At 72.5% G+C, this 166512-nt stretch carries 159 protein-coding genes and 1 riboswitch (1 of these 160 only partly in view); of the genes, 67 read left to right on the top strand and 92 right to left on the bottom strand.

Translation table 11 applies throughout. The features are described 5' to 3' along the window. Positions 1 to 348: 348 nt before the first annotated feature. Positions 349 to 1011, bottom strand: coding sequence for a DNA-3-methyladenine glycosylase (locus ACIP84_RS19050; protein ID WP_401798799.1), 663 nt, complete (start codon positions 1009 to 1011; stop codon positions 349 to 351). An 88-nt stretch (positions 1012 to 1099) separates the two neighbouring features. Between ACIP84_RS19050 and ACIP84_RS19045 the strand changes: the two genes are divergently transcribed. The 3 genes from ACIP84_RS19045 (at position 1100) to ACIP84_RS19035 (ending at position 3143) form a co-directional block, all read left to right on the top strand. Then, a complete protein-coding gene (locus tag ACIP84_RS19045) occupies positions 1100 to 1882 on the top strand; it encodes a sporulation protein (RefSeq protein WP_355964973.1) in 783 nt (260 codons plus the stop codon). A 51-nt stretch (positions 1883 to 1933) separates the two neighbouring features. Then, positions 1934 to 2470 (top strand): YbhB/YbcL family Raf kinase inhibitor-like protein, encoded by a 537-nt coding sequence (locus ACIP84_RS19040; protein ID WP_401798797.1) that lies wholly within the window; start codon positions 1934 to 1936, stop codon positions 2468 to 2470. A 166-nt stretch (positions 2471 to 2636) separates the two neighbouring features. After that, positions 2637 to 3143: an HNH endonuclease gene (locus ACIP84_RS19035; protein ID WP_355964972.1), complete on the top strand. Its 507-nt coding sequence runs from the start codon at positions 2637 to 2639 to the stop codon at positions 3141 to 3143. Between the two features lie 74 nt (positions 3144 to 3217). Here the strand turns inward: ACIP84_RS19035 and ACIP84_RS19030 are convergent, their stop codons facing one another. The 4 genes from ACIP84_RS19030 to ACIP84_RS19015 form a co-directional block, all read right to left on the bottom strand. Further along, positions 3218 to 3991 carry a sulfite exporter TauE/SafE family protein gene (locus ACIP84_RS19030; protein ID WP_355964971.1) on the bottom strand — a complete coding sequence of 258 codons (774 nt, stop codon included), beginning with the start codon at positions 3989 to 3991 and terminating at the stop codon, positions 3218 to 3220. 92 nt (positions 3992 to 4083) lie between these two features. Further along, on the bottom strand, positions 4084 to 5025 hold the full coding sequence (locus ACIP84_RS19025; RefSeq protein ID WP_355964970.1) for an SPFH domain-containing protein: 942 nt from the start codon (positions 5023 to 5025) through the stop codon (positions 4084 to 4086). A 93-nt stretch (positions 5026 to 5118) separates the two neighbouring features. Next, entirely contained in the window at positions 5119 to 5550 is a 432-nt protein-coding gene (locus ACIP84_RS19020; RefSeq protein WP_355964969.1) for an NfeD family protein, read from the bottom strand. Positions 5551 to 5624: 74 nt separating this feature from the next. Further along, positions 5625 to 6422 (bottom strand): ABC transporter ATP-binding protein, encoded by a 798-nt coding sequence (locus tag ACIP84_RS19015; RefSeq protein WP_319308136.1) that lies wholly within the window; start codon positions 6420 to 6422, stop codon positions 5625 to 5627. Positions 6423 to 6579: 157 nt separating this feature from the next. Between ACIP84_RS19015 and ACIP84_RS19010 the strand changes: the two genes are divergently transcribed. Then, the gene (locus ACIP84_RS19010) at positions 6580 to 7371 is read left to right on the top strand and encodes a hypothetical protein (protein ID WP_401798794.1); all 792 of its coding nucleotides are present in this window, start codon (positions 6580 to 6582) and stop codon (positions 7369 to 7371) included. A 170-nt stretch (positions 7372 to 7541) separates the two neighbouring features. Here the strand turns inward: ACIP84_RS19010 and ACIP84_RS19005 are convergent, their stop codons facing one another. The 3 genes from ACIP84_RS19005 to ACIP84_RS18995 form a co-directional block, all read right to left on the bottom strand. Next, on the bottom strand, positions 7542 to 7784 hold the full coding sequence (locus tag ACIP84_RS19005) for a chaplin (RefSeq protein WP_187624121.1): 243 nt from the start codon (positions 7782 to 7784) through the stop codon (positions 7542 to 7544). A gap of 165 nt (positions 7785 to 7949) precedes the next feature. Beyond that, positions 7950 to 8594, bottom strand: coding sequence for a response regulator transcription factor (locus ACIP84_RS19000; RefSeq protein ID WP_355964967.1), 645 nt, complete (start codon positions 8592 to 8594; stop codon positions 7950 to 7952). Continuing rightward, positions 8587 to 9732, bottom strand: a complete 1146-nt coding sequence (locus tag ACIP84_RS18995; RefSeq protein ID WP_355964966.1) for a GAF domain-containing sensor histidine kinase — start codon at positions 9730 to 9732, stop codon at positions 8587 to 8589. Before ACIP84_RS18995 ends, ACIP84_RS19000 begins: the two co-directional genes overlap by 8 nt. Positions 9733 to 10164: 432 nt before the next feature. On the opposite strand from ACIP84_RS18995, the gene ACIP84_RS18990 reads away from it, so the two are divergent. After that, positions 10165 to 10947 (top strand): transglycosylase SLT domain-containing protein, encoded by a 783-nt coding sequence (locus ACIP84_RS18990; protein ID WP_401798792.1) that lies wholly within the window; start codon positions 10165 to 10167, stop codon positions 10945 to 10947. A gap of 92 nt (positions 10948 to 11039) precedes the next feature. Here the strand turns inward: ACIP84_RS18990 and ACIP84_RS18985 are convergent, their stop codons facing one another. Next, entirely contained in the window at positions 11040 to 13670 is a 2631-nt protein-coding gene (locus tag ACIP84_RS18985; RefSeq protein WP_401798790.1) for an FHA domain-containing protein, read from the bottom strand. Between the two features lie 221 nt (positions 13671 to 13891). Here ACIP84_RS18985 and serB point away from each other — a divergent pair, with 221 nt between their 5' ends. Further along, positions 13892 to 15109 (top strand): phosphoserine phosphatase SerB, encoded by a 1218-nt coding sequence (gene serB / locus ACIP84_RS18980; RefSeq protein ID WP_355964963.1) that lies wholly within the window; start codon positions 13892 to 13894, stop codon positions 15107 to 15109. A gap of 195 nt (positions 15110 to 15304) precedes the next feature. Here the strand turns inward: serB and ACIP84_RS18975 are convergent, their stop codons facing one another. The 4 genes from ACIP84_RS18975 to ACIP84_RS18960 form a co-directional block, all read right to left on the bottom strand. Continuing rightward, entirely contained in the window at positions 15305 to 15823 is a 519-nt protein-coding gene (locus tag ACIP84_RS18975; RefSeq protein ID WP_355964962.1) for a histidine phosphatase family protein, read from the bottom strand. A 35-nt stretch (positions 15824 to 15858) separates the two neighbouring features. Then, a complete protein-coding gene (locus ACIP84_RS18970) occupies positions 15859 to 16062 on the bottom strand; it encodes a hypothetical protein (RefSeq protein ID WP_355964961.1) in 204 nt (67 codons plus the stop codon). A gap of 156 nt (positions 16063 to 16218) precedes the next feature. After that, positions 16219 to 16335 (bottom strand): SGM_5486 family transporter-associated protein, encoded by a 117-nt coding sequence (locus tag ACIP84_RS18965; RefSeq protein ID WP_319308163.1) that lies wholly within the window; start codon positions 16333 to 16335, stop codon positions 16219 to 16221. Positions 16336 to 16352: 17 nt separating this feature from the next. Further along, positions 16353 to 17663, bottom strand: coding sequence for a CynX/NimT family MFS transporter (locus ACIP84_RS18960; protein ID WP_401798787.1), 1311 nt, complete (start codon positions 17661 to 17663; stop codon positions 16353 to 16355). An 81-nt stretch (positions 17664 to 17744) separates the two neighbouring features. On the opposite strand from ACIP84_RS18960, the gene ACIP84_RS18955 reads away from it, so the two are divergent. Continuing rightward, positions 17745 to 18458, top strand: a complete 714-nt coding sequence (locus ACIP84_RS18955) for a FadR/GntR family transcriptional regulator (RefSeq protein ID WP_401798785.1) — start codon at positions 17745 to 17747, stop codon at positions 18456 to 18458. Here ACIP84_RS18955 and ACIP84_RS18950 read toward each other — a convergent pair. The 3 genes from ACIP84_RS18950 to fabG form a co-directional block, all read right to left on the bottom strand. Next, entirely contained in the window at positions 18403 to 18813 is a 411-nt protein-coding gene (locus ACIP84_RS18950; protein ID WP_401798783.1) for a hypothetical protein, read from the bottom strand. The two genes, ACIP84_RS18955 and ACIP84_RS18950, sit on opposite strands and share 56 nt — an antisense overlap. Before the next feature lie 164 nt (positions 18814 to 18977). Then, complete coding sequence (gene fabI, locus ACIP84_RS18945) at positions 18978 to 19754, bottom strand: enoyl-ACP reductase FabI (RefSeq protein WP_401798781.1); 777 nt, start codon at positions 19752 to 19754, stop codon at positions 18978 to 18980. 2 nt (positions 19755 to 19756) lie between these two features. Then, positions 19757 to 20476 (bottom strand): 3-oxoacyl-[acyl-carrier-protein] reductase, encoded by a 720-nt coding sequence (gene fabG / locus ACIP84_RS18940; protein ID WP_266964585.1) that lies wholly within the window; start codon positions 20474 to 20476, stop codon positions 19757 to 19759. Between the two features lie 242 nt (positions 20477 to 20718). On the opposite strand from fabG, the gene ACIP84_RS18935 reads away from it, so the two are divergent. Genes ACIP84_RS18935 through tyrS form a run of 3 tightly spaced genes read left to right on the top strand, consistent with a single transcriptional unit; the run spans position 20719 to position 24952 of the window. After that, positions 20719 to 22242 (top strand): TldD/PmbA family protein, encoded by a 1524-nt coding sequence (locus tag ACIP84_RS18935; protein ID WP_401798779.1) that lies wholly within the window; start codon positions 20719 to 20721, stop codon positions 22240 to 22242. Continuing rightward, positions 22239 to 23630, top strand: a complete 1392-nt coding sequence (locus ACIP84_RS18930) for a metallopeptidase TldD-related protein (RefSeq protein WP_401798777.1) — start codon at positions 22239 to 22241, stop codon at positions 23628 to 23630. Before ACIP84_RS18935 ends, ACIP84_RS18930 begins: the two co-directional genes overlap by 4 nt. A gap of 53 nt (positions 23631 to 23683) precedes the next feature. Further along, positions 23684 to 24952, top strand: coding sequence for a tyrosine--tRNA ligase (gene tyrS / locus ACIP84_RS18925; protein WP_355964954.1), 1269 nt, complete (start codon positions 23684 to 23686; stop codon positions 24950 to 24952). An 84-nt stretch (positions 24953 to 25036) separates the two neighbouring features. Here the strand turns inward: tyrS and ACIP84_RS18920 are convergent, their stop codons facing one another. Further along, positions 25037 to 25312, bottom strand: a complete 276-nt coding sequence (locus ACIP84_RS18920) for a GlsB/YeaQ/YmgE family stress response membrane protein (RefSeq protein WP_073917319.1) — start codon at positions 25310 to 25312, stop codon at positions 25037 to 25039. Positions 25313 to 25482: 170 nt separating this feature from the next. Here ACIP84_RS18920 and ACIP84_RS18915 point away from each other — a divergent pair, with 170 nt between their 5' ends. Both ACIP84_RS18915 and ACIP84_RS18910 read left to right on the top strand, forming a co-directional pair. Continuing rightward, on the top strand, positions 25483 to 25827 hold the full coding sequence (locus ACIP84_RS18915) for a DUF3099 domain-containing protein (protein WP_401798775.1): 345 nt from the start codon (positions 25483 to 25485) through the stop codon (positions 25825 to 25827). Positions 25828 to 26009: 182 nt separating this feature from the next. Next, the gene (locus tag ACIP84_RS18910) at positions 26010 to 26225 is read left to right on the top strand and encodes a hypothetical protein (RefSeq protein WP_401798773.1); all 216 of its coding nucleotides are present in this window, start codon (positions 26010 to 26012) and stop codon (positions 26223 to 26225) included. Between the two features lie 156 nt (positions 26226 to 26381). Here the strand turns inward: ACIP84_RS18910 and moaA are convergent, their stop codons facing one another. From moaA to ACIP84_RS18895, 3 genes are all read right to left on the bottom strand, one after another. Continuing rightward, a complete protein-coding gene (gene moaA / locus ACIP84_RS18905; protein ID WP_401798772.1) occupies positions 26382 to 27371 on the bottom strand; it encodes a GTP 3',8-cyclase MoaA in 990 nt (329 codons plus the stop codon). A 167-nt stretch (positions 27372 to 27538) separates the two neighbouring features. Then, positions 27539 to 29179: a cation acetate symporter gene (locus tag ACIP84_RS18900; protein WP_319308190.1), complete on the bottom strand. Its 1641-nt coding sequence runs from the start codon at positions 29177 to 29179 to the stop codon at positions 27539 to 27541. Further along, entirely contained in the window at positions 29176 to 29550 is a 375-nt protein-coding gene (locus tag ACIP84_RS18895) for a DUF485 domain-containing protein (RefSeq protein WP_355964951.1), read from the bottom strand. The genes ACIP84_RS18900 and ACIP84_RS18895 overlap by 4 nt, the downstream gene beginning before the upstream one ends. Before the next feature lie 273 nt (positions 29551 to 29823). Between ACIP84_RS18895 and ACIP84_RS18890 the strand changes: the two genes are divergently transcribed. Both ACIP84_RS18890 and ACIP84_RS18885 read left to right on the top strand, forming a co-directional pair. Continuing rightward, positions 29824 to 31365, top strand: a complete 1542-nt coding sequence (locus tag ACIP84_RS18890) for a S8 family serine peptidase (RefSeq protein ID WP_355964950.1) — start codon at positions 29824 to 29826, stop codon at positions 31363 to 31365. 98 nt (positions 31366 to 31463) lie between these two features. Next, positions 31464 to 32765, top strand: coding sequence for a CoA transferase (locus ACIP84_RS18885; protein WP_401798769.1), 1302 nt, complete (start codon positions 31464 to 31466; stop codon positions 32763 to 32765). Here ACIP84_RS18885 and ACIP84_RS18880 read toward each other — a convergent pair. From ACIP84_RS18880 to ACIP84_RS18845, 8 genes are all read right to left on the bottom strand, one after another. Further along, entirely contained in the window at positions 32755 to 33798 is a 1044-nt protein-coding gene (locus ACIP84_RS18880) for a zinc-dependent alcohol dehydrogenase family protein (protein ID WP_401798767.1), read from the bottom strand. The genes ACIP84_RS18885 and ACIP84_RS18880 overlap by 11 nt on opposite strands. Before the next feature lie 18 nt (positions 33799 to 33816). Beyond that, positions 33817 to 34461 (bottom strand): lysoplasmalogenase, encoded by a 645-nt coding sequence (locus ACIP84_RS18875; RefSeq protein ID WP_401798765.1) that lies wholly within the window; start codon positions 34459 to 34461, stop codon positions 33817 to 33819. Next, the gene (locus ACIP84_RS18870) at positions 34458 to 35378 is read right to left on the bottom strand and encodes a sterol desaturase family protein (protein ID WP_401798763.1); all 921 of its coding nucleotides are present in this window, start codon (positions 35376 to 35378) and stop codon (positions 34458 to 34460) included. Before ACIP84_RS18870 ends, ACIP84_RS18875 begins: the two co-directional genes overlap by 4 nt. A 113-nt stretch (positions 35379 to 35491) precedes the next feature. Next, entirely contained in the window at positions 35492 to 36220 is a 729-nt protein-coding gene (locus ACIP84_RS18865; RefSeq protein ID WP_401798761.1) for a VIT family protein, read from the bottom strand. Positions 36221 to 36244: 24 nt separating this feature from the next. After that, a complete protein-coding gene (locus ACIP84_RS18860; protein WP_401798759.1) occupies positions 36245 to 37468 on the bottom strand; it encodes an amidohydrolase family protein in 1224 nt (407 codons plus the stop codon). Further along, positions 37468 to 38760 (bottom strand): amidohydrolase family protein, encoded by a 1293-nt coding sequence (locus ACIP84_RS18855; RefSeq protein WP_401798757.1) that lies wholly within the window; start codon positions 38758 to 38760, stop codon positions 37468 to 37470. Before ACIP84_RS18855 ends, ACIP84_RS18860 begins: the two co-directional genes overlap by 1 nt. Before the next feature lie 10 nt (positions 38761 to 38770). Further along, positions 38771 to 39655, bottom strand: coding sequence for an SDR family NAD(P)-dependent oxidoreductase (locus ACIP84_RS18850; RefSeq protein ID WP_401798755.1), 885 nt, complete (start codon positions 39653 to 39655; stop codon positions 38771 to 38773). After that, positions 39655 to 40452 (bottom strand): acetoacetate decarboxylase family protein, encoded by a 798-nt coding sequence (locus tag ACIP84_RS18845; RefSeq protein ID WP_383589321.1) that lies wholly within the window; start codon positions 40450 to 40452, stop codon positions 39655 to 39657. The genes ACIP84_RS18850 and ACIP84_RS18845 overlap by 1 nt, the downstream gene beginning before the upstream one ends. Before the next feature lie 96 nt (positions 40453 to 40548). On the opposite strand from ACIP84_RS18845, the gene ACIP84_RS18840 reads away from it, so the two are divergent. The 6 genes from ACIP84_RS18840 (at position 40549) to ACIP84_RS18815 (ending at position 46109) form a co-directional block, all read left to right on the top strand. After that, on the top strand, positions 40549 to 41217 hold the full coding sequence (locus ACIP84_RS18840) for a TetR/AcrR family transcriptional regulator (protein WP_401798839.1): 669 nt from the start codon (positions 40549 to 40551) through the stop codon (positions 41215 to 41217). Beyond that, positions 41214 to 42200 (top strand): DEDDh family exonuclease, encoded by a 987-nt coding sequence (locus tag ACIP84_RS18835; protein WP_355964940.1) that lies wholly within the window; start codon positions 41214 to 41216, stop codon positions 42198 to 42200. The genes ACIP84_RS18840 and ACIP84_RS18835 overlap by 4 nt, the downstream gene beginning before the upstream one ends. A 63-nt stretch (positions 42201 to 42263) precedes the next feature. Beyond that, positions 42264 to 42497, top strand: a complete 234-nt coding sequence (locus ACIP84_RS18830; protein ID WP_015032679.1) for a hypothetical protein — start codon at positions 42264 to 42266, stop codon at positions 42495 to 42497. Positions 42498 to 42693: 196 nt separating this feature from the next. Then, on the top strand, positions 42694 to 43524 hold the full coding sequence (locus ACIP84_RS18825; protein ID WP_401798754.1) for an SURF1 family protein: 831 nt from the start codon (positions 42694 to 42696) through the stop codon (positions 43522 to 43524). Positions 43525 to 43558: 34 nt separating this feature from the next. After that, positions 43559 to 45349 (top strand): glycoside hydrolase family 15 protein, encoded by a 1791-nt coding sequence (locus tag ACIP84_RS18820; protein ID WP_401798752.1) that lies wholly within the window; start codon positions 43559 to 43561, stop codon positions 45347 to 45349. Between the two features lie 4 nt (positions 45350 to 45353). Then, positions 45354 to 46109, top strand: a complete 756-nt coding sequence (locus tag ACIP84_RS18815) for an SDR family oxidoreductase (protein WP_355964937.1) — start codon at positions 45354 to 45356, stop codon at positions 46107 to 46109. Between the two features lie 12 nt (positions 46110 to 46121). Here ACIP84_RS18815 and amaP read toward each other — a convergent pair whose 3' ends face one another. From amaP to ACIP84_RS18790, 5 genes are read right to left on the bottom strand one after another with little or no spacing between them, the layout of a single operon-like run. Further along, entirely contained in the window at positions 46122 to 46709 is a 588-nt protein-coding gene (gene amaP / locus ACIP84_RS18810; RefSeq protein ID WP_401798750.1) for an alkaline shock response membrane anchor protein AmaP, read from the bottom strand. A 26-nt stretch (positions 46710 to 46735) separates the two neighbouring features. Then, positions 46736 to 47476, bottom strand: a complete 741-nt coding sequence (locus tag ACIP84_RS18805) for a DUF6286 domain-containing protein (protein WP_401798748.1) — start codon at positions 47474 to 47476, stop codon at positions 46736 to 46738. After that, positions 47473 to 47832, bottom strand: coding sequence for an Asp23/Gls24 family envelope stress response protein (locus ACIP84_RS18800; RefSeq protein WP_401798746.1), 360 nt, complete (start codon positions 47830 to 47832; stop codon positions 47473 to 47475). The genes ACIP84_RS18805 and ACIP84_RS18800 overlap by 4 nt, the downstream gene beginning before the upstream one ends. 6 nt (positions 47833 to 47838) lie before the next feature. Further along, positions 47839 to 48030 carry a hypothetical protein gene (locus tag ACIP84_RS18795; protein ID WP_401798745.1) on the bottom strand — a complete coding sequence of 64 codons (192 nt, stop codon included), beginning with the start codon at positions 48028 to 48030 and terminating at the stop codon, positions 47839 to 47841. A 52-nt stretch (positions 48031 to 48082) separates the two neighbouring features. Next, positions 48083 to 48559 (bottom strand): Asp23/Gls24 family envelope stress response protein, encoded by a 477-nt coding sequence (locus ACIP84_RS18790; RefSeq protein WP_355964933.1) that lies wholly within the window; start codon positions 48557 to 48559, stop codon positions 48083 to 48085. Positions 48560 to 48652: 93 nt separating this feature from the next. Here ACIP84_RS18790 and ACIP84_RS18785 point away from each other — a divergent pair, with 93 nt between their 5' ends. Next, complete coding sequence (locus ACIP84_RS18785; protein WP_401798743.1) at positions 48653 to 49300, top strand: hypothetical protein; 648 nt, start codon at positions 48653 to 48655, stop codon at positions 49298 to 49300. Positions 49301 to 49336: 36 nt separating this feature from the next. Here ACIP84_RS18785 and ACIP84_RS18780 read toward each other — a convergent pair whose 3' ends face one another. From ACIP84_RS18780 to ACIP84_RS18770, 3 genes are all read right to left on the bottom strand, one after another. Next, positions 49337 to 50137: an enoyl-CoA hydratase/isomerase family protein gene (locus tag ACIP84_RS18780; RefSeq protein ID WP_401798741.1), complete on the bottom strand. Its 801-nt coding sequence runs from the start codon at positions 50135 to 50137 to the stop codon at positions 49337 to 49339. Positions 50138 to 50268: 131 nt separating this feature from the next. Then, positions 50269 to 50490 (bottom strand): helix-turn-helix domain-containing protein, encoded by a 222-nt coding sequence (locus ACIP84_RS18775; RefSeq protein WP_006123601.1) that lies wholly within the window; start codon positions 50488 to 50490, stop codon positions 50269 to 50271. Positions 50491 to 50832: 342 nt separating this feature from the next. Continuing rightward, complete coding sequence (locus ACIP84_RS18770; protein ID WP_355964930.1) at positions 50833 to 52431, bottom strand: ABC-F family ATP-binding cassette domain-containing protein; 1599 nt, start codon at positions 52429 to 52431, stop codon at positions 50833 to 50835. A 267-nt stretch (positions 52432 to 52698) separates the two neighbouring features. Between ACIP84_RS18770 and ACIP84_RS18765 the strand changes: the two genes are divergently transcribed. Together ACIP84_RS18765 and ACIP84_RS18760 are read left to right on the top strand one after the other, a co-directional pair. Beyond that, complete coding sequence (locus tag ACIP84_RS18765; RefSeq protein WP_401798740.1) at positions 52699 to 53589, top strand: neutral zinc metallopeptidase; 891 nt, start codon at positions 52699 to 52701, stop codon at positions 53587 to 53589. Between the two features lie 67 nt (positions 53590 to 53656). Then, complete coding sequence (locus ACIP84_RS18760) at positions 53657 to 54058, top strand: VOC family protein (protein ID WP_355964928.1); 402 nt, start codon at positions 53657 to 53659, stop codon at positions 54056 to 54058. A gap of 55 nt (positions 54059 to 54113) precedes the next feature. Here ACIP84_RS18760 and ACIP84_RS18755 read toward each other — a convergent pair whose 3' ends face one another. Beyond that, positions 54114 to 55592, bottom strand: a complete 1479-nt coding sequence (locus tag ACIP84_RS18755; protein ID WP_401798738.1) for a hypothetical protein — start codon at positions 55590 to 55592, stop codon at positions 54114 to 54116. Between the two features lie 77 nt (positions 55593 to 55669). Continuing rightward, entirely contained in the window at positions 55670 to 56797 is a 1128-nt protein-coding gene (locus ACIP84_RS18750; protein ID WP_355964926.1) for a hypothetical protein, read from the bottom strand. A gap of 418 nt (positions 56798 to 57215) precedes the next feature. Here ACIP84_RS18750 and ACIP84_RS18745 point away from each other — a divergent pair, with 418 nt between their 5' ends. The 7 genes from ACIP84_RS18745 to ACIP84_RS18715 all read left to right on the top strand — a co-directional run bounded on the left by ACIP84_RS18745 (position 57216) and on the right by ACIP84_RS18715 (position 65744). Beyond that, positions 57216 to 58484, top strand: coding sequence for an anion permease (locus tag ACIP84_RS18745; protein ID WP_401798736.1), 1269 nt, complete (start codon positions 57216 to 57218; stop codon positions 58482 to 58484). Positions 58485 to 58496: 12 nt separating this feature from the next. Next, entirely contained in the window at positions 58497 to 58718 is a 222-nt protein-coding gene (locus tag ACIP84_RS18740; protein WP_355964924.1) for a hypothetical protein, read from the top strand. 121 nt (positions 58719 to 58839) lie between these two features. Continuing rightward, positions 58840 to 58972: riboswitch (cobalamin riboswitch) on the top strand. Between the two features lie 33 nt (positions 58973 to 59005). Then, on the top strand, positions 59006 to 59995 hold the full coding sequence (locus tag ACIP84_RS18735) for a cobalamin biosynthesis protein (protein WP_355964923.1): 990 nt from the start codon (positions 59006 to 59008) through the stop codon (positions 59993 to 59995). Then, on the top strand, positions 59992 to 61500 hold the full coding sequence (locus ACIP84_RS18730; RefSeq protein WP_355964922.1) for a cobyric acid synthase: 1509 nt from the start codon (positions 59992 to 59994) through the stop codon (positions 61498 to 61500). Before ACIP84_RS18735 ends, ACIP84_RS18730 begins: the two co-directional genes overlap by 4 nt. A gap of 163 nt (positions 61501 to 61663) precedes the next feature. Next, positions 61664 to 63727 (top strand): putative cobaltochelatase, encoded by a 2064-nt coding sequence (locus ACIP84_RS18725; RefSeq protein ID WP_355964921.1) that lies wholly within the window; start codon positions 61664 to 61666, stop codon positions 63725 to 63727. Further along, positions 63727 to 64335 (top strand): cob(I)yrinic acid a,c-diamide adenosyltransferase, encoded by a 609-nt coding sequence (gene cobO / locus ACIP84_RS18720; RefSeq protein ID WP_030322647.1) that lies wholly within the window; start codon positions 63727 to 63729, stop codon positions 64333 to 64335. Before ACIP84_RS18725 ends, cobO begins: the two co-directional genes overlap by 1 nt. After that, the gene (locus ACIP84_RS18715; protein ID WP_401798733.1) at positions 64329 to 65744 is read left to right on the top strand and encodes a cobyrinate a,c-diamide synthase; all 1416 of its coding nucleotides are present in this window, start codon (positions 64329 to 64331) and stop codon (positions 65742 to 65744) included. The genes cobO and ACIP84_RS18715 overlap by 7 nt, the downstream gene beginning before the upstream one ends. Positions 65745 to 65746: 2 nt before the next feature. On the opposite strand, the gene ACIP84_RS18710 is transcribed toward ACIP84_RS18715, so the two are convergent. Beyond that, positions 65747 to 66475: a ZIP family metal transporter gene (locus ACIP84_RS18710; RefSeq protein WP_355964918.1), complete on the bottom strand. Its 729-nt coding sequence runs from the start codon at positions 66473 to 66475 to the stop codon at positions 65747 to 65749. A 21-nt stretch (positions 66476 to 66496) separates the two neighbouring features. Here ACIP84_RS18710 and cobC point away from each other — a divergent pair, with 21 nt between their 5' ends. Further along, positions 66497 to 68053 (top strand): Rv2231c family pyridoxal phosphate-dependent protein CobC, encoded by a 1557-nt coding sequence (gene cobC / locus ACIP84_RS18705; protein ID WP_401798731.1) that lies wholly within the window; start codon positions 66497 to 66499, stop codon positions 68051 to 68053. A gap of 164 nt (positions 68054 to 68217) precedes the next feature. On the opposite strand, the gene ACIP84_RS18700 is transcribed toward cobC, so the two are convergent. Next, entirely contained in the window at positions 68218 to 69216 is a 999-nt protein-coding gene (locus ACIP84_RS18700; protein ID WP_401798729.1) for an SCO1860 family LAETG-anchored protein, read from the bottom strand. A 311-nt stretch (positions 69217 to 69527) separates the two neighbouring features. Further along, complete coding sequence (locus ACIP84_RS18695; RefSeq protein WP_401798727.1) at positions 69528 to 70247, bottom strand: siderophore-interacting protein; 720 nt, start codon at positions 70245 to 70247, stop codon at positions 69528 to 69530. Positions 70248 to 70339: 92 nt separating this feature from the next. On the opposite strand from ACIP84_RS18695, the gene ACIP84_RS18690 reads away from it, so the two are divergent. Beyond that, complete coding sequence (locus ACIP84_RS18690) at positions 70340 to 72625, top strand: penicillin acylase family protein (RefSeq protein WP_401798837.1); 2286 nt, start codon at positions 70340 to 70342, stop codon at positions 72623 to 72625. Further along, positions 72622 to 73191 carry a GNAT family N-acetyltransferase gene (locus ACIP84_RS18685; protein WP_401798725.1) on the top strand — a complete coding sequence of 190 codons (570 nt, stop codon included), beginning with the start codon at positions 72622 to 72624 and terminating at the stop codon, positions 73189 to 73191. The genes ACIP84_RS18690 and ACIP84_RS18685 overlap by 4 nt, the downstream gene beginning before the upstream one ends. Positions 73192 to 73218: 27 nt before the next feature. On the opposite strand, the gene ACIP84_RS18680 is transcribed toward ACIP84_RS18685, so the two are convergent. Then, positions 73219 to 74304 carry an amidohydrolase family protein gene (locus ACIP84_RS18680; RefSeq protein ID WP_401798724.1) on the bottom strand — a complete coding sequence of 362 codons (1086 nt, stop codon included), beginning with the start codon at positions 74302 to 74304 and terminating at the stop codon, positions 73219 to 73221. Between the two features lie 106 nt (positions 74305 to 74410). Here ACIP84_RS18680 and ACIP84_RS18675 point away from each other — a divergent pair, with 106 nt between their 5' ends. Next, positions 74411 to 75514, top strand: a complete 1104-nt coding sequence (locus ACIP84_RS18675; RefSeq protein ID WP_401798835.1) for a pyridoxal-phosphate-dependent aminotransferase family protein — start codon at positions 74411 to 74413, stop codon at positions 75512 to 75514. Between the two features lie 163 nt (positions 75515 to 75677). On the opposite strand, the gene ACIP84_RS18670 is transcribed toward ACIP84_RS18675, so the two are convergent. After that, on the bottom strand, positions 75678 to 76745 hold the full coding sequence (locus ACIP84_RS18670) for an alkene reductase (RefSeq protein ID WP_355964912.1): 1068 nt from the start codon (positions 76743 to 76745) through the stop codon (positions 75678 to 75680). A gap of 118 nt (positions 76746 to 76863) precedes the next feature. Here ACIP84_RS18670 and ACIP84_RS18665 point away from each other — a divergent pair, with 118 nt between their 5' ends. Beyond that, positions 76864 to 77373, top strand: a complete 510-nt coding sequence (locus tag ACIP84_RS18665) for a MarR family winged helix-turn-helix transcriptional regulator (RefSeq protein WP_401798722.1) — start codon at positions 76864 to 76866, stop codon at positions 77371 to 77373. A gap of 102 nt (positions 77374 to 77475) precedes the next feature. Here the strand turns inward: ACIP84_RS18665 and ACIP84_RS18660 are convergent, their stop codons facing one another. The 4 genes from ACIP84_RS18660 to ACIP84_RS18645 all read right to left on the bottom strand — a co-directional run bounded on the left by ACIP84_RS18660 (position 77476) and on the right by ACIP84_RS18645 (position 81068). Continuing rightward, positions 77476 to 78534, bottom strand: coding sequence for an aminotransferase class V-fold PLP-dependent enzyme (locus ACIP84_RS18660; RefSeq protein ID WP_401798721.1), 1059 nt, complete (start codon positions 78532 to 78534; stop codon positions 77476 to 77478). Between the two features lie 127 nt (positions 78535 to 78661). After that, on the bottom strand, positions 78662 to 79369 hold the full coding sequence (locus ACIP84_RS18655; protein ID WP_401798719.1) for a DsbA family oxidoreductase: 708 nt from the start codon (positions 79367 to 79369) through the stop codon (positions 78662 to 78664). A 73-nt stretch (positions 79370 to 79442) separates the two neighbouring features. Further along, the gene (locus ACIP84_RS18650) at positions 79443 to 79919 is read right to left on the bottom strand and encodes a GNAT family N-acetyltransferase (protein ID WP_355964908.1); all 477 of its coding nucleotides are present in this window, start codon (positions 79917 to 79919) and stop codon (positions 79443 to 79445) included. 6 nt (positions 79920 to 79925) lie between these two features. Next, complete coding sequence (locus ACIP84_RS18645) at positions 79926 to 81068, bottom strand: GlxA family transcriptional regulator (protein ID WP_401798718.1); 1143 nt, start codon at positions 81066 to 81068, stop codon at positions 79926 to 79928. A 72-nt stretch (positions 81069 to 81140) separates the two neighbouring features. Between ACIP84_RS18645 and ACIP84_RS18640 the strand changes: the two genes are divergently transcribed. Further along, positions 81141 to 82508 carry an MFS transporter gene (locus tag ACIP84_RS18640; RefSeq protein WP_401798716.1) on the top strand — a complete coding sequence of 456 codons (1368 nt, stop codon included), beginning with the start codon at positions 81141 to 81143 and terminating at the stop codon, positions 82506 to 82508. Between the two features lie 6 nt (positions 82509 to 82514). Here ACIP84_RS18640 and ACIP84_RS18635 read toward each other — a convergent pair whose 3' ends face one another. Continuing rightward, positions 82515 to 83429, bottom strand: a complete 915-nt coding sequence (locus tag ACIP84_RS18635) for an AraC family transcriptional regulator (protein WP_401798833.1) — start codon at positions 83427 to 83429, stop codon at positions 82515 to 82517. Between the two features lie 100 nt (positions 83430 to 83529). Here ACIP84_RS18635 and ACIP84_RS18630 point away from each other — a divergent pair, with 100 nt between their 5' ends. Beyond that, positions 83530 to 84540 carry a zinc-dependent alcohol dehydrogenase family protein gene (locus ACIP84_RS18630; RefSeq protein WP_401798714.1) on the top strand — a complete coding sequence of 337 codons (1011 nt, stop codon included), beginning with the start codon at positions 83530 to 83532 and terminating at the stop codon, positions 84538 to 84540. 16 nt (positions 84541 to 84556) lie between these two features. Here ACIP84_RS18630 and ACIP84_RS18625 read toward each other — a convergent pair whose 3' ends face one another. After that, complete coding sequence (locus ACIP84_RS18625; RefSeq protein WP_401798831.1) at positions 84557 to 85993, bottom strand: aldehyde dehydrogenase (NADP(+)); 1437 nt, start codon at positions 85991 to 85993, stop codon at positions 84557 to 84559. A 213-nt stretch (positions 85994 to 86206) separates the two neighbouring features. Between ACIP84_RS18625 and ACIP84_RS18620 the strand changes: the two genes are divergently transcribed. After that, positions 86207 to 86977 carry an IclR family transcriptional regulator gene (locus ACIP84_RS18620; RefSeq protein WP_187624054.1) on the top strand — a complete coding sequence of 257 codons (771 nt, stop codon included), beginning with the start codon at positions 86207 to 86209 and terminating at the stop codon, positions 86975 to 86977. 45 nt (positions 86978 to 87022) lie between these two features. On the opposite strand, the gene ACIP84_RS18615 is transcribed toward ACIP84_RS18620, so the two are convergent. Further along, the gene (locus ACIP84_RS18615; RefSeq protein WP_401798712.1) at positions 87023 to 87520 is read right to left on the bottom strand and encodes a cupin domain-containing protein; all 498 of its coding nucleotides are present in this window, start codon (positions 87518 to 87520) and stop codon (positions 87023 to 87025) included. Positions 87521 to 87578: 58 nt separating this feature from the next. Between ACIP84_RS18615 and ACIP84_RS18610 the strand changes: the two genes are divergently transcribed. The 8 genes from ACIP84_RS18610 to ACIP84_RS18575 all read left to right on the top strand — a co-directional run bounded on the left by ACIP84_RS18610 (position 87579) and on the right by ACIP84_RS18575 (position 98368). Next, positions 87579 to 87947: a hypothetical protein gene (locus ACIP84_RS18610; protein ID WP_401798710.1), complete on the top strand. Its 369-nt coding sequence runs from the start codon at positions 87579 to 87581 to the stop codon at positions 87945 to 87947. Further along, positions 87944 to 89203: a sensor histidine kinase gene (locus tag ACIP84_RS18605; RefSeq protein ID WP_401798708.1), complete on the top strand. Its 1260-nt coding sequence runs from the start codon at positions 87944 to 87946 to the stop codon at positions 89201 to 89203. Before ACIP84_RS18610 ends, ACIP84_RS18605 begins: the two co-directional genes overlap by 4 nt. After that, positions 89200 to 89859 carry a response regulator gene (locus tag ACIP84_RS18600; protein ID WP_401798706.1) on the top strand — a complete coding sequence of 220 codons (660 nt, stop codon included), beginning with the start codon at positions 89200 to 89202 and terminating at the stop codon, positions 89857 to 89859. The genes ACIP84_RS18605 and ACIP84_RS18600 overlap by 4 nt, the downstream gene beginning before the upstream one ends. Positions 89860 to 90000: 141 nt before the next feature. Beyond that, on the top strand, positions 90001 to 91449 hold the full coding sequence (locus ACIP84_RS18595; protein ID WP_401798704.1) for a peptidoglycan D,D-transpeptidase FtsI family protein: 1449 nt from the start codon (positions 90001 to 90003) through the stop codon (positions 91447 to 91449). Positions 91450 to 91699: 250 nt separating this feature from the next. After that, a complete protein-coding gene (locus ACIP84_RS18590; protein ID WP_401798830.1) occupies positions 91700 to 92101 on the top strand; it encodes a hypothetical protein in 402 nt (133 codons plus the stop codon). Positions 92102 to 92186: 85 nt separating this feature from the next. Beyond that, on the top strand, positions 92187 to 93383 hold the full coding sequence (locus ACIP84_RS18585) for an MFS transporter (RefSeq protein ID WP_401798702.1): 1197 nt from the start codon (positions 92187 to 92189) through the stop codon (positions 93381 to 93383). 135 nt (positions 93384 to 93518) lie between these two features. Beyond that, a complete protein-coding gene (locus tag ACIP84_RS18580; protein WP_355969815.1) occupies positions 93519 to 95585 on the top strand; it encodes a SpoIIE family protein phosphatase in 2067 nt (688 codons plus the stop codon). After that, the gene (locus ACIP84_RS18575) at positions 95582 to 98368 is read left to right on the top strand and encodes a SpoIIE family protein phosphatase (protein WP_355969812.1); all 2787 of its coding nucleotides are present in this window, start codon (positions 95582 to 95584) and stop codon (positions 98366 to 98368) included. The genes ACIP84_RS18580 and ACIP84_RS18575 overlap by 4 nt, the downstream gene beginning before the upstream one ends. Before the next feature lie 242 nt (positions 98369 to 98610). On the opposite strand, the gene ACIP84_RS18570 is transcribed toward ACIP84_RS18575, so the two are convergent. Beyond that, positions 98611 to 99744 carry a hypothetical protein gene (locus tag ACIP84_RS18570; RefSeq protein ID WP_401798828.1) on the bottom strand — a complete coding sequence of 378 codons (1134 nt, stop codon included), beginning with the start codon at positions 99742 to 99744 and terminating at the stop codon, positions 98611 to 98613. Between the two features lie 62 nt (positions 99745 to 99806). After that, a complete protein-coding gene (locus ACIP84_RS18565) occupies positions 99807 to 100739 on the bottom strand; it encodes a 5-dehydro-4-deoxyglucarate dehydratase (RefSeq protein ID WP_401798701.1) in 933 nt (310 codons plus the stop codon). Positions 100740 to 100998: 259 nt separating this feature from the next. On the opposite strand from ACIP84_RS18565, the gene ACIP84_RS18560 reads away from it, so the two are divergent. Together ACIP84_RS18560 and ACIP84_RS18555 are read left to right on the top strand one after the other, a co-directional pair. Further along, positions 100999 to 101808, top strand: a complete 810-nt coding sequence (locus ACIP84_RS18560; RefSeq protein WP_355969807.1) for an NAD(P)-dependent oxidoreductase — start codon at positions 100999 to 101001, stop codon at positions 101806 to 101808. Between the two features lie 20 nt (positions 101809 to 101828). Then, positions 101829 to 102587: an SDR family oxidoreductase gene (locus ACIP84_RS18555; protein WP_401798699.1), complete on the top strand. Its 759-nt coding sequence runs from the start codon at positions 101829 to 101831 to the stop codon at positions 102585 to 102587. Positions 102588 to 102927: 340 nt separating this feature from the next. Here ACIP84_RS18555 and ACIP84_RS18550 read toward each other — a convergent pair whose 3' ends face one another. Then, positions 102928 to 103863: an AraC family transcriptional regulator gene (locus ACIP84_RS18550; RefSeq protein WP_355969802.1), complete on the bottom strand. Its 936-nt coding sequence runs from the start codon at positions 103861 to 103863 to the stop codon at positions 102928 to 102930. A 148-nt stretch (positions 103864 to 104011) separates the two neighbouring features. Here ACIP84_RS18550 and ACIP84_RS18545 point away from each other — a divergent pair, with 148 nt between their 5' ends. Together ACIP84_RS18545 and ACIP84_RS18540 are read left to right on the top strand one after the other, a co-directional pair. Further along, positions 104012 to 104251: a hypothetical protein gene (locus tag ACIP84_RS18545; RefSeq protein ID WP_355969799.1), complete on the top strand. Its 240-nt coding sequence runs from the start codon at positions 104012 to 104014 to the stop codon at positions 104249 to 104251. A gap of 36 nt (positions 104252 to 104287) precedes the next feature. Further along, positions 104288 to 105532: a TerD family protein gene (locus ACIP84_RS18540; protein ID WP_401798697.1), complete on the top strand. Its 1245-nt coding sequence runs from the start codon at positions 104288 to 104290 to the stop codon at positions 105530 to 105532. A 17-nt stretch (positions 105533 to 105549) separates the two neighbouring features. On the opposite strand, the gene ACIP84_RS18535 is transcribed toward ACIP84_RS18540, so the two are convergent. The 4 genes from ACIP84_RS18535 to ACIP84_RS18520 all read right to left on the bottom strand — a co-directional run bounded on the left by ACIP84_RS18535 (position 105550) and on the right by ACIP84_RS18520 (position 110709). Beyond that, complete coding sequence (locus tag ACIP84_RS18535) at positions 105550 to 106569, bottom strand: 1-aminocyclopropane-1-carboxylate deaminase (protein WP_401798695.1); 1020 nt, start codon at positions 106567 to 106569, stop codon at positions 105550 to 105552. A gap of 172 nt (positions 106570 to 106741) precedes the next feature. After that, positions 106742 to 107467, bottom strand: a complete 726-nt coding sequence (locus ACIP84_RS18530; RefSeq protein ID WP_401798693.1) for a GntR family transcriptional regulator — start codon at positions 107465 to 107467, stop codon at positions 106742 to 106744. 66 nt (positions 107468 to 107533) lie between these two features. Beyond that, positions 107534 to 108994 carry an alkaline phosphatase PhoX gene (locus ACIP84_RS18525; RefSeq protein WP_401798691.1) on the bottom strand — a complete coding sequence of 487 codons (1461 nt, stop codon included), beginning with the start codon at positions 108992 to 108994 and terminating at the stop codon, positions 107534 to 107536. Between the two features lie 248 nt (positions 108995 to 109242). Then, entirely contained in the window at positions 109243 to 110709 is a 1467-nt protein-coding gene (locus ACIP84_RS18520; RefSeq protein ID WP_401798689.1) for a hypothetical protein, read from the bottom strand. A gap of 234 nt (positions 110710 to 110943) precedes the next feature. Between ACIP84_RS18520 and ACIP84_RS18515 the strand changes: the two genes are divergently transcribed. Next, on the top strand, positions 110944 to 112803 hold the full coding sequence (locus tag ACIP84_RS18515; RefSeq protein ID WP_401798688.1) for an endonuclease/exonuclease/phosphatase family protein: 1860 nt from the start codon (positions 110944 to 110946) through the stop codon (positions 112801 to 112803). Between the two features lie 53 nt (positions 112804 to 112856). Here ACIP84_RS18515 and ACIP84_RS18510 read toward each other — a convergent pair whose 3' ends face one another. Next, positions 112857 to 113570: an antibiotic biosynthesis monooxygenase gene (locus ACIP84_RS18510; RefSeq protein ID WP_401798686.1), complete on the bottom strand. Its 714-nt coding sequence runs from the start codon at positions 113568 to 113570 to the stop codon at positions 112857 to 112859. Positions 113571 to 113667: 97 nt separating this feature from the next. Here ACIP84_RS18510 and ACIP84_RS18505 point away from each other — a divergent pair, with 97 nt between their 5' ends. Further along, the gene (locus ACIP84_RS18505; protein ID WP_401798685.1) at positions 113668 to 114126 is read left to right on the top strand and encodes a GNAT family N-acetyltransferase; all 459 of its coding nucleotides are present in this window, start codon (positions 113668 to 113670) and stop codon (positions 114124 to 114126) included. 84 nt (positions 114127 to 114210) lie between these two features. Here the strand turns inward: ACIP84_RS18505 and ACIP84_RS18500 are convergent, their stop codons facing one another. After that, complete coding sequence (locus ACIP84_RS18500; protein ID WP_401798683.1) at positions 114211 to 114963, bottom strand: SDR family NAD(P)-dependent oxidoreductase; 753 nt, start codon at positions 114961 to 114963, stop codon at positions 114211 to 114213. Positions 114964 to 115095: 132 nt separating this feature from the next. Here ACIP84_RS18500 and dapA point away from each other — a divergent pair, with 132 nt between their 5' ends. Continuing rightward, positions 115096 to 115995: a 4-hydroxy-tetrahydrodipicolinate synthase gene (dapA, locus tag ACIP84_RS18495; protein WP_401798681.1), complete on the top strand. Its 900-nt coding sequence runs from the start codon at positions 115096 to 115098 to the stop codon at positions 115993 to 115995. Here dapA and ACIP84_RS18490 read toward each other — a convergent pair. From ACIP84_RS18490 to ACIP84_RS18475, 4 genes are all read right to left on the bottom strand, one after another. Continuing rightward, on the bottom strand, positions 115974 to 116192 hold the full coding sequence (locus tag ACIP84_RS18490; RefSeq protein WP_401798679.1) for a hypothetical protein: 219 nt from the start codon (positions 116190 to 116192) through the stop codon (positions 115974 to 115976). The genes dapA and ACIP84_RS18490 overlap by 22 nt on opposite strands. 62 nt (positions 116193 to 116254) lie before the next feature. After that, complete coding sequence (dapD, locus tag ACIP84_RS18485; protein WP_073917191.1) at positions 116255 to 117238, bottom strand: 2,3,4,5-tetrahydropyridine-2,6-dicarboxylate N-succinyltransferase; 984 nt, start codon at positions 117236 to 117238, stop codon at positions 116255 to 116257. A 164-nt stretch (positions 117239 to 117402) separates the two neighbouring features. After that, on the bottom strand, positions 117403 to 117951 hold the full coding sequence (locus tag ACIP84_RS18480) for a TetR family transcriptional regulator (RefSeq protein ID WP_355956326.1): 549 nt from the start codon (positions 117949 to 117951) through the stop codon (positions 117403 to 117405). Further along, positions 117951 to 118271 carry a DMT family transporter gene (locus tag ACIP84_RS18475; RefSeq protein WP_401798677.1) on the bottom strand — a complete coding sequence of 107 codons (321 nt, stop codon included), beginning with the start codon at positions 118269 to 118271 and terminating at the stop codon, positions 117951 to 117953. The genes ACIP84_RS18480 and ACIP84_RS18475 overlap by 1 nt, the downstream gene beginning before the upstream one ends. Positions 118272 to 118334: 63 nt before the next feature. On the opposite strand from ACIP84_RS18475, the gene ACIP84_RS18470 reads away from it, so the two are divergent. Then, a complete protein-coding gene (locus ACIP84_RS18470) occupies positions 118335 to 119435 on the top strand; it encodes an oxidoreductase (RefSeq protein ID WP_401798675.1) in 1101 nt (366 codons plus the stop codon). 121 nt (positions 119436 to 119556) lie between these two features. On the opposite strand, the gene ACIP84_RS18465 is transcribed toward ACIP84_RS18470, so the two are convergent. The 8 genes from ACIP84_RS18465 to ACIP84_RS18430 all read right to left on the bottom strand — a co-directional run bounded on the left by ACIP84_RS18465 (position 119557) and on the right by ACIP84_RS18430 (position 126144). Beyond that, entirely contained in the window at positions 119557 to 119895 is a 339-nt protein-coding gene (locus ACIP84_RS18465; protein ID WP_055602247.1) for a metal-sulfur cluster assembly factor, read from the bottom strand. Then, entirely contained in the window at positions 119892 to 120356 is a 465-nt protein-coding gene (gene sufU, locus ACIP84_RS18460) for a Fe-S cluster assembly sulfur transfer protein SufU (protein ID WP_187624022.1), read from the bottom strand. Before sufU ends, ACIP84_RS18465 begins: the two co-directional genes overlap by 4 nt. A gap of 10 nt (positions 120357 to 120366) precedes the next feature. After that, on the bottom strand, positions 120367 to 121635 hold the full coding sequence (locus tag ACIP84_RS18455; RefSeq protein WP_030322528.1) for a cysteine desulfurase: 1269 nt from the start codon (positions 121633 to 121635) through the stop codon (positions 120367 to 120369). Further along, entirely contained in the window at positions 121632 to 122399 is a 768-nt protein-coding gene (gene sufC, locus ACIP84_RS18450; RefSeq protein ID WP_030322526.1) for a Fe-S cluster assembly ATPase SufC, read from the bottom strand. Before sufC ends, ACIP84_RS18455 begins: the two co-directional genes overlap by 4 nt. 7 nt (positions 122400 to 122406) lie before the next feature. Beyond that, positions 122407 to 122724, bottom strand: coding sequence for a bifunctional 3-phenylpropionate/cinnamic acid dioxygenase ferredoxin subunit (locus ACIP84_RS18445; protein WP_030322524.1), 318 nt, complete (start codon positions 122722 to 122724; stop codon positions 122407 to 122409). Continuing rightward, positions 122724 to 123941, bottom strand: coding sequence for a Fe-S cluster assembly protein SufD (sufD, locus tag ACIP84_RS18440; protein WP_355956334.1), 1218 nt, complete (start codon positions 123939 to 123941; stop codon positions 122724 to 122726). Before sufD ends, ACIP84_RS18445 begins: the two co-directional genes overlap by 1 nt. A 65-nt stretch (positions 123942 to 124006) precedes the next feature. Beyond that, positions 124007 to 125422 carry a Fe-S cluster assembly protein SufB gene (gene sufB / locus ACIP84_RS18435; protein ID WP_030322521.1) on the bottom strand — a complete coding sequence of 472 codons (1416 nt, stop codon included), beginning with the start codon at positions 125420 to 125422 and terminating at the stop codon, positions 124007 to 124009. Then, positions 125419 to 126144: a metalloregulator ArsR/SmtB family transcription factor gene (locus ACIP84_RS18430; RefSeq protein ID WP_329277519.1), complete on the bottom strand. Its 726-nt coding sequence runs from the start codon at positions 126142 to 126144 to the stop codon at positions 125419 to 125421. Before ACIP84_RS18430 ends, sufB begins: the two co-directional genes overlap by 4 nt. Before the next feature lie 322 nt (positions 126145 to 126466). Here ACIP84_RS18430 and ACIP84_RS18425 point away from each other — a divergent pair, with 322 nt between their 5' ends. The 3 genes from ACIP84_RS18425 (at position 126467) to ACIP84_RS18415 (ending at position 129226) form a co-directional block, all read left to right on the top strand. After that, a complete protein-coding gene (locus ACIP84_RS18425) occupies positions 126467 to 127402 on the top strand; it encodes an ABC transporter ATP-binding protein (RefSeq protein WP_355956339.1) in 936 nt (311 codons plus the stop codon). Between the two features lie 14 nt (positions 127403 to 127416). Then, positions 127417 to 128184 carry an ABC transporter permease gene (locus ACIP84_RS18420; protein ID WP_401798826.1) on the top strand — a complete coding sequence of 256 codons (768 nt, stop codon included), beginning with the start codon at positions 127417 to 127419 and terminating at the stop codon, positions 128182 to 128184. Between the two features lie 73 nt (positions 128185 to 128257). Then, a complete protein-coding gene (locus ACIP84_RS18415; RefSeq protein WP_355956779.1) occupies positions 128258 to 129226 on the top strand; it encodes a COX15/CtaA family protein in 969 nt (322 codons plus the stop codon). Positions 129227 to 129343: 117 nt separating this feature from the next. Here ACIP84_RS18415 and ACIP84_RS18410 read toward each other — a convergent pair whose 3' ends face one another. The 3 genes from ACIP84_RS18410 to ACIP84_RS18400 all read right to left on the bottom strand — a co-directional run bounded on the left by ACIP84_RS18410 (position 129344) and on the right by ACIP84_RS18400 (position 131947). Beyond that, positions 129344 to 130459, bottom strand: a complete 1116-nt coding sequence (locus ACIP84_RS18410) for an amidohydrolase family protein (RefSeq protein ID WP_401798671.1) — start codon at positions 130457 to 130459, stop codon at positions 129344 to 129346. Positions 130460 to 130534: 75 nt separating this feature from the next. Then, a complete protein-coding gene (locus tag ACIP84_RS18405; protein WP_355956343.1) occupies positions 130535 to 130855 on the bottom strand; it encodes a hypothetical protein in 321 nt (106 codons plus the stop codon). A gap of 144 nt (positions 130856 to 130999) precedes the next feature. Beyond that, positions 131000 to 131947: a heme o synthase gene (locus ACIP84_RS18400; protein ID WP_401798669.1), complete on the bottom strand. Its 948-nt coding sequence runs from the start codon at positions 131945 to 131947 to the stop codon at positions 131000 to 131002. Positions 131948 to 132261: 314 nt separating this feature from the next. On the opposite strand from ACIP84_RS18400, the gene tkt reads away from it, so the two are divergent. Genes tkt through pgl form a run of 5 tightly spaced genes read left to right on the top strand, consistent with a single transcriptional unit; the run spans position 132262 to position 138891 of the window. Further along, positions 132262 to 134349: a transketolase gene (gene tkt / locus ACIP84_RS18395; protein WP_355956346.1), complete on the top strand. Its 2088-nt coding sequence runs from the start codon at positions 132262 to 132264 to the stop codon at positions 134347 to 134349. A 36-nt stretch (positions 134350 to 134385) separates the two neighbouring features. Further along, the gene (gene tal, locus ACIP84_RS18390; RefSeq protein WP_355956348.1) at positions 134386 to 135504 is read left to right on the top strand and encodes a transaldolase; all 1119 of its coding nucleotides are present in this window, start codon (positions 134386 to 134388) and stop codon (positions 135502 to 135504) included. A gap of 5 nt (positions 135505 to 135509) precedes the next feature. Next, positions 135510 to 137042, top strand: a complete 1533-nt coding sequence (gene zwf, locus ACIP84_RS18385) for a glucose-6-phosphate dehydrogenase (protein WP_319308414.1) — start codon at positions 135510 to 135512, stop codon at positions 137040 to 137042. Further along, entirely contained in the window at positions 137039 to 138112 is a 1074-nt protein-coding gene (opcA, locus tag ACIP84_RS18380) for a glucose-6-phosphate dehydrogenase assembly protein OpcA (protein ID WP_355956350.1), read from the top strand. Before zwf ends, opcA begins: the two co-directional genes overlap by 4 nt. Then, a complete protein-coding gene (gene pgl, locus ACIP84_RS18375; RefSeq protein ID WP_361407235.1) occupies positions 138109 to 138891 on the top strand; it encodes a 6-phosphogluconolactonase in 783 nt (260 codons plus the stop codon). Before opcA ends, pgl begins: the two co-directional genes overlap by 4 nt. A 22-nt stretch (positions 138892 to 138913) precedes the next feature. On the opposite strand, the gene ACIP84_RS18370 is transcribed toward pgl, so the two are convergent. From ACIP84_RS18370 to uvrC, 14 genes are all read right to left on the bottom strand, one after another. Further along, complete coding sequence (locus ACIP84_RS18370; protein WP_401798823.1) at positions 138914 to 140464, bottom strand: PH domain-containing protein; 1551 nt, start codon at positions 140462 to 140464, stop codon at positions 138914 to 138916. Between the two features lie 41 nt (positions 140465 to 140505). Then, complete coding sequence (locus ACIP84_RS18365; protein ID WP_401798666.1) at positions 140506 to 141006, bottom strand: PH domain-containing protein; 501 nt, start codon at positions 141004 to 141006, stop codon at positions 140506 to 140508. Positions 141007 to 141010: 4 nt separating this feature from the next. Beyond that, positions 141011 to 142672: a glucose-6-phosphate isomerase gene (pgi, locus tag ACIP84_RS18360; protein ID WP_401798822.1), complete on the bottom strand. Its 1662-nt coding sequence runs from the start codon at positions 142670 to 142672 to the stop codon at positions 141011 to 141013. A 56-nt stretch (positions 142673 to 142728) separates the two neighbouring features. Next, positions 142729 to 143943 (bottom strand): MFS transporter, encoded by a 1215-nt coding sequence (locus ACIP84_RS18355; RefSeq protein WP_355956357.1) that lies wholly within the window; start codon positions 143941 to 143943, stop codon positions 142729 to 142731. Between the two features lie 134 nt (positions 143944 to 144077). Then, a complete protein-coding gene (locus tag ACIP84_RS18350) occupies positions 144078 to 144413 on the bottom strand; it encodes an RNA polymerase-binding protein RbpA (RefSeq protein ID WP_071891222.1) in 336 nt (111 codons plus the stop codon). Positions 144414 to 144490: 77 nt separating this feature from the next. Next, positions 144491 to 144721 (bottom strand): preprotein translocase subunit SecG, encoded by a 231-nt coding sequence (gene secG, locus ACIP84_RS18345; RefSeq protein WP_017238647.1) that lies wholly within the window; start codon positions 144719 to 144721, stop codon positions 144491 to 144493. 97 nt (positions 144722 to 144818) lie between these two features. Then, positions 144819 to 145598, bottom strand: coding sequence for a triose-phosphate isomerase (gene tpiA / locus ACIP84_RS18340; protein WP_401798664.1), 780 nt, complete (start codon positions 145596 to 145598; stop codon positions 144819 to 144821). 7 nt (positions 145599 to 145605) lie between these two features. Next, positions 145606 to 146817, bottom strand: coding sequence for a phosphoglycerate kinase (locus ACIP84_RS18335; protein ID WP_355956362.1), 1212 nt, complete (start codon positions 146815 to 146817; stop codon positions 145606 to 145608). A gap of 104 nt (positions 146818 to 146921) precedes the next feature. After that, positions 146922 to 147932, bottom strand: a complete 1011-nt coding sequence (gap, locus tag ACIP84_RS18330; RefSeq protein WP_355956364.1) for a type I glyceraldehyde-3-phosphate dehydrogenase — start codon at positions 147930 to 147932, stop codon at positions 146922 to 146924. Positions 147933 to 148150: 218 nt separating this feature from the next. Next, positions 148151 to 151102 carry a M14 family zinc carboxypeptidase gene (locus tag ACIP84_RS18325; RefSeq protein ID WP_401798662.1) on the bottom strand — a complete coding sequence of 984 codons (2952 nt, stop codon included), beginning with the start codon at positions 151100 to 151102 and terminating at the stop codon, positions 148151 to 148153. A 163-nt stretch (positions 151103 to 151265) separates the two neighbouring features. Next, on the bottom strand, positions 151266 to 152255 hold the full coding sequence (gene whiA / locus ACIP84_RS18320) for a DNA-binding protein WhiA (RefSeq protein ID WP_030205188.1): 990 nt from the start codon (positions 152253 to 152255) through the stop codon (positions 151266 to 151268). Beyond that, the gene (gene yvcK / locus ACIP84_RS18315) at positions 152246 to 153271 is read right to left on the bottom strand and encodes a uridine diphosphate-N-acetylglucosamine-binding protein YvcK (RefSeq protein WP_355956369.1); all 1026 of its coding nucleotides are present in this window, start codon (positions 153269 to 153271) and stop codon (positions 152246 to 152248) included. Before yvcK ends, whiA begins: the two co-directional genes overlap by 10 nt. Further along, complete coding sequence (rapZ, locus tag ACIP84_RS18310) at positions 153268 to 154245, bottom strand: RNase adapter RapZ (protein WP_355956371.1); 978 nt, start codon at positions 154243 to 154245, stop codon at positions 153268 to 153270. The genes yvcK and rapZ overlap by 4 nt, the downstream gene beginning before the upstream one ends. Further along, on the bottom strand, positions 154242 to 156245 hold the full coding sequence (uvrC, locus tag ACIP84_RS18305; RefSeq protein ID WP_401798660.1) for an excinuclease ABC subunit UvrC: 2004 nt from the start codon (positions 156243 to 156245) through the stop codon (positions 154242 to 154244). The genes rapZ and uvrC overlap by 4 nt, the downstream gene beginning before the upstream one ends. 58 nt (positions 156246 to 156303) lie before the next feature. On the opposite strand from uvrC, the gene ACIP84_RS18300 reads away from it, so the two are divergent. Continuing rightward, entirely contained in the window at positions 156304 to 157056 is a 753-nt protein-coding gene (locus ACIP84_RS18300; protein ID WP_401798658.1) for an SDR family NAD(P)-dependent oxidoreductase, read from the top strand. A 268-nt stretch (positions 157057 to 157324) separates the two neighbouring features. On the opposite strand, the gene ACIP84_RS18295 is transcribed toward ACIP84_RS18300, so the two are convergent. Both ACIP84_RS18295 and ACIP84_RS18290 read right to left on the bottom strand, forming a co-directional pair. Next, entirely contained in the window at positions 157325 to 158161 is an 837-nt protein-coding gene (locus ACIP84_RS18295; protein ID WP_401798656.1) for a hypothetical protein, read from the bottom strand. A 5-nt stretch (positions 158162 to 158166) separates the two neighbouring features. Then, a complete protein-coding gene (locus tag ACIP84_RS18290; RefSeq protein WP_401798655.1) occupies positions 158167 to 158754 on the bottom strand; it encodes a papain-like cysteine protease family protein in 588 nt (195 codons plus the stop codon). 245 nt (positions 158755 to 158999) lie between these two features. Here ACIP84_RS18290 and ACIP84_RS18285 point away from each other — a divergent pair, with 245 nt between their 5' ends. Then, on the top strand, positions 159000 to 159929 hold the full coding sequence (locus ACIP84_RS18285) for a hypothetical protein (RefSeq protein ID WP_401798653.1): 930 nt from the start codon (positions 159000 to 159002) through the stop codon (positions 159927 to 159929). Between the two features lie 117 nt (positions 159930 to 160046). On the opposite strand, the gene ACIP84_RS18280 is transcribed toward ACIP84_RS18285, so the two are convergent. After that, the gene (locus ACIP84_RS18280; RefSeq protein ID WP_401798651.1) at positions 160047 to 160484 is read right to left on the bottom strand and encodes a Rieske (2Fe-2S) protein; all 438 of its coding nucleotides are present in this window, start codon (positions 160482 to 160484) and stop codon (positions 160047 to 160049) included. A gap of 135 nt (positions 160485 to 160619) precedes the next feature. After that, positions 160620 to 163721: an excinuclease ABC subunit UvrA gene (uvrA, locus tag ACIP84_RS18275; protein WP_401798649.1), complete on the bottom strand. Its 3102-nt coding sequence runs from the start codon at positions 163719 to 163721 to the stop codon at positions 160620 to 160622. Between the two features lie 211 nt (positions 163722 to 163932). On the opposite strand from uvrA, the gene ACIP84_RS18270 reads away from it, so the two are divergent. The 3 genes from ACIP84_RS18270 to ACIP84_RS18260 all read left to right on the top strand — a co-directional run. Then, positions 163933 to 164616, top strand: a complete 684-nt coding sequence (locus tag ACIP84_RS18270) for a maleylpyruvate isomerase family mycothiol-dependent enzyme (protein ID WP_401798647.1) — start codon at positions 163933 to 163935, stop codon at positions 164614 to 164616. Positions 164617 to 164660: 44 nt separating this feature from the next. Then, entirely contained in the window at positions 164661 to 165317 is a 657-nt protein-coding gene (locus ACIP84_RS18265; RefSeq protein WP_401798646.1) for an MBL fold metallo-hydrolase, read from the top strand. A 170-nt stretch (positions 165318 to 165487) separates the two neighbouring features. Next, positions 165488 to 166512, top strand: partial view of an MFS transporter gene (locus tag ACIP84_RS18260; RefSeq protein ID WP_401798820.1) — the 5' portion only. Its footprint extends 271 nt past the window's final position; the window shows 1025 of its 1296 coding nt (coding positions 1-1025); the start codon lies at positions 165488 to 165490; its stop codon lies beyond the right edge, outside the window.

The following is a 166512-nucleotide window of genomic DNA, read 5'->3' as shown; positions in this document are numbered from 1 at the left end:
ATCTGGCGTTGATTTTTGGCACGCTGTTGAGTTCTCAAGGAACGGACGCTTCCTTTGTACTCACCCTCTCGGGCTTTCCTCCGGGCTTCCCTTCGTGTTTCCAACCTTACCAGATCCTTTTCCGTTCCGTTTCCGGTTCGGAGTGTGTATCCGGTGGCCTGTTGGCTGCCTTTCGCCTTTCGGCGTGTTCACTACGTTAGCTGATTTCTTCGGCGACTCATAATCGAGCAATCGAATTCGAATTTCGGCATGCCGAAATAAGCCCCTGCTGGGGAGTCATCTTGAGTAGTGGGTGGCAGCTGCGGGGTGCTTGAACAAGCAGGTCCGTAACCAGCTGCTCGGGCTACGTTAGGCGGTCGGACGTCCTGCGTCAAGTGTGCGCCTCCGGGGCGTATGGGGACGATACGGACTCACGGTCGGGTCCTCGTCGATCCAGAAGCGCCAGGGGTGCGGGGCGCCGTCGCCGCCGACTCCCGTGCGGGGGCCGGTGCGGATGTGCTCGGGGGCCGGCGGGGTGCCGGTGAGGAGCCCGAGGGGGGCGTCCGGGCCGGCGCAGGTGTCGGTGCCGTTCAGGGAGAGGCCCACGTCCAGGGCCGTGGCCAGGCGGGCCGGGCCCTTGGCCAGTTCGTGGTCGTGGCGGGCCGAGCGGCGCCGGGGGCGGGCCCGGTCCGCGCCCTTCAGGATCTCCCCCGCGCGCAGCAGCACCCCGCTCGCCTCCCCCTCGGGCCCGCAGACCAGGTTGAGGCAGTGCCACATGCCGTAGGTGAAGTAGACGTACGCGTGTCCGGGCGGGCCGAACATGACGGCATTGCGTGCCGTGCGGCCCCGGAAGGCGTGCGAGCCGGGGTCGATCGCGCCGGCGTACGCCTCCACCTCCGTCAGGCGCAGTTCCATCAGGCCTTCGGATGAGCGGCGGACGAGTGTGCGGCCGAGGAGGTCGGGGGCGACCTCCAGGACCGGGCGGTCGAAGAAGGTCCGTGGGAGCGGCGTACGGTCGGGGCTCTCTCTCATGGCGCACGAGCGTAGTGGGGGTCCGGCGGGGAACCGACTACGGTCGTCGCGCGTATGTAGGGGTCAGGACTGAGAAGGAGTGAAGGTCATGGGATTCAAGAAGCTGCTCGCGAGCCTGGGCGCCGGTGGGGCCACCGTGGAGACGGTGCTCACCGAGGAGAACGTGGTTCCGGGCGGTGTCGTCCAGGGTGAGGTCCGGATCCAGGGCGGCAGTGTCGACCAGCAGATCGAGGGTCTCTCCGTCGGCCTGCAGGCGCGGGTCGAGGTCGAGGGCGGCGACCAGGAGCACAAGCAGGACATCGAGTTCGTCAAGGTCCGGCTGGGCGGTGCCTTCGAGGTGAAGGCCGGCGCGGTGCACGTGGTGCCGTTCGGTCTGGAGATCCCGTGGGAGACCCCGGTGACCTCGGTCTCGGGGCAGCAGCTGCGCGGGATGAACATCGGTGTGACCACGGAGCTGGAGATCGCCCGCGCGGTGGACTCCGGTGACCTGGACCCGGTCAACGTGCACCCGCTGCCGGCGCAGCAGGCGATCCTCGACGCGTTCCTCCAGCTGGGCTTCCGCTTCAAGAGCGCGGACATGGAGCGCGGGCAGATCCGGGGGACGCGGCAGAAGCTGCCCTTCTACCAGGAGATCGAGTTCTTCGCGCCGCAGCAGTACCGGGGTCTGAACCAGGTCGAGGTCAGCTTCGTCGCGGACGACCGCGAGATGGACGTCGTCCTGGAGATGGACAAGAAGCCGGGTCTGTTCGGTGAGGGCAGCGACTCGTTCCGTGCGTTCAAGGTGGGTCTGAACGACTTCCACGCCACCGACTGGGCGGCTTACCTGAACCAGTGGCTCGCCGAGGTCGGCGGCCGACGCAACTGGCTCTAGGCTCGGGCCGTAAAGGCTGCTGAGGCAGTACGGCGATACGGAGGTTTCGACGTGTCCGAGGGCAAGAGGGCGCCGCTCCCGCATGACTTCCATCCGCCGGTGGCGGCGTTCACGGTGGTGAGCGACGACATCGCGCCGGGCGGGGTCCTGAAGGACGCGCAGGTGTACGCGGCGGGGAACACCTCGCCGCAGCTGCGCTGGGAGGGGTTCCCGGCGGAGACGAAGAGCTTCGCCGTCACCTGCTTCGACCCGGACGCCCCGACGGGCAGCGGGTTCTGGCACTGGGTGCTGTTCGACATCCCGGTGTCGGTGACCGAGCTGCCCGCCGGTGCGGGGTCGGGGTCGTTCGAGGGGCTGCCGGCCGGGGCGGTGCACGTCCGGAACGACTACGGCTCGAAGGACTTCGGCGGGGCGGCTCCCCCGGCGGGGGAAGAGCACCGCTATGTGTTCACGGTGTACGCGGTGGACAGCGAGAAGCTCGGTCCGGACGGTGATGTGTCGCCGGCGGTGGTCGGGTTCAACCTGCGGTTCCACACGCTGGGACGTGCCCAGTTGATCGGTGCGTACACGGCTCCCGCGGCGGTCTGAGCGTTCGTTTGTTGTTTGCCCGCTTCTGGTCTTGGAGAGATCAGAAGCGGGCATCTTTTGTTGCGCGGGAAAATTGCGTTGTCCGACCCCGGCCGGCCCGGCCATCGTTGATCCAGGCCCCACCGCCCCGCTCCGGGGCCGGGCCTGCACACGGGAGGTGGGCACAATGCGGGACACGCTGGTACTCAACGCGAGCTTCGAGCCGCTGTCGACGGTCTCTCTCAACCGTGCGGTGGTGCTTGTCCTGACGGACAAGGCCGTCGTCGAGCACGCCCATCCCGATCTGCGGGTCCGAGGTGCGGCCGTCGATCTTCCGGTGCCGCGGGTGATCAGGCTCTGCCGCTACGTCCGGGTGCCGTTCCGAAGACAGGCGCCGTGGTCGAGGAGGGGGGTGCTGGTGCGGGACCAGCACCGGTGCGCGTACTGCGGGCGGCGGGCGACGACCGTCGACCACGTGGTGCCGCGTGCCCAGGGCGGTGGGGACAGCTGGCTGAACACGGTCGCCTCCTGTGCCGAGGACAACCACCGCAAGGCGGCCAGGACGCCGGAGGAGGCGGGGATGCCGCTGCTGTTCCAGCCGTTCGAGCCGACGCCGGCGGACGCGATGCTGCTGGCGATGCGGGCGAGCGAGCGGTCGGAGCTGCCGGAGTGGCTGGCGAAGGCCGCCGCGTAACCCTGTCTCGTACGGAAGGGCCCGCCTCCCCCGGTGTGGGGAGGCGGGCCCTTCCGCCGTTCCGGGCGACGGGCCTAACGGAGCGTCAGCTGCAGGATGGCGATGACGCCGACGGCGATGATCACCCCGCGCAGCACCGTGGGCGGCAGCCTGCGGCCGACCTTGGCTCCGATCTGCCCTCCGATGGTGGAGCCGACGGCGATGAGCAGGACGGCCGTCCAGTCGAACTCGGCGACGAAGAGGAAGAAGACGGCGGCGACGCCGTTGACGAGGGCGCCGAGGATGTTCTTGACGGCGTTGATCCGCTGCAGGGTGTCGTGGAGCAGCAGGCCCATCAGGGAGAGGTAGAGCACGCCCTGGGCGGCGCCGAAGTATCCGCCGTACATGCTGGCGACGAGGAGGCCGACGAGGAGGGCGGGGCCGCCGTCGGGGTGGGCCTCGGTGCCGGTCTGTTCGCGGCGGCGCTTGACGGCGGCGGCGATACGGGGCTGGAGGACGACCAGGACGAGGGCGAGGCCGATGAGGACCGGGACGATCGCGTCGAAGGCGTCGGACGGCAGCGCGAGGAGCAGGATCGCGCCGATCAGGCCGCCGACGAGGGCGGCGGCGCCGAGGCGGATGATGCGGCGCTTCTGGCCCTTGAGTTCGGCCCGGTAGCCGATGGCTCCGCTGATGGAGCCGGGGACGAGGCCGAGGGCGTTGGAGACGTTCGCGGTGATCGGGGGGAGTCCGGTCGCGAGAAGGACCGGGAACGTGATGAGCGTTCCCGATCCGACGATGGTGTTGATGGTGCCGGCGCCGATGCCGGCGGCGAAGACTGCCAGGGCTTCCCAGATGGACAACGCCATCTCCTTACATGGTCAGTGAGTCGCCTCCCCGCCCTGACGTCGCCGGGGTCGAGGGGCTCGCACCGATCATGCACGAGGATTACGTGTACGTGTCAGTCAACCGACGGTTCGTCTCGCCTTTCGGGCGGCGCGGGGATCTTGGTGTTGAAGCCGGGGACGCTGCCTTCCTTGTTGCCGAAGGCGCCCGAGAGGCCCTTGAGGGCGTCGCCGATCTCGCTGGGCACGATCCAGAGCTTGTTGGCGTCGCCCTCGGCGATCTTCGGGAGCATCTGGAGGTACTGGTAGGAGAGCAGCTTCTGGTCCGGGTCGCCGGCGTGGATGGCCTCGAAGACCGTGCGGACGGCCTGGGCCTCGCCCTCGGCGCGCAGGGCCGCGGCCTTGGACTCGCCCTCGGCGCGCAGGATCGCGGACTGCTTCTCGCCCTCCGCGGTGAGGATGGCGGACTGGCGGGTGCCCTCGGCGGTGAGGATCGCGGCGCGCTTGTCGCGCTCGGCGCGCATCTGCTTCTCCATCGAGTCCTGGATGGAGGTCGGCGGCTCGATCGCCTTGAGCTCGACGCGGTTGACGCGGATGCCCCACTTGCCGGTGGCCTCGTCGAGGACGCCGCGGAGGGCGGCGTTGATCTCCTCGCGGGAGGTCAGGGTCCGCTCCAGGTCCATGCCGCCGATGATGTTGCGCAGGGTGGTGACGGTGAGCTGCTCGATCGCCTGGATGTAGCTGGCGACCTCGTAGGTCGCGGCCCTCGCGTCGGTCACCTGGTAGTAGATGACCGTGTCGATGTTGACGACGAGGTTGTCCTGGGTGATCACCGGCTGCGGCGGGAAGGGGACGACCTGTTCGCGGAGGTCGATCCGGTTGCGGATCGAGTCGATGAACGGGACGACGATGTTCAGCCCGGCGTTGAGGGTGCGGGTGTAGCGGCCGAAGCGCTCCACGATCGCCGCACTCGCCTGCGGAATGACCTGGATCGTCTTGATCAGGGCGATGAAGACGAGCACCACCAGAATGATCAGGACGATGATGACTGCTGACATCGTGTTCCCCGTGCCCTTCGCTGCCGGTTGACTGCCGGGTGGCTTTCGATGATCGAGTTTCGCAGATGACGGAATGTCATGGGCGAGGTTCGGTCACATCACGACGGCGGTGGCCCCGTCGATGTCCACGACGTCGACCTGTACGCCCGGTTCGAAGCTCTGGTCGGAGTCGAGCGCCCGGGCGGACCAGATCTCGCCCGCGAGTTTGATGCGCCCTCCCCCGCTCGCGTCGACCCGCTCCAGGACCACCGCCTGACGCCCCTTCAGGGCGTCGATGCCGGAGGCGTGCGGGGGCCTGTCGTCACGGTGGCGGGCGGCGATGGGGCGTACCACCGCGATCAGCGCGACCGAGACGACGACGAAGACGAGTACCTGGGCGACGACGCCGAAGTCGAGGGCCGCGGTCACCGCCCCCGCGACCGCTCCGACGGAGAACATGCCGAATTCGGGCATCGCGGTCAGGACCAGCGGAATGCCGAGCCCCACCGCGCCGATCAGCCACCAGACCCATGCGTCGATGTCCACATGGTCATGGTAGGGCGGTGGGGTCCTCCGGGACAGGGCGCGGGCGGCTGTGCGGGACGCCGGCGCTTCGTCCGCTACTTGAGGGGCAGGCCGTGGGCGGTCCAGCGGTCGCCGACGCGCTCGACGACGAGCGGCAGGCCGAAGCAGTGGGAGAGGTTGCGGGAGGTCAGTTCCATCTCCACGGGTCCGGCCGCGAGCACCTTGCCCTGACGGATCATCAGGACGTGGGTGAAGCCGGGCGCGATCTCCTCGACATGGTGGGTGACCATGATCATGGAGGGGGCGTACGGGTCGCGGGCGAGGCGGCCGAGGCGGCGGACGAGGTCCTCGCGGCCGCCGAGGTCGAGGCCGGCGGCGGGCTCGTCGAGGAGGAGGAGCTCGGGGTCGGTCATCATCGCGCGGGCGATCAGGGTGCGCTTGCGCTCGCCCTCGGAGAGGGTGCCGAACTTCCGGTCCAGGTAGTCGTTCATGCCGAGGCGGTCGAGGAAGGCCTTGGCGCGCTGCTCGTCGACCGGGTCGTAGTCCTCGTGCCAGGTGGCGGTCATGCCGTACGCGGCGGTGAGGACGGTCTCCAGGACGGTCTGGCGCTTGGGGAGCTTCTCCGCCATGGCGATGCCGGCCATGCCGATGCGGGGACGGAGCTCGAACACGTCGGTGCCGACGCCGCCGAGCCGCTCGCCCAGGATGTCGGCGGTGCCCTTGGTGGGGAAGAGGTAGCTGGAGGCGATGTTCAGAAGGGTGGTCTTGCCGGCGCCGTTGGGTCCGAGGATCACCCAGCGCTCGCCCTCCTTGACCGACCAGGAGACCTCGTCCACCAGAGCCCGTCCGTCGCGGACCACGGATACGTCCACCAGCTCCAGTACATCGCTCATGAGCGCGTTGTCTCCCCTTGCGGTCGAGTCGTGTCGTCGCCTTGCGCCGGTGGGCGCGGCGTCCAGGGGAAAACCTACGTTATCGACGGAGCGGGCCGGTCCCTAGGGCTTCCTTTGAGTCCCCCGGTGCGCCCGGGGCTCCCCCTAGTCTTGGGGAATGCTTTCGGAACCACGCTCAGGACGCCTGGCCGCTTGGGGCAATGCCCTGCTGGCCGGGGCGGTGTCGCCGGACGAGGCGGCGCTGGCCATTGTCGGGGAGGACGCGGTGCACCGCGTGGAGGGGCTGCCGGGTGAGGCGCGGCCGGTGGGGCTGACCCTGGCGCTCGGCCGGCTGCGGCGGCTCGGGGTGACCGGGTGGCGGGTGGCGCTGCCGGCGCCGGGGCATCCGCTGGGGCTGAGCGGGCCGCCGGACTTCAACGCGCGCGCGTTGGAGGCGGAGGAGGCGGCGGTGGGCCACGGCGCGCCGTACGGCCTCGTGCCGGAGGTGTCGGAGGCGGGGCCGGTGGGTGACGTCCATGTGGAGGTGGTCTGGCGCTGCCTCGCGGTGCGGGAGGCCCCGCCGGCGGACGTGCCGTCGCTCGGCGAGGCCGAGCGGGAGCTGGCGGAGGCCCTGCGGGACGCGACGTCGGTCCTGACCCGGCTGGACGTGGCGGCCTCGGGCCCGGCGGCGGACGCGGCGCGCGAGGCGTACCGGGCGCGGGCGGAGGTGGGCCGGGAGGTCCTCGCCCCCGGCTACCCGCCACGGGCGGTGCGGGTCCTGGAGCTGGCGCAGCGGGTGGGCCTGCTGGTGGACCTGGCGTACGACCACGGGCACGGGGGCGCGGTGAGCGCTTCGGAGATGGCGGCGCGGGGAGAGGCGCTGCGGCCGGTGGAGCGGGTGGCAAGGCGGGCCCAGGTCGCCGCGTACAACGCGTACGTGGAGGAGAGGGAACGGGAACGGGGCCTCTGACCCCCAGCAATCCGCCAGCCACCCCGACCGGCGGACGGAGTCCGCCACAGCGGACCGAAGCCCGGAAGGCGCCCCGGCGCCGAGCGGCGCGAGGACCGCGGTGGAAGAGGGGAACGCAGAAACCGGCCCCCGGGGGATCGTCCCGGGGGCCGGTCGGTTTCGTGCGGCGGTCAGCCGTTGAGGGCGTGGTTGCCGAAGGCCGGGTTGAGCAGGCCGATCACGTTGACCGTGTTGCCGGAGACGTTCACGGGGACGTGGACCGGGACCTGCACCAGGTTGCCGGACGCGACGCCCGGGGACTCGACGGCCTTGCCCGTGGCCTCGGCGCCGTGGGCGGAGGCGACACCCGCACCGGCGGCGACGATGCCACCGGCGACCATGGTGAGGGCAGCGGCCTTCTTGAGGTTCTTCACTTGGTACATCCTCCTGGTCATCGCTGCGGCCGGTCAGCCGCAGCACGCCATGGAGAACGCGGCGCCCCCCGTCAGGTTGCGCCGAACGGGGGACATACACACGACGGTATGAAGGACAGAACGGTCGTGCGCCCGGCGCGCAGGGGCGCGCGGGGGGCGGGCGCGTCAGTTCGTGAGGCCGTGCCGGACGGCCCAGAGGGCCGCCTGGGTGCGGTCCGCCAGGTCGAGCTTCATCAGGATGTTCGAGACGTGCGTCTTGACCGTCTTCTCGGAGAGGACGAGCGCGCGGGCGATCTCGCGGTTGGACCGGCCGTCCGCGATCAAGCCGAGGACCTCGCGCTCCCGCTCCGTGAGGGTCGAGCCGCGTCCCGTACCCCCGTGGGAGTCGTCCTGGCTGAGGAGCGCGCCCGCGACCTCGGGCTGGAGCAGGACGTGCCCGGCGTGGACGGAGCGGATCGCGCCGGCCAGCGCGTCGGGGTCGATGTCCTTGTAGACGTATCCGGAGGCGCCGGCGCGGAGCGCGGGGACCACCGTCCGCTGCTCGGTGAAGCTGGTGACGACGAGGACCTTCGCCGGGTTGTCGAGCCCGCTGAGCCGCTTCAGCGCCTCGATGCCGTCCGTCCCCGGCATCTTCACGTCCATGAGGATCACGTCGGGGCGGAGCTCCTCGGCCCGCGCGACGCCCTCGGCGCCGTCGGAGGCCTCCCCCACCACCTCTATGTCGTCCTGCACCTCCAGAAAGGTGCGCAGGCCTCTGCGGACGACCTGGTGGTCGTCGACCAGCAGGACACGGATCTGCTTGTCAGCCACCGGGTACCTCCATCTCGATCGTGGTGCCCTCGCCGGGGGCCGAGGTCACGGTGAGCGATCCGCCGACGCCGCCCGCCCGGTCCCGCATGGAGACCAGACCGAGGTGGCGTCCCGCACTGCGGACCGTACGCGGGTCGAAGCCCTTGCCGTCGTCGGTGACGGTGAGGCGCGCGCCCGGGCCCGCGCGGGTGAGGGAGACGGCGACGAGGCCCGCGTCCGCGTGCCTCAGGGCGTTGTGCAGGGCCTCCTGGGCGACCCGCAGCACCGCTTCCTCCTGCGCGGCGGGCAGCGCGCGCGTGCCGGGGCTCTCGAAGGTGACCTGCGCGGTGTGGGCGCGGTCCAGGACCTGGATGTGGGTGCGGAGGGTGTGGACGAGGCCGTCCTCGTCCAGGGCGGCGGGGCGGAGCTCGACGACGGCGGCGCGCAGTTCGTCCGCGGCCTCGGCGGCGAGCAGGGCGACCTGCTGGAGCTCTCCCTTGGCGCGGGCGGGGTCGCGGTCGACGAGCGCGGCAGCGGCCTGGGCGGTCAGCCGGAGCGAGAAGAGCTTCTGGCTCACGGCGTCGTGCAGCTCGTGGGCGAGGCGGGAGCGCTCCTCGGCGATGGTGAGCTCGCGGCTGCGCTCGTACAGGCGGGCGTTGGTGAGGGCGATGGCCGCGTGCTGGGCCAGGATCGAGAGGAGTTCCTCGTCCTGTGCGGTGAAGCCGCAGCCGCCGCCCTCCTTCGGGCAGCGCTTGTTGGCGAGGAAGAGGGCGCCGAGGATCTCGTCGCCGTCCCTGACGGGGAGGCCGAGGAAGTCGGACATCTCGGGGTGGGCGGCGGGCCAGCCCTCGAAGCGGGGGTCCTCGCGGACGTCGGCGAGCCGCTCGGGCTCGGCCTTGTGGAGCATCGCGGCGAGGATGCCGTGCTGCCGGGGCAGCGGGCCGATCGCCTTCCACTGCTCTTCGCTGACGCCGTCGACCACGAACTGGGCGAAGCCGCCGTGGTCGTCGGGGACGCCCAGGGCCGCGTACTCGGCGTCGAGCAGCTCGCGGGCGGAGGCGACGATCGTCTTGAGGACGTCGCGGACCTCCAGATGGCGGCTCATCGCCAGGAGGGCGGTGCTCACGGCGGCCAGGCCGGAGCTCGGTCGATGGCTCATGTGTTCACCGTACCGGCGGGCCGTGACGGTCCGTATCCGTCCGGAGACCTCGGAGGAGGGGGACCGGGGACCTAGGTCGTAGTGCCCGCAGGCCGCTGTCCTCCTTCCGGAGGAGGGGACTTACTGTGCGCATTGCTCACGCAACGGCTGGTGAGTTCGTTACCTGGCCGATGTGAGCCCGCGCATAGGACCCAGGTCACTTACGAAGCCCCCTAGTGGACCCCGGAAGGGCGGGGCAGGGTGGTGTGAGACGGACATAAGGGCCCTTCTGTGGGGTGTGCACGGGCCCCTGATCCACTACCCGGGATCGTACGTCACACCTTTGCCACAGCATTTTGCGGCCGCTAAGAATTGCCCTCGTCGCCGCCGATGAAGGCGCAGCGCCGCCCCGGCCGTGCGACGACCCCCAGCGATTCGAAGAGGTAGTCCGTTATGTCTGCGAACACCCCTGGCCACATTCGTGGTCTGAAGAAGACCCACAAGGCCACGATCGCCGGCGTCGCCGCTATGGGCGCCGCGGCGCTCACCCTCTCCCTCGTCCCCGGCAACGGCTCGACCGAGACCGAGCCCCAGGCTCTCTCCGGTACGCAGCAGGTCGCCTGGTCGTACAACGCGAACAGCCCGCAGGCGAAGGCCCTGGCCGCCAGCGTCACCGAGCAGCAGTCCACCATCGGCCTCAAGGCCCAGCAGGAGGCCGCGGCGAAGGCGAAGGCCGACGCCAAGGCGAAGGCCGCCGCCGCTGCCAAGGCGAAGGCGGACGCGCAGGCCAAGGCCGCCGCCAAGGCCAAGGCCGACGCCAAGGCGAAGGCCGCGGCGAAGGCGAAGGCCGACGCGAAGAAGCGCGCCGCGGCGAAGACCGCCGCGAGCCGTTCCGTCGCCCGCACCCCGGTCTTCGCGAACAACCTCGACGGCTGGATCCGCGAGGCGCTGTTCATCATGGACAAGCACAACATCCCGGGCACGTACAACGGCCTGCACAAGAACATCATGCGTGAGTCCAGCGGCAACCCGCGGGCCATCAACAACTGGGACATCAACGCCATCAACGGCGTCCCGTCGAAGGGCCTGCTGCAGGTCATCTACCCGACCTTCAAGGCGTACCACATCCCGGGCACCAAGTTCGATCAGTACGACCCGGTCGCCAACCTCGTCGCCGCCGCCAACTACGCGGCCGACCGCTACGGCTCCATCGACAACGTCAACAGCGCGTACTGATCAGGCAGGCTCTGGTCCGCCGTCGCCGTACGCCGAAGGGCGGCACCCCCGCACTGGGGTGCCGCCCTTCGGCGTGCCTGCGGGTCAGCCGGTCACTTGCGCATGACCTCGGGCTCGTGGCGGCGCAGCAGCCGCGCCACGGCGACGCAGCAGACGGCGGCCATGAACAGCTGGATGCCGAGGTTGAGGCTCCACTGGCCGACCGTGTGCTCCCACAGCGGGTCGGTGTTCGTGGGGTCCTTGTGGTCCCACGGCGGCATCAGGTGCGCCAGGTCCAGGGTGGCGCCGGCGCCGGCGATGCCCCAGCGGGAGGGCATGAGCCAGGCGAACTGCTCCAGGCCGGGCGAGTCGTACACCTGGAAGAGGATGCCGGTGAACACGACCTGGATGATCGCGAACATGACCAGCAGCGGCATGGTCTTCTCGGCGGTCTTCACCAGCGCGGAGATGACCAGGCCGACCATCATCGAGGTCAGGCCGAGCCCGATGACCTGGATGCACAGCTCGACGGCCGGCGGCATGAGCAGGCCCTCTTCGGGCAGCGCGCGCGTGGAGAAGCCGATGGCGCAGATGATCACGCCCTGGAAGGCCGTGATCAGGCCGAGGACGATGACCTTGGACATCAGGTACGCGGAGCGGGACAGGCCGACGGCACGCTCCCGCTCGTAGATGACCCGTTCCTTGATCAGCTCTCGGACCGAGTTGGCCGCGCCGCTGAAGCACATGCCGACCGCGAGGATCAGCATGATCGTGCCGGCGTCGCCGTTGAAGCGGGACGGGGGCGTGGGCCTGCCGAGGCCGAAGTCGGCGGGGATGACGACGGACACCGCGCCGAGGACGGCCGGCAGGATCACCATCAGGGCCATGAAGCCCACGTCGGAGGCGATCACGGAGACGTAGCGCCGGATCAGGGTCCACAGCTGGGAGCCCCAGCCCTGCGGCTTCGGCGGCCTGGACATCGCCTGCTGGGGCATCTGCACGGGCTGCGCGGCGACGGCGTCGATGTCGGCGGCGTACAGCTGGTAGTGCTGCGAGCCCTTCCAGCGGCCCGCCCAGTCGTAGTCGCGGTAGTTCTCGAAGGCGGAGAAGACGTCGGCCCAGGTGGAGTAGCCGAAGAAGTTCAGCGCCTCGTTCGGCGGGCCGAAGTAGGCCACCGAGCCGCCGGGGGCCATCACGAGCAGCTTGTCGCAGAGGCCCAGCTCGGCCACCGAGTGGGTGACGACGAGGACCGTGCGGCCGTCGTCGGCGAGGCCGCGGAGCAGCTGCATGACGTCGCGGTCCATGCCCGGGTCGAGGCCGGAGGTCGGCTCGTCCAGGAAGATCAGCGACGGCTTGGTGAGGAGCTCCAGGGCGACCGAGACGCGCTTGCGCTGACCACCGGAGAGGGAGGTGACCTTCTTCTCCTTGTGGATGTCCAGCTTGAGCTCGCGGAGCACCTCGCCGATCCGGGCCTCGCGCTCGGCCGTGGCGGTGTCGCCGGGGAAGCGGAGCTTGGCCGCGTAGCGCAGCGCCTTCTGGACGGTCAGCTCCTTGTGCAGGATGTCGTCCTGCGGGACCAGTCCGATGCGCTGGCGCAGCTCGGCGAACTGCTTGTAGAGGCTCCGGTTGTCGTAGAGGACGTCGCCCTCGTTGGCCGGGCGGTAGCCGGTCAGCGCCTTGAGCAGCGTGGACTTTCCGGAGCCGGACGGGCCGATGACACCGATCAGCGACTTCTCCGGGACGCCGAAGGAGACGTCCTTGAGGATCTGCTTGCCGCCGTCGACCGTGACCGTGAGGTGGCGGGCCGAGAAGGAGACGGAGCCGGTGTCGACGAACTCCTCGAGCTGGCCGCCGACGAGCCGGAAGGTCGAGTGGCCGACGCCGACGATGTCCTGGGGGCCGAGGAGGGCGGAGCCGCCCTTGGTGATCGGCTGACCGTTGACGTACGTGCCGTTGTGCGAACCGAGGTCGCGGATCTCGAAGCGTCCGTCGGGCGTCGCGTGGAACTCGGCGTGGTGCCGCGAGACCTGGAGGTCGGAGACGACCAGTTCGTTCTCGAGGGCACGGCCGATGCGCATGACGTGGCCGAGGGCCAGCTGGTGGAACGTGGTGGGGCTGCGGTCGGCGTAGGCCGCCGACGCCCCGGCGGCTCCGCCTCCCGGGCCGGGCACCTTCTGCGCCAACTGTTCGACGGGGCCGCCGTGGCCCTGCTGGTGCGGGACCTGCTCCCGGGCGGCCTGCGGGTGCACGGGCGGCGGGCCCTGCTGCTGCCAGTTCTGCTGCGGGACCTGCTGACCCTGCTGTGGCGGCGCCTGGTGCGTGAGCCACTCCGCCTGGGCGGCCTGCTCGGCGGCCTGGTGGGCGGGGACCTGGTGGGCCGGCGCCTGGGCCGCCGCCGGCTGCTGGTAAGCCGCCGCCGGCTGCTGGTGGGCCGGTGCGCCGGCCGCGGCGAGATTCAGCCGCGGGCCGTCGGTGGCGTTGCCGAGGTGGACGGCCGAGCCGGGTCCGATCTCCACCTGGTGGATCCGCTGCCCCTGCAGGAACGTGCCGTTGGTCGAGCCGTGGTCCTCGATGACCCAACTCCGGCCGCCCCAGCTGATGGTGGCGTGGCGCCACGAGACCCTGGCGTCGTCGATGACCAGGTCGCCCTGCGGGTCGCGGCCCAGGGTGTACGACCTGGACGGATCGAGCGTCCAGGTCCTTCCGTTCAATTCCAGTACGAGTTCTGGCACTCCATGCCCCACTACTTGTCCCCCGATGTACCCCCGTCGCGGGGAGTCCAGGGATGCGAATCATCCTGGGGAACTATTTCAGGCCCGGTCCCCTCTCCGAAAGTCGGGCCGCGTGAAGACCCGGCGCAGGCTCTCCGACGACGCTCCCGGTACCAAGGGCGCGCCCACCCGGGTGTCCGCTGGGCGGGACGGGGGGTCGGGCGGCACCCGGTGCCCGTTACGGTGGAAGCACCATGAGCGCATCGCAGACCTCAGACGTTCCCACCCTTCTCGTCAAGATCTTCGGGAAGGACCGTCCCGGGATCACCGCGGGACTCTTCGACACCCTCGCCGCCTACTCCGTCGACGTCGTGGACATCGAGCAGGTCGTCTCCCGCGGCCGCCTCGTCCTGTGCGCGCTCGTCACCGAGCCGACCGTCGCCTCGCAGGGCGAGCTCCGCGCGACCGTGCACAGCTGGGCCGAGTCGCTGAAACTCCAGGCCGAGATCATCTCGGGTACGGGCGACAACCGCCCCCGGGGTGAGGGGCGCTCGCACGTCACCGTGCTGGGCAACCCGCTGACGGCGGAGCAGACGGCGGCCATAGCGGCCAGGATCGCGGAGGCCGGCGGCAACATCGACCGGGTCTTCCGGCTGGCGAAGTACCCGGTCACGGCCGTCGAGTTCGCCGTGTCCGGCTGTGAGACCGGGCCGCTGCGGACCACCCTCGCCACGCAGGCCCACAGCATCGGGGTCGACGTGGCCGTGGTCTCCGCCGGGCTGCACCGGCGGGCCCAGCGGCTCGTCGTCATGGACGTCGACTCGACGCTGATCCAGGACGAGGTGATCGAGCTCTTCGCGGCGCACGCCGGGTGCGAGGACAAGGTCGCCGAGGTGACGGCCGCGGCGATGCGCGGGGAGCTGGACTTCGAGCAGTCGCTCCACGCGCGCGTGGAGCTGCTCGCCGGGCTCGACGCCTCGGTGGTCGACAAGGTCCGTGCCGAGGTGCGGATGACGCCCGGGGCCCGGACCCTGATCCGTACGCTCAAGCGGCTCGGCTACCAGGTGGGTGTGGTCTCGGGCGGGTTCACGCAGGTCACGGACGATCTGAAGGAGCGGCTCGGGCTGGACTTCGCCTCGGCCAACACCCTGGAGATCGTGGACGGCAAGCTGACCGGGCGGGTGACCGGGGAGATCGTGGACCGGGCGGGCAAGGCGCGGCTGCTGCGCCGGTTCGCGGCGGAGGCGGGTGTGCCGCTGGCGCAGACCGTGGCGATCGGCGACGGGGCGAACGACCTGGACATGCTGAACGCGGCCGGTCTCGGCGTGGCGTTCAACGCGAAGCCGGTGGTGCGCGAGGCCGCGCACACGGCGGTGAACGTGCCGTTCCTGGACACCGTGCTGTATCTGCTGGGGATCACCCGCGAAGAGGTCGAGGCCGCGGACGGCGGCGAGGAGGACCTGCTGCACTGAGCCGCAGGTGAACCCGAACGTGGGAGGGCCCGGCCGTCGGATGACGGCCGGGCCCTTCTCCGTACGGCGACGGCATCGGCTACGGATTCGGCCACGGCGCGGGCATGGGGCCGGGGCGTACGGGATGCGGCCGGGGCCACGGAGTCCGCCGGGGCGTACGGATCCCGCCGGGGCGTACGGGGCTTACCGGGCCGGTCAGGCGTGCGGGGTCCAGAAGTCGACGAGGCGTCCGGCGCCGTGCTCCAGGGACTTCCACGAGCCGTTGAAGGTGAGGACGGCGAAGGCGGAGGTCGGGAATCCGCTGCGGTTCATCCGGGGCAGCACGTCGCCCTCGGACTCGCCCGCGAGGGCGTCGGCGAGGGCGTGCATCCCGGGGTTGTGGCCGATGACCAGGAGGTCGGACACGTCCTCCGAGGTCTCGTTGAGCAGGGCGATGAGCTCGCCGAGCGAGGCCTCGTACAGCCGGTCCTCGTAGACGGTCTTCGGGCGCTCGGGGAGGGCCTGCACGGCCAGCTTCCAGGTCTCGCGGGTCCTGGTGGCGGTGGAGCAGAGGGCCAGGTCGAAGGCGATGCCGGTCTCGGCGAGCCGGCGGCCGGCGACGGGGGCGTCCGCGCGGCCTCGCTCGGCGAGGGGGCGCTCGTGGTCGGACTCCTGGTTCCAGTCCGCCTTCGCGTGTCGGAGCAGCACGATCCTGCGGGGTGTGTCGACGCTCATGGTCCTCAGCTTCGCACGAATCGGCTCGCGCCGACTCAGAGAGAGAGCGTTTGCTGGATCCGCTCCAGGAACCCTCCGACCCCCGGGTCTCCGACCGCCGCGTGCGCTTCTCCGGGCCCGGTCATCAGCATCAGGAGGGCGACGAACGCGATCGCCGGGAGGGCGAGTGCCCACCAGGGCAGCCGGGTGTCGACACCGGTCGCCTCGGGCCGGACGCGGGTGGACGTGTGGGCCGACATGACCGCCTCCGTGGGTGAGAACTCCGCTTTCCCTGTCGTCTCCAACCTAGGGATCGCGGGCCCCTCGGCCCATCCGGTGATCCACCCACTTCACCCTGAGTCCCGCCCCCTAGGGGATGCGGGGGTTATCCCCAGCACGGGCGGGCCGAGCGGGCGTCACGGGGAGGCGAACGAGGCGATGAGGCCGATGACGACCGTGATGCCGATCATCGCGCCGAAGACGATGAGCAGCTTCTTCTGGCCGTTCGGGGGATGGGGTTCGAGAACTGGCATGACGACAGTCTCGCATCTCAGGATTCGTCCTCGACGGTGCGGTCCCTGCCCGCCAGGGTTCCCACGATCATCTGCGGCACCATGAGCCCGCCCATCAGGACGATCGGCAGTCCCCAGCCGCCGCTGTGCTGGTAGAGCACGCCGACGAGGAGCGGGCCGGGGATGGAGATGAGGTAGCCGACGCTCTGCGCGAAGGCGGAGAGCCGGACGACTCCGGCGCCGGTGCGCGAGCGCATGCCGATCATCGTGAGGGCGAGCGGGAAGGAGCAGTTGGAGACGCCGAGGAGCACCGCCCAGACCCAGGCGCCGGCGGCGGGGGCGAGGAAGAGGCCGGTGTAGCCGGCGAGGCCGCAGAGGCCGAGGGCGACGACGATCGGGCCCTGGTTCTTCATGCGGGTGGCGAGCCGGGGGATCACGAAGGCGAGGGGGACGCCCATGACCATCGTGACGGCGAGGAGCACGCCCGCGGTGGAGGCGGGGACTCCGGCGTCGCGGAAGATCTGCGGCATCCATCCCATGGTGATGTAGGCGCCGGTGGCCTGGAGGCCGAAGTAGCAGCCGAGGGCCCAGGCGGTGCGGCTGCGGGTGATGCGCGGGGCGGCGGTCCCGGCCGCGGTGGCGGTCCTGGTCTCCGCGGTGGCGCGGTCGCGGTCGCGGACGAGCGGGATCCAGGGCAGGACGGCCAGTGCGGCGATGGCCGCCCAGACGCCGAGGCCGATGCGCCAGTCGCCGCCCAGGGCGGCGGTCATGGGGACGGTCGCGGCCGCCGCCACGGAGGTGCCGAGGGCGAGGGCCATGGAGTAGAGGCCGGTCATGCTGCCGATGCGGTCCGGGAAGTACCGCTTGACGATGACCGGCATCAGGACGTTGCTGACGGCGATGCCCATGAGGGCGAGGGCGCTGGCGGCGAGGAAGCCGACGGTGCCGCCGGCGAAGGGGCGCAGGATCAGGCCGGTGAAGATCGCGGCCATGCCCGCGCAGACGACGGCGGCGGGACCGAACCGGCGGGCGAGGCGCGGGGCCGTGATGCCGAAGACCGCGAAGCAGAGCGGGGGGACGGAGGTGAGGACCCCGGCGACGGTGCCGCTCATGTGGAGGCCCGCGCTGACCTCTTCGAGGAGGGCGCCGAGGCTGGTGATGGCGGGGCGCAGGTTCAGCGCGGCCAGGACGAGTCCGACGGTGACGAGGCCGAGGGTCCAGCGCTGTGCCCGCGCCCGTGCGGGAGAATCGCCGGCGGCGGCTCCGGGCGGGGCCGTGGTGGTGGCCGCAGGAACGGTGGTCGTGGCCGGTCGTGCGGTGGGGTCGAGGGTCTTCGGCTCGTCAGGCATGAGGCCATCATAGAATCATGGGATGATTGGTTGTCCAATCCCGAACGACTTGGGCGACCCGAACGAATGGGAAGGTGCTCCATGGCCCTCGGCCACCCCCGGCGCGCAGGCCTCTCCGATCAGGTGATCGCCGAGCTGCGGAACCAGATCACCTCCGGCGAATGGCCGGTGGGTTCACGCATCCCGACCGAACCCGAGCTGGTCGAGCAGCTGGGCGTGGCCCGCAACACGGTGCGCGAGGCGGTGCGGGCGCTCGCGCACAACGGGCTCCTCGACATCCGGCAGGGCTCCGGGACGTACGTCATCGCCACCAGCGAGCTGGCCGGCGTCATGCACCGCCGGTTCGCCGGCTCCGACCCCCGGCACGTCGCCGAGCTGCGCTCGACCCTGGAGTCCGCCGCCGCACGGCTCGCGGCCGCGCGGCGCACCGAGCGGGACCTGAAGCAGCTCGACACCCTGCTCGTACGGCGGGAGGAGGCGTGGGAGTCCGGTGACGCCGAGCGGTTCGTGTCCGCCGACGCGACCTTCCACCACGCGGTCGTCGCCGCCTCGGGCAACGAGGTGCTCACCGAGCTCTACGCGGACCTGGGCGATCTGCTGCGGGAGTGGCTGCGCGACGACGTCGGGCAGGAGCTGCGGCCCGAGAACTGGATGGACCACGCGCGCCTGGTGGACGCGATCCGGGAGGGCGAGGCCGAGCGGGCCGGCGCGGAGGCGGCCGGCTACCCCTACATGTGCCTCAGGAGCCCCGTACCGGAGTCGGGTCGGGAGCCTGGTCCGCCGGCTGGTGGGTGATCCAGGCGGACCGGACCTCCTTCCAGCAGCGGCCGGTGAGTTCGCCGTAGTCGGCGGGACCGACCTCCACCGGGGCGCTGTCGGAGTCGATGTCCCACCAGCGCTCGCACTCGACGTGGAGCCGGACCCGGTCGGCGCGGGGATACGGGTTGTGGCAGTGGGCGGTGACCGTCGAGCCCCGGACGACGGTGCTGCAGGAGGCGCCGAAGTCCTCCGGCTCCTCGGCCACCGGGGCGGCGGCGGAAGGGTCCTCGGCCGGGGCGGGCGCGGCCCGCACCTCGGCGGCGACGGCGACCCCGGTGAGCAGTACGGCGACGGAGACGAAGGCGCCGAACCCGTGACGTATCGCGCGCATGCCCGTACCTCCTCCCCGTTCAGCAGCAGAAGCATCACGCTCTGCCCCAGTCTGGGGTGGTTCGCTCGACTTTTCGAGTCGTGCAGGGGTTGCGGAACGGCGAGGGCCGTGTGTCCGCCCCCTCCGGGGCGGGCACACGGCCCTGTGGCTGCGACGAGCAGCGGTTACGCGCCGATGGCGTGCAGGCCGCCGTCCACGTGGATGATCTCGCCCGTGGTCTTCGGGAACCAGTCCGAGAGCAGCGCGACGACGCCGCGGCCGGCCGGCTCCGGGTCCGAGAGCTCCCACTCCAGCGGGGAACGGCTGTCCCACACGGCCGCCAGCTCGCCGAAGCCGGGGATCGACTTCGCGGCCATCGAACCGATCGGGCCCGCCGAGATCAGGTTGCAGCGGATGTTCTGCTTGCCCAGGTCACGCGCCATGTAGCGGCTGGTGGCCTCCAGGGCGGCCTTGGCCGGGCCCATCCAGTCGTACTGCGGCCAGGCGAACTTCGCGTCGAAGGTGAGGCCGACGACCGAACCGCCCTCGCTCATCAGCGGCAGCAGCGCCATCGTCAGCGACTTCAGGGAGAAGGCCGAGACGTGCATGGCGGTGGCCACGGACTCGAACGGCGTGTTGAGGAAGTTGCCGCCGAGCGCGTCCTGCGGCGCGAAGCCGATGGAGTGCACGACGCCGTCGAGGCGGTCGCCCAGGTGCTCACGGACCTGGCCCTCCAGGCGGGCGAGGTGCTCGTCGTTCGAGACGTCGAGCTCCAGGACCTTCACCTTGTCGGGGTGGGGCAGCTTCTTGGCGATGCGCTCGGTCAGCGTCGGCCGCGGCCAGGCGGTGAGGATGATCTCCGCGCCCTGCTCCTGGGCCAGCTTCGCGGTGTGGAAGGCGATGGAGGACTCCATCAGCACACCGGTGATGAGGATGCGCTTGCCCTCGAGAATTCCGCTCATGGTCAGTGACCCATGCCCAATCCGCCGTCAACCGGGATGACGGCTCCAGTGATGTACGAGGCGTCGTCGGAGGCGAGGAACTTCACCGCGGCGGCGATCTCCTCCGGCTGGGCGTAGCGGCCCAGCGGCACCTGGGACACGATGCCCGCGCGCTGCTCGTCGGTGAGCACCGCGGTCATGTCGGTGTCGACGAAACCAGGGGCGACGACGTTGAAGGTGATGTTGCGGGAGCCCAGCTCACGCGCGAGGGAACGGGCGAAGCCCACCAGGCCGGCCTTGGACGCGGCGTAGTTGGCCTGGCCCGCGGAGCCGAGCAGGCCGACGACCGAGGAGATCAGGACGACGCGGCCCTTCTTGGCGCGCAGCATTCCGCGGTTGGCACGCTTGACGACCCGGAAGGTGCCGGTGAGGTTGGTGTCGACGACGGAGGTGAAGTCCTCCTCGGACATGCGCATGAGGAGCTGGTCCTTCGTCACGCCGGCGTTGGCCACGAGGACCTCCACCGGACCGTGCTTCTCCTCGATCTCCTTGTACGCCTGCTCCACCTGCTCGGCGTCGGTGATGTCGCACCTGACGGCCAGGCAACCGAGTTCGGTGAGAGCCGCCGGCGGCTCGCCGGAGCGGTACGTGATCGCGACCTTGTCGCCGGACTCGGCGAACGCGCGGGCGATGGCGAGGCCGATGCCCCGGTTTCCTCCGGTGACGAGAACCGAGCGGCTCAACGGATCACCCTTTCGATAGCGGTCTGGTAGCCGAAAACCTATCGGTATCGCCCCCGACATGAGGAATCGACCTCCGACAGTGGCGCCCGGGTGTCACTGTCGGGTCCCTACAGCTCAGGTCGCCGGGCGTCGGTAATGCGCCGACTCCGCGGGCCGTCCCGTGATTGACTTCCGTGGCAGATCAAGGACAGCTCCACCCCTGCTCGACCCCAGCCTTCCGATCACCGAGAGCGAGGCCGCTCGTGGTCCACCAGATCGACCCTTCGTTCGTCGCGCTGCCCCTGCGGGCGCTCGCCGACGCGGCGCTCGCCCGAGCGCGCGCGCTCGGTGCCGAGCACGCGGACTTCCGCCTGGAGCGGGTGCGCAGCGCCTCCTGGCGGCTGCGCGACGCCAAACCGTCCGGTTCCTCGGACACCACGGACCTCGGCTACGCGGTGCGGGTGGTGCACGGCGGGGCCTGGGGCTTCGCCTCCGGGGTCGACCTGACCATGGACGGGGCGGCGAAGGTCGCCTCGCAGGCGGTCGCCATGGCCAAGCTGTCCGCCAAGGTGATCGCGGCGGCCGGCTCCGACGAACGCGTCGAGCTCGCGGCGGAGCCGGTGCACGAGGAGCGCACCTGGGTCTCCTCGTACGAGATCGACCCCTTCGCCATCCCCGGCGAGGAGAAGAGCGCACTGCTCGCCGACTGGAGTTCCCGGCTGCTGCGGGCGGAGGGCGTGGCGCATGTGGACGCCTCGCTGCTCACCGTCCACGAGAACAAGTTCTATGCGGACACGGCCGGCACCGTGACCACCCAGCAGCGGGTGCGCCTGCACCCGCAGCTCACGGCGGTCGCCGTCGACGAGACGACCGGCGAGTTCGACTCGATGCGGACGATCGCGCCGCCGGTCGGGCGTGGCTGGGAGTACCTGACGGGCACCGGCTGGGACTGGGACAAGGAGCTGGACGAGATTCCGGCGCTGCTCGCCGAGAAGATGCGGGCGCCGAGCGTCGAGGCGGGCCGGTACGACCTGGTCGTCGACCCGTCGAACCTCTGGCTGACCATCCACGAGTCGATCGGGCACGCCACCGAGCTGGACCGGGCCCTCGGCTACGAGGCGGCCTACGCGGGCACCTCGTTCGCGACCTTCGACCAGCTGGGCAAGCTGGCGTACGGCTCCTCGATCATGAACGTGACGGGTGACAGGACCGCCGAGCACGGTCTCGCGACCGTCGGGTTCGACGACGAGGGCGTCGAGGCGCAGAGCTGGGACCTGGTGAAGGACGGCACGCTCGTCGGCTACCAGCTGGACCGGCGGATCGCGAAGCTCACCGGTCTCGGCCGGTCGAACGGCTGCGCCTTCGCCGACTCCCCCGCGCACGTGCCGGTGCAGCGGATGGCGAACGTCTCCCTCCAGCCGGACCCGGGCGGCCTGTCGACCGAGGACCTGATCGGGGGTGTGGAGCGCGGCATCTACGTGGTCGGCGACCGGTCCTGGTCGATCGACATGCAGCGCTACAACTTCCAGTTCACCGGGCAGCGCTTCTTCCGCATCGAGAACGGCCGGCTCGCCGGTCAGCTGCGGGACGTGGCCTACCAGGCGACGACCACCGACTTCTGGGGCTCGATGGAGCAGGTCGGAGGCCCGCAGACGTACGTCCTCGGCGGCGCCTTCAACTGCGGCAAGGCCCAGCCGGGCCAGGTCGCCGCGGTCTCCCACGGCTGCCCCTCCGCCCTCTTCCGGGGCGTCAACATTCTGAACACGACGCAGGAGGCCGGGCGATGAGCCGCGTCAGCAAGCCGTACGAGATCGTCGAGCGGGCCCTTGAGCTGTCCCGTGCCGACGGGTGTGTCGTCATCGCCGACGAGGAGTCCTCGGCCAATCTGCGCTGGGCGGGCAACGCGCTCACCACCAACGGTGTCACCCGCGGCCGTACGCTCACCGTCATCGCGACGGTCGACGGCGCGCAGGGCACCGCGTCCGGTGTCGTGTCCCGGTCCGCCGTGACCGTCGACGACCTGGAGCCCCTGGTGCGGGCGGCCGAGGCCGCCGCGCGGGCCGCCGGGCCCGCCGAGGACGCCCAGCCGCTGGTGACGGACGTGCCCGCGTTGCCCGACTTCACGGACGCGCCCGCGGAGACCTCCTCCGCCGTGTTCGCCGACTTCGCGCCGGCGCTCGGCGAGGCCTTCGCCCGCGCCCGGGCCGGCGGCCGTGAGCTCTACGGCTTCGCCAACCACGAGCTGACCTCCACCTACCTGGGGACGTCCACGGGCCTGCGGCTCCGCCACGACCAGCCCAACGGCACCCTGGAGCTGAACGCCAAGTCCCCCGACCGCTCGCGCTCCGCCTGGGCCGGCCGCTCGACGCGGGACTTCAAGGACGTCGACCCGGCCGCGCTCGACGCCGAGCTGGCGACCCGGCTCGGCTGGGCGGAGCGCCGGATCGAACTGCCCGCCGGGCGGTACGAGACGCTGCTGCCGCCGACGGCCGTGGCCGACCTGCTCATCTACCAGCTGTGGTCCTCCACGGCCCGGGACGCGGTCGAGGGCCGTACGGTCTTCTCCAAGCCCGGTGGCGGCACCCGGCTCGGCGAGACCCTGTCCCCGCTGCCGCTGACCCTGCGCAGCGACCCGAACGAACCGGGTCTGGAGTCCGCGCCGTTCGTCATCGCGCACTCCTCGGGCGACGACTCCTCCGTCTTCGACAACGGTCTGCCGATCGCGCCGACGGACTGGGTGCGCGACGGGAAGCTGGAGCGTCTGATCACCACCCGGCACACGGCGGAACTCACTCGCCTGCCGGTGGCTCCCGGAGCGGGGAACCTGATCCTGGACGGCGGGGGCGAGCGCTCCCTCGAGGAGATGGTCGCCTCCACGGAGCGCGGTCTGCTCCTCACCTGCCTCTGGTACATCCGCGAGGTCGACCCGGCGACGCTGCTGCTCACCGGACTGACCCGGGACGGCGTCTACCTCGTCGAGAACGGCGAGGTGGTCGGCGAGGTGAACAACTTCCGGTTCAACGAGTCGCCGGTGGACCTGCTGTCGCGGGCCTCCGAGGCGGGCCGGACGGAGAAGACGCTGCCGCGCGAGTGGAGCGACTGGTTCACCCGGGCCGCGATGCCCGCCCTGCGGATCCCCGACTTCAACATGAGCTCGGTCAGCAAGGGGGTCTGACCCACCTAGACTGAGACGACCATTCCCACCTGCATCACAAGGAGACGGACGACGTGACCGACATCGTCGATGAGCTGAAGTGGCGTGGGCTCTTCGCCCAGTCCACCGATGAGGACGCACTGCGCAAGGCTCTCGCGGACGGTCCCGTCACCTTCTATTGCGGTTTCGACCCGACCGCGGCCAGTCTCCACGTCGGCCACCTGGTCCAGGTCCTCACCGTCCGCCGGCTCCAGCAGGCCGGGCACCGGCCGCTGGCGCTGGTCGGTGGCGCCACCGGGCAGATCGGCGACCCCAGGCCGACCGCCGAGCGCACCCTGAACGACCCCGAGACGGTCGCGAACTGGGTGAACCGGCTGCGGACGCAGATCGAGCCGTTCCTCTCCTTCGAGGGGGAGAACGCCGCGGTCATGGTGAACAACCTGGACTGGACCGCCGGCCTGTCGGCGATCGAGTTCCTGCGGGACATCGGCAAGCACTTCCGGGTCAACAAGATGCTGACCAAGGACTCCGTCGCCCGGCGCCTGGAGTCCGAGCAGGGCATCAGCTACACCGAGTTCAGCTACCAGCTGCTGCAGGCCATGGACTTCCTGGAGCTGTACCGCCGCTACGGCTGCGTGCTCCAGCAGGGCGGTTCGGACCAGTGGGGCAACCTGGTGGCCGGCCTCGACCTGATCCACCGCCTGGAGCCGGGGGTCGAGGCGCACGCGCTCGCGACCCCGCTGATGGTCAAGGCGGATGGCACCAAGTTCGGCAAGACCGAGAGCGGCGCCGTCTGGCTCGACCCGGAGATGACCACGCCGTACGCGTTCTACCAGTTCTGGCTGAACGTGGACGACCGGGACATCTCGACGTACATGCGGATCCTGTCCTTCAGGTCCCGCGAGGAACTCGAGGAGCTGGAGCGGCAGACCGCCGAGCGTCCGCAGGCCCGTGCCGCGCAGCGCGCGCTGGCCGAGGAGCTGACCGCTCTGGTGCACGGCGCGGACCAGAGCGCGGCCGTCATCAACGCCTCCAAGGCGCTGTTCGGCCAGGGCGACCTGGCGGAGCTGGACGAGGCGACGCTGGCCGCCGCGCTGTCCGAGCTGCCGCACGCGCGGGTGACGGAGCTGGGTCAGGTCGTCGACCTGTTCACCGAGGTCGGTCTCGCCCCGAGCAAGTCGGGTGCGCGCCGCACGGTGAAGGAGGGCGGGGCCTACGTGAACAACGTGAAGGTCACCGCCGAGGACGCCGAGGTCTCCGCGGACGAGCTGCTGCACGGCCGCTGGCTGGTGCTGCGGCGCGGCAAGAAGAACCTGGCGGCGATCGAGTTCGCCGGCGCGTGATCCCGTAGCGGCATCGCGCGGACACGCCGGGAGGCCCGGTACGGCACGTGAGGTGCCGTACCGGGCCTCCCGTTTCCGGTGACCCTAGGCGCGTTGTCTGTTGCCCTTGATCGAGGCCCAGAGCATGTCGCCCACCCCCACCACGGCGACGGCGCCGATCAGCTGGAGCAGGTGGCGGGTCCAGTCGATGCCCTTGGTGTCGTTGACACCGATCCAGGTCGCGACGGCGTTGCCGAGCACGCTGCCGAGAATGCCGAACACGGTCGTCAGCCAGAGCGGGATCTGCTGCTTCCCGGGCAGGATCGCCTTCGCGATCAGGCCCAGGACGAATCCCACGATGATCGCCCACAACCAACTCATCGTCGCCTCCTTGTACGCATGTGCGCCCAGTCTCGGCCCATCGACCATGAGGCGCATGTCGGACAGCGCCATCCGTGCCCCGGCCTCGCCCGCGGGGGAGGCCGGGCGTACGGTGGAAGCGAGGTCCGGACCGGGGAGAGTCCGGCGCGACCGGTGGATGGTGGACGGCGATGTCGAAGCGTGGCGGGAGCGAGGTCTTCCGGATCACGGGGGCCCGGCAGGGGCTCGCGGACGACGTCCGGGGGCGGCAGCGGCGCTACGTCATCTCGATGACGGTCAGGACCCTGTCGGTGATCGCGGCCGCGGTGCTGTGGAACGTCGAGCGGCACGTGGCGATCGTGGCGCTCGCCCTGGGCATCCTGCTCCCCTACATCGCGGTGGTCATCGCGAACGCGGGACGCGAGTCGGCTCCGTCTCTTCCCTCCACCTTCGTACCGCCTCCGGTGCGGCCCGCGCTCGGTGCCACGGAGGCCTCCACGGACGGGGACACGGAGCGACCGTACGGCCGGAAATGATCACGGACAGTGGCCGGAAAGCTCAAGAAAAGCTCAGATCAATCGTGAAGTTCCTGTGCACGGCACCCCATGTGCCGTGACATACTGCCTACGCGCTCCGCATCCCCCGTCGGAGCGACGGACCGATGCCGGGCAGCTCCCCCCGTGGCTGCCCGGCATCGCCCTTGCTGGACAATGATCAGGTGAGCGAAGAGAAGCCGACCTGTTCCGCCAAGGGCTGCCGCGCCGACGCCGTCTGGGTGCTCGCGTGGAACAACCCCAAGCTGCACACGCCCGAGCGTCGCAAGACCTGGCTCGCGTGCGAGGAGCACCGGGAGCACCTGTCCCAGTTCCTGGGTGTACGGGGTTTCCTCAAGGACGTCGTGCCGCTGGCCGACTGGGAGTCGTCCGAGGCCTGATCCAAGGACGGGCCCGGGAGCCGAGGACACGTCCTGGGCCCGCGCGTCGGATCCAGGGCCCCGCGCGTCGGATCCAGGGCCCCGCGCGTCGGGTCCAGGGCCCGGCGCGTCAGACCCTGGGCCCACGCGTCACCCTGGGCCCGAGGCCTTCGCCGCTCAGCCGCCGATCGCCGACATCGGGCGGTCGGGCTGGAGGAACTCCGGGTCGTCGAGCCCGGACCCGGCCTTCTTGCCCCACATCGCCTTCCGCCAGAGCTCCGCGACCTCCGCGTCGGAGGCGTCCGAGCGGAGCGTGGCCCGCAGGTCGGTCTCCTCGGTGGCGAACAGACAGGTGCGCACCTGGCCGTCGGCGGTGAGCCGGGTCCGGTCGCAGGCCCGGCAGAACGGGCGGGTGACGGAGGCGATGACACCGACCGTGTGCGGTCCGCCGTCCACGACCCAGCGCTCGGCGGGGGCCGAGCCCCGCTCGTCGGCGCCTTCCGGAGTCAGGGTGAAGCGGGTGCGCAGGGACTCCAGGATGTCACCGGCGGTGATCATGCCGTCGCGCTTCCAGCCGTGCTGGGCGTCCAGCGGCATCTGCTCGATGAACCGGAGCTGGTAACCCTCCGCGACCGCCCAGGCGAGCAGGTCGGGGGCCTCGTCGGCGTTGAGCCCGGGCATCAGGACGGCGTTGACCTTGACCGGGGTGAGGCCGGCGTCGCGGGCGGCGGCCATGCCGTCGAGGACGTCCTGGTGACGGTCGCGCCGGGTGAGGGTCTTGAAGACCTCGGGGCGCAGGGTGTCGAGGGAGACGTTGACCCGGTCGAGACCGGCGGCCTTGAGGGCGGCGGCCGTGCGCTTCAGTCCGATGCCGTTGGTGGTGAGGGACATCCGGGGGCGCGGCTCCAGGGCCGCGCAGCGCTCGACGATGCCGACGAGACCGGGACGGAGCAGGGGCTCGCCGCCGGTGAAGCGGACCTCGGTGACGCCGAGGTCGGTGACGGCGATGCGGATCAGCCGGACGATCTCGTCGTCGGTGAGCAGATCCGGCTTCGCGAGCCACTGGAGGCCCTCTTCCGGCATGCAGTACGTGCAGCGGAGATTGCAGCGGTCGGTGAGCGAGACGCGCAGGTCGGTGGCCACCCGGCCATAGGTGTCGATGAGCACTGTGGGCCCCCTCCCCCGTCGTTGTGGTTGCGTGTGGTTCGAGCCTACGTGAGCGCACGGCCCACGAGCAGGGCAGATTGTCACGAGGACCGACGCGGCCGCGTCGTAGAACTCTACGACGCGGCCGTCCGGGAGTCGCGGACCGTATACGGTCGACTGCGCTCCGGTCAGTGCTTGACCGCGGCGGCCACCCCGACACCGGTGAGGGACTTGACCTCCAGCTCCGCGTACTTGCCGGCGTCCGGCTCCTCCTTGGAGAGGAGGGAGCCGAGCCAGCCGAGGAGGAAGCCCAGCGGGATCGAGACGAGCCCGGGGTTCTCCAGCGGGAACCAGTGGAAGTCCACGCCCTTGAACATCGAGGCCGGGCCGCCGGAGACGACCGGGGAGAAGAGGACGAGGACGACGGAGGAGATCAGTCCGCCGTAGATCGACCAGAGCGCGCCCTGGGTGGTGAACCTCTTCCAGAACAGCGAGTAGAGGATCGTCGGCAGGTTGGCCGAGGCGGCGACCGCGAAGGCGAGGGCGACGAGGCCGGCGACGTTGAGGTCGCGGGCGAGGGCGCCGAGCGCGATCGAGACGATGCCGATGAGGACGGTGGACCAGCGGGCGGCCCTCATCTCCTCCTTCTCGGTGGCCTTCCCGCGCTTGATCACGTTCGCGTAGATGTCGTGCGCGAAGGACGAGGACGAGGCCAGGGTCAGACCGGCGACCACGGCGAGGATGGTGGCGAAGGCGACGGCGGAGATGACGGCGAGGAGGATCGCGCCGCCGGTGGAGCCGGCGCCGCCGCCGACCTCGAGGGCGGTGAGCGGGGCCGCCGTGTTGCCGGCCTTGTTGGAGGCCTTGATGGTGTCGCCGCTGAGCAGGGCGGCGGCGCCGAAGCCGAGGACGATCGTCATCAGGTAGAACCCGCCGATGATGCCGATGGCCCAGTTGACCGACTTCCGGGCGGCCTTGGCGGTCGGCACCGTGTAGAAGCGGATCAGGATGTGCGGCAGGCCGGCGGTGCCGAGGACGAGGGCGATGCCGAGGGAGAGGAAGTCCAGCTTCGAGAGGGCGCTGACGCCGTACTTGAGGCCGGGCTCCAGGAAGGCGTCGCCCTTGCCGCTGTTGGTGGCGGCGGCGCCGAGCAGCTGCGAGAGGTTGAAGTCGAACTTCAGCAGGATGAGGAAGGTGATGAGGAGCGTGCCCGCGATGAGCAGGACGGCCTTCACCATCTGCACCCAGGTGGTGCCCTTCATGCCGCCGATGGTCACGTAGACGATCATCAGGACGCCGACGAGGGCGACGATCGCGATCTTGCCGCCGTCGCTGGTGATGCCGAGCAGCAGCGAGACGAGCACGCCCGCGCCCGCCATCTGCGCGAGCAGGTAGAAGATCGAGACGACGATGGTGGAGGTGCCGGCGGCGGTACGGACGGGCCGCTGGCGCATCCGGTAGGCGAGGACGTCGCCCATCGTGAACCGGCCGGAGTTGCGCAGCGGTTCGGCGACCAGGAGCAGGGCGACGAGCCAGGCGACCAGGAAGCCGATCGAGTACAGGAAGCCGTCGTAGCCGTAGAGGGCGATGGCGCCGCTGATGCCGAGGAAGGACGCGGCGGACATGTAGTCGCCGGAGATCGCGAGGCCGTTCTGGAAGCCGGTGAACTGGCCGCCGCCGGCGTAGAAGTCGGCGGCGCTGCGGGTCTGGCGGCCGGCCCAGACGGTGATGACCAGGGTCGCGATGACGAAGGCGCCGAAGAGGGCGATGATCAGCGGTCGGTGCTCGCTGGTGGCGTTGCCCGCCGCGAGCAGGACGGGGGTGCTCATGCGTCGCCCTCCATGCGCTTTCTGATGGCGTCGGACCGGGGGTCGAGCCGGTTCGCCGCGTGCCGGGAGTAGAGCCAGGCGATGAGGAAGGTGGTGGCGAACTGGCCGAGGCCGAGGACGAGGGCCATGTTGATGTTGCCGAAGACCTTGGTCCCCATGAAGCCGCCCGCGTAGTTGGAGAGCAGCACGTACAGCAGGTACCAGGCGATGAAGGCCAGGGTGAGCGGGAAGGCGAAGGAGCGGTACGTACGGCGGAGTTCGCCGAACTCGGCGCCCTGCTGCACCTCGACGAACTGTTCCGTCGTGGGCGTTACGGTATCGGATGCGGCCTCCGTCCCGTTTCTGGGCGGCGGCGGTGCTTCGGTAGCCACGGAATCTCCTCGTGACGCGGGGACGGACGGCATGGTCAAGGGGGCCTCACCGGGGGTGCGGGATCAGGGGCTCCGGGTGGAGCCCCTCCCCTGTCCAACGGCACGGAGCGGACCGGGAAGTGGTTCACACGAGAGATTTCTTCGGTCAGATCTTCATGAAGTCTTCTCAACTCATTGAAGGGCATGGAAGATCAGCGATAGCTTCACTCGTCATGCACCTGCCTGCGCGTAAACCCGCGCGCGGGCAGTACATACGGATGATGTGGAGAACCCATGGCTCATCTGGGATCGAGGCGCGGCCGAGCTCTCGCTCTGCCTGTTGGTCTCGCGCTCACGGCCTCGCTCGGCTTCCTTCCCTCCGGCGCTGCCTCCGCCGCGGAACTGAGCGACGCACCGGCGACTGCCACCGTGGCGACGAACGGGCCGAAGCTGTCGTACGTCGTCAACGTGGCGGGAGGTCACTGGACCGCCGCCAAGGTGAAGAAGGCGATCGTCGCCGCGGGCGGCGAGGTGGTCATCTCGTACGACCAGATAGGCGTCATAGTCGTCCACTCGCAGAACCCCGAGTTCGCGAAGACGATCCGCAAGGCCCGCGGTGTGGTGTCGGCCGGTTCGACCCGTACCGCCCCGCTCTCCGTGCAGACCGACAACTCCGTCGGCGGCGGCACGCAGGAGCTGTCCGAGGCCGAGGCCAAGGCCGCCGCCGCCCGTGCGACGGACGAGCAGGACGCCCTCGAGCCCCTGCAGTGGGACCTCCCGGCGATCAAGGCCGACAAGGCCCACCGCAAGACGCTCGGCAGCAAGCGCGTGACCGTCGGCGTCATCGACACCGGTGTCGACGACACCCACCCGGACCTGGCGCCGAACTTCGACGCCAAGGCCTCCGCGAACTGCGTCTCCGGCAAGCCGGACACCACCGCCGGTTCGTGGCGTCCGAACCCGGGCGAGAGCGACCACGGCACCCACGTCGCCGGTACGATCGCCGCCGCCAAGAACGGCATCGGCATCACCGGTGTCGCCCCGGGCGTCAAGGTCTCCGGCATCAAGGTGTCCACCCCGGACGGCTTCTTCTACACGGAGGCCGTGGTCTGCGGCTTCGTGTGGGCGGCCGAGCACGGCGTCGACATCACGAACAACAGCTACTACACCGACCCGTGGATGTTCGCCTGCAAGAACGACGAGGACCAGAAGGCCCTCATCGAGGCGGTCACCCGCGCGAGCCGCTACGCGGAGCGCAAGGGCACGGTCAACGTCGCGGCGGCCGGCAACTCCAAGTTCGACCTGGCGGCAGACTCGATCGTCGACAACAGCAGCCCGAACGACACCACCCCCGGCGACCGGGTCATCGACCCGAAGGAGTGCCTCGACTACCCGGCCATGCTGCCGGGTGTCGTCACGGTCTCCGCGACCGGCGCCAAGAACCTGAAGGCCTCGTACTCCAACTACGGTCTCGGTGTCATCGACATCGCCGCCCCCGGCGGCGACCGTACGGCGTACCAGACGCCGGAGGCCCCCGCGGTCAACGGCCTCATCCTGTCGACCACGGTCAACGGGGGCTACAACTACAAGGGCGGCACGTCGATGGCCTCGCCGCACGCGGCGGGTGTCCTGGCGCTCATCAAGTCGACGCACCCCCACGCGAGCCCGGCGGCCCTCAAGGCCCTGCTGTACGCGCAGGCGGACAAGCTCGCCTGCACCAACCCGTACGACATCGACAGCGACGGCAAGATCGACGCCGTCTGCGAGGGTCCCAAGAACAAGAACGGCTTCTACGGAGCCGGTCTGATCGACGCGCTGGACGCCGTCCGCCGCTAGTCGGTGAGTGACTGAGCGAGTGAGCGAGGGCCCTGGTGCGGTGTGCCGCACCAGGGCCCTCCGCATGCCCTGCGGCACTGAGTGCCATAGTGCGGTCCATGGACGACACAGTGCGCACCGGTACGGAGTTGTTGTGGTCGGCCCTCGGCGGTGACCCCGCCCTGGTGGACCGGGTGGAGTACGGCGGGCCGGCGGGGCTGCTGGCCGCGCGGCTGCCCGTGATGGAGCTGGCGCGGGCGGCGGTCGCCGTCGCCGGGCTCGCCGCCGTCGAACGGGCCGGGCTCCGGGGTCCGGTCCGCGTGGACGACGGGGCCGTCGCCACCGCGTTCGTGAGCGAGCGTCATCTGCGGGTCGACGGGCGGGCCCCGGTGAGTTTCGCGCCGCTCTCCCGGTTCTGGCGGTCGGCCGACGGCTGGGTCCGTACGCACGCCAACTATCCGCACCACCGGGCGGCCTTGCTGACCGCGCTCGGGGTACGGGACGAGTCCGTGGAGGACGTCGCCGCCGCCGTCGGCGCACGGAAGGCCCTCGATGTCGAGTCGGCGGTGTACGCGGCCGGGGGGCTGGCCGTCGCCCTGCGGACGCCCGCGGAGTGGGCGGCGCACGAGCAGGGCCGGGCGGTGGCGGCGCGTCCGCTGCTGACCCGGGAGCGGCTCGACGAGGCCCCGCCCCGGCGCCGCGGCGGCCCGCTGCGGGTCCTGGACCTGACCCGGGTGATCGCCGGGCCGGTCGCGACCCGGACGCTCGCGCTGCTCGGCGCGGACGTGCTGCGGATCGACCCGCCGGCCAACCCCGAACTGCCGGACCAGCACGCGGACACGGACGTCGGCAAGCGGACCGCCGCGCTCGATCTGGACCGCCCGTCGGACCGGCGTACCTTCGAGGAGCTCCTGGACACGGCCGATGTGCTGGTCACCGGCTACCGGCCGGGCGCGCTCGACCGCTTCGACCTGCACCGGCCGGGTCTGGTCACCGCGCGGCTCTCCGCCTGGGGCGACGACGGTCCCTGGGCCGGGCGGCGCGGCTTCGACAGCCTGGTCCAGGTGGCGACCGGGATCGCGGTCACCGAGGGTTCGGCGGAGCAGCCCGGCGCGCTCCCGGCGCAGGCCCTGGACCACGGGAGCGGCTATCTGCTGGCGGCGGCGGTCCTGCGGTCGCTGACCGAGCAGGACCGGGACGGCGGCACGCGGCTCGTGCGGCTCGCCCTCGCCCAGACGGGGCACTGGCTGACGCACGCGCTGCCGAGGTACGAGCCCGAGCGGTACCTCACCGAGTCGGAGGGCCCGCTCGGGCGGCTGCGGCACGCGCTGTCGCCCGTCGCGTACGAGGGCGGCCCGACGGGCTGGTCACGCCCGCCGGGCCTCCAGAGTGGGGACGAGCCCGTCTGGACTACGGCGTGACGAGGACCTTGAGCGCGGTGCGCTCGTCCATCGCCTTGTAACCGCCGGGGACGCCGTCGAGGCCGACGGTCAGGTCGAAGACCGGCGACGGGTCGATGGTGCCGTCGAGGACGTCCGGGAGCAGCTCGGGGATGTACGCGCGGACGGGGGCGACGCCGCCGCGCAGCGCGATGTTCCGGTCGAACATGACGGACAGGTCGAGGCCGGTGCCGCTGCCGTGCGGGACGCCGACGTAGCCGATCGAGCCGCCGTCGCGGGCGATGGCGACGGCGGTCCGCATGGACTGCTCGGTGCCGACGGCCTCGATGACGGCGTGGGCGCCCTGGCCGCCGGTGAGTTCGCGGACGGCGGCCTCGGCGGCCTCGCCGCGCTCGGCGACGACGTCGGTGGCACCGAAGAGGCGGGCGATGTCGGTACGGACGGTGTGCCGGCCGAGCGCGATGATCCGCTCGGCGCCGAGGCGCTTGGCGGCGAGGACGCCGCAGAGGCCGACGGCGCCGTCGCCGACGACGGCGACGGTGGAGCCCTTGCGGACCCCGGCGCCCAGGGCGGCGTGGTGGCCGGTGCCCAGGACGTCGGAGAGCGCGAGGAGCGCGGTCAGCAGGTGGTCGTCGGAGGCGGCGTCGGCGGGGAGCTTGACGAGGGTGCCGTCGGCGAAGGGGACGCGGACGGCCTCGCCCTGGCCGCCGTCGGAGCCGGCCGAGCCCCAGAATCCGCCGCTCGGGCAGGAGGTCTGGAGGCCCTCGGCGCAGTAGTCGCAGGTGCCGTCGGACCAGACGAAGGGGGCGACGACGAGGTCTCCCGCGGTGAAGCCGGTGACGTCGGAGCCCGCCGCCTCGACGATGCCGAGGAACTCGTGGCCGATGCGCTGGCCGGGCTGCCGGGCGGACTCGCCCCGGTAGGCCCACAGGTCGCTGCCGCAGATGCAGGCGCGCAGGACGCGGACGACGACGTCGGTGGGGTCCTGCACCACCGGGTCGGGCACGTCCTCCACGCGCATGTCGAACGGGGCGTGGATGGTGGTGGCGCGCATGAGGGGCGGTCCTTGCTGTCAGACGGTTGTACGACGTTCACCGTACATCGCGTGGAGCGCTCCCGCCGTCAGCAGGTACTGCGCCGCGATGTAGGTCAGCATGACCCAGAAGTCGGGCGCGGGCAGTGGGGGCCACTCGGCGACGCCGGTGGCGATCAGGGTGTCGGACAGCAGGAAGAGCGCGCCGCCGAGCCCGGCCAGGGGCCCGAGGGCGCTGGAGCGGTAGGCCATCGCGGTGAGCAGCAGGGAGTATCCGGCGACGGGGATCCGCAGCTCGGCGGGGAGGTCGGGCCAGAGGAGCAGGACGGTGCCGGCGAGGGCGGCCGCGTACAGGGCGCCGAGCGCCGGGGACGTACGCCGTCGTCCGAAGAGGACCAGGTAGCAGACGTGGCCGGCGGCGAAGAAGCCCATGCCGACCAGGAAGGCCCAGTCGGCGTCGGTGAGCAGGAACACGTCGCCGCCCCAGCCGAGGAGCAGCGCGGCGGTCAGCGGCTTGGGAGCGCCCCGGGTGACGGCGTACGCGGCGAGCAGGGGCATCAGGAGCGGCTTGGCGATCTGGTGGCCGAGCTCGGCACCGGCGAGCAGGGAGACCAGGTCGACGGCGGTCGCGAGCCCGAAGGCGGCGAGCAGCGCGTGCGGGAGCCGGTGGGGGGAGGCCTTCACGCGGCGGCCTTTGGGGCGGCCGGGCCGGGGCCCGGGGTGTCCGCGGGCGCGGGCGGGGGCGCGGACGGGGACGCGGACATGGGCGCGGGCGCGGGCTGCCAGCCCGGGCCGCGGAGGAGCCGGCCGGCCCGCTCGCGCCAGTCGTGCGCGGCCTTGAGGTCGCGGGCGATGGCGGCGTACTCGTGGGTGGCGACGCGCAGCGGGTTGTAGGTCTCGATGTTCTTCGTGAGGCCGTAGACGGGCCGCTCGGTCTCGCCGGTCCAGGAGCCGAACAACCGGTCCCAGACGATGAGGATCCCGCCGAAGTTCCGGTCCAGGTAGCCGCCTTGGGAGGCGTGGTGGACGCGGTGGTGCGAGGGGGTGTTGAGGACGTACTCGAAGGGCCGGGGCAGCTTGTCGATCCGCTCGGTGTGGATCCAGAACTGGTAGACGAGGCTGACCGAGGAGCAGAAGGCGACGGCGGCCGGGTGGACGCCGAGCGCGATCATCGGCAGGTAGAACGGCCACGCGGTGAAGCCGGTCCACGGCTGGCGCAGCGCGGTGGACAGGTTGAACCTGCGGCTGCTGTGGTGCACGACGTGGGACGCCCACAGGATCCGGACGACATGGTGGCCGCGGTGCTGCCAGTAGTAGAAGAAGTCCTGGGCGAGCAGCATCAGCGGGATCGTCCACCACAGGACGGGGACGCGGAGCGGGGTGAGTTCGTACACCGCCGTGTAGACCGCGACGATCGGGATCTTCCACCCGAGGTCGACGAAGAGGCTCCCGAGCCCCATGCCCATGCTCGTGGCCGTGTCCCTGGCCTCGTAGCCGACGGCGTCCTCGTCGGGATGGAGGCGGTAGCCGACCATCTCCAGGACGGCGAGCAGGACGAACGCCGGTATGGACCAGAGCACGACATCGGGCAGGTTCGGCATGCCGATGACGGTAGAGGCGGGGGTCGGGGCGCGGATAGACGTCGTTACCGACAAGTATGCGAGACGATTTGTCAGCAAGCTTTGGCGCCTTCTGACAAGGAGCGTCCGGGAGGCTAGATTCCCGTCGCTCCCAGCAACGAACCCGCGCCGTAGGTGACCGCCATCGCCAGGGCGCCGCCCGCCACGTTGCGGAGGATCGCGCGGCCCGCGGGTGCCTCGCCGAGGCGGGCGCTCCACCAGCCGGTGAGGGTCAGGGCCGCGAGGACGGAGACGACCGTGACCCAGAGGCGGGCCGGGGCCGGGGGGAGGACGATCGCGAGGAGCGGGAGCAGGGCGCCGACGGTGAAGGCGAGGAAGCTCGCGGCGGCGGCGTGCCAGGGGATCGTGAGCCGGTCGGGGTCGATGCCCAGCTCCACGCGCGCGTGGGCGCGCAGGGCGTCGCGGGCGGTGAGCTGCTCGGCGGCCTCGCGGGCCACGTCGGCGGAGAGGCCGCGGGCCGCCAGGAGCCCGGTGAGTTCGGCGAGCTCCGCCTCCGGGTCCTCGCGGAGTTCGCGCTTCTCCTGGGCGAGGGCGGCCTCCTCGGAGTCGCGCTGGGTGGAGACCGAGACGTACTCCCCCGCAGCCATCGACATCGATCCGGCGAGGAGCCCCGCGAGGCCGGCGGTGAGCAGGGCCGCCTGGGACTCGGTGGCGCCGGCGACGCCGACGACGAGGCCCGCGGTGGAGACGACTCCGTCGTTGGCTCCGAGCACGGCCGCCCGGAGCCAGTTGAGACGGGAGCCGAGGCCTCCGCCGTGGGCCTCGTGCGCGGGGGCGTCGGTGTCCTGGGGTGCGTCGGTCACGTCAGGAGCGTCGCACCCGGCGGGTCACCAGACGCGGACCGACCCGCCCGGGGCGAAGGCCGGGCTGGTGGCACCCGCGGGAACCTCCTTCAGGGGTTCGGCGATCTCCTCGACGCGCGGGCCGTGGACGGCGGCGAGCGGGTCGAGCAGGCGGAGGTCGAAGCCGTAGACGCGGGCCGCGTTGCCGCCGACCATCGCCGCGACCTCGTCCCTCGGCAGTCCCGCGTAGGCGATCCGGAGGCCTTCACGGGAGAACGGGGTGGTGCCCTCGTCGTGCGGGTAGTCGCTGCCCCACATGATCTTGTCGAGGCCGATGCGGTCGCGCAGCGGCACCTCGTGCGGGCGCATGAAGCTCGCGCCGACGAAGCAGTTGTCGCGCCAGACCGTGCTGGGTCCCTTGCCCATGGCCTCGGCGAGGCCCGCGCCGAACTTCGACTCCGCCGTGGAGGCCTTCGTCGCGGCCGACACCAGGCGGCCGTGGTAGTAGTCCAGCATGTCGAGCACGCCCGGGATCCATCCCGAGCCCTGCTCGGTCAGGACCAGCTTGAGCCCGGGGTGGCGCCGGAAGGCGCCGCCGAAGACCAGGTGCCACAGCGCCCGGTGGGAGAACCAGGTGGTCTCCACCATGAAGACGGCGCGGGCGGCCGGTTCGTCGCCCAGCGGCGGCGACGCCGAGCCGCCGTGGTGGTTGACGGGGACGTCGAGCTCGGCGCAGACCGCCCAGATCGGGTCGTACGCCTCCGAGTACAGCTCGGGCACCGGTGAGCCGGGCGGCACCCCCGGCAGCAGGATGCCCCCGGTGAGGCCCGCCTCGCGGGCGCGGCGGATCTCGGCGACCGCCGCGTCGACGTCGTTGAGGAGGATCTGCGCCACGCCGGCCCTGCGCCCCGGCGCGGCCGCGCAGAAGTCGGCCAGCCAGCGGTTGTGCGCCTGGAGTCCGGCCCAGCGCTGCTCGTACTCGGCCGCACCGGGCGGCTGGGCCATCAGGGAGGCCTTGGGGAAGAACGGCGGGACGGTGTTGGGGAAGACGACCTCGGCGACGATGCCGTCCGCCTCCAGCTCGCGCAGCCGGCGCTCGGAGTTCCAGTTGCGGTCGGCGGTGTCGGCGAGCAGGTCCTCGTACGGGTTGACGTAGCCGGCCGCCCAGGCGTCGAAGGCCTCGTGGTGCTTCCTCTCCAGGTACGGGCGGTAGTCGAGGAGGTCGGCGCCGGCGTGGCAGTCGGCCGAGATGACGGTGTAGCGGTCCATCAGCCCACCCCCAGGGCGGGGAAGTCGTGGTCCGTCAGCCAGTGCCGGCCGACCTCGCGCGAGCGGGCCCAGGAGGCCTCCACGGCGGCCTGGTCGGCGGGCTGGCCCAGGTCGGCGGGGGTGGGGCCGATGCGGCGGGCGATCGGATCCAGCTTCCGGACGTCGAATCCGAAGACCTCGGCCGCCGAGAGGCCCAGCATCCGGCGGGTCTCCGCCACCGGGATGTCGTGGAAGGTCTTCCGGAGCCACGCGCGCGTGTCCGGCCAGGTTCCCTCCGGGTGCGGGAAGTCCGAGCCCCACAGGATGTTGTCGACGCCGATCTCGTACCGCTGGGCGAGTTCGCGCCGCTTGGTGTTGGTGGCGCAGATGAAGACCTGCCGGTCCAGGTACTCGCTCGGCGGCCGCCTCAGCTCCGCGAACGGGGACAGCTTCTTGCCGCCGTGGGCGCCGAGGTAGAGCCGGTCCATGAACCAGAGGAGGTTCGGCAGCCACCAGCAGCCCGACTCGGCGACCCCGAACCGGAGCGCGGGGTGCCGCTCGAAGACGCCCGACCAGAGCAGGAACCACAGCGGCCTGGCCGGCCACCAGGTGACCTCGGAGACGTAGATGCCGAGGTGGTCGCCGTACTCCTCGCGGGGCGCCGCTCCCGAGTGGGTGACCAGGGGCATCCCGGTCTCGGCGGCGGCCGCCCAGACGGGGTCGTAGCGCCGGTCGTGGTACGGCTCCTTGTCCACCCACATGGAGGGGATCATCAGCGCCCCGAGCCCGGACTCCTTGGCCCGGTGGATCTCGGCGACGACCTTCGCGGGCTCGGCCGTGATCGGCAGCAGCGCGACCCCGCAGTGCCGTACCGCGCTTTGGGTGTTCCCGCCCACGAACTCGGCGAGCCAGCGGTTGTGCGCCTGCGCGCCCGCCATGCCGAGCTCGGGGTCCTGGTCGCCGGAGAGGCCGAGGCCGACGCCGAAGGGCGCGGCGGTCTGGCTGTCGACGGCGTCCGCGTCGGGGAAGACGACCTCGGCGGCCACCCCGTCGCCGTCGAGCTCCTTGAGCCGCTGCCCGGCGTCCCAGCCGCCGCGCAGCCCTTCCGCGTTGTCGCTGAACCACTTGTTCGCGAAGGCCTCGTTGCGGACCCCGAGCCGGGTCATGGCCTCGCGGCGCGCCTCGCGTCCGGCGAGGAACTCGTCGAACGCGCCGTGGAAGCGGGAGTCGAGGTAGGGCCGGTACTCCTCGGTGGGCAGTCCGGCGTGGCAGTCGGAGGAGATGATCAGATACGGGTCGTTCGGATCGGCCATCGGGGCCCCCTCAGTCGAGGATGAAGTTCTCCAGGTACGACGGGTTCGAGCGGTCGAGCATCGACCGCGAGCGCGCCGTGATCTGCCGGTCGCTGTGCTCGCTCGCCGGCAGCATCCAGAAGCGGTCGGCGCGGATGCCGTCGACGACGTGCTCGGCGACCTCCTCCACCGGGGTGAAGGCGACCTCGTGTCCGGCCTCCTTCATGGCGGCCTCCCACTGGTCGAGGCTGCGGTACGGGGTCCGGCGCGGGCGCTCCTTGGCGTACCGCTCGGGCCGGTTGCGGTGCGACTCCCAGAGGCCGGTGCGGAGCATGTGCGGTCCGGGGAAGAGCACGGAGGCGCTCACGCGCGCGTGCTCGGCCCTGAGGTGGGCGTAGAGCGACTCGGTCATGGTGACGACGGCCGCCTTGGTGACCGCGTACACGGAGGCGGTGGGCAGCGGGGCGATGCCGCCGTCGCCGGAGGAGGTGTTGACGACATGGCCGGGTTCGCCGCCCGCGAGCATGCGGGGGACGAAGGCCTGGATGCCGTGGAAGACTCCCCAGACGTTGACGGAGAAGGCCCACTTCCAGTCGTTGGGCTCGTGCTCCCACATGCGGCCCTCGGCGCCGGAGCCGACGCCGGCGTTGTTGCAGAGGACGTGGACGGCGCCGAAGGTGTCGTACGCGGACTCCGCGAACGCCCGCACCTCGTCGGGGTCCGATACGTCGACCGTCCGGGCGAGGACCTGCGCCCCGCCCTCCATCAGCTCGTCGGCGGCCTCGGCGAGCGCGCCCTCCTCGACGTCGCCGAGGACGACGGCGAGGCCCTCGGCGGCGAAGCGGCGGGCCATCGCGAGCCCGATGCCGCTCGCCGCGCCGGTGACGACGGCGACCTGTCCTTCGCGCAGCTCCATCAGACGCTCCCCTCGGGCGGGCCGTCGAGGATCTGCTGCGGGTCGTCGTACCGCTGGTGGATGTAGGGCAGGAGGGCCCGCGCGGAGACGCGCTCGGCGACCGTGCCCTTCTGGTCGGTGGTCTTCTCGCCGATGGTGATCTCGACGAGCCGGCGGACGGGGAGGTCGGCGACGGGGTCGTACATGGACTCGCGCAGCACCACGTCGCCGGTGACGCGCTCCAGCTTCCGCACCTTCTCGTTGCGGACGCAGTGGACGAGGACGGGGTCGGCGTCGAAGCCGGAGCCCTCCACGCCCGGGAGGAACTTGAAGTAGAAGTCGGTCTTCTCGACCGGTTCCGGCAGGGGCAGGGGTCCGGAGACCGCGCCGCGCACCTCGACGAAGTCGATGCCGTGCCGTCCGAGCGAGGCGCGGACGACGAGCCCGTCGCGCTCGACGACGACCTCGCCGAGCTTCTTCGGTTCGCCGAAGACCTCGCGGCCGCCGACGAGGGCGCGCTCGTGGGTCATCGGCATCACCAGCGGGTACCAGCCCTCGCGGTCGCCGTGGGCGGCGGCGACCGCCACCGATCCGGCGCCGAGGGGGTAGCCGGGCAGGTCGACCTGGGAGATGTTGGCCCGCACGAGGGGCCGCTCGGTGGGTTTCAGCGGGGGCGGCAGGACGGCCGCCACCACTTCCGGATCGGTCTCCCAGACGGCGACCACTCCGGTGGACCAGATGTCGGGGAGCTTCGCGCTCCGGGTGCGGGCCGCCGTGATCTCGGCGTCCGTGCGCGCCCCGTACCGTACTCGTGCCATGACGTACCACCCTTCAGGGGGTCGGGCCTGTAACAGAGTTACACCGGCGGCGATGAAGGGTAAAGACCCGTGCACGCGACAGAGTTGGGGGACCGGATGGCGCGCGCCGCGCTCACCCGCGAGGAAGTCCTGGAGACCGCGGCCGCCCTGGTGCGCCAGCACGGCCCCGACGCCCTCACCATGCGCAAGCTCGCGGCCGAGCTCGGCACCGCGGTCACCTCGATCTACTGGCACGTCGGCAACCGCGAGTCCCTGCTCGACGCACTGGTCGAGCGGACGGTCGCCGATCTCGACACGATCCGCCCGCGCGGCGCGACCCCCGCCGAGCGCCTGGTCTCGGTCGCCCGCGCGCTGCGCCGGGCCCTGCGCGAGCGCCCCCACCTGGTCGCGATGGTCCACGAACGGGGCCTGACGGAACGCATGTTCCTGCCCGCCCAGCGCGCCCTGGTCCACGAGGCGCACGCCGCGGGACTGCGCGGGGCGCACGCGGCGCGGGCCGTCCGCGCCGTGCAGTTCCAGGTCGTCGGCTATGTCCTGGTGGAGCGCAACCGGGAGCGCGCACCGGCGCAGTCGCCCGCAGAGGAGGAGCTGTGGAGCGGCGAGGACGCCGAGTCCGACGACCCCCTCGCCCGCGCGCTCGCCGCGCCGATCGACACCGAGCGCCTGTTCGTCGACTCGGTGCGGGCCCTGGTGGACGGACTCCTCGCCGGGGCCCCCGGGGACACCGGGGACGGAGTCGCCGGCCGCGGGCCGTATTCTCAGTGACCGTGCTTGACGACCGTACGACAGCAGCGACGTGGCCGGCCGCCTACCCGCAGGGGTACGCGGTCGTCGACGTGGAGACCACCGGACTCGCCCGCGACGACCGGATAGTGTCGGCTGCCGTCTACCGGCTGGACGCCCAGGGGAACGTCGAGGACCACTGGTACACGCTCGTCAACCCCGAGCGTGATCCGGGACCCGTCTGGATCCACGGGCTCACCACCGACGTCCTGGAGGGCGCTCCGCTCTTCCCGGAGATCGCGGCGGAGTTCGCGGCCCGGCTGGACGGGCGGGTGCTCGTCGCGCACAACGCGATGTTCGACTGGCAGATGATCGCGCGGGAGTACGCGCGCGCGGAGTCGGCCGCGCCGGTGCGGCAGCGGCTGTGCACGATCGCGCTCGCCAAGGAGCTGTCGCTGCCGCTGCCGAACCACAAGCTGGAGTCGCTCGCCGCGCACTTCGGTGTGGTGCAGCAGCGCGCGCACCACGCGCTGGACGACGCGCGGGTGCTCGCCGAGGCGTTCCGGCCGAGTCTGCACGCGGCGGCCGAGCGCAACGTACGGCTGCCGCTGCTCGAGTGCCGGCCGCTGACCGAGTGGGCCGCGTCGCCCGCGCAGCCGCGGATCGGCCATCAGGCCGGGTACGCCTCCTCGTACCGGGCGGGCAGCTGGCGTCCCTCGCGGAAGCGGCCGCCGTGCCCGTACCCCAACCCGGGCCGGTACGAGGCGGACAAACCACTCAAGCAGGGCATGCGGGTGGCGTTCTCCGGGGACACCTCCGTCGACCGCGAGCTCCTCGAGGACCGTACGGTCGAGGCCGGGCTCCATGTGGCGGGGAGCGTCTCCCGGCTCACCAGCCTCCTCGTCACCAACGACCCGGACTCCGCCACCTCCAAGACCGTCAAGGCCAAGTCCTTCGGCACGCCGATCGTCGACGAGGCGGCCTACACCCAGTTGCTGCGGGACGTGGCCCCGGCAGACGGGTGACACCCCCGGCCCGGCGGGCGTGCCGAGCTGCGCCCGCCCGCCCGGAGCCCCACCCTGTGGCGCATGGCACGTTGTGAGGTCTGCGGAAACGATTACGGCATGTCCTTCGAGGTACATGCGCAAGGCGCGATCCATGTCTTCGACTGCTTCGCCTGCGCCATCCACCGTATGGCGCCCATCTGCGAGCACTGCCGGGTCCAGATCATCGGGCAGGGCGTCGAGGTCGACGGCAGCTGGTACTGCGGCGGCCACTGCGCCCGCGCGGAGGGAAAGGTGGGCATCGTCGACAGGGTCTGAGACGGGCGGGGCCGGAACGACCGCGTGAGGCGGGCGGGCCGAGGACCACGGGGTCCGAGGCGGGCGGGGCCGCGGACCGCGGGGTCTGAGGCGGGCGGGGCCGCGGACCGCGGGGTCTGAGGAAACGATCCTGGGCTCGTCCCCGCGAGCCGCCCCCCGTGCGTACACCCCATCGACCGAGTTGTACGGTCATGGGGTGTACCGCTTCTTGTTGTCCCGGCAGTGGGTGATCCTCACCCTCATCGCCCTCGTCCTCGTCCCGACGATGATCGAGCTGGGCTTCTGGCAGTTCCACCGGCACGAGCGCCGGGTCGCCCAGAACGCCCTCATCGCGGACAGCATCGCGGCGAAGCCGGTCCCGGTCGAGGACCTCACCTCCCCCGGCCACACGGTCCCGCGCTCCGACTACTGGCGGCCCGTCACCGCCACCGGCACCTTCGACACCGCCCACGAGGTGGTCGTCCGCCGCCGCACCTCCTCCGACGAGCGGGTCGGCGTGCACATCCTGAGCCCGCTGGTCCTCCGGGACGGCCGGATCGTCCTGGTCAACCGCGGCTGGATCCCGGCCGCAGCCGACCAGCACTCCTACCCGCCGGTGCCGCCCGCCCCCAAGGGCGAGGTCACCATCAGCGGCCGGCTCAAGGCCGACGAGACGACCGGCGCCAGCGGCATCAAGGACCTGAAGGGCCTGCCGGACCGCCAGGTCATGCTCATCAACAGCGGGCAGCAGGCGGAGCTCATCGGCCGCGAGGTGCTCGGCGGCTACCTGGAGCAGACCGGGCCCGAGCCCGCCGGGGACACCCCCGAGCTGATCCCCGAGCCCGACCACTCGTCGATCGGCGCCCACATGGCGTACGCCGTCCAGTGGTGGCTCTTCGCGGCCGGCGTACCCGTCGGCTGGGTGATCCTGGTCCGCCGCGAGAAGCACGACCGGCAGACCGCCGCCTCCTCCGGGACCACGGGAAACGACGCCCCGGGAACCCCGGAACGGGACCCTGAGGCGATCCAGGCCACCCCGTCCCTCTGATTGACCGTCGCCGCTTCCGGGAACAGCCCAAAGCGTGACGCAACGTATCGACGACTACGCCCTCATCGGCGATCTCCAGACCGCCGCGCTCGTCGGCCGCGACGGATCGGTCGACTGGCTGTGTCTGCCCCGCTTCGACTCGGCCGCCTGCTTCGCCGCGATCCTCGGCGACGAGGACAACGGCCACTGGCGGATCGCGCCCAAGGGTGCCACGACCTGCTCCACACGCCGGTACGCCGAGGACTCCCTCGTCCTGGAGACCTACTGGGAGACCCGTACGGGCACCGTCAAGGTCGTCGACTTCATGCCGCAGCGGGACGAGGCCCCGGAACTGATGCGGATCGTGGAGGGCGTCAGCGGCACCGTCGAGATGAGCGGCGTCCTGCGGCTCCGCTTCGACTACGGCTCGATCGTGCCCTGGATGCGCCGCGCCGACGGCCACCGGGTCGCGGTCGCCGGGCCGGACGCGGTCTGGCTGCGCAGCGAGCCGCCCGTGAAGACCTGGGGCCAGCAGTTCTCCACCTGCTCCTCGTTCACCGTCTCCGCCGGCGAGAAGGTCGCGTTCGTGCTGACCTGGCATCCCTCGCACGAGCCGCGCCCCGACCTCGTCGACCCCCACGAGGCACTGGAGCAGTCCCTCGCGGACTGGCGGGAGTGGTCGGACCGCTGCACCTACCGGGGCCCGTACCGGGAGACGGTGCTGCGCTCCCTGATCACCCTCAAGGCCCTCACCTACGCCCCGACCGGCGGCATCATGGCCGCGCCCACCACCTCCCTGCCGGAGGAGGTCGGCGGCGTACGGAACTGGGACTACCGCGCCTGCTGGCTGCGCGACTCCTCCCTCACCCTCGGCGCGCTGCTCGCCGCCGGGTACGTCGACGAGGCGAGCGCCTGGCGGGACTGGCTGCTCCGCTCGGTCGCCGGCGACCCGGCCGACCTGCAGATCATGTACGGGCCCGCCGGGGAGCGCCGGCTCCCCGAGACCACCCTGCCGTGGCTGCGTGGCTACGCCGACTCGGCGCCGGTACGGACCGGGAACGCGGCCGTGGACCAGTTCCAGCTCGATGTGTACGGCGAGGTCATGGACTCGTTCCACCGCGCGCGTGAGGCCGGGATCCCGGCGGAGCCGCACGCCTGGAACCTCCAGCTGAGCCTGCTCGGCTTCCTGGAGTCGACCTGGCGCGAGCCCGACGAGGGGCTGTGGGAGGTGCGCGGGCCGCGACGGCACTTCACCCACTCGAAGGTGATGGCCTGGGTGGCCGCCGACCGGGCGGTGCGCGCCCTGGAGGCGGACCCGTCGCTGCCGGGGGACGCGGCACGGTGGCGGACGATGCGGGACGAGATCCACGCCCAGGTGTGCGCCCGGTCCTACGACCCGGCCCGGAACACCTTCACCCAGTCGTACGGCTCCCAGGAACTGGACGCCGCGACCCTGCTCATCCCGCAGGTCGGCTTCCTGCCGCCGGACGACCCCCGGGTGCTGGGCACGGTGGAGGCGGTGCAGGCGGAGCTGATGCACGGCGGCTACCTGCGCCGCTACAGCACCGCGTCGGGGGCGGTGGACGGCCTCCCGGGGCAGGAGGGCACCTTCCTGGTCTGCTCCTTCTGGCTCGCGGACGCGCTCCGGCTGTGCGGCCGGCGCGAGGAGGCCCGCGCGCTCTTCGAACGCCTCGTGGCCCTCTGCAACGACGTGGGCCTCCTGGCGGAGGAGTACGACCCGGTGACCGACCGCCAGCTGGGCAACTTCCCGCAGGCCTTCAGCCACATCGGCCTGGTGGGCACGGCGCTCGCACTGGCAGCGGAGGATCAGGACCCGGCAGGATAGGTCCATGGATCTTGGGATGAAGGACCGTGTGTACGTGGTGACCGGGGCGACGCGGGGGCTCGGGCGGGCCTCCGCCGAGGCACTGCTCGCCGAGGGGGCCAAGGTGCTCGTCACCGGCCGCGAGGAGAAGACCGTCGCGGAGGCCGTGGCCGAACTGGGGCCGGGCGCGGCGGGCATCGCCGCGGACAACACCGACCCGGAGACGCCGGCGCGGCTCATCGCCGAGGCGCGTGCGCGGTTCGGAGGCTTCGACGGCATCCTCATCAGCGTCGGCGGGCCGGCGCCCGGCTTCGCGGCCGACAACACCGACGAGGAGTGGGCCGCCGCCTTCGACACCGTGTTCCTCGGGGCCGTACGGCTGGCCCGCGCGGCCGCCGAGACGCTCGGCGAGGGCGGTGTCATCGGCTTCGTGCTGTCCGGCTCGGTCCACGAGCCGATCCCCGGTCTGACCATCTCCAACGGTCTGCGTCCGGGTCTCGCGGGCTTCGCGAAGTCCCTCGCCAACGACCTGGGCCCGCGCGGGGTGCGCGTGATCGGCCTGCTGCCCAGCCGGATCGACACCGACCGGGTGCGGTTCCTGGACTCCCTCTCCGGCGACGCGGACGCGTCCCGCGCGGCCAACGAGTCCACCATCCCGCTGCGCCGCTACGGCACCCCGGAGGAGTTCGGGCGGACGGCGGCGTTCCTGCTGTCGCCGGCCGCCTCGTACCTCACGGGTCTGATGCTCCCGGTGGACGGCGGGGCGCGCGCCGAGTTCTGACCCCGGGGAACCTCAGGTGACCCTGCGGGCCCGGTGCTTGACGGCCCGCAGGCGTGCCTCGGTGGGCAGGGCGGGCAGGCCCGTGGACGTCCGCGCGTGGGCCAGGGCCTGGGTGCTGAGCGTGGTCAGCGCGGCCGCCGGGGAGGCGTACGGCTCCAGGAGGAGCCGTACGCGGGTGCGGGGGGTGGCCCGGCGGCCCGTGAGGGCGACCCGGGCCTTGGCCACGCCTTCCTGGGCGGTGGCGTCCGCCTCGAGGACGCCCTCCAGGGCCCGGCCGCGCAGGACGACCACCTCGCCGTCGCCGCTGTCGACGACGACCTCGGCGAGCCTGGCCCGGCGGAACTGGACGAGCAGCCACCACAGGGCGAGCAGCACGACGAGCCCGAGGACCGCGATGACCACCGGCCACCACCAGCCCTCGTCGCGCCAGCGCTGCCGGTCGGCGGCGGACAGCAGCACGTCCGAGGGGCCCGACCAGGGCCACCAGGACGGTACGGACAGATCGAGGGAGGCGGCGAGGACTCCCCCGCCGCCGAGGACGAGCAGCAGCCCGGCGAGACCGAGCAGGACGCGGTTGACGCGCCGGAGGACGACCGTCACCGGGGCACCTCTTCGTGGCTCATGGCTCACGCCTTCCTGGGCGGCCGGGCCACCCGTACCGTCAGCGCGGGCGGGTGGGCGAGGGCCAGTTCGTCGACGCCCGCGGCGAGGGCCGTCTCCACGTCGGCGCGGACCTCGTCGAGCGCCCGGAAGTGCGAGACGGCCTTGACCGCCACCTTGGCGCGGCCCACCCGGACCCGGACGGACTGCACGCCGGAGACCTCCATGGCACGGTCCCGCAGGGCCAGGGCCGCGGCCTCCCGGTCGAGTCCGGCCCGTACGTCGGCGTGTTCGCGGCGCATGGGGAGGACGGCGCGCAGACCGGGGGTCGCGGCGAGGGTCAGGAGCCAGAGGCCGAGGACCACCGCGACCGCCGCGCCGACGACGACCCAGGTGTCGTCGAGCGGCCGGGTCGCGAGGCCGTCGGCGAGTTCCCGCCGCCAGGCCATGGCGGTGCGGTCGGCCCGTACGGCGGCCACGTCGTAGAGCAGGAGCCCGGCCCCGCCGAGGACGAGCGCCGCGAGCACGGCGGCGGGGATGCGGCGGACCGACCAGAAGCGGCGGACGCGGGACGCGGGGTCGGGCCGGGGGCCGGAGCCGGGGTCGGCATCGGTGAGGACGGGGACGCCGCCGGAGCGGGACCCGGAAGGCGAGCGGGGGTGGGAGCCGCGAGGCGCGTCGGAGGCGCCGCCGCGGGCCCGGGTCGGCTCGTCGCCGGGGGCCGGGGCGGGCTCGTGGTCGGGGAACGGTTCGGGAGGCGTCGTCATGACAGGCGGCCCCTCGGGCCGGACTGCCGGGTGAGCGCGGAGTGGAGGTGCTCCACCTGCACGGTGACCTCGTGGACCTCCATGCCCACGAGCTCCTCCACGCGGGCGCGCACCCGGCTCCGGACGGCCCCGCACCGGGCCCCGACGTCGGTGGGGTAGTCGAGGTCGAGGCTCACCGCGACCCGGGCGACGTCCCGGTGGACGACGACCGAGGCGTGCGGCTTCGATCCGCCCCTGGGTGCGGGGCCCGCGGCCTCCCTGGCCGCCTGGGCGGCGATCTTCGCCACCACCCGGTCGGCGATCGAGGTGGCACCCCGGTCGCGTACCGGGTCCGGAGAGACCAGATCGGTTGCCACCCCCGGTCACCGCCGCCGGTCGCCGCGGTCGCGGCCCCGGAACAGATCGCCGGGTTCGATGTCGCCGTCGAGGAAGCGGCCGGCCACGAAGCCGATCGCCCCCAAGGCCGCGACCAGTACAAACGCTCCGAAACCGCCGAAGTATCCGGCGAAGCCGAGAGCCATGCCGGCCACCAGGCCGACCACCGCCATGCTCATTCCTGACCCCTTTCCGAGTCCTCCTGAGCCACCTGTGCGCCGTCGTCAGCGACTACTGGAGCCGTGACTCCGGCTCTTCGTCCTCTTCGTCCGGCAGCTTCACGTCACTGACCGCGATGTTGACCTCGACGACTTCGAGCCCGGTCATCCGCTCCACGGCCGCGATGACGTTCTCCCGGACGTCGCCGGCGACGTCCGCGATGGAGACGCCGTAGTCGACGACGATCTCCAGGTCGAGCGCGGTCTGCACCTCGCCGACCTCGGCCTTCACCCCGCGCGTGGCGTTCGACTTGGCGCCGCCCCCGCCGGGTACCCGGTCGCGTACGGCACCGAAGGTGCGGGAGAGACCGCTGCCCATCGCGTGCACGCCCACGACGTCGCGCGCGGCGAGACCGGCGATCTTCTCGACGACGCCGTCGGCGATCGTGGTCCGGCCCCGGGAGGCCGGGTCTCCGCCGCCCCGCTTGGTGACCGAGGTGCGGCGCGGCCCGTCGGCCGCAGGGTCGCTGGAATGAGTGGTGTCCGTCATCAGATTTCGCCCCTTCTGGGTTATTTCGGGGTTCTTTGCCCACACTAAGGGCGGTTCCCCGGTCCCGCCCCGGGGATACGGCAGGCTGGGGCGATGACGACTGCTGAGAATTGGACGGCGGCGGTGCGGGACCACCTCTCACCGGGCAGGCTTCTGCCGCTCGGAACGGCGGCGGAACGGGCCTGGATCACCGAGCGGGCGGTGCGCGAGGAACTCGGCCGGGCTGCCTCGGCCGTACGGGGGGTGGTGCCCGGCAGCCTGCGGATCGGACCGGCGGACGCACCCGAGGATCCGGAATCGGGCGCCCTGCTGGTCACGGCCTCGTTCGGCGCGGTCGCCGGGCGCCCCCTGCCGGAGCTCGTCGAGGAGCTGCGGGTGGCGCTGCTCGCCGCGGCCGAGAGCGGGCTCGGTCTGGTGGTCGACGCGGTGGACCTGCGGGTGGCGGAGCTGCTCGACACGGCGCCGCCGGAGCCGGACGCCGGCGCCGCTCCCCCGCCCGGCCCGACCTCGCCGGCGACGGACGACCCCGTGGCGCTCGCCGCGCTCGCGGTGGCGGGGGTCGCGGCGGTGACGGACACGGTGGGTCCGCCCGTGCGCCGGGGGCCCGACGGGGTGCGGGTGGAACTGGCCGTGACGGCCGGGGCCCGCCCCCGGGACGTGGCCCGCGCGGTGCGCACGGCGGTGACCGCGGTCGTCCCGGAGGACGCCGCGGTCACGGTCGTGGTGTCGGACCTGCGCTAGGACAGGCGCGCGCGGGCAGGCACGTGAGGGAAGGCGTCAGTCGCCGAGGCCCGCGAGGTCGCGCAGACGGCGGGCCTGGGCGGCGCGCTCGGCGACGCGCTGCTCCTCGTACGAGCGGCCGGAGACGCCCTGGAGGAGCGCCTTGGTCTCGGTGACCGCGTCGCGCGGCGCCGCGAGCAGGGCGGCGCCGAGGTCCCGTACCGCCGCGTCGAGCTCGTCGGCGGGCACGGACAGGTTGGCGAGTCCGATGCGCTCGGCCTCCTCCGCGTGGACGAAGCGGCCGGTGGCGCAGATCTCCAGCGCCCGGGCGGAGCCGACGAGCGAGACGAGCGGGTGCGTCCCGGTCAGGTCCGGGACGAGGCCCAGGCTGGTCTCGCGCATGGCGAACTGCACGTCCTCGGCGACGACCCGCAGGTCGCAGGCGAGAGCGAGCTGGAAGCCCGCGCCGATGGCGTGCCCCTGGACGGCCGCGATCGACACGAGGTCGCTGCGGCGCCACCAGGTGAACGCCTCCTGGTACTCGGCGATGACCGCGTCGAGGTCCGCGTCGGAACCGCGCGCGAGATCGAGGAAGGACGGCTCTCCGTCGAAGCCCTCGGGCGTGAACGCCTGCCGGTCGAGTCCGGCGGAGAAGGACTGTCCCTCGCCGCGCAGGACGACGACCCGCACGCTGCCGGGCAACGACCGGCCGGCTTCTGTCAACGCCCGCCACAGAGCGGGAGACTGAGCGTTGCGCTTCGCCGGATTGGTCAGGGTCACCGTGGCAACGGCGTCCTCGACGGTGAGCCGTACACCGTCCTTGTCGAATACGAGCTCAGAGTCGTCGAGCGTAGTCATGGGGCGCCTCCGGTTACGGTGCAGCACACTGCATGCGAAATGCTAAGTGACTGCACAGTAACCACCTGGCCGGCACGGTGGCCGACCGGGTGGCCACCGGGGATCCGGTGGCCCGGTCGAGGCGTCCTATGTCAGGCCGAGGCGGCTTTCTTGCCCCGGGTCGCTCCGCCGCGTCCACGCAGCGTGACTCCGGACTCGCTGAGCATCCGGTGGACGAATCCGTAGGAGCGGCCCGTTTCCTCGGCCAGCGCCCGGATACTCGCACCGGAGTCGTACTTCTTCTTCAGGTCTGCCGCGAGCTTGTCGCGCGCGGCGCCGGTCACCCGGCTGCCCTTCTTCAGAGTCTCGGCCACCCGTGCCTCCTCATGGGAAGTGCGCTCTGGACTTCTCATGATCACCCCTCCCGTGCGTCCTGGCCACCCATTCGACAAGGTCCATGCCGCCGGGTTTGTGGACGGGCGCGCGTTCGACACGAACGGAAGCCCATATTCCGCTGGGCCGGAAACCGGGCTCCGGGGCACCCTGCGCGGGAATCAGCAGGTCAGCGATACAGGGGGAACACACGTGCGGCGCGGGTCTGCCGGAAGGATTCGGCAGAGCACCGCGCCGGGGTGTACGAGACGCCCTCACTCAGATGAAGGATCACCCGTGGGCCGAATGATCCAGCCGGGCATGATCACCCGGTCCTCTCCGGGTCAGGCGAGCGCGACCAGGTCCGCGTAGTCCGGGCCCCACAGGTCCTCGACGCCGTCCGGGAGCAGGATGATCCGCTCCGGCTCCAGCGCGTCGACCGCGCCCTCGTCGTGGGTGACGAGGACGACGGCGCCCTTGTAGGTCCGCAGGGCCCCGAGGATCTCCTCGCGGCTGGCCGGGTCCAGGTTGTTGGTGGGCTCGTCGAGGAGCAGCACGTTCGCCGAGGAGACGACCAGGGTGGCCAGGGCCAGACGGGTCTTCTCACCGCCGGAGAGCACCCCGGCCGGCTTGTCGACGTCGTCACCGGAGAACAGGAAGGAGCCGAGCGTCTTGCGGACCTGGACGAGGTCGAGGTCCGGCGCGGCCGAGCGCATGTTCTCCAGGACGCTGCGCTCGGGGTCGAGCGTCTCGTGCTCCTGGGCGTAGTAGCCGAGCTTGAGACCGTGGCCCGGGGTCACCTCTCCGGTGTCGGGCTTCTCGGCGCCGGCGAGCAGCCGGAGCAGCGTGGTCTTGCCCGCGCCGTTGAGGCCGAGGATGACGACGCGTGAGCCCTTGTCGATCGCGAGATCCACATCGGTGAAGATTTCGAGCGAACCGTAGGACTTGGAGAGCCCCTCGGCCGTCAGCGGGGTCTTGCCGCAGGGCGCGGGGTCGGGGAAGCGGAGCTTGGCGACCTTGTCGGAGGCGCGCACCGCCTCCAGGCCGGAGAGCAGTCGCTCGGCGCGCTTGGCCATGTTCTGCGCGGCCACGGTCTTGGTGGCCTTGGCGCGCATCTTGTCGGCCTGCGAGTTGAGGGCGGCGGCCTTCTTCTCGGCGTTCTGGCGCTCGCGCTTGCGGCGCTTCTCGTCGGCCTCGCGCTGCTGCTGGTACAGCTTCCAGCCCATGTTGTAGACGTCGATCGTGGAGCGGTTGGCGTCCAGGTAGAAGACCTTGTTGACCACGGTCTCGACGAGGTCGACGTCGTGGGAGATCACGATGAAGCCGCCGCGATAGCTCTTCAGGTAGTCCCGGAGCCAGACGATGGAGTCGGCGTCGAGGTGGTTGGTCGGCTCGTCGAGGAGGAGCGTGTCGGCGTCCGAGAAGAGGATCCGGGCGAGCTCGACGCGGCGGCGCTGACCACCGGAGAGGGTGTGCAGCGGCTGGCCGAGGACCCGGTCGGGCAGGCCCAGGGCGGCGGCGATGGTGGAGGCCTCGGCCTCGGCCGCGTATCCGCCCTTGGTCAGGAACTCGGTCTCCTGGCGCTCGTACTGCCGCATGGCCTTGTCGCGGGTGGCGCCGGCGCCGGTGGCGATGCGCTCCTCGTTCATCCGCATCTTCTTGAGGAGGACGTCGAGGCCGCGGGCGGAGAGGATGCGGTCGCGGGCCAGGACGTCGAGGTCGCCGGTGCGGGGGTCCTGCGGGAGGTAGCCGACCTCGCCGGAGCGGGCGATCTGGCCGGCGGCCGGGACGCCCTCGCCCGCGAGGCACTTGGTGAGCGTGGTCTTGCCCGCTCCGTTGCGACCGACGAGGCCGATGCGGTCGCCCTTGGCGACACGGAAGGAAGCGGACTCGATGAGGACTCGGGCGCCGGCGCGCAGCTCGATGCCGGAAGCGGTGATCACGGACAGACTCCAGGGCGATGGGAAACGGCGGAAGGACGGCTGGTGAAGGGCTTCGACGCCGCTAATGCACGGGGAGAATGGCCATACGGCCAGTCTAACGGGCCCCTGCAACTGCTTTTCGGCCATGAGGGTGCCCCGGGGCGCGATCGGAGCTTTCTCACATAACCGCCATTGCTTGAACAAAAGGGGCGAGGGGTGATGGATCGACCGATACTCGGCGCAGGGCGGCGGCCACTGCCGCGGCAGTGACGCGGAGGGCGGTGGACCGTGCAGTTCGACGACGACGCCGATCTGGACACCTCGGAGGTCAAGGACGTCCGGGGCAGTCGGATCCCGGGCGGCAAGGCGACCGTCGGCGGCGGCATCATCGGCTTCATCGCCCTGATCCTGGGCCTGTTCCTCGGGGTCGGGCCGGACCAGCTCGGACTCTCCTCGGGCGGCGACGAGCCGGTGGCCAGCTCGTCGGGGGCCGCCCAGGTGGCACAGACCTGCAAGAAGGGTTCGGACGCCAACACCCGCGAGGACTGCCGGATCGTCGCCGTCGTCAACAGCGTCCAGGACTTCTGGCGGAGCGAGTACACGCGCCGCGGCGGCACGTACGGGAACGCCGCCACCGTGATGTTCAGCCAGCGGGTCCCGACCGCCTGCGGCTCGGCGACCTCCGCGGTGGGGCCCTTCTACTGCCCCGGCGACCGGCAGGTCTATCTGGACCTGGGCTTCTTCGACGAGCTGCGCACCACGTTCGGATCGAGCGGCGGGCCCTTCGCCCAGGCGTACGTGGTGGCGCACGAGTACGGCCACCACATCCAGAACCTGATGGGCACCCTGAGCCGGGCCCAGGACGGGCGGACCGGCGCGAACTCCAACGCCGTGCGGGTCGAGCTCCAGGCCGACTGCTACGCGGGCGTGTGGGCCCGGCACGCCACGACCACGCCCGACGACCGCACGGGCCGGCCGCTGCTCACCCAGCTGACGGACGAGGACATCAGGGACGGCCTGGACGCGGCGGCCGCCGTGGGCGACGACCGGATCCAGGAGAGGTTCCAGGGCCGGGTGACCCCGGAGAACTGGACCCACGGCTCCGCGGCCCAGCGCCAGCAGTGGTTCTACGAGGGCTACCGGACGGGTGACATGGCCCGGTGCAACACCTTCCGCTGATTGCCGACGGGGACTGCCAGACTGAGACCTGGGTCACATTCGACTGAATCGAGAGGAAGTGATCGGGATGGCTGAGGCTCCCCACATCTGTCCGACGCTGACGTACGAGGACGCGAAGGCGGCGATCAGCCTGCTCACGGAGGGCTTCGGCTTCCGGGCGGACGCCGTGTACGAGACCGAGGACGGGCGCGTGGCGCACGCCGAGCTGTCGTACGGGAACGGCGTGGTGATGCTGGGCAGCAAGGGCACCGGCAGCGAGTTCGACAAGCTGATGGCCGACGCCGGCCCGGTCGGTGTGTTCGTGCACGTGGACGACGTCGACGAGCACCACGCACGGGCGATGGCCCACGGCGTCGAGATCGTGATGCCGCCCAAGGACCAGGAGTACGGCTCGCGGGACTACATGGCGCGGGACGCCGAGGGCAACATCTGGAGCTTCGGGACGTACACCCCCGGCGCCGCGGAGTAGCCGGGCGCCGGGGGACGGAGGTTCTGCCCTTCGGGGTCCCCGGGCGGGGATCCCGTCACGCTCCCCCGGTGTGGACCTGGAAGGCCGCCCGGCGGACGGCCTTGGCCAGCGCCGGGTCCGGGTGGGCGGCGGCGAGGGCGACCAGGACCTGGACGGTACGGGGGTGGCCGACGGCCCTGATCTCGTCGAGGAGCGCCGGGACGGTGCCCTGCACGGCGGAGTCGAGGTGCCGGACGAGCAGCTCGCTCTCCCCGTGGTCGGCGACGGCGGCGGCCGTGTCCACCCAGAGCCAGGTGGACTCCTCGCGGGTGAGGACCTCCTGGGCGTCGTCGGGGTCGGCGCCCTCGTACTCGGCGAGCCAGAGCAGTGCGTACGGCCGCAGGGAGGGTTCCGCGACGGTGGCCCGGACCTCGGCCTCGGCGGGGGCGCCGACGACCCGGAGCGCCTCGAAGGCGAGCCCGCGCAGCAGCGCGTCCTCGCCGCGGGCGACGGTGAGGAGTTCGGTCACCGCGCTGGAGAGGGTGCGGGCCGCGAGCCAGGCGCGGTACTCGGCGCGGGCGGGGCCGGGGGTGAGCCGGGCGCAGCCGCGGAGCATGTCCTCCGCGGACTGCTCGATGTTCCCGGCGGGGCTCTGCGCGGCGACGCAGATCTGCTCCAGCTTGACCCAGACCGCCCAGTTGCCGAGCGGGGTCAGGGTGGCGTGACGCCCCTCCGCGCCGGGGTCCAGGGTGAGCGCGCCGACGGCCGCCAGGCCTTCGAGCGCCCAGTCGAGCAGGGCCGGGAGCCCGTCGGTGCCGTCGGCGTCGCCGTCGGTGCCGTCGGTGCCGTCGGTGCCGTTCGCGGCGGCGGGTGCGTCGGCGGCTTCGGGGGCCTGCCCGGCAGCGGGGGCCTGCTCGGCCCCCGGGACCTCGCAGCGCTCCTCGCGCAGTTCCTCGACGCGCTGGCCGAGGAGGTCGAGCAGGGCGGGGACGAGGACCGGGCCCTGGGAGAGCTGAAGCAGCGACAGGACCTGCGGAAGGGCCTCGACGACCTCGGCGACGGCGCTCGGCTCGACCCCCTCGGGGGCCGGGTGCACCAGGGACCAGGCGTCGAAGAGGGCGACCCAGCCGCGCAGTACGGCGGAGTCGTCACGGTCCCAGGCGTGCAGCCGCCAGCCGGGGCGGGCGGTGTCGCCGTGGAGCTCGACGAGGCCGGCGAGTCGGGCGCGGTCCCAGCCGGCCCTGATCTGGCCGGGCGTCAGGTCGAGTGCGGCGGCGGCCCGTTCCTGGGCGGGAACGGCTCCGGGGCCGCTGCCGGGTGTCGCTGTGGCGCCGCGCTCGACGGCCGCCCAGCGGGCGATCCGTACGGCGTCGGCGAGGACGTGCCGGGCCTGACGGGCCAGCTCCGCACGGGGCGGAGTGCCCTCGGGCGGCCGCGGCGCCGGCCTGGTGCGCCGGGTCGTCACGGCCCGTCGGGCAGTGGCCAGCGCCCGCGGGCGGACGAGTCGGAGTCTGGAGTTGCGCGCCAATGGTTCATCGGGCTTTCGAGACGTCACGGGGGCAGTCTTCCCGCTGACGGCCCGAAAGCCCAATCGGAATCGGCCGCGCCGTCCCCCGCGCCGTCCGCCGGGCCCTAGAGGAGCGGGGTGAGGAAGCGGCGCAGGGCCTCCTCGTAGCGGACCGGGTCGGCGTTCCACATCGCCGCGTGCGGGGCGTGCCGGACGGCCTGGAGGGTGACCAGATCGGGGCGGCGGGCCGCGAGTTCGACGGATCGCCCCCAGGGGGCGATGGTGTCGTCGGGGCCGTGGAAGAGGAGCACGGGAACGCGCAGCGCTCCCGGCGCGGAGGCCTCCTCGAGGAGGTCGCCGTGCTGTCCGGTCCTGCCCTGGGCGGCGCGGACGGCGAGCGGGAGCAGGGGCGCGGGGACGTGGTGGGCCGCCGCGAGGTTGCGGAGGGTGGCCTCCCAGTCCAGCACGGGCGAGTCGAGGACGACTCCGCTGATCCGGTCGCGCACCCCCGACTCGGCGGCGGCGCGCAGGGCCATCGAGGCCCCTGTCCCCCAGCCGTGCAGCACGACCTTCGAGGCGCCCCGGTGGACGGCGCAGCGGATGGCGGCGTCGACGTCGCGCCACTCGGAGTCGCCGAGGTGGGCGAGGCCGTCCGGAGAGGCGGGTGCTCCCTCGTCGCCCCGGTAGGCGGGGACGAGGACGGGGATCTTGCGGCGGTTGAAGAAGGGGACGACGTTCAGCGGGTGCTCGCGGGTGGTGCCGAGGCCGTGCAGGGCGATCACCCAGGTGGTGCGGGGCGCGGCCACCAGCCAGGCCGGCAGGGGCCCGAGCTCGCCGGGGATCTCGACGTCCTCGTGGGCGAGCCCGAGGGCGCTGATCGGCGTGCCGATGTGCAGCTGGGGGGTGAGGCGGACGCGGGAGCCGGGGCCGAGCACCCCGCGCTCGACGCGTTCCAGGCGCCGGACGACGGTGTCCGCGGTGTGCGGGACCCGGTCGAGGACCGGGCCGACGACGGCGTGCTGTCCGTGCCCCTCCACGCCGTAGGTACCGGGGCGCAGCGAGGCGAGGCTGCGGGTGAGCGTGATCCGTCCGGGGCCCGTGGCGTGCACGGTGAGTTTGGGATCCCCCGGCAGGGGGCGTCCGGACGGCGCCCTGAGGGCGACGTCGCTGGCGTACCGGCCGGCCGCGAACGCGGCCGCGCCGACACCGAGCAGAGTGGTGACGGCCGCTGCCGTCGCTGTAGCCGGGCGCACGCTCCCAGTCTCGGCAGGGTGGGGGCGGACTGCCACCGGTGGGACCCGGACGGCTCCGGGAAGGGGGCGGGAGGAGGGGTGCGGGACGGGGGCTCCGCGCACGGGCCCGTCGACCTCCGGGACCCTCCGGGGAGTGACATGGGTCTCGTCCGCGGGGTCCCCCGGTCGGATGGTTCCGTCCAGGGACCGGAACGGTGTGGTGGAGGAGGAACCGGGGCAGGTCGCATGTGCCCGGTGATGGGCCGGATTACCCGGGGTTGCGGGGTGACCGCATCGTGGACAGTTCGGGGGCCGGAACCGTAACCGGAATCCCTCGACGCCGATTTGGGACACCACAGCGCCCTACCTAGTTCACCTTCCGTTCACCCTGGTTGCTTACGTTCGTCCAGCCACTGACGTCAAACGATTGCCTGGGTAAATGGAACACATCACGCTGCTGCTCGCCATTGTGGTCGTGACAGCTCTCGTGTTCGATTTCACGAACGGTTTCCACGACACCGCGAACGCGATGGCCACGACCATCTCGACCGGTGCTCTCAAGCCGAAGACGGCGGTGGCCATGTCCGCCGTGCTGAACCTCGTCGGCGCGTTCCTGTCCGTGGAGGTCGCCAAGACGATCTCCGGCGGGATCATCAACGAAGAAGGCATTCGTACAGAGGTGATCTTCGCGGCGCTCGTCGGCGCCATCCTCTGGAATCTCCTGACCTGGCTGCTCGGACTTCCGTCCAGCTCCTCCCACGCCCTCTTCGGCGGCCTCATCGGCGCCGCGGTCATGTCGGCCGGCTGGTCGGCCGTGAACGGCCCGACCATCGTCACCAAGGTCCTCATCCCGGCCGTCGCCGCGCCGCTCGTCGCCGGCCTCGCCGCGATGGCCGCCACCAAGCTGACGTACAGGATCAAGGCCAACCCCGAGGCGAAGGCCACGGCCAAGGGCTACCGGGCCGGCCAGATCGCCTCCGCCGGTCTCGTCTCCCTCGCCCACGGCACCAACGACGCGCAGAAGACGATGGGCATCATCACCCTCGCCCTGGTCACCCAGGGTGTCGTCGCCCCCGGCTCGAACCCTCCGCTGTGGGTCATCGTCTCCGCCGGTGTCGCCATCGCGCTCGGCACGTACCTCGGCGGCTGGCGCATCATCCGCACCATGGGCAAGGGCCTCACCGACCTCCAGCCGCAGCAGGGCTTCGCCGCCCAGACCAGCGCCGCGACGGTCATCCTCGCCTCCTCGCACCTGGGCTTCTCGCTCTCCACCACCCAGTCCTGCTCGGGTGCCGTGATGGGCGCCGGTCTCGGCCGCAAGGGCGGCGTCGTCCGCTGGTCGACCGCCACCCGGATGTTCGTCGCCTGGGGTCTGACCCTGCCCGCCGCGGCCGTGGTCGGCGCCGGTGCCGAGTTCCTCACCAAGCAGGGCCCCTGGGGCATCGCCGCCGTCGCGGTCCTGCTGGTCGCCGGCTCGGGCGTCATCTGGTCCCTCTCCCGCCGCAAGCCGGTCGACCACAACAACGTCACCGCCGACGACCTGGACGCCGAGCCCGCGGGCATCGTGACCACCGCCATGGCGGCCGTCACCCCGCCGCCGGCCGCCGGTTCCGTCGCCGCCGTCGCGGACGAGGACCTCAAGACGACCATCCCCGCGCCGGCCCCCACCGACCCGACCGCTCCCCCGGCCCCCGCCGCCGCGGTCTAAGGAACTCACGACATGAAGATCGACTGGGCAGCTCTCGGCTCCGTCTTCGGAGTCAGCCTCGTGGCGACCGTCGCCCTCGTAGGCCTCTTCACCCTCGGCATCGTCGGGCTCACCAAGCAGGAGGAGGCCGCCGCCCGCGGAGGCTCCGCCGCTCCGGCCCGCGCCGCCGCGTACGCCTGCTTCGCCCTGTGCGCGGCAGCCGTCGCGTACGGCATCTACCTGATCGTCGTCTGACGGTCCGAGCGTGACCGGCGGGGCGGTCCGCACCTTCGGGTGCGGACCGCCCCGCCGTCGTGTCTGTGGCGCTTCGCACAGTGACTCGCTGCAGGTCAAGGGTGAGTTGACGGCTGTTCTCGGGCCGTGGTGGACTGCCGAGGCCATTACGGCGGCAGCAGAGGAAGTCCGGTGCGAATCCGGCGCGGTCCCGCCACTGTGACCGGATCCGAGGGGTCCGGGAGTCAGGAACTCTCGCCGCCGGTCACGTCGATCCAGGGCGCGGACCCTGAGTGAGGACATGCGCCATGCCCGGCCGCAGCAGAACCAGCCGCCTCGCCCCGGACGGATTCGCGTACGGAGCGGCCGCGGGTCTCGCCGTCGACCTGCTCATCGGCGATCCCCGCCGCGGACATCCCGTCGCCGCGTTCGGCCGGGCGGCCGCCGCGGTCGAGAACCGCCTCCACCACGACCACCGCGGCTGGGGCGCCCTGCACACCGTCGTCTGCGCCGGCTCCACCGTCGCCCTCGGAGCGCTCGCCGCCCGGGCCGTACGGAACCGTCCGGCCGCCGCCGTCGCCCTGACCGCCGCCTCCGTGTGGGCCGTCGTCGGCGGTACGACCCTGGGGCGGGAGGCCCGCGCGATCGGCGGCGCGCTCGCCGCCGGGGACCTGGACGTCGCCCGGGAGCGGCTGCCGCATCTGTGCGGGCGCGACCCGCAGTCCCTGGACGGACCCGCGATGGCCCGCGCGGTCGTCGAATCGGTCGCCGAGAACACCTCCGACGCCGTGGTCGGCGCCCTGTTCTGGGGCGCGGTCGCGGGCGTACCGGGCCTCGTCGGCTTCCGGGCCGTCAACACCCTGGACGCGATGGTCGGCCACAAGTCGCCGCGCCACCGCCGCTTCGGCTGGGCCTCGGCCCGGCTCGACGACGTGGCAGGCTGGCCCGGGGCGCGGCTGACGGCCGTCCTCGCGACCGTCGCCGGCGGCAACCCGCGCGGTGCGCTGAACGCCTGGCGGGCCGACGCGGCGAAGCACCCCAGCCCCAACGCGGGCCCCGTCGAGGCCTCCTTCGCGGGCGCCCTCGGCATACGTCTCGGGGGCACCCTGTCGTACGGCGGCCGGGTCGAGCACCGGCCGGTGCTCAACGGGGAGGGCCGGGCCGTCGAGGTGACCGACATCGACCGGGCCGTACGCCTGTCGCGCCGGGTCACCGGACTCACTCTGGCCGCCTGTGTGGGCGGCCGGCTGATCATCGGCGCCCTGGCCGCGTCGACCCGGAAGCGGAGGAACGCATGAGGGGTGGGGGACTGCTCGTCGCCGGAACCACGTCCGACGCCGGCAAGAGCGTCGTGACGGCCGGCATCTGCCGCTGGCTGGTCCGCAAGGGGCTGAAGGTGGCGCCGTTCAAGGGGCAGAACATGTCCCTCAACTCCTTCGTCACGAGGGAGGGGGCCGAGATCGGGCGCGCCCAGGCCATGCAGGCGCAGGCGGCGCGGGTGGAACCCACCGCGCTGATGAACCCCGTCCTGCTCAAGCCCGGCAGCGACCGGTCAAGCCAGGTCGTCCTGATGGGCAGGCCGGTCGGTGAACTGAGTGCTCGTGGCTACCACGGGGGGCGGCAGAAGGAGCTCTTCGAGCCGGTCCTCGCGTGCCTGGAGGAGCTGCGGAGCACGTACGACGCCGTGATCTGCGAGGGGGCCGGCAGCCCGGCCGAGATCAACCTGCGGCGGACCGACATCGTGAACATGGGCATCGCGCGGGCCGCGCGGCTGCCCGTGGTCGTGGTCGGCGACATCGACCGGGGCGGGGTCTTCGCCCAGTTCTTCGGCACGACGGCGCTGCTCGCGCCCGAGGACCAGGAGCTGATCGCGGGCTACCTCGTGAACAAGTTCCGCGGTGACGTGACCCTGCTCGAACCGGGCCTCGACATGCTGCACGGGCTCACCGGGCGGCGGACCTTCGGCGTCCTGCCGTACGCCCACGGGCTCGGCATCGACGAGGAGGACGGCCTCCGGGTCTCGCTGCGGGGCGCGGTGCGCGAGTCCGTCGTCGCGCCGCCGGTCGGTGAGGACGTGCTGCGGGTCGCCGTCTGCGCCGTGCCGCTGATGTCCAACTTCACGGACGTGGACGCGCTGGCCGCCGAGCCGGGCGTCGTCGTGCGGTTCGTGGACCGGGCGGAGGAGCTCGTCGACGCGGACCTGGTCGTGGTGCCGGGGACGCGCGGGACGGTCAGGGCGCTCGCCTGGCTGCGGGAGCGCGGGCTGGCCGACGCGCTCGCGCGACGGGCCGCCGAGGGCCGTCCGGTGCTCGGCGTCTGCGGCGGCTTCCAGGTCCTCGGCGAGCACATCGAGGACGAGGTGGAGTCCCGTGCGGGGGCCGTCGACGGGCTCGGGCTGCTGCCCGTCCGGGTGCGGTTCGCGCGCGAGAAGACGCTCGCCCGGCCGGTGGGCTCGGCGCTCGGGGAACGCGTCGAGGGGTACGAGATCCACCACGGCGTCGCGGACGTACGGGGCGGGGAACCGTTCCTCGACGGGTGTCGGGTGGGGTCCGTGTGGGGTACGCACTGGCACGGCTCCCTGGAGAGCGACGGGTTCCGGCGGGCGTTCCTGCGGGAGGTCGCGGCGGCGGCCGGGCGGCGGTTCGTACCGGCGCCCGACACGTCGTTCGGGGCGCTGCGGGAGGAACAGCTGGACCGGCTGGGGGATCTGATCGAGGAGCACGCGGACACGGACGCGCTGCTGCGGTTGATCGAACAGGGCCCGCCGGAGGGGCTGCCGTTCGTACCGCCGGGGGCGCCGTGAGCACCGGATCCCCGCGTCGGCGGGGAGCACACGAGAACTCCGCCCGCAGCCGGGCTGACGGCGGGGCCATCCCCACGCGCGTGGGGAACGCCGACAGTCTCGGCCAAGGGTCACGCGCCGACGGCCGAGCCGAACAGAAGTCACCCGAAGGAGCGAGCATTCGATGAACACCCGCTACCCGTTCACTGCCGTCGTCGGCATGGACGATCTCCGGCTCGCGCTGCTGCTGACGGCCGTCAGCCCGACGGTGGGCGGTGTGCTCGTGCGGGGCGAGAAGGGGACCGCCAAGTCCACCGCCGTGCGCGCGCTCGCCGAGCTGCTGCCCGCCGTGCCCGTCGTCGCCGGCTGCCGGTTCAGCTGCGACCCGGCCTCGCCCGACCTCGGCTGCCCCGACGGCCCGCACGGCACGGCGCCGGGCATCGAGCGCCCCGCGCGGATGGTCGAGCTGCCCGTCGGCGCCTCCGAGGACCGGCTCGTCGGCTCCCTCGACATCGAGAAGGCGCTCAGCGAGGGCGTGAAGGCCTTCGAGCCCGGCCTCCTCGCCTCCGCGCATCGCGGGATCCTCTACGTCGACGAGGTCAACCTCCTCAGCGACCACCTCATCGACCACCTCCTCGACGCCGCCGCCATGGGGTCCTCCTACGTCGAGCGCGAGGGCGTCTCCGTACGGCACGCCGCCCGCTTCCTGCTCGTCGGGACCATGAACCCCGAGGAGGGCGAGCTCAGGCCCCAGCTCCTCGACAGGTTCGGGCTGACCGTCGAGGTCGCCGCGTCGCGCGACCCGCGGCAGCGCGTGGAGGTCGTCCGGCGGCGGCTCGCCTTCGAGGACGACCCCGCCGCCTTCGCCGACCGCTGGGCCGCGGACGAGACGGCGCTGCGCGAACGGATCGTCACCGCACGGGCGTTGCTGCCCCAGGTGACGCTCGGCGACGACGTACTGCTCCAGATCGCCGCCACCTGCGCGGCGTTCGAGGTCGACGGCATGCGCGCCGACATCGTCATGGCCCGCACCGCGACCGCGCTCGCCGCCTGGGCCGGCCGCACCGAGGTCACCTCCGAGGACGTGCGGCAGGCCGCTCTGCTCGCCCTCCCGCACCGGCGGCGCCGCTCCCCCTTCGACGCTCCCGGCCTCGACGAGGACAAGCTCGACGAGACCCTGGAGGAGTTCAAGGGCCAGGACCAGGAGCCGGACGAGGACCCCGAGCCCGACGGGCCCGGCGACGGAGGGCCCGGGGACGGGGGTCCCGGTGGGGGTGTCCCGCCGCAGAGCGACGGGCCCGCCGCCGAGCACTCCCCCGCTCCCGAGGAGACCTCCCCGCCCGCGCCGCCCGCGCCCTCCCCCGAACCCGCCCCGCGGGGCGCCGCTTCCGGTGAGCGCGCCGCCGTCGCCGCCTCCGAACCCTTCCGTACGAAGGTGCTCAGCGTCCCCGGACTCGGCGAGGGCGCGGCCGGGCGCCGCTCCCGGGCCCGTACCGAGCACGGCCGCACCACCGGATCCGTACGCCCCCGGGGCGCGCTGACCAAGCTGCACCTGGCCGCCACCGTGCAGGCCGCCGCCCCGCACCAGAAGGCCCGTGGGCGGACCGGCGCCGGGCTCGTGGTCCGCCGGGACGACCTGCGGCAGGCGACCCGGGAGGGGCGCGAGGGGAACCTGGTGCTCTTCGCCGTCGACGCCTCCGGTTCGATGGCGGCTCGGCAGCGGATGAGCGCCGTCAAGGGCGCCGTCCTCTCCCTGCTGCTCGACGCCTACCAGCGGCGCGACAAGGTCGGCCTCATCACCTTCCGGGGCCGCGACGCGGAGGTCGCGCTGCCGCCGACCTCGTCCGTCGACGCGGCCGCCGCCCGTCTGGAGAAGCTCCCGACCGGGGGCCGTACCCCGCTGTCGGCCGGGCTCCTCAAGGCCCATGACGTGCTGCGCGTCGAGCGGCTGCGGGACCCCTCGCGCCGCCCGCTGCTCGTCGTCGTGACCGACGGGCGGGCGACCGGCGGCGGCGCCGACCCGGTGGCGCTCGCCGCCCGCGCGGCGCGGCTGCACGCCGCCGACGGCACGGCCTCCGTCGTCGTCGACTGCGAGACCGGACCGGTGCGGCTCGGGCTGGCCCGGGAGCTCGCCCGTGAACTCGGCGGCACCGCCGTCACCTTGGACGAGCTGCGCGCCGACTCGATCGCCGGCCTCGTCCGGGACGTACAGGGAAACCGGAAGACCACCGCCAGGAGGGCCGCTTAATGCCGCAGGGACAGCCGACCGTCGTTCCCGACGACGGTCTCACCACCCGTCAGCGCCGCAACCGGGCGCTGGTGATGGTGCACACCGGCGTCGGCAAGGGGAAGTCGACCGCCGCGTTCGGCATGGCGCTGCGCGCCTGGAACCAGGGCTGGCCGATCGGGGTGTTCCAGTTCGTGAAGTCGGCCAAGTGGAGGGTCGGCGAGGAGAACGCCCTCAAGGCGCTCGGCGAGACCGGCAAGGGCGGCACCGTCACCTGGAACAAGATGGGTGAGGGCTGGTCCTGGATCCAGCGCGAGGTCGCCGAGGGCGAGCAGTCGCACGAGGAGAAGGCCCGCGAGGGCTGGGAGCAGGTCAAGCGGGACCTCGCCGAGGAGAAGTACACCTTCTACGTCCTCGACGAGTTCGCCTACCTGCTGCACTGGGGCTGGATCGACACGGCCGAGGTCGTCCAGGTGCTGCGCGACCGTCCCGGGCACCAGCACGTCGTCATCACCGGCCGCAACGCGCCGCAGGAGCTCGTCGACTTCGCGGACCTCGTCACCGACATGTCCAAGGTCAAGCACCCGATGGACGCCGGTCAGAAGGGCCAGCGGGGCATCGAGTGGTAGCACGTCTCGTCATCGCCGCGCCCTCGTCGGGCGCGGGCAAGACCACGGTCGCGACCGGTCTGATGGCCGCGTTCGCCGGCCGTGGTCTGGCGGTCTCGCCGCACAAGGTCGGACCGGACTACATCGACCCGGGCTACCACGCGCTCGCCACGGGGCGGCCGGGCCGCAACCTCGACGCGTACATGTGCGGTACGGGGCTGATCGCGCCGCTCTTCGAGCACGGGGCGCGCGGGTGCGACCTGGCGGTCGTCGAGGGGGTCATGGGCCTGTACGACGGGGCCGCGGACCAGGGCGAACTCGCCTCCACCGCACAGGTGTCGAAGCTCCTCAAGGCACCGGTGGTACTGGTCGTCGACGCGTCCTCGCAGTCGCGGTCGGTGGCGGCGCTCGTGCACGGCTTCGCGTCCTGGGATCCGGAGGTGCGGATCGGGGGCGTGATCCTGAACAAGGTCGCGACGGATCGGCACGAGCATCTGCTGCGGGAGGCGCTCGGCGAGTCCGGGGTACCGGTGCTGGGTGTCCTTCGGCGGGCGCCGGCCGTGGCGACTCCGTCGCGGCATCTGGGGCTCGTACCGGTGGCCGAGCGGCAGGCCGCTGCGCTCGCCGCCGTCGCGGCACAGGCGGAGCAGGTGCGCCGGGGTTGCGACCTGGACGCGCTGATGGCGCTCGCACGGTCGGCACCGCCGCTGCACGCCGAGCCGTGGGTGGCCGAGGTCGGGGAGCGGCGATCCGCCGGTGGGGGGTCCGTGCCCGCCCTCCCCCGGACTCCCGCCGGGGGGACCCCCACCGCCCCGCGGAACGGCGGCCCGCGGACCCCCGTGGTCGCCGTCGCCGGAGGAGCCGCGTTCACGTTCTCGTACGCCGAGCACGCCGAACTGCTCACCGCCGCCGGGGCCGAGGTCGTCACGTTCGATCCGCTGCGGGACGAAGCCCTCCCCGAGGGGACGTCCGGGCTCGTCATAGGCGGCGGGTTCCCCGAGATGTACGGCGAGCAGCTGTCCGCCAACAAGCCGTTGCGGAAGGCCGTCGCCGCGCTCGCCGCGTCCGGCGCGCCCATCGCCGCCGAGTGCGCCGGGCTGCTGTATCTCGCGCGGTCGCTCGACGGCACCCCCATGTGCGGGGTGCTCGACGCGGACGCGCGGATGTCCGAGCGGCTCACCCTCGGGTACCGGGACGCCGTCGCGGTGAGCGACAGCGTGCTCGCGCCCGCCGGGGCGCGGATGCGGGGGCACGAGTTCCACCGGACCGTCATCGAGCCGGGCGCCGGGGCGGCGGCCGCGTGGGGGCTGCGGCAGCCCGAGAGGAGAGTCGAGGGCTTCGTGCAGGGCGGGGTGCACGCCAGCTACGTCCACACCCACTGGGCGGGATCCCCGGAGGCCGCCGCGCGTTTCGTGGAGCACTGCGGGTGAGGTCAGCCGCCGGAGACTCCCACCACGAGCCAGATGAAGCCGACGCCCCCCACCGTGCAGAGCAGCGTGGAGCGGGCGGGGTGGTCGTGGTGGGCCTCCGGCAGGATCTCGGCGGCGGCCAGGTAGAGCAGGGCGCCGCCGAAGAACCCCAGATAGCTGCCGAGGAGTTCCACCGGAAGGGTGAACAGCAGGGTGGAGGCGGCGCCGACCAGCGGGGCGAGGGCGTCGGCGACGAGCATGCCGACGGCCTTGCGGCGGGCGTTCCCGTAGAGGCTGGTGATCGTGTACGTGTTGAAGCCGTCGGCGAAGTCATGGGTGATGACGGCGAGCGCGACGGTGGCGCCCATGCCGCCGCCGACCTGGAAGGCGGCGCCGAGCGCGATGCCGTCCATGAGGCTGTGACCGACCATCGCGGCCGCCGCCGTCATGCCGACCTGCGGGACCCTCTCGTCGGCCGCGACGCCGTGTGCGGCCTGGCGTACGGCGAGGAGCCGCTCCACGACATGGGCGAGGAGGAAGCCGCCGACGAAGAGCAGCAGGGCCTCCGGGACTCCGAACACCTCGTCGCCCGCGGCCTCCAGGGCCTCGGGCAGCAGGTCGAGTCCGACGACGCCGAGCATGAGTCCGCCGGCGAGGCCGAGGACGAGGTGGCGCCGGTCGGTGACGCGTCCCGCGACCCAGCCTCCGAAGAGCGTCATGAGGAACGCGCCGAGCGCGACGACTACAGCCATGGGCCTTTGGTATCGGATGGGGTGGCGTCCGCGCACCTCGGTGTCGGCGCCCGGGCCGGGGTCCCGGTGGACGAGGTCCTCGCCCTGGTCGAGGCGGTGCTGGAGGAGGCGGGCCTGACGCGGGCGGAGGTCCGCTCGCTCGCCACGCTCGACGCGCGGGCGGCGGAGCCGGGGATCACGGGGGCGGCCGAGGAGCTCGGCGTCCCGGTGCGGGGGTTCACGGCCGAGGAGCTCGCGGTCGTGCCCGTACCGCATCCGTCGGCGCGACCGCTGGCCGCGACGGGCACGGCGTCGGTGGCGGAGGCGGCCGCGCTGCTCGCCGCGGGCGGCGGCCCGTCCGCCGGGCTGCTCGTACCGAAGCGGAAATCCCGGCGCGTAACGTGCGCTCTCGCCGCTTCTGTCCGGGTTCGCCCGAACGAAGACGCGCCAGGCGTACGGTTGTTGCCCCGAACTCACGGGTACATCGCTGGCGAGCCTGGCTCACCCCCCACCATCCCCACCCCCCACACGACGGCGGCCATGGACATGCATCTGCATACCGACGCCCACGACCTGCGCCACCACGGTGACGCCGAGGTACGGGACGAGAAACTCATCGATCTGGCGGTCAACGTCCGGACGAACACCCCACCGGACTGGCTGCGGGAGCGGATCGCCGACTCCCTGACCGGACTCGCCGCCTACCCCGACGGCCGGGCCGCACGCGCGGCCGTGGCCGAGCGGCACGACCTGCCCTCGAACCGGGTCCTGCTCACGGCCGGCGCGGCCGAGGCCTTCGTGCTGATCGCGCGGGCGCTGCCGGTGCGTCGGCCCGTCGTGGTGCATCCGCAGTTCACCGAGCCGGAGGCGGCGCTGCGCGACGTCGGTCACGAGGTGGGCCGGGTGCTGCTGCGCGAGGAGGACGGTTTCCGGCTGGACCCGGCGGCGGTCCCCGAGGACGCGGACCTGGTGGTGATCGGGAACCCCACGAACCCCACGTCCGTGCTGCACCCCGCCGCCTCGATCGCCGCGCTCGCGAGACCCTGGCGGACCCTGGTGGTCGACGAGGCGTTCCTGGACGCGGTGCCGGGCGAGCGCGAGGCGCTGGCGGGGCGGACCGACGTGCCGGGGCTCGTGGTGCTGCGCAGTCTCACCAAGACGTGGGGGCTCGCCGGCCTGCGGATCGGATACGTGCTGGCCGAGCCGGCGACGATCGCCGCCCTGGAGCGGACCCAGCCGCTCTGGCCGGTGTCGACGCCGGCCCTGGTCGCGGCGGAGGCGTGCATGTCGCGGGCGGCGCTCGCGGAGGCCGAGCACGCGGCGCACCGGATCGGGGTCGAGCGGGCCCATCTGCTCGCCGGGCTCGCGGAGTTCGACGAGGTGCGGACGGTGCCGGGGTCGGAGGGCCCCTTCGTGCTGCTGCGGATCGACGGGGCGGACGCGGTACGGGAGCGGCTGCGGTCGCTGGGCTTCGCGGCCCGCCGGGGCGACACCTTCCCGGGGCTCGACCGGAACTGGCTGCGGATCGCGGTCCGGGACCGGGCCACGACGAACCGCTTCCTGCAGGCCCTCGACCAGGCCCTGCTGATGGGCGGCTGAGCGGCCGCAGACGGGCGACCGGCGGGCGGCGCGGACAAGGGTCCGGGGAGGGCGGCGTCGTCACCGTCGCCCTCCCCGGACCCGTGCTGCTCCCGGAGGCTCCCCCCGGAGCCTCCGGCCACCACGCCGCCCGGCGCATGCCCCTGCGCGTCCCCCTCGGACCGTCAGCCGCGGGAGCGGGCGCGCGAGCGGGTCAGCGCGAGCGCGCCGCCGCCGGCCACGAGGAGGGCGAGCGCCCCGCCCGCGAGGTACGGGGTGGTGGAGCTGCCGCCGGTCTCGGCGAGGTTCTGGGTGGGCGTGGTGCCACCGTTGTCGGTCTTGATGCCGCCGGCGTCGCTCGGCTTGACCGAGGGCTGCTGGGTGGGCTGCTCCGAGGGCTGCTGGGTGGGCTGCTCGGTCGGCTTCCCGGTGGGCTTCTCGGTGGGCTTCTCCGTCGGGGCTGTGCCCTTGGGCGTCTCGCAGGTGGCCTCGGCGAGCGTCACGGTGCCGTTGACCTCGGCGACGCCGAGCTTCAGCGGGTCGACCTCCACCTTGAGTTCGAGGGCGGTCGCCGCCGCCGTGCGCGAGGTGGTGGACGTACGGGACAGGTCGAGGGTGACCTGTCCGACACCGGGCACGCTGACCTGGGTCCGGCCGCCGGTGGAGAGGGTGGTCTTCTTGCCGAAGACGGTGACGTGGCCGAGGACGTTGGACTCGGCGACCGGCTTCTTCCCCACCTCGCACAGTGCCTTGGAGGTCACCTTCTGGACCTCGATGAGCGAGAGCAGCGGGATTCCGGGGACGTGGACCTTGGCCTTGACGAGGTTCACGTACCCCTCGGCCTTCTTCTCGTCCACGGTGGCCGTCGAGGTGGCGACGTCGGCGGCGAGGATGTCGATCGGCTTGCCCTCCTCCGCCCCCTGCACCTTCACGGAGAGCGCGGTCTCGTTCTCGCTCTCCGGCGCCTTGACCTCGTTGAGGGAGACCCGCAGCGGCACGTCGACCGTCTTGTCGAGGAGGGAGACGTCGAGACTGGTCCGCAGGACGACGGCGGTGGCGCGCCCTTCGCCGCCCGTGGCCTGGGCCGCCGGGGCCGCGAGGAGCACGGGGCCGACGGCCAGGGCGGCGACGGTCGCGGCTGCGGCGGTACGGCGTGCGGGCGTGCGGAAGGTGTTGCTGTTCAAGATGGTGGAACCCCCACAAGAGACATGGCGTCGCCGGCCGCTCACCACGGGGACGGTGGGTCGGCGCGGCCTCGGCGACTTGAGACACCGGAATCTTTACGCACGGAGAGTGAACCGACAGTCGCCTGACGTGAGTTCACTCCAAAGGGGGGTTTCCGTGTTCATATTCGATTTTTTTCGACACAACCGTTCCCGGGTGTCCCGCGTCTTTCGCACGCGGGGACACACAGCGGGTCCCCTGGGAAGGGTGTGAACGAGCCACCGCGCGCCGGGGTAACGGATCGTCAACCCGGCGCATCAGGACAGGATGGTCAGCCCGCGCGCCAGTACCCCAGCGCGTGGACGCGCTCCTTGGGGAGCGCGAGCTCCTTGCGCGCGTATGTGGCGAGAGTCCGGGTGGTCGCGGTGTCGCAGGCGATCCAGACGTACGGGTCGGCCTCCGCGAGGGCGGGGAGCTCGGCCTTCACGCGGGCGACGAGGTCGGCCCCGCCGTTCCGGCGCGGCACCCGGCGCAGTTCGTGGTGCTCGGGGTCGAGCCGGACCGGCAGCTCCTCGTCGGAGGCGTGCTGGGTCTCGAACCAGACGGTGGCGGGGACGCCCGGGAGCGCGTCGAGCAGGGAGTTGACGGCGGGCAGCGACGCCGGGTCGCCGACCACGAGGAGCCGTCCGGGGCGCGGCTCCGGGGCGTCGAAGCCGGTCCCCTGGAGGGTCGCCTCGACGGTGTCGCCCGGGGCGCAGGCACGGGCCCACCGGCTGGCGACGCCGTCGTGGAGGGCGAACTCCAGACTGAAGGTGCCGGCCTTCTGGTCGGGGTCGACCAGGGTGTACGCGCGCTGGTGCGGCTTGCCCGCGTTCTCGAACCAGATCCGGACCCACATCGTGGGGTGGATTCCGGCGGCGGCGAGCAGACCGCCATCCGTGAAGTGCACCCTGCGGTAGTCCTCGGTGACCTGCTCGGCCCCCGTCACGGTGAACGTGAAGTCCTTGCCCCGCATCAACTTGAGAACGGCACCCTGCCAGCCGTGACCCACCGCAATCCCCTCCCCTGAACTCCTGTAGATTAATTTAGGTCAGCCTAACCTAAGAAATTGCAGAGGACATGGCCCGCAGCCATGTCGGGTACATGGACGGGATCGGGGTCTCCGTGAGCATCGAGGTCTACCGGGACGCGTGGGGCGTCCCCCATCTGCGCGCCGCTGACCAGGACGAACTCGCCTTCGCGCAGGGCCGGGTCACCGCCCGCGACCGGGCCTGGCAGCTGGAGGTCGAACGGCACCGGGCCCAGGGCACCACGGCCGCCTTCCTCGGCGCCGCCGAGCTCGGCTGGGACACCTTCGCCCGGCGCTCCCGGCTCGCCGACACCGCCCGCCGCTGCTTCGAGCGGCTCGAACGCGAGGACGCGCGGACCGCGGCATGGGTCCGCGCGTACGTGGACGGGGTCAACGACGGCCTGGCGGAAGGGGCGGGACGGGCGCCCGAGTTCGCCGAGACCGGCCTCGTGCCCGGCCGGTGGGAGCCGTGGACCCCGCTCGCCGTCTGGCTGACGACCCACATCCTGTTCGCCGGCTTCCCCACCAAGCTGTGGCGCGAGGAGGTCGCCCGGCGGCTCGGCGAGGAGTGGACGGAGCTCTTCGCGACCGACGGGCCGGGGACCTCGGGCTCCAACGGCTGGCTGGTCGCGGGCGGACGGACCGCGAGCGGGGCGGCCCTGGTGGCCGGCGACCCGCACCGCTTCATCGAGGCGCCCGGCGTCTACCAGCAGATCCGGCTCGCCTGCCCCGCGTACGACGTGGTGGGCATCGCCGTGCCCGGCGTCCCCGGACTCGCCCACTTCGGCCACACCGGACCGGTGGCCTGGGCCATCACCAACGCGATGTCGGACTACCAGGACCTCTACCGGGAGCGGCTGCGGAGGCTCCCGGACGGCGGGGTGGAGGCGTACGGCCCCGAGGGCTGGCGCCCGGCGACGACGCACACCGAGACGATCGAGGTCGCGGGCGGTGAGCCGGTCGCGGTCGAGGTCATCGAGACCGACCGGGGCCCGGTGATCATCGGGGTGGACGACGGGGCCGGGAGCACGGCGCCGGAAGGCGTGGCGCCGGAGGGTGCTGCGTCGCAGGGCGCTGCATCGGAGGGCACTGCATCGGGAGGCGCGGCATCGGGAGGCGCGGCGGAGGACCGGGACTCGTGGGGCGGGGCCTCGGCCTGGGAGGGCGTCGCGCTGCGGTACCCGCCGCGGGTCACCGGACAGCTCGGGTTCGAGGTGCTGCCCGCGCTGCTGCGCGCCCGGACCGTCGCCGACGTGGACACGGCCCTCGACGGCTGGGTCGAGCCGGTCAACGTCGTCCTGGCCGCCGACACCGAGGGCGGCCTGCTGCACCGGGTCGCCGGCCGGGTGCCCGTACGGCACCGGACCAACTCGCTGCGGATCGTGCCCGCCTGGGACCCGGCGCACGCGTGGCAGGACGCTCCGGCGCCGCTGCCCCGCGCCGATGTGGACGGGCACGCCGTGATGGCCAACGCCCGGGGCATCGCGGCGCCGCTGGGCATCGAGTTCGCCCCGCCGCACCGGGCCGACCGGATCGACGCGCTGCTCGGCGCCTCGGCGGACTGGACCCCGGAGAGCATCACCGCTCTCCACCGGGACACCGACAACCGCTCGGCGGCCCGCCTCCTGGCGGCCGTGGCCCGGGTGGGCGGCGGGAGCGGGCAGGCCGGCTCCGGCCCCTCACCGGCCGGCCCCTCACCGGCCGGCCCCTCACCCGCCGGCCCCTCACCCGCCGCCTCCGCCGTGCGCGACCGGCTGCTCGCCTGGGACCGGCGGATGGACGCGGAGAGCGCCGACGCCGGCCTCTACGCCGCCGTGCGCGGGGCCGTCGTCCGCCGGTTCGCCGCCCACGAGGCCTTCGCCGCGCTGCGCGAACCCGCCCCGTACCCCGAGGTGTTCCGGCCCTGGCTGGCCCTGGGTCCGCGCGTCGCCTACGCCCTGGAGACCCTGCTCGTGGCCGGGCCCGTGCCCGCCGCGGACGTCGACCGGATCGTGCGCGAGGCGCTCGACGAGGTCGCCTCCGGCGAGCCCCCGGCCGCCTGGGGCGTGACCCACCGGCTCGCGCCCTGGCAGGCGCTGCCCGACCCCGACGACGCGCAGTGGCCGGGACTCGGCGGGGACCACGACTGCGTGCTCTCCACGTCCAGCGTGCCCGGGTGGACCGACCGCAGCGCCCGGGCCTCCGCCGCCCGCTACGTCTGGGACCTCGCCGACCGCGAACGGAGCGGCTGGATCGTGCCGTTCGGCGCGTCCGGCGTGCCCGGCGACCCGCACCACCGCGACCAGCTTCCGCTGTGGCTGAGGGGCGAACTCGCCCCCGTCACCACCGACTGGCAGAACCTCACCAAGGAGCAGGGATGACCACCGCCACCGCCCCCTATGTCCGGAGCATCGACGGCTTCGGCACCGTCACGGTCCGGCCCGTCGAGCCGGAGCGCGACGCCGTGCTCCTGCACGCCTGGGTCAACGAGGAGCGGTCCCGCTTCTGGGGGATGGTCGGCACCACCGTCGAGCAGGTCCGGGACGTCTACGCGCACCTCGACTCGCTCACCACCCACCACGGCTTCCTGGTGATCCTGGACGACGAGCCCGTCGCCCTGCTCCAGACGTACGACCCCGAGGCCGACCGCGTCAGCGAGTGCTACGAGGTGCGGCCCGGGGACGTCGGCGCGCACTTCCTCATCGCGCCGAACCCGGCGCCGCAGCCGGGCTTCACCGGCCGGCTCCTGTCCGTGCTCATCGGCTTCACGCTGCGCGACCACACCCGTGTGGTCGTGGAGCCGGACGCCTCCAACGAGAAGGCGATCGCCCGCATGGTGCGCGCCGGGTTCGAGCTGGGCCCGGAGGTCGTACTGCCCGAGGTGGACCTGCCGGAGGTCTTCATCCCGGAGAAGAAGGCACGGCTGGCCTTCCTGACCCGCGGCTGAGCAGCCGACCGCGGGCGGGCGGGGGGCCTAGCCGACCACCCGTCCGTTGACGACGACCCGGCGCGGGGCCGCGAGGACGCGGACGTCCGCGCGCGGGTCCTCGCCGTAGACCACGAGGTCGGCCGGGGCGCCCTCCTCCAGGGACGGGCGCCCCAGCCACGCCCTGGCCCCCCAGGCGGTCGCCGCGAGCGCGTCGATCGGCGGGATGCCGGCCTTGGTCAGCTCCTCGACCTCCTCGGCGACCAGGCCGTGGGCGAGGGAGCCGCCCGCGTCGGTGCCGACGAAGACCGGGACGCCCGCGTCGAATGCGGCGCGCACGGTGTCGTACCGGCGCTCGTGCAGCCTGCGCATATGGGCCGACCAGCGGGGGAACTTCTCCTCGCCGCCCGCGGCGAGGTGCGGGAAGGTCGCGATGTTGACCAGGGTCGGGACGATCGCCACGCCCCGCTCGGCGAAGAGCGGGATGGTGTCCTCGGTGAGGCCGGTGGCGTGCTCGACGCAGTCGATGCCGGCCTCGACGAGGTCGCGGAGCGAGTCCTCGGCGAAGCAGTGCGCGGTGACGCGGGCGCCGAGCCGGTGGGCCTCGGCGATGGCCGCCTCGACCTCGGCGCGCGGCCAGCAGGCGGTGAGGTCGCCGGCCTCGCGGTCGATCCAGTCGCCGACCAGCTTGACCCAGCCGTCGCCGCGCCGGGCCTCTCGGCCGACGTAGGCCACGAGGTCGGCGGGCTCGATCTCGTGGGCGTAGTTGCGGATGTAGCGGCGGGTGCGGGCAATGTGCCGCCCCGCGCGGATGATCTTCGGCAGGTCCTCCCGCTCGTCGATCCAGCGGGTGTCGGAGGGCGAGCCCGCGTCCCGGATCAGCAGGGTGCCCGCGTCCCGGTCGGTGAGGGCCTGCTTCTCGCTGGTCGCCTCGTCGACGGGGCCATGCCGGTCGAGTCCGACGTGGCAGTGGGCGTCGACGAGTCCGGGCAGCACCCAGCCCTTGACGGTGACCGCCTCGGCGGCGGGCCTGTCGAAGGTGACCCGCCCGTCGACGCACCACAGTTCGTCGCGTACGTCCTCGGGGCCGACGAGCACCCGTCCCTTCACGTGCAGCACCGCGCGATCACTCATGTCTGCACTGTACGAGGACGGGACCCCGGCGGGGGAGGGCCCCTCGGTACCCTGATCCGGAGTTCCGCCCGCACGAATCCGAGTCGAAGAAGGCACCGTCGTGACCGTGACACATCCGCTCCTGGACCTGGCCCCGCTGACCGCCGCGCATTTCGCGTCGATCGAGCGGCGGGTGGCCGCGCTGCTCTCCACGGAGCAGGACGTGGTGATCACCCAGGGCGAGGCGCTGCTCCCGCTGGAGGGGTGCATCCGCAGCGGTGCGCGGGCCGGATCGACCGCGCTGAACGTGGTCACCGGGCCGTACGGGCAGACCTTCGGCAACTGGCTGCGGGACTGCGGCGCGACCGTGGTCGACCTGGAGGTGCCCTTCCACACGGCGGTGACGGCCGCGCAGGTGGAGCAGGCGCTCGCCGCGCACCCGGAGATCGACTTCGTGTCCCTGGTGCACGCGGAGGCGGCGACGGGCAACACGAACCCGGTGGCGGAGATCGGTGAGGTCGTGCGGGCGCACGGAGCGCTGTTCTACCTGGACGCGGTGGCGTCGATCGGCGCCGAGCCGGTGCTGCCGGACGCCTGGGGCGTGGACATGTGCATCATCGGCGCGCAGAAGGCGATGGGCGGGCCTGCGGGTGTGTCGGCGGTCTCGGTGAGCGCGCGGGCGTGGGAGCGGTTCGCCGCCAACCCGGCCGCGCCGCGCCGCTCGTACCTCTCCCTCCTCGACTGGAAGGAGCGCTGGATCGACGGCGGCCGCAAGACGCTGCTGCATGCTCCGGCGCAGCTGGAGATGCTGGCCCTGGAGGCCTGCGTGGAGCGGATCGAAGCGGAGGGTCTGGACGCCCTGATGGCGCGGCACGCCGCCGCGGCGGCGGCGACCCGGGCGGGCGCGCTGGCCCTGGGCGGCGGCCTGGAGCCGTATGTGTACGAGGCGAAGGACGCGGCGCCGGTCGCGACGACCCTGCGTGTGCCGGCCGGTACGGACGCCTCGGAGCTGGTGGCGAAGGCGCTGGCCGCCGATCCGTCGCTGCCGCTGATCGCGGGCGGCGGGGCACTGGCCCAGGAGATGATCCGGGTCAACCACTACGGGGTGGACGCGACTCCGGGCGCCGTGCAGTCCTCGCTGGCCGCCCTGGGCGCGGCGCTCGGCGAGGCGGGCCGCGCGGTGGACCTGGAGGGCGCGCGCCGGGCGGTCACGGAGGCCTGGGCGGTCTGACCGGTCCGCGTACGGGACGGGGAACGGGGAAGGGGCGGGGTCCGGTGTCGGACCCCGCCCCTTCCGCGTACCTCTGCTTCCGCGTACTGCCGCGTACTGCCGCGTACTTCCGTGTGCCCCGGTGCCCCGGTGCCCCGGTGCCGCGGTGCCGCGGTCGCCGCGGTTACAGCGCCGGGTAGTCGGTGTAGCCGCGGTGGTCGCCGCCGAAGAAGGTCGCCGGGTCCGGGGTGTTGTACGGGCCGCCGGACCGCAGCCGGGCGGGCAGGTCGGGGTTGGCGAGGAACAGCGCCCCGTACGCGACGAGGTCGGCGGTGCCGTCCTCGATCAGGGTCAGCGCGTCGGCGCCGGTCGGCCCCTCGGTGGAGGGGTTGAGGACGAACGTGCCGGAGAAGGCCTTGCGCAGGGCGAGGGTCAGCTCGCGGATCTCGGGCACGGGCTCCGTGACGTGCAGGTACGCGATGCCGACGGGGTCGATCGCGGCGACGAGGGCGGGGTAGAGCTCCTCCGTGTCGGTCTCGGCGATGTCGTTGTAGGTGTTGGCCGGGGAGATCCGCAGGCCGGTGCGCTCGGGGCCGATCTCGGCGGCGACGGCCTTGACGACCTCGACGGCGAGGCGGATGCGGTTCTCGACCGGGCCGCCCCACTCGTCGGTGCGGTGGTTGGAGCCGGAGGCGAGGAACTGCTGGATCAGGTAGCCGTTGGCGCCGTGGATCTCGACGCCGTCGAAGCCGGCCTCGACGGCGTTGCGGGCGGCATCGGCGAAGCCGGCGATCGTCTCCCGGATCTCTTCGGCGGTGAGCTCGCGCGGGGCGACGAAGTCGATGAGGCCGGTGCCGGCGAAGAGCTGGCCCTTGGGGGCGACGGCGGACGGGCCGACGGGGTGGAGGCCGTCGCCGAGGACGACGGGGTGGCTGATCCGGCCGGCGTGCATCAGCTGGACGAAGATCTTGCCGCCGCGCTCGTGGACGGCGTCGGTGACCTCGCGCCAGGCGGCGACCTGCTCGGCGCTGTGCAGGCCGGGGGTGTTGGGGTAGCCCTGGCCCACGGCGCTGGGCTGGGTGCCCTCGGTGATGATCAGGCCGGCCGAGGCGCGCTGGGCGTAGTACTCGGCGACGAGCGCGGTGGGGGTGCGGCTGTCCCCCTCCGCGCGGCTGCGGGTCATCGGGGCCATCGCGATGCGGTTGGCGAGCCGGGTCCCGGCGAGGTCTACGGGGTCGAAGGCGGTGGTCATGGCTGTCCCCTTCACAAACATTATGTGGTCGGCCAAGTATCTGGCCCGGATGCCACTGTAACCCATTGCTTGGCCAGCCAAGGTAATCTGTGGGGAGAGTCTTCACGAGGAGCCCGCGATGTCAGGAACCGACCCCGTCTGTACCGAGACGGCACCCTCGGCCGCCCACGGCGGTCCCGTCAGCGTCGCCCTGGCCGGGGTGGCCCGGATGCACCGGATCGCCGCCGGGCGGCGGCTGCGGGAGCTCGGCCTCTACCCGGGCCAGGAGATGATGATGATGCGGCTCTGGGACTGCGGACCGGTCCGGCAGTCCGAGCTGATCCAGTCCCTGGGGCTCGACGCCTCGACGGTGACCAAGATGCTCCAGCGCATGGAGCACTGCGGCCTCGTCCTGCGCCGCCCCGACCCAGCCGACCGGCGTGCGGTCCTGGTCGAGGCGACGGACGAGGGCCGGTCGCTGCGCACCGGCGTCGAGGGCGTCTGGTCCGACCTGGAGCAGGCCTCCCTGAGCGGGCTCGGCCCGGACGACCGGGCCGAGCTGGCACGGCTCCTCGGCCTCGTGGCGGACAACCTGCGCGAGGAGGCGGGCGATGCGGGCGACTGCCCGGCCCCGCCGCGCGGCTGCTGAGCGGGACACCCCGGGCCTGCGTCTCCCCGCGTGGACGCGCCATCCCGCGGGCGTACGGCGCACTCGCGCGGACGTGAGCCCCGCGAGGCCGGGGTCCGGGTGTCAGCCCGCGAGGACCTCCAGGGCGCGGTCCACGTCCGCCGCCGTGTTGTACAGGTGGAAGGACGCGCGCAGGTTGCCCGCGCGGTCGGAGAGCAGGACGCCGGCCTCGCGCAGCGCGTCCGCGCGGTCCCCGAGGCCGGGGACGGCGACGACCGCCGACTCGTCCATGACCGGCGCGTGGCCCAGGGCGACGAGCCCGGCGCGGAAGCGGGCCGCGAGCCCCTTGACGTGGGCCTCGATCCGCTCGACGCCGATCTCCTCCAGGAGCGCGAGCGAGCGGGCCGCGCCGTGGTACGAGAGGAAGGCCGCGGGCTCGTCGAAGCGCCGTGCGCTGGCGGCCAGTTCGCGGACCGGGCCGTAGCTGTTCACCCACAGCTCCTCGCCGGTGACCCAGTTGGCGTGGATCGCGAGGAGCGAGTCCTGCGCCTCCTCGGTGACGGTGAGGAAGGACGCCCCGCGCGGGCAGAGCAGGTACTTGTAGCCGCCGGCGACCGTGTAGTCCCACTCCCCCGCGCGCAGCGGCAGCCAGCCGGCCGACTGGGTGGCGTCCAGGAGGGTGCGGGCGCCGTGCGCGGCCGCCGCGGCCCGGATCGCCGCGAAGTCCGCGGTGCGGCCGTCCGCCGACTGCACGGCCGAGAAGGCGACGAGCGTGGTGTCGGGACCGACGGACTCGGCGAGCCGGTCGAGGGGCACGAACCGCGTCCTGAGGTCGCCGCGGATCGTGAAGGGGGTGATGACGGAGGAGAAGTCGCCCTCGGGGAAGAGGATCTCGGCCCCTGCGGGCATCGACTGGGCGATCATGCCGCAGTGCACGGCGACCGAGCTGCCCACCGCGACGCGCTCGGGCGCCACGCCCACGAGCCGGGCGTAGGTGGCGCGGGCCTCGTTCACGATCTCGAAGTCCCCGGCGCCGCCCGGGCGTCCGGCGGCGGTCTCCTCCGCGAGGAGCATGACGGCCTCGATCGCGCGTCGCGGCAGCAGCCCGCAGGCGGAGGTGTTGAGGTAGGTGTTCTTCGGCGCGAACTCGGCGCCCCCGAGGGGCTTTTCCAGGGAATCCATGCCCTCACCCTGGATTCCCCACGATCACCCGTCAATCGGGTTCGATCGTGGGGAATCCCCAAGCAGCGCTTATCGCCGCAGGTGGGAGGGGGTGCGGGCGATCATGCGCCGGGTCGGATGCGGGCGGTCACGCGCCCGGGACCTCGCAGCTGCCGTCGGTGTCGCAGACCGCCGCGTCGCCGCCGACGGGCTGGAGGGCCCGACCCTGCCAGGCCTGCTCCAGGGCCTGGGTGAAGACCTCGGCGGGCTGGCCCCCGGAGATGCCGTAGCGGCGGTCGAGCACGAAGAACGGCACGCCGTTCGCGCCGAGTTCGGCGGCCTCGCGCTCGTCCTCGCGGACGGCGTCGGCGTAGACCGAGTCGTCGGCGAGGACGGCCCGCACCTCGGCCTCGTCGAGACCGGCCTCGACGCCCAGCGTCACCAGGGTCTCGGCGTCGAAGACGGAGCGCTCCTCGGCGAAGTTGGCGCGGTAGGCCAGGTCCAGGAGCTCGTTCTGCAGCCCGCGGTCCTTGGCGAGGTGGAGCAGCCGGTGGATGTCGAAGGTGTTGCCGTGGTCGCGGCCCTCGGTGCGGTAGCCGAGGCCCTCGGAGTGCGCGTTGGACGCGACGTGCGCCTCCATGGCGCGGGCCTCGTCGAGGGTGCGGCCGTACTTCTTGGCGAGCATCTCCAGGACGGGGCCGGTGTCGCCCTTGGCGCGGTTCGGGTCGAGCTCGAAGGAGCGGTGCACGACCTCGACGTCCTCGCGGTGGGCGAAGGCCTCGAGTCCCTTCTCGAAGCGGGCCTTGCCGATGTAGCACCAGGGGCAGGCGATGTCGCTCCAGATCTCGACGCGCATGTGAGTTCTCTCCGGGGTTGGGCGGCGGGGTGTTCGGGGTGTTCCGTCGCGACAACGACCCCGCCGGCGGATTTCATTCCGTTTCCGGTCCCAGTGTGAGCCGGAGCACGAGATGGTCGCCGTCGCGCGGGGTCTCCGGGTCCGGGGTCCAGCCGTGGGCGGCGTAGAAGGCCTGAGCGCGTTCGTTCTTCTCGAAGACCTCCAGGCGTGCCTCGGTCACACCGGCGGCCCGCCAGCCGTCGACGCAGGCCGCGTGGAGCTCGGTGCCGACGCCACCACGCCAGCGGGCGGGGAGGACGTGGAGCTGGGTGAGGTGCATGTGGCCGTCGCGCTCCCCGTACGCGGCGATGCCCGCGAGTTCCCCGTCCCGTACGGCGCAGAGGACGGCCCCGCGCCCGACGGCGGCGGCCCAGCCGGACCGGGAGCGGGCGATCTCCTCCGGGCCGAGGAAGTCGGCGTCGGGGATGTGACCGCGGTAGTAGGTGGCGCGGGCCTCGGTGTGGAGGGCGACGACGGCGTCGAGATCGGCGGGGGTGGCGAGTCGGATCATGGTTCTTCAGGACGCACGGGACGGCGGGGCGGTTGCGGCGGCGGTGCGCGCGGTGGCCGACGGGGCGGTCGCGGCGGGGGTGCGCGCGGTGGCCTGCGGGGCGGTCGCGGCGCGCGGGAGTGCGGGGGTTCCGGCTGCCGACGGGTCGGCGCCGGCCGCGGCGGGCCCGCCCGCCGCCGTCAGGCGGCTGAAGGAGGACCGGTAGGCGCTCGGGGTGAGGCCCGTGCGGCCCAGGACATGCCGGCGCAGGGAGTCCCCGGTGCCGAGCCCGCTCGCGCGGGCCACCCCGTCCATGGCGAGCGAGGTGGTCTCCAGGAGCTCCTTCGCCCGCTCCACGCGCTGGTGCAGCAGCCACTGGAGCGGGCTGACGCCGGTCTCGGCGTGGAAGCGCCGGGAGAGGGTGCGGACGGAGACGCCGGCGTGCCGGGCGAGGTCGGTGAGGCCGAGCGGTTCGTCGAGGTGTTCCATCGCCCACGCGCGCGTGGCGGCGAAGGAGACCCCGCGCTCGGGCGGCAGCGGGGTCTGGGTGAACTGGGTCTGGCCACCGGGCCGTACGGGGGCGACGAGGGCGAGCCGGGCCACCGTGTTGGCGACGGCGGCGCCGTAGTCGGTGCGGATGACGTGCAGGCAGAGGTCGATGCCCGCCGCGTATCCGGAGGAGGTGAGCACGGGCCCGTCCTGGACGAACAGCACGTCGTCCTGGAGGTCGACGGACGGGTGGCGGGCGGCGAGCAGCGAGCTGTACGCCCAGTACGTCGTCGCGGCCCGGCCGTCGAGCAGCCCGGCCTCGGCGAGCGCGAAGGCGCCGGTGCAGATGGAGGCGATCCGGCTGCCGGCCGTGGCGGCGCCGCGCAGCGCGGTGAGGATGCGGGGGTCGGGGTCGGTGTACGAGCCGCTGCCCGCGAGGACCACCGTGTCGGCCCCGGCGACGGCGTCGAGGCCGTGGGGGACGACGAGGTCGAGGCCGCCGGTGGTGGTGACGGGCCCGGGGTCGGGGGCGCAGATGACCGTCTCGTACCCGGGTGCGCCGTCGATCTCGACCTTGCCGAACAGCATCTCGGGGATGGCCAGGTTGAACATCGAGACGGGCGGGGCGGCGATCACGGCGACGCGGCGGGCGCGGGGCGGGGGTGCGGACTCGGCTGTCATGTGGCCAGAACCTCCGGGCATATGGCATTCGGGCCACTACTGTACGGCCCGGCCGATCATGAAGCTGGGTCCATGCCATCGACAGACCTCGCCGAAGCCCCCGTCGCCGCCCCCTCCCCCGCCCGGACGCCCCCCGGCCCCGCCCTCGCCGCCGCGATGCTCGGGTTCGCGCTCATCACCCTGGACACCTCCGTCGTGAACGTCGCCCTGCCCGCGATCGGCGCCGATCTGCGGGCCGGGATGTCGGGGCTCCAGTGGGTGGTCGACGCGTACACCCTGGCCTTCGCGGCGCTGCTGCTCTCCAGCGGGGCGCTCGCCGACCGGGTCGGGGCGAGCCGGGCGTACGGGATCGGGGTCGTCGTCTTCGCCCTCGCCTCGGCGGCCTGCGGTCTGGCCCCGGGCCTTCCGGCGCTCCTGGCGGCGCGGGCGGTGCAGGGGGTGGCGGCGGCCGTGATGCTGCCGGCCTCGCTCGCGCTCGTCCGGGAGGCGTACGGCGATCCGGGGCGGCGGGCCCGGGCGGTGTCGCTGTGGGCGGCGGGCGGCACGGTCGCGGTGGCGCTCGGCCCGGTCGCGGGCGGGGCGCTGACCACGGCGTGGAGCTGGCGGGGCATCTTCTTCGTGAACCTGCCGCTGGGACTGCTCGCGCTGGCGCTGCTGAGCCGGGTGGCGCGTTCGGAGCGCCGGCCCGCCCCGCTGGACCTGCCGGGTCAGCTGACGGCGATGGCGGCGCTCGGGGCGCTGACCTTCGCCGCCATCGAGGGAGGTAGGGAGGCGTGGTGGGCGCTGGGGCTCGCGGGGGTCTCGTTCGCCGCCTTCCTGCTGATCGAGTCGCGGCGGCGGCACCCGGTGGTGCCGCTGGGCCTGTTCCGGAACACGGCGGTGGCGGTCGCGGTGGCGGCGGGTTCGGCGAACAGCGTTGCCTTCTACGGGATGCTGTTCGTCTTCAGCCTCTTCTTCCAGCAGGTGCTGGGTCTCTCGGCGCTGGCCGCCGGGCTGATGTTCCTGCCGATGTCGGGGCTGCTCGCCGGGGTGAACATCCTGTCGGCGAGGGTGGCGGCGCGGTACGGGGCGCGGCTGCCGATCGTCCTCGGCCAGGCGGTCGCGGTGGCGGGTCTGCTCGGCCTGCTCACGGTCGACGCGCACACCTCACGGGTGGCCCAGGCGCTCCTCCTGGTCCCCCTCGCCCTGGGCGCGGGCTTCTCGCTGCCGCCGCTGATCGCCTCGATGATGGAGGCGGTCCCGGCGGACCGCGCGGGCACGGCGGCGGGCCTCCTGAACGCGGTCCGGCAGACGGCCGGCGCCCTCGCGATCGCGGTCTTCGGCTCCCTGGCGGCCGCGTCCATGGAGTCGGCCCTCCGCACGAGCCTTCTGATCAGCGCGTCCTTCCTCGCCCTGACGACGCTGCTCTCCCTCCGCCTGCCGGGCCGCCGGGGCCGCTGAGCGGGCTCAGGCCCCCTTGCGGTACTGCCCCGGGGCCAGCCCGTACTCCCGTTTGAAGGCCTTGGCGAAGGCGAACTCCGAGGAGTAGCCGGAGCGTTCGGCCACCGCGCGGAGCGGGAGGTCGTCCGTGCGCAGGAGGCGGCCCGCCGTCGTCATGCGCCACCAGGTGAGGTAGGCGAGGGGGGACCGGCCGACGAGGGCGGTGAAGCGGCGGGCGAAGGCGGCGCGGGAGAGGCCGCCGAGGGCACCGAGTTCCTCGACGGTCCAGGCTCTGGCCGGGTCGTCGTGGAGGGCCCGGAGGGCTCCGGCGACCACCGGGTCGCTCAGGGCGGCCGACCAGCCCGTGGAGCGGTCGGCGCACACGCTGAGCCACCAGGTGCGCAGCAGGTACAGCAGGAGGGTGTCGAGCAGGGCGGGCACGATCGCGTCCGATCCCGGCTGGGGTTCGGCGAGTTCGGCGCCGAGCAGGTCGACGGCGGCCCGCAGCCGGGGGTGGGCGCCGACCCGGGCGGGGAGGTGGACGTACGGGGGCAGCTCGGTGAGGAGGGGGTGGGCGCGGTCCCGGCTGAGCTGGTAGGCGCCGCACAGGAGCAGGGTCTCCTCGGCGCCGACGGGCCCCCGGTCGGGCCCGGTCGGCCAGGAGCCGTCGGCGGCCGGCAGGGCGTCGACGAGCGGGGTGTCGGGGCGGTCCGCGAGGCCGTGGCCGGTGCCGTGGGCGAGCAGGACGACGTCGCCGGGGCCGAGCCGGACGGGGGCGGTGCCGTCCGGGGGCAGCAGCCAGGCGGTGCCCTGGAGGACGACATGGAATCCGGCGCCCTTGCTCGCCGGGAAGCGCGATCCCCAGGGTGCGAAGCGGACCGTGCGGGAGGAGTGGGGCCGGCCGGTGCGCATGGCGGCGATGGCATCGCTCAGTACGTCCATCCCGGCACCGTACTCCTCGTCGATGACGGCGAGACGATCGGACATGGGCGGGAGCCATGGGGATATGGATCGTCTTGTCACGCGCTTCTACGGTCGGGACATGACGACGACAACAGGCAGGACGACCAAGGCGGTTCTCTTCCACGAACCCGGCGGCCCCGAGGTGCTGACGGTGGAGGAGGTGGCGCTGCCCGCCCCCGGGCCGGGGGAGGTGCTCGTACGGGTCGAGGCGATCGGACTCAACCGCGCCGAGGCGCTGTTCCGCGAGGGCACGTACTACTACCCGGCGAAGCTGCCGGGTTCGCGGCTCGGCTACGAGGCGGCCGGTGTGGTGGAGGCGGTCGGCGCGGGCGTCACCGCGTACGCCCCGGGCGACCTGGTGATGGCGGCGGCCAACTTCGACTTCGGGACGCACGGGGTGTACGCGGAGCGGGTGGTGCTGTCGGAGGAGTACCTGGTGGCCCGGCCCGAGGGGGTGGACGCGGTGACGGCGGCGGCGGTGTGGCTGACGTACTCCACCGCGTACGGCGGCATGGTGCTGACCGGCGGTCTCGGCGCCGGCGACCACGTGGTGATCACGGGGGCGTCCAGCGGCGTGGGGACGGCCGCGATCCAGACGGCGCTGCGGGTCGGAGCCGTACCGGTGGCGACCACGCGCGGCGAGGACAAGCGGGAGCGGCTCCTGGAGCTCGGGGCGGCGCGGGTGATCACGACGGACACCGAGGACGTGGTCGGGGAGGTGCGGCGGATCACCGGCGGGGCGGGCGCGGACCTCGCCTTCGACGCGATCGGCGGGCCCGGGTTCGCCCGGCTCGGGGACGCGCTGCGGCCCGGCGGCACGGCGGTGCTGTACGGCTGGCTGGACCCTCGGCCGGTGGCGCTGTCGATGAACTGGCCGCAGACGGTCCACACGTACGCCAACGGGGCGCTCGTGCGGACCGGGGAAGGCCGCCGGCGGGTGGCCGGGTTCATCGGCGAGGGGCTGCGCGACGGCTCCCTCGCGCCGGTGATCGCCGAGACCTTCGACGGTCTGGAGCGGATCGCCGACGCCCATCGGCTGCTGGAGTCCAACGCGCACCTCGGGAAGATCGTGGTGCGCGTCGGGGGGTGACCGCCGGTGGCCGGGCTCAGTGGCGGGGCAGGCCCAGCGGGTTGCCGTCGCGGAGCTCCGGCGGAAGCAGGTGGTCGGGGGTCGACTGGTAGGTGACCGGGCGCAGCCAGCGCTCGATCGCGGTCGCGCCGACCGAGGTGGCGGTGGAGGTGGTGGCGGGGTAGGGGCCGCCGTGGTGCTGGGCGGCGGCGACGGCGACGCCGGTGGGCCAGCCGTTGACGAGGACGCGGCCCGCGAGCGGGGTGAGTTCGGCGAGGAGCGCGGCGGCGTCCTCGTCCTGGTCCTGCTCGGCGATGTGCAGGGTGGCGGTGAGGTTGCCGGGCACCCTCGCGAGGGCCTCGGTGATCTCCGTACGGGAGTCGTAGCGGGCGACGACCGTGACGGGGCCGAAGCACTCCTCCGTGAGGTCCCGGTGGTCGCCGTCGACGAGGGTCCGGACCGTGACCGTGATGAGGCCGGCCTTGACCGTGTGCGGGCCGGCGGGCGCGGGGTGGACCGGTGCGGTGACGCCGTCGCTCATCGTCATCTCGTAGGTGCGGGTGAGGAAGCTGCCCCGCATCCGGTGGTCGAGCATCACGGCCGGCTCGGTGTCGCGCAGGGCCTCCGCCAGCGCCTCCACGAACCGGTCGCCCGCCTCGCCCGAGGGGGCGAGGACGAAGCCGGGCTTGGTGCAGAACTGGCCCGCGCCCAGGGTCATGGAGCCGGCCAGCCCGGCGCCGATCGCCTCGGCCCGCTCCTCGACGGCGGCGGGGGTGAGCACGACCGGGTTGAGGGAGCCGAGTTCGCCGTGGAAGGGGATGGGGACGGGCCGGGCGGCGGCCGCGTCGAAGAGGGCCCGTCCGCCGCGCACCGAGCCGGTGAAGCCGGCGGCCGCGACGAGCGGGTGGCGGACGAGTGCGACGCCCGCGTCGAAGCCGTGGACGAGGACGACGACGTCCTCGGGGAGGCCGGCCTTGGCTGCGGCCCTGCGCAGCAGCGCGGCGCAGAGTTCGGAGGTGGCCGGGTGGTCGGGGTGGGCCTTGACCACCACCGGGCAGCCGGCCGCGAGGGCGCTCGCGGTGTCGCCGCCGGGGACGGAGAAGGCGAGCGGGAAGTTGCTGGCGGCGTAGACGGCGACGACGCCGAGCGGGATCTTCCAGCGGCGCAGGTCGGGCCGGGGCGGGATGGCTCCGGGGTCGGGCAGGTCGATCCGGATGTCGAGGAAGGAGCCCTCCTCGACGACCTCGGCGAAGGCCCTCAACTGGGCTGCGGTACGGGCGAGCTCGCCGTTGAGCCGGGCCGGTCCGAGGGCGGTCTCGGCGTCCGCGGTCTCCACGATCTGCTCCCCGGCCTCCTGGAGGAGGTCGGCGGCGGTCCGCAGGAAGGCGGCCCGTACGGGCCGGTCGGCGAGGGCCTCACGGACCGCGTACGCGGCCCGGACGGACCGGTCGACGTCCTCCGCCGTGGCCTCCACCGCGACCTGCTCGCGCGGCTTCCCCGTCCGGGGGTCCACACTCCACACTGGTTCTGCCGCCACTGCCACGCCCCTGTTCGCTATTCTGAACACAGTTCCCGTAGATGAACACATCCGTACGGGACTCTAGGGACGGCCCGGCCGTCTTCACAAGGGGCCCTGTCCGGTCGGCCGGCCAGGGGGCGACCGGACGACGGAAAAGGGGCGAGGGTCATGGCGACTGCCGACATGGGCGGAGCGCAGGTGAAGTCCGCTGTGCGGACCGTGGAGCTGCTCGAGTACTTCGCCGGACGCCCGGGGATGCACTCGCTCGCCGCCGTCCAGGAGGCCGTCGGCTACCCCAAGTCCAGCCTGTACATGCTGCTGCGCACCCTGGTCGAGCTCGGCTGGGTGGAGACGGACGCGACCGGCACGCGGTACGGCATCGGGGTGAGGGCGCTGCTCGTCGGCACCTCGTACATCGACGGCGACGAGGTGGTGGCCGCCTCCCGGCCCACCCTGGACCGGCTCTCCGACGACACCACCGAGACCATCCACCTGGCGCGGCTCGACGGCACCAACGTGGTGTACCTGGCGACCCGTCAGTCCCAGCACTACCTGCGGCCGTTCACCCGGGTCGGGCGCCGGCTGCCCGCCCACTCGACCTCCCTCGGCAAGGCGCTGCTCGCCACCCACACCGACGACCAGGTGCGCAAGCTGCTCCCGGAGACCCTCCCGGCGCTGACCGAGCACACCATCACCGACCGCGAGCAGCTCATCGAGGAGCTGCGGGTCATCCGCGAGCAGGGCATCTCGGTGGACCGCGAGGAGAACACGCTGGGGCTGCGCTGCTTCGGCGTCGCCATCCCGTACCGGACCCCGGCACGGGACGCGATCAGCTGCTCGGTGCCGGTGGCGCGGCTCACCCCGGCGCACGAGCAGATGATCAAGGACGCGCTCTTCGACGCGCGGGACCGGCTGACGCTGGCGACCCGCCGCCTCTGAGGCCGCCCACGAGGGGCGGCCGTCCGGGCGCCCCCCGCCGGCGGATCATCCGCGCTCGGCGAGCGCCTTCTGCCAGACCGGACTGTCCACGTAGTGGTTGTCGTACTGCTCCGAGGAGGCCTTGATCTCCTCGAAGCCCGCCTCGCCCCGCATGACGCGGCCGAGGAGGCGCAGGTAGTCGAAGCGGGCCATGCCGGGCGTGAAGACGAAGAGGACGTCGGCCTCGGCGCCGGGCGCGGCCGCGAAGGCGTGCGCGGTGTGCGGCGGGACGAGCAGGAAGTCGCCCTTCTCCAGGACGGACAGCTCCTCGCCGACGAGGACCTGGAGCGAGCCGTCGATCACGTAGAACATCTCCGACGCCTTGGTGTGGAAGTGCGCAGGGGCGCCGACCGCTCCCTTCGCGAAGGTGGAGCGGTAGCTGGTGAGCCGACCGCCGGTGGTGCCGGAGTCGGCGAGCAGGGTCATGACGCTGCTGGGGTCCGCGGTGGTCTCGGCGGTGGCGGCGCGGGTCAGGAGCGGGGCGAAGGGCGCGTTCTCGTTCATGATCACTACCCTAGGGGTTCATTGACCCCCGAGTCGGGTGCAATCGATCTAGAAGAACGTGGGTCAATTCCGATGCCCCGCGCCCGCACCCCAGCCCTCCGCACCCACGCCCCGCGCCCGCACCCCAGCCCTCCGCGCCCACGCCCCGCGCCCCGCGGACGTGTTCGTCGTCGCCGCCGCGGCCCTCGTCCTGCGCCGGCCCGCCCGGCTGCAGGTGCGTACCGTCCTCGCGCTCGCGTGGACCGGTTCGGGCGCGGTGGGCTGCTGGGGCGCCTACATGTCCCTGGTCGCGCTGATGCCGGAGACGGATCCCGGCAAGCAGGTCACGGCCCTGGCCCAGCTGACCTACGCTGGCGAAATGATCACCGGGTTCCTCCTCGCCGCCTGCCTCGCCGCGGTCCTGCGGCGGCGGAGCGCCGAGGCGTGAGACGGTGCGCGGTCGCCCTCCTCGGCCGGCGGGCCAGGCGGCGCTGGCTCCATCTGATCGTGGGCGGCGCGCTGTTCATGCCGTTCTGGATGGTCGGCTCCGTGGTCGTGGGGGCGTTGCTCGGCGCGGGCGGCCTGTTCACCGGAAGCCTCTCGGTGCAGTTCGGGGCGTACGCGGTGGGGCTTCCGCTGGTCGCGGTCACCGCGCTGTTCCCGCTGGCCCGGCCGATGTCCGTGGCGGCGGCGCGGGCGCTGTGCGGGGTGCCGGCGGACCGGTACGCGGACGGCCCCGCCCAGGGCCGGGAGGCGAAGGCCAGGACGGCCGGCTGGTTCACGCTGCACCTGGGCGCCGGAGCGCTGGTCAGCGGGGCGACGCTCGCCCTGCCGCCCTTCGCGGTGTCGGTGATGGCGCTGCCGTTCTCCCCTGCGCTGCGGGAGTCGGAACTGGGCCGGCTCTGGGGCCTCGACCGGCCGTGGTGGAGCTGGGCGGCACTCCCGGCGGGTCTCCTGATGCTGCTCGCGCTCGCCGCCGTGGCCGCCGCGACCGGGGCCCTGCTCGCCCGGCAGGCGCCCCGGCTGCTCGGGCCGAGCCCGGCGGACCGGCTCGTGGCGGCCGAGCGGCGCGCGGCGGAGGCGGAGTCCCGCAACCGGCTGGCCCGGGAGCTGCACGACTCGGTCGGTCACGCGCTGAGCGCGGTCACCCTCCAGGCGGGCGCCGCCCGCCGGGTCCTGGACGGCGGTGACGGGGCGGACCTGGCGTTCGTCCGGGAGGCGCTGACCGCGATCGAGGAGACCACCCGGCGCACGGTCGGCGAGCTGGACTGGGTCCTCGGACTGCTGCGGCACGACGAGGACGCCGGGGAGCGCGGGGAGGGCGGACCCGGGCCGGGGCCGGGACTCGACGCCCTGGAGGCCCTCGTGCGGGGCGCGGGACCGAAGGTGTCGCTGACCGTGTCCGGCGACCTCGCCCCCGTACCGGAGGCGCTGTCCCGTGAGGCGTACCGGATCGTTCAGGAAGGGCTGACGAACGCTGCCCGGCACGCGGGCGGGGAGCCCGTCACCGTACGGCTCGACGCCCGTACCGAGGAGCTGGAGATCACCATGGAGAACCCCCTGCCCGCGCGACCGCCGGTCGCCCGCCCGAACGGCGGTCGCGGTCTGCGCGGGATCGGCGAACGGGCCCGGCTGCTCGGCGGCACCGCCGAGGCCGGCCCGTCGGACGGCGTCTGGCGCCTCGTGGTCGGGATCCCCCGATGAGCGCCCCCGTCAGGATCGTGCTCGCCGACGACGAGCGGATGGTGCGGACGGCCCTGCGGGTCATCCTCGACGCGGAGCCCGACCTGGAGGTCGTCGGCGAGGCGGCGACCGGCGCCGAGGCGGTGTCGGTGGTGCGCGCCGAGCAGCCGGACGTCGTCCTCATGGACGTGCGGATGCCTGAGATCGACGGCATCCGGGCCACCGAGCAGATCCTCGCGGGGATGGCGGAGCCGCCCCGGATCGTGGTGGTGACCACCTTCGAGAACGACGCGTACGTGTACGACGCGCTGCGCGTCGGCGCGGCCGGCTTCCTCCTCAAACGGGCGGCGGCGGAGGAGCTGGTGAGCGCGGTCCGGCTGGTCGCCCGGAGCGACTCGCTGCTCTACCCGGCCGCGGTCCGCGGCCTGGCCGCCGAGCACGCCCGCAACCGCCCGCCGGTGGCACCGCCGTGGGTGGCACGGCTCACCGAGCGGGAGGCGGAGGTGCTGCGCCTGGTGGCGACGGGCCTCACGAACGCGGAGATCGCGGCCCGGATGGGCGTCGGCGCGGCCACGGTCAAGACGCACGTGGCGTCGGTCCTGGCGAAGTCGGGCGCCCGCGACCGCACCCAGGCGGTGATCCTGGCGTACGAGTCGGGCTTCGTCAGGACGGGGTGACGGCGACCGCCGCCGGGGCCGAAGCGTCTCGTGCGGCGGGGTGACGGCGGCCACACCATTGTCGGTCCCGTATGAAGGTTCGCTGAGAAACCGGCCACATCCGGAACGTCCCCCACCGAGCCGTTCGTCCCCACAGGTGCGATGAACAAGACGATCAGGCGCACCTCGGTCTTCGTGCTGCTCCTGGTGCTCGCCCTGCTGGGCCGGGCCACCTGGGTGCAGGCGTACGAGGGGAAGGCGCTCGCGGACGACCAGAAGAACCGGCGGAAGACGATCGCGCAGTACGCGCAGCCGCTCGGGAACATCGTCGTGGCCGGTTCGCCGGTCACCGGCTCGAAGAAGACGGAGGGAACGGACCTCGAGTACCGGCGGACGTACACGGACGGCGAGCTGTACGCGGCGGTGACCGGTTACAGCTCGCAGGCGTACGGCTCCACCCAGCTGGAGGGCATCTACTCCGACGTCCTCGACGGCACCGACGACCGGCTGAAGAACCCCCTCGACGCCCTCACCCGCAAGCAGCAGCGGCCGGGCACGGTCGTCACCACGATCGACCCGGACGTGCAGAAGGCCGCCTACCGGGCGCTCGGGGACACGAAGGGCGCGGCCGTCGCCGTCGACCCGGCCACCGGCCGCATCCTCGCGATGGTCTCCACCCCGTCGTACGACCCGTCGAAAATCTCCGGGACCACGGACGGCGACGCCTGGAAGGCGCTGACCACCGACGAGGACAAGCCGCTGGTCAACCGGGCGCTGCGCCAGCCGCTGCCGCCCGGCTCCACGTTCAAGCTGGTGGTCGCCGCGGCGGCCCTGGAGGACGGCCTGTACGGCTCGGTGGACACGGCGACGCAGAGCCCGGACCCGTACACCCTGCCGAACACCCGGACCGTGCTGAAGAACGAGAACGCGTCCGCGCCCTGCGAGAACGCCACGATCCGCACCGCGCTCCGCTACTCCTGCAACAACGTCTTCGCCAAGATGGCGGCCGACCTGGGGCAGGACAAGGTGAAGGCGATGGCGGAGAAGTTCGGCTTCAACGACGCCGAGCTCGACGTCCCGGTCCGCGCCTACGCGAGCGTCTACCCGTCCGGCATGGACGAGGCACAGACGGCACTGACCGGCATCGGCCAGTTCGACGTGACCGCCACCCCGCTGCAGATGGCGATGGTGTCGGCGGCGATCGCCAACGACGGCCTGCTGGCCGCGCCGCACATGGTGTCCGAGGTCGTCGACTCCGACGGGGACCCGCTCACGACCTACAAGGACGGCGACAGCGAGCGGATCGTCTCCTCGTCGACGGCCGAGCAGCTGCGCAGCGCGATGCGGACCGTGGTCGAGGAGGGCACCGGCACCAACGCGGCCATCGGCGGGGCCGAGGTGGGCGGCAAGACGGGTACCGCGCAGCACGGTGAGAACAACAGCAAGACGCCGTACGCCTGGTTCACCTCGTACGCGAAGGACCCCTCGACCGGGAAGCAGGTCGCCGTCGCGGTGCTGATCGAGGACTCGGGCGCGGCCCGCTCCGAGGTCAGCGGCAACGGTCTGGCGGCGCCGGTGGCGCGGAAGATGATGGCGGCGGCGCTGAAGTGAGGCGGCCGGGAGCCGCGAGGTGACCGGAGCCAGGCCCGCGCGGCGACCTGAGCCGGGCCCGCGAGGCCGACCTGAGGACGCCGTGAAGTGACGTGAGCCGGGCCCCGATTGGCCGTCGGGGCCCGGCACACGATATGCAGGGTCACGCTTGCATCCGAGCACGCATTCGAACCGTGGATGCGAACCACCGATCCTGTTCCCCTCGCGGAGGACCGCCGTGCGCCTGCCCCGTTCCCTGTCCGGCTGGACCATGGCGGTGTTCGGCGTGCTCGCCGCCGCACTGGGCGTGGTGGGCCTGGTCGTACCGGACGCGCTGCTCACGGTGATGGGCTTCGAGCCGGTGCCCGACGGCGGGCGCGCGGACGGGGACCACACGCTCGTCTTCCTCACCGCCTCCTCGATGGCAGCGCTCAACATGGGCGTCTACTACGTGCTGGCCGCGCTCGCCGACTGGAAGCCGTTCTTCCGCTGGACGGTCCCTTTCCGGCTCCTGACCTGTGCGGTCTTCACCCTCGCGGTCGTCAGCGGCCGCGCCCCGGCCGGCTTCCTGGGCGTGGGCCTGTGGGAGGGCCTGGGCGCGGTGGTGACGGGGCTCGCCCTGCGGTACGAGAAGGCGCGCGCGAAGCAGAACGCGACCTCCCCGGCGTCCTAGGCCTCCTCGCCCTCTCGCCCTCCTCGTCGCCCTCTAGGGAAGATGCCCGATCCCCCGGGGCCGCCTCAGAGACCAGCCTGTGGCCATGCGCTGGTATCTGACAGGGATCGTCGTGTCCGGATTCGGTACGACGGCGATGTGGCTGGTCTCCGGGATCTGGGTCAAATCGCTGACGGGCTCCGACAGTCTCGCGGCCCTGGCCGCGTTCGCCCTCTGGGCGCCCGTCCTCCTCGGACCGCTGCTCGGCACGCTCGCGGACCGGGTGCGGCGGCGGCCTCTCCTGGTCGTCCTCGACCTGGCGACGGCCGCGCTCCTCCCGGTCCTCCTGTGGGTGGACTCGGCGGACCGGGTGTGGCTGCTCTTCGCCGTCCTGGTCGTGTACGGGGCGCAGGGCGCCGTCCACGAGGCGGCGGAGCAGGCCCTGGTCGCGGCCGTCACGGACGGGAAGCGGCTCGGCACCTTCAACGGGCTGCGGATGACCGCGAACGAGTCGACGAAGCTGATCGCCCCCCTCGCCGCGGCGGGCCTCTTCGCCGCCTACGGCGGCGGGGCCGTCGCGCTGCTCGACGCGGCGAGCTTCGCGCTCGCGGCCGGCCTCTTCGCGCTGATCCCCGTACGGGAGGAACGCCCGGCGCGGCCGGAGTCCCGGCACTGGTGGCGGGAGACCACCGAGGGCGCCCGGCTGCTCCTCGCCTCGCCGGTCCTGCGGCCGCTGGTCGCGACGGGCGCGTTCACGATGCTGCTCGCCGGGGTGAACGGGGCCGCGATCTACGCCGTCGTCGACCGGGGTCTCGGGCACGCTCCCGCCTACGCCGGTGTGCTCTACGCGGTGCAGGGCGTGGGCTCGGTCCTCGCGGGCCTGGTCACCGGCCCGCTGCTGCGCCGGATCCCCGAGGGGGCGCTCGCCGCCGCCGGTCTCGCCGTGTTCGCCGTGGCGGTCGGCGTACGGGCCCTGCCCTACGACGCGACGGCCCTGGCGGCGAGCGCGGCGATCGGCCTGGGGATGCCGTGGGTCCTGGTGGCGGTGGTGACGGCCGTGCAACGGGAGGCGGCCGCGGAGGCGCTGGGCCGGGTGGCGGCGACCGCGCACACCCTGGTCATGGCGCCGAACGCGCTGGCCCTCGCGCTCGGCGCGGGCCTGGTCGCCCTGGTCGACGTCCGCGTCCTGCTGCCGGTGCTCGCGCTCGCGGGGGCGGGATGGGCGGCGGTGTCCGCGGTACGGACACGGCGCGGGCGCGACCGGGGGCCGAGTGCCGGGAGCGCGTCCGTCCCGGCCGGCTGACGGCCCCGTCTCCGCCCCGCGTCCCCCGGGGGCGGCCCGCCGGTCGGGCCGGGCACCCCCGCGGCGCTCGCGGTGCGGGGCGACCGGTGGGCGGCGAGCATGGAAGAAAGCGCGGCGCGGCGGGAGGAGGGCAGTGTGACGGCCGGTTCCTTCCCGGGAACGACGGGGCGGGTCGGTGTGCCCCTGGACGGCAAGGGCCTCCTCGACGTCCTGGGGGTCGCCGCCGTCGTCATCGACGCCCACGGCCGGATCGTGCTCTGGAGCCCGCAGGCCGAGGACCTCTTCGGCTTCCGCGCCGACGAGGCCCTGGGCCAGTACATGGCGCGGCTGGTCGTCGGCACGGACCACCGGGACGAGGCGATGCGCCTCTTCGGCGAGGTGTTGCGCGAGGGGTCGACCTGGGCGGGCGTCTTCCCCGTGCGGCACAAGGACGGCAGCGTACGGAACGTTGAGTTCCGCAACATGCGGCTCACCGACGACCTGGGGGGTCTGTACGCGCTCGGGATCGCCGCCGACCGCTCCGCCGTCGAACGGGTCGAGGCCGAGCTCGCGCTCTCCGACCGGCTGGTGTCCCAGTCCCCGATCGGCCTCGCCGTCCTGGACACCGACCTGCGCTACGTCCTGGTGAACCCGGCCCTCGAACGCATCAACGGGATCCCGGCCGCGCTGCACATCGGACGGCGGATCGGCGACATGGTGCCCGACATGGACGCCCCGGCCCTCGAGGCCGCGCTGCGCGCCGTCCTCACGACCGGCACTCCGCTGCTCGACCACCCCATCGTCGGGCGGACCGCGGCCGACCCGGACCACGACCACGCCTGGTCGCTGTCCTTCTACCGCCTGGAGGGGCCGGAGGACCGGATCCTGGGGGTCGCCGCCTCCGTGATCGACGTGACCGAGCGGATGCGGGCGGACGCGGACGCCGACCGCTCCCGGCGGCGGCTCGCCCTCATCGCGGACGCCTCGGCCCGGGTGGGCACCACCCTGGAGGTGGAGAAGACGGCCGACGAGCTCGCCTCGGTGGTGGTGCCGGAACTCGCCGACATCGCCGCCGTCGACGTCCTCGACTCCGTCCTCGCCCTGCGCAGACCCGGCGCCCCGGAGGAGGGACCCGAACTGTTCCGGGCCCTCGCGGTGAAGGCCGCGGGCCGGACGGAGGCGCTGCCGGCGGCGGACCCGCCCGGGGCGATCACCATGTACGGGGCGGACCGGCTCGTCACCCGGTGTGTGCACACCGGGCTGCCCGTCCTGGTGGAACACGTCGGCCCCGGTGACCTGTCCCGGATCGCCCGGAGCCCCGAGGCGGCGGAGCTGCTCGCACGGGCCGGCGTGCACTCGTATCTGGCCGTGCCCCTGATCGCGCGCGGCGAGGTGCTCGGCGCGCTCGACCTCAAGCGGGACCGCAACCGGCTGCCCTTCGACGGGGACGACGTGCTGCTCGCGACGGAGCTCGCGGCCCGCGCGGCGGTGAGCATCGACAACGCGCGCTGGTACCAGAGCGTCCGGAACTCGGCGGTGACGCTCCAGCGCAGTCTGCTGCCGGGCGTGCCGCCGGACCGGGCGGGCCTGGAGGTCGCGGCCCGCTACCAGCCCGCGCAGGCGTCCAGCGAGGTCGGCGGCGACTGGTACGACGTGATCCCGCTGCCCGACGACAAGACGGCGCTGGTGGTCGGCGACGTGATGGGCAGCGGGATCGACGCGGCGGCGACGATGGGCCGGCTGCGGACCGCCACCTGCGCCTTCGCCGACCTCGATCTCCCGCCCGCCCAGGTCCTGCGGCATCTGGACCGGATCACGGCGGGCCTGGAGCACTACATCGCGACCTGTCTCTTCGCCGTGTACGACCCGGCCCTCGGCCGGTGCCGGATCTCGAACGCGGGACATCTGCCGCCGGTACGGGTCCCGGTGGACGGCCCGGCCGAGCTGGTGACCGTACCGCCGGGGGTGCCCCTCGGGGTGGGCGGAGGCACGTTCCGGACGACCCGGGTGCCCTTCCGGCCGGGGGACCGGCTCGTGCTCTACACGGACGGGCTGATCGAGACCCGCCACGAGGCGATCGACGAGCGGCTCGCCCTGCTCGTGGGCCTCCTCGACGACATGCGAGGGCCCCTGGAGGAGACCTGCGACGCACTCCTGCGGGCACTGCGCCGGCCCGGCGCGCCGGACGACGTGGCGCTGCTCATCGCCCGGAGCACGGGATGACGGGCCGGGACGGGGCAGGCGGGAGGGGTGCCGGGGCGCGGGGCAGGCGACCCGGTGGGCGCGGGACCGGGCTGCGGAGCGTGGCCGGGCAGGTGTTCGCCCTGGAGGCGCTGATCGCGCTCCTGGTGATCGCGGCGGCCGTGTTCGTGACGTTCTACCAGGCGCGCAGCGACACCCAGCGGGACGCCGAGGTCCGCTCGCTCGCGGTCGCGGAGGCCTTCGCGAAGGCGCCAGGCGTCGACGCGGCGCTCGCCTCGCCCGACCCGACGGCCGTGCTCCAGAAACGGGCGGAGGAGACGCGGCGGGCGACAGGGGTGGACTTCATCGCCGTCCTGAGCCGGGACGGCGTGCGCTACACCGACTCGGACCCGGAGCTGATCGGCCGCCCGGCGACCGGCGACCTCGACCGGGCGGTGGTGGACGGCGAGTCCTACACGGAGCTGTTCCGGGGCGCGCCCAACGACGCCGTACGGGCGGTGGTCCCCGTCGTGAACGACCAGGGCCGGATCGTCGGCATGGTCACCAGCGGCGTCGAGGTGGAGAACATCACCGACGCCGTGCGGGACCGGCTGCCGCTGCTCATCGGCGCCGCGGCCGGCGCGCTGGTGCTCGCCGTGGGCGGGGCCGCCCTGGTGAGCAGGCGGCTGCGGCGGCAGACCCACGGTCTCGGCCCGACCGAGATGACCCGGATGAAGGAGCACCACGAGGCGGTCCTGCACGCGGTGCGCGAGGGCGTCCTGATCGTGGGCCCGGACCGCCGGCTGCTGCTCGCCAACGACGAGGCGCGCCGCCTGCTCGGCCTCACGCCGGACATGGAGCGGCGGCACGTCTCGGAGCTCGGACTCGACGCCCGTACGGTCGAACTCCTGGAGTCGGGCCGGTCGGCGACGGACGAGGTGCACCGGGCGGGCGACCGGCTGCTCGCGGTGAGCGTGCGGCCCACGCTCCCGGCCGGACGGGAGTCCGGCTGCGTGATGACGATGCGGGACACCACCGAACTGGCCGCCCTCACCGGCCGGGCGGCGGTGGCCCGCGGCCGGCTCCAGCTGCTCTACGAGGCGGGGGTGCGGATCGGGACGACCCTGGAGGTCGTGCGGACGGCGGAGGAGCTGGCGGAGGTCGCGGTGCCGCGGTTCGCGGACTTCGCGACGGTGGAGCTGCTCGAACCGGTGCTGCGCGGCGAGGAGCCGCCGCCGTCCTCGCCGGCGACCACGGAGATGCGGCGGACGGCGCTGAGCGGACTGCGGCCCGACCAGCCGCTCCAGCCGGTCGGGGACACCATTCGGTTCGACGTCCCCAGCACCCCGATGGCGACGGCCCTGAGCGCCGGGCACGCGATGGCGCAGGCGGAGCTGGCCTCGGCGGAGGGCTGGCGCGAGCAGGACCCGGAGGGGGCGGCGCAGGCCCTCGCCTACGGCATGCACTCGCTGCTCACGGTGCCGTTGCTGGCCCGTGGGGTGGTCCTGGGAATGGCGAACTTCTGGCGCGCGGACACGCCCGAGCCGTTCGGCGACGAGGACCTGTCGTTCGCGGAGGAGCTGGCGGCGCGGGCGGCGGTCGCCATCGACAACGCGCGCCGGTTCACCCGGGAGCACGCGATGGCGGTGACGCTCCAGCGGAGTCTGCTGCCCCGGGTGCTGCCGGACCAGAGCGCGGTGGACGTGTCGTACCGCTATCTCCCGGCGAAGGCGGGGGTGGGCGGCGACTGGTTCGACGTGATCCCGCTGCCGGGCGCGCGGGTGGCGCTCGTCGTCGGGGACGTCGTCGGGCACGGGCTGCACGCGGCGGCCACCATGGGGCGGCTGCGGACGGCGGTGCACAACTTCTCGACCCTCGACGTGCCGCCGGACGAGCTGCTCGGGCACCTCGACGAGCTCACGGCGAGGATCGACGACCGGGAGTCGGAGGGGCCGGACGGCGAGGCGCGGCGGCGGGAGGAGGGCATCACGGGCGCGACCTGCCTGTACGCGATCTACGACCCGGCGTCGGGGGCGTGCACGGTGGCGAGCGCGGGTCATCCCGGCCCGGCCCTGGTGGCTCCCGACGGGCGGGTGGAGTTCCCCGAGCTGGCGCCGGGGCTGCCGCTGGGTCTCGGTCTCGGCGACGTGCCGTTCGAGGCGACGGAACTGCTGCTGCCGGAGGGCAGCAAGCTGGTGCTCTTCACCGACGGGCTCCTGGAGGACCGGGGGCGGGACCTCGACGCGGGTCTGGGGCTGCTGAGGTCCGCCCTCGCCCGCCCGGACCGGAGTCCGGAGCAGACCTGCGCGGATGTCCTCGCGACGCTCCTCTCGCCCACGCCGCGCGACGACATCGCGCTGCTCGTGGCCCGCACCCGGCTGCTCGACCGCGAGCGGATCGCCGAGTGGGAGGTGGCGCGCGATCCGTCGGCGGTCTCGCCGGTACGGAACGCGGCGGCGGCGAAGCTGTCGGAGTGGGGGCTCGACGGGCTCGCGTTCACGGCGGAACTCGTCCTCAGCGAACTGATCACGAACGCGGTGCGGTACGGGGCCGACCCGGTCCGGGTGCGGCTGCTCCACGACCGGACGCTGATCTGCGAGGTGTCGGACGGCAGCAGCACCTCGCCGCATCTGCGGCACGCGGCGGCGACGGACGAGGGCGGGCGCGGGCTGTATCTGGTGGCGCAGTACGCGGACCGCTGGGGCACCCGCTACGGCCGGCGCGGCAAGACGATCTGGGCGGAGCTGCGGGTGGGCGCGAACGACGCGGAACCGACCGTGGCGGCGGTCCCGGATCTGGACGCGCTGGAGGATCTGGCCTGGTGAGGGCCGGGGGCGCGGGTGGAGAGGGGGGCGGGGCACGGGTGGCGCGGGGGCGGGGGCCCGGGTGGCGAGGGGCGGGGCCGTCGGGTGCGGGGCCACGCGCGGCTCTACGAGGCCGTCCGCGACCGCGACGAGGACGGCGCGGGGGCGCGGCCCGTGCCCGTGTGGCGGACGCCCGCGCCTCCGCCGCCTGCCTGCCGGCCGCGTCGCCGCGGGAGCCGGAGAGGGCGCCCTGGAGAGGCTCGCTAGACCGGCTTCCGCAAGGCCGTCCTGACGGCGGCCAGGTCCTCGTCCGAGGCCAGCCCGGCGTGGTAGAGCCGCAGTTCGGTGGCGCCCGCCCCACGGGCCCGGCCGGCCTCGTCGGACAGCCGGCCGGGCGCGCCGCCCATGCCGGTGACGACGGACAGGTTCGCCGCCAGGACGGTGTCCGGGCGCGCGTGGGCCGCGAACTGCGCGACCCGGTGCGGCCGGGCGACGACCCCGTCCGCGAGGCCCAGGACGTGCGCCGGGTCGGTGCCGGTGTCGGCTCCGCAGCGGTACGGGTCGGGGTCGGCGTGCAGCAGGACCCGGAAGCCGGGCGGGGCGGCGGCCCGCACGGCGGCCACGGCGGCCTCCTGGAAGGTGCGGGCTGTCCCGGCGCGCCAGGCCCCGGCCGGGGCCTCCAGGCCGCCGAGACCGCCCGCCGGACCCGATCCGGCCCATACCGGCTCCAGCGCGCCCCGCACGGCGGCGGCCAGCTCGTCGGGATCGGCGCCCTCGGCCCCGTAGCCCTCCCGGCAGGAGGGGCAGAAGCAGAGCGACATCAGGTACTGCTCGCGCTCGCCGAGGGCGACGCCGCCGGTCTTGTCGTGGGCGTGGAGGTGCGCGAGGCCGTACCAGCCGCAGGACTCCAGTTCGGTGCCGGCGGCGCCCGGCCGCACGGCGGCCTCGGCGGCCAGGTCCACGAGCAGGGCGCGGACCTCGGGGCCGGCGACGCAGGGCGCCCAGGGGTAGCGGTCGCCGTAGGCGTTGACGACGGAGGTCTCCGGATGTTCGGCGCCGAGCCGGGAGTTGTGGGCGAGCACGACCCAGCTGTGCACCTCCAGGCCGGTGGGCGCGAGGGCCTCCGCGGCCCGCCCGAAGGCGTCGCCGGGTGCCCACTCCCCCGCCGGGTACGGGCGGAGCGGCCGGCCGGACCAGCGGTCCGGGTCCGGCGGGTAGAGCACGGCGGCGTGCTCGGCGGTGACGATCCGGTGGGCGGGGTGGCGGGGGGTCAGGGCCCGCGTGGAGTGGTAGGAGGCGGCGAGGGTGACCTGCGCGAGGCCGAGCTCGGCGAGCATCCCGGGCGCGGCGGGATCGCCGTCGACGTCCCAGGGGTAGACGAAGGCGCCGGCGCGCATGCCGTCGCCCGCGCCACCGGTCCCGGCGGTCCCACCGGTCCCGGCGACCGGCGCGTCCCCGCTCACGCGCCGAGCTCCTTCAGGGCGGCCCGTCCCTGCTCGACGAGCAGCATGAGGGCGTCGACGTGCTCGGGCGCGGGCTCGCTCAGCGGTGGCCGTACGTGTCCCACGTCCAGGCCTTCCCGCCGTACCGCGGCCTTGACGAGCGAGACGGCGTACCCCCTGCCCTGGGCGCGGAGTTCGACGAGCGGCCGGTAGAAGTCGTCGACGAGCCGGTTCACGGTGGTGTCGTCGCCGGTGGTGAGCGCGCGGTGGAAGGCGAGGGCGATGTCGGGGGCGAAGCAGAACACGGCGGAGGAGTAGAGGGTGACGCCGATGCCCCGGTAGGCGGGGCCGGTGAGTTCGGCGGTCGGCAGGCCGTTGAAGTAGAGCAGGTCGAGGCCCTCGGCGCGGACGGCGCTGACGATCCGCTGCATCAGGTCGAGGTCGCCGAGGCCGTCCTTGAGGCCGATGATCCCGTCCGTACGGGCGAGGGCGACGGCGGTGGCGGGGGTGAGGACCGCGTTGTCGCGCTGGTACACGATGACGTCGAGCGAGGTCGCGGCGGCGAGTTCGGTGTAGTGGCGGAGCAGTCCGGCCTGGTCGGCGACGACGAGGTACGGGGGCATGGCGAGGAGCCCGTCGGCGCCGGCCTCCTCGGCGAGCCGGGCGTACCGGACGGCGAGGGCGGTGCCGTAGCCGGCGCCCGCGACGACGGGGACGCGGCCGGCGGTCTCCTCGACGGCGGCGGCGACGCAGTCCCGGAACTCCTCGGGGGTGAGGGCGTGGAATTCGCCGGTGCCGCAGCAGGCGAACACGGCGGCGGCGCCCGCGTCGACGCCCGCGCGCACATGGGCGCGGAAGGTGTCGAGGTCGACGGAGCCGTCCGGCGCGAAGGCGGTGACGGGAAAGAACAGCAGGCCGTCGAGCCGGCCGGCGAGCGGGGCAGTGGTCACGGTCGCTCCCAGGGAAGTCCGTCGTGCAGGGCCATCGTGCACAGTTATGACTGTCATCCATATTCTTGAACGCTGACGCCTCGCACGCTAGAACAGCACGGAAGGGCCGGTCAAGGTGAGAACGCGCCCTGCCGCACCCTCTTGACGCTCCGTCGAACCGCTCCCTAGCGTGTCCACGGTTGTGAATGCCGCTCAGGTGAATGCCACGGGCACACGGAGGGACCCCACCGCGTGCCGCTCGACGGAGGAGATCCGCTCCATGGCCGTACCCCGCACCGTCCTGCTCACCGGCGCCGCCGGAGGCGTCGGCACGCTGATGCGGGAGCTGCTGCCCCCGTACGGCCACGAACTCCGCCTGCTGGACGTCGCCCCCGTGCCGGGTGCGCCGGACGCGATCGTCGCCGACCTCGCCGACCGCGCGGCGCTGCGCGAGGCGGTCCGGGGCGTCGACGCGATCGTGCACCTGGCGGGCATCTCCCTGGAGTCGACCTTCGACAAGATCATGGCCGCCAACATCGCCGGGACGTACAACCTCTACGAGGCCGCCCGCGAGGAGGGCGTCCCGCGCGTGGTGTTCGCCTCCAGCAACCACGCCGTCGGCTTCACCCGGCAGCCGCACGAGGGCGACCCGCTCGTGCCGGTCGACACCCCGCACCGACCCGACACCTTCTACGGCCTGTCCAAGTGCTTCGGCGAGGACCTGGCCCAGCTCTACTGGGACCTGCACGGGGTCGAGACCGTCTCGGTCCGCATCGGCTCCTGCTTCCCCGAGCCCACCTCCGTCCGCATGCTGTCGATGTGGCTCAGCCCGGCCGACGGCGCCCGCCTCCTGCACGCCGCGCTCACCGCCGAGGACGTGGCCCACACGGTCGTCTACGGCTCGTCCGCCAACACGCGCGCGTGGTGGGACCTCTCCTCCGCCCGGGCGCTCGGCTTCGCCCCGCAGGACGACTCGGAGGTCTACGCGGAGAAGCTCATCGCCGACAAGGGCTTCCCCCCGGAGGACAGCGCCGACGCCCTCTACCTGGGCGGCCACTTCTGCGTGAACCCGCCCCGGTGGCCGCACTGAACGACGTCAGGAGCATTCCCATGGAGCACCGTCCGCTCGCCCTGGTGACCGGCGTCGGCCGTACGGTCGGCATCGGCGCGGGCATCGCCGACCGCCTCGCGGAGTCCGGCTGGGACATCGCTTTCACGTACTGGACCCCGTACGACCGGCGCATGGAGTGGGGCGAGGAGCCGGGCGCGGCCGCGGCCGTCGCCGGGCGGCTCACCGCGCGGGGCGCCGCCTGCACGGCAGTCGAGGCCGACCTGGCCGACCCCGAGGCGCCCGGGCGCGTCTTCGACACGGCCGAGGAGCGGCTCGGGCGCCCGGTCACGGCCCTCGTCATGTGCCACTGCGAGTCGGTCGACTCCGGGCTCCTCGACACCACCGTCGAGAGCTTCGACCGGCATTTCGCGGTCAACGCGCGCGCGTCCTGGCTGCTGATCCGGGAGTACGGCCGCCGGTTCACCGGCACCCCGGGGACCGGCCGCGTCGTCGCCCTGACGAGCGACCACACCGTGGGGAACCTTCCGTACGGGGCGAGCAAGGGCGCTCTCGACCGCATCACCCTGGCCGCCGCGCGCGAGCTCGCCCACCTCGGGGTCACCGCCAACGTCGTCAATCCGGGTCCGGTGGACACCGGATGGATGACGGAGCCGCTCCGGGAGGAGATGGTGCGGCAGACGCCGCTCGGCCGCCTCGGCACCCCCCGGGACACCGCGCACCTGGTCGACTTCCTGTGCTCGCCCGAGGGGCAGTGGATCAACGGGCAGCTGCTGAGGAGCAACGGAGGACTCGCGTGAGACTCCCGGGGTGAGCGGCGGGAGCAGCTCAGCGGCGGGCGCGCCGGAGCAGCCGGAGCGGCGGAGGCGGCAGGGGATACGCAGGACCCGGCCGGACTGATACGGGGGAGCCGGCCGGGGCCCGGGTCACGGCGCGCGCACTGGCGGCCGGACCTGCTCACCGTAGGCCCGGACGAAGATCATCGCGAGCCGCGGAACGCGACCCCTGTCCGGAATGCGCGGCGGGTTGGTGCATGGAACCCAGCCGGTCAGCGAATTACGCGCCCCCTTACGCGCCCCGGCGCACGCCAGCCCTTCCGCGACCGTCGCTCGGCACACCCGGCGCAGGCGGACGGCCCGCTCAGCGGCAGCCGCGCAAGGTCTCCGACGGCGACTCGCCGAACTTCTCCCGGTAGCGCGCCGCGAAGCGGCCCTGGTGGGCGAAGCCCCAGCGCCAGGCCACCTCGCTCACGCCCACCTCGTCCGGCGCGGCCACCCGCAGCTCCTCGCGGACCCGGTCGAGGCGGACCTCCCGTACGTACGCCATCGGCGACATCCCCACGTACTCGCGGAACGACTCCTGGAGGCGGCGCACGCTCACCCGGGCGAGGGCGGCCAGCTCGGTGGTCGTGAACGGGTGCTCGGGCCGCTCCCGCACCGCGTCCATCACCCGCTTGACCGGGGCCGGCCGCCGCGGCTCCCCCGGGTGCGCGAGGGCCTCGCGCCAGGGGTGTTCGGCGGCCAGGAGCAGCCCGTTGAGCAGCGCCTCCTGCAAGGGGCGCGCCACCAGCTCGTGCCGGGCGAGGCCCTCGCCGGCGAGCGCCTCGGCGGCGACCTGGCGGGCGAAGCGCACCCAGCTCAGACCGGGACCGCCGGTGATGTCCAGGCCGGGCGCGAAGACCAGCGGGCCCCGGGGCGGGCGGCCGATCAGCGCCTCCAGGCGGTCGCGCAGCTCGGCCGCCCCGACCTTCACCGACAGGGTCCGGCAGTCCCCGGTCCAGCGGTCGAGGAAGGTGTCGCCCGCCGGGTCGAGGAGCAGCGCCTGGGCCTCCGTCGCGACGATCGAGGCCCCGCCCTGGCGCATCTCCATCCGCCCGCTGAGCGGTGCGTTCAGGTGGTACGCGCCCAGCTCTCCGAAGCTCATCCGCACATCGGCGCCGCAGCTCAGGTCGCCGATGACCAGCGGGCCGAGCACGACCGTGTCGAAACGCGCCGCGAAGGGGCGCCGCTCGCGGTCGACGAGGTCCATCCGGTTCGCGTAGTAGCGGGCGTCGAGCTCGACGCGCGCCTCGTCCACGTCCTGTGTCCGAAAACAGTTCCCGCCGACCCCGCTCACAGCGCCCCCCACCCCCGCCGGTACCACCGGCCCCTCCGCCCCCACTGCACCCATGGGTCGAAAGAATATTCATATGACGGATCTGACCGGGAACGGCAGGATGCCCGGCATGCCACGACCCCATGGATTCACGTACGAACAGCGCGGGGACGGCTCGGTGGTCCTCACCCACCTGGGCCGCGCCGCGGGCGTGCTGCGCGGCGCCCGCGCGGAGAAGTTCCTCGCCGAGGTCGAGTCGGGCGACGCCCAGCTCGTCATGGCCCGGTGGACGGGCGCGTACCGCTTCGGCAACGAGCGGCAGGCCAGGAACCACCCCCGTAATCAAGGTGGCCGAACCGGCCGAGGGTAAGGGAACGGCAAAGGCGCCCGGATCGTTAGCCCTGGCATGACCGCTATGACCCCCGGCTCGAACATCCCCCTCACCGTCGCTCGCGTGGCGGTGGACGTCGCCGCCCCGGTGCGGCTCGACGTCTCGGGCCTGCTGCTCGGCGCCAACGGCAAGGTGCGCTCGGACGACGACTTCATCTTCTACAACCAGCCGTCCGGCCCCGGCGTCACCTACCGCTCCGGCGGCGGTGCCGCCCCCGACGCGATCCTGGTGGACACCGGCGCCGTGCCGGCCGGCATCGAGAGGATCGTCGTCACCGCGAGCCCCGACGCCGCGGGCCAGACCTTCCAGGGCATCGAGCCCACCGCCACCCTTCGCAACGCGGACGACGGCACCGTCCTCGCCACCTTCACCCCGCCCCAGCTGGCCACCGAGACGGCGCTCGTCGTCGTCGAGATCTATCTGCGCAACGGCGCGTGGAAGGCCCGCGCCGTCGGCCAGGGCTATGCGAACGGTCTCGCGGGCATCGCCACCGACTTCGGCGTCTCGGTGGACGACGAGCCCGCCGCCGCCCCCGCCGCGGCAGCCCCGGCCCCCGTCGCCCCGCCCGCGCCCGTCGCCCCGCCGGTGGCACCCCCGGCTCCGCCGGCGCCACCCGTCGCCGCGGTGGACCCCCGGATCGCGGCCGCCACGCCGCCCGCTCCCGCGGCCCCCGCCGCCTCGGGCAAGATCAACCTCGACAAGGGCCGGGTCAGCCTCCAGAAGAACCAGACGGTGTCCCTGGTCAAGGGCGGCCGCCCGCTGCTCTCCCAGGTCAAGATGGGCCTCGGCTGGGAGCCCGCGTACCGGGGCAAGGACATCGACCTGGACGCCTCCGTCATCGCGTACGGCCCGCAGCGCAACCACCTGGACAGCTGCTACTTCGGCAAGCTGTCCATCCTCAACGGCTCGGTGAAGCACTCCGGCGACAACCTCACCGGTGAGGGCGCGGGCGACGACGAGGTGATCGTCGTCGACCTCGGCCGGCTGCCCGCCGACACGACCGGTCTGGTCTTCACGGTGAACTCGTTCTCCGGCCAGAAGTTCACCGAGGTCGCCAAGGCCTACTGCCGGCTGATCGACGCGGCGACGGGCGAGGAGCTGGTCCGCTTCGACCTGACCACCGCCGAGCCGCAGACCGGCGTGATGATGGCCAAGCTGATCAAGCAGTTCACCGGCGAGTGGGAGATGACGGCGATGGGCGAGTTCGTGAAGTCGCGAACCGTCCGGGGCATGGTGAAGCCGGCCGCCCAGGCACTCTGAGCGGCCGGGTCCCCGGTTCAGAACAGGGCGCTGTACGCGTTGAGGGCGGGCTGGCCGCCGAGGTGGGCGTAGAGCACGGTCGAGTCCCGGCCGACCTCTCCCCGGTCCACCAGATCGATCAGTCCCGCCATCGACTTCCCCTCGTACACGGGGTCGGTGATCATGCCCTCGGTGCGGGCCGCGAGCCTCATCGCGTCGAGGGTCGCCTCGTCCGGGATGCCGTACACCCCGGCGTGGTAGCGCTCGTCCAGCTCGACGTCGGCCTCCGTCACCGGGCGCTCGACGCCGATGAGGGCGGCGGTGTCCCGGGCGATCCGGGTGATCTGCTCGTGCGTCGGGACGGGCTTCGCGGAGGCGTCGACCCCGATGATCCGGCGGGCCGGTCCGCCTTCCTCCTCGGCGAGCGCGGCGAAGCCCGCGACCATGCCGGCCTGGGTGGAGCCGGTCACCGAGCAGACGACCACCGTGTCGAAGAAGACGCCGAGTTCGCGCTCCTGCTCCGCCACCTCGTACGCCCAGTTCGCGAAGCCGAGCCCGCCGAGCCGGTGGTCCGAGGCGCCCGCGGGGATCGCGTAGGGCGTGCCGCCGCTCTCCTCGACCTCCCGCAGGGCCAGCTCCCAGCTCTCCTTGAAGCCGATCCCGAAGCCCGCCTTCACCAGGCGTACGTCGGCGCCCGCGAGGCGGCTGATCAGGATGTTGCCGACCTTGTCGTAGACGGAGTCCGGCCAGTCGACCCAGCTCTCCTGCACGAGGACGCAGCGCAGCCCGGCGCGGGCGGCGACGGCGGCGACCTGGCGGGTGTGGTTGGACTGGACGCCGCCGATGGAGACGAGGGTGTCGCAGCCCTGGGCGAGGGCGTCGGCGACCAGGTACTCCAGCTTGCGGGTCTTGTTCCCGCCGTACGCCACGCCGGAGTTGCAGTCCTCGCGCTTGGCCCAGAGGGTGGCGCCGCCGAGGTGGTGGGTGAGGCGTTCGAGGGGGTGGACCGGCGAGGGCCCGAAGAGGAGCGGGTAGCGGTCGAAGTCGGTGATCGGCAATGCGGCTCCCGGTGAGTGACGGCTGCTGGTCGACGTTCCTGGACGCGGGGACGGGCGCGCGGCCGGTCGCGAGGACGGGCCCGCGGGGACGGGCGCGGCCGGTCGCGAGGACGGGCTCGCGGGGACGGGCGCGCGGACCGGACGTGAGGACGGGCTCGCGGGGACGGGCGGGCTACGGAGCCGCGGACCCGGGGGTCGTGGGGGACGTGGGGGCCTCGGGCGCCGGAATGCCCGTCACCTCCGCCACCTCGATGGCGTCGTCCGCGAGCTGCTCCAGGGCCGCCCAGATCTCCGTGGTGACCCGTACCGCCTCCGCCGCGTCCCCCGCCGCGCACGCCTCGATGAGCCGCGCGTGCAGCTCGGCCGAGCCGCAGCTCCCGGCGTCGCCGAAGAGGCGCCGCTCGACACGGCGGATCAGGGGGGTGTACCGCGCGATCGTGGCGGCGGCGGCGTGGTTGCCGCTGGCGACGACGAGGACCTGGTGCAGCTCGTCGTCGGCCTGGAGGGCGGCCTCGACGTCGGAGGCGCGGACGGCCGCGGCGAAGCGCTCGTTGGCCTCGCGCATGGCCCGGATGCCTTCGGGCCCGAGCAGCGGTACGCCGGTCCTGGCGGCGAGTTCGTGCATCACCCGGACCACCGAGGCGGCGTCCCGGACGACCCGGCTGACCGGCCGGGTGACCCGGGTGTAGCTCTGCGGCTTGGACTCGACGAGCCCCTCGGCGCCGAGCCGGGCCAGCGCCTCGCGCACGGGTGCGCGCGAGAGCCCGAGGCGGTCGGCGAGGTCGGCGTCCTTGAGCGGGGCGCCGGGGGCGAGGTCGCCGCGCACGATGGCCTCGCGCAGCGCCTCGTAGGCCCGGTCACGCAGCAGGGTCCGGCCCACGGGCCGTAATGCGTCCATGGACTGACATGTTAGATGTCAGTCCATGGAGCTGACCAGAGGTCAGAAGTGAGGGCCGGGCGCGGGTCAGCGGCGCGGCTGGCGGCGCCACGGTCCGGTGATCGCCACCATGATGCCCGGGTCCTGGATGTTGGCGAACAGCGTGTCACCGTCGGGCGAGAAGGTCACGCCGGTGAACTCGCTGCCGTTGAGGTCGTTGCGGGCGATCGGGTAGGTGCGGCCCGCGTCGGTGGCGCCGAAGAGGTGCTGGACGCCCTCGCCGTCCTCGGCGATGACGAGCCCGCCGTACGGGGAGACGGTGATGTTGTCGGGGCCGTCGTAGGCGCCGTCCACGTCCGGGGCGGCGTTCACGCCGAGCAGCACCTTGAGGGTGAGGGTGCGGCGCTTGGGGTCGTAGAACCAGACCTGGCCGTCGTGCGCGGCGCCGGGGCTCTCCTCGCGCGCGTACGAGGAGACGACGTACGTGCCGCCGTCGGCCCACCACATGCCCTCCAGCTTGCGGGCGCGGGTGATCCGGCCGTCCGCGAACTGCTTGCGGACGGAGACGGTGCGGCCGTCGCGGTCCGGGACGTCGACCCAGTCCACGCCGTAGACGGTGCCGATCCGGCTCGCCCGGGAGAGGTCGTCCACGAGGCGGCCCGCGGAGTCGACGCACTTGGCGGCCTGGAGCACACCGGCGTCGTCGGCGAGGGTACGGAGCCTGCCCCGGCCGTGCTCGAAGCCCTTCGGCGGCACCCAGCGGAAGAGCAGCCCGTTGGGGTTGGAGGCGTCCTCGGTGAGGTAGGCGTGGCCGCGCTTGGGGTCGATGACGACGGCCTCGTGGTCGTACCGGCCGAAGGCCTTGATCGGCTTCGGGGCGCGGTTGGCGCGGCGGTCGCGGGGGTCGACCTCGAAGATGTACCCGTGGTCCTTGGTCATGCCGTTCACGCCGGCGCGGTCCGAGTTCTCCTCGCCCGTCAGCCAGGTGCCCCAGGCGGTGCTGCCGCCCGCGCAGTTGGTGGAGGTGCCGGCGAGGCCGACCCACTCGGCGACGGTGCCGTCACGGTGCACCTCGACGACCGTGCAGCCGCCGGCCGCCGCCGGGTCGTACACGAGCCCCTCGGTGAGCGGGACCGGGTGGTCCCACTTGTCGCGGGTGCCCTTGAGCTCGTGGTTGTTGACCAGGTACGTGGTGCCGCGCGGTCCGGCGAAGGCGGCGGTGCCGTCGTGGTTGGAGGGAGTGAACTCGCCGGACTCCAGCCGGGTCACACCGCTGTGGGTGATGACGCGGTACGAGAACCCGGCGGGCAGGGCGAGCATCCCCTCGGGGTCGGCGACGAGCTCTCCGTACCCGAGCCGGTGGCCGCGGCCGTGGCCGTTCCCATGACCGTGGCCGTGGTCGTGGTCGTGGCCGGCTCCGTACGCCTCCGGGTCGTCGGAGGCGAGGGCCTCGGGCGCGGTGGCGAGAGCCCCGACGACACCGGTGAGCGCGAGGCCCGCACCGGCGACGGCGGACTGCTTCGTGAACTCTCTGCGGTTGAGGGGCATGTGTGGCGTTCTCCCTGTGCTGGCCCGGTTGTCGCGGGCCACCCTCCCGCGCCGCCACGAACACCGTCTGAACGCCACGGGAACACCGCCGGGCGCGCCCGTCGCGGCGACCTCGGCCACGCCCACCCGGCAAGCTCGGCGGCGCCCAGCGGGCCTGGCGACCCGGCCCGACCGGCCACGCCCGGTCCGGGGGTCGCCCGGCCCCCAGGCCGGGTCCCCTCAGCCGCCTCCCCGACCTTTCCCCGCCGCTACGACTCCGACCCCGACCCAGCCCGCGACCGGGCCTTGAAGGCCGCCTTGCGGGCCTCCTTCGCGGCGCTCTTGTCGCGGTGCAGACGTCCCATCGTCTCCAGGACCTCCGCGGTCGCCGGGTGCTCCACCCGCCAGGCCGCCTCGAAGAAGCCGCTGTGCCGCCCCGTGAGCCCCTCGATCAGCTCCTGGAGCTCCTCCAGGTCGCCGTCCGCGTCGAGTTGGGCCGCGATCGTGTCGACCGCCAGCCAGAAGATCATCGACTCCGGCGGCGCGGGCACGTCCGCCGCGCCCCGCTCGGCGAGCCAGACCCGCGCGAGACCGCCGAGTTCCGCGTCGTCCAGGACCTCCCGCACCGCGGGCTCCGCCTCGGCGCCCACCAGGGAGAGCGTCTGCTGGCAGTGGAGGCGGCGCAGCGGCGAGCCGGCGTCCGAGCCGCGTGCGGCGTGCAGCAGCTCGCGGGCGGCGGTGAGCGCGTCGCGGCCGGTCAGCCAGGCGGCGGTCTCCTCACGGGCGGCGGCCTCCGGGTAGCCGGAGATGCCGTCGAGCAGCGCGTCGGCGCCCTTGTCGGCGAGGTCGCCGACGGCGGGGGCGTCCACGCCGGCCTCCAGCATCCGGGCCCGGATGCCGTAGAGACCGAGCTCGGTGAGCCGGACCATGCCGTACCGGGTGACGTCCTCGTCGTCGATGGGCGGCGTGGGCTCCTCGCCCTCCTCGGCCATCAGCGCCTCGTCGACGGGCTGGTACTCGACGAGCCCGATCGGTTCGAGCAGCCGGAACTGCTCGTCGAGCCGCATCATCGCGTCCGAGACCTGCTCCAGGACGTCGTCGGTGGGTTCGCCCATGTCGTCGGGGACGACCATCGACGCGGCGAGCGCGGGCAGCGGCACCGGGCCCTCGCCGGGCCCGCCCTCGCTGACGGTGAGCAGGTAGAGGTTTCCGAGGACGCCCTCCAGGAACTCGGCCTCGATCTCGGGGTCCCAGTCGAGCGACTCGATGTCGATCTCGCCGTCCTCGCCGACGATCTCGTCCAGGTCGTCGATGACCGGGGCGACGGCGTCGGCGAAGACCACGTCGAAGCCGTCCAGCCAGAGCGCGAGGACGTCCTGGGGCGAACCGCCCGTGACGACCGCGAGGTTGTCGCCGGCCGAGGCCCGCCCGGCGGCGTCGCCCGCCTCGTCCTCCTCGCCGTCCTCGACGTTCACCAGACCGGTGTCGACGGCGAGGCGCCAGGCGTCGCCCGCCGAGATCTCGCCGTCCTCGTCGTCGGTGAGGCCCAGGACCTCGACGGCCTCGGGCAGTTGCTCGTCGACGAGCTCGCCGCCCGCGTCGACCCGGGTGTCGGGTCCGGCCCAGCGGGCGAGCCGTACCGCGTTCGCGAGGAGGGGGGCCGCCAGCGCGTCCCGCGCCAGCTCCGCGTCCGCACGCAGCCGAACGGGGGGAAGGGTGGGGTGCTCCGCTGACATCTGGGGGGTCTCCTCGACGCGTCCGTGGGTGAAGGGTGACTGGCGGGTGAAGGGGCTCGGAGACGGGCTCGGAGCGCGGCTCTCAGCGTAGACGCATCCAGGGGGCGGTCCGTCGGTTCATGTGTCCGTCAGCCTTCGTACACCCGTCGACTCTTGACAAGTTGGGCGCCCTGCACAGAGATTGACGCGCGTAGATTCATCTGCCGTTCCTCCAAGCACCCTCGGAGTCCCCTGATGCCTTCCTCCATACCGAGATCTGCCGGCCGCACCGTCGCGCGCTCCGCCGCGGTCTCCGCCGTCGTCGCCGCCGCCCTCGCCGCGGGTCTGCTGGCCGGTTCGACGAACGCCGCCGCCGAGGACGCGGCCGGTGTCCGCATCCACGACATCCAGGGCACCACGCGCGTCTCGCCGCTCGTCGGCAAGCAGGTCTCCGGCGTGACGGGCGTCGTCACCGGCGTCCGCACCTACGGCTCGCGCGGCTTCTGGATCCAGGACCCCGAGGGGGATGGCGACCCCGCCACCAGCGAGGGCCTCTTCGTCTTCACCAGCTCCGTCCCGACGGTCGCCGTCGGCGACGCGGTCAGCCTGAGCGGCACGGTCACCGAGTACGTCCCCGGCGGGCTGACCTCCGGCAACCAGTCGCTGACCCAGATCTCCAAGCCGGTCGTCACCGTGGTCTCGCAGGGCAACCCGGTCCCCGCTCCGGTGACCATCTCGTCCTGGTCCGTCCCCGACGAGTACACCCCCGAGGGCGACCCGGCCGCGGCGGGCTCGATCAACGGACTGACCCTGAAGCCCCGCACGTACGCCCTGGACTACTACGAGTCCCTGGAGGGCACCAACGTCCGGATCGGCTCCTCGCGCGTGGTCGGCGCCACCGACCCGTACTCCGAGCTGTGGGTCACGGTGAAGCCCTGGGAGAACCGCAACCGGCGCGGCGGCACGGTCTACGGCTCGTACGAGTCGCAGAACACCGGCCGGCTGCAGATCCAGTCGCTGACCCCGATCGCCCAGCAGCCCTTCCCCAAGGCGAACGTCGGCGACCGGCTGACCGGCACCACCGAGGGTCCGCTCGACTTCAACCAGTTCGGCGGCTACACGCTCACCGCCCGCACCCTCGGCACGGTCGTCGACCGCGGCCTCGAGCGCGAGTCCACGGACCGGCAGCACAGGAACGAGCTGGCCGTGGCCACGTACAACGTGGAGAACCTCGACCCGAGTGACCCGCAGGAGAAGTTCGACGCGCTCGCGAAGGCGGTCGTCGCCAACCTCGCCTCGCCCGACATCCTCGCCCTGGAGGAGATCCAGGACAACAACGGCGCCAAGAACGACGGCACGGTCGCCGCCGACCAGACGGTGAAGAAGTTCACGGACGCGATCGTGGCGGCCGGCGGCCCGGCGTACGAGTGGCGCTCGGTCGACCCGGAGAACAACAAGGACGGCGGCGAGCCCGGCGGCAATATCCGTCAGGTCTTCCTCTTCAACCCCGAGCGGGTCTCCTTCACGGACCGCGCGGCCACCGACGCGGCCTCCGCCACCGGCGTGACGGGCCGCAAGGGCCACGCCGCCCTGACGGTCTCCCCCGGCCGGATCGACCCGGCGAACACCGCCTGGGAGAGCAGCCGCAAGCCGCTCGCGGGCGAGTTCGTCTTCCGCGGCCGTACGGTCTTCGTGATCGCCAACCACTTCGGTTCGAAGGGCGGCGACGAGTCGATCGTCTCGCACCACCAGCCGCCGGTCCGCTCCTCCGAGGCGAAGCGACTGCTCCAGGCCCAGTCCGTCAACGGCTTCGTGAAGCAGCTCCTCGCGGTCGAGAAGCAGGCCGACGTCCTCGTCGTCGGCGACATCAACGACTTCGAGTTCTCCGGGACGACGGAGGCGCTGACCGACGGCGGCGCGCTGTACCCCGCCGTGAAGTCGCTGCCCCGCAGCGAGCGCTACTCGTACGTCTACCAGGGCAACAGCCAGGTGCTCGACCAGATCCTGACGAGCCCCGGCGTGCGCCACTTCGAGTACGACAGCGTCCACATCAACGCGGAGTTCGCCGACCAGGACAGCGACCACGACCCCCAGGTCGTGCGCTTCCGCCCGTAGTCACCGGGGGCGGCCCGGCGCGGCGGTGAACCGCTCCGGGCCGTCCGGCCGTCTCACACGCCCGCGCTCAGGCTGAGCGCGGGCGTGTACCGCTTCACCCGGCTGCCCACGAGCCCCGGGTGGTGGTGCACCCGCGTCCAGGCCTCGCTCAGCCTGGCGTCGTCCGCGAGCCACTCCGCGTGGGCCCGCTCGCTCTCCCACTCGGCGTAGTTCAGGACCCGGCCGCCGTCGGTGGACAGATGGAAGTGGGCGCCGGACCCGCCGGACCCCGGCCGCAGCGCCGCGTCCTCGTCCAGGGCGGCGAACACGGTGTCCACCCAGTCCTGCCGGCTCCCCGCGTCCGGCCCGCCGAAGTCGGCCTCGACGACCACGACGACCCCGGGCAGCTCCCCCGTGCCCGACCCGTCGCGGACGGCGGAGCGGTGGATCGGCGCGTAGCGTCGGAGCTCCACCCGCTCGATGCCGGGCACGGCGGCGTCGATCTCGGCGTTCCGGTCGTCGCGGTAGGTGCGGAGGAAGTCCTCGTAGGCCTGCTCGGCGGTCCACTGCGAGTAGTGCAGCAGCGTGTCCCCGTCGGTCCCGACGTAGACGCTGTACGAGAGAAGCCCGAGGTCGGGCCATTCCCGGCTCTCCCAGGTCTCGCGGATGGCGTCGACGGCCGCGCGCTGGCGCTCCGGGGTGCCGACCCGCCAGGTGCTGACGAGGACGGCGCCGACTCCGGGGCGGTGGAGGTCGGGGCGGGCATCGGGGTGGGCGACGGCGTTCATGAGGTCTCCTGTTCCTCGGGGGTTCCTCGGATGGCTCCACCGTCGTCCCTCAACCTTGGTTGAGGTCAACCCCCGTTCCCGTGCGAGACTTCGCGCCATGATCCTTCGTGACCTGACCCTGCGCCCCGCGACCCGCGCCGAACTTCCCGCCGTCCTCGCGCTCCTGGCCGACGAGGACACGGTCGTGGACCCGGCCTCGGTCACCGTCGCCGAGGCGTACGAGCGGGCCTTCGCGGACATCGAGGCCGATCCGCGCAACGAGATGCTGGTCCTGACGGACGGCGAGCTGGTCCTCGGCTGCCTCCAGATCACGTACATCCCGGGGCTCGGCAGGGGCGGCGCCGAGCGGGCCCTCGTCGAGGCGGTCCGGATCCGGGCCGACCGGCGCGGCGGCGGCCTCGGCCGGGAGCTGATGGAGCGGGCCGCGGCACGCGCGCGGGAACGCGGCTGCGCGCTGGTCCAGCTGACCAGCGGCAAGCCGCGCACGGACGCCCACCGCTTCTACGCCTCCCTGGGGTACGCGCGCAGCCACGAGGGCTTCAAGCTCACGCTCTGACGGGTGCGGGCCCCAGCTCGCGCGCTGAGCGGTCCGGCCCGCCCCGGTCGGAGCGCGGACCGGCCCGCTCGGCGGGACCCGCCGTCAGCCGAGCAGGTGGCCGCCGCCGTCCACGAGAAGCACCTCGCCGGTGATGTACGCGGAGTGGGCCAGGTCGTGGACGGCGCCGGCGATGTCCTCGGCCCGGCCGACCCGGCGCAGCGGGACGACGTCGGCCACATGCGCCTTGGCCGCGTCGGCGCCGTCGACCCCGTCGAACCAGGGGGTGTCGATGAGGCCGGGCGCGACCGCGTTGACCCGGACGTCGGGGCCGAGGGCCTTGGCGAGGAGCTTCGTCATGTGGTTGACGGCCGCCTTGGAGACGGCGTACGGGATGGAGCTGCCGCCCGGCCGGACGCCGGCCTGGGAGGAGACGTTGACGATGGCGCCGCGGCTCTTCCGCAGGTGCGGGACGGCGGCGGTGATGGTCTGCCAGACGCCGATGACGTTGACGTCGTAGAGGTGGCGCCAGACCTCGGGCGAGGCGGCTTCGAGGTCGTCGTGCGGGATGAACCGGGTGGTGCCCGCGCAGTTGACGAGGAGGTCGAGGCGGCCGAGGGTCTCCACGGCCCGCTCGACGAGGGCCTGGGCCTGGGTCTCGTCGGAGACGTCCGCCTGGAGGTAGACGGCGCCGGGCAGGTCGGCGGCGAGGCGTTCGCCCGCCTCGACGGAGCGGGCGGAGTTGACCACGACCCGGTATCCGGCCTCGGCGAGGCGGCGGGCGACGGCGGCGCCGATGCCCGAGGACGAGCCGGTGACGAGGGCGACGCGGTCGCCGTCGGTGCTGTGTGCGCTCATGCTGTGCTGTCTCCATGTCCCCCTGTCGCGCCCGTCGATCATGCCAGAGCCCGCACGCTTAAGTGATCGTGATCTTTCCGCCGAAGCAGATCTAAGTGGACCTTCACCGTGCAAACCGCTCAGACTTCGGTGATGAGCACTTCCCCTTCCCGCCCGGCACGCCCCTTCGGCCGCGCGCTCTGCGCGATGATCACCCCGTTCACCGCCGACGGCGGGCTCGACCTCGACGAGGCGGGCAAGCTGGCCGCCCGGCTCGTCGGCGACGGCTGCGACGGTCTGGTCCTGAACGGCACCACCGGTGAGTCACCGACCACCACCGACGCCGAGAAGGCCGCGCTCGTCCGCGCCGTCCGGGAGGCCGTGGGCCCCGGCCCCTCGGTCGTCGCCGGCGTCGGCACCGCCGACACCCGGCACACGGCCGAACTGGCCCGCCGGGCCGAGGCGGCGGGCGCGGACGGCCTGCTCGTCGTCACCCCGTACTACAGCCGCCCTCCGCAGCCGGCCGTCGAGGCCCACTTCCTGAAGGTCGCGGAGGCGACCGGCCTCCCGGTGATGGTCTACGACATCCCCGGCCGCACCGGCACGCGCGTCGAGCCCGAGACGCTGCGGCGGCTCGCCGAGCACCCGCGGATCGTGGCCGTCAAGGACTGCGCGTACGACCTGCTGGGCTCGGCCCGGCTGATCGCGGAGACCCCGCTCGCGTACTACTCGGGCTGCGAGGAGCTGAACCTGCCGCTGTACGCGGTCGGCGGCGCCGGCTATGTCAGCACGGTGGCGAACGTGGCGCCCCGTCAGCTGCGCGCGGTCCTCGACGCCTTCGACGCGGGCGACACGGCGGAGGCGGCCCGGCTCAACGCCCGGCTGCTGCCGCTCGCCGAACGGATGATGGCCGCGGGTCTGCCCGGCACGGTGACCGTCAAGGCGCTGCTGGGCGGCCCGGTGCGCGAACCGCTGCAGCCCGCCGACCGGGAGTCGGTCGACGGGCTGCGTGGTCTGTACGAGGCGCTGCTTCAGGCGGAGTCGGTGGTGTAGGTCCTGCCGAGGACGGCGGCGTGCTCCAGGACGTCCTCCAGCGGGTCGTCGATCTGACCCGTGTGGAGCGAGAGGCTGGGCCCGTTGGAGACGGTGGGCCCGTTGTGGGTGTGCGTCTCGTCCGCCACGGCCGTCCCGGCCGGTAGCAGGACCGCCACCGTCGTGAGCACTCCTGCGACCATGCGCTTCGCCCTCATGTCGACTCCTCGCCTCGTCTGCGTGCAGTGACTCTGCGTTCTGTTAACGCAGAGTCACCGGATCAGTTGTGGCTGTGGAGGATGTCGTTCAGCCCGCCCCAGACCGCGTTGTTCGGGCGGGCCTCGACGGCGCCGGTGACCGAGTTGCGGCGGAACAGGATGTTCGAGGCGCCGGAGAGGTCGCGGGCCTTCACGATCTCGCCGTCGGGCATCGTGACCCGGGTGCCGGCGGTGACGTACAGACCGGCCTCGACGACGCACTCGTCACCGAGCGCGATGCCGACGCCCGCCTCGGCACCGATCAGGCAGCGCTCGCCGATCGAGATGACGACGTTGCCGCCGCCCGACAGGGTCCCCATGGTGGAGGCGCCGCCGCCGATGTCGGAGCCGTTGCCGACGACGACGCCGGCGGAGATCCGGCCCTCGACCATCGAGGTGCCGAGGGTGCCGGCGTTGAAGTTGACGAAGCCCTCGTGCATGACGGTGGTGCCGGCCGCGAGGTGGGCGCCGAGCCGCACCCGGTCGGCGTCGGCGATCCGGACCCCGGCGGGCGCGACGTAGTCCGTCATCCGCGGGAACTTGTCGATGCTGGTGACGGCGAGGTGCAGGCCCTCGGCGCGCGCGTTGAGGCGGACCTTCTCGATGTCGTCGACGGCGACCGGACCGAGCGAGGTCCAGGCGACGTTGGCGAGGAGGCCGAAGACGCCGTCCAGGCTCTGGCCGTGCGGCTTGACCAGGCGGTGGCTGAGCAGGTGCAGACGCAGGTAGGCGTCGTGCGCGTCGAGCGGCTTCTCGTCCAGCGAGGAGATGACGGTGCGGACGGCGACCACCTCGACGCCGCGGCGGGCGTCCACGCCGAGGGCCTTGGCGGCGCCTTCGCCGAGGGCGTTCACGGCCTCGTCGGGGGTGAGCCGCTCGGTGCCGGCGGGGCCTGCGGCCTCGGTCAGCTCGGGGGCGGGGAACCAGGTGTCGAGAACGGTGCCGTCGCCGGCGATGGTGGCGAGGCCGGCGGCGACGGCGCCGGTGGTGCGAGGAGCAGTGGTCATGACGGAAAACCTAACCGGCGGGGCCCCGCGCGGGCCAACCGGTCTCAGGTGTCGGTCGAGCGTGTAGGCGGTTCCGACGAGCGCGGGAGGGGCCGTCTCGGTCCTTCCTTCAGGTCGGGCAGGGCCGTCGTCCGGCTCTCGCCCGGCCCTCGCCCCGCTCCTGCTCATGCCGGGCGCAGCACCCGGGTCAGCATCACGCGCGCGTACTCCTCGTCGTACGGCTCGCCGGTGAGCAGGGACTGGAGGCTGATGCCGTCCACGAGGGCGACCAGGGCGCGCGCGGTGGCCGGGTCGGTGCGGTGGGAGAGGACGGAGACCACGGTCTCGGCCCACTCGGCGGCCACGGGGCGGAGCGCGGGGCGGCGCAGGGCGGCGAGGTAGAGCTCGTACTCCAGCTCCACCTGGGCGCGTTCGCCGCCGATCCACTCCCCCAGGAAGCGGGCGAGCGCGGCGGCGAGGTCGGTGTCCGGCGCGTTGAGGACGGGGTGCTCGCGGAGCAGCCGCGCGAAGTCCTCGTTGGCCTTGCGGAGGGCGGCGACGAGGAGTTCGTCGAGGGAGGCGAAGTGGTACGTGGTCGAGCCGAGGGGCACGTCCGCCTCGGCGGCCACGGTGCGGTGGCTGAGCCCGGCGATCCCGGAGCGTCCGGCGACCCGGAGGGCCGCCTCGACGATGCGGTCCCGCCGTTCGGGGTCGTGGCGGCGGGCGCGGGCCATCAGTGGGCACCGCCCAGGTTGAGGACGACGACCCCCGCGACGATGAGGACGATCCCCGCGATCTTGGCGAGGCTGAGGGTCTCGCCGAGGAAGAGGATGCCGATGGCGGCGACGGCGGCGGTGCCGACGCCGGCCCAGATGGCGTACGCGGTGCCGACCTGGAGCGTCTTGAGCGCCTGCGCCAGGAGCGCGAAGGCGACCACGTAGCCCACGCCGGTGACGATCGAGGGCCAGAGTCGGCTGAACCCCTCGCTGTACTTCATGGAGGTGGTGGCGAGTATCTCGGCCGCGATGGCGCCCGCGAGCAGTCCGTAACCCATGCGTACAAGCGTACACAACGATGCGTACGCGCGTACACAAAGCTGCCCGATACGGTGTCCCGCATGACGATTCCCCCAGGGCCGCCGCCCTACGGTCCCTCCGGGCCGCTGCCGCCCTACGGCTACGGCTATCCGCCGCCGCCCCCGCCGCCGAAGCCCGGCGTGATACCCCTGGCGCCGCTCACCTTCAGCACGATCCTGACCGGCGCCTTCGCGGCCTTCGGCCGTTACTGGAAGCAGCTCCTCGGGGTCGCCGCGGTGATCTACCTCGGCGCCCTGCTGGTCGTCGCGGCGGCGATCGGCATCGCGTACGCGGTCGTCGGCGACGACCTCCCCGCCGTGTTCGACCTGCCCTCGGGCCAGGAGCCGCGGTGGGACGACATCCGGCCGCTGCTCATCGCCTTCGTCTGCGTCTGGCTGGCCGCCATGATCGCGATGGTCTGCGCGAACGCCCTGGTGGCGGCGGCCTGTCCGGCCGTGGTCCAGGAGGCGGTACTCGGCCGCCCCACGACCTTCGGCGCGATCTGGCGCCGGGCATGGGACCGGATGCCGGCCGTGCTCGGCACCGTGTTCCTGACGAGCGCGGCGCTGCTGATCCCGATGCTGCTGTTCCTGGGCGGCTTCGCGGCGATGATGGCGACCCTGTTCGCCGAGCTCGCCGACGCGTCCTCCGGAGCGGACTACGGCTCCGACGACTCGGGAATCTCGTTCGTCCTCCCCCTGGTCCTGTTCCTGGTGGCGCTGGCGACCCTTCCTTTCGCCCTCTGGATCTGGGTGAAGTTCAGCATGGCCCCGGCGGCGGCCGTGATGGAGGGCCAGGGACCGGTCGCCTCGATGCGCCGCTCCTCGCAGCTGGTCCGCGGTGACTGGTGGCGCGTCTTCGGCTGTCTCCTCGCCGCCGGGATCATGGCCTCCGTCGTCGGCATGCTGATCCAGCAGGCCCTCTCCACCCTCGCGTCGGCCCCGCTGACGCTCACCGACTTCTCCGGCGAGGACTCCGCCGCCGTGATCGCGTCCCTGAGCGTGATCTTCACGTTCTTGATCCTCGGCCAGCTGATCAGCCAGGCGGTCGTCTCCGTCTTCCCACCGCTGGTCACCGCGCTGCTCTACGTCGACCAGCGGATCCGCAAGGAGAACCTGGCACGCGCGGCCGGACTCGCCTAGGAGGTCTCGTCGATCAGGCCGAGCCCGGCCTGATCGACAAGACCCTCCCTGGCCCCGGAGGCACGCGAAACGGCCGTGCCCCGGAGGGCACGGCCGTTCACCCGCGTACGGGAAGGGTCGATCAGACGTTGAAGCCGAGCGCGCGCAGCTGCTCGCGACCGTCGTCCGTGATCTTGTCCGGGCCCCACGGGGGCATCCAGACCCAGTTGATCTTCAGTTCGCTGACGATGCCGTCCGTCGCGGACTTCGCCTGGTCCTCGATCACATCGGTCAGCGGACAGGCCGCCGACGTCAGGGTCATGTCCAGCGTCGCGATGTTCGACTCGTCGATGTGGATGCCGTAGATCAGGCCCAGGTTGACGACGTCGATGCCCAGCTCGGGGTCGACGACGTCGTACAGCGCCTCGCGGACTTCTTCCTCGGAGGCCGGCTTCATCGTGGCCTCGGCGTTCTCGGTCATGCCGACTTCCTCTCCGCCGCGTCGCCCAGGGCCTGGGCGGTCGCGTCCTTCCACGCCATCCAGCTGAGCAGCGCGCACTTCACACGGGCCGGGTACTTGGAGACTCCGGCGAACGCGACCGCGTCCTCCAGGATCTCCTCCATCGCGTCGTCGGGCTCGATCTGGCCCTTGGACTGCATCAGCTCCAGGAAGGTGCCCTGGATCTTCTGCGCGTCCGCCAGCTCCTTGCCGACGAGCAGCTCGTTGAGGACGGACGCCGAGGCCTGGCTGATGGAGCAGCCCTGGCCCTCGTACGACACGTCCTCGATCCGCGAGCCCTCGTACTTCACGCGGAGCGTGATCTCGTCGCCGCACGTCGGGTTGACGTGGTGCACCTCGGCGTCGCCGTCCCGAAGACCGCGCCCGTGCGGGTGCTTGTAGTGGTCCAGGATGACGTCCTGGTACATCGAATCCAGCTTCACGAGCCGTCCCCTAGCCGAAGAAGTTCCGTACGTGCTCCAGACCCGCGACGAGGGCGTCGACCTCGGCCGGGGTGGAGTACAGATAGAACGACGCCCGCGTGGTCGCAGGAATTCCGTACCGCAGGCAGACCGGCCGCGCGCAGTGGTGGCCGACCCGGACCGCGATGCCCTCTTCGTCGAGGACCTGGCCCACGTCGTGCGGGTGGATGTCGCCGAGCGTGAAGGAGATCGCCGCGCCGCGGTCCTCGGCCGTGGTGGGGCCGATGATCCGCAGGTCCGGAACCTCCTGGAGGCGCCGCACGGCGTACTCGGTGATCGCGTGCTCATGGCGCGCGATGTTCTCCATGCCGATCGCCGAGAGGTAGTCCACGGCCGCGCCGAGGCCGACGGCCTGGGCGATCGGGGGCGTACCCGCCTCGAACTTGTGCGGGGCCGGCGCGTACGTCGAGGAGTGCATCGAGACGGTCTCGATCATCTCGCCGCCGCCCAGGAAGGGCGGCAGGTCCTCGAGCAGCTCCTGGCGGCCCCAGAGGACGCCGATGCCCGTCGGGCCGCACATCTTGTGGCCGGTGAAGGCCACGAAGTCGGCCTGGAGCGCCTGCACGTCCAGGACCATGTGCGGGGCGGCCTGGGAGGCGTCGATGCAGACGAGCGCACCGACCTCCTGGGCGCGACGGATGATCGTCTCGACCGGGTTGACCGTGCCCAGCAGGTTCGAGACCAGCGTGAACGAGACGATCTTGGTCTTCTCGGTGATGACCTCTTCGATGTTCGAGAGGTCGAGACGGCCGTCGTCGGTGAGGCCGAACCACTTCAGCTTCGCGCCCGTGCGCTGCGAGAGCAGCTGCCACGGCACGATGTTGGAGTGGTGCTCCATCTCCGTGATGGCGATCTCGGTCTCGTGGTCCACGCGGTAGGGCTCGTCGGCCCAGCCCAGCATGTTGGCCACCAGGTTGAGCGACTCCGAGGCGTTCTTGGTGAAGATCACCTCGTCGCGGCTCGGGGCGTTGATGAAGGCCGCGACCTTGTCACGGGCGCCTTCGTACAGCGCCGTCGCCTCCTCGGCGACCGTGTAGACGCCGCGGTGGACGTTGGCGTTGTGACGCTCGTAGTACGTGTTGAGCGCGTCGAGGACCTGCCGCGGCTTCTGCGAGGTCGCAGCGGAGTCGAGGTACACGATCTTCTTGCCGTCGTGGACCACGCGATCCAGGAGCGGGAAGTCCTTGCGGATCGCCTCGGTGTCGAGGAGGCCGGAGAGCCCCTGATGGGCAGATGTCACGCGGATGCGCCACCCTTCGTGCTGTAGGCCTCGTAGCCCTCGTTCTCCAGCTTGTCGGCGAGCTCGGCGCCGCCGGACTCGACGATGCGCCCGCCGGAGAAGACGTGCACGAAGTCGGGCTTGATGTAGCGGAGGATCCGCGTGTAGTGCGTGATCAGCAGGGTGCCGACCTCACCGGTCTCGCGGACGCGGTTGACGCCCTCGGAGACCTGGCGCAGCGCGTCGACGTCCAGGCCGGAGTCGGTCTCGTCGAGAATCGCGATCTTCGGCTTGAGGAGCTCCAGCTGGAGGATCTCGTGGCGCTTCTTCTCACCGCCGGAGAAGCCCTCGTTGACGTTGCGCTCGGCGAAGGCCGGGTCCATCTGGAGCTGCTCCATCGCGGACTTGACCTCCTTCACCCAGGTGCGCAGCTTGGGGGCCTCGCCGCGGATCGCGGTGGCGGAGGTGCGCAGGAAGTTGGAGACCGAGACACCGGGGACCTCGACCGGGTACTGCATGGCCAGGAAGACGCCGGCGCGGGCGCGCTCGTCGACCGACATCTCCAGGACGTCCTCGCCGTCGAGGGTGACGGTGCCGCCGGTGACCGTGTACTTCGGGTGGCCGGCGAGCGAGTACGCCAGGGTCGACTTGCCGGAGCCGTTGGGGCCCATGACGGCGTGGGTCTCGCCCTGCTTGATGGTCAGGTCGACACCCTTGAGGATCTCGCGGGGGCCGTTCTCGGCCTCGACGGAGACGTGCAGGTTGCGGATTTCAAGCGTTGCCATGGGTGACTCAGGACTCCTGGGTGACGGAGACGAGCACATCGTCCCCTTCGATCTTTACGGGGTATACGGGGACGGGGCGCGTCGCGGGAAGGCCGGAGGGCTTGCCGGTGCGGAGGTCGAAGCTGGAGCCGTGCAGCCAGCACTCGATGGCGCAGTCCTCGACCTCGCCCTCCGAGAGGGAGACGTTCGCGTGCGAGCAGATGTCGTTGATCGCGAACACCTCGCCCTCGGTGTGCACGACCGACACCGGCGTGCCGTCGACCTCGACCCGCTTCGGGGTGTCGGCCTCCAGCTCGCTCAGCGCGCAGACTCGGACGAAGGCCATCAGACGGAGGCCTCCAGCTCGGCCTCGATCTTGGCGATGAGGCGCTCCTCCACGTCCGGCAGACCGATCTGCTGGACGAGCTCCGCGAAGAAACCGCGGACGACGAGGCGACGGGCCTCGGCCTGCGGGATACCGCGGGACATCAGGTAGAAGAGCTGCTCGTCGTCGAAACGACCGGTGGCCGAGGCGTGACCGGCGCCGGCGATCTCGCCGGTCTCGATCTCCAGGTTCGGTACGGAGTCGACCCGGGCGCCGTCCGTGAGGACCAGGTTCCGGTTGAGCTCGTACGTGTCCGTGCCCTCGGCAGCGGCCTGGATGAGCACGTCGCCGATCCAGACGGCGTGCGCGTCCTGGCCCTGCAGCGCGCCCTTGTAGGCCACGTTGGACTTGCAGTGCGGGGTGTTGTGGTCGACCAGGAGGCGGTGCTCCTGGTGCTGGCCGGCGTCGGTGAAGTACAGACCGAACAGCTCGGCCTCGCCGCCGGGCGCCGCGTACGCCACCCGCGGGTGGATGCGGACGACGTCGCCGCCGAAGGTGACGATGACGGACTTGAAGGAGGCGTCACGGCCGACCAGGGCGTTGTGCTGGGCGACGTGGACGGCCTTCTCGTCCCAGTCCTGGACGGAGACGACGGTCAGCTTGGCGCCGTCACCCAGGACGTAGTCGACGTTGGCGGCGAGCACCGCGTCGCCGGAGTGGTCGAGGACCACGACGGCCTCGGCGAAGGCGCCGAGCTCGATGACCTGGTGGCCGAAGGCGACGCCGCCCTCACCGTGCACGGTGATGCGGATCGGCTCGGTGAGCACGGCCTCCTTGGCGACGGTGACGACCGAGGCCTTCTCGAAGGAGGAGTACGCCTGCGCGGCGACGCGGTCGACGGGCGTGCCGGCCTTGCCGAGGCGCTCGTCGTCGCGGCCGACGGTCTCCACGGTGACGCCCTCGGGGGCCTCGATCTCGACCTTGACGCCCTCGCCGGTCGCGACGGCGGTGCCGTCGTGCAGGCCGCGGAGGCGCTCGAGCGGGGTGAACCGCCACTCCTCCTCGCGGCCGTGCGGCACGGGGAAGTCCGCCACGTCGAAGGACGGGGGCGCGCTCATGCGGGTGGCGACGGTGGACTCGGCGGCCACCGCGATCGAGCCCGCGGTGGTGGAGCCCGCGGGAGGGGGTCCCCCCGCTCGAGCGGATCCGAGAGTGGGGGAGTTCTGAGCCTCAGCCATGGCTGTCGTGTTGCTCTCTTCCTGCGTACGTAAAGAAAATCGGGCGCTGCGGGGCGGGGCGGGCGTCAGCCCACCGAGCCCTCCATCTGCAGCTCGATCAGCCGGTTGAGCTCCAGGGCGTACTCCATCGGGAGTTCCTTGGCGATGGGCTCGACGAAACCGCGGACGATCATCGCCATGGCCTCGAACTCGGTGAGGCCGCGGCTCATCAGGTAGAAGAGCTGGTCCTCGGAGACCTTGGAGACGGTGGCCTCGTGGCCCATGGAGACGTCGTCCTCGCGCACGTCCACGTAGGGGTACGTGTCCGAGCGGGAGATCGTGTCGACGAGCAGCGCGTCGCAGAGCACGTTGGACTTGGCGCCCGGGGCACCCTCGCCGATCTCGATGAGACCGCGGTAGGAGGTGCGGCCGCCGCCTCGCGCCACCGACTTGGAGACGATGTTGGAGGAGGTGTTCGGGGCCATGTGGACCATCTTGGCGCCGGCGTCCTGGTGCTGGCCCTCGCCCGCGAAGGCGATGGAGAGGGTCTCGCCCTTGGCGTGCTCGCCCATCAGGTAGACGGCCGGGTACTTCATGGTGACCTTGGAGCCGATGTTGCCGTCGACCCACTCCATGGTGGCGCCCTCGTAGGCGACGGCGCGCTTGGTCACCAGGTTGTAGACGTTGTTCGACCAGTTCTGGATGGTCGTGTAGCGGCAGCGGCCGCCCTTCTTCACGATGATCTCGACGACAGCGCTGTGCAGCGAGTCCGACGAGTAGATCGGCGCGGTGCAGCCCTCGACGTAGTGGACGTAGGCGTCCTCGTCGACGATGATCAGCGTCCGCTCGAACTGGCCCATGTTCTCCGTGTTGATACGGAAGTAGGCCTGGAGCGGGATCTCGACGTGCACGCCCTTCGGCACGTAGATGAACGATCCGCCGGACCAGACGGCGGTGTTCAGGGAGGCGAACTTGTTGTCGCCGACCGGGATGATCGTGCCGAAGTACTCGCGGAAGAGTTCCTCGTGCTCCTTCAGCGCGGTGTCGGTGTCGACGAAGATGACGCCCTGCTCCTCCAGGTCCTCACGGATCTGGTGGTAGACGACCTCGGACTCGTACTGGGCGGCGACACCGGCGACGAGGCGCTGCTTCTCCGCCTCGGGGATGCCGAGCTTGTCGTACGTGTTCTTGATGTCCTCCGGCAGGTCCTCCCAGGACTCGGCCTGCTTCTCGGTGGACCGCACGAAGTACTTGATGTTGTCGAAGTCGATGCCGGAGAGGTCGGAGCCCCAGGTCGGCATGGGCTTCTTGTCGAAGAGCCGCAGACCCTTGAGACGCAGCTTCAGCATCCACTCGGGCTCGTTCTTCTTCGAGGAGATGTCGCGGACGACGTCCTCGTTCAGACCGCGCTTGGCGGTGGCACCGGCGGTGTCGGAGTCGGCCCAGCCGTACTCGTACCGACCCAGGCCCTCGAGCTCGGGGTGGCTGATCTCGGTGGTCATGCGGGGTTCCTCCCGGCCGTGCTTGCGGATGCTGATTCGGTGGTCTGTGGGGCGCTGTGCGGGATGAACGTGGTGCAGACGCCGTCACCATGCGCGATGGTGGCCAGACGCTGGACGTGCGTTCCCAGGAGGCGGGAGAAGAATTCCGTCTCCGCCTCGCACAGCTGTGGATACTGCTCGGCGACGTGGGCCACCGGGCAGTGGTGCTGGCAGAGCTGCTCGCCGACCGGCGCGTTCCGCGCAGTGGCAGCGTACCCGTCGGCGGTCAGGGCCTTGGCAAGCGCCTCGGTCCGCCGCTCCGGTTCGACGGCCTCGACGGCTTCTCGGTAGGCGTCCGCCTGGGCCTCGATCCGGTCGCGGGCGAAGGCGGCCACCGCCGCTTCCCCGCCGGCGTTGCGCTCGATCCACCGGAGCGCCTCGACGGCGAGCGAGTCGTACGACTGGTCGAAGGCGTCCCGGCCGCAGTCGGTGAGCGCGAAGACCTTCGCGGGGCGGCCGCGGGCGCGCGCCCCGTAGACGCGCTGCTCGCGTGCTTCCACGACGTTGTCGGCGACCAGCGAGTCGAGATGACGGCGGACGGCCGCCTGGGTGAGGCGGAGTCGCCCGGCGAGATCGGCGACGGTCGACGGCCCGTGGTCCAGGATCGACCGCGCAACACGGTTGCGGGTCGAACGCTCACGGGTCGCGAGTTCCTCCACCGGAGCCGCGCCAACGTTTTTCACAACGCCATTGTTGCGTAATTAATCTCGGACTGACAAGCCGCGCCGGACGCGGCCACGGTGCGGTGCGTCACTCAGGTAAGGCTTACCTGACCTGCGGAAACGATCATTCGTAGGACGAATCAGCCCCTTCGCCCCGCGCTCCCCGCGCGCCGGACCCGGCCGCCTCGGGAGGCAGTACCCGCAGGCCACAGGGGCTCCGCCGGCCTCTTAGGCGCCCGGCGCGACGAAAGGGAGATCGCACCGCGGACCACCTGAATCGGACGTTCCGGGGACCCGGGCCCCGCGCCGGGAGGCCCCCCGGCCCCTCTCTAGACTTCCCGACATGCGAAACGAGTCCGTCGGGTCCGTCGTCCAGGTCCGTGGCCTGGTCAAGCGGTACGGCCACAAGACCGCCGTCGACGGCCTCGACCTCGATGTGCGGGCCGGCACCGTGACCGCCGTCCTCGGCCCCAACGGGGCCGGCAAGACCACCACCATCGAGACCTGCGAGGGCTACCGGAGGCCGGACGCCGGCACCGTGCGCGTCCTCGGCCTCGACCCGGTCGCCGACGCGGCCGCCCTGCGGCCCCGGATCGGCGTCATGCTCCAGTCCGGCGGCGTCTACTCCGGCGCCCGCGCCGACGAGATGCTCCGCCACATGGCGAAACTGCACGCCCACCCGCTGGACGTGGACGCGCTCGTCGAACGCCTCGGCCTCGGCTCCTGCGGCCGCACCACCTACCGGCGCCTCTCCGGCGGCCAGCAGCAGCGCCTCGCGCTCGCCATGGCCGTCGTCGGCCGCCCCGAGCTCGTCTTCCTCGACGAGCCGACCGCCGGACTCGACCCGCAGGCCCGCCGCGCCACCTGGGACCTCGTGCGCGAGCTGCGCGCCGACGGGGTGACCGTGGTCCTCACCACCCACTTCATGCAGGAGGCGGAGGAACTCGCCGACGACGTCGCCATCGTCGACGCCGGCCGGATCGCCGCCCAGGGCAGCCCCGAGCAGCTGTGCCGCGGCGGCGCCGAGAACACCCTCCGCTTCACCGGCCGCCCCGGACTCGACCTGGGCTCACTGCTCAAGGCGCTGCCCGACGGCACCGCCGCGGCGGAGCCGCTCCCGGGCACCTACCGGATCACCGGCGCCATCGACCCCCAGCTGCTGGCCACGGTCACCAGCTGGTGCGCCCAGCACGGCGTCATGCCCGACGGCATCTCCGTCGAGCGCCACACTCTCGAGGACGTCTTCCTCGAACTGACGGGCAAGGAACTGCGGTCGTGAGCAAGGGTTCGGTCGTGAGCACCGGTACGTACGCCCCCCGCCCGGGAGCCGCCCCCGTCGGCCGGATGATCGCGGCGCAGACGGCGCTGGAGACCCGGATGCTGCTGCGCAACGGCGAGCAGCTGCTGCTCACCGTGATCATCCCGTCGCTGCTCCTGGTGCTCTTCTCCACCGTCGACATCATCGATACGGGCGCGGACGAGGCCGTCGACTTCCTCGCCCCGGGCGTCCTCGCGCTCGCCGTCCTGTCGACCGCGTTCACCGGCCAGGCCATCGCGACCGGCTTCGAGCGGCGGTACGGGGTGCTCAAGCGCCTCGGCGCCTCACCGCTCCCCCGCTGGGCGCTGATGACCGCCAAGACGCTCGCCGTCCTGGTGACCGAGGTCCTCCAGATCGCCCTCCTGACGGCGATCGCCCTGGGCCTCGGCTGGTCCCCGCGGGGCAACCCGCTGGCGGTCCTCGTACTCCTGGTCCTCGGCACGGCCGCCTTCTCCGGCCTCGGCCTGCTGATGGCGGGCACCCTGAAGGCGGAGGCCACCCTGGCCGCCGCCAACCTGGTCTTCCTGCTGCTCCTGGTGGGCGGCGGCGTCATCGTCCCGCTGGAGAAGTTCCCGGACGCGGCCCGCTCGGTCCTGGAGCTGCTCCCGATCTCGGCCCTCTCCGACGGTCTGCGCGCGGTCCTCCAGGACGGCGCGGCCCTGCCCTGGGGCGACGCGCTGGCCCTCGCGGTCTGGGCGGTCCTCGGCCTCGGCGCGGCGGCGAAGTTCTTCCGCTGGGAGTAGCGGAGGGGTCCCAGAGGGTGACGTTTCCCGACAAGGCACCCCTCGTGAAAGCGTGCACAAGCCCCGGCCTACGATAGGGCCCGTGCTGACCCCCCTCGCCTCCATCGCCAGGCGCTGGACTCCGTCCCCCAGGACGCTCCGGCGCGCCGCGCTCTCCGCCGTCGTGATGAGCGTGCTCATCATCGTCACCGGTGGCGCGGTCCGGCTGACCGGTTCCGGTCTCGGCTGCGACACCTGGCCGAAGTGCACCGACGACAGCCTGATCGTGACGCCCGAGCAGGGATACCGCGGCGCGATCGAGTTCGGCAACCGGATGCTGACCTACGTCCTGTCGGCCGCGGTCGGCTGGGCGATCATCGCCGCCCGGTCCACCAAGCCGTGGCGGCGCGGGCTGACCCGGCTCGCCTGGGCCCAGTTCTGGATCGTGATGAGCAACGCCGTCATCGGCGGCATCACGGTGTGGATGGGCCTCAACCCGTGGACGGTCGCCGGCCACTTCCTCGCCGCGAACGCGCTGCTCACCGTCGCCGTCATCACCTGGCACCGGACCGGCGAGGGCGACACCGCCGCCCGGCCGCGCGTGCCGCGCCCGGTCCGCAGGCTGTCCTGGGCGATCACGATCACGTCGGGCCTGCTGATCGCGCTCGGTACGACGGTGACCGGCGCCGGCAAGCACGCCGGTGACAGCAGCGACGTGCCGCGCATGCCGTGGGACTGGACGGACGCCGCGCACCTCCACGCCATCGCCGCCTGGGTCGTCTGCGCCCTGGCGCTCGCGATGTGGCTGGTCCTTCGCGTGGTGGACGCCCCGCTCGACACCCGGGCGCGCGCCCGCGACCTGCTGATCGTGCTGCTCGCGCAGGGCGTCGTCGGCTACGTGCAGTACTTCACCGGGGTCCCCGAGCTCCTGGTCGCCGCCCACATGCTCGGCTCGTCCCTGATGTGGATCGCGGTCCTGCGCCTGGCCCTGAGCCTGCGCGAGCGCCCGCTCCCCACCGCCGACATCCCGGCCCAGGCCGACCCCGCGCTCGCCACCGCCTGAGACTCCCCGGACGCCCGGGGCACCGGGCGTCCGGGCGCGCACCTGGGTCGACGCCTTCGCCCTGTGCCTGATGTCCCCGTCGCCTGCGGGGAAGCACCCGACGTGGTCCGGGGAACGCTACCGGTGGGGGCCGGCAGCGGGTCCGGCGAGCCGGTAGACCCGGCGTGCGTTCGCCGAAGCGATCATCGTGGCGACGCGCTGGGCGTCCGTACGGGACCAGGCGCCGTCCATGACCCACTCGCCGAGCACCCGGGTGAGGGCGGTGCGGAAGACGTTCGCGGCGACCACATGGAGCTCGGGCAGTCCCTGGGCGCCGCTGGAGAACAGCAGCTTCCCGAACGGCGCGCGCTCCAGGACCTCGGCGAGGACGGCCGCCGCCCGTGCCCCGGTGTGCGCGAGGACGGGGCCCAGGTCGGCGTGGACGTGCGGGTGCACGGCGGTCAGGTGCGCGGCGGCGCGGTGGTACGGGTAGGAGTGGAGCAGCACCAGGTCGGTGCCGAGCCCCGCGGTGGCGGCGGCGAATCCGGCGAGCGAGGCGGGGTCCCGGTCCCCGGTGTGCAGCTGCAGGGGGCGTCCTGCGGTGACCGCGATCCAGAGCAGATGGCGCAGCAGGACGGGGTCGGTGAGCGGGCCGCCGGCCGGGCGTGCGGCGAGCCAGCGTCCCGCGGCGCCGCGTACCTCTCCGGGTCCCGGGGGTGCGGGCGTGTGGGTGAGTCCCTGGCGTACTCCCGCCACGGAGGCGAAGGCCACGGCGTGGACGGCGGCCCCGTGGACGGCCTCGGCGAGGTTGGCGAGGAAGGCCTCGACGGTCCCCGAGGTGTCGGCGACCTGCTCGGCGAGGGGTTCGAGGCGGACGATCTCATGGGCCTCGGCGGCCCCGGTGGCGCCGAGTTCGGCCGGTCCCGTGAGGTCGTCGGGGAGCCCGGTGTCGACGAGGTACGTGGCGATCCCGGAGGCCCTCAGCAGTCGCCGGCCCGACTCGGCGACGCCCAGTTCGCGGCGGCGCGCGAGGTACCGGGCCGGTGGGCAGTGCGCTTCGAGACCGAGCAGCGGCGGGCACCACCGGCGCACGGCGAAGCCGGTCTGGGTGTCGAAGAAGGTGGTGCCCGCTGCGGGCAGCGCGCCGCTCCCGCCCAGCTGGGCGCCGAGGCGGGCCTCGAAGGTGCCGAGGCCGAGCTCCGTACGGAGCACCCCGTGGCAGTACTGGTCCACCAGGCTCGGCGTGTCGATCATCTCGGGGGGCTCCCTGCGTGGCCGTGTCGCTTCTCCACACGTCCTAACGGGTGAGCCCCGCGCGAGGTTGTTGCCTCAGCCGTTGGAGGGGCCGCCGATCTGGATACCGGCCATCCGGGTCCACTCGTACGGACCGGTCTCGACCTTGGCGGCGAACTCGCCGTCGAACTCCTCGTGGAGGGTGAGGCCGGCCTTCTCGGCGGCCTGGCGCGCGATCTCGTACGTCGGCGCGACGAGGTCGCCCCAGCCGCCGTCGGTGCCGACGAGGACGATCCGGGTGCCCGCCTGACCGATGTGCGCGAGGTGCCCCTCGGAGCCGCCGTGCTCCTTGGCGAAGGCCTTGATCTCCTTGGCGAGCCTGGCCGCCTTGCGCTCTTCCTGCTTCGTTTCTGCCATGAAAGGGATGCTACCGAGGGGTAGATCTACTGGCGACGGCCGGGTCACGTGGCCTATCCCACGTGACCCGGCCGCCGGCCGAGCAGATCATCTGAGCGGAGACATCGGTCGAGACGTCCCGGAAAGTCCCTCCGGAGGGCGTTCCTAACGGAGGAACGGGTCCACCGCGACCGCCACGAAGAGCAGCGAGACATAGGTGATGGACCAGTGGAAGAGGCGCATCTCCTTGAGCTTCGCGCCGGTGGCGCCCGCCTTGGCCCGGTTGAGCAGGCCGTGCGCCTCCCAGAGCCACCAGCCGCCGGTGAGCAGGGCGACCGACAGGTAGAACCAGCCGGTGTAGCCGAGCGGCGTCAGCAGCAGCGAGACGGCGACCATCACCCAGCTGTACGCGACGATCTGCTTGGCGACGACCTTGTTGGAGGCGAGGACCGGGAGCATCGGCACGCCGGCGCGGGCGTAGTCGTCCTTCACCTTCATCGACAGCGGCCAGTAGTGCGGCGGCGTCCAGAAGAAGATGACGGCGAAGAGGATGATCGCCGCCCAGGACATCGAGTTCGTGACGGCCGACCAGCCGATGAGGACCGGGAGGCAGCCGGCGATCCCGCCCCAGACGATGTTCTGCGCGGTGCGGCGCTTCAGGATCATCGTGTAGACGACGACGTAGAAGAGGAGCGCGCCGAGCGAGAGTGCGGCGGAGAGCCAGTTGACGAGCAGGCCGAACCAGAGCGTGGAGACCACGGCGAGGGTGAGGCCGAAGACCAGGCCCTCGCGCGGCGTCAGGACGCCGGTGACCAGCGGACGCTGGGAGGTCCGGTCCATCAGCGCGTCGATGTCGCGGTCGATGCACATGTTCAGCGCGTTGGCGCCGCCCGCGGAGAGGTAGCCGCCGAAGCAGGTGGCGAGCACCAGCCACAGGTCGGGCACGCCCTGCTCGGCGAGGAACATCACCGGAACGGTGGTGATGAGCAGCAGTTCGATGATCCGCGGCTTGGTCAGCGCCACGTATGCCTTGACGCGGGCCCCGAACGGCCGATGGCCCCCCGGGCTGGGAGTCAAGACGACCCCTGCGGGTCGGGACTCGACGGCCGTCACGCACACCCCTGACAGAGAAATTCCCAGCAAGCTCCCCGGATGAAGGTGGGGTGAAGCTTGCGCGTACCACGCCACTGTAGACGTTGCCCAGACGCCGATCTTCGCGGGGGTGGGGTCGTGTTGAGGCGGTGTGTCCCAAGGCGTGGACACGCCTCGGGAGGCGAACTCACACGGGCGGCGGCAGTCTTGCTGTGTCCGCTCATTTGAGGGGCATGCACACGAAAAGAGGGACGTTCCGGCGGGGGTAGGCTCGACAACGCCGGTACACCCTCAGTCACCGGCTTCAGACATGTGGAGAGGAGCCCTGACCCAGGGTGAGCACTAAGCCGACCACCACAGACCTCGAGTGGACCGAGTTGGACCAGCGGGCCGTCGACACCGCCCGCATCCTGGCGGCGGACGCCGTACAGAAGGTCGGCAACGGCCATCCCGGTACGGCCATGAGCCTGGCGCCCGCCGCGTACACCCTCTTCCAGAAGGTGATGCGGCACGACCCGGCCGACCCCCAGTGGGTCGGGCGCGACCGGTTCGTCCTCTCCGCCGGACACTCGTCCCTGACCCTCTACACCCAGCTGTACCTGGGTGGCTTCGGGCTCGAACTGGACGACCTGAAGGCCTTCCGCACCTGGGGCTCGAAGACCCCCGGCCACCCGGAGTACGGCCACACCCCCGCGGTCGAGACCACCACGGGCCCGCTGGGCCAGGGTGTCGCCAACGCCGTGGGCATGGCGATGGCCTCCCGCTTCGAGCGCGGCCTGTTCGACCCGGAGGCCGCCGCCGGCACCTCCCCGTTCGACCACCGCATCTACGCGATCGCCGGTGACGGCTGCCTGCAGGAGGGCATCTCCGCGGAGGCGTCCTCGCTCGCCGGCCACCAGAAGCTCGGCAACCTGATCCTGCTGTGGGACGACAACCACATCTCGATCGAGGGCGACACCGAGACCGCCGTGTCCGAGGACACGATGAAGCGGTACGAGGCGTACGGCTGGCACGTCCAGCGCGTCGAGCCCCAGGCCAACGGCGACCTGGACCCGGCCGGTCTCTACGCGGCGATCAAGGCCGCCGAGGCCGAGACCGAGCGTCCGTCGTTCATCGCGATGCGCTCGATCATCGCCTGGCCCGCCCCGAACGCGCAGAACACCGAGGCCGCCCACGGCTCGGCGCTCGGCGACGAGGAGATCGCGGCCACCAAGCGCGTCCTCGGCTTCGACCCGGAGAAGACCTTCGAGGTCACCGACGAGGTCATCGCACACACCCGTTCGCTGGGCGACCGCGGCCGCGAGGCACGCGCCGCGTGGGAGAAGTCCCTCGCCGAGTGGCGTACGGCCAACCCGGAGCGCGCCGCCGAGTTCGACCGCATCCAGGCGAACGAGCTGCCGGCCGGCTGGGCCGAGAAGCTCCCGGTCTTCGAGCCGGGCAAGGGTGTCGCCACCCGTGCCGCCTCGGGCCAGGTCCTCAAGGCGCTCGGCGCGGTCATCCCGGAGCTGTGGGGCGGCTCGGCCGACCTCGCCGGCTCCAACAACACGACGATCGACAAGAACTCGTCGTTCCTGCCCGAGGGCAACCCGCTGCCGGAGGCCGACAAGTACGGCCGCACGATCCACTTCGGCATCCGCGAGCACTCCATGGCCGCGGAGATGAACGGCATCGCGCTGCACGGCAACACGCGCATCTACGGCGGCACCTTCCTGGTGTTCTCCGACTACATGCGCAACGCCGTCCGTCTGTCGGCCCTGATGCACCTCCCGGTGACGTACGTCTGGACCCACGACTCGATCGGTCTGGGCGAGGACGGCCCGACGCACCAGCCCGTGGAGCACCTGGCCTCGCTGCGCGCGATCCCGGGTCTCAACGTGGTCCGTCCGGCCGACGCCAACGAGACGGCCATCGCCTGGCGCGAGATCATGCAGCGCCACACGAAGGTCTTCGGCAAGGGCGCCCCGCACGGTCTGGCGCTCACCCGCCAGGGTGTGCCGACGTACGCGCCGAACGAGGACACGGTCAAGGGCGGCTACGTGCTGTTCGAGGCCGAGGGCGGCGACGCGGAGGTCGTGCTGATCGGCACGGGCTCCGAGGTGCACCTGGCCGTCGAGGCCCGCGAGCAGCTCCAGGCCGCCGGCGTCCCGACCCGTGTGGTCTCGATGCCGTCCGTGGAGTGGTTCGAGGAGCAGGACCAGGCGTACAAGGACTCCGTCCTGCCGCCGTCGGTCAAGGCCCGTGTGGCGGTCGAGGCCGGTATCGGCCTCACCTGGCACCGCTACGTCGGCGACGCCGGCCGGATCGTCTCCCTGGAGCACTTCGGTGCCTCGGCGGACGCGAAGGTCCTGTTCCGCGAGTTCGGTTTCACGCCGGAGGCCATCGTCGCCGCCGCCCGGGAATCGATCGACGCCGCCGCGCGCTGATCCGCATACGTACGACTTAATGGAGATGGAATTCTCATGACAGACGCTCTCAAGCGCCTCTCCGACGAAGGCGTCGCGATCTGGCTGGACGACCTCTCGCGCAAGCGGATCACGTCCGGCAACCTGGCCGAGCTCATCGACCAGAGCCACGTGGTCGGTGTGACCACGAACCCGTCGATCTTCCAGAAGGCCATCTCGCACGGTGACGGTTACGAGCAGCAGCTCGCCGACCTCGCCGCCCGCAAGGTGACCGTCGACGAAGCCGTCCGGATGATCACGACGGCGGACGTCCGCGACGCCGCCGACATCCTGCGTCCCGTCTTCGACGCGACCCAGGGCCAGGACGGCCGGGTCTCCATCGAGGTCGACCCCCGTCTCGCCCACGAGACGACCGCCACCATCGCCGAGGCCAAGCAGCTGGCCTGGCTGGTGGACCGCCCCAACACGCTCATCAAGATCCCGGCCACCAAGGCGGGTCTGCCGGCGATCACCGAGGTCATCGGCCTCGGCATCAGCGTCAACGTGACGCTGATCTTCTCGCTCGAGCGCTACCGCGCGGTCATGGACGCCTACCTGGCGGGTCTGGAGAAGGCCCGCGAGCGCGGCCTCGACCTCTCCAAGATCCACTCGGTGGCCTCCTTCTTCGTGTCCCGGGTGGACTCGGAGATCGACAAGCGCCTGGACGCCATCGGCACCGACGAGGCCAAGGCCCTCAAGGGCAAGGCCGCGCTGGCCAACGCGCGTCTGGCGTACGAGGCGTTCGAGGAGGTCTTCTCCTCGGAGCGCTGGGCCGCCCTCGACAAGGCGCAGGCCAACAAGCAGCGTCCGCTGTGGGCCTCGACCGGCGTCAAGGACCCGGCGTACAAGGACACCCTGTACGTCGTGGACCTGGTCGCCCCGGGCACGGTCAACACCATGCCGGAGGCCACCCTGGAGGCCACCGCCGACCACGGCGTGGTCGAAGGTGACACCGTGCACGGCACCTACGACCAGTCGCGTGCCGAGCTCGCGGCCGTCGAGAAGCTGGGCATCGCCTACGACGATGTCGTCCAGCTCCTCGAGGACGAGGGCGTCGAGAAGTTCGAGGCGTCCTGGAACGACCTTCTCAAGTCCACCGAGGCGGAGCTCTCGCGCCTCGCACCTTCGGAGGCGTAAGCACTTTGAGCGCAGTCCACGGAGCCAACCCGCTCCGTGACGCCGCAGACCGACGGCTCCCGCGTATCGCGGGGCCGTCGGGTCTGGTGATCTTCGGCGTCACGGGCGATTTGTCCCGTAAGAAGCTGATGCCTGCCGTCTACGACCTGGCCAACCGCGGCCTGCTGCCGCCGGGCTTCTCGCTCATCGGCTTCGCCCGCCGGGAGTGGCAGGACGAGGACTTCGCGCAGGAGGTCCACGACGCCGTCGAGCAGCACGCGCGCACCCCGTTCCGCGAGGAGGTGTGGCAGCAGCTGATCCAGGGGATGCGTTTCGTCCAGGGCGACTTCGACGACGACGACGCGTTCGAGCAGCTGAAGGACACCATCGAGGAGCTGGACAAGGCGCAGGGCACGGGCGGCAACTTCGCCTTCTACCTGTCGGTCCCGCCGAAGTTCTTCCCCAAGGTCGTCCAGCAGCTCAAGAAGCACGGGCTCGCCGACCAGAAGGACGGCTCCTGGCGCCGCGCGGTCATCGAGAAGCCCTTCGGCCACGACCTGGTCTCCGCCAAGGAGCTCAACGAGGTCGTGCACGAGGTCTTCCCGCCGAACGAGGTCTTCAGGATCGACCACTACCTCGGCAAGGAGACCGTCCAGAACATCCTGGCGCTCCGCTTCGCCAACACCCTCTTCGAGCCGATCTGGAACCGGTCGTACGTCGACCACGTGCAGATCACCATGGCCGAGGACATCGGCATCGGCGGCCGCGCCGGCTACTACGACGGCATCGGCGCCGCCCGTGACGTCATCCAGAACCACCTGCTCCAGCTGCTCGCGCTGACCGCGATGGAGGAGCCCGCCTCCTTCGACGCCGACGCGCTGGCCGCCGAGAAGACCAAGGTCCTCGGCGCGGTGAAGCTGCCCAAGGACCTGGGCAAGTCCACGGTCCGCGGCCAGTACGCCGCCGGGTGGCAGGGCGGCGCGAAGGCCGTCGGCTACCTGGAGGAGGACGGCATCGACCCCCAGTCGAAGACCGACACCTTCGCGGCCATCAAGCTGGAGATCGACAACCGCCGCTGGGCGGGCGTCCCCTTCTACCTGCGCACCGGCAAGCGGCTCGGCCGCCGCGTCACCGAGATCGCGGTCGTCTTCCAGCGCGCCCCGCACTCCCCCTTCGACTCCACCGCGACCGAGGAACTCGGCCGCAACGCCATCGTCATCCGGGTCCAGCCGGACGAGGGCGTGACGGTGCGGTTCGGCTCCAAGGTGCCCGGCACCCAGATGGAGATCCGGGACGTGTCGATGGACTTCGCCTACGGCGAGTCCTTCACGGAGTCCAGCCCCGAGGCGTACGAGCGGCTCATCCTCGACGTCCTGCTCGGCGACTCCAACCTCTTCCCGCGCGTCGAGGAGGTCGAGCTGTCCTGGAAGATCCTCGACCCGATCGAGCAGTTCTGGGACAAGCACGGCAAGCCCGCGCAGTACCAGTCCGGGACCTGGGGTCCCGTCGAGGCGGACGAGATGCTCGCACGAGACGGACGGAGCTGGCGCCGGCCATGAAGACCGACCTGACGGACACCACGTCCTCCAAGATCAACAAGGCGCTGGTGCTCGGGCGGCGGGCGATCGGCACGCCGGCCGTCGGCATGGTGCTCACTCTCGTCATCGTCACCGACGAGGAGAACGCCTACGACGCGCTGAAGGCCGCGAACGAGGCGTCCCGCGAGCACCCCTCGCGGACCCTCGTCGTCATCAAGCGGGTCTCGCGCTCCCCGCGGGACCGCTCCAAGGCACGGCTCGACGCCGAGGTCCGCCTCGGCGCCGACGCGAGCACTGGCGAGACGGTGGTCCTCCGGCTGTACGGCGAGGTCGGCGACCACGCCCAGTCGGTGGTCCTGCCGCTGCTCCTCCCGGACGCCCCGGTCGTCGTCTGGTGGCCGGTGAACGCGCCGACCGACCCGGCGAAGGACCCGCTGGGGGCCCTCGCCCAGCGCCGGGTGACCGACACGTACGCCGCCGAGCAGCCCATCCACGAGCTGTCCGCGCGCGCGGACGCGTACACCCCGGGCGACACGGACCTCGCCTGGACCCGGATCACCCCGTGGCGTTCGATGCTCGCCGCCGCGCTCGACCAGGTCGTGTGCGAGGTGACCTCCGCCGAGGTCGAGGGCGAGGAGTTCAACCCGAGCGTCGAGCTGCTCGCCATGTGGCTTGCGGAGCGGCTGAAGATCCCGGTGCGCCGCTCGAAGTCGACGGGTCCCGGTCTCACCTCCGTACGGATGGAGACCAGCTCAGGACCGATCGTGCTCGACCGGCCGGACGGCTCGCTCGCCACGCTCTCCATCCAGGGGCAGCCCGACCGCGCGGTGGCGCTCAAGCGCCGCGACACGGCCGAGCTGATCGCGGAGGAGCTGCGCCGGCTGGACCCGGACGACACCTACGCGACGGCGCTCAGGTTCGGCGTCGAACGGCTCGACGAGGAGGCGGCCGTCACCGCTCCCGAGGTCGTCGAGGAGACGGTCGTGGAGACCGTTGTGGAGACCGTCGTGGAGTCGGCCGTGGAGTCGGCCGCCCCGGCCGCCAAGCCCGCCGCGAAGAAGGCCCCGGCCAAGAAGGCGGCGGCCAAGTGAGCACGCCCCAGCTGGTCGTCCACCGCGACAAGGAGCTGATGGCCGAGGCCGCGGCGGCCCGGCTGATCACGAAGATCGTGGACGCCCAGGCCGCCCGCGGCTCCGCCTCCGTGGTGCTCACCGGCGGACGCAACGGCAACGGCCTGCTGGCGGCGCTCGGTTCGGCGCCCGCGCGGGACGCGATCGACTGGTCGCGGCTCGACCTGTGGTGGGGCGACGAGCGCTTCCTGCCTTCAGGAGACCCCGAGCGGAACGTCACCCAGGCCCGGGAGGCGCTGCTCGACCGGGTGCCGCTCGACCCGGCGCGGGTGCACGCCATGCCGGCCTCGGACGGCCCGTACGGCTCCGACGTCGACGCGGCCGCGGCCGCGTACGCGCGGGAGCTGGCCGCCGCCGCGGGCCCCGGTGACCACGGCGGGGTGCCGACCTTCGACGTCCTGATGCTGGGCGTCGGCCCGGACACCCATGTGGCCTCGCTCTTCCCGGAGTTGCCCGCGGTCCGCGAGACCGAGCGGACGGTGGTCGGTGTGCACGGCGCGCCCAAGCCGCCGCCGGTCCGGGTCTCGCTGACCCTTCCGGCGATCCGGGCGGCGAAGGAGGTCTGGCTGCTCGCGGCCGGTGCGGACAAGGCGAAGGCGGCGGCGATCGCGCTGTCGGGCGCGGGCGAGGTGCAGGCCCCGGCGGCGGGCGCCTACGGCCGCTCGCGCACGCTGTGGCTGCTGGACGCCGCGGCGGCCTCGGAGCTGCCGCGGAGTCTGTACCCGCCGGCGTCCGCCTGACACGACGCCTCGGAGGCCCGGTTCACCCCTCGGTGGACCGGGCCTCCTGCGTCGGTACGGGTTCGAGGAAGGGCGTGAGCAGGTCCGGTACGGCCCCGGCGGCGAAGGTCAGGCCCTGGCTCCGGCCCGCGTCGAGGATGTCGTACGCGCCGGCTCCGGCCGCCGTCGTGGCGGTGAGGGTCAGCAGGCCGGCCCGCCGCTGGAAGTACGACTGCTTGACGGTCCAGCCGATGACGCCGGAGCGCTGGAGGGCGACCGTGGCCCGCCGGACCGTACCCGAACGGGTCACCAGATAGGCGCCGCTGACGCCGTGTCCGAGCGCGCGGTACGCGTCGAGGGCGAACAGCACGGCGACCGGGCCGAGGACGGCCGCGCAGCCGGCCGCCACGTACAGCAGGACCGGGGTGAGGAGCAGCCCGAGGAGGACGAGGACCGCCACGGGCACCAGGACGCTCCCCAGCGCCCAGCGCACCCTGCGGGTGCGGGCGGCCCGGGGGTGGGCGGCGAGGGGCGCCCCCGTGGGCGGCTCCGGCTCGCGCAGGACCAGGGCGGCGACCCGGTCGGCCACCGGTCGCTCCGCGGCCGGCAGCAGGCTCTTCAGGTCGGCGTGCTTGTCGGCGTCGTCCTTGACGAGCCCGGTGGCGACGGCGTCGACGCGGGCCGCCCCGAAGGCGCGGGCGCCGAGCGGCTCGACCAGCTCGATGCCGCGCAGCCTGCGCTCCTCTATGGAGACCGAGCGGGCGGTGAAGAGCCCGCGGGAGACCCGCAGGGTGCCGCCGGGCTCGCGCTCCAGCCGGTAGTTCCACCACATCTCGACCCAGAGGCCGAGGGCGCCGACCGCGCCGGCGGCGGTGGCGAGGAGGACCAGGACGACGATCATCCAGGGGAGGGAGACGTCCTGGAACCGGTCCCCTATCCAGTCGATGACCTCCCCCTGGGCGCCGAACCACTCGCTGACCTGCATGACCGCTCCGGCCGCCGCGCCGCCGAGGGCGGGAGCGAGGAAGGAGACGGGGGCGTAGCGGATCCAGCGCGGGTCGAGCGTCGCGAGAGAGGGGTCGTGGTCCGGGGCCGCGGGGGTGGCGGCGGGCCGGGCGAGCAGCTCGTGGCGCAGCCGCTCCCCCTCGGCCCGGGTGACCAGGTCGAGTTCGAGGGTGGAGTCGCTGCCGCCGGTGTGCTCGCCGGTGCCGATACGGACCTTGACGAGGCCGAGGGCGCGCTGGAGCGGGTTGGCGGTGAGGTCGGCGCTGCGGATGCGCTCACGGGCGAGCGAGCGGCGCTGGACGACGAGGAGCCCGGTGTGGAGCTCCACCCTCTCGGAGCCGATCCGGTAGCGGGTGCGGCGGAGCCGGACGGTCTCGGCGACGATGTCGGCAAGCAGGGCGAGGGTGACGCCCGCGGCGACCCAGGCGCCGGCCTGCCACAGCGGGCGCGGTCCGGCCAGGGCGAAGGTGACGGGCAGCGCGGCGCCGGCGAGGACGCCGCTGAAGAGGACGACCCGGACGAGGACGGTGCGGGGGTCGAGGCGCAGCCAGTCCGTCTCCCGGCTCCCGTCGGCGGCGGCTCCGGTCATGGTGTCCGCCGTCTCCCCGGTCGCCTCGTCCGCCGCCTCTCTCATGTGGCGTCCCCGGGCGTGGCCCGGGTGATGAGGGTCAGCCGCTCGGCCAGGTCGGCGGCCCGTTCGTGGTCGAGGCCCTCGATCCTGATCGCGCCCTTGGAGGAGGCCGTGGTCACCGTGACGGTGGCGAGCCTGAAGCCCTGCTCCAGCGGGCCGCGCGAGGTGTCGACGGTCTGGATCCGGGACATCGGCGCGATCCGCCACTCCTGCCAGAGGGCCCCCGTGCGGACGTAGACGGCGTCCTCGGTGACCTCCCAGCGGTGCACCCGGAACCACCAGGCGGGGAGGAACGCGGTGCAGGTGAGGCCCAGGGCCGCCGCGGCCCCGGCCGGGACCAGCAGCCAGAACCGGGCGGGCCCGATGAGGGCGCCGAGGACGCCGAGGACCACCACCGGTACGGCGGTGGTCGCCAGGAGCCGGCTCCGCCACCAGGCGACGGCCCGCTCGTCCACGGCGTTCCTGGGCGGCCGCAGCCGCACCGCGTTCTCCCCCGTCATGGCTCTACCGTCCGCGCAGCGCGCGGTAGGCGGACACGAGTCCCGCGGTGGAGCTGTCGAGGTGCTCGCCGCCCTGGGCCCCGTCGGCGGCCGTCAGGACCGGCTCGATCCGCTTGGCGAGGACCTTGCCGAGTTCGACGCCCCACTGGTCGAAGGAGTCGATGTTCCAGATGGCGCCCTGGACGAAGACCTTGTGCTCGTACAGCGCGACGAGCTGGCCGAGGACGGAGGGGGTGAGCGCGTCGGCGAGGATCGTGGTGGTGGGGTGGTTCCCCTGGAAGGTCTTGTGCGGGACGAGCTTCTCGGGGACGCCCTCCGCCCGTACCTCGTCGGGGGTCTTGCCGAAGGCCAGCGCCTGGGTCTGGGCGAAGAAGTTGGCCATGAGCAGGTCGTGCTGGGCGACGAGGCCCGGCAGCAGGTCGTCGACGGGCCGCGCGAAGCCGATGAAGTCGGCCGGGATGACCTTGGTGCCCTGGTGGATCAACTGGTAGTAGGCGTGCTGCCCGTTGGTGCCGGGGGTGCCCCAGACGACCGGGCCGGTCTGCCAGTCGACCGGGTTGCCCTCGCGGTCCACCGACTTGCCGTTGGACTCCATGTCGAGCTGCTGGAGGTAGGCGGTGAACTTGGAGAGGTAGTGCGAGTACGGCAGGACGGCGTGCGACTGGGCGTCGAAGAAGGCGCCGTACCAGACCCCGAGGAGGCCGAGGAGCAGCGGTGCGTTCTCCTCGGGCGGAGCCGTGCGGAAGTGCTCGTCGACGAGGTGGAAGCCGTCGAGCATCTCGCGGAAGCGCTCCGGGCCGATGGCGATCATCAGGGAGAGGCCGATGGCGGAGTCGTACGAGTAGCGGCCGCCGACCCAGTCCCAGAACTCGAACATGTTCGCGGTGTCGATGCCGAACTCCTCGACCTTCTCGGCGTTGGTCGAGAGGGCCACGAAGTGCTTGGCGACGGCGTCCTGGCCGGCCCGCAGTCCGGTGAGGAGCCAGTCCCGCGCGGAGGTGGCGTTGGTGATCGTCTCGATGGTGGTGAAGGTCTTCGAGGCGACGATGAACAGCGTCTCCGCCGGGTCGAGGTCGCGGACGGCCTCGTGGAGGTCGGCGCCGTCGACGTTGGAGACGAAACGGAGCGTCAGGTCGCGCTGGGTGTAGGAGCGCAGGACCTCGTAGGCCATGGCGGGTCCGAGGTCGGAGCCGCCGATGCCGATGTTGACGATGTTCTTGATCGGCTTGCCGGTGTGGCCGGTCCACTCGCCGGCGCGGACCTTGTCGGAGAAGGCGCCCATCTTGTCGAGGACGGCGTGGACGCCGGGGACGACGTTCTCCCCGTCGACCTCGATCACGGCTCCGCGGGGGGCGCGGAGCGCGGTGTGGAGGACCGCGCGGTCCTCGGTGGTGTTGATCTTCTCGCCGCGGAACATGGCGTCGCGGAGCTCGGCGACGCCGGTGACGGCCGCCAGTTCGCGCAGCAGGGTCAGCGTCTCGTCGGTGACGAGGTGCTTGGAGTAGTCCAGGTAGAGGTCGCCGACACGCAGGGCGTAGCCGGTGCCACGCTCCGCGTCGGCGGCGAACAGGTCGCGCAGCCGGGTCTCGCCCAGCTGCTCACGGTGCTTGCCGAGGGCCGCCCACTCGGGCAGCCGGTTGAGCCTGGTGCGGCCTTCGTTGTTCATCTCGGACATCGCCCACTTCTTCTCGTACTGCTTGTCTGCCCCGCTGCCTCTCCAACCTAATTGATCAGGGGGGCGAGTGACGTGACGGCGAGCGCGAACAGGGCCGCCGCGAGCAGAGCCGGGGTGAGCGGTCCCCAGCCGGCGGCCGCCGCGCCGCCCAGCACGGCCCCGAGCGGGGCGCCCGCGACGGCGAGGGTGCGGAAGGCGGCGGCGATACGGCCGAGCATGCCCTGGGGGGCGCGCTCCTGCATGAGGGTGGTCTGCTGGACGTTCCACACCGTCCCCATGAAGCCGAAGACCGCCATGGCCCCGATCGACACCGCGAGGACGGGCACCGTCCCCAACAGGACCAGGCAGCCGGTCTGGACGGTCCCGGCGAGGAGCACCGCGCGTACCCGTCCGGTCCGTTCGGCGATCCGGCGGGCCAGGAGACCGCCGGCGACACCGCCGGCCGCGAAGGCGGTGAGGGTGGCCGCGTATCCCGTGTTCCCGGCGTGGAGGCCGTCGGTGACCAGGACGACGAGGGTGGCGACGAGGGCGCCCATGCCGATGTTGCAGAGGGTGGTGGCCGTGCAGAGCCACCGCAGGGAGCGGTCCGCGCGCAGGACGGCGAGTCCCTCGGCCATCTCGGTCCGGAGGGTGGATCCGGCGGGTCGGGGCGGTCGTTCGGGCGTCCCGGTCCGCAGGGAGGCGATGAGCAGCGCGGCCAGGACGTAGGTGGCGGCGTCCGCGGCGTACGGCACGGCGGGCCCGGCCAGGAGCAGGGCGGGCACCAGGGGCGCGGCGAGGAGCCCGCCCGCGAGCTGCTGACCGGTCATCAGGCGGGCATTGGCCCCGGCCAGGGTCTCGGCGGGTACGAGGGAGGGCAGCAGCGCGGTGGCGGCGTTGTCGAAGAGGGTCTGCAGGGTGGTGAGCGCGAAGGCGAGGACGAGGAGCAGGGCGATGCCGGCGTGTCCGAGTGCGACGGCGACGGCGAACCCGGCCATGAGCGCACCGCGTACGAGGTCGACGGCCCACATGGCCCTGCGCTGGTCGACGCGGTCGGCGACGGCCCCGCCGAGCAGCCCGAAGAGCAGCCAGGGCAGATGGCCGCAGGCGGTGACGGAGGCGATGAGGAGGGGGTCGTCGGTGAGCGAGGCGGCGAGCAGCGGCATCGCGGCGGCGCGCAGGGAGTCGCCGAAGCGGGAGACGACCGCGGCCGTCCACAGTCTCCCGAAGCCGCCCCGCCAGGCGGGCACGGCCTTGCCGCCCGCCGTCGCCGTCATCGCCATGGTGTGCGCCCCCGTCCCTCCGCCGGATCCGAGGATCCCTTCGCGGCCGACCTTAGGGGGCACCACTGACAACGGGCCTTGCCCGCGAACCGAGTTCGCGGGCAAGGCCCGTTCGTCACATCGTCACACCGCGCTCAGATCTCGCCCCGCAGCTTGGCGAGCGCCTCGGCGAGGATCGCCTCCCCGTCCGCGTCGCTGCGCCGCTCACGCACATAGGCGAGGTGGGTCTTGTACGGCTCCGTGCGCGGCGGGTCCGGCGGGTTGTCCCGGTCCTGACCGGCCGGGAAGCCGCACCGTGGGCAGTCCCAGGTCTCGGGGATCGCCGCGTCGCTGGCGAAGCTCGGCTGCGTCTCGTGCCCGTTCGAGCACCAGAAGGAGATGCGGGCGCGCGGCGCCGATTCGCCCCGCTCGGCCTCGCCCATCGGCCCCGCCCCGACCCGGCTTCCCCGGATCGCGTTGCCACTTGCCACGGTCGTAACTCCCTGCGTGATGGTGCTCGAAGATGCCCCAGTCTACGTAAGGCCCAACGCGCGTCCAGTGTTCGGAGTTACCCGTCCAACTTCATCAGCAGACCAAGTACCACAATGCAGGCGAACCAGAGCAGACCGACCACGACGGTGATGCGGTCCAGGTTGCGCTCGGCGACCGAGGAGCCACCGACGGAGGACTGCATTCCGCCTCCGAACATGTCGGAGAGGCCGCCACCCTTGCCCTTGTGCATCAGCACGAGCAGCATCAGCAGCCCGCTGAAGACGATGAGGGCGATCGAGAACCCCATAACCACGGCTGGACCAACTTCCTCGGACTTATACGGACGGGGGCCGGGCACCTGCCCGACCCCCGCAAGGGTACGACGTAACTCCGCTACCGCATACTCACTGGTCGCGGAAGCGGACGATCTTGACGAACTCGTCGGCGTCCAGGGCGGCGCCGCCCACCAGGGCGCCGTCGACGTCCGGCTGCGCCATGATCGCGCCGACGTTGCCGGACTTGACCGAGCCGCCGTACTGGATGCGGACCTTGTCGGCCAGCTCCTGCGAGTACAGCTCCGCGAGGCGGCCGCGGATCGCCCCGCAGACCTCCTGCGCGTCCTCCGGCGTGGCGACCTCGCCGGTACCGATGGCCCACACCGGCTCGTACGCGATCACGATGGTCTCGGCCTGCTCGGCCGGGACGTCCTTCAGACCGCCGTCGAGCTGGGCGAGCGTGTACTCGACCTGGTTGCCGGCCTTGCGGATGTCCAGGCCCTCGCCGACACAGAGGATCGGGGTCACGCCGTGCCTGAAGGCGGCCTTCACCTTGGCGTTGCAGACCTCGTCGTTCTCGGCGTGGTACTGCCGGCGCTCGGAGTGGCCGACGGCCACGTAGGAGCACTTCAGCTTGGCCAGCATCAGGCCCGAGATCTCGCCGGTGTACGCACCGGAGTCGTGGGCCGAGATGTCCTGGGCGCCGTACTTGATCTTGAGCTTGTCGCCGTCGACCAGGGTCTGCACGGACCGCAGGTCGGTGAAGGGGACCAGGACCGCGACCTCACAGGCGTCGTAGTCCTTGTCGGTCAGGGCGAAGGCGAGCTTCTGGACGTGGGCGATGGCCTCGAGGTGGTTGAGGTTCATCTTCCAGTTCCCCGCCATCAGCGGGGTGCGGGTGCTGCTCATGAAAGGGTCAGTCCTCCAGTGCGGCGAGGCCGGGAAGCGTCTTGCCCTCGAGGTACTCGAGGGAGGCGCCGCCGCCGGTCGAAATGTGGCCGAATGCCTTCTCGTCGAAGCCCAGGATGCGGACGGCGGCGGCGGAATCGCCACCACCGACGACCGTGAAGGCCGGGGAGTCGACGAGCGCCTGGGCGACGGCCTTGGTGCCCTCGGCGTAGTCGGGGTGCTCGAAGACGCCCATCGGACCGTTCCAGAAAACGGTGCCGGCGTCGGCGAGCTTCGAGGCGTAGAGCTTACGGGTCTCCGGACCGATGTCCAGGCCCTCCTCGTCCGCCGGGATGGCGTCCGCGGCGACCGTGGTCGGGTTGGCCGGAGCCTTGGTCTTCAGGTCCGGGAACTCGGAGGAGACCAGGACGTCGACGGGGAGGACGAACTCCACCCCGCGCTCCTTGGCGCGCTTCAGGTAGTCCAGGACCGCCGGGATCTGGTCCGCCTGGAGCAGCGAGATGCCGACCTCGTGGCCCTGGGCCTTGAGGAAGGTGTACGCCATGCCGCCGCCGATGAGGATGCGGTCGGCCTTCTCCAGGAGGTGGTCGATCACGCCGAGCTTGTCGGAGACCTTGGCGCCGCCGAGCGCGACCACGTACGGCCGCTGGACGTCGTCCGTGAGCTTCTTCAGGACGCCGACCTCGGTGGCGATGAGGTAGCCCGCGGCGTGCGGCAGGCGCGCCGGGAGGTCGAAGACCGAGGCGTGCTTGCGGTGCACGGCGCCGAAGCCGTCGCCGACGTAGACGTCGGCGAGGGCGGCGAGCCGGTCCGCGAACGCGCCGCGCTCGGCGTCGTCCTTGGAGGTCTCGCCGGCGTTGAAGCGGAGGTTCTCGATCACGGCGACCTCGCCGTCGGAGAGGCCCGCGACGGTGGCGGTGGCGGACTCGCCGACCGTGTCCGTCGCGAAGGCCACCTCGGCGCCGAGGAGCTCGCCGAGCCGCGCGGCGGCCGGGGCGAGCGAGAACGCCGGGTCCGGGGCGCCCTTCGGGCGGCCCAGGTGCGAGGCGACCACGACGCGGGCACCCGCGTCGGCGAGCGCCTTGACCGTGGGCACGACGGCGCGGATGCGGCCGTCGTCGGTGATGGTGGTGCCGTCGAGCGGCACGTTGAGATCGGCGCGGACGAACACCCGCTTGCCGGAGACGCCTTCGGCGAGAAGCTCGTCGATCGTCTTCATCTGTCACAGACTCCTTGGTACGCGGTGGAGCACACAAACAGGGCTCGCGCAGCGCGGCGTTGCGCTGCCCGAGCCCTGCTCACATCGAAAGCCTGCCCTGAAGTCTAGAGCTGGCCGCCGACGAAGACGGTGAGGTCGACGAGACGGTTGGAGTAGCCCCACTCGTTGTCGTACCAGCCCAGGATCTTGACCGTGCTGCCTTCCTGGACCATGGTCAGGGAGGCGTCGAAGGTGCAGGACGCCGGGTCGCCCACGATGTCCGAGGACACGATCTGGTCCTCGGTGTAGTACAGGATGCCCTTGAGGTCGCCGTCGTCGGCGGCCTTCTTGAACGCGGCGTTGACCTCGTCCTTGGTGACCTCGCGGTCGAGGGTCACGACCAGGTCGGTCGCGGAACCCGTCGGGACCGGGACGCGCATGGCGATGCCGTCCAGCTTGCCCTTGAGCTGCGGGAGGACCAGGGCGGTGGCCTTGGCGGCGCCCGTCGTGGTCGGGATGATGTTCTCCGCGGCGGCGCGGGCGCGGCGCAGGTCCTTGTGCGGGAAGTCCAGGATGCGCTGGTCGTTCGTGTACGCGTGGACCGTGGTCATCAGGCCCTTGACGATGCCGAAGTTCTCGTCGAGAACCTTCGCCATCGGCGCGACACAGTTGGTGGTGCAGGACGCGTTCGAGATGACGTGATGCTGCGCCGGGTCGTACTTGTCCTGGTTGACGCCCATCACGATGGTGATGTCCTCGTCGCTGGCCGGAGCCGAGATGAGGACCTTCTTGGCGCCACCGGCGATGTGCTTCTCGGCGTCGGCCTTCTTGGTGAAGATGCCGGTCGACTCGATGACGATGTCGACGCCCAGCTCGCCCCAGGGGATGTCGGCCGGGTTGCGCTCGGAGAGCACCTTGATGGTGCGGCCGTCCACCGTGATGGTGTCGGCGGTGTGGGTCACCTCGGCCTTGAGGCGGCCCAGGATGGTGTCGTACTTCAGCAGGTGTGCCGTGGTCGCGGTGTCACCCAGGTCGTTGACAGCCACGATCTCGATGTCAGCACCCTGCTCAAGGAGCGCGCGGAAGTAGTTCCGGCCGATGCGGCCAAAGCCGTTGATGCCTACGCGGATCGTCACGAACCGATCTCCTCGTTAGGAACGCCGGTGTGCTCGACGCCGGCGAGATTTTTGTTTCTTGGGATGTCCCCGACCGCTTACGACCCTACCCCCACAGGACCCCCGTAGTGACATCGACCGCATCCGTACGAGCCCGGAAAGTGAGGGAGAACGGCCGACGGCCCGTACCTACCAACGGGTACGGGCCACCGTGGGACCTTTGTCCCCACTACTCTCCGTCAGCGGCGGAGCGCCCCGAGGGCGCGGCCGACGAGGCGTGCCCGCTCGCTCGCGCCGGGCACCTGCTCCAGGCCGTAGCCGAGGAGGACGGTGTCACGGGTGGTGACCGCGGCCTGCGAGTGGAAGAGCGCGGCGGAACGCGCCCAGTCGGACCCGTTGCCGGGGCTGCCGGCCGGCGCGCCCGGCACGGTCCACGCGCCGAGGGTGGTCTCGAAGCCCTCCGCCTCGGTGCTGGTCCCGGTGACGAGGCGGGTGTCGTCCACGAAGGCGCCCATCTCTCCCGTACCGGGGTCGGAGATGTAGGAGATCGAGAGCTCGACCTTCTTGCCGGCCCAGGCGCTCAGGTCGACGGAGGCCTGCCGCCAGCCGTTGGAGGGACCGGTGAAGGCGTTCCAGGAGCCGGTGGTGCCGGTGGTGGCGCAGCCGTCCTCGCCGACGGTGAGGTAGTGGGCGAGGAAGGGGTGGCCCTGGACGTAGTAGCCCTCGCCGCAGTCGGCGGGGGCCTCGGTGGAGGTGCCGCCGCCCAGGTCGGGCAGGGTCGTCCAGTCGTCCTGGCCGACGGTGTGGGCCTCGACGACGAGGTTGTCGTAGCCGGGCTCGGTGTCGTAGCTGACCTGGAAGTCCAGGCGCGGTGCCACCGCGGCGGGGACGCCGGTGAGGTCGACGGTCCTGCTGAGCCGGGCCCAGGTGTCGTCGGCGTGCTTGACGGCCGCGAAGGTCGCGCCCTCTGCGGGCTCGAAGGGCATCCGGATGCCCGGGTAGGAGCCGGCGGAGGCGCTGCTCGCGAACTGCGGGAACTCCTTCGGCTTCAGGGTGTCCGAGGTGACGGTGTACGCGCCCGCGTTGTCGAGCGGGTTGTCGGCGGAGCCGCCGAGGCCCGCGCCGATGCCCTTGAAGGCCCCGCTGCCGGCGAAGGCGGGCGGGTTCTTGAGGCCGGCCCGGTGGTAGGCGCCGAGGTAGTACTGGGCGAAGTCGTTGGTCTCGGCCAGGCCGACCTGGGTGAGTCCGCCGGACTTCTCGCCGGTGTTGATCAGCTTGCCGCCCTCGTTGAGGTAGGCGCGGACGGCGAGCTGGGCGGCTCCGGAGGGCCGCTCGGCGCCGGTGTACCAGACGACGGTACGGAAGTGGGAGAGCACGCCGAGTGCGTCCGGGGTGCCCTGGGTGGCGACGTCCCAGACGGCGGCCTTCCGGCCGTTGTCGGCGAGCGCCTTCACATAGGCGGCGGTGTGCCGGGCGGCGGTGGTGCCGCCCTCGTCGGCGAGGACGAGGACGTCGCCGCGGGGCCGCTCGGCCACCTTGTAGGTGAAGGGGGCGGAGGCGGTGGCCCGGCCCTCCCGGGTGCGGGCGGTGAACCAGACCTCGACGGAGTCGCCGGGCCGGGCGTCCTCGACCTCGGCGCGGTACTCGTCGAAGTAGAGGTTGTCCTCGCCTCCGTAGGTCTCGCCGCCCTTCCAGGCGTCGAGCTCCTCGCTGTGGGTGCGGCCGCCGTTGATCCGGTACTTCAGGGTCTTGCCGCGCAGCGACTTGCGCGCGGTGACCGCGACCTCCTGCTCCCCGCCGCGGGCGTAGGAGGTGGCGAAGGTCTTCGGCGTGAAGTCGGGGGCCTCGATGCCGACCGGGGAGACGGGCCGGTCCGGGTGGGCGGCGGTCTCGGCGACGGCGAGCGCGAAGGGGATGTTCTTGGCGAACTCGGCCTGGATCAGCTTCTCGTCGTCCGGGAAGGTGAAGACGGAGGCGCAGTCGGCCGGGTTCCACGGGTCGTTCGGGTCGACCCGGGAGGCGGTCGCACAGGTCGACATCTCGGGGGTGAACATCTGCATGCCGTTGACGTTGGCGGCGTGTCCGTCCGCCTCGCCGTTGGTGATGTACAGCTCCGAGGAGACCTGCGGCCGGTAGCCGGGCACGGCGGAGTTCTGCGGGGTGCCGGCGAGGGCCTTGAGGGCCACGTCGTCGGGGGTGTCGGTGGCGACCTGCCAGCCCACGCCGTACAGCAGGAGCTGGGCGGCCGAGTGGTAGTTGATGCCGTACGTGAAGCCGATGCGCTTCTGGAAGGCGTCGAGGGCCTTGGTCTCGGGCTCCGACATGGGGCCCTTGCCGCGGAACGTCTCGTCGCCCGGGTCGGGCGAGGAACCCTCGTTGTCGTAGCCCCACTTGTAGGCGAAGTTGCGGTTCAGGTCGACGCCGTCACCGGAGGTGATCCGGCCGTCGCCGTCGTTGTCGCGGAGGTTCTTGCGCCACTGCCGGTTGGCGGGGTCGGCATGCGTGTGGTCGTAGCCGTCCGGGTTGGCGGAGAGCACGAACCACAGCTCGGTCGAGTCGACGATCCGGGTGATCCGCTGGTCCTTGCCGTACCCGTCGAGATAGTGGTGCATCAGCCGCCGGGTCATCTCCGGGGTGATCCACTCGCGCGCGTGCTGGTTGGACATGTACAGCATGGCGGGCTTGGAGCCGTCCTTGACCCGCGGGGCGCCCTTGCTGACCTTGAGGGCGAGGATGTCCTGGCCCTTGAGGGTCTTGCCGATGGAGACGACCTTGGTGATCCCGGGGTTCGCCCGGGCGGTGTCCAGGATCTCCTGCTTGAGGCCGTTCGGGCCTCCGTACGGGCGGAAGACTCCGTCCCCCGCGGCGGCCACCCGCTTCTCGGCGGAGGCCGTCAGGCTGTGCTCGGCGAGTTCGACGCCCTGGCCGCGCAGCTGCCCGGCCTGCCGGCCGGTGAGGAAGAGCTCGACCGTCGCGGAGCCCTTCGCGGGCACCCGCTCGGTCAGTTCATGGGCGTCGGCGCCGGCCTCAAGGAGCAGCGGAACCTGCTCCTTGGTGACCTCGGCCCGCCATACGGAGAGGCCGTCACCGCCGTCCCGGTCGTTCGGCTGCGCTCCGGCGACGGGTGCCGCCGCCACGCCCGCGATCAGCAGTGAAGCCGCGGCGAGGATCGATCTCGCTCTGCGTCTCATGAGCCCCCCTTGCTGTTGTCTGTCACGAAGGTGAACAGACGCCAGGCTCATGGGCGCCCATGGGCCTGTCAAGGGTGCCTCGCGGGAGTACGAGAAAGCTGCCGGCGCCTCAGAAAGGCACCGGCAGCCCGGAGTTCGCAATTCCGTACGACGGGGGATCCGGTCAGCCGACCAGGCTGTCGTCCAGCTCCTCGGTCAGGTTGGACTCGGTCCCGGGAATGCCCAGGTCCTGCGCCCTCTTGTCGGCCATCGCGAGCAGTCGGCGGATCCGGCCGGCCACCGCGTCCTTCGTCAGCGGCGGGTCGGCGAGCGCACCCAGCTCCTCCAGGGAGGCCTGCTTGTGCTCCATGCGGAGCCGGCCCGCCGCCGCGAGGTGCTCGGGCACCTCCTCGCCGAGGATCTCCAGCGCGCGCTGCACCCGGGCCCCCGCGGCGACCGCGGCACGGGCCGAGCGGCGCAGGTTGGCGTCGTCGAAGTTGGCCAGACGATTGGCGGTGGCGCGCACCTCGCGCCGCATCCGCCGCTCCTCCCAGGCGAGCACCGACTCGTGCGCGCCGAGCCGGGTCAGCAGGGCGCCGATCGCGTCGCCGTCGCGGACGACGACCCGGTCCACTCCCCGTACCTCACGGGCCTTCGCCGCGATGGAGAGCCGGCGCGCCGCGCCGACCAGGGCGAGCGCCGCCTCCGGACCCGGGCAGGTCACCTCGAGGGAGGAGGACCGGCCGGGCTCGGTCAGCGAACCGTGCGCGAGGAACGCGCCCCGCCAGGCCGCCTCCGCGTCGCAGGTCGCCCCGGAGACGACCTGCGGGGGAAGTCCCCGGATGGGACGGCCGCGGCCGTCCACGAGACCAGTCTGCCGGGCCAGCTGGTCGCCTCCGGCCACCACCCGCACCACGAAGCGCGAGCCGCGCCGCAGCCCGCCGGGGGCCATCACGATCAGTTCCGAGCTGTGCCCGAAGATCTCCAGGATGTCCCGCTTGAGCCGGCGCGCCGCCATCGCAGTGTCCAGCTCCGCCTCGATCACGATGCGGCCGCTCACCAGGTGCAGCCCGCCCGCGAACCGCAGGATCGACGAGACCTCTGCCTTCCTGCAGCAGGTCCGGGTGACGGGAAGCCGGGAGATCTCGTCCTTCACCGCTGCCGTCATCGCCATGGGCCGATCCTTCCATGCATCCGAAAAATACGGTCGTACGCGGCGGCCAACAGCTCCGGGTCATGCTTCGCGGAGCCGTCGGGCCCGGCCACCGGCGCCAGCTCGACCGCGGCACCGAGCCGCTTGGCGGCGTCGGCGAGGGACTCGCGGTCGGGCACGGCGGCCTCGTCGGCCAGCACCACGTCCAGGGCGAGTTTAGGGGCGTGTCGTCCCAAAACCTCCAAATGACGCTGCGGGGAGAAGCCCTCTGTTTCTCCGGGCTGCGGCGCGAGGTTCAACGAGAGCACCTTCCGGGCCTTCGTATCGGCCAGCGCGTCGAGCAGCTCGGGCACGAGCAGGTGCGGGATCACCGAGGAGAACCAGGAGCCGGGACCGAGCACCACCCAGTCCGCGTCCAGGACCGCCTCGACCGCCTCCGGCACCGCCGGCGGGTCGTTCGGCACCAGGTGCACGGACTGCACCTCGCCCGGCGTGAGCGCCACCGTCGCCTGACCGCACACGGTGTCCACGTCGTCCGGACGCTCCGGATCATGACCCTTGACCAGGGCCTGGAGCTCCAGGGGCACGGCGGACATGGGCAGCACCCGGCCCTGGGCGCCGAGCAGCCGGCCCACCAGGTCGAGGGCCTGCACGGGGTCGCCGAGCTGCTCCCAGAGGGCGACGATCAGCAGGTTGCCGACGGCGTGGCCGTTGATCTCGCCCTTGGACTGGAAGCGGTGCTGGATGACCCGCGCCCAGGTCTGGCCCCAGTCGTCGTCGCCGCAGAGCGCGGCGAGCGCCTTGCGGAGGTCGCCCGGGGGCAGCACGCCCAGCTCCTCCCGGAGCCGGCCGCTGGAACCCCCGTCGTCGGCGACGGTGACGACGGCGGTGAGGTCGCCGGTGATCCGGCGGAGCGCGGCGAGGGACGCGGAGAGGCCCATCCCGCCGCCCAGCGCGACCACCTTCGGCTGGGCGCCGCGCCTGCGGAGCGTACGCCGCACCGAGAGGGTGGAGGCACGTCGACGGTACGGCTTCACTCGCGCCCCATGTCCCGGTGCACGACGACGGTCTCGACCCCTTCGGCGGCGATACGTGCGGCGAGCCGCTCCGCCGTGGCCACGGAGCGGTGCTTGCCGCCCGTGCAGCCCACGGCGATGGTCACGTACCGCTTGCCCTCGCGCCGGTAGCCCGCGGCGATCAGCTGGAGCAGCTCGGTGTAGCGGTCGAGGAACTCCTTGGCGCCGGGCTGGTTGTAGACGTAGTTCGACACCTCCTCGTTGAGGCCGGTGAAGGGGCGCAGCTCGGGGACCCAGTGCGGGTTCGGCAGGAAGCGCATGTCGACGACCAGGTCGGCGTCGACCGGCAGGCCGTACTTGAACCCGAAGGACATGACGGTGGCCCGCAGCTCGGGCTCCTCGTCGCCGGCGAACTGGGCGTCCATCTTGGCGCGCAGCTCGTGCACGTTCAGGCTGGAGGTGTCGATCACCAGGTCGGCGTCGCCGCGCAGCTCGCGCAGCAGGTCGCGCTCGGCGGCGATGCCGTCGGTGATCCGGCCGTCGCCCTGGAGCGGGTGCGGCCTGCGGACCGACTCGAAGCGCCGGACCAGGGCGTCGTCGGACGACTCCAGGAAGACGATCCGGCGGGTGACCTGCTTGGCGTCCAGGTCGGCGAGGGACTCCCTGAGGTTGTCGAAGAACTGCCGGCCGCGGACGTCCACGACCACAGCGATCCGGGCGACGTTGCCCTGGGAGCGGGCGCCGAGCTCCACCATGGTGGGGATCAGCGCGGGCGGCAGATTGTCCACGACGAACCAGCCGAGGTCCTCCAGACACTTCGCCGCGGTGGACCGGCCGGCTCCGGACATGCCGGAGATGATCACCAGCTCGGGAATGGCCGCCTCGGCGCCGTTGTCGCCGGGGGTCTCCTTCGTGCCCGTACTCACGTGTCCTGCTCCGTCTTCTCGGTCGTGCTGGTCGTGCGGTTCGTTCCGGTCCTGCTCGTGCGCGGTCATGCCGTGCCGCCCCCGTCGTCTTCCATGATCTCTCCTGTCGCCGTGTTCACGGCAGGTGCGGCCGGGGCCGCCTGCGCGAGGGCCACGACGACCGCCTCCGCGGTCTTCCGGCCCATGCCGGGAACCTCGCAGATCTGCTCGATTGTCGCCTGCCGGAGCCGCTTCACCGAGCCGAAATGCTTGATCAACGCCTGTTTCCGGGTGTCGCCGAGGCCGGGCACCGCGTCGAGAGGGCTGGTCCGGATGCGTTTCGTGCGCTTCGAGCGCTGGTAGCGGATGGCGAAGTCGTGAGCCGTGTCACGTACCCGCTGGAGGAGGTACAGCCCCTCGCTGGAGCGGGGCAGCACCACGGGGTCGTCGTCGCCGGGCAGCCACACCTCCTCCAGACGCTTGGCGAGCCCGCACACCGCGATGTCGGAGATCCCGAGCTCGTCGAGGGCGCGGCGGGCCGCCGCGACCTGCGGCTGCCCGCCGTCGACCACGACGAGCTGCGGCGGGTAGGCGAACCGCTTGGGCCGCCCGGCCTCGTCCGGATCCTCGACGACGCCCTCGGGATCCCACTCCCCCGTCTTCTCCTTCTCCAGGAGATAGCGGCGGAAGCGGCGGCTGATCACCTCGTGCATGGACCGGACGTCGTCCTGCCCCTCGCCGTGCCAGACCTGCGTGTCGCCGACACGGCCCTTGATCTGGAAGCGGCGGTACTCGCTCTTGCGGGGCAGCCCGTCCTCGAACACCACCATCGAGGCCACCACGTCCTCGCCCTGGAGGTGCGAGATGTCGAAGCACTCGATCCGCAGCGGCGCCGAGTCCAGGTCCAGCGCCTCGGCGATCTCCTCCAGGGCCCGGGAGCGGGTGGTCAGGTCGCTGGCCCGCTTCGTCTTGTGCAGGACGAGCGCCTGCTGGGCGTTGCGCGCGACGGTCTCCATCAGGTCCTTCTTGTCGCCGCGCTGCGGGATCCGCAGCGAGACGTTGGACCCGCGGCGGCCGGAGAGCCAGGCGGTGACGGCCCCGGTGTCGTCGGGCAGCGCCGGGACCAGGACCTCCTTGGGCACCGCGTCCCCGCTCTCCTCGCCGTACAGCTGCTGGATCGCGTGCTCGACGAGCCCGGCCGTGTCGACGGCCTCGACCTTGTCGGTGACCCAGCCGCGCTGGCCGCGGACACGTCCGCCGCGCACGTGGAAGATCTGCACGGCGGCCTCCAGCTCGTCCTCCGCGAGTGCGATCAGGTCGGCGTCGGTGGCGTCGGCGAGCACGACCGCGCTCTTCTCCATGGCCCGGCGCAGCGCCTCTATGTCGTCGCGGAGCCGCGCGGCCTTCTCGTACTCCATGTCCTCGGCCGCGATCATCATCTGCTTCTCCAGCCGGCGGATGTACGTACCCGTACGGCCGGCCATGAAGTCGCTGAACTCCTCGGCCAGTTCACGGTGCTCCTCCGGGGTGACCCGGCCGACGCAGGGCGCCGAGCACTTGCCGATGTACCCCAGGAGGCAGGGGCGCCCGGCGGAGGCCGCGTTGCGGAAGACACCCGCGGAGCACGTGCGCACCGGGAAGACCCGCAGCATCAGGTCCACGGTCTCGCGGATCGCCCACGCGTGCGCGTACGGCCCGAAGTAGCGCACGCCCTTCTTCTTGTGGCCGCGCAGCACCTGGACGCGCGGGAACTCCTCGTTCATCGTCACGGCGAGGTACGGGTAGCTCTTGTCGTCCCGGTACTTGACGTTGAACCTCGGGTCGTACTCCTTGATCCAGGAGTACTCCAGCTGCAGCGCCTCGACCTCGGTCGACACGACGGTCCACTCCACGGACGCCGCGGTGGTCACCATGGTGGCCGTCCGCGGGTGCAGGCTCGTGAGCGGCTGGAAGTAGTTGGCCAGCCGCTGCCGGAGGGACTTCGCCTTCCCCACGTAGATCACCCGGCGGTGCTCGTCGCGGAACTTGTAGACCCCCGGGGAGTCGGGGATCTGACCCGGCTTGGGGCGGTAGCTGGAGGGGTCTGCCATGCTCCCCACCCTACTGGCGGGCACCGACACTCCGGCCTCGCGCACTCGTTGGCGATGCATGGCAAATCAGGCGGCGGGACGGCTGGCGGACCGGGTGTGCGTGATCACGGGCGCGGCGAGCGGAATCGGACGGGCGACGGCGGAGCGGTTCCTCCGGGAGGGCGCGCGGGTGGTCGCCGCCGACCTCGACGGGGACCGGCTGGCGACGCTGGAGGGGGTGGTCCCGGTGACCGGGGACGTGTCCCGGGAGGAGGACGCCCGGCGCATGATCACCACGGCGGTGGAGCGCTTCGGACGGCTGGACGTCCTGGTGGCGAACGCCGGGGTCATCCCGCTGCTCTCCGTCACCGAGGCGGAGGGCTCGGACTTCGACCGGGTGATGGCGGTGGACGGCCGGGGCATGTTCCTGACCTGCAAGTACGCGATCGAGGCGATGCTCGTCACGGGCGGCGGGGCCATCGTCTGCACGTCGTCGATCTCGGGCGTGGCAGGACAGGCCCGGCAGGCGGTCTACGGCCCGGCGAAGTTCGTCGCCACCGGCCTGACCAAGCACCTGGCGGTGGAGTGGGCGGAACACGGGATCCGGGTGAACGCGGTGGCCCCGGGCACGATCGAGACGGAACGGGTGGCGGCGGCGCGGGTGGAACCGGGCGGGCCGGAGTACCTGGCGGAGGTGGCGCGCGGCCATCCGATGGGCCGCTTCGGGACGCCGGAGGAGGTGGCGTCGGCGGTCGTCTTCCTGGCGTCGGAGGAGGCGTCCTTCGTCACGGGCGCGATCCTCCCGGTGGACGGCGGCTACCTGGCCCGCTGACGCCGCACCCGACTGCGGCCCTTGTGGGCAATCGTCCCGCTGGGGCGTGCGGGTCCCCCCGGACGGAGTCCGGGGGGAGGGTGGGCACACGGGACGGCGCCCTCTGGCGGCGCCTCCGCCCCTCGCGCCTGGACCCGCACCCCAGGCACGGTGCACAGGGGGTGCGGGTCAAGGCCCGGAAGCCCGGGCCCGGCAAAGCGCGCCGTCCGTGGTGTCACGGTCGGAGTGGCGGCCCGGCGGAGGGGCGGCCGCGCTCAGGACCCGGGGGTCAGGGCTCCCGGGTGGTGGCCCGGCGGCGCCGGACCGCCGCCGCCGACATCAGCAGCAGGGCCAGCCCGGCACCGGCCCCTGCCGTGGCCGACGCCACCGTCACCGCCGGCCCCTCGGAGTCCTGCGCGACCGGCGTGGCCTGCGCGACCGGCGCGGCCTGAGCGGCCTGAGCGGCCTGAGCGGCCTGCGGAGCCGGCGCAGCCGCCCGCGGCCCGTCATAACCCCCGGCCGTGCCCTTCTTCGCGTAGGCCGAGCCCGGGAGCTTGTCCCCGTACGCCCGGACCACCCGCTCCCGGTAGCCGGCCAGGCTCGTCCCGTTCCGGCCGACCGCCCGCACCGCGTCCTCGTCCAGCGGCAGCACCTTCGCCCCCTTCTGGACGTACCACGCGTCGATCTGCGGCTCGCGGAACACGAGACCGCCGCCGCCCAGCTCCGCGTACCGGATCTCGTCGTCGCCGGTGGCGATGTTGACGACCTGCCAGCCGCCCGCCCGCTCGACCGTCCACAGCGAGGCCTTCTGGCCGTCCGAGGACACGGCACGGCTGGCGCGGAACTCGACCCGGGCGACGGGCGCCCCCGGCTTCCCGGCGACGAAGTCCGAGGAGAGGATCCGCACCGGTACCGATGCGCCCTCGACGCGCGGCGCGGCCGCCGAGCGGGCGACGGCGCCGTCCCGGGCGAAGAACCGGGACAGGGTGTCCAGGGTCCCCGGCGCGGAGGCGGCCTGTTCGGGGGTGGGCGCGGGCGGCAGGGTCTCGGCGGCGTCCGCCGGGAGCGCGCCGAGCAGGACGAGCGCGGCGGTGAGGAGCCCCGCACCCGTGGCACGTGCGTTCATCGTCGTCACGCCCCTATCCGGTAGAGGGAGTGGGTCCAGGAGAAGGAGTTGTTGTCGACGTACCAGGCGTGCGAGGCCCAGTTGTAGCGGTCGCTGGAGGGCCAGGGGTCGCCCCAGTAGACCCAGCTGTTGGCGTCGTCGTAGCCGTAGATCACGTGCATGTGGCCGCCGCCGCTGGACCACTGGATGCGGGTCTCGACGGGCCGGTCGGCGTTGATCTCGGTCTGGACGGTGGCGTAGCGCAGCCAGCCGGTCACGTAGGAGCCGGGGTTGACGCCGGCCCAGCTGAGGCCGGTCTGGACGTTGCCGAGGGTGGCCTGGTTGTTGGGGCAGTCGTAGCCCTGCTGGCGGTTGAAGGCGGCGTTGCAGAACTGGTTCTGGCTGTAGTTCCGGCCGAACCAGGTGGCGATGGTGTTGCCTCCGGCCGCCCAGCACCAGTTGGTCTTCTGCTGGGCCTGCATGGTGATGTTCAGCCGCTTGGAGCCGAGGGCGACGACGTCCTCGCCGGCGGGTGCGGCGGACGCGGAGGTGGTGGGGACGAGAAAGAGGGCGGCTGCGGCGAGTGCCGCGAGGTTCAGCTTTCTTCTGCGCATCGCGTTCCTCCCTGGAGCGGGGGGGTGGGGGTGTGGGGGTGTGGGGGGTGGAGGAGCGCGTCCGGACGCTGGTCAGGAGCATCTGCCGTTGTCCGGATCCGGTCAACACGCTTCAATGCGGGGTGACATCGGACTGTGAACGGTGTGACCCGGGTGTGAACGGACGCCCCCGGTCCACCTGCCCGCCCACCCCACGCGGCGCCACGGTCCGCTCCCCCACCGTGAACGTTCACCGAGGAGCCCTCGTGAGCCACACCGAGGCCGATCTGGTGCAGCTCCTGCACACCGGCCCCTTCCATCTGGCGCTGCGCACCGCGCTGGCCGTGCGGGGGCTGCCGCTCCAGCGGGTCCAGCACCACCTCGCGCACCGGGGCGTCAAGGTCGGGGTGACGAGTCTGAGCTACTGGCAGCAGGGCGCCCGCCGCCCCCAGCGGCCGGAGTCGCTGAAGGCGGTCCGCGCGCTGGAGGAGGTGCTGCAGCTGCCGGTGAACTCGCTGCTGCGGCTGCTCACGGAGGACAGGTCCACGCGGTCCGAGGTGGAGCGCCCGGCGGCCCGCTCGTACCGCTCGCTCGTGGAGGCGTCGGGCTCCGTCGAGGAGCTCCTCGCCGACCTGGAGGCGCCGACGGACGGCGGGCTGCACACCGTGGGGCACCACGAGCGGGTCCGGATCGGGGCCGGGCGGGAGCTGGTCGGGCGCGAGTCGCAGCAGGTCGTGCGGGCGCACCGGGACGGCGTGGACCGCTACCTGGCCATCCACCACGGGGATCCGGGCTGCGACCCGTCGCGGGTCCGGGTGCGGGCGGCGGAGAACTGCCGGACGGGGCGGGTGCGGTGGCACGCGGGGACGGGGGTGCTGGTGGCGGAGCTGCTGTTCGACACGCGGCTGCGCGCCGGGGACACGTACCTCTTCTCGTACGGCTTCGAGGACGGTACGGCGGGACCGAGCGGGGAGTACGTGCGCGGGTTCAGCTTCGCGGGCGGGCAGTACGTGCTGCAGGTGCGCTTCGACGAGGAGGCGCTGCCGGTGCGGTGCCGGCGGTTCGCGCAGGCGTCGACGGGTGCGCCGCGCGGTGGCCGTGCGGAGCTGACCGTGAGCGGCCGGCACCGCACGGTGCACGTCGTGGAGCAGGGGGTGCGCCCGGGGATCCTGGGGATCGACTGGGACTGGAGCTGAGCCGACGGGCGGCCCGGCGGGGGCGGTGTCGCGCCTGGTCGTGGCGGGCGGGCGCGGCGGCCGGGCGCGGCGGCTGCGTGTGGCGGCCGGGCGCGGCGGCTGCGCGTGGCGGCCGGTTCAGGCCTTCGGCGTGGACTCCGGGCCCGCGACCAGCTTGCCGTTCTCGACGCGGACCGGGACCGCGGGGAGCGGGACGGTGGCCGGGCCCTTGAGCGCCTTGCCGGTCGTCACGTCGAAGCGGCTGCCGTGGCAGGGGCAGTTGCCCTCGCTGTTCTCGATCTTGTCGAGGACGCAGCCGGCGTGGGTGCACTGGGCGCTGAAGGCCCGGTACTCGCCCTTGGCCGGGCAGCTCACCACGACCTTCTGCTCGCGGTAGAGCTTGGCGCCGCCGACGGGGATCTCGTCCGGGGCGCCGAGGGCGACCGGGGCGGTCGGGGTCGGGACTCCGGCGTGGCCGAGCTTGGACTCGGTGGAGCAGGCGGCGACTCCCAGCCCGGCGGCACCGGCGAGAGCGGCGCCCTTCAGTACGGTGCGGCGGCTGGACTGGCCGGACATGGGCGCTCCACGGTGGATCGGGGCAAGGCGTGACCGAACCGACGATACCGGCGGGGTTCCCGGTGTCGACGGCCGGGCCCGAGGTCCGTCCGGAGACGGGGCAGGGCCCCCGTGGAGGGGGCCCTGCCGGGAACGTCAGGCCTTGCGGGCCCGCGTCGTCGCCTTCTTCGCGGCGGCCTTGGTGGCGGTCGCCTTCGTGGCCGTCTTCTTGGCGGCCGTCTTGGTCGCGGCCGCCGTCTTGGTGGCGGGCGTCCTGGTGGCGGACGTCTTGGTCGCGGCCGCCGTCTTCGTCGCCGCCGTCTTCTTGGCGGGTGCCTTGGCCGGAGCCTTCTTCGCCGCCGTCCTCCGGGTCCCGCGGGCCGCCGGGACGGTCACCCCGGCGTCGCTGACCCGGTCCGCGCCGAGGATCTCGCGGAGGAACTTGCCGGTGTGGCTCGCCGGGACCGAGGCGACCTCCTCGGGCGTGCCCTCGGCGACGACGAGGCCGCCGCCGCTTCCGCCCTCGGGGCCCATGTCGATGAGCCAGTCGGCGGTCTTGATGACATCGAGGTTGTGCTCGATGACGATCACCGAGTTGCCCTTGTCGACCAGACCGGACAGGACCTTGATCAGCTTCGAGATGTCCTCGAAGTGCAGACCGGTGGTCGGCTCGTCCAGCACGTAGACCGTGCGGCCCGTGGAGCGCTTCTGGAGCTCGGAGGCGAGCTTCACGCGCTGCGCCTCGCCGCCCGAGAGCGTCGGCGCGGACTGGCCGAGCCGGACGTACCCGAGGCCGACCTCGTTGAGCGTGCGCAGGTGGCGCGCGATGGTCGGGACGGCCTCGAAGAAGTCCAGGGCCTCCTCGATCGGCATGTTCAGGACTTCGGCGATGGACTTGCCCTTGTAGTGGACCTCCAGGGTCTCCCGGTTGTACCGGTCGCCGTGGCAGACCTCGCACGGGACGTAGACGTCCGGGAGGAAGTTCATCTCGATCTTGATCGTGCCGTCGCCGGAGCAGTTCTCGCAGCGGCCGCCCTTGACGTTGAAGGAGAACCGGCCGGGCAGGTAGCCCCGGACCTTGGCCTCCATCGTCTCGGCGAAGAGCTTGCGGACGTGGTCGAAGACGCCGGTGTACGTCGCCGGGTTCGACCGCGGGGTGCGGCCGATCGGGGACTGGTCGACGTGCACGACCTTGTCGACGAGGTCGTCGCCGTCCACGCGCGTGTGCCGGCCGGGCACCGACTTGGCGCCGTTCAGCTCGCGCGCGAGGTGGGTGTAGAGGATGTCGTTGACCAGGGTCGACTTGCCGGAGCCGGAGACACCGGTGACGGCGGTGAGAACGCCCAGCGGGAAGGAGACGTCGATGTCCTGCAGGTTGTTCTCGCGGGCCCCGTGCACGGTGAGCCGGCGGCCGGGGTCGACCGGGCGGCGGATGTCCGGGGTGGGGATCTCCCGGCGGCCGGACAGGTACTGCCCGGTCATCGACTCCTCGTTGCCGAGGAGCTCCTTCAAGGTGCCGGAGTGGACGACCTTGCCGCCGTGCTCACCGGCGCCGGGGCCGATGTCCACGATCCAGTCGGCGACCTTGATGGTGTCCTCGTCGTGCTCGACGACGATGAGCGTGTTGCCCATGTCCCGGAGCCGTACGAGGGTCTCGATGAGCCGGTGGTTGTCGCGCTGGTGGAGGCCGATGGACGGCTCGTCGAGCACGTACAGCACGCCGACCAGGCCGGAGCCGATCTGGGTGGCGAGCCGGATGCGCTGGGCCTCGCCGCCGGAGAGGGTGCCCGCGGCGCGGTTGAGCGAGAGGTAGTCGAGGCCGACGTCGACGAGGAAGCGCAGCCGCTCGTTGACCTCCTTGAGGACCCGCTCGGCGATCTTCTTGTCCCGGGCGTTCAGCGTGAGGCGGGAGAGGAACTCGGCGCAGTCGCTGATCGACATCGCGGCGACCTCGGCGATGGACTTCTCCATGACCGTGACCGCGAGGACGATCGGCTTGAGGCGGGTGCCCTCGCAGGTGGGGCACGGCACCTCGCGCATGTAGCCCTCGAAGCGCTCGCGGCTGGAGTCGCTCTCGGCCTCGGTGTGGCGCCGCTTGACGAAGGAGACGGCGCCTTCGAAGGCCGGGGTCGTGTACGCCCGCTCCCTGCCGTACCGGTTGCGGTAGCGCACCTCGACCTGGGTCTTGTGGCCGTACATCAGGGCCTTCTTGGCGCGCTGCGGCAGTCCCGCGTACGGGATGTCCGTGCGGAAGCCGAGGGCCTGCGACAGACCGCCGATGAGCCGGCCGAAGTACTCCTTGGTGTGGCCGTGCGACCAGGGGTGGATCGCGCCCTCGTCGAGGGACTTGTCCTCGTCGGGGACGATCAGCTCCGGGTCGACCTCCATGCGGGTGCCGATGCCGGTGCAGTCGGGGCAGGCGCCGAACGGCGAGTTGAAGGAGAAGGAGCGCGGCTCCAGCTCCTCGAAGGACAGGTCGTCGTACGGGCAGTAGAGGTGCTCCGAGTACATCCGCTCGCGCTCGGGGTCGTCCTCGGCGAGGTCGACGAAGTCGAGCACGACCATGCCGCCGGAGAGTCCGAGCGCGGTCTCGACGGAGTCGGTGAGACGGCGCTTGGCGCTGTCCTTCACGGTGAGGCGGTCGACGACCACCTCGATCGTGTGCTTCTCCTGCTTCTTCAGCGTCGGCGGTTCGCTCAGCTGTACGGTCACGCCGTCGACGCGGGCGCGGCTGTAGCCCTTGGTCTGGAGGTCGGCGAAGAGGTCGACGAACTCGCCCTTGCGCTCGCGCACGAGCGGGGAGAGCACCTGGAACCGGCTGCCCTCGGGGAGCTCGAGGACCTTGTCGACGATGGCCTGCGGCGACTGGCGGGAGATCGGCCGGTGGCACTCGGGACAGTGCGGCTTGCCGATGCGGGCGAAGAGCAGGCGGAGGTAGTCGTAGACCTCGGTGATGGTGCCGACCGTCGAGCGCGGGTTGCGCGAGGTCGACTTCTGGTCGATGGAGACCGCGGGCGACAGACCTTCGATGAAGTCGACGTCCGGCTTGTCCATCTGGCCGAGGAACTGCCGGGCGTACGAGGAGAGCGACTCGACGTAGCGGCGCTGCCCCTCGGCGAAGATCGTGTCGAACGCGAGGGAGGACTTGCCCGATCCCGAGAGCCCGGTGAAGACGATCAGGGAGTCACGCGGGAGGTCGAGCGAGACGTTCTTGAGGTTGTGCTCACGAGCGCCACGGACGATGAGACGGTCGGTCACGCCGGTCCGCACCTTTCTTCAGAGAGCGGATGCTGCGGAGGAATGCCACGGAGAGATGCCGCAGAGGTCTGATGTGCCTGAAACACCCAACGCTTCAAGGATGCCGGATGCTTCCCTCGAGCCTATAGCACGCACATTCGATTTACGGACTCCCGGAGACCTCTTCACCCGAACGAGTGGTGACACCCCGGCTGGCACTAGGGTCGGCGCCATGATCGACCACGAAAGCGACCTCGCTCACGTCCGCGAAGCGACCGAAAGACTGCTGACGGCCGCCGCCTCCCTGGACAACGCGGCGGCCGCCGAGCCGTCACGGCTGCCCGGCTGGACCCGTGGCCACGTGCTCGCCCACGTCGCCCGCAACGCCGACGCTCTGGTGAACGTCCTCCAGGGCCTCCCCATGTACCCCGACGCCGCGACCCGCGACGCCGACATCGAGCGCGACTCCGGCCGCCCGCTCGACGTCCAGCTCGCCGACGTGCGCCGGACCGCCGACCGCTTCCAGGCCGTGGGCGCCGAGCCCGCCGACTGGAGCCGGACCGTCGAGCTCCGCAACGGCGTCCTGGACAGCGCGTCCCGGATCCCCTTCCGCCGCTGGGCGGAGGTCGACCTGCACCACGTCGACCTGGGCATCGGCTACGAGCTGGAGGACCTGCCCGAGGAGTTCGTGAGCCGCGAGATCGAGTTCCTCGCCGACCGCTTCGCCGGCCTGGAGACCGTGCCGGCGACGACCCTCCGGGCCGACGGCGGCCAGGCGTGGAAGACCGGCGGCACGACGGGCGGCGTCGCCGTCACGGGCGGCGCCGCCGAGATCCTCGGCTGGCTGACCGGGCGCCGCGACGGAGCGGCCCTGCGGACCGAGGGCGGGCCGCTGCCGAAGCTCCCCCCGTTGTAGCGCCCGCAGCCCCTTCCGTCGGTGCGCGGGACTAGTCTGAGCGCATGACGTACAGCGGAGTGGTGAAGGTCGGCGGGGCGGCGGACGTGCACGAGCTGACGGACCTGATGATCTCGAAGGTCGCGGTCGGCCCGATGGACAACAACGCGTATCTGCTGCGCTGCCGGGCCACCGGCGAGCAGCTGCTGATCGACGCGGCCAACGACGCGGACACCCTCCTCACGCTGATCGGTGACGACGGCGTCAAGTCCGTCGTCACCACCCACCGGCACGGGGACCACTGGCAGGCGCTCGCCGACGTGGTCGCCGCGACCGGCGCCGTGACGTACGCGGGCGCGTACGACGCGGAGGGCATCCCGGTGGCGACCGACGTGCCCGTCGAGGACGGCGACACGATCCGGGTGGGGCGCGTCGAGCTGACCGCGCGCCGCCTGGTCGGGCACACCCCGGGCTCGATCGCCCTCGTCTACGACGACCCGCACGGCCACCCGCACGTCTTCACCGGCGACTGCCTCTTCCCCGGCGGCGTGGGCAACACCTGGAAGGACCCGGAGGCCTTCGCGAGCCTGATCCACGACGTGGAGACCAAGCTGTTCGCGGTCCTGCCTGACGAGTCGTGGATCTACCCGGGCCACGGCAAGGACACCACGCTCGGTGACGAGCGGCCCTCGCTCACCGTGTGGCGCGAGCGCGGCTGGTAGCCCCTCGGGGAAGCCCGCGGAGGCGGAGAGCGCGCGGCTGAGCAGCCACGCGCTTCCGCACGCCCCCGTAGCCCGGATGGCGGCGGGGTAGTTGGCGCGACATGAGCCTCAGTAACGCTCCGTCGCCGACCGCTCCCCCGGTTCCCCCCGTCCCGCCCGCCGCCCCCTCGATGGCCAGGCTCGCCGGCGCCTCGCTCGTCGGCACCGCCATCGAGTTCTTCGACTTCTTCGTCTACGGGACCGCCGCCGCCCTCGTCCTGGGGCCGCTCTTCTTCCCGACCTTCTCCCCGCTCGCCGGGACCCTGGCCGCCTTCGGCACCTTCGCCATCGGCTTCGTGTCCCGGCCGCTCGGCTCGGTCCTCTTCGGCCACGTCGGCGACCGGTACGGACGGCGCCCCGTCCTCTTCGCCTCGCTGCTCCTGACCGGCTGCGCCACGGTCGCGGTCGGCTGCGTCCCCACGTACGGGACGATCGGCATCGCGGCACCCGTGCTGCTGCTCGTGCTCCGCTTCCTGCAGGGTCTGGGCCTCGGCGGCGAGTGGGGCGGGGCCGTCCTGCTCACCGCCGAGCACGCGCCCGCGAACCGGCGGGCGCTCTGGTCGAGCTTCCCGCAGATCGGCCCGTCGATCGGCTTCCTCCTGGCGAACGGGGTGATGCTGGCGCTCTCGGCCGGCCTGAGCGACGCGGAGTTCCGCTCCTGGGGCTGGCGGGTGCCGTTCTGGGCCGCGGGCGTGCTCGCGGCGGTCGGCCTGCTGCTGCGCTCCTCGCTCGCGGAGACCCCTCAGTTCGAGAAGCTGTCCGCGGCCGGGCGGACCGCGGGCGCCCCGCTGGCCGAGGTCGCCCGTGACCACTGGCGGCTCGTACTGCTGACCGCCGGGGCGCTCGCGGTCGGGTACGCCACCTTCTACGCGGTCTCCACCTGGGCGCTGGCCTACGGCACCGAGCGGCTCGGGGTGAGCAGCACGGTGATGCTGACCTGTGTCATGGCGGCGGTCGCGATCAAGGGTGCGACCACGCCGTTCGTCGCGATGCTCGCCGACCGCTGGGGCCGCCGACCACTGTGTCTGGCGGGGTGCGCGGCCTCCGCGCTGTGGATGTTCCCCATGGTGGCCCTGCTGCACACGGCGCGCCCGTTCCTGATGTTCCTGGGCTTTCTGGGTGCGCTGCTCGCCTTCATCACGATGTTCGCGGTGGT

The organism is Streptomyces sp. NPDC088707, assembly GCF_044752725.1.
In the GTDB taxonomy this organism is placed as follows: domain Bacteria; phylum Actinomycetota; class Actinomycetes; order Streptomycetales; family Streptomycetaceae; genus Streptomyces.
This window is presented reverse-complemented; position numbering and strand designations above follow the sequence as displayed.

Coding starts and splice junctions, on each gene's coding strand:
- ACIP84_RS19050 (WP_401798799.1), bottom strand. CDS start 1,011: ATGAGAGAGAGCCCCGACCGTACGCCGCTCCCACGGACCTTCTTCGAC.
- ACIP84_RS19045 (WP_355964973.1), top strand. CDS start 1,100: ATGGGATTCAAGAAGCTGCTCGCGAGCCTGGGCGCCGGTGGGGCCACC.
- ACIP84_RS19035 (WP_355964972.1), top strand. CDS start 2,637: ATGCGGGACACGCTGGTACTCAACGCGAGCTTCGAGCCGCTGTCGACG.
- ACIP84_RS19030 (WP_355964971.1), bottom strand. CDS start 3,991: ATGGCGTTGTCCATCTGGGAAGCCCTGGCAGTCTTCGCCGCCGGCATC.
- ACIP84_RS19025 (WP_355964970.1), bottom strand. CDS start 5,025: ATGTCAGCAGTCATCATCGTCCTGATCATTCTGGTGGTGCTCGTCTTC.
- ACIP84_RS19015 (WP_319308136.1), bottom strand. CDS start 6,422: ATGAGCGATGTACTGGAGCTGGTGGACGTATCCGTGGTCCGCGACGGA.
- ACIP84_RS19010 (WP_401798794.1), top strand. CDS start 6,580: ATGCTTTCGGAACCACGCTCAGGACGCCTGGCCGCTTGGGGCAATGCC.
- ACIP84_RS18995 (WP_355964966.1), bottom strand. CDS start 9,732: ATGAGCCATCGACCGAGCTCCGGCCTGGCCGCCGTGAGCACCGCCCTC.
- ACIP84_RS18990 (WP_401798792.1), top strand. CDS start 10,165: ATGTCTGCGAACACCCCTGGCCACATTCGTGGTCTGAAGAAGACCCAC.
- serB (WP_355964963.1), top strand. CDS start 13,892: ATGAGCGCATCGCAGACCTCAGACGTTCCCACCCTTCTCGTCAAGATC.
- ACIP84_RS18975 (WP_355964962.1), bottom strand. CDS start 15,823: ATGAGCGTCGACACACCCCGCAGGATCGTGCTGCTCCGACACGCGAAG.
- ACIP84_RS18970 (WP_355964961.1), bottom strand. CDS start 16,062: ATGTCGGCCCACACGTCCACCCGCGTCCGGCCCGAGGCGACCGGTGTC.
- ACIP84_RS18965 (WP_319308163.1), bottom strand. CDS start 16,335: ATGCCAGTTCTCGAACCCCATCCCCCGAACGGCCAGAAGAAGCTGCTC.
- ACIP84_RS18960 (WP_401798787.1), bottom strand. CDS start 17,663: ATGCCTGACGAGCCGAAGACCCTCGACCCCACCGCACGACCGGCCACG.
- ACIP84_RS18955 (WP_401798785.1), top strand. CDS start 17,745: ATGGCCCTCGGCCACCCCCGGCGCGCAGGCCTCTCCGATCAGGTGATC.
- ACIP84_RS18950 (WP_401798783.1), bottom strand. CDS start 18,813: ATGCGCGCGATACGTCACGGGTTCGGCGCCTTCGTCTCCGTCGCCGTA.
- fabI (WP_401798781.1), bottom strand. CDS start 19,754: ATGAGCGGAATTCTCGAGGGCAAGCGCATCCTCATCACCGGTGTGCTG.
- ACIP84_RS18930 (WP_401798777.1), top strand. CDS start 22,239: ATGAGCCGCGTCAGCAAGCCGTACGAGATCGTCGAGCGGGCCCTTGAG.
- ACIP84_RS18920 (WP_073917319.1), bottom strand. CDS start 25,312: ATGAGTTGGTTGTGGGCGATCATCGTGGGATTCGTCCTGGGCCTGATC.
- ACIP84_RS18915 (WP_401798775.1), top strand. CDS start 25,483: ATGTCGAAGCGTGGCGGGAGCGAGGTCTTCCGGATCACGGGGGCCCGG.
- ACIP84_RS18900 (WP_319308190.1), bottom strand. CDS start 29,179: ATGAGCACCCCCGTCCTGCTCGCGGCGGGCAACGCCACCAGCGAGCAC.
- ACIP84_RS18890 (WP_355964950.1), top strand. CDS start 29,824: ATGGCTCATCTGGGATCGAGGCGCGGCCGAGCTCTCGCTCTGCCTGTT.
- ACIP84_RS18885 (WP_401798769.1), top strand. CDS start 31,464: ATGGACGACACAGTGCGCACCGGTACGGAGTTGTTGTGGTCGGCCCTC.
- ACIP84_RS18880 (WP_401798767.1), bottom strand. CDS start 33,798: ATGCGCGCCACCACCATCCACGCCCCGTTCGACATGCGCGTGGAGGAC.
- ACIP84_RS18870 (WP_401798763.1), bottom strand. CDS start 35,378: ATGCCGAACCTGCCCGATGTCGTGCTCTGGTCCATACCGGCGTTCGTC.
- ACIP84_RS18860 (WP_401798759.1), bottom strand. CDS start 37,468: ATGGACCGCTACACCGTCATCTCGGCCGACTGCCACGCCGGCGCCGAC.
- ACIP84_RS18855 (WP_401798757.1), bottom strand. CDS start 38,760: ATGGCCGATCCGAACGACCCGTATCTGATCATCTCCTCCGACTGCCAC.
- ACIP84_RS18850 (WP_401798755.1), bottom strand. CDS start 39,655: ATGGAGCTGCGCGAAGGACAGGTCGCCGTCGTCACCGGCGCGGCGAGC.
- ACIP84_RS18845 (WP_383589321.1), bottom strand. CDS start 40,452: ATGGCACGAGTACGGTACGGGGCGCGCACGGACGCCGAGATCACGGCG.
- ACIP84_RS18840 (WP_401798839.1), top strand. CDS start 40,549: ATGGCGCGCGCCGCGCTCACCCGCGAGGAAGTCCTGGAGACCGCGGCC.
- ACIP84_RS18830 (WP_015032679.1), top strand. CDS start 42,264: ATGGCACGTTGTGAGGTCTGCGGAAACGATTACGGCATGTCCTTCGAG.
- ACIP84_RS18815 (WP_355964937.1), top strand. CDS start 45,354: ATGGATCTTGGGATGAAGGACCGTGTGTACGTGGTGACCGGGGCGACG.
- ACIP84_RS18805 (WP_401798748.1), bottom strand. CDS start 47,476: ATGACGACGCCTCCCGAACCGTTCCCCGACCACGAGCCCGCCCCGGCC.
- ACIP84_RS18795 (WP_401798745.1), bottom strand. CDS start 48,030: ATGAGCATGGCGGTGGTCGGCCTGGTGGCCGGCATGGCTCTCGGCTTC.
- ACIP84_RS18790 (WP_355964933.1), bottom strand. CDS start 48,559: ATGACGGACACCACTCATTCCAGCGACCCTGCGGCCGACGGGCCGCGC.
- ACIP84_RS18785 (WP_401798743.1), top strand. CDS start 48,653: ATGACGACTGCTGAGAATTGGACGGCGGCGGTGCGGGACCACCTCTCA.
- ACIP84_RS18780 (WP_401798741.1), bottom strand. CDS start 50,137: ATGACTACGCTCGACGACTCTGAGCTCGTATTCGACAAGGACGGTGTA.
- ACIP84_RS18760 (WP_355964928.1), top strand. CDS start 53,657: ATGGCTGAGGCTCCCCACATCTGTCCGACGCTGACGTACGAGGACGCG.
- ACIP84_RS18745 (WP_401798736.1), top strand. CDS start 57,216: ATGGAACACATCACGCTGCTGCTCGCCATTGTGGTCGTGACAGCTCTC.
- ACIP84_RS18740 (WP_355964924.1), top strand. CDS start 58,497: ATGAAGATCGACTGGGCAGCTCTCGGCTCCGTCTTCGGAGTCAGCCTC.
- ACIP84_RS18735 (WP_355964923.1), top strand. CDS start 59,006: ATGCCCGGCCGCAGCAGAACCAGCCGCCTCGCCCCGGACGGATTCGCG.
- ACIP84_RS18730 (WP_355964922.1), top strand. CDS start 59,992: ATGAGGGGTGGGGGACTGCTCGTCGCCGGAACCACGTCCGACGCCGGC.
- ACIP84_RS18725 (WP_355964921.1), top strand. CDS start 61,664: ATGAACACCCGCTACCCGTTCACTGCCGTCGTCGGCATGGACGATCTC.
- cobO (WP_030322647.1), top strand. CDS start 63,727: ATGCCGCAGGGACAGCCGACCGTCGTTCCCGACGACGGTCTCACCACC.
- ACIP84_RS18710 (WP_355964918.1), bottom strand. CDS start 66,475: ATGGCTGTAGTCGTCGCGCTCGGCGCGTTCCTCATGACGCTCTTCGGA.
- ACIP84_RS18690 (WP_401798837.1), top strand. CDS start 70,340: ATGGACGGGATCGGGGTCTCCGTGAGCATCGAGGTCTACCGGGACGCG.
- ACIP84_RS18685 (WP_401798725.1), top strand. CDS start 72,622: ATGACCACCGCCACCGCCCCCTATGTCCGGAGCATCGACGGCTTCGGC.
- ACIP84_RS18680 (WP_401798724.1), bottom strand. CDS start 74,304: ATGAGTGATCGCGCGGTGCTGCACGTGAAGGGACGGGTGCTCGTCGGC.
- ACIP84_RS18670 (WP_355964912.1), bottom strand. CDS start 76,745: ATGACCACCGCCTTCGACCCCGTAGACCTCGCCGGGACCCGGCTCGCC.
- ACIP84_RS18665 (WP_401798722.1), top strand. CDS start 76,864: ATGTCAGGAACCGACCCCGTCTGTACCGAGACGGCACCCTCGGCCGCC.
- ACIP84_RS18660 (WP_401798721.1), bottom strand. CDS start 78,534: ATGGATTCCCTGGAAAAGCCCCTCGGGGGCGCCGAGTTCGCGCCGAAG.
- ACIP84_RS18655 (WP_401798719.1), bottom strand. CDS start 79,369: ATGCGCGTCGAGATCTGGAGCGACATCGCCTGCCCCTGGTGCTACATC.
- ACIP84_RS18650 (WP_355964908.1), bottom strand. CDS start 79,919: ATGATCCGACTCGCCACCCCCGCCGATCTCGACGCCGTCGTCGCCCTC.
- ACIP84_RS18645 (WP_401798718.1), bottom strand. CDS start 81,068: ATGACAGCCGAGTCCGCACCCCCGCCCCGCGCCCGCCGCGTCGCCGTG.
- ACIP84_RS18640 (WP_401798716.1), top strand. CDS start 81,141: ATGCCATCGACAGACCTCGCCGAAGCCCCCGTCGCCGCCCCCTCCCCC.
- ACIP84_RS18635 (WP_401798833.1), bottom strand. CDS start 83,429: ATGGACGTACTGAGCGATGCCATCGCCGCCATGCGCACCGGCCGGCCC.
- ACIP84_RS18630 (WP_401798714.1), top strand. CDS start 83,530: ATGACGACGACAACAGGCAGGACGACCAAGGCGGTTCTCTTCCACGAA.
- ACIP84_RS18620 (WP_187624054.1), top strand. CDS start 86,207: ATGGCGACTGCCGACATGGGCGGAGCGCAGGTGAAGTCCGCTGTGCGG.
- ACIP84_RS18615 (WP_401798712.1), bottom strand. CDS start 87,520: ATGAACGAGAACGCGCCCTTCGCCCCGCTCCTGACCCGCGCCGCCACC.
- ACIP84_RS18600 (WP_401798706.1), top strand. CDS start 89,200: ATGAGCGCCCCCGTCAGGATCGTGCTCGCCGACGACGAGCGGATGGTG.
- ACIP84_RS18595 (WP_401798704.1), top strand. CDS start 90,001: ATGAACAAGACGATCAGGCGCACCTCGGTCTTCGTGCTGCTCCTGGTG.
- ACIP84_RS18590 (WP_401798830.1), top strand. CDS start 91,700: ATGGCGGTGTTCGGCGTGCTCGCCGCCGCACTGGGCGTGGTGGGCCTG.
- ACIP84_RS18585 (WP_401798702.1), top strand. CDS start 92,187: ATGCGCTGGTATCTGACAGGGATCGTCGTGTCCGGATTCGGTACGACG.
- ACIP84_RS18575 (WP_355969812.1), top strand. CDS start 95,582: ATGACGGGCCGGGACGGGGCAGGCGGGAGGGGTGCCGGGGCGCGGGGC.
- ACIP84_RS18570 (WP_401798828.1), bottom strand. CDS start 99,744: ATGCGCGCCGGCGCCTTCGTCTACCCCTGGGACGTCGACGGCGATCCC.
- ACIP84_RS18560 (WP_355969807.1), top strand. CDS start 100,999: ATGGCCGTACCCCGCACCGTCCTGCTCACCGGCGCCGCCGGAGGCGTC.
- ACIP84_RS18555 (WP_401798699.1), top strand. CDS start 101,829: ATGGAGCACCGTCCGCTCGCCCTGGTGACCGGCGTCGGCCGTACGGTC.
- ACIP84_RS18545 (WP_355969799.1), top strand. CDS start 104,012: ATGCCACGACCCCATGGATTCACGTACGAACAGCGCGGGGACGGCTCG.
- ACIP84_RS18540 (WP_401798697.1), top strand. CDS start 104,288: ATGACCGCTATGACCCCCGGCTCGAACATCCCCCTCACCGTCGCTCGC.
- ACIP84_RS18530 (WP_401798693.1), bottom strand. CDS start 107,467: ATGGACGCATTACGGCCCGTGGGCCGGACCCTGCTGCGTGACCGGGCC.
- ACIP84_RS18525 (WP_401798691.1), bottom strand. CDS start 108,994: ATGCCCCTCAACCGCAGAGAGTTCACGAAGCAGTCCGCCGTCGCCGGT.
- ACIP84_RS18520 (WP_401798689.1), bottom strand. CDS start 110,709: ATGTCAGCGGAGCACCCCACCCTTCCCCCCGTTCGGCTGCGTGCGGAC.
- ACIP84_RS18515 (WP_401798688.1), top strand. CDS start 110,944: ATGCCTTCCTCCATACCGAGATCTGCCGGCCGCACCGTCGCGCGCTCC.
- ACIP84_RS18510 (WP_401798686.1), bottom strand. CDS start 113,570: ATGAACGCCGTCGCCCACCCCGATGCCCGCCCCGACCTCCACCGCCCC.
- ACIP84_RS18505 (WP_401798685.1), top strand. CDS start 113,668: ATGATCCTTCGTGACCTGACCCTGCGCCCCGCGACCCGCGCCGAACTT.
- ACIP84_RS18500 (WP_401798683.1), bottom strand. CDS start 114,963: ATGAGCGCACACAGCACCGACGGCGACCGCGTCGCCCTCGTCACCGGC.
- dapA (WP_401798681.1), top strand. CDS start 115,096: ATGAGCACTTCCCCTTCCCGCCCGGCACGCCCCTTCGGCCGCGCGCTC.
- ACIP84_RS18490 (WP_401798679.1), bottom strand. CDS start 116,192: ATGAGGGCGAAGCGCATGGTCGCAGGAGTGCTCACGACGGTGGCGGTC.
- dapD (WP_073917191.1), bottom strand. CDS start 117,238: ATGACCACTGCTCCTCGCACCACCGGCGCCGTCGCCGCCGGCCTCGCC.
- ACIP84_RS18480 (WP_355956326.1), bottom strand. CDS start 117,951: ATGGCCCGCGCCCGCCGCCACGACCCCGAACGGCGGGACCGCATCGTC.
- ACIP84_RS18475 (WP_401798677.1), bottom strand. CDS start 118,271: ATGGGTTACGGACTGCTCGCGGGCGCCATCGCGGCCGAGATACTCGCC.
- ACIP84_RS18470 (WP_401798675.1), top strand. CDS start 118,335: ATGACGATTCCCCCAGGGCCGCCGCCCTACGGTCCCTCCGGGCCGCTG.
- ACIP84_RS18465 (WP_055602247.1), bottom strand. CDS start 119,895: ATGACCGAGAACGCCGAGGCCACGATGAAGCCGGCCTCCGAGGAAGAA.
- sufC (WP_030322526.1), bottom strand. CDS start 122,399: ATGGCAACGCTTGAAATCCGCAACCTGCACGTCTCCGTCGAGGCCGAG.
- ACIP84_RS18445 (WP_030322524.1), bottom strand. CDS start 122,724: ATGGCCTTCGTCCGAGTCTGCGCGCTGAGCGAGCTGGAGGCCGACACC.
- sufD (WP_355956334.1), bottom strand. CDS start 123,941: ATGGCTGAGGCTCAGAACTCCCCCACTCTCGGATCCGCTCGAGCGGGG.
- sufB (WP_030322521.1), bottom strand. CDS start 125,422: ATGACCACCGAGATCAGCCACCCCGAGCTCGAGGGCCTGGGTCGGTAC.
- ACIP84_RS18425 (WP_355956339.1), top strand. CDS start 126,467: ATGCGAAACGAGTCCGTCGGGTCCGTCGTCCAGGTCCGTGGCCTGGTC.
- ACIP84_RS18410 (WP_401798671.1), bottom strand. CDS start 130,459: ATGATCGACACGCCGAGCCTGGTGGACCAGTACTGCCACGGGGTGCTC.
- ACIP84_RS18405 (WP_355956343.1), bottom strand. CDS start 130,855: ATGGCAGAAACGAAGCAGGAAGAGCGCAAGGCGGCCAGGCTCGCCAAG.
- tal (WP_355956348.1), top strand. CDS start 134,386: ATGACAGACGCTCTCAAGCGCCTCTCCGACGAAGGCGTCGCGATCTGG.
- opcA (WP_355956350.1), top strand. CDS start 137,039: ATGAAGACCGACCTGACGGACACCACGTCCTCCAAGATCAACAAGGCG.
- ACIP84_RS18370 (WP_401798823.1), bottom strand. CDS start 140,464: ATGACCGGAGCCGCCGCCGACGGGAGCCGGGAGACGGACTGGCTGCGC.
- ACIP84_RS18365 (WP_401798666.1), bottom strand. CDS start 141,006: ATGACGGGGGAGAACGCGGTGCGGCTGCGGCCGCCCAGGAACGCCGTG.
- pgi (WP_401798822.1), bottom strand. CDS start 142,672: ATGAACAACGAAGGCCGCACCAGGCTCAACCGGCTGCCCGAGTGGGCG.
- ACIP84_RS18355 (WP_355956357.1), bottom strand. CDS start 143,943: ATGGCGATGACGGCGACGGCGGGCGGCAAGGCCGTGCCCGCCTGGCGG.
- secG (WP_017238647.1), bottom strand. CDS start 144,721: ATGGGGTTCTCGATCGCCCTCATCGTCTTCAGCGGGCTGCTGATGCTG.
- tpiA (WP_401798664.1), bottom strand. CDS start 145,598: ATGAGCAGCACCCGCACCCCGCTGATGGCGGGGAACTGGAAGATGAAC.
- ACIP84_RS18335 (WP_355956362.1), bottom strand. CDS start 146,817: ATGAAGACGATCGACGAGCTTCTCGCCGAAGGCGTCTCCGGCAAGCGG.
- ACIP84_RS18325 (WP_401798662.1), bottom strand. CDS start 151,102: ATGAGACGCAGAGCGAGATCGATCCTCGCCGCGGCTTCACTGCTGATC.
- whiA (WP_030205188.1), bottom strand. CDS start 152,255: ATGGCGATGACGGCAGCGGTGAAGGACGAGATCTCCCGGCTTCCCGTC.
- rapZ (WP_355956371.1), bottom strand. CDS start 154,245: ATGACCGCGCACGAGCAGGACCGGAACGAACCGCACGACCAGCACGAC.
- uvrC (WP_401798660.1), bottom strand. CDS start 156,245: ATGGCAGACCCCTCCAGCTACCGCCCCAAGCCGGGTCAGATCCCCGAC.
- ACIP84_RS18300 (WP_401798658.1), top strand. CDS start 156,304: ATGGCAAATCAGGCGGCGGGACGGCTGGCGGACCGGGTGTGCGTGATC.
- ACIP84_RS18295 (WP_401798656.1), bottom strand. CDS start 158,161: ATGAACGCACGTGCCACGGGTGCGGGGCTCCTCACCGCCGCGCTCGTC.
- ACIP84_RS18290 (WP_401798655.1), bottom strand. CDS start 158,754: ATGCGCAGAAGAAAGCTGAACCTCGCGGCACTCGCCGCAGCCGCCCTC.
- ACIP84_RS18280 (WP_401798651.1), bottom strand. CDS start 160,484: ATGTCCGGCCAGTCCAGCCGCCGCACCGTACTGAAGGGCGCCGCTCTC.
- ACIP84_RS18270 (WP_401798647.1), top strand. CDS start 163,933: ATGATCGACCACGAAAGCGACCTCGCTCACGTCCGCGAAGCGACCGAA.
- ACIP84_RS18265 (WP_401798646.1), top strand. CDS start 164,661: ATGACGTACAGCGGAGTGGTGAAGGTCGGCGGGGCGGCGGACGTGCAC.